Origin of the sequence: Rhodobacter xanthinilyticus (genome assembly GCF_001856665.1) — a bacterium.
Lineage (GTDB): Bacteria > Pseudomonadota > Alphaproteobacteria > Rhodobacterales > Rhodobacteraceae > Rhodobacter > Rhodobacter xanthinilyticus.
Map to the genome: position 1 here is coordinate 1 of NZ_CP017782.1, position 225588 is coordinate 225588.

216 protein-coding genes and 27 pseudogenes (1 of these 243 only partly in view) are annotated in these 225588 nt (G+C 62.5%); 91 read left to right on the plus strand and 152 right to left on the minus strand.

Annotation, left to right across the window (positions count from 1 at the left end):
* Positions 1-2 precede the first annotated feature (2 nt).
* The 5 genes and pseudogenes from LPB142_RS18645 to LPB142_RS16810 all read left to right on the plus strand — a co-directional run.
* Positions 3-239: pseudogene (locus LPB142_RS18645) on the plus strand (carbohydrate ABC transporter substrate-binding protein); the annotation flags it as partial.
* 98 nt (positions 240-337) lie between these two features.
* Positions 338-1819: pseudogene (glpK, locus tag LPB142_RS16795) on the plus strand (glycerol kinase GlpK).
* A 227-nt stretch (positions 1820-2046) separates the two neighbouring features.
* A complete protein-coding gene (locus tag LPB142_RS16800) occupies positions 2047-2991 on the plus strand; it encodes an iron-containing alcohol dehydrogenase (RefSeq protein WP_198037904.1) in 945 nt (314 codons plus the stop codon).
* Positions 2992-3072: 81 nt separating this feature from the next.
* Positions 3073-3618, plus strand: a complete 546-nt coding sequence (locus tag LPB142_RS16805) for a hypothetical protein (RefSeq protein WP_071167311.1) — start codon at positions 3073-3075, stop codon at positions 3616-3618.
* Positions 3597-3848, plus strand: coding sequence for a hypothetical protein (locus LPB142_RS16810; RefSeq protein ID WP_071167312.1), 252 nt, complete (start codon positions 3597-3599; stop codon positions 3846-3848). Before LPB142_RS16805 ends, LPB142_RS16810 begins: the two co-directional genes overlap by 22 nt.
* Before the next feature lie 30 nt (positions 3849-3878).
* Here the strand turns inward: LPB142_RS16810 and LPB142_RS16815 are convergent, their stop codons facing one another.
* The 12 genes and pseudogenes from LPB142_RS16815 to LPB142_RS16865 all read right to left on the minus strand — a co-directional run bounded on the left by LPB142_RS16815 (position 3879) and on the right by LPB142_RS16865 (position 17433).
* Complete coding sequence (locus tag LPB142_RS16815) at positions 3879-4106, minus strand: hypothetical protein (RefSeq protein ID WP_071167313.1); 228 nt, start codon at positions 4104-4106, stop codon at positions 3879-3881.
* Between the two features lie 181 nt (positions 4107-4287).
* Positions 4288-5631: a sigma-54-dependent transcriptional regulator gene (locus LPB142_RS16820; RefSeq protein WP_071167314.1), complete on the minus strand. Its 1344-nt coding sequence runs from the start codon at positions 5629-5631 to the stop codon at positions 4288-4290.
* A complete protein-coding gene (locus tag LPB142_RS16825) occupies positions 5628-7538 on the minus strand; it encodes a HAMP domain-containing histidine kinase (protein WP_071167315.1) in 1911 nt (636 codons plus the stop codon). The genes LPB142_RS16820 and LPB142_RS16825 overlap by 4 nt, the downstream gene beginning before the upstream one ends.
* A complete protein-coding gene (locus tag LPB142_RS18650; protein ID WP_083392785.1) occupies positions 7535-8524 on the minus strand; it encodes a 4Fe-4S binding protein in 990 nt (329 codons plus the stop codon). The genes LPB142_RS16825 and LPB142_RS18650 overlap by 4 nt, the downstream gene beginning before the upstream one ends.
* A complete protein-coding gene (locus LPB142_RS16830) occupies positions 8518-9291 on the minus strand; it encodes a TorD/DmsD family molecular chaperone (RefSeq protein WP_071167316.1) in 774 nt (257 codons plus the stop codon). The genes LPB142_RS18650 and LPB142_RS16830 overlap by 7 nt, the downstream gene beginning before the upstream one ends.
* A complete protein-coding gene (locus LPB142_RS16835; protein WP_083392786.1) occupies positions 9284-9952 on the minus strand; it encodes a 4Fe-4S dicluster domain-containing protein in 669 nt (222 codons plus the stop codon). The genes LPB142_RS16830 and LPB142_RS16835 overlap by 8 nt, the downstream gene beginning before the upstream one ends.
* A 15-nt stretch (positions 9953-9967) precedes the next feature.
* Positions 9968-12532, minus strand: coding sequence for a molybdopterin-containing oxidoreductase family protein (locus LPB142_RS16840; protein ID WP_071167317.1), 2565 nt, complete (start codon positions 12530-12532; stop codon positions 9968-9970).
* Positions 12533-12546: 14 nt separating this feature from the next.
* Positions 12547-14019, minus strand: a complete 1473-nt coding sequence (locus tag LPB142_RS16845) for a c-type cytochrome (RefSeq protein WP_083392787.1) — start codon at positions 14017-14019, stop codon at positions 12547-12549.
* 67 nt (positions 14020-14086) lie between these two features.
* Positions 14087-14821, minus strand: coding sequence for a hypothetical protein (locus LPB142_RS19460; protein WP_198037905.1), 735 nt, complete (start codon positions 14819-14821; stop codon positions 14087-14089).
* Positions 14822-14913: 92 nt separating this feature from the next.
* Positions 14914-15270 (minus strand): hypothetical protein, encoded by a 357-nt coding sequence (locus LPB142_RS16855; protein WP_198037906.1) that lies wholly within the window; start codon positions 15268-15270, stop codon positions 14914-14916.
* A 484-nt stretch (positions 15271-15754) separates the two neighbouring features.
* Positions 15755-16021: a glycine zipper 2TM domain-containing protein gene (locus LPB142_RS16860; RefSeq protein ID WP_071167320.1), complete on the minus strand. Its 267-nt coding sequence runs from the start codon at positions 16019-16021 to the stop codon at positions 15755-15757.
* A 177-nt stretch (positions 16022-16198) separates the two neighbouring features.
* A pseudogene (locus LPB142_RS16865) lies at positions 16199-17433 on the minus strand (IS3 family transposase).
* A 270-nt stretch (positions 17434-17703) separates the two neighbouring features.
* On the opposite strand from LPB142_RS16865, the gene LPB142_RS16875 reads away from it, so the two are divergent.
* Complete coding sequence (locus LPB142_RS16875) at positions 17704-19059, plus strand: IS1380-like element IS1247 family transposase (RefSeq protein WP_078527637.1); 1356 nt, start codon at positions 17704-17706, stop codon at positions 19057-19059.
* 13 nt (positions 19060-19072) lie between these two features.
* Here LPB142_RS16875 and LPB142_RS18655 read toward each other — a convergent pair whose 3' ends face one another.
* From LPB142_RS18655 to LPB142_RS16885, 4 genes are all read right to left on the minus strand, one after another.
* On the minus strand, positions 19073-19429 hold the full coding sequence (locus LPB142_RS18655; protein WP_156894452.1) for a hypothetical protein: 357 nt from the start codon (positions 19427-19429) through the stop codon (positions 19073-19075).
* A gap of 3 nt (positions 19430-19432) precedes the next feature.
* Positions 19433-20539, minus strand: a complete 1107-nt coding sequence (locus LPB142_RS18660; protein WP_083392789.1) for a polysaccharide biosynthesis/export family protein — start codon at positions 20537-20539, stop codon at positions 19433-19435.
* Positions 20536-21330, minus strand: coding sequence for a capsular polysaccharide export protein, LipB/KpsS family (locus tag LPB142_RS18665; RefSeq protein ID WP_083392790.1), 795 nt, complete (start codon positions 21328-21330; stop codon positions 20536-20538). Before LPB142_RS18665 ends, LPB142_RS18660 begins: the two co-directional genes overlap by 4 nt.
* Before the next feature lie 66 nt (positions 21331-21396).
* Positions 21397-21633, minus strand: a complete 237-nt coding sequence (locus LPB142_RS16885; RefSeq protein ID WP_198037908.1) for an ATP-binding protein — start codon at positions 21631-21633, stop codon at positions 21397-21399.
* A gap of 140 nt (positions 21634-21773) precedes the next feature.
* On the opposite strand from LPB142_RS16885, the pseudogene LPB142_RS16895 reads away from it, so the two are divergent.
* Positions 21774-23008, plus strand: a pseudogene (locus tag LPB142_RS16895) (IS3 family transposase).
* Here LPB142_RS16895 and LPB142_RS16900 read toward each other — a convergent pair.
* From LPB142_RS16900 to LPB142_RS18670, 3 genes are all read right to left on the minus strand, one after another.
* On the minus strand, positions 22992-23555 hold the full coding sequence (locus tag LPB142_RS16900) for an ATP-binding protein (RefSeq protein WP_071167323.1): 564 nt from the start codon (positions 23553-23555) through the stop codon (positions 22992-22994). The pseudogene LPB142_RS16895 and the gene LPB142_RS16900 sit on opposite strands and share 17 nt — an antisense overlap.
* Positions 23548-25134 carry an IS21 family transposase gene (gene istA / locus LPB142_RS16905; RefSeq protein ID WP_156894453.1) on the minus strand — a complete coding sequence of 529 codons (1587 nt, stop codon included), beginning with the start codon at positions 25132-25134 and terminating at the stop codon, positions 23548-23550. Before istA (LPB142_RS16905) ends, LPB142_RS16900 begins: the two co-directional genes overlap by 8 nt.
* Positions 25135-25298: 164 nt before the next feature.
* Complete coding sequence (locus tag LPB142_RS18670; RefSeq protein WP_232231025.1) at positions 25299-25715, minus strand: helix-turn-helix domain-containing protein; 417 nt, start codon at positions 25713-25715, stop codon at positions 25299-25301.
* A gap of 42 nt (positions 25716-25757) precedes the next feature.
* On the opposite strand from LPB142_RS18670, the gene LPB142_RS19975 reads away from it, so the two are divergent.
* Positions 25758-26474: a helix-turn-helix domain-containing protein gene (locus LPB142_RS19975; protein ID WP_083392792.1), complete on the plus strand. Its 717-nt coding sequence runs from the start codon at positions 25758-25760 to the stop codon at positions 26472-26474.
* A gap of 42 nt (positions 26475-26516) precedes the next feature.
* On the opposite strand, the gene istB (LPB142_RS16910) is transcribed toward LPB142_RS19975, so the two are convergent.
* Both istB (LPB142_RS16910) and istA (LPB142_RS16915) read right to left on the minus strand, forming a co-directional pair.
* The gene (gene istB, locus LPB142_RS16910; protein WP_071165181.1) at positions 26517-27281 is read right to left on the minus strand and encodes an IS21-like element helper ATPase IstB; all 765 of its coding nucleotides are present in this window, start codon (positions 27279-27281) and stop codon (positions 26517-26519) included.
* A complete protein-coding gene (gene istA / locus LPB142_RS16915) occupies positions 27278-28765 on the minus strand; it encodes an IS21 family transposase (protein WP_071165182.1) in 1488 nt (495 codons plus the stop codon). The genes istB (LPB142_RS16910) and istA (LPB142_RS16915) overlap by 4 nt, the downstream gene beginning before the upstream one ends.
* Before the next feature lie 3 nt (positions 28766-28768).
* On the opposite strand from istA (LPB142_RS16915), the gene LPB142_RS16920 reads away from it, so the two are divergent.
* Complete coding sequence (locus LPB142_RS16920) at positions 28769-30013, plus strand: IS256 family transposase (RefSeq protein WP_394328614.1); 1245 nt, start codon at positions 28769-28771, stop codon at positions 30011-30013.
* A 29-nt stretch (positions 30014-30042) separates the two neighbouring features.
* Here LPB142_RS16920 and LPB142_RS16925 read toward each other — a convergent pair.
* From LPB142_RS16925 to LPB142_RS16935, 4 genes and pseudogenes are all read right to left on the minus strand, one after another.
* Positions 30043-30210: pseudogene (locus LPB142_RS16925) on the minus strand (IS110 family transposase); the annotation flags it as partial.
* Positions 30211-30357: 147 nt separating this feature from the next.
* Positions 30358-30855 (minus strand): hypothetical protein, encoded by a 498-nt coding sequence (locus LPB142_RS19195; protein ID WP_156894454.1) that lies wholly within the window; start codon positions 30853-30855, stop codon positions 30358-30360.
* Between the two features lie 392 nt (positions 30856-31247).
* Positions 31248-31520: a hypothetical protein gene (locus LPB142_RS19200; RefSeq protein WP_156894455.1), complete on the minus strand. Its 273-nt coding sequence runs from the start codon at positions 31518-31520 to the stop codon at positions 31248-31250.
* Positions 31517-31726 carry a hypothetical protein gene (locus LPB142_RS16935; RefSeq protein WP_071167328.1) on the minus strand — a complete coding sequence of 70 codons (210 nt, stop codon included), beginning with the start codon at positions 31724-31726 and terminating at the stop codon, positions 31517-31519. Before LPB142_RS16935 ends, LPB142_RS19200 begins: the two co-directional genes overlap by 4 nt.
* A 672-nt stretch (positions 31727-32398) precedes the next feature.
* Here LPB142_RS16935 and LPB142_RS16940 point away from each other — a divergent pair.
* Positions 32399-32694: pseudogene (locus LPB142_RS16940) on the plus strand (transposase); the annotation flags it as partial.
* Between the two features lie 236 nt (positions 32695-32930).
* Here the strand turns inward: LPB142_RS16940 and LPB142_RS16945 are convergent.
* Positions 32931-33983, minus strand: coding sequence for an IS110 family RNA-guided transposase (locus LPB142_RS16945; RefSeq protein ID WP_071167329.1), 1053 nt, complete (start codon positions 33981-33983; stop codon positions 32931-32933).
* A gap of 68 nt (positions 33984-34051) precedes the next feature.
* Between LPB142_RS16945 and LPB142_RS16950 the strand changes: the two are divergent.
* The 4 genes and pseudogenes from LPB142_RS16950 to tnpC all read left to right on the plus strand — a co-directional run.
* A pseudogene (locus tag LPB142_RS16950) lies at positions 34052-34879 on the plus strand (IS3 family transposase); the annotation flags it as partial.
* A gap of 96 nt (positions 34880-34975) precedes the next feature.
* Entirely contained in the window at positions 34976-35212 is a 237-nt protein-coding gene (locus tag LPB142_RS16955) for a transposase (protein WP_232231041.1), read from the plus strand.
* An 11-nt stretch (positions 35213-35223) separates the two neighbouring features.
* Positions 35224-35553 carry an IS66 family insertion sequence element accessory protein TnpB gene (gene tnpB, locus LPB142_RS16960; RefSeq protein WP_198037909.1) on the plus strand — a complete coding sequence of 110 codons (330 nt, stop codon included), beginning with the start codon at positions 35224-35226 and terminating at the stop codon, positions 35551-35553.
* Between the two features lie 84 nt (positions 35554-35637).
* Positions 35638-36750, plus strand: a pseudogene (gene tnpC, locus LPB142_RS16965) (IS66 family transposase); the annotation flags it as partial.
* A gap of 181 nt (positions 36751-36931) precedes the next feature.
* Here tnpC and LPB142_RS16970 read toward each other — a convergent pair.
* From LPB142_RS16970 to LPB142_RS17040, 15 genes are all read right to left on the minus strand, one after another.
* The gene (locus LPB142_RS16970; protein ID WP_071167456.1) at positions 36932-38101 is read right to left on the minus strand and encodes an IS5 family transposase; all 1170 of its coding nucleotides are present in this window, start codon (positions 38099-38101) and stop codon (positions 36932-36934) included.
* Between the two features lie 157 nt (positions 38102-38258).
* Positions 38259-39284, minus strand: coding sequence for a type IV secretion system protein (locus LPB142_RS16975; RefSeq protein ID WP_071167333.1), 1026 nt, complete (start codon positions 39282-39284; stop codon positions 38259-38261).
* Complete coding sequence (locus LPB142_RS16980) at positions 39284-39703, minus strand: hypothetical protein (RefSeq protein WP_071167334.1); 420 nt, start codon at positions 39701-39703, stop codon at positions 39284-39286. Before LPB142_RS16980 ends, LPB142_RS16975 begins: the two co-directional genes overlap by 1 nt.
* 17 nt (positions 39704-39720) lie before the next feature.
* Positions 39721-40755 (minus strand): ATPase, T2SS/T4P/T4SS family, encoded by a 1035-nt coding sequence (locus LPB142_RS16985; protein ID WP_071167335.1) that lies wholly within the window; start codon positions 40753-40755, stop codon positions 39721-39723.
* 1 nt (position 40756) lies between these two features.
* Positions 40757-42082: a TrbI/VirB10 family protein gene (locus tag LPB142_RS16990; RefSeq protein WP_071167336.1), complete on the minus strand. Its 1326-nt coding sequence runs from the start codon at positions 42080-42082 to the stop codon at positions 40757-40759.
* On the minus strand, positions 42079-42780 hold the full coding sequence (locus LPB142_RS16995) for a TrbG/VirB9 family P-type conjugative transfer protein (protein ID WP_156894456.1): 702 nt from the start codon (positions 42778-42780) through the stop codon (positions 42079-42081). Before LPB142_RS16995 ends, LPB142_RS16990 begins: the two co-directional genes overlap by 4 nt.
* On the minus strand, positions 42777-43424 hold the full coding sequence (locus tag LPB142_RS17000; RefSeq protein WP_071167457.1) for a virB8 family protein: 648 nt from the start codon (positions 43422-43424) through the stop codon (positions 42777-42779). Before LPB142_RS17000 ends, LPB142_RS16995 begins: the two co-directional genes overlap by 4 nt.
* Positions 43425-43438: 14 nt before the next feature.
* Positions 43439-44236, minus strand: a complete 798-nt coding sequence (locus tag LPB142_RS17005; RefSeq protein ID WP_071167337.1) for a type IV secretion system protein — start codon at positions 44234-44236, stop codon at positions 43439-43441.
* Complete coding sequence (locus LPB142_RS17010) at positions 44233-45399, minus strand: lytic transglycosylase domain-containing protein (RefSeq protein ID WP_071167338.1); 1167 nt, start codon at positions 45397-45399, stop codon at positions 44233-44235. Before LPB142_RS17010 ends, LPB142_RS17005 begins: the two co-directional genes overlap by 4 nt.
* Before the next feature lie 4 nt (positions 45400-45403).
* On the minus strand, positions 45404-45619 hold the full coding sequence (locus LPB142_RS17015; RefSeq protein ID WP_071167339.1) for a hypothetical protein: 216 nt from the start codon (positions 45617-45619) through the stop codon (positions 45404-45406).
* Positions 45616-48000, minus strand: coding sequence for a VirB4 family type IV secretion/conjugal transfer ATPase (locus LPB142_RS17020; protein ID WP_071167340.1), 2385 nt, complete (start codon positions 47998-48000; stop codon positions 45616-45618). The genes LPB142_RS17015 and LPB142_RS17020 overlap by 4 nt, the downstream gene beginning before the upstream one ends.
* A complete protein-coding gene (locus LPB142_RS17025; protein ID WP_071167341.1) occupies positions 47990-48268 on the minus strand; it encodes a type IV secretion system protein VirB3 in 279 nt (92 codons plus the stop codon). Before LPB142_RS17025 ends, LPB142_RS17020 begins: the two co-directional genes overlap by 11 nt.
* A 21-nt stretch (positions 48269-48289) precedes the next feature.
* Positions 48290-48544, minus strand: coding sequence for a TrbC/VirB2 family protein (locus LPB142_RS17030; RefSeq protein WP_036745219.1), 255 nt, complete (start codon positions 48542-48544; stop codon positions 48290-48292).
* Between the two features lie 56 nt (positions 48545-48600).
* Positions 48601-49284 carry a lytic transglycosylase domain-containing protein gene (locus LPB142_RS17035; RefSeq protein ID WP_071167342.1) on the minus strand — a complete coding sequence of 228 codons (684 nt, stop codon included), beginning with the start codon at positions 49282-49284 and terminating at the stop codon, positions 48601-48603.
* Positions 49241-49567, minus strand: a complete 327-nt coding sequence (locus LPB142_RS17040; protein WP_010138156.1) for a hypothetical protein — start codon at positions 49565-49567, stop codon at positions 49241-49243. The genes LPB142_RS17035 and LPB142_RS17040 overlap by 44 nt, the downstream gene beginning before the upstream one ends.
* A 245-nt stretch (positions 49568-49812) precedes the next feature.
* Here LPB142_RS17040 and LPB142_RS17045 point away from each other — a divergent pair, with 245 nt between their 5' ends.
* Positions 49813-50040 carry a hypothetical protein gene (locus LPB142_RS17045; protein WP_071167458.1) on the plus strand — a complete coding sequence of 76 codons (228 nt, stop codon included), beginning with the start codon at positions 49813-49815 and terminating at the stop codon, positions 50038-50040.
* Positions 50041-50054: 14 nt separating this feature from the next.
* On the opposite strand, the gene LPB142_RS17050 is transcribed toward LPB142_RS17045, so the two are convergent.
* Positions 50055-50375 (minus strand): type II toxin-antitoxin system RelE/ParE family toxin, encoded by a 321-nt coding sequence (locus tag LPB142_RS17050; RefSeq protein WP_071167343.1) that lies wholly within the window; start codon positions 50373-50375, stop codon positions 50055-50057.
* A gap of 5 nt (positions 50376-50380) precedes the next feature.
* Complete coding sequence (locus tag LPB142_RS17055) at positions 50381-50623, minus strand: type II toxin-antitoxin system ParD family antitoxin (protein WP_028095408.1); 243 nt, start codon at positions 50621-50623, stop codon at positions 50381-50383.
* Positions 50624-51141: 518 nt separating this feature from the next.
* Between LPB142_RS17055 and LPB142_RS17060 the strand changes: the two genes are divergently transcribed.
* The 4 genes and pseudogenes from LPB142_RS17060 to LPB142_RS18680 form a co-directional block, all read left to right on the plus strand.
* Positions 51142-51738 (plus strand): hypothetical protein, encoded by a 597-nt coding sequence (locus LPB142_RS17060; RefSeq protein ID WP_394328615.1) that lies wholly within the window; start codon positions 51142-51144, stop codon positions 51736-51738.
* A 236-nt stretch (positions 51739-51974) separates the two neighbouring features.
* The gene (locus LPB142_RS19205; RefSeq protein WP_156894457.1) at positions 51975-52166 is read left to right on the plus strand and encodes a hypothetical protein; all 192 of its coding nucleotides are present in this window, start codon (positions 51975-51977) and stop codon (positions 52164-52166) included.
* A 29-nt stretch (positions 52167-52195) separates the two neighbouring features.
* A protein-coding gene (locus LPB142_RS17070) for an IS3 family transposase (protein WP_156894458.1) occupies positions 52196-53322 on the plus strand; the annotation gives its coding sequence in 2 pieces (ribosomal slippage) (positions 52196-52460 and positions 52460-53322; 1128 coding nt in all).
* 32 nt (positions 53323-53354) lie between these two features.
* Positions 53355-54050 (plus strand): annotated as a pseudogene (locus LPB142_RS18680) (hypothetical protein); the annotation flags it as partial.
* Positions 54051-54107: 57 nt separating this feature from the next.
* On the opposite strand, the pseudogene LPB142_RS17075 reads toward LPB142_RS18680, so the two are convergent.
* Positions 54108-55003: pseudogene (locus LPB142_RS17075) on the minus strand (IS3 family transposase); the annotation flags it as partial.
* A gap of 65 nt (positions 55004-55068) precedes the next feature.
* Between LPB142_RS17075 and LPB142_RS17080 the strand changes: the two are divergent.
* Positions 55069-55470 (plus strand): hypothetical protein, encoded by a 402-nt coding sequence (locus LPB142_RS17080; protein WP_083392793.1) that lies wholly within the window; start codon positions 55069-55071, stop codon positions 55468-55470.
* Entirely contained in the window at positions 55467-56111 is a 645-nt protein-coding gene (locus LPB142_RS17085) for an IS3 family transposase (RefSeq protein WP_071167347.1), read from the plus strand. The genes LPB142_RS17080 and LPB142_RS17085 overlap by 4 nt, the downstream gene beginning before the upstream one ends.
* Positions 56112-56129: 18 nt before the next feature.
* Here the strand turns inward: LPB142_RS17085 and LPB142_RS17090 are convergent, their stop codons facing one another.
* The 4 genes from LPB142_RS17090 to LPB142_RS17105 all read right to left on the minus strand — a co-directional run bounded on the left by LPB142_RS17090 (position 56130) and on the right by LPB142_RS17105 (position 59990).
* Positions 56130-57047, minus strand: coding sequence for a DDE-type integrase/transposase/recombinase (locus tag LPB142_RS17090; protein WP_071167348.1), 918 nt, complete (start codon positions 57045-57047; stop codon positions 56130-56132).
* A gap of 137 nt (positions 57048-57184) precedes the next feature.
* The gene (gene istB / locus LPB142_RS17095) at positions 57185-57949 is read right to left on the minus strand and encodes an IS21-like element helper ATPase IstB (RefSeq protein ID WP_071165181.1); all 765 of its coding nucleotides are present in this window, start codon (positions 57947-57949) and stop codon (positions 57185-57187) included.
* Complete coding sequence (gene istA, locus LPB142_RS17100; RefSeq protein WP_071165182.1) at positions 57946-59433, minus strand: IS21 family transposase; 1488 nt, start codon at positions 59431-59433, stop codon at positions 57946-57948. The genes istB (LPB142_RS17095) and istA (LPB142_RS17100) overlap by 4 nt, the downstream gene beginning before the upstream one ends.
* A 155-nt stretch (positions 59434-59588) precedes the next feature.
* Positions 59589-59990 carry a hypothetical protein gene (locus tag LPB142_RS17105; RefSeq protein ID WP_083392793.1) on the minus strand — a complete coding sequence of 134 codons (402 nt, stop codon included), beginning with the start codon at positions 59988-59990 and terminating at the stop codon, positions 59589-59591.
* 56 nt (positions 59991-60046) lie between these two features.
* Here LPB142_RS17105 and LPB142_RS17110 point away from each other — a divergent pair.
* Positions 60047-60370 (plus strand): annotated as a pseudogene (locus tag LPB142_RS17110) (integrase core domain-containing protein); the annotation flags it as partial.
* An 18-nt stretch (positions 60371-60388) separates the two neighbouring features.
* Here the strand turns inward: LPB142_RS17110 and LPB142_RS18685 are convergent.
* The 5 genes from LPB142_RS18685 to LPB142_RS17130 all read right to left on the minus strand — a co-directional run bounded on the left by LPB142_RS18685 (position 60389) and on the right by LPB142_RS17130 (position 63555).
* Positions 60389-60667 (minus strand): SpoIIAA family protein, encoded by a 279-nt coding sequence (locus tag LPB142_RS18685; protein WP_083392795.1) that lies wholly within the window; start codon positions 60665-60667, stop codon positions 60389-60391.
* Positions 60639-61604, minus strand: coding sequence for a cation diffusion facilitator family transporter (locus tag LPB142_RS17115; RefSeq protein ID WP_010138164.1), 966 nt, complete (start codon positions 61602-61604; stop codon positions 60639-60641). The genes LPB142_RS18685 and LPB142_RS17115 overlap by 29 nt, the downstream gene beginning before the upstream one ends.
* Positions 61594-62349: a transglutaminase-like domain-containing protein gene (locus LPB142_RS17120; RefSeq protein WP_071167460.1), complete on the minus strand. Its 756-nt coding sequence runs from the start codon at positions 62347-62349 to the stop codon at positions 61594-61596. The genes LPB142_RS17115 and LPB142_RS17120 overlap by 11 nt, the downstream gene beginning before the upstream one ends.
* A gap of 95 nt (positions 62350-62444) precedes the next feature.
* On the minus strand, positions 62445-63023 hold the full coding sequence (locus LPB142_RS17125) for a cation transporter (RefSeq protein ID WP_009573601.1): 579 nt from the start codon (positions 63021-63023) through the stop codon (positions 62445-62447).
* A gap of 103 nt (positions 63024-63126) precedes the next feature.
* The gene (locus tag LPB142_RS17130; protein WP_013959865.1) at positions 63127-63555 is read right to left on the minus strand and encodes a MerR family transcriptional regulator; all 429 of its coding nucleotides are present in this window, start codon (positions 63553-63555) and stop codon (positions 63127-63129) included.
* Positions 63556-63726: 171 nt separating this feature from the next.
* Between LPB142_RS17130 and LPB142_RS17135 the strand changes: the two genes are divergently transcribed.
* From LPB142_RS17135 to lnt, 10 genes are read left to right on the plus strand one after another with little or no spacing between them, the layout of a single operon-like run.
* Positions 63727-64329, plus strand: coding sequence for an SCO family protein (locus tag LPB142_RS17135; protein ID WP_232231046.1), 603 nt, complete (start codon positions 63727-63729; stop codon positions 64327-64329).
* A 5-nt stretch (positions 64330-64334) separates the two neighbouring features.
* Positions 64335-64757 (plus strand): disulfide bond formation protein B, encoded by a 423-nt coding sequence (locus LPB142_RS17140; protein WP_018001722.1) that lies wholly within the window; start codon positions 64335-64337, stop codon positions 64755-64757.
* On the plus strand, positions 64754-65413 hold the full coding sequence (locus tag LPB142_RS17145) for a DsbA family protein (protein ID WP_018001721.1): 660 nt from the start codon (positions 64754-64756) through the stop codon (positions 65411-65413). Before LPB142_RS17140 ends, LPB142_RS17145 begins: the two co-directional genes overlap by 4 nt.
* Before the next feature lie 23 nt (positions 65414-65436).
* Positions 65437-65904: a copper chaperone PCu(A)C gene (locus tag LPB142_RS17150; RefSeq protein WP_066010340.1), complete on the plus strand. Its 468-nt coding sequence runs from the start codon at positions 65437-65439 to the stop codon at positions 65902-65904.
* Positions 65904-66530, plus strand: coding sequence for an SCO family protein (locus LPB142_RS17155; RefSeq protein ID WP_071167351.1), 627 nt, complete (start codon positions 65904-65906; stop codon positions 66528-66530). Before LPB142_RS17150 ends, LPB142_RS17155 begins: the two co-directional genes overlap by 1 nt.
* Complete coding sequence (locus LPB142_RS17160; protein WP_071167352.1) at positions 66527-67900, plus strand: M23 family metallopeptidase; 1374 nt, start codon at positions 66527-66529, stop codon at positions 67898-67900. Before LPB142_RS17155 ends, LPB142_RS17160 begins: the two co-directional genes overlap by 4 nt.
* A 3-nt stretch (positions 67901-67903) precedes the next feature.
* On the plus strand, positions 67904-68359 hold the full coding sequence (locus LPB142_RS17165; RefSeq protein ID WP_018001717.1) for a DUF411 domain-containing protein: 456 nt from the start codon (positions 67904-67906) through the stop codon (positions 68357-68359).
* A 12-nt stretch (positions 68360-68371) separates the two neighbouring features.
* Entirely contained in the window at positions 68372-69154 is a 783-nt protein-coding gene (locus tag LPB142_RS17170; protein ID WP_071167353.1) for a ZIP family metal transporter, read from the plus strand.
* 28 nt (positions 69155-69182) lie between these two features.
* A complete protein-coding gene (gene lspA / locus LPB142_RS17175) occupies positions 69183-69641 on the plus strand; it encodes a signal peptidase II (RefSeq protein ID WP_071167354.1) in 459 nt (152 codons plus the stop codon).
* On the plus strand, positions 69608-71185 hold the full coding sequence (gene lnt / locus LPB142_RS17180) for an apolipoprotein N-acyltransferase (RefSeq protein WP_071167355.1): 1578 nt from the start codon (positions 69608-69610) through the stop codon (positions 71183-71185). Before lspA ends, lnt begins: the two co-directional genes overlap by 34 nt.
* A 9-nt stretch (positions 71186-71194) precedes the next feature.
* Here the strand turns inward: lnt and LPB142_RS17185 are convergent, their stop codons facing one another.
* Positions 71195-71707: a L,D-transpeptidase family protein gene (locus LPB142_RS17185; protein WP_018001713.1), complete on the minus strand. Its 513-nt coding sequence runs from the start codon at positions 71705-71707 to the stop codon at positions 71195-71197.
* 63 nt (positions 71708-71770) lie between these two features.
* Complete coding sequence (locus tag LPB142_RS17190; protein ID WP_071167356.1) at positions 71771-74125, minus strand: heavy metal translocating P-type ATPase; 2355 nt, start codon at positions 74123-74125, stop codon at positions 71771-71773.
* A 182-nt stretch (positions 74126-74307) separates the two neighbouring features.
* Here LPB142_RS17190 and LPB142_RS17195 point away from each other — a divergent pair, with 182 nt between their 5' ends.
* A complete protein-coding gene (locus tag LPB142_RS17195) occupies positions 74308-74592 on the plus strand; it encodes a hypothetical protein (protein ID WP_010138178.1) in 285 nt (94 codons plus the stop codon).
* A gap of 47 nt (positions 74593-74639) precedes the next feature.
* Here the strand turns inward: LPB142_RS17195 and LPB142_RS17200 are convergent, their stop codons facing one another.
* The 5 genes from LPB142_RS17200 to LPB142_RS18690 all read right to left on the minus strand — a co-directional run bounded on the left by LPB142_RS17200 (position 74640) and on the right by LPB142_RS18690 (position 77707).
* Positions 74640-75302, minus strand: a complete 663-nt coding sequence (locus LPB142_RS17200) for a L,D-transpeptidase (protein WP_071167357.1) — start codon at positions 75300-75302, stop codon at positions 74640-74642.
* Between the two features lie 291 nt (positions 75303-75593).
* The gene (locus tag LPB142_RS17205; protein ID WP_138919430.1) at positions 75594-76115 is read right to left on the minus strand and encodes a c-type cytochrome; all 522 of its coding nucleotides are present in this window, start codon (positions 76113-76115) and stop codon (positions 75594-75596) included.
* Positions 76108-76602, minus strand: coding sequence for a DUF411 domain-containing protein (locus LPB142_RS17210; RefSeq protein WP_009573584.1), 495 nt, complete (start codon positions 76600-76602; stop codon positions 76108-76110). The genes LPB142_RS17205 and LPB142_RS17210 overlap by 8 nt, the downstream gene beginning before the upstream one ends.
* Complete coding sequence (locus LPB142_RS17215; RefSeq protein WP_232231049.1) at positions 76602-77108, minus strand: WD40/YVTN/BNR-like repeat-containing protein; 507 nt, start codon at positions 77106-77108, stop codon at positions 76602-76604. The genes LPB142_RS17210 and LPB142_RS17215 overlap by 1 nt, the downstream gene beginning before the upstream one ends.
* 437 nt (positions 77109-77545) lie before the next feature.
* Entirely contained in the window at positions 77546-77707 is a 162-nt protein-coding gene (locus LPB142_RS18690) for a hypothetical protein (protein ID WP_232231056.1), read from the minus strand.
* Between the two features lie 2 nt (positions 77708-77709).
* Here LPB142_RS18690 and LPB142_RS18695 point away from each other — a divergent pair.
* Positions 77710-77865, plus strand: a pseudogene (locus LPB142_RS18695) (class 1b ribonucleoside-diphosphate reductase subunit beta); the annotation flags it as partial.
* 179 nt (positions 77866-78044) lie between these two features.
* On the opposite strand, the gene LPB142_RS17220 reads toward LPB142_RS18695, so the two are convergent.
* On the minus strand, positions 78045-79127 hold the full coding sequence (locus LPB142_RS17220; RefSeq protein ID WP_071167358.1) for a hypothetical protein: 1083 nt from the start codon (positions 79125-79127) through the stop codon (positions 78045-78047).
* A 226-nt stretch (positions 79128-79353) separates the two neighbouring features.
* Between LPB142_RS17220 and LPB142_RS17225 the strand changes: the two genes are divergently transcribed.
* The 7 genes and pseudogenes from LPB142_RS17225 (at position 79354) to istB (LPB142_RS17265) (ending at position 87974) form a co-directional block, all read left to right on the plus strand.
* The gene (locus tag LPB142_RS17225) at positions 79354-80235 is read left to right on the plus strand and encodes a recombinase family protein (RefSeq protein ID WP_071167359.1); all 882 of its coding nucleotides are present in this window, start codon (positions 79354-79356) and stop codon (positions 80233-80235) included.
* 134 nt (positions 80236-80369) lie between these two features.
* Positions 80370-81563 (plus strand): plasmid partitioning protein RepA, encoded by a 1194-nt coding sequence (repA, locus tag LPB142_RS18700; RefSeq protein ID WP_038147418.1) that lies wholly within the window; start codon positions 80370-80372, stop codon positions 81561-81563.
* Complete coding sequence (gene repB / locus LPB142_RS18705; protein ID WP_083392796.1) at positions 81547-82476, plus strand: plasmid partitioning protein RepB; 930 nt, start codon at positions 81547-81549, stop codon at positions 82474-82476. Before repA (LPB142_RS18700) ends, repB (LPB142_RS18705) begins: the two co-directional genes overlap by 17 nt.
* A gap of 213 nt (positions 82477-82689) precedes the next feature.
* The gene (gene repC / locus LPB142_RS17250; protein ID WP_071167364.1) at positions 82690-83901 is read left to right on the plus strand and encodes a plasmid replication protein RepC; all 1212 of its coding nucleotides are present in this window, start codon (positions 82690-82692) and stop codon (positions 83899-83901) included.
* 180 nt (positions 83902-84081) lie between these two features.
* Positions 84082-85605 (plus strand): annotated as a pseudogene (locus LPB142_RS17255) (ParB/RepB/Spo0J family partition protein); the annotation flags it as partial.
* A 120-nt stretch (positions 85606-85725) separates the two neighbouring features.
* The gene (gene istA / locus LPB142_RS17260) at positions 85726-87213 is read left to right on the plus strand and encodes an IS21 family transposase (protein ID WP_071165182.1); all 1488 of its coding nucleotides are present in this window, start codon (positions 85726-85728) and stop codon (positions 87211-87213) included.
* Positions 87210-87974 (plus strand): IS21-like element helper ATPase IstB, encoded by a 765-nt coding sequence (istB, locus tag LPB142_RS17265; protein WP_071165181.1) that lies wholly within the window; start codon positions 87210-87212, stop codon positions 87972-87974. The genes istA (LPB142_RS17260) and istB (LPB142_RS17265) overlap by 4 nt, the downstream gene beginning before the upstream one ends.
* A gap of 148 nt (positions 87975-88122) precedes the next feature.
* Here istB (LPB142_RS17265) and LPB142_RS17270 read toward each other — a convergent pair whose 3' ends face one another.
* The gene (locus LPB142_RS17270) at positions 88123-89286 is read right to left on the minus strand and encodes a tyrosine-type recombinase/integrase (RefSeq protein WP_071167461.1); all 1164 of its coding nucleotides are present in this window, start codon (positions 89284-89286) and stop codon (positions 88123-88125) included.
* 321 nt (positions 89287-89607) lie between these two features.
* Positions 89608-90842: pseudogene (locus LPB142_RS17275) on the minus strand (IS3 family transposase).
* Positions 90843-91049: 207 nt separating this feature from the next.
* Here LPB142_RS17275 and LPB142_RS17285 point away from each other — a divergent pair.
* Positions 91050-91694, plus strand: a complete 645-nt coding sequence (locus tag LPB142_RS17285) for an antitoxin of toxin-antitoxin stability system (protein ID WP_071167365.1) — start codon at positions 91050-91052, stop codon at positions 91692-91694.
* Positions 91695-91753: 59 nt separating this feature from the next.
* Here LPB142_RS17285 and LPB142_RS18710 read toward each other — a convergent pair whose 3' ends face one another.
* Positions 91754-92368 carry an Abi family protein gene (locus LPB142_RS18710; protein WP_232231050.1) on the minus strand — a complete coding sequence of 205 codons (615 nt, stop codon included), beginning with the start codon at positions 92366-92368 and terminating at the stop codon, positions 91754-91756.
* Between the two features lie 359 nt (positions 92369-92727).
* Positions 92728-93024 (minus strand): hypothetical protein, encoded by a 297-nt coding sequence (locus tag LPB142_RS17290; RefSeq protein ID WP_071167366.1) that lies wholly within the window; start codon positions 93022-93024, stop codon positions 92728-92730.
* Between the two features lie 177 nt (positions 93025-93201).
* On the opposite strand from LPB142_RS17290, the gene LPB142_RS17295 reads away from it, so the two are divergent.
* The 7 genes and pseudogenes from LPB142_RS17295 to LPB142_RS17315 all read left to right on the plus strand — a co-directional run bounded on the left by LPB142_RS17295 (position 93202) and on the right by LPB142_RS17315 (position 102190).
* A complete protein-coding gene (locus tag LPB142_RS17295) occupies positions 93202-97590 on the plus strand; it encodes a bifunctional class I SAM-dependent methyltransferase/DEAD/DEAH box helicase (protein WP_071167367.1) in 4389 nt (1462 codons plus the stop codon).
* A gap of 3 nt (positions 97591-97593) precedes the next feature.
* Positions 97594-97791 (plus strand): annotated as a pseudogene (locus LPB142_RS19645) (DNA primase); the annotation flags it as partial.
* 104 nt (positions 97792-97895) lie between these two features.
* Positions 97896-98933 (plus strand): DUF7146 domain-containing protein, encoded by a 1038-nt coding sequence (locus LPB142_RS17300; protein ID WP_083392798.1) that lies wholly within the window; start codon positions 97896-97898, stop codon positions 98931-98933.
* A 78-nt stretch (positions 98934-99011) separates the two neighbouring features.
* Positions 99012-99815: a site-specific integrase gene (locus tag LPB142_RS19650; RefSeq protein ID WP_232231051.1), complete on the plus strand. Its 804-nt coding sequence runs from the start codon at positions 99012-99014 to the stop codon at positions 99813-99815.
* Complete coding sequence (locus LPB142_RS19655) at positions 99776-100255, plus strand: tyrosine-type recombinase/integrase (RefSeq protein ID WP_232231052.1); 480 nt, start codon at positions 99776-99778, stop codon at positions 100253-100255. Before LPB142_RS19650 ends, LPB142_RS19655 begins: the two co-directional genes overlap by 40 nt.
* Complete coding sequence (locus LPB142_RS17310; RefSeq protein WP_071167368.1) at positions 100252-101208, plus strand: tyrosine-type recombinase/integrase; 957 nt, start codon at positions 100252-100254, stop codon at positions 101206-101208. Before LPB142_RS19655 ends, LPB142_RS17310 begins: the two co-directional genes overlap by 4 nt.
* Positions 101195-102190, plus strand: a complete 996-nt coding sequence (locus LPB142_RS17315) for a tyrosine-type recombinase/integrase (RefSeq protein ID WP_071167463.1) — start codon at positions 101195-101197, stop codon at positions 102188-102190. Before LPB142_RS17310 ends, LPB142_RS17315 begins: the two co-directional genes overlap by 14 nt.
* 31 nt (positions 102191-102221) lie before the next feature.
* On the opposite strand, the pseudogene LPB142_RS17320 reads toward LPB142_RS17315, so the two are convergent.
* Positions 102222-103258 (minus strand): annotated as a pseudogene (locus LPB142_RS17320) (DUF7146 domain-containing protein).
* Positions 103259-103579: 321 nt separating this feature from the next.
* Here LPB142_RS17320 and LPB142_RS18720 point away from each other — a divergent pair.
* From LPB142_RS18720 to LPB142_RS19660, 4 genes and pseudogenes are all read left to right on the plus strand, one after another.
* Positions 103580-104230 (plus strand): DUF7146 domain-containing protein, encoded by a 651-nt coding sequence (locus LPB142_RS18720; protein ID WP_232231053.1) that lies wholly within the window; start codon positions 103580-103582, stop codon positions 104228-104230.
* Between the two features lie 362 nt (positions 104231-104592).
* A complete protein-coding gene (locus LPB142_RS17330; RefSeq protein WP_071167369.1) occupies positions 104593-105525 on the plus strand; it encodes a DUF2493 domain-containing protein in 933 nt (310 codons plus the stop codon).
* An 84-nt stretch (positions 105526-105609) separates the two neighbouring features.
* Positions 105610-105876 (plus strand): WGR domain-containing protein, encoded by a 267-nt coding sequence (locus tag LPB142_RS17335; RefSeq protein WP_071167370.1) that lies wholly within the window; start codon positions 105610-105612, stop codon positions 105874-105876.
* A gap of 183 nt (positions 105877-106059) precedes the next feature.
* Positions 106060-106185: pseudogene (locus LPB142_RS19660) on the plus strand (WYL domain-containing protein); the annotation flags it as partial.
* 37 nt (positions 106186-106222) lie between these two features.
* On the opposite strand, the pseudogene LPB142_RS17345 reads toward LPB142_RS19660, so the two are convergent.
* Positions 106223-107457, minus strand: a pseudogene (locus tag LPB142_RS17345) (IS3 family transposase).
* A gap of 153 nt (positions 107458-107610) precedes the next feature.
* Between LPB142_RS17345 and LPB142_RS19995 the strand changes: the two are divergent.
* The 5 genes and pseudogenes from LPB142_RS19995 to LPB142_RS17370 form a co-directional block, all read left to right on the plus strand.
* Positions 107611-107712 (plus strand): annotated as a pseudogene (locus LPB142_RS19995) (DUF2160 domain-containing protein); the annotation flags it as partial.
* Positions 107713-107794: 82 nt separating this feature from the next.
* Positions 107795-109507, plus strand: a complete 1713-nt coding sequence (locus tag LPB142_RS17355; protein ID WP_071167372.1) for an ABC transporter substrate-binding protein — start codon at positions 107795-107797, stop codon at positions 109505-109507.
* 98 nt (positions 109508-109605) lie between these two features.
* On the plus strand, positions 109606-111090 hold the full coding sequence (gene glpK, locus LPB142_RS17360; RefSeq protein ID WP_071167373.1) for a glycerol kinase GlpK: 1485 nt from the start codon (positions 109606-109608) through the stop codon (positions 111088-111090).
* Between the two features lie 26 nt (positions 111091-111116).
* Complete coding sequence (locus LPB142_RS17365; RefSeq protein WP_071167374.1) at positions 111117-112265, plus strand: iron-containing alcohol dehydrogenase; 1149 nt, start codon at positions 111117-111119, stop codon at positions 112263-112265.
* An 82-nt stretch (positions 112266-112347) separates the two neighbouring features.
* Positions 112348-113124: a hypothetical protein gene (locus LPB142_RS17370; RefSeq protein WP_071167375.1), complete on the plus strand. Its 777-nt coding sequence runs from the start codon at positions 112348-112350 to the stop codon at positions 113122-113124.
* Positions 113125-113154: 30 nt separating this feature from the next.
* Here LPB142_RS17370 and LPB142_RS17375 read toward each other — a convergent pair whose 3' ends face one another.
* The 13 genes and pseudogenes from LPB142_RS17375 to LPB142_RS17430 all read right to left on the minus strand — a co-directional run bounded on the left by LPB142_RS17375 (position 113155) and on the right by LPB142_RS17430 (position 126707).
* Positions 113155-113382: a hypothetical protein gene (locus LPB142_RS17375; protein WP_071167313.1), complete on the minus strand. Its 228-nt coding sequence runs from the start codon at positions 113380-113382 to the stop codon at positions 113155-113157.
* A 181-nt stretch (positions 113383-113563) separates the two neighbouring features.
* Positions 113564-114907, minus strand: coding sequence for a sigma-54-dependent transcriptional regulator (locus LPB142_RS17380; RefSeq protein ID WP_071167314.1), 1344 nt, complete (start codon positions 114905-114907; stop codon positions 113564-113566).
* A complete protein-coding gene (locus LPB142_RS17385; protein WP_071167315.1) occupies positions 114904-116814 on the minus strand; it encodes a HAMP domain-containing histidine kinase in 1911 nt (636 codons plus the stop codon). The genes LPB142_RS17380 and LPB142_RS17385 overlap by 4 nt, the downstream gene beginning before the upstream one ends.
* Positions 116811-117800: a 4Fe-4S binding protein gene (locus tag LPB142_RS18725; RefSeq protein ID WP_083392785.1), complete on the minus strand. Its 990-nt coding sequence runs from the start codon at positions 117798-117800 to the stop codon at positions 116811-116813. Before LPB142_RS18725 ends, LPB142_RS17385 begins: the two co-directional genes overlap by 4 nt.
* Positions 117794-118567: a TorD/DmsD family molecular chaperone gene (locus LPB142_RS17390; RefSeq protein ID WP_071167316.1), complete on the minus strand. Its 774-nt coding sequence runs from the start codon at positions 118565-118567 to the stop codon at positions 117794-117796. Before LPB142_RS17390 ends, LPB142_RS18725 begins: the two co-directional genes overlap by 7 nt.
* The gene (locus LPB142_RS17395) at positions 118560-119228 is read right to left on the minus strand and encodes a 4Fe-4S dicluster domain-containing protein (protein WP_083392786.1); all 669 of its coding nucleotides are present in this window, start codon (positions 119226-119228) and stop codon (positions 118560-118562) included. Before LPB142_RS17395 ends, LPB142_RS17390 begins: the two co-directional genes overlap by 8 nt.
* 15 nt (positions 119229-119243) lie before the next feature.
* Positions 119244-121808, minus strand: a complete 2565-nt coding sequence (locus LPB142_RS17400) for a molybdopterin-containing oxidoreductase family protein (protein ID WP_071167317.1) — start codon at positions 121806-121808, stop codon at positions 119244-119246.
* Positions 121809-121822: 14 nt separating this feature from the next.
* A complete protein-coding gene (locus LPB142_RS17405) occupies positions 121823-123295 on the minus strand; it encodes a c-type cytochrome (RefSeq protein WP_083392787.1) in 1473 nt (490 codons plus the stop codon).
* A gap of 67 nt (positions 123296-123362) precedes the next feature.
* Positions 123363-123494, minus strand: a complete 132-nt coding sequence (locus LPB142_RS19840) for a hypothetical protein (RefSeq protein WP_269635545.1) — start codon at positions 123492-123494, stop codon at positions 123363-123365.
* A gap of 283 nt (positions 123495-123777) precedes the next feature.
* On the minus strand, positions 123778-124095 hold the full coding sequence (locus LPB142_RS19215; RefSeq protein WP_071167376.1) for a hypothetical protein: 318 nt from the start codon (positions 124093-124095) through the stop codon (positions 123778-123780).
* Positions 124096-124187: 92 nt separating this feature from the next.
* Entirely contained in the window at positions 124188-124544 is a 357-nt protein-coding gene (locus LPB142_RS17420) for a hypothetical protein (protein WP_198037906.1), read from the minus strand.
* A gap of 484 nt (positions 124545-125028) precedes the next feature.
* Positions 125029-125295: a glycine zipper 2TM domain-containing protein gene (locus tag LPB142_RS17425; protein ID WP_071167320.1), complete on the minus strand. Its 267-nt coding sequence runs from the start codon at positions 125293-125295 to the stop codon at positions 125029-125031.
* 177 nt (positions 125296-125472) lie between these two features.
* Positions 125473-126707 (minus strand): annotated as a pseudogene (locus tag LPB142_RS17430) (IS3 family transposase).
* A gap of 270 nt (positions 126708-126977) precedes the next feature.
* Here LPB142_RS17430 and LPB142_RS17440 point away from each other — a divergent pair.
* Complete coding sequence (locus LPB142_RS17440; RefSeq protein ID WP_078527637.1) at positions 126978-128333, plus strand: IS1380-like element IS1247 family transposase; 1356 nt, start codon at positions 126978-126980, stop codon at positions 128331-128333.
* Between the two features lie 13 nt (positions 128334-128346).
* Here LPB142_RS17440 and LPB142_RS18735 read toward each other — a convergent pair whose 3' ends face one another.
* From LPB142_RS18735 to LPB142_RS17450, 4 genes are all read right to left on the minus strand, one after another.
* Positions 128347-128703: a hypothetical protein gene (locus LPB142_RS18735; protein ID WP_156894452.1), complete on the minus strand. Its 357-nt coding sequence runs from the start codon at positions 128701-128703 to the stop codon at positions 128347-128349.
* A gap of 3 nt (positions 128704-128706) precedes the next feature.
* Positions 128707-129813 (minus strand): polysaccharide biosynthesis/export family protein, encoded by a 1107-nt coding sequence (locus LPB142_RS18740; protein ID WP_083392789.1) that lies wholly within the window; start codon positions 129811-129813, stop codon positions 128707-128709.
* Positions 129810-130604, minus strand: coding sequence for a capsular polysaccharide export protein, LipB/KpsS family (locus tag LPB142_RS18745; RefSeq protein WP_083392790.1), 795 nt, complete (start codon positions 130602-130604; stop codon positions 129810-129812). Before LPB142_RS18745 ends, LPB142_RS18740 begins: the two co-directional genes overlap by 4 nt.
* 66 nt (positions 130605-130670) lie before the next feature.
* Complete coding sequence (locus tag LPB142_RS17450) at positions 130671-130907, minus strand: ATP-binding protein (RefSeq protein ID WP_198037908.1); 237 nt, start codon at positions 130905-130907, stop codon at positions 130671-130673.
* Between the two features lie 140 nt (positions 130908-131047).
* On the opposite strand from LPB142_RS17450, the pseudogene LPB142_RS17460 reads away from it, so the two are divergent.
* Positions 131048-132282 (plus strand): annotated as a pseudogene (locus tag LPB142_RS17460) (IS3 family transposase).
* Here the strand turns inward: LPB142_RS17460 and LPB142_RS17465 are convergent.
* From LPB142_RS17465 to LPB142_RS18750, 3 genes are all read right to left on the minus strand, one after another.
* Positions 132266-132829 carry an ATP-binding protein gene (locus LPB142_RS17465; RefSeq protein WP_071167323.1) on the minus strand — a complete coding sequence of 188 codons (564 nt, stop codon included), beginning with the start codon at positions 132827-132829 and terminating at the stop codon, positions 132266-132268. The pseudogene LPB142_RS17460 and the gene LPB142_RS17465 sit on opposite strands and share 17 nt — an antisense overlap.
* Positions 132830-132832: 3 nt before the next feature.
* Complete coding sequence (gene istA, locus LPB142_RS17470) at positions 132833-134407, minus strand: IS21 family transposase (RefSeq protein ID WP_156894460.1); 1575 nt, start codon at positions 134405-134407, stop codon at positions 132833-132835.
* 164 nt (positions 134408-134571) lie between these two features.
* Positions 134572-134988: a helix-turn-helix domain-containing protein gene (locus LPB142_RS18750; protein WP_232231025.1), complete on the minus strand. Its 417-nt coding sequence runs from the start codon at positions 134986-134988 to the stop codon at positions 134572-134574.
* A gap of 42 nt (positions 134989-135030) precedes the next feature.
* On the opposite strand from LPB142_RS18750, the gene LPB142_RS19980 reads away from it, so the two are divergent.
* Positions 135031-135747 (plus strand): helix-turn-helix domain-containing protein, encoded by a 717-nt coding sequence (locus LPB142_RS19980; RefSeq protein WP_083392792.1) that lies wholly within the window; start codon positions 135031-135033, stop codon positions 135745-135747.
* 42 nt (positions 135748-135789) lie between these two features.
* Here LPB142_RS19980 and istB (LPB142_RS17475) read toward each other — a convergent pair whose 3' ends face one another.
* Both istB (LPB142_RS17475) and istA (LPB142_RS17480) read right to left on the minus strand, forming a co-directional pair.
* On the minus strand, positions 135790-136554 hold the full coding sequence (gene istB, locus LPB142_RS17475; protein WP_071165181.1) for an IS21-like element helper ATPase IstB: 765 nt from the start codon (positions 136552-136554) through the stop codon (positions 135790-135792).
* Positions 136551-138038 carry an IS21 family transposase gene (istA, locus tag LPB142_RS17480; RefSeq protein WP_071165182.1) on the minus strand — a complete coding sequence of 496 codons (1488 nt, stop codon included), beginning with the start codon at positions 138036-138038 and terminating at the stop codon, positions 136551-136553. Before istA (LPB142_RS17480) ends, istB (LPB142_RS17475) begins: the two co-directional genes overlap by 4 nt.
* A gap of 195 nt (positions 138039-138233) precedes the next feature.
* Here istA (LPB142_RS17480) and LPB142_RS17485 point away from each other — a divergent pair, with 195 nt between their 5' ends.
* Entirely contained in the window at positions 138234-138497 is a 264-nt protein-coding gene (locus LPB142_RS17485) for a hypothetical protein (RefSeq protein ID WP_071167378.1), read from the plus strand.
* Between the two features lie 125 nt (positions 138498-138622).
* Here the strand turns inward: LPB142_RS17485 and LPB142_RS19220 are convergent, their stop codons facing one another.
* From LPB142_RS19220 to LPB142_RS17545, 14 genes are all read right to left on the minus strand, one after another.
* Positions 138623-138799, minus strand: coding sequence for a hypothetical protein (locus LPB142_RS19220; RefSeq protein ID WP_156894461.1), 177 nt, complete (start codon positions 138797-138799; stop codon positions 138623-138625).
* A gap of 36 nt (positions 138800-138835) precedes the next feature.
* Complete coding sequence (locus LPB142_RS18760) at positions 138836-139537, minus strand: RES family NAD+ phosphorylase (RefSeq protein ID WP_083392800.1); 702 nt, start codon at positions 139535-139537, stop codon at positions 138836-138838.
* The gene (locus tag LPB142_RS17490; RefSeq protein ID WP_071167379.1) at positions 139534-139935 is read right to left on the minus strand and encodes an MbcA/ParS/Xre antitoxin family protein; all 402 of its coding nucleotides are present in this window, start codon (positions 139933-139935) and stop codon (positions 139534-139536) included. The genes LPB142_RS18760 and LPB142_RS17490 overlap by 4 nt, the downstream gene beginning before the upstream one ends.
* A gap of 120 nt (positions 139936-140055) precedes the next feature.
* Complete coding sequence (locus LPB142_RS17495; protein WP_071167380.1) at positions 140056-140649, minus strand: DUF6088 family protein; 594 nt, start codon at positions 140647-140649, stop codon at positions 140056-140058.
* 57 nt (positions 140650-140706) lie between these two features.
* On the minus strand, positions 140707-141351 hold the full coding sequence (locus tag LPB142_RS17500) for an antitoxin of toxin-antitoxin stability system (RefSeq protein ID WP_071167381.1): 645 nt from the start codon (positions 141349-141351) through the stop codon (positions 140707-140709).
* Entirely contained in the window at positions 141344-141763 is a 420-nt protein-coding gene (locus LPB142_RS17505; protein WP_071167382.1) for a hypothetical protein, read from the minus strand. Before LPB142_RS17505 ends, LPB142_RS17500 begins: the two co-directional genes overlap by 8 nt.
* 75 nt (positions 141764-141838) lie before the next feature.
* Positions 141839-142120 carry a hypothetical protein gene (locus LPB142_RS17510; protein WP_394328613.1) on the minus strand — a complete coding sequence of 94 codons (282 nt, stop codon included), beginning with the start codon at positions 142118-142120 and terminating at the stop codon, positions 141839-141841.
* 99 nt (positions 142121-142219) lie between these two features.
* On the minus strand, positions 142220-142735 hold the full coding sequence (locus tag LPB142_RS17515) for a hypothetical protein (RefSeq protein ID WP_071167383.1): 516 nt from the start codon (positions 142733-142735) through the stop codon (positions 142220-142222).
* A 111-nt stretch (positions 142736-142846) separates the two neighbouring features.
* The gene (locus LPB142_RS17520) at positions 142847-143287 is read right to left on the minus strand and encodes a JAB domain-containing protein (protein ID WP_071167384.1); all 441 of its coding nucleotides are present in this window, start codon (positions 143285-143287) and stop codon (positions 142847-142849) included.
* Between the two features lie 126 nt (positions 143288-143413).
* Complete coding sequence (locus tag LPB142_RS17525) at positions 143414-144613, minus strand: DUF932 domain-containing protein (protein ID WP_071167385.1); 1200 nt, start codon at positions 144611-144613, stop codon at positions 143414-143416.
* Positions 144614-144776: 163 nt separating this feature from the next.
* Positions 144777-145163 (minus strand): hypothetical protein, encoded by a 387-nt coding sequence (locus tag LPB142_RS17530; RefSeq protein WP_071167386.1) that lies wholly within the window; start codon positions 145161-145163, stop codon positions 144777-144779.
* 60 nt (positions 145164-145223) lie between these two features.
* Positions 145224-145535, minus strand: coding sequence for a type II toxin-antitoxin system RelE/ParE family toxin (locus LPB142_RS17535; RefSeq protein ID WP_071167387.1), 312 nt, complete (start codon positions 145533-145535; stop codon positions 145224-145226).
* Entirely contained in the window at positions 145513-145767 is a 255-nt protein-coding gene (locus LPB142_RS17540) for a type II toxin-antitoxin system ParD family antitoxin (RefSeq protein WP_071167388.1), read from the minus strand. Before LPB142_RS17540 ends, LPB142_RS17535 begins: the two co-directional genes overlap by 23 nt.
* Before the next feature lie 143 nt (positions 145768-145910).
* Complete coding sequence (locus LPB142_RS17545) at positions 145911-146315, minus strand: single-stranded DNA-binding protein (protein WP_071167389.1); 405 nt, start codon at positions 146313-146315, stop codon at positions 145911-145913.
* Positions 146316-146739: 424 nt separating this feature from the next.
* On the opposite strand from LPB142_RS17545, the gene LPB142_RS17550 reads away from it, so the two are divergent.
* Entirely contained in the window at positions 146740-147057 is a 318-nt protein-coding gene (locus LPB142_RS17550; RefSeq protein WP_071167390.1) for an H-NS histone family protein, read from the plus strand.
* A 23-nt stretch (positions 147058-147080) separates the two neighbouring features.
* On the opposite strand, the gene LPB142_RS17555 is transcribed toward LPB142_RS17550, so the two are convergent.
* The 7 genes from LPB142_RS17555 to repA (LPB142_RS17585) form a co-directional block, all read right to left on the minus strand.
* The gene (locus LPB142_RS17555) at positions 147081-148166 is read right to left on the minus strand and encodes a hypothetical protein (protein ID WP_232231026.1); all 1086 of its coding nucleotides are present in this window, start codon (positions 148164-148166) and stop codon (positions 147081-147083) included.
* 219 nt (positions 148167-148385) lie between these two features.
* Positions 148386-148550, minus strand: coding sequence for a hypothetical protein (locus tag LPB142_RS19465; protein ID WP_018001789.1), 165 nt, complete (start codon positions 148548-148550; stop codon positions 148386-148388).
* Positions 148551-148943: 393 nt separating this feature from the next.
* Positions 148944-149423 (minus strand): hypothetical protein, encoded by a 480-nt coding sequence (locus LPB142_RS17565; protein ID WP_071167391.1) that lies wholly within the window; start codon positions 149421-149423, stop codon positions 148944-148946.
* Positions 149424-149521: 98 nt separating this feature from the next.
* The gene (locus LPB142_RS17570; protein ID WP_071167392.1) at positions 149522-151678 is read right to left on the minus strand and encodes a ParB/RepB/Spo0J family partition protein; all 2157 of its coding nucleotides are present in this window, start codon (positions 151676-151678) and stop codon (positions 149522-149524) included.
* 115 nt (positions 151679-151793) lie between these two features.
* A complete protein-coding gene (gene repC, locus LPB142_RS17575; RefSeq protein ID WP_071167393.1) occupies positions 151794-152885 on the minus strand; it encodes a plasmid replication protein RepC in 1092 nt (363 codons plus the stop codon).
* A 222-nt stretch (positions 152886-153107) separates the two neighbouring features.
* Positions 153108-154082, minus strand: a complete 975-nt coding sequence (gene repB, locus LPB142_RS17580; RefSeq protein ID WP_071167394.1) for a plasmid partitioning protein RepB — start codon at positions 154080-154082, stop codon at positions 153108-153110.
* Positions 154082-155284: a plasmid partitioning protein RepA gene (gene repA / locus LPB142_RS17585; RefSeq protein WP_071167395.1), complete on the minus strand. Its 1203-nt coding sequence runs from the start codon at positions 155282-155284 to the stop codon at positions 154082-154084. The genes repB (LPB142_RS17580) and repA (LPB142_RS17585) overlap by 1 nt, the downstream gene beginning before the upstream one ends.
* 406 nt (positions 155285-155690) lie before the next feature.
* On the opposite strand from repA (LPB142_RS17585), the gene LPB142_RS17590 reads away from it, so the two are divergent.
* Complete coding sequence (locus LPB142_RS17590) at positions 155691-156317, plus strand: SOS response-associated peptidase (RefSeq protein ID WP_071167396.1); 627 nt, start codon at positions 155691-155693, stop codon at positions 156315-156317.
* 319 nt (positions 156318-156636) lie between these two features.
* On the opposite strand, the gene chrA is transcribed toward LPB142_RS17590, so the two are convergent.
* The 8 genes and pseudogenes from chrA to LPB142_RS19895 all read right to left on the minus strand — a co-directional run.
* Positions 156637-158001 (minus strand): chromate efflux transporter, encoded by a 1365-nt coding sequence (chrA, locus tag LPB142_RS17595; protein WP_071167397.1) that lies wholly within the window; start codon positions 157999-158001, stop codon positions 156637-156639.
* Between the two features lie 82 nt (positions 158002-158083).
* Positions 158084-158554 carry a DUF411 domain-containing protein gene (locus tag LPB142_RS17600; RefSeq protein WP_071167398.1) on the minus strand — a complete coding sequence of 157 codons (471 nt, stop codon included), beginning with the start codon at positions 158552-158554 and terminating at the stop codon, positions 158084-158086.
* Between the two features lie 12 nt (positions 158555-158566).
* Positions 158567-160041 (minus strand): annotated as a pseudogene (locus LPB142_RS17605) (multicopper oxidase family protein).
* 454 nt (positions 160042-160495) lie between these two features.
* The gene (locus LPB142_RS17615; RefSeq protein WP_071167400.1) at positions 160496-161575 is read right to left on the minus strand and encodes a GGDEF domain-containing protein; all 1080 of its coding nucleotides are present in this window, start codon (positions 161573-161575) and stop codon (positions 160496-160498) included.
* A 367-nt stretch (positions 161576-161942) separates the two neighbouring features.
* On the minus strand, positions 161943-162221 hold the full coding sequence (locus tag LPB142_RS17620; RefSeq protein WP_071167401.1) for an SH3 domain-containing protein: 279 nt from the start codon (positions 162219-162221) through the stop codon (positions 161943-161945).
* 62 nt (positions 162222-162283) lie between these two features.
* Positions 162284-162631, minus strand: a complete 348-nt coding sequence (locus LPB142_RS17625) for a thiol-disulfide oxidoreductase DCC family protein (RefSeq protein ID WP_071167402.1) — start codon at positions 162629-162631, stop codon at positions 162284-162286.
* Positions 162632-162724: 93 nt separating this feature from the next.
* Entirely contained in the window at positions 162725-163144 is a 420-nt protein-coding gene (locus LPB142_RS19890) for a LysR substrate-binding domain-containing protein (RefSeq protein ID WP_330390835.1), read from the minus strand.
* A pseudogene (locus LPB142_RS19895) lies at positions 163123-163527 on the minus strand (LysR family transcriptional regulator); the annotation flags it as partial. The gene LPB142_RS19890 and the pseudogene LPB142_RS19895, both read right to left, overlap by 22 nt.
* Between LPB142_RS19895 and LPB142_RS18765 the strand changes: the two are divergent.
* Entirely contained in the window at positions 163526-163915 is a 390-nt protein-coding gene (locus LPB142_RS18765; protein ID WP_083392802.1) for a DUF1127 domain-containing protein, read from the plus strand. The pseudogene LPB142_RS19895 and the gene LPB142_RS18765 sit on opposite strands and share 2 nt — an antisense overlap.
* An 83-nt stretch (positions 163916-163998) precedes the next feature.
* Here LPB142_RS18765 and LPB142_RS17635 read toward each other — a convergent pair whose 3' ends face one another.
* Both LPB142_RS17635 and LPB142_RS17640 read right to left on the minus strand, forming a co-directional pair.
* Positions 163999-164718, minus strand: coding sequence for a hypothetical protein (locus LPB142_RS17635; RefSeq protein WP_071167403.1), 720 nt, complete (start codon positions 164716-164718; stop codon positions 163999-164001).
* On the minus strand, positions 164715-165140 hold the full coding sequence (locus tag LPB142_RS17640) for a hypothetical protein (protein ID WP_156894462.1): 426 nt from the start codon (positions 165138-165140) through the stop codon (positions 164715-164717). Before LPB142_RS17640 ends, LPB142_RS17635 begins: the two co-directional genes overlap by 4 nt.
* A 130-nt stretch (positions 165141-165270) precedes the next feature.
* On the opposite strand from LPB142_RS17640, the gene LPB142_RS17645 reads away from it, so the two are divergent.
* From LPB142_RS17645 to LPB142_RS17735, 19 genes are all read left to right on the plus strand, one after another.
* The gene (locus LPB142_RS17645) at positions 165271-165603 is read left to right on the plus strand and encodes a hypothetical protein (RefSeq protein ID WP_141516555.1); all 333 of its coding nucleotides are present in this window, start codon (positions 165271-165273) and stop codon (positions 165601-165603) included.
* Positions 165587-166213, plus strand: coding sequence for a lytic transglycosylase domain-containing protein (locus tag LPB142_RS17650; protein ID WP_232231027.1), 627 nt, complete (start codon positions 165587-165589; stop codon positions 166211-166213). Before LPB142_RS17645 ends, LPB142_RS17650 begins: the two co-directional genes overlap by 17 nt.
* A 14-nt stretch (positions 166214-166227) precedes the next feature.
* Positions 166228-166527, plus strand: a complete 300-nt coding sequence (locus LPB142_RS17655) for a TrbC/VirB2 family protein (RefSeq protein ID WP_071167407.1) — start codon at positions 166228-166230, stop codon at positions 166525-166527.
* Between the two features lie 11 nt (positions 166528-166538).
* Entirely contained in the window at positions 166539-166805 is a 267-nt protein-coding gene (locus tag LPB142_RS17660) for a VirB3 family type IV secretion system protein (RefSeq protein WP_071167408.1), read from the plus strand.
* On the plus strand, positions 166795-169143 hold the full coding sequence (locus LPB142_RS17665) for a VirB4 family type IV secretion/conjugal transfer ATPase (protein ID WP_071167409.1): 2349 nt from the start codon (positions 166795-166797) through the stop codon (positions 169141-169143). Before LPB142_RS17660 ends, LPB142_RS17665 begins: the two co-directional genes overlap by 11 nt.
* Positions 169144-169313: 170 nt before the next feature.
* Positions 169314-170456: a lytic transglycosylase domain-containing protein gene (locus LPB142_RS17670; RefSeq protein WP_083392804.1), complete on the plus strand. Its 1143-nt coding sequence runs from the start codon at positions 169314-169316 to the stop codon at positions 170454-170456.
* Positions 170453-171253: a type IV secretion system protein gene (locus LPB142_RS17675; RefSeq protein WP_071167410.1), complete on the plus strand. Its 801-nt coding sequence runs from the start codon at positions 170453-170455 to the stop codon at positions 171251-171253. Before LPB142_RS17670 ends, LPB142_RS17675 begins: the two co-directional genes overlap by 4 nt.
* Before the next feature lie 2 nt (positions 171254-171255).
* Positions 171256-171747 (plus strand): hypothetical protein, encoded by a 492-nt coding sequence (locus LPB142_RS17680; RefSeq protein ID WP_071167411.1) that lies wholly within the window; start codon positions 171256-171258, stop codon positions 171745-171747.
* Positions 171747-172745, plus strand: a complete 999-nt coding sequence (locus LPB142_RS17685) for a type IV secretion system protein (protein WP_083392805.1) — start codon at positions 171747-171749, stop codon at positions 172743-172745. Before LPB142_RS17680 ends, LPB142_RS17685 begins: the two co-directional genes overlap by 1 nt.
* A gap of 47 nt (positions 172746-172792) precedes the next feature.
* Positions 172793-173473, plus strand: a complete 681-nt coding sequence (locus tag LPB142_RS17690) for a virB8 family protein (protein WP_071167413.1) — start codon at positions 172793-172795, stop codon at positions 173471-173473.
* Positions 173474-173475: 2 nt separating this feature from the next.
* Positions 173476-174189, plus strand: a complete 714-nt coding sequence (locus LPB142_RS17695; protein ID WP_071167414.1) for a TrbG/VirB9 family P-type conjugative transfer protein — start codon at positions 173476-173478, stop codon at positions 174187-174189.
* A gap of 79 nt (positions 174190-174268) precedes the next feature.
* Positions 174269-175480: a TrbI/VirB10 family protein gene (locus LPB142_RS17700; RefSeq protein ID WP_156894463.1), complete on the plus strand. Its 1212-nt coding sequence runs from the start codon at positions 174269-174271 to the stop codon at positions 175478-175480.
* Positions 175480-176466 carry a P-type DNA transfer ATPase VirB11 gene (gene virB11, locus LPB142_RS17705; RefSeq protein WP_071167415.1) on the plus strand — a complete coding sequence of 329 codons (987 nt, stop codon included), beginning with the start codon at positions 175480-175482 and terminating at the stop codon, positions 176464-176466. Before LPB142_RS17700 ends, virB11 begins: the two co-directional genes overlap by 1 nt.
* A gap of 50 nt (positions 176467-176516) precedes the next feature.
* Positions 176517-178451 (plus strand): hypothetical protein, encoded by a 1935-nt coding sequence (locus LPB142_RS17710; RefSeq protein ID WP_071167416.1) that lies wholly within the window; start codon positions 176517-176519, stop codon positions 178449-178451.
* A gap of 2 nt (positions 178452-178453) precedes the next feature.
* Positions 178454-180379: a type IV secretory system conjugative DNA transfer family protein gene (locus tag LPB142_RS17715; protein ID WP_071167417.1), complete on the plus strand. Its 1926-nt coding sequence runs from the start codon at positions 178454-178456 to the stop codon at positions 180377-180379.
* Between the two features lie 458 nt (positions 180380-180837).
* A complete protein-coding gene (locus tag LPB142_RS17720) occupies positions 180838-182178 on the plus strand; it encodes a hypothetical protein (RefSeq protein WP_071167418.1) in 1341 nt (446 codons plus the stop codon).
* 219 nt (positions 182179-182397) lie between these two features.
* On the plus strand, positions 182398-183531 hold the full coding sequence (locus LPB142_RS17725; protein ID WP_071167419.1) for a Fic family protein: 1134 nt from the start codon (positions 182398-182400) through the stop codon (positions 183529-183531).
* Between the two features lie 353 nt (positions 183532-183884).
* Positions 183885-184586 (plus strand): hypothetical protein, encoded by a 702-nt coding sequence (locus LPB142_RS17730; protein ID WP_071167420.1) that lies wholly within the window; start codon positions 183885-183887, stop codon positions 184584-184586.
* 31 nt (positions 184587-184617) lie between these two features.
* The gene (locus tag LPB142_RS17735) at positions 184618-185817 is read left to right on the plus strand and encodes a helix-turn-helix domain-containing protein (protein ID WP_071167421.1); all 1200 of its coding nucleotides are present in this window, start codon (positions 184618-184620) and stop codon (positions 185815-185817) included.
* A 171-nt stretch (positions 185818-185988) separates the two neighbouring features.
* Here LPB142_RS17735 and LPB142_RS17740 read toward each other — a convergent pair whose 3' ends face one another.
* The 4 genes and pseudogenes from LPB142_RS17740 to LPB142_RS18770 form a co-directional block, all read right to left on the minus strand.
* Positions 185989-186204 (minus strand): hypothetical protein, encoded by a 216-nt coding sequence (locus tag LPB142_RS17740; RefSeq protein WP_071167422.1) that lies wholly within the window; start codon positions 186202-186204, stop codon positions 185989-185991.
* A gap of 232 nt (positions 186205-186436) precedes the next feature.
* Complete coding sequence (gene istB / locus LPB142_RS17745) at positions 186437-187201, minus strand: IS21-like element helper ATPase IstB (RefSeq protein ID WP_071165181.1); 765 nt, start codon at positions 187199-187201, stop codon at positions 186437-186439.
* Positions 187198-188685, minus strand: a complete 1488-nt coding sequence (gene istA / locus LPB142_RS17750) for an IS21 family transposase (RefSeq protein ID WP_071165182.1) — start codon at positions 188683-188685, stop codon at positions 187198-187200. Before istA (LPB142_RS17750) ends, istB (LPB142_RS17745) begins: the two co-directional genes overlap by 4 nt.
* A gap of 114 nt (positions 188686-188799) precedes the next feature.
* A pseudogene (locus LPB142_RS18770) lies at positions 188800-188937 on the minus strand (TetR family transcriptional regulator); the annotation flags it as partial.
* A gap of 92 nt (positions 188938-189029) precedes the next feature.
* On the opposite strand from LPB142_RS18770, the gene tet(C) reads away from it, so the two are divergent.
* Positions 189030-190220, plus strand: coding sequence for a tetracycline efflux MFS transporter Tet(C) (gene tet(C), locus LPB142_RS17755; RefSeq protein WP_001297013.1), 1191 nt, complete (start codon positions 189030-189032; stop codon positions 190218-190220).
* Positions 190221-190275: 55 nt separating this feature from the next.
* Here tet(C) and LPB142_RS19985 read toward each other — a convergent pair whose 3' ends face one another.
* Positions 190276-190404: a type VI secretion protein gene (locus LPB142_RS19985; RefSeq protein WP_001260374.1), complete on the minus strand. Its 129-nt coding sequence runs from the start codon at positions 190402-190404 to the stop codon at positions 190276-190278.
* Between the two features lie 265 nt (positions 190405-190669).
* On the opposite strand from LPB142_RS19985, the pseudogene LPB142_RS18785 reads away from it, so the two are divergent.
* Positions 190670-190939 (plus strand): annotated as a pseudogene (locus LPB142_RS18785) (hypothetical protein); the annotation flags it as partial.
* Between the two features lie 366 nt (positions 190940-191305).
* On the opposite strand, the gene LPB142_RS17770 reads toward LPB142_RS18785, so the two are convergent.
* The 11 genes and pseudogenes from LPB142_RS17770 to mobC form a co-directional block, all read right to left on the minus strand.
* A complete protein-coding gene (locus LPB142_RS17770; protein ID WP_001067855.1) occupies positions 191306-192010 on the minus strand; it encodes an IS6-like element IS26 family transposase in 705 nt (234 codons plus the stop codon).
* Between the two features lie 11 nt (positions 192011-192021).
* Positions 192022-192873, minus strand: coding sequence for an AAA domain-containing protein (locus tag LPB142_RS17775; RefSeq protein WP_071167423.1), 852 nt, complete (start codon positions 192871-192873; stop codon positions 192022-192024).
* Between the two features lie 301 nt (positions 192874-193174).
* Entirely contained in the window at positions 193175-193816 is a 642-nt protein-coding gene (locus tag LPB142_RS19665; protein ID WP_232231054.1) for an exonuclease domain-containing protein, read from the minus strand.
* Positions 193790-195952 (minus strand): annotated as a pseudogene (locus LPB142_RS17780) (DEAD/DEAH box helicase); the annotation flags it as partial. The gene LPB142_RS19665 and the pseudogene LPB142_RS17780, both read right to left, overlap by 27 nt.
* Positions 195953-195961: 9 nt before the next feature.
* The gene (locus LPB142_RS17785; RefSeq protein WP_071167424.1) at positions 195962-197272 is read right to left on the minus strand and encodes an ATP-binding protein; all 1311 of its coding nucleotides are present in this window, start codon (positions 197270-197272) and stop codon (positions 195962-195964) included.
* Complete coding sequence (locus LPB142_RS17790; RefSeq protein ID WP_156894464.1) at positions 197259-199880, minus strand: tellurite resistance TerB family protein; 2622 nt, start codon at positions 199878-199880, stop codon at positions 197259-197261. Before LPB142_RS17790 ends, LPB142_RS17785 begins: the two co-directional genes overlap by 14 nt.
* 238 nt (positions 199881-200118) lie before the next feature.
* The gene (locus LPB142_RS17800; protein ID WP_071167426.1) at positions 200119-201426 is read right to left on the minus strand and encodes a HipA domain-containing protein; all 1308 of its coding nucleotides are present in this window, start codon (positions 201424-201426) and stop codon (positions 200119-200121) included.
* Entirely contained in the window at positions 201423-201719 is a 297-nt protein-coding gene (locus LPB142_RS17805) for a helix-turn-helix domain-containing protein (protein ID WP_071167427.1), read from the minus strand. Before LPB142_RS17805 ends, LPB142_RS17800 begins: the two co-directional genes overlap by 4 nt.
* A 174-nt stretch (positions 201720-201893) precedes the next feature.
* The gene (locus LPB142_RS17810; RefSeq protein WP_083392808.1) at positions 201894-202139 is read right to left on the minus strand and encodes a hypothetical protein; all 246 of its coding nucleotides are present in this window, start codon (positions 202137-202139) and stop codon (positions 201894-201896) included.
* A gap of 120 nt (positions 202140-202259) precedes the next feature.
* Entirely contained in the window at positions 202260-203948 is a 1689-nt protein-coding gene (locus tag LPB142_RS17815; RefSeq protein ID WP_071167428.1) for a relaxase/mobilization nuclease domain-containing protein, read from the minus strand.
* 106 nt (positions 203949-204054) lie between these two features.
* A complete protein-coding gene (mobC, locus tag LPB142_RS19230) occupies positions 204055-204414 on the minus strand; it encodes a plasmid mobilization relaxosome protein MobC (RefSeq protein ID WP_198037901.1) in 360 nt (119 codons plus the stop codon).
* A 715-nt stretch (positions 204415-205129) separates the two neighbouring features.
* On the opposite strand from mobC, the gene LPB142_RS17825 reads away from it, so the two are divergent.
* Genes LPB142_RS17825 through LPB142_RS17835 form a run of 3 tightly spaced genes read left to right on the plus strand, consistent with a single transcriptional unit; the run spans position 205130 to position 206768 of the window.
* On the plus strand, positions 205130-205855 hold the full coding sequence (locus LPB142_RS17825; protein ID WP_083392810.1) for a nucleotide-binding protein: 726 nt from the start codon (positions 205130-205132) through the stop codon (positions 205853-205855).
* Positions 205855-206496 carry a hypothetical protein gene (locus LPB142_RS17830; RefSeq protein WP_071167431.1) on the plus strand — a complete coding sequence of 214 codons (642 nt, stop codon included), beginning with the start codon at positions 205855-205857 and terminating at the stop codon, positions 206494-206496. Before LPB142_RS17825 ends, LPB142_RS17830 begins: the two co-directional genes overlap by 1 nt.
* Before the next feature lie 20 nt (positions 206497-206516).
* Positions 206517-206768 carry a hypothetical protein gene (locus tag LPB142_RS17835; RefSeq protein ID WP_156894466.1) on the plus strand — a complete coding sequence of 84 codons (252 nt, stop codon included), beginning with the start codon at positions 206517-206519 and terminating at the stop codon, positions 206766-206768.
* Positions 206769-207122: 354 nt separating this feature from the next.
* On the opposite strand, the gene LPB142_RS17840 is transcribed toward LPB142_RS17835, so the two are convergent.
* From LPB142_RS17840 to istA (LPB142_RS17855), 4 genes are all read right to left on the minus strand, one after another.
* Positions 207123-207527: a single-stranded DNA-binding protein gene (locus LPB142_RS17840; RefSeq protein ID WP_071167433.1), complete on the minus strand. Its 405-nt coding sequence runs from the start codon at positions 207525-207527 to the stop codon at positions 207123-207125.
* 585 nt (positions 207528-208112) lie between these two features.
* Positions 208113-209132, minus strand: a complete 1020-nt coding sequence (locus tag LPB142_RS17845) for a nucleotidyltransferase family protein (protein WP_071167434.1) — start codon at positions 209130-209132, stop codon at positions 208113-208115.
* Between the two features lie 320 nt (positions 209133-209452).
* Entirely contained in the window at positions 209453-210217 is a 765-nt protein-coding gene (istB, locus tag LPB142_RS17850; RefSeq protein ID WP_071165181.1) for an IS21-like element helper ATPase IstB, read from the minus strand.
* Positions 210214-211701, minus strand: a complete 1488-nt coding sequence (gene istA / locus LPB142_RS17855) for an IS21 family transposase (RefSeq protein ID WP_071165182.1) — start codon at positions 211699-211701, stop codon at positions 210214-210216. Before istA (LPB142_RS17855) ends, istB (LPB142_RS17850) begins: the two co-directional genes overlap by 4 nt.
* Positions 211702-211818: 117 nt before the next feature.
* Here istA (LPB142_RS17855) and LPB142_RS17860 point away from each other — a divergent pair.
* Positions 211819-212262, plus strand: a pseudogene (locus LPB142_RS17860) (Fic family protein); the annotation flags it as partial.
* A gap of 242 nt (positions 212263-212504) precedes the next feature.
* Here LPB142_RS17860 and LPB142_RS19235 read toward each other — a convergent pair.
* From LPB142_RS19235 to LPB142_RS20000, 12 genes are all read right to left on the minus strand, one after another.
* Positions 212505-212936 (minus strand): hypothetical protein, encoded by a 432-nt coding sequence (locus tag LPB142_RS19235; protein ID WP_156894467.1) that lies wholly within the window; start codon positions 212934-212936, stop codon positions 212505-212507.
* Positions 212937-213052: 116 nt separating this feature from the next.
* Positions 213053-213175, minus strand: coding sequence for a hypothetical protein (locus tag LPB142_RS19845; protein ID WP_269635534.1), 123 nt, complete (start codon positions 213173-213175; stop codon positions 213053-213055).
* Between the two features lie 62 nt (positions 213176-213237).
* Positions 213238-213954 carry a M48 family metallopeptidase gene (locus tag LPB142_RS17865; protein WP_071167435.1) on the minus strand — a complete coding sequence of 239 codons (717 nt, stop codon included), beginning with the start codon at positions 213952-213954 and terminating at the stop codon, positions 213238-213240.
* Complete coding sequence (locus tag LPB142_RS17870) at positions 213951-217166, minus strand: type I restriction endonuclease subunit R (protein WP_071167436.1); 3216 nt, start codon at positions 217164-217166, stop codon at positions 213951-213953. The genes LPB142_RS17865 and LPB142_RS17870 overlap by 4 nt, the downstream gene beginning before the upstream one ends.
* The gene (locus LPB142_RS17875; RefSeq protein ID WP_071167437.1) at positions 217163-218011 is read right to left on the minus strand and encodes an HAD family hydrolase; all 849 of its coding nucleotides are present in this window, start codon (positions 218009-218011) and stop codon (positions 217163-217165) included. The genes LPB142_RS17870 and LPB142_RS17875 overlap by 4 nt, the downstream gene beginning before the upstream one ends.
* Before the next feature lies 1 nt (position 218012).
* A complete protein-coding gene (locus LPB142_RS17880) occupies positions 218013-219227 on the minus strand; it encodes a restriction endonuclease subunit S (RefSeq protein WP_071167438.1) in 1215 nt (404 codons plus the stop codon).
* Positions 219220-220248, minus strand: coding sequence for a virulence RhuM family protein (locus LPB142_RS17885; protein WP_071167439.1), 1029 nt, complete (start codon positions 220246-220248; stop codon positions 219220-219222). Before LPB142_RS17885 ends, LPB142_RS17880 begins: the two co-directional genes overlap by 8 nt.
* Entirely contained in the window at positions 220241-221758 is a 1518-nt protein-coding gene (locus LPB142_RS17890) for a type I restriction-modification system subunit M (RefSeq protein WP_071167440.1), read from the minus strand. Before LPB142_RS17890 ends, LPB142_RS17885 begins: the two co-directional genes overlap by 8 nt.
* Positions 221755-222348: a restriction endonuclease subunit S domain-containing protein gene (locus LPB142_RS17895; RefSeq protein ID WP_071167470.1), complete on the minus strand. Its 594-nt coding sequence runs from the start codon at positions 222346-222348 to the stop codon at positions 221755-221757. Before LPB142_RS17895 ends, LPB142_RS17890 begins: the two co-directional genes overlap by 4 nt.
* A 344-nt stretch (positions 222349-222692) precedes the next feature.
* Entirely contained in the window at positions 222693-222962 is a 270-nt protein-coding gene (locus LPB142_RS17900) for a WGR domain-containing protein (RefSeq protein WP_071167441.1), read from the minus strand.
* 85 nt (positions 222963-223047) lie between these two features.
* Positions 223048-223980 carry a DUF2493 domain-containing protein gene (locus LPB142_RS17905; protein ID WP_071167442.1) on the minus strand — a complete coding sequence of 311 codons (933 nt, stop codon included), beginning with the start codon at positions 223978-223980 and terminating at the stop codon, positions 223048-223050.
* A 365-nt stretch (positions 223981-224345) separates the two neighbouring features.
* The gene (locus LPB142_RS20000) at positions 224346-225386 is read right to left on the minus strand and encodes a DUF7146 domain-containing protein (RefSeq protein ID WP_449314192.1); all 1041 of its coding nucleotides are present in this window, start codon (positions 225384-225386) and stop codon (positions 224346-224348) included.
* Here LPB142_RS20000 and LPB142_RS17915 point away from each other — a divergent pair.
* Positions 225321-225588: the start of a DUF7146 domain-containing protein gene (locus LPB142_RS17915; RefSeq protein ID WP_071167443.1), read on the plus strand. 788 nt of this gene lie beyond the right edge of the window; the window shows 268 of its 1056 coding nt (coding positions 1-268); the start codon lies at positions 225321-225323; its stop codon lies off the right edge, out of view. The two genes, LPB142_RS20000 and LPB142_RS17915, sit on opposite strands and share 66 nt — an antisense overlap.

A 225588-nucleotide genomic window follows, 5' to 3' on the forward strand; every position in this document is an offset into this window, starting at 1 on the left:
CCATGTCGGGCGCCAAGACCCCGCAAGAGGCACTCGATGCGCTCTGCGCCGATCAGGAGCGCGTGCTGGAGCGTCTTGAGCGGGCCGGTATCCAGGGTGACATCGGTCCCAAGCTGAATGAGGAGATGGACGCCCAGTACTGGTTCGACCAGCCCGGCGCGCCCTATCCCAAGCTTGAAAACGAGGACGAAACCCCGCAGACCGTCAGCTATGATGAGCTGATCAAGTCCTGGCAGTAAGCCTTCCTCCCCGGCCGGGGCCCCTCGGGGCCTCGGCTATCCTGAAAACGTCCGGCGCCAGGCTGCCGGGCACGACATCGCTCTGAGGAGAAGCGGTTATGACCCACATTCTTGCAATCGATCAGGGAACCACGTCCACGCGGGCCATTCTTTTCGATCAGGCGATGAACGTGGTCTCCTCGGCGCAGGAAGAATTTCCCCAGCATTATCCGGCCAGTGGCTGGGTCGAACATGACCCGGCCGATCTGTGGTCCACCACCGCCGCCACCTGCCGCGCCGCGATTGAGCGCGCAGGCACGGGCGCCGAGGGAATCGCCGCCATCGGCATCACCAACCAGCGAGAAACGACGCTGGTCTGGGACCGCAAGACCGGAAAGCCCATTCATAACGCGATCGTCTGGCAGGACCGGCGCACCTCGGCGCTGTGCAAGCGCTCAAGTCCGAAGGGTTCGAAGAGATCGTGACGGATCGCACGGGTCTGTTGCTCGATCCTATTTCTCGGGCACCAAATTGGCCTGGATCCTCGACAATGTCGAAGGCGCGCGGGCGCGGGCCGAGGCCGGAGAGATCGTCTTCGCACGGTCGATACCTGGCTGGTAATGGAACCTGACGGGTGGGGCGGTGCATGTTACCGATGCCACCAATGCCGCACGGACCATGCTTTACGATATTCGCAAGGGCCGCTGGTCGCAGACCATCTGCGAGCGTCTCGGCATCCCGATGGCGATGCTGCCCGAGGTGCGCGACTGCGCCGCCGAGTTCGGGCCAGACCCGCCCGGACCTGTTCGGCCGCGCCATCCCGATCCTCGGGATCGCGGGGATCAGCAGGCTGCGACCGTGGGGCAGGCCTGCTTTGCGCCGGGCATGATGAAATCCACCTATGGCACCGGCTGTTTCGCGTTGCTCAACACCGGTGCGGCGCCGGTGCGTTCGCAAAACCGGCTGCTGACGACCATCGCCTACCAGTTGGACGGCAAGCCGACCTATGCGCTTGAGGGCTCGATCTTCATCGCAGGCGCTGTGGTGCAATGGCTGCGCGACGGGATCAAGATCATCCGCGAGGCGAAAGAGGCACAGGGTCTGGCCGACCGGGCCGATCCGACGCAGCAGGTGGTTCTGGTGCCGGCGTTCACCGGCTTGGTGCGCCCTATTGGAACGCCGAGTGTCGCGGCGCGGTCTTCGGGCTGACGCGCAACTCGGGCCCGGAAGAGCTGACCCGCGCGGCGTTGGAAAGCGTGGGCTATCAGACGCGCGACCTGTTGCAGGCGATGCGCGCGGATTGGACCGGCGGGGGCGAGACCGCGCTCCGGGTCGATGGCGGTATGAGCGCCTCGGACTTCGCGATGCAATTCCTGTCGGACATCATCGACGCGCGGGTGGACCGCCCCAAGGTGCTTGAGACAACCGCCATGGGCGCGGCCTGGCTGGCAGGACAACGCGCGGGGCTTTACCCGAACCAGTCGGAATTTGCCGCGCAATGGGCGTTGGAGCGGTGCTTCCAGCCGCAGATGGCGGCCGAGACCCGCGAAGATAAATACGCGGCCTGGCGCCGCGCGGTGGATGCAACGATGCGGTTCTGACCCGCGGGGCCACCCGAGGAGGAGCGATGACGATCTTTTCCGTGACGGCTCGGCCAGACGATCTTTGGTCGCGACAGTCGGCTGGGCGCGGCCGCGCATGTAGCACGGATGGGCGCGCGCATCTTGCTGGTCAGCGGCCGCTCGGTTCCCTGGGTCGAGACCTTCGAAGCCGAGTTGCGCGCCGCAGGTCTCGCCGTCGAGCGGATTTCTCCACCGGAGAACCCAGCTTGGGCGACGTCCGCGCCGGTGTCAGCGCCGCGCGCGCCTTTGGCGCGGAGTGCGTTGTCGCGGTCGGCGGGGGCGCGAGCATCGACCTTGGCAAGGCCATCGCGGGGCTGACGGGGTCAAAGGGCGACCCCGAGCAGTATCTGGAGTTGGGGCCAACCCCGGCCCGCAGCCTGACCGATCCGCTGCCCTTCATCGCCATGCCGACCACCTCGGGCACCGGGGCCGAGGCCACGCGCAACGCGGTCATCAGTGTGCCCGAGCGGCAGTTGAAGATCAGCCTGCGCGACCCCCGGCTGGTTCCGGTGTTGGCAATCGTCGATCCGGCCCTGACCGATGCGCTGCCCAAGGCGCTGACGCTTGCAACCGGGCTCGACGCGATCACGCAGTTGATCGAAAGCTATCTGTGCAACCGCGCGAACCCCGTTACCGATGCGCTGTGCCGCGACACGCTACCCGAGGCGATTGCCGCCCTGCGGTGCCTGATGGAGGGACCGTCACACACCGCACGCGATACCATGGCGCGGGCGAGCTACCTTAGCGGTCTGGCGCTGGCCAGTTCGGGGCTGGGCGTGGTGCATGGGCTTGCCTCGGTGATCGGTGGGCGCGGCGGTGCGCATGGCGCCATCTGCGGGCGGCTTCTGGCCGACGCGCTGAAGGTTAACCGCGAAGCGGCCGTGCGCGCGGGCCAGCCCACCCGGCGCTTTGATGAGGTCGAGGCGTGGCTGCGCGAAGGGCTTGGCGGAACGGTTAGCGGGCCAGAGCGTCTGCGTGCCTTCATCGACCGCCACGGCCTACCAACGCTGAACGATCTACACCTGTCCGAGCGCGATTTCGCTGCCGTCGCGCAAGAGGCCCTTGGCGCCTCCTCGACCAAGGCAAATCCCGTTGCGCTCAGCGTCGATGACATTGCCCGGATCTTGCACGGCGCCGCGCGGAGCAAGTGAGGCAGGGGCACGGTTCCTCCTGTATTTTCAGGGAAAAATAGGGTAACATCATTCGTACTGCTTAACGCGGGGAGGAACGTCATGTTCGTCGCTCAGTCTGTTCTGCAAGGCGGTGGCGCGGGGTGGTCGGCGGTTGCCTGCGCGTTGGCGCTTTCGTTTTCTGTCGCCCCCGCGAGCGCGCAGGATAGCGGCGACTGGAAGATGCAGTTCAACCCTTACCTCTGGGGCTCGGGCCTGAGCGGCAGCGTGGCCACGGTGCCCGGGCTGCCCGCCGCCGATATCGACAAGTCGTTCAGCGATATCCTTGATGATCTCGATCTCGGCGCTATGGCCGGGCTGACAGCTCGGAAGGGCGATTTCGGGCTATTCGGCGATGTGATGTATGTGAAGGTCGGGGCCGAGCAGGCGCTTGGCCCGGTGCTTGGCAGCGCCACGCTCGACGCGAAGAATGTCGCGTTCACCCTTGGCGGCGACTACGTCATTGCACGCTCCCAAAATGGCGAGTTGCGGCTGGCCGGCGGCCTTCGTTACTGGAACGTCGAGACCGATCTGCGCTTCAGCGGCGGTGCGGTGGGGAGCGTTCAGGATCGGCTTCGAACGATTGGATGGATGGGCTGGCCGGCGTGAACTGGCAGGCCGACACAAGCGCGAAAACCTTCGTGACGGGTTGGGCAATGGTCGGCGCTGGCGGATCGGACTTTACCGCCGATGTCTTCGCGGGCCTCGGCTACCGGATCAGTGAGCGCAATTCCATCGTCGGCGGCTACCGATATCTGAGCGTCGATCGCGAGGACGGTGATTTCCTGTATGACGTCGAGCAGCAGGGCCTGATGCTGGGCCTGAGCCTGCCGTTTTGACGGCGCCGCGCACTCCGGCCGCTTGGGCGGTTACTCAAGCTGCCACAGACCGTCGGCACGCTTGCAGCGCTTGAATTCGCCACGCTGCGGACCGGCCTTTTCTTTCGTCTCAAAGACATGCGCAAGAAGGACGCAATTGTCCTGAATTTCGGTGATCTCGATCGAACCACCCGCGCCGCTGGCCTCGTTTTTCCACTCTCCCATATCGCCCGGCTTCGCCTCGGGGGCGGTGTAGAGCGCTTCCGCTTCGGCCATCATCAGCTTGACGTCATCGGGGGCAGGCCGGAGTCGCCCAACATGACGGCCGCGCCTGTGCCTGCGCCATTCCGGCGAAACCGATAAACGTCAGCAGGGTAAGAAGGGGTCGCATTCGAGAGTTCTCCACGGCAGGGACACGAGCATTGATTTGCCGGTCATGGCATGAGCCGAAGGTGCCTTGTCAGTTGATCTTGCGCAAGATGCGGTAGGTGTTGCGCTCGGAAATCCCGAGCGTCTCGGCCAGTTTCTGGCGGTTGCCGCCAAACCGGTCGAGCAGCAGTTGCAGATAGGCGTCGCGCATTTCCTCAAGCGTGGGCGGCGCTGCGAAACGCAGCAAGATCCCGTTGCTGCCAGCGGCCTGTACGCCGGTCTGGCCAGCCAGCCCGACATCGGCGGGCAGGATCTCGGCGCGGCCGGCGGACATGATCAGCCCGCGTTCAATTGCGTTGCGCAATTCGCGAATATTCCCGGGCCAATCGTAGCTTTGCAGCGCGGTGCGGGTTTCGCGCGGCAGAACCTTGTCGACGCCGCGCTGGAACGAGCGGTTCTCCAGCAGGAACTCGGCCAATGTCGGGATGTCCTGCGCGCGCTCGCGCAGTGCGGGCACCGCCAGGCTGAGGGCCGAGAGGCGATAGAACAGCTCGGGGCGGAAGCGGCCCTCGCGCGCGGCGCCTTCAAGGTCGGCGGCGGTGGCCGCGATCAGCCGCACGGGGCAGGGCAGCGACATGACCGAGCCCTGCGGCCGGTAGCAGCCCTGCTCCATCACCCGCAATACCGGGGCTTGCAGGGTCAGCGGCAGCTTTTCGATTTCGTTCAGAAATACCGTCCCGGCCTCGGCGGCGGCAAAAAGGCCCTCGCGCCGGGGTGTGCCGCTACCCGGCAGGCTGCCGAAGAGATCGGCCGCGCTTAGTTCCGGGTCGCAGTCGATGGTCACGAAACGCGCGTTGGCGCGCGGGCTTTGCATGTGGATCGCCTCGGCCACGGCGGTCTTTCCGGTGCCCGCCTCGCCACGCAGCAGCACCGGCGCATCCGAGGCCGCGACCAGGCCGATCATGCGGCGTAACTCAACCATCACGGGGCTGTCGCCGGTTAGGGTCATCTGGTCGGCGCGTTGGGCCTTGGCCTGCCAGAACGCCAGATCACGCCGCAGCGCAGCTGTCTCGAACACCCGCCCAAGCGCCAGTTCAAGGCTGTCGGGTGAGACCGGCTTGACCATATATTCCACCGCCCCCGCTTTGACCGCGCGCACCGCCTGGTCGATCGAGCCGAAGGCCGTCAGGATCACCACAGGGCAGAACTCGCGCAGCTCCGGCAGGAAGGTCATGCCGTCGGTATCGGGCAGGCGCATGTCGAGGATCGCCAGCGCCGGGGCGAAATATCCCAGCATCTCCAGCGCTTCGGCTCGGGAGCGCGCGCCGCGTGCGTCATGTCCCAGTTCGGCCAACTGGTCGCAGAGCAGGCGGTTCAGGGTGCGGTCGTCCTCGACCACAAGGATCGGGCGCGGGGCTACGGGGGGAGGTGTCATGGCGACGTCTCCTGTGAGGTGATGGCATCCGCCTGCAGGGCGTCTGTTTCCGGGGCGTCGGGATCGGGGAAGCTGACGGTAAAGACCGAACCGCGCCCGAGGCTGCTTTCGACCTCGATCGTGGCGCCGTGGCGTTCGAGGATGCCGCGCACGATCGACAGGCCAAGCCCACGGCCCATGCTCGCATCGGCGCGGCGCGACCAGAAGGGCATGAAGATCCGCTCCAGATCCGCCGCCGCGATGCCGATGCCCAGATCGGTGACCGACAGGCGCACCTTGCCCGCCTCACGCCAGCCGCGCAACGTGACGGTGCCGCCCTTGGGCATGGCGTGGAAGGCATTCATGATCAGGTTGGTTAGCAGCATCCGCAGGTCGGCATCGGTGGCGATCAGCCGCAGGCCGGGTTCCAACTCGGTCACTATCGTGATGCCGCCCTGCTCGGCCTGATAGTTAAGCAGTTGCGAGACGCCCGAGACGACGCGGTCAAGCTCGATCAATTGGCGGCCTTCGCCGGGCGGCGCTGAAAGCATCAGCAGGTTGTCGGTGATCTCGATGCATTTGCCGACCTCAGAGCGGATCGTGTCGAAATAGGCGCGGGCGCGTTCCGGGCGGCCCTGGTCGAATTCGCGCGCCAGCGCCGCAAGGGCGAGTTCAACCGAGGAGAGCGGATTGAAGATCTCATGCGCGACCCCGGCGGCCAAGAGGCCGATCTCGCTTAGCCGTTCTTCCTGCGAGATGCGGGCCTGCGTGTCGAGATCGCGGATCGCCTCGACGACGCAGGGCGGGCCGTCACCCGCCAGTTCGATCCGGGCTGAGCTGACCTCGACCGTGCGCGCGCCCCCGGCGCAGTGATGCCGGTCGCGGAAGGTCACCGCGGGGGCGCCTTTCTCGATCAGTTCGACCACCGGGCAGGTCACCAGCGTGTGCGGGCAAGGCGTGTCTCGGCCGTGGCTGGAGGCATAGCAGAAGCTGCCCGCGACGGTTTCCGGGTCATGCCCGGTCTGCCGGCAATAGGCGCGATTGGCGCGCAGGATGCGGAAGTCGGGGCCGATCACGCGCACGCCGTCGGGCAGCGCATCGAGCAGCGCCTGCAACTCGGCCTCTGAGTGGCGGATCGTGGCCAGCTGGCTTTCAATCTGCGCGGACATGCGGTTGAAGGCCTGCCCGAGACCGGCGATCTCATCTTCGCCCCTAATATCGAGCTGGGTATCGAGCGACCCTTCGGCCAGCGCGCGATTGGCGGCGGTCAGACGGTCGAGCGGTGCGATCACCATGCGCCGCAGCGCGATCCACATCGCGGCGCTGGCCAGCGTCACGACAGCAAGCCCCAGAACCCCCAGCCAGATCGCGCCGGAAAAAGCCTCGCGGCGGATCGCCCCGGCGCGGTAATCCACCACCAGCAGCCCGTTAACGGGATGTTCCGCCGCCTCGCCGTGGCACTGGCGGCACTCGCTGCGGTTCAGCACCGGGTTGATCGAGCGCATGGCGACCTCGCCGCCGCCTTCGTCAAGGTAACGCGCGCCGGGGGCGCGGCTTTCTAGCGCCTCTTGCAGCGCCGGGCTGTCCAGCATCTGCCCGACGCGCGACGGGTCCGACGAGAAGCGCACCTCGAAATCGGGATTGACGATCATCACCCGCGCGATGTCGTCCTGCCGACCCAACCCGTCGAGGATCTGCAAAAGCCCTGGGATGTCGCGCTTGAGCATTGCGTTTTCCAGTGCGCCCTGAAGCAGCTCGTTGATCTGGCCGGCCGCGCGGGCGTGAACCGAGATCATCTGGTTGCGGTAAAGCGTGCTGAGCACGGCAAGGAATAGCGCCGAGACGACGATCAGCAAGCCACCGAGTGCGAGGATCAGCTTGCGCTGCACCGAGGCGCCCGCCCAATGCCGGAACCGGGCCATGATCATGACAGCACCTGAAACAGCTTGCGGTGATGCCCGGTGCGGCGGCAGACCGGGCAAAGGCCTCCTTCAGCGTTCGCGGGGCGATGCGCGGCAGGCTCATGCACCGATACCCCGCAGCCGCGGCAGGCATAGGCTTGCAGCGGCACGTCGGGGGGGGCTGGGGCCATCGCGGCTAGTTGCAAGGCATCCTCGTCGCAGACATCGGCACAAAGCCCGCAGCCGGTGCAGGCCGCAGGCTCGGTCCGGTAGCACGGATTTCCCTCGTCGTCCTTGATACGGATCAGAACGCCATGGGGGCAAATGCGCAAACATGCCTCGCAGCCCGTGCATCTATTGGCGTCAATGCGAGGAGTGGCGGCGAAAACCTCGCTGTCACGGCAGGGTTCTGCCTGCAACCGTGCCAGTGCGTCTACCTGAGTCTCGGGAGTGGCAACGCGCTTGAAAATGTTGCGGCGCGCGGGGTTTTCGGGGGCTTCGCGCAGCAGGGTCGTGATTTCGGCATGGCTGGCGGGCGCCAGTCCAAGCCCCGCCAGCCCGCGGCCCTCGGCCAGCGCCGAGATCTGCGCTGTGCGCGCCGACAGATCATGCCCCTCGGGCGGCTTGTCAGGACAGGTCGCGCAATCGCCGCTGGCCAGCGCGATACGGTGCACACCCTCTGCCAGAAGCGTGGCAAGATCGTTCAGCGACAGCGCATGGGCGCAGGGGCGCGATGCATCACCCTGGGGGTGGCGCGGGCAAAGCGCCAATGCCACCCCGCCGCGCCGTGCTGCAACGGCAGAGGAGCCGGGCAACGAGAGCGCGCTTTCGGGGCAGGCCGCCGCACAGAGCCCGCAGCCCGAGCAGCGTTCCGGCTCGATCTGCAACCCGCCGCGGATCGGTTCAAGCGCACCGTGGGGGCAGGCCTCGATACAGGCCGCGCAGGAACTGGCGGACAGACGGGCGGCGGTGCAACTGCCCGCGGCCAGCCGGGGCAGGGCGCTGGTTACCAACTCTCGGCCGCTCCGGGCACGAAGGGCGCGGCCTCGGCCTCGGGCTGGCTTGAGGCGGGGACCGATTTGCGCGGCTGACGCGCAAGGCCGGTCAGATCCTCAAGCTCGTCGCGCAGGGCCTCAAGGTAGGCTGCGCAGAGCAGCCCCGCAGCGGCATAGAGCGGCTCGGCCACGCGAAGGGCCATTCTGCGACCGAACTCGGGCACCCAGGGCAGCAGATGCGCGTCAAGGAAATGCGCCGCATCGGCCATGCTCGCCTCGGTGCCGAGGTTCAGCAGCAGGCCAAGGAATTGCAGCTCATGCACGATATGATCGTCGGCGCGCTTGCGCCAGTCAGGGACGGTTACGCCGTAATGCGCATACCAGTCGCGCACCTCGAACATCGGGCCCTGACGCTCCAGCTTTTCCTCGGTCAGCCAGACCGAGGCGTTGGGCGCCAGCCGGTAGCCATGCGTCAGGAATACATCGGCGTAATCGGCGGCCAAGGCATCCAGCGCGCGGGCGGGAACCTGCTCGGGCAGGCCCGACAGGGCAACCCGCAGGACCTGGGCGCCTGCGCGACCCTCGGGCGAAGGCAGCAGCGCCTCGAACATATCGGGCGCCTGAATGGCACGCAGTCCGCACATCAGATCGCTGTCCGCCTCGCGGTCAAAGAGGCGGATCAGCAGGCCAAGCGCCTCGGCGGCGGTATCAAGGGTGCCCCGTGCCGTATCAGGGGCGGCACGGGGCAGGGGCGGGGAGGGGAGACTGGTTTGAGGTTCACCCATCGACCCGCCCTTTCGAATGCGGAACGAACACGATTGAGGGATTGGTTAGTTCCGGGTCGGCCATGGATTTGACCTGACGCACGACCTCATCGTTCGGCCCGCGCGCTTTCGTCTCGTAGCTGCCATCGCGCAGCTGGTCGATCGGCCCGATGTCGAGCACCCGCATCATGCAGGCCGAGACGCAATAGGGTTTGCGCCCTGCCTCCAGCTCGTCGATGCACATGTTGCACTTCTTGACGACGTTCTCTTCGGGGTCGAACTGCGGCGCGCCATAGGGGCACGAGGCCTCGCATTTGCGGCAGCCGATGCACAGCGTGGTGTCGATGTCCACAACGCCATTGTCGGGGCGCTTGAAGATCGCGCCGGTCGGGCAGGTCGGGATGCAGGCCGGCTCCGCGCAATGGTTGCACGACATGTTGATCTTGAAGGCGAAAACCTCGGGGAACGTGCCGCCCTCGATATATTGCACGCGGCGAAAGCGCGGCCCCGCCGAAAGCCCGTTCTTGTCCTTGCAGGCGATCTCGCAGGCACGACAGCCGATGCAATCCACGTTGTTGTGGATGAAGCCGAACTGCTGCTCGGGGACTACGGGGGTGTAGCCCTCGCGCTTGCGCTTGGCGGCATTGGCCTTGATGGCTTCCTTGTCGATCTTGTTGGCCATGATGGTTTGCCCCCTTTACTGATCGCGCCGGAAGACATGGGAGCGCGCCGTGGCCAGCTGATCCCATCCGGGGCGGTGATGCAGGTCGGTCTTGCGGATGTTGCACAGCACCGTGTTGTAGGCGAAGGCCCCGGCGGGCGAGGGATCGTCCTTGGTCAGGAAATCCGGGTTGCCCGCGCGGTCCACGCCGTCCTTGTCGAGGTCCATCCAGGCGCCCTCATGCAGCACCAGAACGCCGGGCATACAGCGCTCGGTCACATAGACCGGGGTCACCACGCGGCCGCGATCGTTCCACAACTCGACGATGTCGCCATGCTTGATGCCCATGCGTTTGGCATCGGCGGCGTTCATCGTCGTTTCCTGACTGAAGGTCTCGCGCAGCCATGGGATGTTGTTGAAGATCGAATGCGTGCGCCAGCGCGGATGCGGGCTGATCAGGTGGAAGGGGTAGGTCGCGGTCAGCGGATGGTTGAGGCTTTCCCAGGGCTCGATCCATTTCGGGATCGCGGGGATTTCATAGCCGTATTGCGTGCGGCTCCAGTCGTCGATCTGCGCCAGTTGCGAGGACAGGATCTCGATCTTGCCCGAGGGGGTCTGGAACGGCAGGCCCTGCTCGATCTGGGCGCGGAAGGCGACATGCGGCTGCGACAGGATGAACTTGTAGACGCCGCGCTTCTTGAACTCTTCCCAGCTCCATTCGACATGCTGGTGCTCTTGCACCTTGTGCCACCAGTCGACCAGATAGGCTTCGTCGGTCGCATCGGGATTGTCGAAATAGTCGCGCGCGGCCTTCGGGTTGTAGGCCGGGCCAAAGCCAAGGCGCCAGGCAAGCTCGGTATAGACCTGGAAGTCGGTCTTGCTCTCGCCCAGAGGCTCGATGACCTTCGGGCGGTGGATGTAGTAATGCCCCTTGTACCAGGGCAGCGCGACATCGTGGCGCTCGAAATGGGTGGCGATGGGCAGCAGGTAGTCGGCCCAGATGCCGGTCGGCGTGATCGTGCTGTCCGAGCAAACCAGAAGGCTTTCGCCCTCGCCCTGTTCGTCGAGCTTGCGGATGGCCGCGATCTCTTTGTTGATGTTCGTCAACTGGTTGAACCAGTCCGAGCCCTGCCAGAAGATGCCGCGGATATTCGGAACCACCCCGTCGAACTGGTCGCTGCGCGGCCACAGACCGGCCTCTTGCCGGGTGACATTGGGGTAGTTGAGCACGATATGCGCCCAACGGTCGGACTTGATCGAGGCATACCAGACGTTGGCATATTGGTCATAGGGATAGGCCACCGCCTCGGAGTGCCAGGCCTTGCCCACGCCTTCGGCGCAGCCGCCGAGGATGCCGATATTGCCGGTCATCGCCTGAAGCGCCGCCGCCATGCGGTTATATTGCTCACCATAGGCATTGCGCCCCGGTGCCCAGCTGGCCTTGAGCGCGGCGGGCTTGGTGGTGGCATACATTTCGGCCAGCTTGCGGATGTCATCGGCCTTCACGCCGCAGATCTCGGCGGCCCATTCGGGCGTCTTCGGCACGCCGTCATTCGTGCCAAGGATGTATTCCTTGAAGCTTTCATGCCCCCGCTGATAGGCCCAGTTCGGCGTCGTGCCCGGGTCCATGCCCTGCACGAAGCGGTCGATGAAGCCCTGATCGTGCCAGCCATTGTCCCAGATGTGATAGGCCATGCCTGCCATCATCGCGGCATCGGTATTGGGACGGATCGGGATCCACCAGGCGTCATAGGCGGCGGCCGAGTCGGTGTACTGCGGGTCGATCAGCACGAACTTGCAGCCACGCTGCTTGGCCATGCGCATGTAATAGAACGTGTTGCCGCCATGGAAGGTATAGGCCGGGTTCCAGCCCCACATGATGATCAGCTTGGAATGCGCATAGGCGTCATCCTCGTTGCCATCTTCGATCGTGCCGAAGGTCATCCGGCTAGAAAACGTCGTGCCCTGATAAGAGGGCACCGACCAGCTCGAGGTGCGGCAGCCAAACATACCCAGAAACCGGCCCAACAGCCCCTCGATCTGGTCGGATTTATGCAGAACCCCGTAAGAGGCGCCCGCATAGGATTGGTCAAGCAGGGCCTGCGGCCCGTATTTGTCGCGCAGATAGACCATACGCTCGGCGATCTCGGTCAGCGCCTGATCCCAGCTCACGCGCTTGAACTTGCCCTCGCCGCGCTTGCCCACGCGCTTCATCGGATACAGCAGCCGCTCGGGCGAATAGAGCCGCGAGCGGTAGCTGCGCCCGCGCAGACAGGCCCGCAACTGCGGCTTTTCCTCGGTGTCGGTGCCATAGGCATCGCCCTGATAGGTGCCGTTATCGGTGGACAGACGCACGATCACGTCGCCCTTCTTATGCGCCACCAGCATGTGCCGCGAGCCGCAGTTATGCGCGCAGGAGGTCACGACGGTTTCAAGATCGTCGTCGCGCGGATAGGGCTCGTAGGCGAAGGCATTGGCCTTGCGCGCGCCCGCTGGCATCACCAGTGCCGTTGCGGCTGCGGCGCTGGCGGTTTGCAGGAACTGGCGCCGGGTGGGGGTGAACAGCCGTGCCCAGGCTGCGGGGTTGAACCGGGTGGTCATGGTTCTGCTCTCCTTCACTCGGCAGTTTCGGGCAGACGGTATTTTTCGTCCGAGGCGGTGGGGCGGTCAGCGGCCCAGGCGGGGGTCTCGGGGTCCATTCCGGGCCAGGGGTGCCGCGCATAGGGATACGAGATCCGATACCAGGCGCGCCCGCCGTGGCAGCCGTAGCAGGTGTCCGACGAGACCTCTTTCGCCAGCTCTTCGATATTGGCCGCGTTGAGGTAGGTCACGTTGTGACGGTTGGTGCGGAACAGCTCACCATGGCAGCTCAGGCAGCCATTCGCGGTTGCCGGATCGGTGGGGTCTTCCATATCGCCGCGCACCTCGTGCCACGGACCACCAAGGCCCATGATCTCGACGGGGTCCGGCATCGCGCCATGGCAGCGCAGGCAGGTGGTCTCGGGGTTGACCATCTTGCGGTTGGTGAACTCGGGGCTGGCCGAGGCGCTGAAGAAGGGGCGGCCCGGCATCATGTCGGGGCTTTCCTCGCGCGGGTCATTGCCCTGGTGGCAGAAGTTGCACTGAAGGTTCATCACCTCCTGCGCGAAATCGCTTTGCAGGTGGCGCCAATGCAGGTCGGCCTGCGGGCCGCTGTAGGTATCCAGCGTTTGATACCAGGCGAGGCTCGTTTCGGCCTGCACCCCGGCGGGGCTTTCCGCGCGCGGCTTGGCATCGTTGATTTCCTGGTGACACACGAGGCATTCGGCATTCGAGGCCGTCTCGATGTTCTTCGGGAAATGGATCGGGTGATAGCGCGCCTCGTCGTAGCTAAGGCCTTCGACTTCGGCCTCAAGGGCGGCAACGCGTGCGGCGATCTCGGCTTCCTGCTCGGCGCTCGGCGCGGGCGGGTTGGTAAAGGGGATCTGCGCGATCTCGGGCGCCTCGGCTGCGGGCGCCTCGGTCGCGGCCGGTGCTTCGGAGGCCACCGCATCGGACTGCGCGAAGGGCAGATCGCCCGGCGCGATCGGTGCGTCGTTCTGACCGGCCAGCCAGGCAATCAGATTGTGCCGGTCGGCGGGTTTGGACAGGCCAGCGAAGGCCATCGTGGTGCCGGGGACCATATCCTTGGGCTTGGTCAGATATTGGTCGAGCCGCTCGGGGCTCCAGACCTCATTCGCCTGGGCCAGCATGGCCTCGGAATAGGAAAAGCCCGCAGCCGAGGCCACGGGACGCGCGACGATGTTCCACAGGTTCGGGCCGGTGCGAGCGGCGCCGCCCTGATCCGCTGTATGGCAGGCGGCGCATTTCTGGAAGACCTTGGCGCCAGCCTCGGGGTCGAGTGCGGCGACCTGAGCCTCGGCCGGTGCCGGGGCGGTCGCGGATGCGGTTTGGGACGGCGCGGCCTCTGCCGTCGCCTCCGGCGCGCTGGCCGGTTCATCAACTGAAATCGAGTAAAGCAAGGAGCCGACGGCATTCAAAGCCACCAGCGACGTGGAACCGAGCAATACGCCGAATGCCAGACCGAGAATGGATTCGAATTTCGTCATCGCAGGCTATCCGTGCAAGAGGAGGTGCAGGAGGCGCGAACGCCTCCCACGATTGGCAAGGCTCGGGTTACTTGGCCATGAACGAGGTGCAGACCCAGCCGTCACCCATGCCGCTCATGCCGCTCATACCCGACATGCCACCCATGCCGGACATACCGCCCATGCCGGACATACCCGACATGCCACCCATACCGGACATACCGGACATACCGCCCATGCCGGACATACCCGACATGCCGCCCATACCGGACATACCGCCCATGCCCGACATGCCACCCATGCCGGACATACCCGACATGCCACCCATGCCGGACATACCGCCCATGCCGCTCATACCCGACATGCCACCCATGCCGGACATACCGCCCATGCCGGACATACCCGACATGCCACCCATACCGGACATACCGGACATACCGCCCATGCCGGACATACCGCCCATGCCCGACATGCCACCCATGCCGGACATACCGCCCATGCCGCTCATACCCGACATGCCACCCATGCCGGACATACCGCCCATGCCGCTCATGCCCGACATGCCGCCCATACCGGACATCCCCGACATGCCGCTCATGCCTTGCATTGCAGGTGCGTAGGTCCACTGCACGCAGACGCCTTCGCCGCCGGCCATGCCGCTCATGCCCGACATGCCACCCATCCCGGACATACCGCTCATGCCCGACATACCGCCCATGCCGGACATGCCGCTCATACCCGACATGCTGTCGGCCAGTGCCACGCCGCCGACGGCGCCGGCGCACAGCAGGATGGCCAGAGCTCCCTTAACCATAGCTTTCATTTCACTCTCCTTGGTGATGGCCGCTCACGGGGTCGCCCGTCAGGGCCTGTTGCCCGGGGAACCCCCCGGATGGGCAGCGCCGCGCGCCGCTCTCATTCGATGTCGTGCCAGTGCCGCAGGTCGTAAGGCCCGGTCATTCCGGGATGGATGAACGGGGTGAACCAGGCGCCCTGATCGTCGAGCCATGCTAGGATGGTCGGGGGAATGGGGGCCTCGATCCCGTGGGCCGCGTTTTCCTGCCAGTTTGCGTCCGGCGTGAATTGCACGATGACCGGTGCACCCTCGGGCCGCGCGTTGGGGGCGATGCCGCCGATGAACCCGGTTGCGTCCTGCGAATGCGCTGCGGAAGCCAGGGCAATGCCGAGGCTAGATGCGAGGCTGGCGATCATCAGAGACCGGATAAGACGTTTGGGCTTGGTCGGTTTCGCATTGGCCGCAGGACAGATCATCGCACTCACTTTCGCTGGGGCCCGGCCTTTGTGTTCAGAGGCCCGGGTTGGCAGCGAAACCTTAGCAAAAGATCATGCGCTAAGAAGTATAAATGCTTTAAATACAGTAACTTGGCTTGCTGCGTGGGTTGGTATATGGCTGCCAAATTGGCACGCCGCGTCGCGGCATCGCGTGGCGTGGCCACGATAGCGCGGCGCGGTCCTGCCAATTTGGCAGAAGCCGGGATGACGGGTTGTCATGCGGCGCATTGACGCATGAGTTCGGCGCGGGCGTTCCAAAGGGCCTGGGAGCACGTCGCGGTCTTCGCGGTGGTGCGGAATCGACGGGAACTCGATTCGCGGCAAGGCGGAAAAGCCCGATCCAGGGCGAGGATGTGTGGGGGTGTTCAGCAAAAGGAAACCCGCCGCAGAGTGACCTGCGGCGGGTGCGCGGCGCGACCGCTTTGGCGCGCCCCTCGGCAGCGTTGCGCCGCCGAGGCCTGAATCAGTTGCAGGGGGCTTCGTAAATCGCGCCGGTCTGCGGGTTGCGGTAGGTGCAGAGCTTGTTGGTGGGCGTCGCATTGGCGCCGATCGCGGTGCCGATGGCCGCGCCCGCAAGCGTCGTTGCCGCCGTACCCTTGCCGCCGCCCAGCTGGCTGCCGACAGCCGCGCCTGCAAGTGCGCCCGTTGCGGCATTGATCCCCTGGTCGTTGGTGCAACCCGCCAGGAACCCGATCAACACCAACATCCCGATAGATGCCGTCTTCCGCATGATATTTCCTTTCGCTCAGTGCCAGATCATACCCACAGCAGGGTGAGGCACATAACTACACTCTCCCATCCGTCTAATATGCGGACAGGGTTGTCCTTTGCGAACCATCCCGAGGTGGAGGCTGCGCTTTGCGCGCACTGTACCGGGGCACGGTTATGAGACAGCGCGTTGCGCTGGTCATGCCGCCATTTTGAACCCTTTGGCGGCGTCGGTTTCAAGGGCCTTCTGTTCGGCCCTGATCTGATCGGGCGTTTTGTAGCCGTGCCGTTCCCGCAGCCATGATGCGTTGTATCGCGCGGCGAAGGCGGCCAAAGCATGCCTGAGCTCTTCGACGGTCACAAAATGGCGGACCCAGAGCAGTTGCTCCTTGAGGGTGCGTATGGCCCGTTCGGCCACCCCATTGCCCTCGGGCTGGCGCACGAAAGCTGGTGAACTGGTGATCCCGAAGCATTTGATCTCGCTCTGGAAGTCTTCTGACATGTAGTTCGATCCGTGGTCGTGCCGCAGGATCAGGCCGAGGGCCGTATCCGGCCCGATACAGCCGAAGTGCCGGGTGACGCCCTGACGGATCGGTTCCAGCGCCTCCCACCGGCTGGCACTTGAAGACGCATGGGTGCCGACGAACTCGCCCGAGCAATGATCCACCGCGATGAACACGTAGGCCCGTCCCTCCCCGATGGTGACCGTCTGGGTCATGTCCGTGCCCCAGACCTGATCGACCCGCTCAGTGACGATCGTCCCGTCATGGGGATGCGCATCCCGCTGGACGGGTCGCTGAGGTGCCAGAAGGTCGTTCTCCTTCATGACCCGCCGCACCCGACGGGGGGCGGTACAGACGCCCAGATGCCGAAGCCGCGCCCATATCTTCCGGTAGCCTTCCCCGGAAAACGGCGAGGCTTCGATGATGGCCTCGATATGCTCCAGAAGCGCGCTGTCGCTGCAGGCCCCCTCCGGACCACGACGACGTGGCGGCCGCGCCTCATTGGCGGCATTGCCCGTAACACGATGCCGGTACACCGTCGCCCGGGGGACCCCCCAGATGTTGCAGACACGCGTCGTCCCGTAGCGCCGGTGCGTGGAGATCGAGTGCGCCTGGCTCATGTCCTCGACCTCCGCCGGGCCAAAGGGCGGCCGCCCTCCAGCTTGTCGATCTTCGCGTACAGCAACTCGTTGGCCATGGTGATCTCGCCCACCTTGGCCTGCAGCCGCGCAATCTCGTCGTCACGCTCATCGCGCTCGCGTTCCTTCAGCGCACTCTCGGCCGCCATGAGCACCCGGTCGCGCCATTCGGACAGCCGGTGAACCGGAACGTTCAGGTCCCGCGACACCGCCTCCAAGCTCTCACCCCGCATGAGCCGCTGAACCGCCACGAGTTTGCGCTTCGCCGAAAGGCGCCTGGCAGGACCGGCCACGGCCCCGCCGTCGCCAGCGTGATGGGCGCGCGCCGACGGGGCCGTGGCCTCCGTCGCACCTGAGGTGTCGTCGATCTTCTTGTCCATGCTCTACTCCCCTTTCCTGAGAGAAATAGCGCTCCGAACTGTCTCAAGAAACCGTGCACCAGCCCAATCCGAACACTGTTTATGTCAAACCCACATTTCCCAAGTAAGGCGCTGATTTCGCTGTCCTGACCATTATATTTCCTATATAAAACATGGTGTTGAAGGCTGCGAGGGGCGCGTTTCATGGATCACCCAGAGGGTGCGGGCTTGCAACGGGCAGATCGGGTGGATTTCGACCCTCGCGTGCGGCTGGAATTTCGCGGCACGCAGCTCAGTTCCGACGGCGGCCTTCTGGTGATGCGCGAGCTTGATGACGCGCTCGGGTTGTCCGATTTGGCGTCAGCGGCGCTGCGCGATACTCGCTCTGGCAAGAACACGGTCCATCGGCTCGACGGCCTGTTCCGGCAATCAGTCTTTGGGCGGCTGGCCGGATACGAGGATGTCAACGACGCCAACCGTCTCGCCTGCGATCCGGTCATGCGCCAAGTTGTCGGCGGCAGAGCGGTCGATGCACAAGCGGCCTCGGCATCGCAGATGGGACGGTTCGAGACCGAGACGCTGGCTCTGGCCGGGAACCGTGCCGCGCTGGCCGACCTGAACGGGCAATGGATCGACCGGTTCCATGACCGTAACGGGCTGAAGTACATCGTTCTGGACATGGACAGCTCGGTCAGCCCGACCCATGGCGACCAGGAAGGGTCCGCCTGGAATGGCCATTTCGACTGTAGCTGCTATCACCCCAACTTTCTGTTCAACCAGTTCGGGATGCTGGAACGCTGCGCCCTGCGCCATGGCAACGTCCACAGCGCCGATGGCTGGCGTGATGTTCTCGACCCCGTCATTGCGCGCTACGCGGAGCGCGACCTTGGTGGCAGGTTCTTCCGGGCCGATGCTGCCTACGCGATCCCGGCGATCTATGAGCGATTGGAAGAAGCGCGGTTCTTCTACGCCATCCGGCTGCCCGCAAACGCGGTCCTCAAGGACAAGATCGCGCATCGGCTAACGCGCCCTGTCGGGCGGCCGTCACTGACCAAGGTCAAGCGGTTCTTCGAGGAATTCGAGTATCAGGCGGCGTCCTGGGACAAGGAACGCCGGGTGATCGCCAAGATCGAATGGCATCCGGGCGAACTGTTCCCGCGTGTCGGCTTCATCGTCACCAACCTGCCGATGGAGCCGGACTGGGTGGTGCGGTTCTACAACCAGCGCGGCACCGCCGAGCAGCACATCAAAGAGGGCAAATACGCCTTTCGCTGGACGCGGCTGTCGTGCCGGAAGTTCCGCGACAATGAGGTGCGGCTGCAACTGCACGCCCTGGCGTACAACCTGGCCACCTTCTTGCACTGCATCGAGCTGCCCGAGGCCATGGCCGACTGGTCGTTGACCAGCCTGCAACTGAAGCTGATCAAGATCGGGGCACGTGTGGTCCGTCACGCCCGCACCATCACCTTCCAGCTGGCCGAGGTCGCTGTCACCGGCACGATGGTACGCGCCATCCTCGCCGCTATCCGCCGATTGCGAGCGCCACCGCTATGCGCATGATCGCGATCCACGCTCAAACTGAACGAAAGCGGCTGGACAGATCTGTCCGCTGCGCTGAAAAACGCCGCCCCTGGGCAAGGAAACAGCGGCTTCGCGGTCTGATCCGTCCAGATCCAGCAGTCTGCGCGACCGCAGGTGCCGCTTGCGGCAGAAAATCCTTGTCTAGCGCTCGGATACAGGCGATCTTCACCTCAAACGACACGCCACTTGGGGAATGCAGGTCAAAACCAATTGTTGGAATTTTCTTGCCGAACGCAGCGGCCAACGGAAGGCCGACATATCCCAAACCGATAACGCCAACGGTCAGATTACCAATAGCGGGCAACTGTACAGCATCTGAAAATATTCGCGCGTCTTGTATTTCGTTCATTGGTCAGTTTCCTAAAGAGCCTACGCTACGCGCCGCTCCTAGAAGCGGCGACAGCATGATCGACACAAAGCGATTGAAATCAGCAGCGTCGGCGGAAGCTACGTACGTTATGTCAGTGGGCATAAGCCTGAACGCGCTTGCGAGAAGAAGTGCGTCAGGCCGAGAGAAGTCAAACTTATAGACTGTAGCCAATCCGGCAGTCGCAGAAGGTCGAAACACGAATACCGATCGTGTCTGCGCTACTCGATCGTTGAGGCCCCCGACTTCTGCGAGAAGATACGCGAGATGAGCATCTTCCACGGGAATTTCGATATTGGCTGGCCGGCTCACACCTCCGTAAACTGCGAAGCGTCGCGGTTCATGAGAGACATGCACCGTGTCACCAGGCAGAATAACGATGTTGTTCGTCGAGCTTCGGACGATGTCCGAGAGTAGAAGTGATGTGGAGGCTGATCCGCGTTGTACGGAAACCAGAACTTCCCAGGGGGCTTGGGACACGCCTCCGGTGCTTGCGAGGAGATCAAGCAGCCGAATCCCGCGCGGTGGTATTTCAATACGCCCCGCGCTTCGGACATTACCCAACACAGTGGCTGATCTGGCTTCCGTCGACGTGATCGCAACAGCGATTTCCGGTTCTACGGCCTGCCCGTAGTATCGAGCCAGTAGCTCGCTGCGGAGTTCAGCAGTGGTAAGACCTCGTGCTGCGATGTTGCCGGCATAGGGAACGCTGATATTGCCGGAGTTCGAAACCTGCACATTCAAAACGGTCTCGCGATTGCCAGCTGAGGCAAACAGACCATCCTCGGCGACTTCCCAAATGCGGACTTCAAGGTAATCGCCAACGCCAACGACTTCGTCCGAGGCACGATATTGCTGAGTTCGGAACGACGCCGGAAATCTTGCTTGTGACTCTGACACAACTGGCAAGGTGGCGGCGGTGACTTCGACGACTTGAAACGGTAGCGCGTCCCGATCCTCTGCCTGTCCGTCGGCAACGTCACTGGTGATGGCCCTCGCATCCGGCCCGAAGGCGGGCATCGCCGTACAGCCAGCGAGAAGTGATGCCAGCGTGACCAAATACACCGCCTCGTGCACACGGACCCCAATCATTCGCGAGCCCTCTCGGGGATGCAGGACAAGTGCTGACGCTGCTTTAATCTGTCGATAATCCCAGAAATGGCGACCTGCCGACCGCTCGACACATAGAAGTCGCCCGGGATGAGGCTCTGCGACTTGAGCTCCGCAACAAACGCATCGACCAGAAGGCGCGATTTCGCGTGCCTGATCTTGAAGAACGACGCCACGTCTGCCTCGGATTCGCCAAGTGTCACGAGCGCGTCATGCCGGAATACAGCATCTCCCAAGACAAGAACCGGGACACCATGGCGAAGCGCAGAAAAGGCGGACGTGGAGTTGATGACGACCATGCCGCTCGACTGCTTGGTCAACTCGCCCATACGCCCTGAGTGCAGGATACGTATCCGATGACGGTCAACGCCCATTTCGGCCGCTCTGCGAAGGATGAGGCGCTTAGATGCAGCACTCCCACGCTCGAGAGGGTGCAATTTGAATACCACCAGGGGAGTATTGGGGTTGGCTCGAAGCGCCATCAGGCTCGCATCAATCAACCTTGACGTTGACCAACCGCGCGATGCCACTTGAAGTTGACTGTCGCTCGAAACCTGCAGTGGAACGAGAAGATAGCCCGGGCGGCGGCGTAGCGCCCGTTTGGCCAGATACTCAGTAATCCGCGCCGCAAGCCTACGGAGCAAATGAATGCCCCAACTCATGGCCAACGGAACCACCCGTTCTCTCTGTCGATGAAAAAGATACGTATCGGAGGGCTTTGACGCCAAATCTCGTACCAGATAGTAGGCTGCTGCCCAAATGCAAAATCTCAACTACTTGCTCACCCCCTTCTCATAGGTTTGACCGGACAGTCTTATTAAGATTGCCCGGTCAATTTGTCAGCGCATCGACCTGCCCTTCAACAGCAGAAAGTGGGCGCGGCTTCTGACACGGTCCATGAAGGCGTCAGCAAGCAGCGGATCGCCGATGAAGTCGTACCATTCCTCGGGAGCCCGCTGTGCGGTCATGATCGTCGAACTGCGCGTCGAGCGATCCTCGATGATCTCGAAGAGATCGGTCAGCTCTTGTTTACTCATTGGGCTGAGAGCGAAATCGTCGACGATGGGCTGGTGCACGGTTTCTTGAGACAGTTCGGAGCGCTATTTCTCTCAGGAAAGGGGAGTAGAGCATGGACAAGAAGATCGACGACACCTCAGGTGCGACGGAGGCCACGGCCCCGTCGGCGCGCGCCCATCACGCTGGCGACGGCGGGGCCGTGGCCGGTCCTGCCAGGCGCCTTTCGGCGAAGCGCAAACTCGTGGCGGTTCAGCGGCTCATGCGGGGTGAGAGCTTGGAGGCGGTGTCGCGGGACCTGAACGTTCCGGTTCACCGGCTGTCCGAATGGCGCGACCGGGTGCTCATGGCGGCCGAGAGTGCGCTGAAGGAACGCGAGCGCGATGAGCGTGACGACGAGATTGCGCGGCTGCAGGCCAAGGTGGGCGAGATCACCATGGCCAACGAGTTGCTGTACGCGAAGATCGACAAGCTGGAGGGCGGCCGCCCTTTGGCCCGGCGGAGGTCGAGGACATGAGCCAGGCGCACTCGATCTCCACGCACCGGCGCTACGGGACGACGCGTGTCTGCAACATCTGGGGGGTCCCCCGGGCGACGGTGTACCGGCATCGTGTTACGGGCAATGCCGCCAATGAGGCGCGGCCGCCACGTCGTCGTGGTCCGGAGGGGGCCTGCAGCGACAGCGCGCTTCTGGAGCATATCGAGGCCATCATCGAAGCCTCGCCGTTTTCCGGGGAAGGCTACCGGAAGATATGGGCGCGGCTTCGGCATCTGGGCGTCTGTACCGCCCCCCGTCGGGTGCGGCGGGTCATGAAGGAGAACGACCTTCTGGCACCTCAGCGACCCGTCCAGCGGGATGCGCATCCCCATGACGGGACGATCGTCACTGAGCGGGTCGATCAGGTCTGGGGCACGGACATGACCCAGACGGTCACCATCGGGGAGGGACGGGCCTACGTGTTCATCGCGGTGGATCATTGCTCGGGCGAGTTCGTCGGCACCCATGCGTCTTCAAGTGCCAGCCGGTGGGAGGCGCTGGAACCGATCCGTCAGGGCGTCACCCGGCACTTCGGCTGTATCGGGCCGGATACGGCCCTCGGCCTGATCCTGCGGCACGACCACGGATCGAACTACATGTCAGAAGACTTCCAGAGCGAGATCAAATGCTTCGGGATCACCAGTTCACCAGCTTTCGTGCGCCAGCCCGAGGGCAATGGGGTGGCCGAACGGGCCATACGCACCCTCAAGGAGCAACTGCTCTGGGTCCGCCATTTTGTGACCGTCGAAGAGCTCAGGCATGCTTTGGCCGCCTTCGCCGCGCGATACAACGCATCATGGCTGCGGGAACGGCACGGCTACAAAACGCCCGATCAGATCAGGGCCGAACAGAAGGCCCTTGAAACCGACGCCGCCAAAGGGTTCAAAATGGCGGCATGACCAGCGCAACGCGCTGTCTCATAACCGTGCCCCGGTACACGAAATCGTCGACGATAAGCACGTCAAGGTGTGAGAGCCTTTTTCGAAACTTGCCAATCGTCCCGTCAAGGCGCGCGAATTTGACGACCTCCGCCAGACGACCAGCGCGGAAGTATGCGGCGGAATATTCGCGCCGAACTGCCGCGACGCCAAATGCGCACGCGAGCCACGTTTTGCCAGTTCCTGAAGCCCCTGTCAGAACAAGGTTCTGTTGCCGGGCGATCCAGTCACAAGAAAGGAGCCCCAAGACTTCCGATTTATCAAGGTTGCGACTGTGCTGGTAGTCAATGTCTTCAGGTTCCGCCTGGTATTTGAAAAGAGCCGCCTTCAGAAGCCGGTCGATCTTGTTCCGGTATCTACGCGTAGTTTCCGCTTGTAGAAGCTGAAGAAGGCGATCCCGAAAGGGCAGATCGGCGTAGCTTGGGTGCTGCAATTGATGCTCGAGCTCCGCGCGGAATCCGGCGAGGCGCAACTCGTGCAGCAGGTTAAAGAGCTGTGCCTCAGACATCGTTCAGCCCTCCCCGCGCACTATTGATGAGCTCGGCAAAGTATCCTGCTCCTCGAATATTCCTTTGAGCCACGGGACGGGTGTTGATCACAGCTTCTGTCTCGTCGGCATCGAGACCGGCAACGAGGATTGCCTCGACTTTTCTGACATTGGCCTTCTTGATCGAAATAGCGAGTTCACAGGCATTTTCGACGCGCTCGGCCGGGTAGCGCTCTGCCAAGGCACGAAGATTGATAGCGGCCGTTGCCGTCAACGCGGGCTTCTTGTTTGCGCGAAAATGGGCGTCGATCAGCGCCTCCGCGTTCGGGCCGATTTCGGCGACATAGCGCTTCATACCTGCAAGCCGTGTCAACGCACCGGCTGCGTGGGCTGCGGGCATATGCGTTGGCGTTGTGATCGGTCCCGCGGCCTGATCGTGACGTGGATGTGTCGCAACGGTCCGTCCCTCATGGATGAGATGAACAGACGTTGGCGTAATCTTCACATTGAGAAGTTCGCCCGCAAAATGCCAGGGCACGGAATATCTGCTTCCCTCCACTTCGACATGATAGTCGCGCCCGGCGCGTAGTTTCAGGATGTATCGCCCAACCTCGTAGCCTCTGGAAGGCAACGGCTGATATCCGGAAAAGTCAGACCTAGAAAAGAGATCGTTTCTGCTGGCATCGCCATGCCCTCGCATGGGGCGCTCGTTCAACTGTGTGACGCGGTCTGACAGGGCCGCATTCATCTCCGCAAGCGAGAAGAAACGGCGGTTCCGCAGGGGCGCCAATACATCATCCTGGACGATACCAACTGCATTCTCGACGATCCCCTTGTCTCGGGGTTTGCGAACCCGGGTGGCGATGAAGCTGAACCCGTAGTAATCTGCGAATGCCGCGAATTCACTGGTGATTGTCGCCTCCTCGGCTCCACGTCGCGGCACGGCAACGGCTGCTTTGAAATTGTCGATCGTCACCAAGACCGGGACGCCGCCGAAGTATTCAAGCATTCTGACCATGACGCCCAAAACTGGGACGGTTGCCTGACTTTCCAACGCGCAAACGAAGATCTTACGGCTCTTGGCACTGGCTGCACAGAAGACCTCATAGTCCCGCTCAGACCCACCCTCATCGAGCAACAGAGGCTGTTTGAGCTTCTTTCTTCCCACGAAATCGGCCTGGATCATCTCGCCGGGCTCATAATCGAAGGAAAGGGTGACATCCTTCTTGTCCGCCATTTGCGCGACAGTGCGGTAGAATGTGGTCCGTGACATCGCGCGAAAGCCGTCTGGAACGCCCTGTCGATAGTCGATGTAGAGCGTTTTCAGCCTGACGCTGCGCTCATCGACCTCGAACCGGATCTTGTCGAAATCTGGCTCTGCCAGATCCTGTTTGCGGCTGAACACCCCTGGCGCCACCAAGCGCCGCAACTCGGTTTCCGACAACTCGCTGATCGCGTTTGGGGCGAGATCACAATCTTTCAACCGTTCGCGCCAGGTACGAACGGTTGCGCGTGAGCAGTTTGTCAGATCGGCGATCTGGGTGTTGTTGAGTCTGCCTTTCAAAAGCATCTGAACACGGCGATGCGTATCTGTAAGCATGGTCTTCTCCTGAAGCCTGGACAAGCGCCATCGTTGACGGAGGCGGTCCGCCTTGACAGAGCTTGGGATTTAAAGGAGAAAAGGCTGTCGGAGCTAAACGACAACATTTTCTGCGAAGCCGCCTTTGTGTTCGAGCACGCTGGCGGCTTTTGCTTTTCTATGGGTTATGGATCTTTGTACCTCTCTGGCCAAAGCTGCTCGGGGGTCGTCTCGAGCGCTTGAGCGATTGCAGTTTCAATTTTGACCGAACGGTTCTTCCCAATGCTGACCATCGACATGGCTGCGCTTGAGACGCCTAATGCCCGCCCGATCCCGGACAGCGAGGTTCCGCGGATGCGCAGCTCAGCCTTGAGCCGCTCATGCTTTGCGCGCGTTTCGTTTGGCAATTTAGAACCTCCACCGGACCATCGCAGTCGGTAGGCCTTTGGTAAGCAACTTAGCTCGCAAAGCTCAATGCTCATGCGGCCTTCGGTGCGCTTCGGCGTGCGGACACTTGTGCGCAATAGCGCGAACATGCGTCCGCATAATTCGATGTTCTCGTTGAGAAGAAACCGCTTAACAAAAACAGTACTTTTCCGCATTTTTGGGGTCGAGTGTGCGCTCTAAGAACGAGAGATAGGCCTATGCGACCTAAAGCCAGATCAAGAAGAGATGTCCTGTTCCTGCAAAATGTAGGGCGCCACCTACGTACGATTCGGCGCGGCCGCGGGCTGACCCAAGCGGAATTTGCGGAGCTCTTGGACCTGTCCCGAGAAGGATATGCGAACTATGAGCTCGGCAAGCGTGAAATGGGCATCACCGTGGCGCGCGATGTCCGGCATAAGATGCAAGTCGACTTACTCGCGCCCGACACTGAAGCAGATCATAGCCGTTCAGCACCACTGCCTCATGAAGCTGAAGTGGAAAGGAGCCCAAAGTGGCTGACAGCCCTAATGGACTTGCGTGTCCGCCTCATCGCAGCACGCGAGGCCTTTGATCGTGAGCAGTTCACCGCCTTGCGGCGACGCCTGCACTCAATCCGTGACGTCGCCTTTGTAAGCTCGACGATAACGGTGTGGCTCCGCCTGGTGGCACCGGAGTTCGGCTGGCATAGAGTGGACGCAGTAGCCCAAATCGATTGGGCCCTTTTGCTAGGCTTCGCAATGGCAGCCCTACTTCTACCTTTTCAGGGTTGGTACATTGGCCGGTTCTTCTACTGGATGCACGCTACACCAAGATGTCAACGGCGGAGTAAAATTGGGCCACGGGGCGGCGCAAAATTGGGCCACTTTGGGTTTGCGCGAGACGCGGCTGATGGGCGGCGGCCAGTCAGCCGCGCTCTCCATATAGCTTGCGGGTGACTGGCCGCCTTGGACCGTCAGGTCCAAGTCTGATACTTTGGATCAGGTGTTGTCGCCGGTCTTGCGCGCGCGACTTTGCGCGAGGCGATAGCTTTCGCCGTTCATCTCGAGGATGTTGACGTGGTGGGTCAACCGGTCGAGGAGCGCGCCGGTCAGCCGCTCGGTGCCGAAGGTCTCGGTCCATTCATCGAAGGGCAGATTGCTGGTGATCAGCGTGGCACCGCGCTCGTAGCGCTGGGAGATCATCTCAAAAAGCAGCTCGGCGCCGGTCTTTGACAGGGGCACGAACCCGAGCTCGTCGATGATCAGCAGCTTGACGGCAGCCATCTGCTTCTGGACGCGCAGCAGCCGACGTTCGTCTCGCGCCTCCATCAGCTCGTTGACCAGCGCGGCGGCGGTGGTGAAGCTGACAGACATGCCCTTCTGGCAGGCCGCCAACCCGAGGCCCAAGGCAATGTGGGTCTTGCCGGTTCCGCTGGGGCCAAGGGCGATCACGTTCTCACGCCGTTCGATCCATTCGCAGCGCGCCAGTTCCAGCACCTGCATCTTGTTCAGCTTCGGGATCGCCTTGAAGTCGAAGCTGTCGAGGCTTTTGGTGGCCGGGAACTTCGCAGCCTTGATGCGGCGCTCGACCATCCGCCGCTCGCGGTCAATGAGTTCCAGTTCAACGAGGCGCGACAGGAATTGGACATGGTCCAACCCTTCGGCGGCGCATTGGCGCGCAACCTTCTCGTGTTCCCGCAGGAAGGTGGGCAGCTTCAGCGTCTTCAGATGGTGGGCAAGCAGGATCTTCGGAGCCTCGCTCATTCCGCCGCCTCCGACATCAAGGCCATGTAGCTGGCCGCACGCGTCGTCTCGACGTTCGCCCGCGGCAGGTAGGGGTAGACATCGAGATCAAGCCTTGGGGGGCGCTTCTCGACCTGGCAAAGCACGAGGTGCTTCACGGCGTCAAAGCCGACCGCGCCCAGCTTCAGGGCCTTCTTCACGGCGGCATGCAGGTCATCCATGCCAAAGGTCTCAAGCAGCCGCAGCACCTGCACATACTCGCGGCGCCCCATCTTGAGCATGCGCGCCTCCATCAGGCGGCGCAAAGTCTGGAACTCTTCGGGCAGGTCCCATTCCGCCAGAGGCGCAGCCTGGTCCAAGGCATTGATCTTGCGCTCGATCAGCGGGAGGTAGTGAACCGGGTCGAAGATCATGTCCTCGCGATCGTAACAGCGCGGGTGTCGGGCGATCACCTCCCCGCGACAGCCGATCACGACCTCATCGACATAGCCGCGGATCCAGACATCCTGATGGCCATAGGCGACCGGGACCGAGTAATCGTTGGTGTCATAGCGCACGAGCGACTGCGAGCTGACCCTGCCGCTCGCTTGGTCGCAGGCGTCGAACGGGGCAGTAGGCAATGGGCGCATCGCCGCCAGATCGCGCTGCAGCCTCTCGCCGATCGTCTCCTTGTGACCCCGAAGAATGCGCGTGAGGCGTGCGCAGCACTGCCCTTCAAGGTCGGCGTTGAAGGCGTCCCAACTGGCAAAGTGGGGGATCGGCACCATGTGGTTGCGGCGGGCGTAGCCGACCATCCCCTCGACAGCGCCCTTGTCGTTCCCCTTCCCGGGCCGACCATAGCGATCCCGAAACAGGTAATGCGACTGCAAGCCGCTGAACAGCGTGGCGCGGATGCGCGTGCCATCTGGCTGGATCTTCGAGACCAGGCAGCGGTCGTTATCGTAGAGCACCGACTGCGGCACCCCGCCGAAGAAGGCAAAGGCGCGGACATGCCCGTCTATCCAGGCCTCCGCCGTCGCCGCCGGATAGGCCCGGACGAAATAGGCATCGCTGTGCGGCAGGTCGATGACAAAGAAATGCGCCTTCTGCTCGACACCGGCGATGACGACGACCGCTTCGCCAAAATCGGCCTGAGCATGGCCCGGCGGATGGGCCAGTGGCACGAACATCTCCCGTGTCCGCCGCTCACGCTCACGCACGTAATCCTTGACGATCGTATAGCCGCCGGTGAAGCCATGCTCGGCCTGAAGCCGTTCCCATATCCGCTTGGCCGTATGACGCTGCTTGCGATGCACCGCCTTGTCGGCTTCAAGCCAGGCGTCAATGAACTCGGTGAACCCGTCCAGCTTCGGCCGCCTGATCGGCTTGTCCCGCCGGTAGCCAGGCGGCACCGAGAAGGCCAACATCTTCTCAACCGTCCCGCGCGAAATGTTGAAATGCTTCGCCGCCGCCCGCGCGCTCATGCCCTCGGCACACGCCAAGCGAACCTTCTTGTAAAGTTCCACGGTATAAATCTCCCCACCCTCCCTGCTGCCGCAAGAAGGGAAAAGTGGCAGGATTTTACTCCGCCCGCAGCGAGACGATCCCGCCGCTACCGTGGCCTAATTTTGCACCGCCGTTTCCACACGCTTCTCGCCACCTTCGCCGATGACAGGCTCGATGACGGCCGGGCCAGGCTGGTGCGACATGGACATCTGCCGGAGCGCGAGATCGTGACCGGGATCGGTCCGGTCGCCGTGAAGGTGCCGCGTGTCCGTGACCGCAAGCCTGGCGAAGACAAGGTCACCTTCACGCCCAGCATCCTGCCACGCTATTTGCGCAAGGCGAAGTCGGTCGAGGAGCTGTTGCCGTGGCTCTACCTCAAAGGAGTTTCCACCTGCGACTTCGGCGAGGCTTTGGCCGCCCTGCTGGGGCCGGAGGCCAAGGGTCTGTCGGCCAAGACCGTCACCCGCCTGAAGGCCGACTGGTGGTCCGAGTATGAGGCTTGGGAAAAGCGTGACCTCGGACCCCGCCGTTTTCTCTACATCTGGGCCGACGGTGTTTACTTCAAGCCACGAATGGCCGAGGAAAAACAATGCGTTCTGGTCATCATCGGGGCGGATGAATACGGCCGCAAGGAGCTGCTGGCCATGACCGACGGCTTCCGCGAGAGCTCCCAGAGCTGGCGCGAAGTGCTGCTTGATCTCAAGCGCCGCGGCCTGAAACAGGACCCGAAGCTCGCGATCGGCGACGGTGCACTCGGGTTTTGGACGGCCCTGCGCGAGGTCTTCGCCACGACCCAGGAGCAGCGTTGTTGGCTGCACAAGACAATGAACGTGCTGAACGCGTTGCCGAAATCCGTGCAGGCCAGGGCCAAGGGACACCTGCACGACATCTGGCAGGCCGAAACCCGGGCCGCCGCGACGGTCGCCTTCGACTTCTTCGTCGAAACTTACGGCGTGAAATGGGACAAGGCGGTGGCCAAGCTGGTGAAGGACCGGAACGCGCTGCTGACCCTTTACGACTATCCGGCCGAGCACTGGAAACATATCCGGACGTCAAATCCGATCGAGAGCGTGTTCGCGACGGTCCGGCACCGGACGAAGCGCACCAAGGGCTGCCTCAGCCGCAAGACCGGGCTCGCCATGTCCTTCCGGCTGATGATGTCCGCGCAGAAGAAATGGCGGAAGCTCGACGGCCAGAACCGCCTGCCGGAGGTCATCAGCGGGGTTGAGTTCCGCGACGGCCTCCGCCACATTCAAGCCGCCGCCTGATCAAGCGTCACCAACTTTCGCGCATAGCTCCCACAGGCTTCCATCGCCACAACGCAAGGTGCCAATTGCCCGAAGAAAGCCAGCACCTGATCTCGCCGCAGCTTCTTGCGCAGCACCCCAAGCCCCGAAGCGTCAGCGCCGTGCGCCTGGAAAACATTCTTCGCCAGGTCGAGTCCAACCGTGATAATCTCCGACATGACCGCTCCCCTTTGTGGATCGTTGCAAACCCACCTTGGCACACAGTTGCCGTCGGGGGGGCGGTCACATCATCAATGCCCAACTGCAGTAAGAGTTCGGGGAGACTGCCACGCAGGTCGAATGCCGAAGCGCGATCGGGCCTGATTTCAACGAGGTCGGCGGCGCCAAAGTGCGTGCTTCACGGCCGCGACTAGGCGGTCCGGGGTGGCGGGACTGCGCAAAGTAGCGTCGCAGATTGCACGGCGGTGGTCGCCAAAGTCGTCCCGGTTGACGCGGGTAGACACGAGCACGATAGCTGTCGAAGGATTGTTCAATCGGAAGAACAATAACGTATCCACCCCGGTGTCCAAATCCTCAAATGCATCAAGGTTCACTATGATGGCGTCGAAGGCGCTGCAACCTTGGGGATCTGCCGGCAGTTTCCAGACTTCGCTACTCCATGAAACGAATGCTCGCTCATGCTTGAGGTAGCGGCATAGATCGAGGCGCTCTTCTGGCTCGAATCCCAACAAGAGCAGGTGTGTCCCGCGAAGGTCTTCGCTTTCTTGCTGAGGATAGGCCGACGCGGCCGGAGTGCCGTTCCAAACCAAATGCAGCCGGCGAGCATAGACCTTCACTGGACCATCAACGGCAGAAAACCACATTGTCACCTTCCAAGTTGAAAAAGTTTCCGAGACCACTCTCAAACAGTCTCTCCGACGTCTCGCCGTCGTCGTGCCAATCTGCCTGATCGGGAAAGGTCATAGCTGTGCAGGAGATGCAAAACAGTCGGGCATCAGGCCAATGCCCAATCAGCTCCCTCAAGCGGTCTCGTATTTCGCAGTCGGCAAGGTCAGTCAATGCGACAGCAATGACGGGAATGACCTCTGAGCATATCCCATGTCCTCCGGACAAAACGTCGAAGCCAAGAGACTGCAGCGCCGAGCGCATCGGGTTCGGGCCTGCGTTCCGTTGCACGAGTATGACCGGAGAGTCTGCCTCAACTTCGTACGGAACGATATTCTGATATTCCCGAGAGTACCTCTGCCACATCTGATCAGGCCCAAAAATTCAGAGCGAGCAACGCGAGGCATGTCCAGAAACAAAAAGCCAGCACGGCAATCGGTAGGAGCCACCATCCCGGAGGGTAAATGCGCTCGGGACGAGAGCCGTCGACTTGCTCTGCGGCACCAAAAAGCTCTGAGCTGTTTTCAAATTTAGCTCCGCGCTGATCCTCAAATTTGCGCCGGCGCGCCAGAAACGCATTTGTGGCGCCAAAGCCAAGGCGGCGGGCGACCGCCTTGCTGTCGAGAAAAAAGGGTGCTCTCATGCTACCAGTTCCTTTCCCATGCAAGTCTCTCGTCGCGGGGCGAGGTCGGGGCACGCCAGCGCGGTTTCCAGTTTCAGGGCGACGGGTCGGGAGGCCCTGACGGCATACCTGTCGCGAGCGATGGTGCGCACGGTGGCGATCAGCTGCGCGGTCGCGCGGAAATGACCCGCCAGCGCCTGCGTCGTGATCGCGATGTCATTGCCCATTTCGATTGTTCTGTATGATCTGCGCAGATATTCTTCAGCTCCGAGCCAATAATCAGACCTGCCAGAAGCGCCAGCGCGGCAATTCAGAGGGTCATCATCGTGGCTTTGCTGGCCCCCGTTCGAGGCCCCCTTAAGTTTCATTTGCTCTAGACACTGGTAAGGGGTCGAGACGAGAGGCGCGATCTATCTTTCGAGCCTCGGAAAAGTAAGGCGGCTGGTAATTAATCAAGCGATATGAACTAATAACGAATGATAGTTTTATGGCCCGCAGCCGGTTCCTCTCAGCCGCCTATCCGGCGGAGAACCCTACCAACAAAGTCTACTTGAACTTTTTAGGTCTCTCACGCGATGCTCTCATTGAGGCCCCAGCCACCCCCAACGTGATCAGCGGCTCCTTGGCAAGGATAGCCAACTGATCGGTCGGCTTGATATTTTAGCGTAAGCGGCAAGGCGACCCCGTGGGTTAGCGGCGCGGCCGGTCTGGGATAGGCTGTTGGCGTTGGTCTGACGCCGAGGTTCCATGTCTACGACTAGTTCTGCGCCTATGCCTGCGACTGGTAGCTTGCAGTTGGTCGAGGCTGTGATTGAGCGTTTTGACGGAGGGTAATCCTCCCCATGGTTAAGGGGATGCGGACGTAGAATTTTCTCGGCAAGATGGACGAGGAGATTCCGATGAAGAAGAGCCGTTTCACCGAAGCCCAAATCATGGGGGTGCTGCGCCAGGCGGAGGGCGGTATGCCCGTGCCGGAGCTGTGCCGCGAGCACGGGATCAGCAGCGCGACGTTCTACATTGAGCCGTCAAGGCGCCACTGGTTCGAGCCTGACGGCGAAAGCGGGCCAAGTATGGCGGGATGGATGCGTCGATGATGAGCCAGATGAAGGCCCTCGAGGAGGAGAACCGGCGGTTGAAGCGGATGTTCGCCGATCTCAGCATGCAGGCCGACCTGCTCCGGGAGGCACTTGGAAAAATGTATGGTCCGCCCCGCTATTGCAAGGTTTTCGCTCGTGACCGTCCGGCTTGCGTAAATGTATCCGGCCTCTGATCAGTCAGCCGCTTTTGGCGACAAGGCCTTGATGAGATCCGCCCCTCGGGTTCCAGATTAGTGGCGCGGGATACAGTCCCGTTTTTTTGCGCGTGGCTTACCCGTGGTCGATCAACCGTTTGGTCATCACGTCCCCTGCAATCGGTTCTGCGGCGGAGAGGTCAGCGCGCGGCTGCGCCTCTCGACTGCAGATAGACGGTGCCGGGCCTGGTCAGGATAGCCCAGACGATCCGGGTCAGCTTGTTTGCCAGGGCGACGACGGCCTTGTTGCGGTGCGTTCGCGCTTCCAGAGCCGAGAGCCAGCCACCGAGAGCGTGGTTTGCGCGGTTGAGATGCAAAAAGCACGATCTCGCGCCGTGAATGATCAGCCGCCGCACATAACAATTGCCGCGTTTGCTAATGCCCAGAAGGGTCTGTTTGCCCCCGGTCGAATGCTCTGCTGGCACCAACCCCAGCCAGGCCGCCAGATCACGCGCCTTGCGGAATTGTCGGCCGTCTCCTGCGGCTGCGATGATCGCGGTCGCACCCAATGGCCCGATGCCCGGAATGGTGACAAGACGGCTGACCGCCTCGTGTTCGCGGGCATAGGCCTCGACACTGGCGTTCACGGCTTTGATGCGCCCTTCGGTATAGGCAAGGTCATCGAGCAACTCTTCAAGCAGCACCCGCATGGCAGGTGTCAGATCGTTCCCCGCATTGGCCAGATGCCTACGGATATCGGCATGGAAGCCGCCCGCGCCAACACGCATCGCCAGTCCGTATTCAAGGCAGAAAGCGCGCGCCTGGTTCATCAGCGCCGTTCTCTGTCCCACAAGCCGGTCGCGGATGCGGTGGAGCGCCTGAAGATCGACCTGCTCGGGCGTCCGCACTTCCACAAATCGCATGGTCGGCCGCGTCACAGCTTCGGCGATCGCCGCCGCATCTACGGTGTCGGTCTTGTTGGACTTGACATAGGGCTTCACGAAGCGCGCCGGAATGATCCGGGCATCATGACCCATCGCGACAAGCCGCCGCGCCAGCCATTGCGATCCGGGGCAGGCCTCCATGCCGATCAGCACCTTCGGCTCCGCTTCGAAGAACGCCATCAGCGTATCACGTGAGAACTTGGCGCGTTGGATCGGTGCGCCGGAGGCATCCAGCGCAACGACATGGAACACCTTCTTGCCGATATCAATGCCAAAGGCGGCAGTCTCAGGGACAGGTTTGGTTCGCATCCTTTCTCTCCTCATGGTCAGGTGACACCCCGATGCTACGCCGGGGCGCGGGGCGGGCCATCCCATTAGTGACGCGGCCAGCTCAGCGCCACGAGCTGGCCGAGAAGGCGGTGGCGACGAAGGGGGTCAGCATTGCGCTGGCCTGACGGGCCTTCGGGGTCAGCGAGACCTGTTATCGCTACAGCCCGAAGCTGAAGGACGAGAACGAAGAGATCGCCGACCTTCTGGTCGGGTTGACCGATGCCCGCAAAACCTGGGGCTTTGGCCTGTGTTTCTTGCATCTGCGCAACGTGAAGGGTCATCCCTGGAACCACAAACGCGTCTACCGCATCTATTGCGCGCTGGAGCTGAACCTGCGGATCAAGCCCCGCAAGCGCCTCAAGCGGGAGAAGCCCGAGGCTCTGGCCGTGCCGGACGCGCCGAACATGACCTGGTCGATGGACTTCATGGCTGATCGCCTCGGAGACGGCCGCCAGTTCCGGCTGTTGAACGTGCTCGACGATTTCAATCGCGAGGGGCTGGGCATTGAGGTCGACTTTTCATTGCCCGCCGAGCGGGTCATCCGGAGCCTCGACAGGATCATCGAATGGCGCGGCAAGCCCGGCACCATCAGAGTCGACAACGGCCCCGAATACATCAGTGGCAAGCTGCTGATCTGGGCCGAGAAACGGGGCATCGCCCTGACCTATATCCAGCCCGGCAAGCCCCAGCAGAACGCCTATGTCGAACGCTATAACAGAACGGTCCGGCACGAATGGCTGGACCTCTACATCTTTGAAACCATCGAGGAGGTGCAGAAGATCGCCACCGAATGGCTATGGACCTACAACAACGAACGCCCCAACATGGGCATCGGCGGGATAACCCCCGCCATGAAGCTGAAAATGGCCGCGTGAGTTCTACGGTCAAGCCCCGTTAAAACGGGGAGGATTACCGGAGCACCGGCCGGGGAGCGCCGCCGTTGGTCGGATGAGTTCAAGGCGCAAGCGGTCGTGGCAGCGCTCGGGCCTGGCGTGAACGTTTCCGCACTGGCGCGGCGCCTGGGGATTTCGCCGCCGCAGCTGTTCGGCTGGCGGAAGGCCTTTCTGAAGAAGCAAAACGCAGACGCCCCGGTGGGCACGTCCGCTCCCATGTTGGAGATCGTGGTTGGCGAGGTGATGATCCGCGTCGGCCCGGACGTCAGCGAGGCTGCGCTGCGCCGGATCCTGCGTGCGGTGCGCTCGGCATGATGCCGTCGGGCGTGAAGGTCTATCTGGCCAGCCAGCCTGTGGACTTCCGGAAAGGCCCGGACAGCCTGCTGTCGCTGGCGCGCGATGGAGGTCACGACCCTTTCAGCGGCGCGCTTTATGTGTTCCGTGCGAAGCGGGCGGACCGGGCGAAGATCGTCTGGTGGGATGGCAGCGGGGTGTGCCTGTTTGCGAAGCGGCTGGAGAAATCCTCGTTCAGCTGGCCGCGGATCGGGCCTGTCCGGGTGCAGCTCAACCACACCCAGATGATGGCGCTGCTCGACGGGCTGGACTGGAAACGGGTGCGGCCCGTGGCGGTGAAAGCCCCTGTATTTGCTGACTAATCGGCAGCGGCAACGTGAATCACCCCGGCGCGGATTGTCGATCAACCGAGGCATGCCCCAGCGAGATGTGCTATCCACTGCGGTATGCGCCCTGATAATCGTTCCCTGCCCGACGACATGGACCTGCTCAAGGCCATGGTCCGCGCCATGGCGGAGAAGACGACCGTGCTGGAGGAAGAGAATGCGGCGCTGAAAGCCCGCAGCCTCGACGCCGACGCGCGGATCAAGCGGCTGATGCAGATCCTGAAGGCCTATGATCGCGCCGGTTTGGGCGGCGCTCAGAGAAGCTGGGAGCCCCTGAGATCAGTGCTGACGAGGAGGCAACAGCAATCCTTCGTCTTCGAGGAGATCGAGACCGGGATTGCCGCCCTGCGGGCGCAGGTTGGCAAAGGCAGCGCCTCGGGCGAGACGCGGGCGCCTGGGCCAGGCAAGGGCTTTGCGCCCCATCTTGAGCGGGTCGAGGTGGTTCTCGAGCCCGAGGACCTGCCAGAACATGCGGGCCGAGAGAAGGTGCTGATCGGGGAAGATGTCTCGGAGCGGCTGGATGTCATCCCCGCCAGGTTCCGTGTCATCGTGACCCGCCGCCCGAAATTTGCATTCAAGGACGCGGATGGCGTCATCCAGGCGCTTGCTCCGGCCCATATCATCGAAAGCGGCCTGCCGACCGAGGCACTCCTGGCCCAGATCTCGGTCTCCAAATATGCGGACGGCCCGCCGCTGTTCCAGCAGGAAGGGATCTATGCCCGCGACGGAGTGGAGATCGACCGGAGGCTGATGGCGCAGTGGATGGGCCGGGTTGGCTTCGAACTCGAGATCCTCGCCGCGCATGTGCTGGGTGAAATCCTGAAGGGTCAGCGCGTCTTTGCAGATAAAACCAGCCTTCCGACCCTCGCGTCCGGCACCGGCGCCGTGAAAAAGGCCTGGCTCTGGGCCTATGCCCGCGATGACAGCGCCTTCGGCGACGGCGGGCCGCCCATGGAGGCCTATCGCTTCGAGGACAGTCGATCCGGAGAATGCGTTCGCCGCCATCTCGGCGGCTATGGCGGCATTCTTCAGGTGGACGGCTATGCCGCCTACAACCAGCTCGTCCGCAAGGACGGGGGCAATGCTGGCCCGCGCCTCTCCGGATGCTGGGCCCATAGCCGAAGGCGATTCTATGAACTCCATGCCGCCGGGGACAGCCAAGTCGCCACTGATTTCAGCACCACGAGCGGATACCACATTCGGAGACGAATGTCCGCTTCGCCAATCGAAGCCGCTTAGCAGGGCGCTGAAATAGTCGGCGATGCGGAATGGTTTCCTTTCGGCGCAACTGTCCGGGTTTAGCTTCGGGCGCCTCGGCGCAGAAAGCATGCCTGTTTGACGCGGTTTGCCATTGTCACGCGGCCAGCAATCGGGGCAGTCTGGCGAGGTTGTTGGCGGCCATTGTGAGGATGAAGCGGGAACGCACCCGTTCGATGCCCCGATAGACGGTCTGGGCCATGCCGCCGACGGTTTTGGCCCAGCCGAAAGCCTCTTCGATCCGTTTGCGGTGCTTGATCGACAGGGCGTAGCCGTCGTGCCGGGTGGTTCTGCCGTCGATCGCTGAATATCTCGCCTTCTGCGCGACATGCGGCGTGACGCAGGCTTGCCGCAGGTCGGCAACGAACTCTGCGGCGTCGAAGCCCTTGTCGGCGCCCAGCGTCAACTGCCGCGTCGATCCGGGGGAGTGGCGGTGGATCATGTCCAGTGCGGCGCGCCGTTCTGCGTGCCCGTCGGCCTGCGTCAGGTCGCCCTGCACGATCAGGCCAGAGCGGTTCTCCATCAGCGCATGGCCGATGAAGCAAAGCATCGCGCCGGTGCCGGGGGATTTCTTGTAGAGCCGGGCATCCGGGTCGGTGGTTGAGGCATGGGTGGCATTGGACCGCTTCTCGCCCCGGAAATCGACTTCCGCATTGCGGTTCTGGCGGGTGGGACGGGACATCGGGTCGGTCTCGGACGGTGTCGGTTCGGGGTGGTCTTCGGCAGGGCTGTCTTGACCGGACGGGCCGCCCGGATCGTCGTCAGACGGCGTGTCGGTCGCCTTCGGCTGGAAGCTCTTCATGGAGGCCCAGGCCTTCACCAACGTGCCATCGACCGAGAAGTGGTCGTCCGACAAGAGCGGCGCCACCTCGCGATGGGCCAGGATCGCTGCCATCACCTTGCGCGACATGTCGGTTGTCAGCAGCCGGTCGCGGTTCTTGCTGAACACGGTCGGCACCCAGACCGCATCGTCGATCCCGAGACCGACGAACCAGCGGAACAAGAGGTTATACTGCATCTGTTCCATCAACTGCCGCTCGGAGCGGATCGAGAACAGGATCTGGATCAGGCTCGCCCGGATCAGCCGCTCCGGCGCAATCGAGGGGCGGCCGAAGTCGACATAAAGCGCCTCGAACCCGGCATCGAGACTGGCCAGAGCATCATTCACCACCTGCCGGATCTTGCGCAACGGATGCCGCGCGGGGATGCGCGCCTCCAGATCGACATAGCTGAACAGCGACCCGCTCGTCTCGTCCGTCCCGCGCATCATAACCCCCGCCGTTATCGTGCCGACGGTGAATCATGTTCTCATATCTCTGTCGAGGCGGGACTATTTCAGCGCCCTGTTAGGCCTTGCTCCGCGAACATGGGCCTTCCGCCCTACACATCAACGAGATCGCATTATTGCTAAGGCGCGTTGGGCTTCACTGCCCCAACCGCTTCGCCCTCTCAGCCATCCTGACCACCTGCGCGCTCGCCGTCGCCGCGGCGCTCCGCATGGCGGCAGGCGATTGCACAACCCCCCGCCCGATCGCCTCAACCCTAGTGAGGGCGCCAATCCTCGCCCGGCCCTGCACACCAGAGGTGTTAGCCAGCCCCCGCAGCATTCCTGCGGATCCACTGGCGATCGCAGGTGCCGCAGCCACCATCAGGTTCCCCGAGATACCCCGCACGATCAGGGGTGTTGCCGCGACGAAACCCTTCGCCAGGAACACCATCACGAAGAACGGCACCAGCGAGCCGATGTTCGTGGCTGAGTTCGGGTCGCCGAGCTGGGCGAGGAGCGAATTCGCCATGCCGACGACGGTCGAGAACATGGCGGCGATGACGATGGGGTAGAAGGCGTAGCTGATCGTCGTTGAGACCCATCTGTGGAAGAAATCCTTGGTCGCATCGAAGAGCGACAGAGCGATCATGATCGGCGCAAGGCCAAGCATCAGGGTCAGCATCATCTTGGCGAAGATGAGGACGATGCCGGTCATGAAGCCGAGCAGACTCAAGAGCACCAGGCCGATGCCGCCGAGGATCGCGCCCGTCATCCAGTTCAGATTGCTGCCGATCGCGTTCAAATATGTCGCGAAGCGCTCGATCAGGTTGTCGAATTCTCCCGCGAAATGGGTTGCGCCTGCGCCACCTCCGCCGACGGAGGAAACCAGCGCGCCGGCGACATAGTCGAGGCCTCCGATCACGGCGTTGGTCACCGCGTTGAAATTGGCCCAGTTGAACGCGAAGAGGCCTATCAGTGTCAGCTTGATCAGGTACCAGAAGAAGCTGGCCCCATCCATACTGCGGAACTGGAAGGCCATGTTGATGCAGACGCCGATCAACGAAAGCGTGACCATCAGCAGAACGATCGTGCCGGTATTGCTGGCCACAGCCCCGAACTGGGACTCGGCAGCATCGACAAGGAAACCGTCAGCGGTTTCGACCATCCAGCTGACGACACTCATTACCAGTTGCCCTGAGCTTCGCAGATGTCCTGAACCGCGTGGCGCAGCTCGTTGCGCAGCTGCCGGATGTCCCGCTGCGCTGCCGTATGTTCCGAGGCTGATGCCAGGAGATACCGTTCGTTGAATTCTTCAGAGGCATCTTCCCATGCCGGGAAGCGGACTTCGCAGCCGCAGTTGCCCGTCTCGACGATCTGTTCCCATGCGCGCAGTTCGTACAGATCCATCAACGTCAGCGCCTTGTAAGCCTCGCGCGGGTGGACCTCGTCCATCCAGGTCGGCCGTCCGGGCCGGTCGTTGCAGATCCGGTATTGCTGGGGCGCGATGGTCACGGTGAGATCGTTCGTGACCTGAGGCGAGGTCTGCGCCGCGAGCGGCGCGGCCAGCAGGGTGACAGCTGCGGCGAGGGTGATCTTGCGCATGGGGATTTCCTTTCGGGTCATTCGGCGGCAACCGCAGGGCGCTTCATGCCACCGGTTTCCGCACTTTTCTGGTCTGGATGCCTTGCCTGCCCCGGCAGGAAGAACTCGGTGATGCCGCGCGCGCCGTCGTGGCGGCCCGCCTGGATGATCACGTCGATGGAGCCCTCGATGTAGTCGACCATATCGGCATAGGTCATCGGCACATCGGTCTTGAGCGCGGCGATGGCGAGACGGCGAACAGCAAGTTGTGGGGTCTCGGCATGCAGTGTGGTCAGCGATCCACCGTGGCCGGTGTTGATTGCCTCCAGAAACGTCATCGCTTCGCGCCCGCGGACTTCCCCCAGGACGATCCGGTCGGGTCGCATGCGAAGCGTTGAGGCCAAGAGCACATCGGCACTGCGGGCATCCGTGTCCCGGTCGGCGATCAACGTCACAGCATTGGGCTGCTCGGGGCGCAGCTCGGCCGCCTCCTCGATGGTGATGATCCGCTCTTCGGGCGGGATCAATGAGAGGATCTTGCGCGCCGCGACCGTCTTGCCGGTCGAGGTGCCGCCCGAGACGATCATGTTGAGCTTGTTCTCGACGCAAAACCGCAGCGCGGCGTCGATGTCGCCGGAGGCCACCACATCGCGCAGCGCGGCGTTCCGTTCCCGGCGCAGACCCTCAAGGCTGCGTTCCTTGCCGAAAAGGAATCCGAGTTTGATCTTCTCAAGCGGCAGGGAGGAGAAGAACCTAAGAGAAATCGAGAAACCGCCCTCGACTGCCGGCGGCTGGATCACCTGCGCGCGGATCGGGCGATCACGATATTGGATCGAGACCGAGACGATAGGCTTCTTGGTGCTGAGCGTGGTCGAGGCTGCTGAGGCGATCTGGTTGCCGAGGTCCTTGATCTCAGTCTGGCTCAGCGGGCTGCCGAGACCTCGCATGAAGTGATCGCCCTGGAATTCGCCCCAGACTTGTCCGTCGGGATTGATGCAGATCTCGATCGTGTCGTCGCGCAGGACCTCGGGGCCAAAACGGTCGAGCGACGCTTCCAGATAACTTGCGGCCATGTCAGAAAATCTCGAGGTCACGATCGACCATGACCGTGATCCGTGTACCCTGATCGACGTGTATCACTGGCCGGATCGCCAGATAGTCCTGCATAACGCTTTGCGTGCTATCGCGCAGATCCGTGCCGACATCGCTCGCAACATCGGCCGCCGCCTCGCTGTCGATTTGACCCGCTGCAGCCGCAGGCAGGGCGCCGATCAAGGAGATCAGCGCGGCGGAGCCGAAGCGTTGCGCGAAACGGGTGTCGACAAACCCGGTGGTGCCAGTACGGCCAAGCTCGTCTCCACCGAAGGCGCTGATCTGCACGGTCTGATTATCGGGCAAGATGATCCGGTCCCATGCCACCATGACGCGCGATTGGGCAAGTGCGACATCGGAGCGGTAGCGCCCGATCAGCCGCGCGCCGCGCGGGATCAGGATACGCGTTCCATCGAAAGAATGGACGTCTTCCGAGACGATGGCGCGGATCGCGCCGGGCAGTGTGCTGTCGAGAGCCGTCTCTGTCACAGCCTGAATCATGGTGCCCTGAACAACCGTGTTCGATGGGTTCGCGATCACTTCGGCACGTGTCACCTGCGCAGGTTGTGCGCCCGAACGAACAAAGGCTTCATCTGCATTCAAACGTGCGGCTTCCAGCGTGTTCTCCCTATCCGCACCCGCGCCCATCCCGGAGAACGCGATCATAGGAGACGCGATACGCTCTGCGCGGGCCTCAGCTTCAGCAGCGCGCCGCCTTTCGAGTTCGGCCAGCCGCAATTCTTCTTCACTTAGTCCCAATGAGGTCGGCTCTGGTGGTGCAAGCCGTGCTAGTTCCAAGTCCATGCGGAGCTGATCCAATTCGCGGTCCCGCTCGGTCAGCTGCCGCTCGAGGGCACGCTGAGCCTCGGCGGATGCTTCCTGTAAGGTGGCAATTTGCGCCGTCAGTTCCGCAATAGCCTGCTCCGCCCCGCTATCCGCGGCCTCGGCCGGTCTTGCGCGCAGGTCCTCGAGTTCCGCTCTCAATGTCGCAAGACTTTCCATCAGCGCGAGTTCCGACTCGCTCGGACCTGTGTCCGCAGGCGGGGCTTGGCTGGGCTGCTGGGCAGAAATCGGCGCCAGATCTCCGAATCCGGGGCCGCTGCTCTGGAACTCCTCCGGCGCGGCGGTCGCCATTGGTGCTTCTGCTGACGGCTGCAGGGCAGCCCATGCCAGACCGCCTGCTGCCGCGATGCCGACGACCCCAAGGATCGCGGCAAGCGGCGCAGGCCGCTTGCTTGCCTTCGCTTTGCCTGTCGAGCCTTCGAGAGCCGCGAGGCGCGCGGCGAGGTCTTCCGTACCTTCGGTCATGATGTGGCCTGTCCTGCGTCCTGGACGCAAACCACCTCTTCGCCAAGGCGAAGGACCCATTGTAGATTGACGCCGGACACGCGGATGACGCCGTCACTCAAGGCCTGGCTGTTGACCGCGCGTTCCCTGCCGTTCGAATATCGGAAGATGGCGGGCACCGGCGCGTTCCGTGAAAACCGGAAATACGTGAAGGTACCATCATCCCAGATGGCCGTCGGCGTGAACTCTTCTCGGGCGCTGACCGCATAGTTCGCATTCGGCGCATCGGCCGCAACCGCCCTGGTGGGTTGCACGCGGTTTTCAGGATAGCGGAACTGCACGACATAATGCGGCGTCTCCCGGGCTTCGACGACATGGAAGTAGTAGGAGCGGCGGTTGGTGTAGACGGTGATGTTGGTGGCGACGCCAGATGCTGTCGGCTTGATGGCGAAGGCACGGCCACCCGGGACACCGTCGAATTGAAACCCGACCGTATCGCCGGCGATGATCGAACGGATGGTTTCACCCTCACCGAATTCGACTGTGGTGACGCGGGTCAGAGTCGTGACGACACGGTAAACCTGGCCTTCAGTCCAGGTCGCGACGCGCACGCGATTGTCATGAGAACCTGGGCGGGGCGTGGTCTCGGCCAAGGCAATCGTTCCCGCGAACGCGAGAATACTGGCGGCCAGCAGCGCAGAGATTGGAGTGCGAGTCATTCGGAACGGTCCGATCGGATGGCATATTGGGTAACGGTGAAACCGAAAGGGTTTTGCCAGACATCGTCGATCGCGCGGGTCCGCTCGGGCCGGAATTCGAACATCAACGTGGCAGTGAACGATCCATCCTGTACCCCTTGCGGGCTTGTCAGGCGCTTTCTGAGCCGGACCTGGGCGCGGTTATCGCCAATAAGGGTGATCGATGCGATCTCAACGGCCATCTCGGCCGCAGCCCCGTAACGCGTCGGCGGATAGTTCTCCTGACCCGATGTCCACATCGCGCGCATGCTGGCCTCGGCCGACCCGGAAGACTGTGCCAGGACACGGCGGACACGAAGATCGTTGTCGAGCTGGTTGTAGGTTTCGCGCTCGAGAATGTAGCGGTAGATTTGCGCTTCGATCACGGCAGGGCGTTCGGCGAGCGACACGGTTTCAACCGTGGCATTGGGAAGCGCCATCCCGGTCGCGGGATCGTAGGGGACAACCACGGGAGGCGGCGTCTCGACCATCAGCGCGACAGCCGCAGCTGTCAAACAGCCGAATACACCAAAGCCTGCTCCAGAAAGGCCGATCATCCGCCAAAGCTGTTCCCGGCGCAGGGCTCCGTAGACAAGTTCCTCTTCCACGAGTTCGCGCGCAGTCATCACCCCTGCCCTACTCATGGCTCAAGGTCCGGCAAGGTGAAGTCCATGTAGCGGCGTTCTTCGGCAACGGTGGCGGCGTCAACCACGCCTGCATTGCCTGCGCCTAGGGTTTGAATCGCTTCCAGCTCCCACATTCGGGTCATAGCGATGGCGAGTTCCGCCGTGACGCGGGTGTTGTGATCCATCGAGGCTTTGAGATCCTCCATGTCCGGGATCATCTCGACCAGACGTTCCACCCGTTCGAGAGACTGTTCCGCCTCTGCGTGGCTGTTCTGCGCCGCCGCCGACATCACAGCACCTGTGGTGGCCCGCGTGGCCACGCCTTCGGCGCCCGGATTGCCGCTGGTGGCGATCTCGCGGAGTGAATCCTCGTCGAACCCGGCGCTTGCCAGCGCCTGTTCCATCTGCGTGCGCATGGGCCCGGCATTGGGCCCGATGAGCGCGCTCCAATCGCCCGCCTGGATGCCTCGGATCAGGCCGGGGATTTCTTCGAAGTTGGCCTCAAGCAAGGTGTCGAGGTCCCCGCCCATGGCAAGCCCGAGGATGCTGCGCGGCCCGGTGAGCGAGGCATACATCTCGTTCAGCTGATCGAGTTGGCTTTGCAGCATGTCCAGTTGCTCCAACGCATTGTCCAGAAGATCCGTCTGGATCCCGAAATCCTGCAGCATCTGCTGAAGCTGGCGGATTTCCTGGGCGATGTTCGGGGTGTCGACCGTGGGCACGCCCTGAGCGGTGACAGGCCCCGCGAGGGCGGTGGCCAGCACGAGGGTCGCGGCGGTGGTGGTGAGGGAACGGTACAAGCGCCGGATCATCGCAATGTCTCCTGGGTGAAATCCATGAATTGCCGCTCGGCAGCCTGGGCCGCCGCCAAGGCGATCTGCTCGGCACTGAGTGGCTCGGTTCGGGCGGCCTTGATCCGGGTCCGGATTGCGACCAGCCGGGCCAGTTCGGCCCGGGCATAGGTGTTGAGCGCGATGGCCTCGTGCAGATCCTCGGTCTCACCGATGCGGGTGATGATGTCCTGAACCCGCAGGGCGGCGGCACGGACCGAGACCAGCGAATAGTCGCCATAGACCCCTGCGCCGTGGGCCGAGAGGCTGAAACTCGCGTTGGCGAGGAGCACAGGGTCGATGGTGCCGAGCGCATCGATGCCGCCTACGGCCGCGAGGTAGCTGTTGTACTGCTGCGGGATCACCACGACATAATGCTGGGTTTCCGCGAAGGGTGGCACACCGCCATAATCCTGCACATTGCCCGGCCCGGCGTTATAGGCGGCGAGCGCACGGATAATGTTGCCATCGAACATGTTCAGCATTTGTGCGAGGTATCGCGCACCGCCGGTGACCTGCAGATAGGGATCGTCGTAATAGGCCGGGTAGATCCCGAGATCCCCCGCGGTACCGGGCATGATCTGGGTAAGTCCGAAGGCCCCCACGGGTGAGCGTGCCCCGATCTGGAAACGGCTTTCCTGCCAGATCAGCGCCTGCAAGAGACAGCGCCATTGCACGAGCGAAAGACCTGCGCGGCCGACCCCGGACAGACTATGGGTGTCGCGTGCTGCGCGGATGATCAGCTCCTCGATCCCCTCCCGGGCATCGCCGAACATCCGCGCTGCCGCTGGATTGGTGTCCTCGGGCGCATAAAGACTGGCGGCCGCGCTTTCGACGTCGTCTACCGCTCCCTGCCCCGCCTCGAGCCCCGCCACGGTTCCGGCCACGTCTCCAGCGCCAAGCGACATGGCATCCATCAGCCCTTCGAGGGAGGCGAGTTGCTGGCGCTCGATTTCGGCCAGTTCCTCCTCGCGGCTTAGCCGGTCCTGCTGCAATGCCAGGTCCCGATCGGTCTGCTCAAGGATGGCCTGCCGCTCTGCGAAGAGGCGCAGGTCGAAGGTCGGCACGCCCTGGGCGACCGCTGGCCCCGCCGTGGGAACTGCCAGCGCAAAACCGATCATCGAGAGAGGAAGCCAGGTCCGCATTGGTTCAGCCGCCCGCCCCCAAGAGGACGAAATCGCAGGCCGTGTCGCGGCGCGTGACCTCCGCCCCCATGGTCGAGATCGTGGCGGTGGCGGTTCCTGCCTGCACAGGAGCCTCGCGAAAACTGAAGCAGTTGGCTTGCGGGGCGTTATGCTGCGCACAGGCTGTCAACGTCAGGCCGAGCCCGAGCAGCACGACGCTGCGAATGATGGTACGGGTCATGTCACTCTCCAGAAATCAGGACGTTCGCGATAATCGGCGCCGACAAGCGCTTCGCCCTTCTCCATTCCGCCAAGGATGGTCACGAGCGGGCCGAGCGCGCTGAGATCGGCATCGATCACGACGGAACCCCGGTCGTCGCGTACAAGCGCGAGCCGCGAGGCCGAGCCGACGCCCAGAAGCACGTCGAGCTCTTTCTCGGTCAAGCCGAGCATCGCGTAGTCAGCGGCGGAAGCACGAATGTTGGGCAAGAGCACCTGCGTCGGCACCGCTTCCACGATGGTCTTGCCGGTGCGCGTGCGCTCGAGCTGGCTGGCATATTGCGTCATCATCACGACGACGGCGTTCTGCTTGCGGGCGGTCACCAGCCAGTTGCTGAGTCGCTCCGCAAAGTAGGCGTTGTCGAGGGCTTTCCATGCCTCGTCGATGACGATGATGGTGGGCTTGCGGTCCTCGATCACCCGCTCGACCCGGCGGAAGAGGTAGGACAGGACCGCCATGCGTTCCCGCTCGCTCTCGGAATCGAGGATGCCGGTGAGGTCAAAGCCCGCGACGTCTCCATCGATGCTGAAACTGTCCTCGGCATTGGCCCCGAAGATCCAGCCGTAGCGACCCTCGGCCGTCCATTCCTGCATACGCTCGAAGAGATCGCCTTCGTCATCGGTCGAGACCAGCAGCGAGGCGAAATCCGACCAGTTCCGTAGACCCGCATGTCCTGCGCTGGCGTTCTGGCGCACGACTTCCTGCAGTCGGTTGGTCTGAACCGGGGTCAGCGGTCGATCGCGCCGCTCCAAGAGGCTCGCGAGCCAATCAGCAAGCCATGCCTGGCCCCGCACGTCGATCTCGGTCTGGAGCGGATTGAGGCCCGTGGGGCGCCCCGCCCGCACGGTCGAATAGCTGCCGCCGAGCGCGCGGACGGCCATCTCCATCCCCGCGCGATAGTCGAATACGAAGACCCGCGCACCTGCCCGCCGTGCCATGGTCATCAGGAAAGCCGCCAGGACGGATTTGCCGGAGCCGGGACGGCCGAGGATCAGCGTGTGGCCACCCGTGGGTTCGCGATCCGGCGCGCCCTGTTCGTGGAAGTTGAAGCGAAAACCGCTGCGCTCGGGTGTGGGAAAGAGCGTGATCGGAACGCCCCAGGGGACTTCCCGCCCTGTCTTTCCGAGCGAGGTGCGGTGGAAGGTAGCGAGATCGGCGAAGTTGTGGTTCGTGATTGCGGCCTTGCGGCTACGCGCCCCTGTGTTCCCGGGATGCTGCGCCATGAAATGCGCCCGCGCCCCGAAGGCTTCCGAGATCAGGTTGATCCCGGAAGTGGCGGAGATGTTGCGGATTTCGGCCGCGATGTCGTCAAGCGCCGTCTGGGTGCGGGCATAGACGGCCACGGTCATGTGGTGCTCGCCGAAGATCAGGCGTTTGGATTCCAGATCGTCCTGCGCGAGTTCCAGTTCCTGGGCGAGACTGACGGCTCCGTCATTGGCGGCCTGCATTAGCCGCAGCTGCCGCTTGATCCGGCCCGCCATGATGTTGGCGTTGATCGGCACAAAAGAGTGCGTGACCACCATGTCGACGGGCAGATTCAACTCGTCGAGCATCAGGCTATCGGTCTTGGCGGGGTAGTTCTTCACCGCAAAGATCGCCCCGAGCTTGTCGCCGACGGCACCGTCCGAGAGTGCGATGGTCGTGCCGCGGAAGGTGACGCGGGTATTGGCTACGTCCTCGGCGATCACACCGAGGCGCGACCGGGGGAAGAGCGGGTGCTCCTCGCCCGTGTTGAGTGAACCGAGGAAGCCCAGAAGCTCGCCGGTGCTTGCGGCCAGCAGGCGGGGCTTCAGCTCATCGAAGGAGGACAGCAGAAACCCCACAACCTCGTCGAGCTTGCGCAAGCGGCGGGTGGTGTCGGCCGCATGTCGCGAGCGAGACGCCCCAAGTCCGAATGGCAAGCGGCTGCCGGTCTCAGGTCGCTTCAGCACCGTCAGGGTCAGCGTCTTGTCGCGCAAACCCGCGCGGCCGAGATGCGCGTGCCATCGTTTGTCGACGGCGGCCGCAAACCCTTCGCCCGGAACGGGCGGCAGGGTCACGTCGACCGCTTTCGAGACCTTGTGCAAGTAGAATGAGAACTCGGTCCCGACCTGCGCCACGATGCCAGCCAGCAACCCTCCGATCCGGTCGAGATGCCCGTCCTCGCTCGTGGTGCTGTTCACCCCCTCGAGCCGGATGCATTGCATCAGCTCGTTGCCGCGTGTCCGGATCGTTCGGTCGTTCACGAGGCTCACATAAGGCAGCATCATTGAGAGCCGCTTCTCGCCCTTGACCCATGAGGGTAGCGCAGTCAGCGGATCGATGGCGTTCTCAACCTCATCGGCAAGTCCATCACGGGGCATAGCTGTCGCCTCCGTGCAGCTTGCGGTTCGTCGTGGGCGGGGTTTCATGCAGGGTGATCACAAGGACATCGAGGAAGTTCGGATCCCAGTCTGCGGCCTTCCAGAGCGCCGGCCAGGCCAGCCCCGCGAACACAGCCACCACCCAGCTCTGCACCCAGAGGAACAGAAGCGTCGAGCCGAAGAGCCAGACCATGGCGTACATGATCGGCAAGCCCATCAGCTTGGGTGGCCTGAGAAGGCCGATGAACACGCGGGACTGGTCAGCCATGGCCAAGAACTCCGGGATTGCTCAGGTGGTCCAGATGGCGGCGACGATGGTGGGTGCTGCGGCGATGCCCGCGATTGCAACCACGACCCAAAGCGCCTGACGAAAGTCGAGGATGCCAAAGAGCCAGGAAAGAAACACACCGATCAGTGCGAGCGTGCCAATCACGATGCCCAAGGGACCGGTGATCGCATCGACAATGCCTTGAAGCAGGGTCTGTACCGGCGAGAGGTCGATGCTTTGCGCAAGCGCTGGACCCGCCAGCACGATAAGGGCCATCGCGCCGAACGCGGTGATCGCCCGCGTGCGGAGCACGCTTTGACGTTTTCTCGATGTCATGAAAGATCTCCTCTGAGCCGCTCAAACACGGCGGTCACACGGGCCACATGCCCTTGGGTTTCTCGAAAAGGGGGGATGCCGCCGTGGCGTGTGACCGCCTCCGGACCCGCGTTGTAGGCCGCAAGGGCCAGAGAGCCCTCGCCGAACTGGTCGAGCATCATCAGCAGGTAGCGAGCTGATCCGTCGAGGTTCTGCGCAATGTCATGTGGGTCGACGCCGAGGTCGCGGGCAGTATCCGGCATAAGCTGCCCGAGGCCTATGGCACCGACAGGGCTACGTGCAGCCGGATTGTATGCGCTCTCGACTTCAATGTTGGCTCGGTAAAGGAGCGCCCAATCAGTGACGGAAAGCCCCGCGCGACGCAGCGCACCATGCCCGGCATACCGTAGCGCCGTGGTCTCGATCGCATGGAGGATTTCTGGGGTGGCGTGGGCGGCAGATCGAGCCGGGATCGCTGTCTCGCTCGTTGCGTCGGGAACGCGAGGTTCTGCGAAGAGAAAAAGGCGCTCGTTTGCCTCTTGAGAAGTGGAAATCAATTGGCCGTCTGGACCAACCGAGAAGATGAAACCGTCGGCCAGGGCCGGGGGCGCGGAACAAACGCCTGTACCCAAAGCAACGACGAGCGCGGTCGCGCGGTCAGCTGCCTTTGACCGGAGGCGCGGCGTGGCGTTCGCGGCCACCTTCTTCAAGTGGGATGCTAGCGGTCGTACAGCCCATGTCGGCCAGGAAACTGACAAGGCCAACGATGGTTTTGAAGTCGCGGAGCTTGAGGACGCTTCGGCTGGTGACGAGCATCTTATCGTCACGCCCATCAGTGGCGACGGCGCGGATGACCCACGAGCCGTACCAGCTGTTATGGCGCTTCTCTGCTCTCTCCTTGCAGACCACCTCAATGAGGTAGCCCTCGGCGAGCAAGCCGCGCAGTCCGTCTTCTGTAACCACATTCGGGGCTTCTTCTATCATGGCCTTCCCTTGGGTCCTTGTTCTGCCTGGGTGCAGTATCAGGCCCACGGGGTCGCAACACCGTGAGCGATACAAAACAACATTAATGATAGCAAGACAATAATAACGTGTTGACGAAGTTCGCCTTGCTCCGATAACGGTGATAGCCGACAGAATGATAATCTTAAAGGCGGCAAAGGAGTTTTGCCCTGCGCTTGTTTATTGCGCGCAACGCACCGTTGCTGTTCGCGTTCCTGCTTGGAAGCATGCCGGTAGCCGCAGCGGCGGACTGCGTGCCTCCCGAACGACCGTTCTTGCCTCAGTCGCAAGAAGACATGCGTGCCTATGCCGATCTGCTGCGTTCTGATTTCGAGGGCTACATCGCCGACATCCAGGAATACTTCCGTTGCCTTGATGCCGAGCGTCAACGCGCGTTTCAGGAGGCACGCGAGGTCAGTGAAGACTATGGGAAACTGGTCGAGCTATTGGAATGAGGAAACGCAAGGGCTTAACCGCCGTCGAGATCCTCGTAGTAGACGAGCGCGGGCATGTTGCGGCGCTGGTGCACGATGCGCAGGATGACTGCCGCCCCGTCCGCCGCATCTAGCCGCTTGTAGAAGATCACGTGACGTTGGCAGTTGACGGACCGCATCCCCGGAACGAAGAGACTCCTGTCCCGACCCCGGTCGGGATCCCCGGTGATCTGCTCGAAGGCGTTGACCAACTGGCGGTAATAGACGAGCCATTGGTCCCTACCCCAAGTTTCGACGGTGTAGGCACGGATCTCTTCAAGGTCGGCGCTGGCCCGACCGGAAAGCCGAATTGTCATGTGGGTCAGCGATCAAACGCATCCGGTTCGAAGGCATGAGCATCGAACTCGGCGAAATCCCCATTTTCGGCCAGGGAGGCTGCTTCCTCTAGGTCGGCCTTGAGGGAATAGAACTGCCGGGCGCCATCTTTCTCCATCAGCATCCTTACGCCGGCGCGCACGACTTCGCTCAAATTGGCGTAGGCGCCGGACTCGATCTGCGCCTGCACATATTTCTGCATCGGTTCGGTCAGGTGGACGTTTGGCATCAGACTCTCCTATCCATGCTCAATCGTATCAGATACTGACATAAATCTTCAAGGTCATGTTCGGTCCCAACATAGGCTCGTTGCTCCACCCCGTCCTTCTGCGCCCGGATTCCCGCCGGGGAACCAGGCGAGACAGTTTTCCGTTCTGCCATTCCCGAGACCATGAGCGCTGCGACTCGCCGTGTGACGGGCTCATGCGGCCTGTTCTTCCATGACCGCTTTCGTGGCCGCATTGAAATGCTATATTTGTATTTGTTTACAGATATTTGAGTGAAAGTTAACATGAAAGAGGTCCGTAATTTTGGCCACTTTCAAGACGCCGAAGCAGCCAGAACCGACGTCAGTTCTTGGAAGCCATCAAGCTAGACAAGCGAACAATCGCACGCAACCATCAATCAAATCTCCTTGATATCATTAATGTTGTTTCGTATCGCTGCACCATTATAGATGGAGTCGGCATCATGAAGCACGTGATCCACGGCGTGGCAACAGCCACGGCACTAAGCATATCCGGACTAATGGCCTCGTCCGGTCCGGCTCAGGCCTATCAGGTGGACTGTGCAATCCTCCTCTGCCTTGCGGGGGGCTGGCCTGCCTCCGCGCCCTGCGCACATGCTAGAGCGGTCTTCATTCGGCGGATTACGCCATGGCCGATCGAGCCGCCTTTGCAAATCTGGCGGTGTCCGATGGGTGTGTCGTTCAACGATCCCAACCCGATGTCGCCCATGGAACGCCTTTATGACATCACGTTCCGCGATCCGCCCGAACCGCAGGAATCGACTCCGATCCCCCTTGTTCACATCCAAGCAGATGAGCAAGCCGACATCGACATCTCAGGCGACGCCTTTGATTTCGTGCGCAGCATTCGCGTTTATCACATCCAGTACCGCCAGCATGAAAACCGAGATGGCGACTGTAATCGCAGCGACTCCACGCGGTTGGGGTCCTACGGCGTGCAGGGCGACTACCGATGGACAAGGTCCACCGTAGGCCAGGTGCCGGCCGCATCCGGCCTGAGCATCCCGAATGGATGCGGGAGCTACTTCTACCGTTCCGTCTTCGTCGACTGGCACGATCACGCCGGTAACTATGGCTCTGAAGAGGTTCGCTACTGACAAAATCTGCGCGCGGTTTTGCCGCGCGCGTCATCTCAACCCCGCACGGGAGGCTGTGCAAAACCCCTGAAAAGGAGACGACGCCAGACCGTGAAGCCTGACGCCGTGCTAGAAAACTCCGTGAACAAGAGTTTCCTAGCGCACCGCTAAAACACCTGCAACCAGCAAAGTTGTTTTGCTGGCAAGAATGTTGTTGTCTCACGACATGGCGTCGGATCTCCAAGGAGACCTCGACCATGGAACCTACGACCGGCTTGATCCTGCGACGGATTACGCAGACAAATCTCTCTGTTGCAGCGCACAAGCTTGCCACCCTCATCCTCGACGCCATCGCCTGGAAGGATGGCTACAACGGTTTGTCGCGCGGAACGGCAGCCTTCACCCTCTCGTGGTCTTGCCCCACTGAAGTGGTCCGCCTTTTGGGATAGTTTATCCCGCATGATGGAGGACTACTTGGATGGCAGGCAAACGCGAGAAGCCGGAAGATATCGTCATGAAGCTACGTCAGGTTGAGGTCTTGCAGGGGCAAGGCGCGAAGCTGGCGGATGCCGTGCGCCAGATTGGCGTGACCCAGCAAACCTATTACCGCTGGCGGCGTGAGTTTGGCGGGATGAACCGAGATCAGCTCAAGCGGCTGAAGGAACTGGAGCAGGAGAACACGCGGCTGCGGCGTGCCGTGTCGGACCTGACGCTCGACAAGCTGATCCTGACGGAGGCAGCAAAGGGAAACTTCTGAGCCCTTCGCGTCGCCGTCAGTGCATCGACCACGTCCGGCAGGAATTTGGCGTTTCCGAACGCCGTGCCTGCCGAGCGCTTGGGCAGCACCGGTCGACCCAACGCAAGATCCCGCTCGGTCATCAGGACGAAGCCCGTTTGACCGCCGACATCACTGAACTGGCACGTCAATACGGGCGATATGGCTATCGCCAGATCACCGGCTTGCTGAACCAAGCTGGATGGTGCGTCAATCACAAGCGGGTCGAGCGGATTTGGCGACGCGAGGGGCTTAAAGTCCCGCAGATGCAAAAGAAACGCGGGCGGCTCTGGCTGGCGGATGGCTCCTGCGTGCGGCTGCGGGCTGAGCGCCCGAACCATGTCTGGTCCTATGATTTCGTCCAGGACAGGACGGCAGACGGGCGGGCTTACCGCATGCTCAACATCGTTGATGAATTCACCCGGGAGGTGCTGGTGATCCGTGTCAAACGCAAGCTGAACTCGGTCGACGTGATCGACGCGTTGACCGATCTGTTCATCCTCCGAGGCCCGCCCGAGTTCATTCGGTCGGATAACGGCCCCGAATTCATCGCGGCCAAACTGCGCAACTGGATCGAGGCGGTGGGCGCCAAAACGGCTTACATTGAGCCGGGGTCGCCTTGGGAGAACGGGTATGTTGAGAGCTTCAATGCCAGGCTTCGTGACGAGCTCCTTGATGGGGAGGTGTTTTATTCGCTGAGAGAAGCCCAGATCCTCATCGAACGCTGGCGCAAGCATTACAACACGGTGCGCCCGCATAGTGCCTTGGGCTACCGACCACCGGCACCCGAAAGCATCGTGCCCATAGACCGCAGGCCCACGATGCACTAACTTTCAAACCGGACCACTCAGGTGGGGCAGACCACTCGGCCCTGGCGGAGAAGATGGGTGTCTCACGGCAGTATCTTGCGGTTCTTCTGAACGAACTTGAGGCTTCGGAGTTGCAGCTCGAGCGGGCGAAGCCGAATGGCAAGTTCGCGCCCTGGATCTTTCGGTTTTCCGCTTTCGACGAGGAGAGTGAAACCCATGATCTCGTGTCAGGTGAAGGCGACACATCACTATCTAGAGATAATAAAAACAAAACTATCTTCTCAGGGCTGATCGATATCACCACGAGTTCGAACGTTTTTCAGACAAGTTGGGCGGAGCTCATCAAAGCAGCGAAGGCCACGTTGCCCTGCTGGAACATCGACACCCAGGTCATCTGGGATCGCTTCCTCGCCTTCAACCGGTCCCGAGGCAACGGCAGGGTGCCGGCCGGCTTCCTGCTTGGCTTCATGCGCCGATGGCGAAATTCGTGGGGAACTCCAACTCGTCCCGCGGTCAAGCCGCCCGCGAGACCAATAACGGATCCCAAAGAGCGCGAATTGCTGAGACAGATGCAAGCCGCACCAACTGCGAACCGCCAGTTCCACGCGTCCGACTTGTGTCGCTTGATCGGACACGCTGCCTACGAAGCGCGGGTACTCGATGTGATCCGCAAGTTTGGGTGCCAGAGGTTTTCAGCAACCTTGGCGGTGCACGGACGAGCGGTGCTGGAAGGGGAGATATCCCGGTAGCTTCGCTTGCTCGGACTTGGAGTTGGTCTGCCCCACCTGAGTGGTCCGGTTTGAAAGTTAGTGCATCGTGGGCCTGCGGTCTATGGGCACGATGCTTTCGGGTGCTGGTGGTCGGTAGCCCAAGGCACTATGCGGGCGCACCGTGTTGTAATGCTTGCGCCAGCGTTCGATGAGGATCTGGGCTTCTCTCAGCGAATAAAACACCTCCCCATCAAGGAGCTCGTCACGAAGCCTGGCATTGAAGCTCTCAACATACCCGTTCTCCCAAGGCGACCCCGGCTCAATGTAAGCCGTTTTGGCGCCCACCGCCTCGATCCAGTTGCGCAGTTTGGCCGCGATGAATTCGGGGCCGTTATCCGACCGAATGAACTCGGGCGGGCCTCGGAGGATGAACAGATCGGTCAACGCGTCGATCACGTCGACCGAGTTCAGCTTGCGTTTGACACGGATCACCAGCACCTCCCGGGTGAATTCATCAACGATGTTGAGCATGCGGTAAGCCCGCCCGTCTGCCGTCCTGTCCTGGACGAAATCATAGGACCAGACATGGTTCGGGCGCTCAGCCTGCAGCCGCACGCAGGAGCCATCCGCCAGCCAGAGCCGCCCGCGTTTCTTTTGCATCTGCGGGACTTTAAGCCCCTCGCGTCGCCAAATCCGCTCGACCCGCTTGTGATTGACGCACCATCCAGCTTGGTTCAGCAAGCCGGTGATCTGGCGATAGCCATATCGCCCGTATTGACGTGCCAGTTCAGTGATGTCGGCGGTCAAACGGGCTTCGTCCTGACGACCGAGCGGGATCTTGCGTTGGGTCGACCGGTGCTGCCCAAGCGCTCGGCAGGCACGGCGTTCGGAAACGCCAAATTCCTGCCGGACGTGGTCGATGCACTGACGGCGACGCGAAGGGCTCAGAAGTTTCCCTTTGCTGCCTCCGTCAGGATCAGCTTGTCGAGCGTGGGCTGGTGCACGGTTTCTTGAGACAGTTCGGAGCGCTATTTCTCTCAGGAAAGGGGAGTAGAGCATGGACAAGAAGATCGACGACACCTCAGGTGCGACGGAGGCCACGGCCCCGTCGGCGCGCGCCCATCACGCTGGCGACGGCGGGGCCGTGGCCGGTCCTGCCAGGCGCCTTTCGGCGAAGCGCAAACTCGTGGCGGTTCAGCGGCTCATGCGGGGTGAGAGCTTGGAGGCGGTGTCGCGGGACCTGAACGTTCCGGTTCACCGGCTGTCCGAATGGCGCGACCGGGTGCTCATGGCGGCCGAGAGTGCGCTGAAGGAACGCGAGCGCGATGAGCGTGACGACGAGATTGCGCGGCTGCAGGCCAAGGTGGGCGAGATCACCATGGCCAACGAGTTGCTGTACGCGAAGATCGACAAGCTGGAGGGCGGCCGCCCTTTGGCCCGGCGGAGGTCGAGGACATGAGCCAGGCGCACTCGATCTCCACGCACCGGCGCTACGGGACGACGCGTGTCTGCAACATCTGGGGGGTCCCCCGGGCGACGGTGTACCGGCATCGTGTTACGGGCAATGCCGCCAATGAGGCGCGGCCGCCACGTCGTCGTGGTCCGGAGGGGGCCTGCAGCGACAGCGCGCTTCTGGAGCATATCGAGGCCATCATCGAAGCCTCGCCGTTTTCCGGGGAAGGCTACCGGAAGATATGGGCGCGGCTTCGGCATCTGGGCGTCTGTACCGCCCCCCGTCGGGTGCGGCGGGTCATGAAGGAGAACGACCTTCTGGCACCTCAGCGACCCGTCCAGCGGGATGCGCATCCCCATGACGGGACGATCGTCACTGAGCGGGTCGATCAGGTCTGGGGCACGGACATGACCCAGACGGTCACCATCGGGGAGGGACGGGCCTACGTGTTCATCGCGGTGGATCATTGCTCGGGCGAGTTCGTCGGCACCCATGCGTCTTCAAGTGCCAGCCGGTGGGAGGCGCTGGAACCGATCCGTCAGGGCGTCACCCGGCACTTCGGCTGTATCGGGCCGGATACGGCCCTCGGCCTGATCCTGCGGCACGACCACGGATCGAACTACATGTGTACCGGGGCACGGTTATGAGACAGCGCGTTGCGCTGGTCATGCCGCCATTTTGAACCCTTTGGCGGCGTCGGTTTCAAGGGCCTTCTGTTCGGCCCTGATCTGATCGGGCGTTTTGTAGCCGTGCCGTTCCCGCAGCCATGATGCGTTGTATCGCGCGGCGAAGGCGGCCAAAGCATGCCTGAGCTCTTCGACGGTCACAAAATGGCGGACCCAGAGCAGTTGCTCCTTGAGGGTGCGTATGGCCCGTTCGGCCACCCCATTGCCCTCGGGCTGGCGCACGAAAGCTGGTGAACTGGTGATCCCGAAGCATTTGATCTCGCTCTGGAAGTCTTCTGACATGTAGTTCGATCCGTGGTCGTGCCGCAGGATCAGGCCGAGGGCCGTATCCGGCCCGATACAGCCGAAGTGCCGGGTGACGCCCTGACGGATCGGTTCCAGCGCCTCCCACCGGCTGGCACTTGAAGACGCATGGGTGCCGACGAACTCGCCCGAGCAATGATCCACCGCGATGAACACGTAGGCCCGTCCCTCCCCGATGGTGACCGTCTGGGTCATGTCCGTGCCCCAGACCTGATCGACCCGCTCAGTGACGATCGTCCCGTCATGGGGATGCGCATCCCGCTGGACGGGTCGCTGAGGTGCCAGAAGGTCGTTCTCCTTCATGACCCGCCGCACCCGACGGGGGGCGGTACAGACGCCCAGATGCCGAAGCCGCGCCCATATCTTCCGGTAGCCTTCCCCGGAAAACGGCGAGGCTTCGATGATGGCCTCGATATGCTCCAGAAGCGCGCTGTCGCTGCAGGCCCCCTCCGGACCACGACGACGTGGCGGCCGCGCCTCATTGGCGGCATTGCCCGTAACACGATGCCGGTACACCGTCGCCCGGGGGACCCCCCAGATGTTGCAGACACGCGTCGTCCCGTAGCTGTCAACGGCGGAGTAAAATTGGGCCACGGGGCGGCGCAAAATTGGGCCACTTTGGGTTTGCGCGAGACGCGGCTGATGGGCGGCGGCCAGTCAGCCGCGCTCTCCATATAGCTTGCGGGTGACTGGCCGCCTTGGACCGTCAGGTCCAAGTCTGATACTTTGGATCAGGTGTTGTCGCCGGTCTTGCGCGCGCGACTTTGCGCGAGGCGATAGCTTTCGCCGTTCATCTCGAGGATGTTGACGTGGTGGGTCAACCGGTCGAGGAGCGCGCCGGTCAGCCGCTCGGTGCCGAAGGTCTCGGTCCATTCATCGAAGGGCAGATTGCTGGTGATCAGCGTGGCACCGCGCTCGTAGCGCTGGGAGATCATCTCAAAAAGCAGCTCGGCGCCGGTCTTTGACAGGGGCACGAACCCGAGCTCGTCGATGATCAGCAGCTTGACGGCAGCCATCTGCTTCTGGACGCGCAGCAGCCGACGTTCGTCTCGCGCCTCCATCAGCTCGTTGACCAGCGCGGCGGCGGTGGTGAAGCTGACAGACATGCCCTTCTGGCAGGCCGCCAACCCGAGGCCCAAGGCAATGTGGGTCTTGCCGGTTCCGCTGGGGCCAAGGGCGATCACGTTCTCACGCCGTTCGATCCATTCGCAGCGCGCCAGTTCCAGCACCTGCATCTTGTTCAGCTTCGGGATCGCCTTGAAGTCGAAGCTGTCGAGGCTTTTGGTGGCCGGGAACTTCGCAGCCTTGATGCGGCGCTCGACCATCCGCCGCTCGCGGTCAATGAGTTCCAGTTCAACGAGGCGCGACAGGAATTGGACATGGTCCAACCCTTCGGCGGCGCATTGGCGCGCAACCTTCTCGTGTTCCCGCAGGAAGGTGGGCAGCTTCAGCGTCTTCAGATGGTGGGCAAGCAGGATCTTCGGAGCCTCGCTCATTCCGCCGCCTCCGACATCAAGGCCATGTAGCTGGCCGCACGCGTCGTCTCGACGTTCGCCCGCGGCAGGTAGGGGTAGACATCGAGATCAAGCCTTGGGGGGCGCTTCTCGACCTGGCAAAGCACGAGGTGCTTCACGGCGTCAAAGCCGACCGCGCCCAGCTTCAGGGCCTTCTTCACGGCGGCATGCAGGTCATCCATGCCAAAGGTCTCAAGCAGCCGCAGCACCTGCACATACTCGCGGCGCCCCATCTTGAGCATGCGCGCCTCCATCAGGCGGCGCAAAGTCTGGAACTCTTCGGGCAGGTCCCATTCCGCCAGAGGCGCAGCCTGGTCCAAGGCATTGATCTTGCGCTCGATCAGCGGGAGGTAGTGAACCGGGTCGAAGATCATGTCCTCGCGATCGTAACAGCGCGGGTGTCGGGCGATCACCTCCCCGCGACAGCCGATCACGACCTCATCGACATAGCCGCGGATCCAGACATCCTGATGGCCATAGGCGACCGGGACCGAGTAATCGTTGGTGTCATAGCGCACGAGCGACTGCGAGCTGACCCTGCCGCTCGCTTGGTCGCAGGCGTCGAACGGGGCAGTAGGCAATGGGCGCATCGCCGCCAGATCGCGCTGCAGCCTCTCGCCGATCGTCTCCTTGTGACCCCGAAGAATGCGCGTGAGGCGTGCGCAGCACTGCCCTTCAAGGTCGGCGTTGAAGGCGTCCCAACTGGCAAAGTGGGGGATCGGCACCATGTGGTTGCGGCGGGCGTAGCCGACCATCCCCTCGACAGCGCCCTTGTCGTTCCCCTTCCCGGGCCGACCATAGCGATCCCGAAACAGGTAATGCGACTGCAAGCCGCTGAACAGCGTGGCGCGGATGCGCGTGCCATCTGGCTGGATCTTCGAGACCAGGCAGCGGTCGTTATCGTAGAGCACCGACTGCGGCACCCCGCCGAAGAAGGCAAAGGCGCGGACATGCCCGTCTATCCAGGCCTCCGCCGTCGCCGCCGGATAGGCCCGGACGAAATAGGCATCGCTGTGCGGCAGGTCGATGACAAAGAAATGCGCCTTCTGCTCGACACCGGCGATGACGACGACCGCTTCGCCAAAATCGGCCTGAGCATGGCCCGGCGGATGGGCCAGTGGCACGAACATCTCCCGTGTCCGCCGCTCACGCTCACGCACGTAATCCTTGACGATCGTATAGCCGCCGGTGAAGCCATGCTCGGCCTGAAGCCGTTCCCATATCCGCTTGGCCGTATGACGCTGCTTGCGATGCACCGCCTTGTCGGCTTCAAGCCAGGCGTCAATGAACTCGGTGAACCCGTCCAGCTTCGGCCGCCTGATCGGCTTGTCCCGCCGGTAGCCAGGCGGCACCGAGAAGGCCAACATCTTCTCAACCGTCCCGCGCGAAATGTTGAAATGCTTCGCCGCCGCCCGCGCGCTCATGCCCTCGGCACACGCCAAGCGAACCTTCTTGTAAAGTTCCACGGTATAAATCTCCCCACCCTCCCTGCTGCCGCAAGAAGGGAAAAGTGGCAGGATTTTACTCCGCCCGCAGCGAGACGATCCCGCCGCTACCGTGGCCTAATTTTGCACCGCCGTTTCCACGTAGCGCCGGTGCGTGGAGATCGAGTGCGCCTGGCTCATGTCCTCGACCTCCGCCGGGCCAAAGGGCGGCCGCCCTCCAGCTTGTCGATCTTCGCGTACAGCAACTCGTTGGCCATGGTGATCTCGCCCACCTTGGCCTGCAGCCGCGCAATCTCGTCGTCACGCTCATCGCGCTCGCGTTCCTTCAGCGCACTCTCGGCCGCCATGAGCACCCGGTCGCGCCATTCGGACAGCCGGTGAACCGGAACGTTCAGGTCCCGCGACACCGCCTCCAAGCTCTCACCCCGCATGAGCCGCTGAACCGCCACGAGTTTGCGCTTCGCCGAAAGGCGCCTGGCAGGACCGGCCACGGCCCCGCCGTCGCCAGCGTGATGGGCGCGCGCCGACGGGGCCGTGGCCTCCGTCGCACCTGAGGTGTCGTCGATCTTCTTGTCCATGCTCTACTCCCCTTTCCTGAGAGAAATAGCGCTCCGAACTGTCTCAAGAAACCGTGCACCAGCCCAGATCGAACTACATGTCAGAAGACTTCCAGAGCGAGATCAAATGCTTCGGGATCACCAGTTCACCAGCTTTCGTGCGCCAGCCCGAGGGCAATGGGGTGGCCGAACGGGCCATACGCACCCTCAAGGAGCAACTGCTCTGGGTCCGCCATTTTGTGACCGTCGAAGAGCTCAGGCATGCTTTGGCCGCCTTCGCCGCGCGATACAACGCATCATGGCTGCGGGAACGGCACGGCTACAAAACGCCCGATCAGATCAGGGCCGAACAGAAGGCCCTTGAAACCGACGCCGCCAAAGGGTTCAAAATGGCGGCATGACCAGCGCAACGCGCTGTCTCATAACCGTGCCCCGGTACACCATCTGCGTTCTCCGACAACCGCTATGCGACCGAAATCGTTCGCGTGGGCGATGTCGACCTTCAGATCTTCTAGCATCGCCGAAGGCTCTTCGTAGCCCTCGAAACTTGTAAGGTCGAGAACCAGACCCGGATTATCGGTTGTTCCAAGACGCTCATGAAGCAGCGCGTGCATTTGCTTGAATTCTGTCTCCGTCAACTTGCCTTCGCAGACGAGCCCGATGACATCATCACGCTCGGTCAGCGTTTCCTTGAACATTGGTCTTCTCCTTTTCACTTGCGTTGCCGTGACCGTAGAGATCGGCGTTCTGATGAGCGCGATCCTCGTGCTCGAATTCGAGGCTGGAATGGCTGATGCCGAATTCTTCCTTCAGCCGCTCCTTGATCGCGCTCTTGATCTCTTCGATCTTCGACCATCCCTCGGCTGCCACGACGACATGACAGTCGAGCGCAGCCTCGTGCTCTTGCATTTGCCAGAGATGGACGTGGTGGACGTCGGCGACGCCTTCGACTTTCCGCATCGCTTCGACGACGGCCTCGTTGTCGATGTCCGGCGGGCTCCCGAGCATCAGGGTTCGGATTGGGCCGCCTATTTCAGTGAAAGACAGATACAGGATGTAGGTCGCGATGCCGATGGTGATGGCAGGATCGACCCAACGCATGTCGTAAAGGATGATCAGCGACCCAGCGACGATAACCGCGACCGAAGCAAGCGCATCCGAAAGGTTGTGGAGAAAAAGCGCACGGATGTTCACGCTCCCCTTCTGCATCGAATAGGTCAGCATTGCGGTCAGCGTGTCGACCACAAGCGCGATTCCACCGAGAATGACGACGGTCCACCCCATGACTTCGGGTGGATCAATCATGCGCATGCCACCTTCGTAGATCAGATAGAAGCCGATCACGATGAGGGTGGTGTAGTTGATCAGGGCCGCGACGATTTCGACCCGGCCATAGCCGAAGGTCATGCGCTCATCGGCCGGGCGGCGCGCGATCTTGCGTGCGGCAAAGGCAATGACAAGCGAGGCCATATCGGAAAAGTTGTGCAGCGCATCGGCGATCAGTGCCAGGCTGCCCGACAATATGCCCCCGACGATTTGCGCAACGGTAAGAAGCCCGTTCGCCCAGATCGCGATGGCAACCCGCCGATCGCCAGAATCCGGATCGATATGCGCGTGCCCGTGGTCATGTGGCATTGGCAGGCTCCTCATGCGCGTGTGTCGCGCGTCGGTCAGTCTTGAGGCGGTCGCTGCGGAAACCACGAACGCGCGCATTCATCCAGTGGCGTATGATATGACGGTAAAGGGCACCACGCAGCCATCCAAAGGATTGCTCATGGGAAAAATAGAAGGCGTCCGGCGTATCAAACACGCCGAAATCCTGCACGATGCCGGTTTTCTGAATGTAGGTATCTTCTCCGTTCCAGGCGACGGGAGGCGCGCCAAGGCAATCCGTGCCCGCGCCATAACCGCAGAGACTTTCTGTGTCCGAGAATGACGTTTGCAGGACATCGAGGAAAGCGTCATCCAGGATGAAGCCTTCAAGGTTGATCCAGGCACCTTGAAATTCGATCTCGACCCATGAGTGGAGAATTTCCTGCGGAGCAAGCGGATACACCAGCTCAGGGACAACACCGCGCTGCAAGCCTTTGTGGATCGTAAACCCATGCAACCGGCAACGAATGCCGACACCACGCAGCAGCGCCATCAAGAGCGTGCCTTTGGTATTGCACTGCCCATAGCCGTCGGAAAGCACTTCGGATGCGGGGATGTCGTCAGCTCGATTGTATCCGAACGCGATTTCATTCCGAACGAAATCATAGGCAGCTCCGATCCGATCGTATTCGGATAAGCCGCGCCAGCTGCGGTTCTCAATTAGACGCGCAAGAGGCGCGGCATCAAAATCCAGTAGTTTGGTGGGTACAAGTAGGGGGTCGATCATCTGCAACGGGTCGCTCCTCGAATCGTCTTGGAACAAGACTAATTGCTATAGTCACTATAGCTTCAATCCTTTCTTTCAGAAAGAATCTCCCGCAACTATTTGTCCGTGTGAACCGCTTTGTGGTGTTCGCCGTGTGCGTCGCGCAGGATGTCGATACCGCCCCAGGCCGCGATCCCGGCGACGATCACACCGACGACAAGGTCCGGCCAGTTGGTTCCTAGCCAAGCGACGAGGCCACCGGCCACGACGATCCCGAGGTTCGCGGCGAAATCGTTGTAACTGAAGGTGTTGGCCGCGCGGATATTGACGTTTGGATTTTTGAGCTTAGCGAGCAGCCAAACGCAGACTGCGTTGATAGCCGCCGCGATCAGGGCCATTGCAATCATGATCGTCCCGAGCGGATCTGACCCACCGATGTAGCGGCGCCACGCATCGTAGAGGATGCCTGCAGCGAACAGGATCAGCAGCCCGCCGGAAACGTTCGCCGCCCCGCGTTTCCATTTGGCGGATCGGGACAAAGCGAAAAGGCTGATCGCGTAGACGAAGCTGTCGGAGAGGTTATCGAGCCCGTTGGCGATCAGGGCACTTGAGTCGCCGAAGGCGCCTGTTGCGAAAAAAGCCACGGCCAAACCGATATTGAGCGCCAGAACGATCCAAAGCGTCCGTCTCTCCATTGAATCTTGTCTAGCGGCCATTTTGTGGTTCCAGCTTGTGTTGTACGACACATTAACTTCTGCGGCTGATCTGCGTTCCAGCCGGAATGTTGGCTGAATTCCTTCAGGCCCCGATTTCCTCGTGTTCGGTCAAGCATTCCGAATGGTCCCGCAACACCTCAAGCACCTTGCAATCTCCCGTCCGCCCGCCGCTGCATTCGTGAACCATGCGTTTCAGTTCCGTGCGCAGCGCCTTCAGGCGGGCCATGCGCTGCTCCACCTGTTTGAGCTGGCGACGCGCGATGGCATCAGCCTCATCACAGGGCCGGTTGGGATGGTCGCTGAGGTCGAGCAGCTCGCGGATCGCATCGAGCGAGAAACCGAGTTGTCGCGAATGGCGGATGAAGGACAGCCGGTCGAGCTGTGCATTGTCGTAGCGCCTCTGCCCGCCTTCGGTCCTGCCAGGTTCGGGCATGAGCCCAATCTGTTCGTAGTACCGGATGGTCTGCACCTTCGTGCCAGTCTTCTTTGACAGAGTACCGATCGTGAGCATTTTCGCCTCCATGAAAAAGATACAGTTTGTGTAGGTTTTGCCGTCGGAATAAACAAGTGTCGGTTTCACAGACGCGTGAGTTCAAGCTATACCATGATTTCGTGCTTGAACCTCTAGCGGCTAGAGGATGTATCCGCACTTGCAATAAGAATCAAAAACAGGCGAACAGGATTGTCCCTTACATCGGCACAGAAGTTTCTTTGGGTTTTGGCAGGCGTGGCAGCGCTTGCCTTCGTATGGCTCTTGCTATGGTCCGATTATCGTGCCGATAGCGCCCGAACTGACGCCGAGCCGCCTTTTTTCGCTGAGTTCGAACTGACGGACCACCAGGGTATGGTTCAAACCGAGGAGGACTTTGCGGGGCGCTGGATGCTGGTTTTTTTCGGCTTTACCAACTGCCCCGACGTCTGCCCGACGACCCTATCTGAGGTCGCGGCGGTGATGGACGGTCTGGGCGACGATGCCGCCAAGGTCCAGCCGATTTTCATCACCATCGACCCCGAACGGGACACGCCCGCCGCACTCGCCGAATACGTCACGCTGTTCGATGCGGGCATCATCGGTCTGACCGGCACGCCGGAACAGATCGCCGCCACATCCGAGACGTTTCCGATCTTCTTTGAACGCGTCGAAGAGGCTGCGGCGCCGGATGGTTACACGATGGGCCACACGTCGCATTTGTTCCTCTTCGATCCCGACGCGGGCTTCGCCGACTCGTGGCCCTACGGCACCTCCGCCGAAGAGATACTCGCCGATCTGGAAGAGAGGTTCTGACCGACATGAACCGTATGTCCGGAGAAACAGCCCTCGGGCTGGCGTGGATCATCGCGCTCGTCGCCTCGCTTGCCGTGCTTTTTGTCGGCGAGGTGCTGGGGCAGACGCCCTGTGTGCTGTGCTGGTTCCAGCGCGCCTTCATGTTCCCCTTGGCCATTGTCCTCGGGCTCGGCCTTTGGTGGCGGGACGGCCGCGTGGGGCGCTACGGCATCGCATTGGCGCTTGGCGGCGGCGCAATCGCCCTCTGGCACATGGGGCTGTACGTCGGTCTTGTTCCCGAACGCGTCCAGCCCTGCACGGCCACCGGCCCCTCTTGCACCGATGACAACCAACTGGTCTTCGGCATCCCTATCCCGCTGATGGCGCTCGCCGCCTTCGCGCTGATCGGGGCGCTGTCGGCCCTTTCATTGAAGGACACACGAACATGAATCGACGCGGCCTGATCCTGTCCGTTCTTGCCCTCGGCGCCGCCGGTTTCGGCGGAGCCACCTGGTTTGCAATCCGCCCCGGCCCAGTGGCCGAAGCGGAGCCCGTTGCTCCGGAACTTGCGGAGGCGATGATCCGCCCCTACTCGCCCATCCTCGGGCCTGCGGATGCGCCCGTCACGATCGTCGAATTCTTCGATCCGGCCTGCGAGGCCTGTCGCGCCTTTCATCCCATCGTGAAGGACATCATGGCCGAGCATGGGGAAGCTGTCCGCGTCGTGATCCGCTACACGCCCTTCCACGGCGCGGCATCCGAGGAAGCCATCCGCGTGCTCGAAGCGGCGCGCATGCAGGACGTTTACGTGCCGGTGCTCGAGGCCGTTCTGCGGGAACAGCCGAGATGGGCGTCGCACGGTGCCCCGGCGCCTGGCCTGATCCTTCAGATCGCCGCCACGGCCGGACTCGATGCCGAAGCCGCGCGCACGCAAATGCTGGCACCCGGTGTCGTGGCGATCCTTAACCAGGATCGTGCTGACGTCGAGGCCGTGGGAATTCGCCAGACGCCCACATTCTTTGTGAACGGCAAGCCGCTCGATCCATTCGGGGAGGCAGAGTTGCGTCGTCTGGTGGCCGCCGAAGTCGCTGCCGCGCAAAGCTGAATGGAAAGGGCAGGATCAGAACGATGAAAAAGTATATTTTGACTGGCACACTGGCCGCGCTTTTGACCCTTGGAGGGCTCTCGGTGCCCGCGCTGGCCGGACCCGAGGATGTTGTCGTCGAGAACGCGTGGTCCCGCGCCTCCATCGGGATGAACCGTCCCGGGGCCGCTTACATGACGATCCGCAACACTGGCGACGAGCCGGTGACGCTGATCGGCCTTACAACACCGCTCGCGATGATGCCCGAAATCCACGAGACGAAGACCAATGCCGAAGGTGTGAGCTCCATGAGCCCGGCGGGGGAGATCGCGATCGCCCCGGGCGAGAGCGTCGCGCTCGAACCGGGGGGCCTGCACGCAATGCTGATGCGGCTACAAGAACCGATGACGGAAGGGGACACCTTTCCGCTGACCCTGCTTTTCGACGACGGAGGCGAAGTGACGGTCGAGGTGCCGATCCTCGGAATCGCCGCGCGGGGGCCAGAGGACTGATGCGGCGACGGGCGGTCCTGGGGTACGGCGCGGCTGGTGTCGGGGCGGTCGCCCTGATGCTCTTCGTCGGTTGGTGGCAGGTCGATGGACCCGGTGGACCCGAACCTGTCGGGCAGCGGCCTGTGGCCCTGACCGAGATGGATTTCCGTCTGACGGATCATGAGGGCAACGCGGTCGGGCCGGAAACCCTGATCGGTCGCCCGACGATGGCGTTCTTCGGCTTCACCTACTGTCCCGTTGTCTGCCCGACCACGCTTTCTGACATTTCGGGATGGCTCGACGATCTGGGAGACGAGGCCGACGAGATGAACGTGGTTTTCATCACGGTCGATCCCGAGCGCGACACTGTCGAAACGATGGCCGAATATGTCGGCTACTTCCATCCGGCGATCCGCGGCTGGACGGGACCGGAAGAGCAGATAGCGCGCGTCGCGGACGGCTTCCGCGCCACCTACGAGCGAGTACCGGCGGAGAGCGGCGATTACACGATGAACCACACCGCGAGCGTCTTCCTGTTCGCAGCCTCTGGGCGATTCGTCACCATGATCGACTATCACGAGCCCAAAGAATTCGCGGTGCCGAAGATCCGCCGCGCGCTGGAAGAAGAAATGGAGGGGGCGACATGAGGCTCAGAACTTTGGCGGCTTGTGTCGCAATTGCGGGGACGGTTTCGGGAGCGGCTATCGCCATCTCTGATTCCATGTCGAAAGAACCCGTGCCGCCGGAACTTGCCCAGGCAGGTAGCTGGATGCCCCAAGGTCCTGAAGCCCCCCAGAACGTTGACATCCCCGTGACGCTGCCCGCGGCGGCATGGGCAGACGATGCACCCGACCTCAGCCCGCTGCCCCTTCTGCAGGCCGCGTTTGCCGACAGGCCGGTGCAAGCGATCAAGCCACCCCTGTCGACGTGGTCGCGCGACATTGCTCCGGGCGAAACGCTCGATTTCTTGCTGTCAGAGGCCGGTCTTGCGGCACCTGACAGAGCCGAAGTTGCCCTCGCGCTTGGTGCGGAATACGATCTGCGACGGCTGCGGCCGGGGCACTCGGTCACTGTCGCTTCGACCGTGGACGGCAGCCCCCGCACCGTCTCACTCGCCGTCGAGGACGGGGTTCGGATCGAGGTGGTTTTCGGCGAGCAGATGTCCACGCAGGTCGTGGCTCCGGATCCGGAAATCGTAACCCTTGCCGGCGAAGCCATGATCGACAGCTCGATCTTCGCGGCACTCGACGAAGCCGGCATACCCGCCCGTTTTTCCGTGGACCTTGCGCAGATGCTGGGTGGGACCGTGGATTTCCGCCGCGAGATGGCCGGTGGCGAAACACTAAGGCTTCTCTGGCGTGAGGCGCGGGTCGGAGAGGACAGGATCGGACAGCCCGAACTCGCCTTCGCCGCACTGGAGATCGGCGGTTCGCTTTACGAGATCGTATGGCCGGACGACGGCAGCGGTCAGGCGACGATCTACGTCGATGGCGAGGTGCTGCGCGTCTTCGCACAGCCGGTCGAGGGTGCGCGCCTCAGCTCGGTGTTCGGACGCCGCACGCATCCGGTCTTTGGCAACGTCCGGATGCACACCGGCGTCGATTTTGCAGCGGCACGTGGGACACCGGTTCAAGCGACGGCACCGGGGCGGGTCAATTTCATCGGCTGGCGCGGCGGATATGGTCGCGTGGTCGAAATCTTGCACGGCTCCGACACCATGACGCGCTACGCGCATCTGAGCGCCGTGCCGGAAGACTTGGCACAAGGCCAACGCGTTGCGGCGGGAGACGTGATCGGCCGCGTCGGCGCGACTGGCACGGCGACAGGTCCGAACCTGCACTATGAGGTGCTCGTGGATGGGCGCCCGACTGACCCCCTCTCTGACGACCGGCTCGCCGAAGCGGCCGAGAGCGATGCGGATGATACCGCCGCGCTCTCGCGTCTGGCCGAGGCGCGGGCGCTTCTGAATGAAAACCTCGGCAGCGAGATTGCCAAAACGACAACCGAAAGGCTCTGACCCATGAAACGCATGACACAAGTTCTTGCCATCACGCTCGCCCTGTTCCCAGCGGCCCAGGCCCTCGCAGAGGCAACGGCGATCGACGTCCGCAAGACCAACGGATGCGGCTGCTGCCTCTCGTGGATGAAACATCTCGAAGAGAACGGGTTTGTGCCGACCGGCCAGGACATGTTCGGCGGGCTTCTCGTGCGCTTCAAGCTAGACAACGGCGTGCCGCAGCGCATGGTCTCCTGCCACACCGCGCTCATTGACGGCTACGTGATCGAGGGCCATGTACCGGCCGCTGACATCCGCCGCCTTCTCGAGGAGCGCCCGGACGCCGTCGGCCTCGCTGTTCCGGGGATGCCCTATGGCTCGCCCGGCATGGGGCCAGAAGACGACCGCGAGGCCTATGATGTCTTCCTCATCCGCAAGGACGGGTCGACGGAAGTCTTTTCGAGCTACGCCGAAGGATAATCTGGCCCGCCCATGGAAAATCTGTCTCCGATAATGCTCGGCTTTCTCGGAAGTCTTGCCGCCGGATCGCTCACAGCAGTCGGAGCAGTTCCCGTGCTGTTCGGGCGCATCCCGTCTCGGGCCACACGCGATCTGTCGCTCGGCTTCGCTGCCGGTGTGATGCTCGCCGCTTCTTTCTTTTCGCTGATCATCCCGGCATTGGATGCGGCGGAGCCGATGTTCGAAAACGGCGCGATGCCTGCGGCCATCGTATGCGTTTCGATTCTTCTGGGCATGGGGGCTGTCGCCCTGATGAACGAAAAGCTGCCGCACGAGCACTTCAAGACGGGACGCGAAGGGCCCGAAGCGGCGTCTTTGCGGCGGGTCTGGCTGTTCATCATCGCAATCACGATCCACAACTTCCCCGAAGGCCTTGCGGTTGGGGTCGGCTTCGGATCCGGAGGTATGGAGGGCGGTCTGCCGCTCGCCATCGGCATCGGGCTTCAGAATGCGCCCGAAGGATTGGCCGTCGCTGTATCTCTGCTGGGCGAGGGATATCCGAAGCTGCGCGCCTGGGGCATCGCGGCGCTGACGGGCATGATCGAGCCGATTGGCGGTTTGCTCGGGGTCGGCATCATCACACTGTCGGAACCGCTGCTTCCATGGGGTCTGGCCTTTGCCGCGGGCGCAATGCTCTACGTCATTAGCCACGAAATCATCCCCGAAACCCATCGCAGCGGCCATCAGAACAGGGCGACGCTCGGTCTCGCAGTCGGGCTCGTTCTGATGCTGTTCCTTGATGTCTGGTTGGGATGAGGCAATGTCACTAAACAAGGTATCTCCGATGATCGGCGTCTTCGCAGCACTTGCTGCGTTCGCGATCGATCAGATCACCAAAGCCATTGGCGTTGCGAATGCCGTCACTTTAAGCGCCGGAATTCCCGTGTTTCCGGGATTCAACCTCGTCTTTTATCGTAATGACGGCGTGACTTTCGGTATGTTGGGCGGCGCGCCGTGGTGGAGCCTCATCGCTTTCGCTCTTGCCATCTGTGTTTGGCTGGGGGTTATGCTGTTTCGCGCCGACAATGCGGTGGAAACGCTTGCCTACGGTGCGATCATTGGCGGAGCCCTGGGCAATGTCATCGATCGTGTGCGGTATCGGGCTGTAACAGACTTTCTCGATTTCTACATTGGCACAACACATTGGCCTGCCTTCAACTTGGCCGATGTATTTGTCGTCAGTGGCGTGGGGCTCTTGCTCGCCGCGCCATGGATCAGCGCGCGGCGTTCGATCAAGTCGTGAAGCCGGAAATTCTGAACCGCATCGCTCTGCGCCACCGTTTGCTTTCGCGGATGACGCTTGGTTTCGCCGCCGGGGCGATGACCGTTCTGACTTTCCCGCCTCATTCGATTCTCCTGCTCGTTCCCGTTGCCTATTCCGCGTTGTTTGTCGGGCTTCGCGATCTCTCCTTCGGGCGCGCTTTCCTCGTCGGCTGGGCGTTTGGTCTCGGCCAGTTCGGTTTCGGGATTTGGTGGATCGCGGAAAGTTTCTACGTCGAGGCCGAGCGGTTTGGGACGATGGCGATTCCGGCGGTCGCGGGATTGTCCGCAGGTCTCGCGATTTTCCCAGCCATTGCCGCTGCGCTTTTTGCCGAAATCGCGCGGCGCGGAGCCATGGGCAGTCTCTTGGCCTGCCTCCTGTTCGCGACCTCCTGGACCGTGGCCGAGTGGTTGCGTGGTCACGTTCTGACAGGGTTTCCCTGGAACCTGGCCGGTTACGCACTTGTAGACTACGCCGCCCTTCGCCAGACCGCCGCCTGGGTCGGAAGCTATGGGCTAAGCTTTCTCACCGTGTTCGTCGCGGTACTCCCTGGCGCGGCTGCTATGGCGTCCGGGCGGCAACGATTGACCATCTCGCTCATGGCGCTGGCCGGAATCGCGACGATGTGGGCTGTCGGCACGCTGCGCCTCCAGTCGGATGCACAACAGCCACCCGGTGTCGACCTGCGCATCGTCCAGGGCAACATTCCACAAGAGGAGAAATGGGCTCCCGAGAACCGCGAGGCGACCTTCGCGCGCTATCTTGAGCTTTCAACCCGGCCCGGCGATTTCGACGTGCTTCTCTGGCCGGAAACCGCCTTTCCGGGTTTCCTCGATGAGGATACGGAGGCACGGGCCCGCATTGCCGCAGCGCTACCAGACGGCAGAGTGCTGCTTACCGGTGTGCCGGACCGTGTACCGAGCGAGGATGGCACCCGATATTTCAACACGGTCCAGGCATTTGACGAGACCGGCGAGATCCTGACCGGATACGCGAAACACCATCTCGTGCCCTTCGGCGAATATGTGCCATTCCGCGGCTGGTTGCCCATCGAGCGGCTCACGGCGGGTCTGGGCGATTTTACGCCCGGACCGGGCCCGAGAACGCTTGCGCTTCCGGGTGTGCCGCTGGTCGCCGTGGCGATCTGCTATGAGATCATCTTCCCAGGGCATGTGGTCGACGACCTGTTCCGGCCGGACTGGATTTTCAACGCGACAAACGATGCCTGGTTTGGCACCAGCATCGGACCCGAGCAGCATCTGGCTTCCGCACGTATGCGCGCCGTAGAGGAAGGCCTTCCAGTCATCCGAGCCGCGAATACGGGCATCTCTGCGGTCATCGACGCGAGCGGAGAGATCGTTGCGCGGCTCGATACCGGCGAAACGGGCATCGTCGACGCTAGCCTGCCCTCCGCGCGACCGCCGACACTCTACGCGAGCTTCGGGGACTGGATGCTGTTGGCGCTCATCTTGGCTTCGTGGAGCTGGGCAATGGCGCCAATGCGACGGCTCACTACCGCCGCATGAGAAAGACCGTCATGCAAAGATGTGGATAGGTGTCCCGTCCTTCACCATTGCATAGATGTCCTCGATCTCCCGATCCGTGACCGCGATGCAGCCAGCTGTCCAGTCGCGGACATTTGTCGGGTCGATGCCGGGGCGTGGGCCACCATGGATGAAGATGTCGCCGCCGGGGGAAAGGCCCTGCGCTTCGGCAAAGGCGATGTCGGCCTCGTTCGGATAAGAGATGCCAATCGAAAGATGGTAGGTGCTGTTGGGGTTTCGCCTGTCGATTGTGTAAACTCCTTCCGGAGTCCGGCCATCCCCCTCGAATTGTTTGTGACCCTCAGGAGCGAAACCCAGCCCGACCGGATAGGTTTGCAAGACGCGATCGGCTCCGTCGAGAACAAGCAAGCGCTGTCCCTTGTAAAGCCGAACACGGGTGACTTCGGGTCCGTCATAGCTGCGGAACTTGCTGGCACACCCGGACAGAAACGCTACCAGCCCGCCCAACAGGACGGCGCGGCGGGGAAATCGGATGGTTTTCACTGCTCGATGCCTCTTTCGTGAGGTCTGTTATGGACATTACGTTACCTTGCAAATGCTGCGTGATCAATGTCCGTGGGCAAGCGCGGCCTTTGCCATCTGTGGGCCAACCTGCTCACCGCCGGACGGCGGCGCCTTGGCCTCTTGGCTGTTCAGCAGGCGCAGGGCATTGGCCACCACCAGCAATGACACTCCTACGTCGGCTGCAATCGCGCCCCACATCGATGCCAGTCCGAACGCGGTAGCGACAACGAAAACGCCCTTGGTCGCCAAGGAAATACCGATGTTCTGATGAATGATCGACATTGTCCGGCGCGAATGACCGATCAGCCAAGGCACCTTGCCGAGATCGTCGGTCATCAGGGCTATATCCGCCGTCTCGATTGCCGCGTCCGAACCAACGGCACCCATTGCGATGGCGTAATGCGCGCGCGCCATGGCCGGGGCGTCGTTGACCCCGTCGCCGATCATGGCCACCATGTCATGCGTTTCGACCAGTTCTTCGATGGCAGTCACCTTGTCTTCGGGCAGAAGCTCGGCACGGACCTCGTCGATGCCGACCTCGGCTGCAACAGCGCGCGCTGTCCGCTCGTTATCACCGGTCAGCATGACGATGGTCTTCACACCCTGCGCGTGAAGCTGCGCCACGATGCCTTTGGCATCCGGGCGGATACGGTCGCGCAATTCCAAGATGCCGGTGACACCGGTGTCGTCGCCCACGGCAACAAGGGTGCTGCCAGCCCCTTCGATGCGGTCGCGCAAATCCTTCGGAATGGCGTCGCCGAAACCCTTCTCCTCGGCAAACCGGTCCGACCCCAGCCAGATCGACCGGCCGTCTGTGCGTCCTTCAAGTCCCCTGCCCGGAACGGTTCGGGTATCTTCCGCGGCGGATACCTTGATGCCGTCGGCTTCTGCCCGCGCAAGAATGGCGCGCGCCAAGGGATGCGAGGAACGTGCCTCCAGCCCAGCGGCGAGGGTCATCAGATCTTGCGCCGATGCTTTGCCCAGCGGATGCACCGCCGCCACCTCGGGCTCGCCCATGGTGATCGTGCCGGTCTTGTCCATGGCCAGTGCAGTGGTCTTGCCCGGTGCCTCAACATATGCACCGCCCTTGATCAGCACCCCGGCCCGCGCTGAGGCGGTGAGTGCAGCGACGATGGAGACCGGTGTCGAGATGACCAGAGCGCATGGGCAAGCGATCACCAGCAGCACGAGTGCATTGTAGAACCAATAATCCCAGGCCCCCCCGAAAATGAGCGGCGGCAGCAGGGCAATTGCAATGGCGAGAGCCATGACGATAGGCGTATAGATGCGGGCGAATTTCGCCACCCACTGCTCCACCGGCGCGCGGCGGGCATGGGCGTCGCCGACCATGCGGATAATCTTGGCCAACACGGTGTCCGAGGCGGCCTTCGTGGCGCGCACCGTCAGTGTGCCTTCGCCGTTGATCGTACCGGCATAGACTTCGTCGCCCCGTTCCTTTGGGACCAGCGCACTCTCTCCGGTGATCGGCGCCTGATCGACGGCCCCTGCCCCATCGACAACCTCACCATCCAATGGGATGCGGTCTCCGCCGCGCACGATGAAACGTGCGTTGATAGCAACCGCAGAAGCCGGAACGTCCGCTTCCGAGCCGTCATCATGAAGAACTCTTGCCGTCGGCGGCGCGAGGTCGAGCAGAGCTGAAACCGCATTCCTCGCACGCCCGACGCTCCAGCTTTCGAGGTAGAGCGAGAGCGAAAAGAAGAACGCGACTGTCGCCGCCTCGAAAAATTCGCCAAGCCCGATGGCACCGGCCACGGCGACCACCATGAGCAGGTTCATGTCGGGCGACAGCCGCCGAGCGGACGACCATGCCTTGGGTGCCACGAGCCAGACACCGAACAGGATCGCAACCGCGAACAGCCCTGCCTCGACCAGTGGCATCGGCGCTTCGCCGTGACCCGCGAAGAGGCCGAGCGCCCCGCCCATGCCGGTCTCGATGATGTGCCACAGAAATCCTGCGGCCCAGAAGCCTCCACTGAGCGCCGTAAACAGCCGCTGTCTTGCAAGATGGGCCGCCTGGTCGACCGACGCGTTCTCGGCATCCCAAGGCTTGGCGGTCATGCCGGTGCTTGCGACCAGTTCTGCAATTTCGCCGTCCGATAAACTCTTGGCGCTGTCGAGAATAGTCATCCGCCCATTGATCACGTCGAACGCGAGATGCTCGGCCCCGCCGATCTTCGGGCCGACCACCTTGTTCAGGATTGCTACCTCCTCGGCGCAATCGAGGCCGGACACCTGAAAACTGCGCCCGCCCGATGGCGCGGGCGTCGTCGGAACGATGTCGCCGCACGTTCCGGCGCCCCCGCAGCAGCTGCCGCCGCTTGTCTGGGCATCTTCGGCGTGATCGTGGTCGTGACGATGGGTGTCGGACGGCATGAATGGACCTCTGGATTCGGGTGCTTTACCATGGCATAACCCCTACAGCAGCTAGAGCTTCAAGAGCAAAATACGGTGGTATTTCAGTTTGTTTTATTGCTAGAGGATGCGGCGATCGGCTCCATCACGCCTTGAGGCATGAAAAGCCGATGCAAAGAAAAACAGACACGAAAGGAAGCTTGATGCGGGTTTTGATGCTGAAGCAAAAAATAATTGTTGCAGTGGCGCTGTCTCTTACGGCCGGGTGCGCAATCCAGCCGACTGGACCGGGCGACTCGGCAGACCGGCGGGGCAACGTTCCCGAAGCCGTGATTGCAATGGCTGCCCCGGATCAGGATGTTGCAACCGCGCGCTTGGTGCCCGAGGACGGGTGCTACTGGTACGAACACAGCGGCCCCGTTGAAACGACCTTGCTGCCGCTGCGCACGGCGAACGGCAACCCTATCTGCGTCGCGCGGGAAGTGTGACGACGACCCGCACGTCACATCAATGCGCTGAGAGTTAATTACCTCATTCAACTTCTCGCGGTAACGCTGTCCTCAGCCGAATAAAGATGTGCTGTCGATCCGATCTCGACGTTCGGATAAAGCTCGTTGATGTGTGCCATAACCATCCGCACGCAACCCGAACTCGCACGACCGCCGATGCTTCTCGGATAGGGTGTGCCGTGTATCCGAAGATAGGTGTCGCGATCACCGACATAGAGATAGAGCGCCCGTGACCCGAGAGCGTTTTCCGGCCCTGGTTCCATCCCATCGGCCCATTGTGCGTTCACGGGATCGCGTTCGATCATGTTTTGTGTTGGCGTCCAGTGCGGCCACCTGACCTTGCGCTTGATGTTATAAACACCCGGCTCGTAGAGGTTGCCCCGCGCGATCGCCACGCCGTAGCGCATCGCGGTTCCACCCTCCTCAATGTGGTAGAGATACCGCGCGACCGCATCGACATGGATGTCTCCCGGCACGAGGCCGTTTTTCGCGTCCACACGCTGAGGCAAGAAACGTGGGTGTAGTCCCCAAGGGTTTGACGTGGCCGGATCGAAGCCGGGCGGGCTGACTTGCGCGTCCCATTCAGCCTTCTGCGCCTCGGTGGGCCAGCTATCGGCAAACACAGGGTTGGCCACAGTCGCCGAAAAGAGCGCTGTTGTCGTTTGAATAAAGTGTCGTCTTGTCAGCATGTCGTACCCTTTCGGTTCCCACCGGCGATCAATGGCAAGAACGATATAAATTCTCGTCGACTAGATAGGACTTCTAGTGGCTAGAGGTTCAAGGGTAAATTTTCGTGAACGCTTGCACGCGACCCTGGTAGCACATGCTTGCCTTGCGGGCGGGTTAACGGCCAACTAGGTCAGGTCCGAATTAGCGTGGTAAAGCGGGAGTCAGGGGGCGGAGTAGGACAGATTTGCCGAATTGGTCCCCCGGTGGATCGGTTTTGGTCGAAAGATACTATCCTGACACCCTGTCGATCTTCACCCGCCCGTGTCATTGGCCGAAACTTCGGCTTGGAACTCACGTTGTCGCTCAGGCCAGGTGCTCTTGATGTAGACGAGGATAGCCGCGATCTCTGCGTCTGTCAGATCCTCTCCGAAGGCCGGCATGTCGCTCTCGTATCCCGGCACGACGGCCCCGACCCCGCCTTTAGTGATCTGAAAAAGCATGCGGTCTGAATGGTGCCAAGTGTGGCCTGAGTCATCATGCGGCGGGGCCGGCATTCTTCCTGTGTCAAGACGACGACGCCAATCGGGCTGACCCTCGAGGCTGGCACCATGGCAACTGGCGCAGTTGTCCGCATAAAGCTGTTGCCCTGCCATGACCTGGGATGCGAGCACGGGCTCTCCCAAAAACGTCAGTCCCTCGACACGCGGGTCAACCGGTTCCGATTGGGCCAGCACCACAACGCCGGTGGTCGCGAGCGCGGACACTAGGGCAGCGAGGTGCACTGACCGCCTGACCGTACACTTCGCCGATCGATCTTTCGGCCCTTTATTCATCGGCATAAATTGAAATTCCGTCTGGGCCAAAGGCATAGGTCCTTAGCGTGCCTGACTTGACCGCAGCCATGCCCGGCGCGTTCGCGGGCATTCCCGGCAAGGTGATACCCGTTATCGCCGGACGGGTTTCCAGCAGCCGATCGATGATGTCGACGGGGACGAGACCGCTGACATAGTAGCCGTCGATCTCGGCCAGGTGGCAGCCGATGCCCTGGGCGGGCACACCGACTTCGACCGAGCGTTTGTCGAAGTCGCGGTCATCCACACGCGTAACGGTAAAGCCGTGTTCTTCGAGATAATCCCCATAGGCATCACAGCAGCCGCAGCCCGGATCGCGCCAGATGGTGATCTGCCTTTCGTTGCCCGCCAAATCGGACGCCATATCGCCTGTCGCTTGCGCCCAGGCCGATGTGGACAGGCCCACCATTCCGACAATGCCGCTGCCAATCAGGCCAAGCGCGTTTCTTCTCTGCATCATTTTCTCCATCATTGTTCTCCTGTTTCGATCCAAGTTGCGCCGCCGTCACGGCTGATTTTCAAGATGCCGCCCAACAGGGCAGCGATGTAGGTCTCGTCTCTTGGATGAACCGCAACAGCGGTCGCAGCTTTGCTGGCCCGCTTTTGCCAGATGACTCCGCCGTCCTGCGATGCCCAGAGGCCCGAGGGCAGCGCGGCGTACATCACTTCCGGCGCCGAGGGGGCACTGGCCAGCGACAGGATCGGTTCACCTCCAGGCAATGGCGCTTCGGACGGTGGGGCTTCACCCGCAACCAATGCGTCCATCGCGTTGCCTGGCTGCACGTCCTGCCAGCGACAAAAGCAATCGGGCACCCGCGTTAGGCCAACTTCGGTGCCCGCATAGATCCAGATCCCGCCCATGCCGGTTTCAAGCTCGACCGAAGCCAGAGCAAGAGGATCGCGCTCTGCGTCGTCGAGCCAGGGGCGGTCCATGGCGAGCGACCAGGTTGCACCGGCGTCTTCGCTCTTCCACAACCCGTCGCCGCGAAGCGAGGTGTCGCGTAGCCCTTAATTTCGAGACATGGCGCGTTGAGCGCCGAATTTTACCCTTAAATGCGAGATTCCAGCGCCTTCGAGTGGAGTTTCCTCGTCTTTCCGCAGGGTCTTTGGTCGAACCCTGTCTCAGATTTATGGGCAAAATTCCGGAATTAAAAGCAAAATCTCATATTTAAGGGCAAAGCACAGCCATTGATTTCGTTGAATTTCCCATCTCATAATTAAGGGCTAAGCGACACCGGGGTCATGGTTCTCTCCGAGGTCGCATTGAGCGCCTCATGATGGTTTTCGGCGGCGGATCGTCTCCAATGTCTTGTGCGGGATGTGGCGCCTGGCCATCCCATGCTCTACAGCGAGATCGATCAACCTCCGTCCCGTCGGGACTGCGCTCCCCGCTTCAGGCGCGGGAACTCAGATCAGGCGGTGGCCTCCTTTGTCCATTGATAGTCGGTTCCATTTTTCCAGAGCGTCAGCATCAGCACTGCGATCTTGCGGGCCGTCGCGACCGCCGCCTTGCGGAAACCGCGCCGTCCGGCCAGTCGCACGGCCCAGCTTTTCAACGGCGAGAAGCGTTTCACCTGAGGCACTGTTCCCGGATGCTGCGTGCGAGGTGAACCCGGCGATCCTCGCCGCTCTCAGCCCTGACAGCGAAAACCACGACTTCTTCTCGGGCTCAGGCTCATCCTATGTCATCGGCAAAGCCGTGGCGACCGAAGACGAGGATTGGGATTTCTGAAGCCTCGGGATTTCGTCACATTTTTTTGGGGCTCCCTTTTTCCGACACGAAGGACGTGGTGGCAGGACACTTGACCTGCTACCTGGACTGAACCCATACGATCAGTCGATGTATCGGGAATGCACCCGCCTGACACCGAGTGGTTGAAATCGTTTCGAACGAAAAACCAACACCATCTTTCACTGACCTGTCGGGAAACTTGCCGCTTTCCACATTCGATACCGCCCCTGCCCTGTCACCTCACGGATCAAACCACTTGCCTCCATCCACGCCAGATTGCGCTGAACGGCAGCGCGACTGGCACCGGTCACAGCCTCAGCCATCGGGGCGGAGACCAAGGGCCACTCAGAAAAAGTTCCTCGCAAGGCAAGCGGCGTGCGACCGGACAATTGCGCCATGATGTTTTCTGCCCGACCGGCCCACGCTTCGATATCGTCAAGCGTTCGCATCGCCGTCAGAATTGCGCTGTTCATCCCATCCAACCAGCGTGCCATGCGTTCGGTTGGCGAACCCGAGACACGCAGCCCCCCTGCCCCGCCCATGGCGAGCGGTGCGAAAATGGTACCGCTTCCGTCACTGGCCGCGATCCTGGACGCGGTGACGGCGGCTTCCATCTGGTCACCGTGCTGTCCGAGGCCGGCCAGGTTCCAGAGATGAAAGCCCATGCAAGCCCGCGTGATTGGGTGGAGTTCGGCTGCGGCCGTCATCAAATCCAGCCAGCTGCCTGCGCGATCTTCGAAGCGCTCGGCATCATTCTCGATATTCTCGGGATCGCGGCGATCCAGGAAGGCGGCCAAGTCACCCTTTGGCCCGGGACCGCCTGTCAGGCGCCGAACAGCCCATCCAACTCTTGCCAGCGCATTTGGGTCATCCTGTGCGCCTGACAGCCGCATCGATACCCAAAGGGCCAGACGATCAGCACTGACCCGATCCCCTGCGAACCAGCTGAGGTCTGCCGCCTCGATCAGTGCGAGGCGGTGCCGCCAGCCTTCCGGGCCACGCAGCAGCCGGTCATCCAGAGCACCCAGGCGTCCAGCGACCCGTGCCAGTCGCGCAGCGTGAACGCCCTCTGCCTTTGCCCAGTCTTCGATGACAGCAGTGTCGGGCGGTTCCGCCCGTGGCCCGGGAGGCAAATCATCCGGTTCTTCTTCGAGTGGTCCCGGCAGAAACCATAGATCCTCTTCGTGAACCTCTTCATCCTCCTCGATGGTGATGAGGGGGTCATTGAAATCATCAGTCAAAGCGGATGCTTGGGTCTTCATGTGTGCAAAATACGGTTCTTTTGCACATTACCCAAGTGATTTTGTGGCGGTTGCCTTTGCTCTTTATATAGTATGCGCGCGCGACTGCCGGTGGAACCTCTCAGATCGCGCTCAGCGTATGGAAACCAAGGGTTTTTGGACGAGCGCGACGAGAGAGCACCTACTTGCACTCGTTTACAAACGGTCGTTTATTGGCGATATATTAAATTGCAAACGGCCCAGTTTCATGCCCCTGATTGGCTATGCGCGCGTCTCCACCGAGGATCAGACCCCCCTGCCCCAGTCTGAGGCACTGCAGTCTGCGGGATGCGCCGAGATCTTTGAAGAGCACGCCTCGGGCGGCAATCGCGCGCGGCCCGTGCTTGCACGTGTGCTGGAGCGGATTGGCAAGGGCGACACGCTGGTCGTCGTGCGGATCGACCGGCTTGCGCGGTCTTTGTCGCACCTACTTGAGGTGATCGAAAGACTGGAGGGCAAGGGGGCGTTCTTCCGCTCGCTCCAGGACCCGATCGATACTTCCTCTCCTCAGGGCAAGTTCACGTTGCAGGTTCTGGGCGCTGCGGCTGAGTTCGAACGCGCTCTGATCCGCGAGCGTACCAAAGCCGGACTTGCCTCGGCACGCTCAAAGGGCCGCGTCGGCGGCAACCCAGGTCTTCGCGCCAAGGACCCTGAAGCGCTGCGCAAGGTGCGGCTGGCGCGACAGGACGGCTACATGGAGCGCTTGAACGAAACTGCGCAGGATTGGGTGCCCCATGTGCGCCGTTTGCGCCCCGATATGGCTTGGGAGGACGTCCTGCGGATCATCAATGGCCCCCTGCCCCCAGATCGCCATTGGACACAAAGCCGACTGCTCCGTGCCGTGAAGGCATACGTGGCGGACGGATTCCTGCCTGCTGAAGTGCTTGGACGCGCTGGACGTCGCGAAACCGACGATCGCCTGCCTGCGATTGTCGCCGCAATCAAAGGTGCTGACCCCGAGATCACCTTGCAGACAATCTGCGACCGACTGGAATCCATGCGTGAGCGCACCCCTCGCGGTCGCACCAGCTGGCAGCCTTCCTCAGTCAGAATGCTGCTGGAGCGTGCTGAAAAGCTGGGGCTCCTCTGAGGATCACACTTGTGTTGGCCTAACCGATTGCCACTAAATCTAGAAAGTGCTTGCACGAATCTGGTTGGTCGGGCAATAGTCTCGAAAAATAACGCGCGGTCACATAAAAAACGCGCCCACGGATCGGGGCAGACATGAGCGAAGTAGAGCAGGATCTAGACATCGCCATCGGGCACTACGCGGAACTTCTCGCGTCGAACCTGCATGCTCAGCGCGCCGCACACTTCCCTCCGGATGCAAAGAAGGTGATGCGCACTTTGACCAGCGGCGAAGCTGCTGAACTCCTTGGCGTCGATCATACCTATCTTCGTAAGCTTCATCGAGAAGGAAAGATCGTTGACGTCGAGACGACAGCTGGAAGTCATCGCCGCTATACGCTCGATGATATCTGGGAAATCCGTCAAACGCTTGAAGGAAATGCAAAGAAGTCTGGAACTTACGTGCCTGGACGTCGCGACGGTGACGAGCTTCAAGTCGTTTCAGTGGTGAACTTCAAGGGCGGGTCCGGCAAAACGACGACATCTGCTCACCTCGCTCAACGCTTGGCGCTTAAGGGGTACAGGGTTCTTGCGATCGATCTCGACCCTCAAGCATCCCTTTCAGCTCTTCATGGAATCCAGCCGGAACTCGACCTTATGGAGGGCGGAACCCTCTATGATGCAGTTCGCTATGACGATCCGGTTCCGATCGGCGAAGTGATCCGCAAGACCTACATCCGCGGCCTTGATCTCATCCCGGGCAACCTTGAACTCATGGAGTTCGAGCACGAGACGCCTGCTGCTATCCAGCGAGGAGGAGCGAAGGCGTTCTTTGCGAGAGTTCATGATGCTCTCGATAGTGTTGAAGCAAACTACGACGTTGTTGTGATCGACTGCCCGCCGCAGCTTGGTTTCTTGACGATGTCAGCGCTTTCCGCGTCCTCGGGTGTACTCGTGACGGTTCACCCGCAGATGCTTGACCTCATGTCGATGTCCCAATTCCTGCGAATGACTGCGGATCTCCTGGGAGTGATCAGGGATGCAGGCGCAAATCTGCGCTTCGATTGGCTGCGCTTTTTGCCAACGCGATACAAAGTCGGCGACGCGCCACAAACCGAAGTCATCGCTTTCATTCGCGGGCTGTTCGGGAGGTCGGTCCTGACCAATCACATGGTTGAATCGACCGCAATTTCTGATGCCGGCTTGACCAAGCAAACGCTCTACGAAGCCGACAAGAAGGACTTCACGCGTCAGACGTTTGATCGTGCGATCGAATCCATGAACGCAGTGAACGATGAGATCGCTGAAATCATCCAGAACACATGGGGGCGGAATGGCAAGAAAGCCTAAACTTGGCCTGCCGCTGCAGACCCTTCGCAACGCTCCTGACGCTCTTGAAGGGCGCCGACTGCGTGGCGGTGTATTTGAGATCGATCCGGCGCAGATTATTACCGAAGGACGATTGGATGACAGGCTTCAGATTGAAGTTGAGGGTCTGAAGAATTCAATCTCCAAGAACGGTCAGCGTGTGCCTGTCTTGGTCCGCCCACTGGAAGGCGATCGCTACAACCTGATCTATGGCCGCAGACGCCTGGAAGCATGTCGCGAACTCGGTATCAAAGTTCGAGCCATCGTCACGGAAGTTGATGGTGATCAAGCGCTTCGAGATCAGCTTCTCGAGAACCAAGAGCGTCGTGATCTGAGCTTTATTGAACGTGCGCTTGTTGCGACGGCGCTTCTGGATGGTGACCATTTGGAAGGGGCTGAGCGCACCAATCGAGGTGTCGCCGAAGTCCTAAACCTCCACGAAGCTGGGGTTTCACAACTCTTGAGTGTCGTTCGGACGGTCGGCGAGGAACTCATCCAGGCAATTGGTGCGGCTCCCGGGATTGGTCGCCCGAGATGGGAAGAGCTCAAAAAGGCTTTGGGTGCCTACGACGGTGATCGAGACCAACTGCAAGCCGTAGCTCATGCAGCCAAGTCCGAAAGTTCCGGCTCGGTCGATGAGGTTTCTGAGCGTGCGTTTCTCGCAGTTCTGGCAGCTGCGAAGAGCCCAGAGAAGAAAGCAAACCCGTCTAGAAAGGGCGTGCCTGCTTTGGCGATCCCCGGTGTCGGAGCTGCGACGATCAAGACCGGCCGCCAAGGCAAGCAGCTTAAACTCGATCTGACTACGGATGAACCTGATTTTATCAGCTGGTTGGAGGGCAATGCCCCAAAGCTGATTACCGAGCTTCATGAGCGCTGGAAGCGTTCAGGAGACTGAGGAAGAGCAACCAACAAGAAGGAGGCACGATACAGGCAAAAAGAAAAAGGCCCCGAGAAGCTAGCTTCACGAGACCTTTGTAAGGTTTCGCACCGGGATCAGCCCGCTACAAAATCTCAGTTTTCGCACTTCTGAATGTAGCGTTCTGGCCCCTACCCCGCAAGCGCAAAGCGATTCGCGGGCCGTAGAAATTTTGCCTTCGTGAACGTTTTCATGGAGTACACACCGATTTCGCCGTTTATGCGGCCGATCTCGCACGCCCATCTGCGCGTGATCGAGCGACCCGAGGCATCTGTTCCGGGCAGACCCGTCAACAAGTGGGAACTCCTGCGCGAGCTCTCCAAGGCGCAAGCGGCCTTTGGCGTGTCAGAACGTGATTTGACTGTTTTGCAGGGGCTCCTCAGCTTCTTTCCAGACGATGCACTTGGCGGGAACGCCGAGATGGTAGTCTTCCCCTCGAACAAGGCGATCTGTGAGCGCCTGAATGGTATGCCCTGCTCCACTATGCGTCGTCACCTCGCGCGTCTTGTCGAGGCTGGTTTGCTCCAGCGGCGTGATAGCCCCAATGGAAAGCGCTACGTCCGCAAGCACGGCGAAGAGCGCGTCGCCTTTGGCTTCGATCTTTCCCCGCTCTACTGCCAGTCCGAGGAGATAGCACGGGCCGCAGAGGCCGTACGTGAGGCTGAGGAGCGCGTCAGGCGTTTGAGAGAGGTTGTAAGCCTCATGCGGCGTGATCTCGCGGCCCTCGCGGAGTTCGGAGACGAGATGCAGCCAGGCCTAGGCATCTGGGACCAGCTTCGTGACAAGGCTATCCTCACAGCGCGCGCGCTTCGCCGTAAGCTTTCAATTGAGGACCTCGCGGCATATCGAGCAGATCTTGAAGCTCTCCTCGATCAGGCACGCAACATCATTGATGGCTCTGAAACAGAAGAAATGAACACCAATGATGCTCGATCTGAGCGTCACCATCATAATTCAAATAAAGAATCTATAGATCTTGAACCTGCTTTAGAAAAAAGCGGGGCGGCGGCCGGCGTGCCAGATGTGGACAGGGATGAGCCCGTGGCTGACGTCGATGAACAGGACACAAGACACCTGCCAAAGATCCCGCTGCACCTGGTGATCGCGGCATGTCCCTCGCTCAAGACCTTCTATCAAGGCGAGATCCGGCATTGGCACCAGCTTTTTGATGCGGCATGCCATGTGCGACCAGCCATGGGGATCAGTGCATCTGCATGGGAAGAAGCTCAGCGGTTCATGGGTCCGGAGCAAGCGTCGATCGTCGTTTCTGCCATGCTGGAACGCTTTGAGGACATCAGATCGCCTGGTGGATACTTGCGAGCTCTGACTGCCAAAGCTGTGGCCGGTGAGTTTTCCTGTGGGCCGATGGTCATGGCATTGATTGGACGACGATCTGCAGCTTAACAGCTGTTAAGGTTGAGAGACTGCGTACTGTTCCGCCACCTCGGGACTGACGACTTAACAGCTGTTAAGGTCCCGTCTCGGGAGCGTCAGAACAGGAGAGAGAAAGGTTTGTTGGTTTGAGGGGTGACGGGAAGTGAGATCGGAAGAGTGGCTTCCGGCGCCCGTCGTGGAGAAGATCTGATGGCGAAATCTGCCCAGAAAGTCACCCTGTCCCCGTCCCGGGACATTCCCTTCGACAAGCTCGTGCTAAGCCAGTCCAACGTCCGGCGCATCAAGGCCGGCATCTCGGTCGAGGAACTGGCCGAAGACATCGCCCGCCGCGGGTTGCTGCAGAGCCTGAGCGTTCGGCCCGTTCTGGCGGATGACGGGTCCGAGACCGGCAAGTTCGAAATCCCCGCTGGCGGCCGGCGCTTCCAAGCACTCTCGCTCCTGGTGGAGCAGAAGCGTCTGGCCAAGACGACGCCCATCCCCTGCATCGTACGGGATGCCACTTCCGCGATCCTCGCCGAAGACGACTCGCTCGCTGAGAACATGCAGCGTGCAGCCCTGCATCCGCTCGACCAGTTCCGCGCCTTTGTTGCTTTGCGGGAGAAGGGTCAAGGCGATGAAGAGATCGCAGCCGCCTTCTTCGTCACGCCGCAGGTGGTGAAACAGCGCCTGAAACTCGCCGCCGTGGCCCCTGCCCTGCTTGAGCTCTATGCCGAGGACGAGATGACGCTGGAGCAGCTGATGGCCTTCACGGTCAATCCGGATCATGAGCGCCAGGTTCAGGTCTGGGAGGCGATCCGGTCATCCTGGAACAAGGAGCCCTATCAGATCCGGCGGATGCTGACGGAAACCTCTGTGCGCGCCTCTGACCGTCGGGCCGTCTTTGTCGGCGTCGAGGCGTACGAGACGGCGGGTGGCACCTTGTTGCATGACCTCTTCCAAGGCGATGACGGCGGCTGGCTGGAAGACCCTGCCCTGCTCGATCGTCTGGTCAGCGAGAAGCTTCAGGCCGAAGCCGAAGCCATCGCGACCGAAGGTTGGAAATGGATCGAGGTCTCGCTCGACCTGCCCTATGGCTACAGCCACGGTTTGCGGCGGCTGAGCGGAGACCCGGCGCCGATGACGGATGACGAAGGCGCGGCCCATGCCAAGCTGCTTGCCGAATACCGAGCGCTCGAAGAGGAATACGAGGGCCAGGATGAATTCCCCGAAGAGATCGACGCGCGTCTTGGCGCGTTGGAAGTCGCGATGGAGAAGCTCGAGGCTCGGCCGCTGATCTTCGACGGTGAGGAGATCGCGCGGGCAGGGGCTTTCGTGACGCTTGATCGCTATGGCGAGCTTGCCGTCTATCGGGGCTTTGTGCGGCCCGAGGATGAGCCTCAGGAAGACGCCGACGTCCACAGCGGTGAACAGGCTGTAGGCGGGCAGGGCGCTGAGCTTTCAACGGGGAGCAGCACGGATGGTGCTGGCCATGGCACGGTGATCACCTCTGCTGGTCAGGCGCTTGGCGCGAACGTGCCCGAAGACGAGGACGACGGCGCGTTGAAGCCGTTGCCCGAGCGGCTGGTCATGGAGCTGACGGCGCACCGCACCCTGGCCTTGCGCGAAGCAGTCGGGCGTTCACCTGAGGTCGCGCTGACGCTGCTGCTCCTGAAGCTCGTGGGTGACACCTTCCGGACATCCAATTTCGCCGGCAGCTGCCTCGAGGCTTCGGTGCTGGAAACGGCGGTGCAAAATTAGGCCACGGTAGCGGCGGGATCGTCTCGCTGCGGGCGGAGTAAAATCCTGCCACTTTTCCCTTCTTGCGGCAGCAGGGAGGGTGGGGAGATTTATACCGTGGAACTTTACAAGAAGGTTCGCTTGGCGTGTGCCGAGGGCATGAGCGCGCGGGCGGCGGCGAAGCATTTCAACATTTCGCGCGGGACGGTTGAGAAGATGTTGGCCTTCTCGGTGCCGCCTGGCTACCGGCGGGACAAGCCGATCAGGCGGCCGAAGCTGGACGGGTTCACCGAGTTCATTGACGCCTGGCTTGAAGCCGACAAGGCGGTGCATCGCAAGCAGCGTCATACGGCCAAGCGGATATGGGAACGGCTTCAGGCCGAGCATGGCTTCACCGGCGGCTATACGATCGTCAAGGATTACGTGCGTGAGCGTGAGCGGCGGACACGGGAGATGTTCGTGCCACTGGCCCATCCGCCGGGCCATGCTCAGGCCGATTTTGGCGAAGCGGTCGTCGTCATCGCCGGTGTCGAGCAGAAGGCGCATTTCTTTGTCATCGACCTGCCGCACAGCGATGCCTATTTCGTCCGGGCCTATCCGGCGGCGACGGCGGAGGCCTGGATAGACGGGCATGTCCGCGCCTTTGCCTTCTTCGGCGGGGTGCCGCAGTCGGTGCTCTACGATAACGACCGCTGCCTGGTCTCGAAGATCCAGCCAGATGGCACGCGCATCCGCGCCACGCTGTTCAGCGGCTTGCAGTCGCATTACCTGTTTCGGGATCGCTATGGTCGGCCCGGGAAGGGGAACGACAAGGGCGCTGTCGAGGGGATGGTCGGCTACGCCCGCCGCAACCACATGGTGCCGATCCCCCACTTTGCCAGTTGGGACGCCTTCAACGCCGACCTTGAAGGGCAGTGCTGCGCACGCCTCACGCGCATTCTTCGGGGTCACAAGGAGACGATCGGCGAGAGGCTGCAGCGCGATCTGGCGGCGATGCGCCCATTGCCTACTGCCCCGTTCGACGCCTGCGACCAAGCGAGCGGCAGGGTCAGCTCGCAGTCGCTCGTGCGCTATGACACCAACGATTACTCGGTCCCGGTCGCCTATGGCCATCAGGATGTCTGGATCCGCGGCTATGTCGATGAGGTCGTGATCGGCTGTCGCGGGGAGGTGATCGCCCGACACCCGCGCTGTTACGATCGCGAGGACATGATCTTCGACCCGGTTCACTACCTCCCGCTGATCGAGCGCAAGATCAATGCCTTGGACCAGGCTGCGCCTCTGGCGGAATGGGACCTGCCCGAAGAGTTCCAGACTTTGCGCCGCCTGATGGAGGCGCGCATGCTCAAGATGGGGCGCCGCGAGTATGTGCAGGTGCTGCGGCTGCTTGAGACCTTTGGCATGGATGACCTGCATGCCGCCGTGAAGAAGGCCCTGAAGCTGGGCGCGGTCGGCTTTGACGCCGTGAAGCACCTCGTGCTTTGCCAGGTCGAGAAGCGCCCCCCAAGGCTTGATCTCGATGTCTACCCCTACCTGCCGCGGGCGAACGTCGAGACGACGCGTGCGGCCAGCTACATGGCCTTGATGTCGGAGGCGGCGGAATGAGCGAGGCTCCGAAGATCCTGCTTGCCCACCATCTGAAGACGCTGAAGCTGCCCACCTTCCTGCGGGAACACGAGAAGGTTGCGCGCCAATGCGCCGCCGAAGGGTTGGACCATGTCCAATTCCTGTCGCGCCTCGTTGAACTGGAACTCATTGACCGCGAGCGGCGGATGGTCGAGCGCCGCATCAAGGCTGCGAAGTTCCCGGCCACCAAAAGCCTCGACAGCTTCGACTTCAAGGCGATCCCGAAGCTGAACAAGATGCAGGTGCTGGAACTGGCGCGCTGCGAATGGATCGAACGGCGTGAGAACGTGATCGCCCTTGGCCCCAGCGGAACCGGCAAGACCCACATTGCCTTGGGCCTCGGGTTGGCGGCCTGCCAGAAGGGCATGTCTGTCAGCTTCACCACCGCCGCCGCGCTGGTCAACGAGCTGATGGAGGCGCGAGACGAACGTCGGCTGCTGCGCGTCCAGAAGCAGATGGCTGCCGTCAAGCTGCTGATCATCGACGAGCTCGGGTTCGTGCCCCTGTCAAAGACCGGCGCCGAGCTGCTTTTTGAGATGATCTCCCAGCGCTACGAGCGCGGTGCCACGCTGATCACCAGCAATCTGCCCTTCGATGAATGGACCGAGACCTTCGGCACCGAGCGGCTGACCGGCGCGCTCCTCGACCGGTTGACCCACCACGTCAACATCCTCGAGATGAACGGCGAAAGCTATCGCCTCGCGCAAAGTCGCGCGCGCAAGACCGGCGACAACACCTGATCCAAAGTATCAGACTTGGACCTGACGGTCCAAGGCGGCCAGTCACCCGCAAGCTATATGGAGAGCGCGGCTGACTGGCCGCCGCCCATCAGCCGCGTCTCGCGCAAACCCAAAGTGGCCCAATTTTGCGCCGCCCCGTGGCCCAATTTTACTCCGCCGTTGACATCATCGTCGTCGCGCGCGACTTGTGGCGCAGAACATCGCCCACCTCGTGCAAGGCTACGCCAGAGCGAACCATCCGAGTTGCGAGGCTGTGGCGAAGCACATGCGATCCGAGATACCGGGCAGGCATCTCGATCTTCAGTGCTGCGCAGGCCCGGGCAAGGATTTTGCTGACGATGCGGCTGTCCTTGAACCCGAGATAGGGGGCATAGGACCTGACAAAAAGAACGCGCGTTACGGTCGATGGTCGGGCATCGCGCAGGTAAGCGCTGATTGCGGCGCCGACATCTTCCGGAAGCGGGAGACGGTCACGCCGTTTGCCCTTTCCTCGGACGAGCAGCTCTCCCGCTCGCCAGTCGATGTCATCGATCTCTATCGCCATGACTTCGGGCACACGCAGGCCGAGCCGGGCCATCAGCAGGAACATGGCATAGTCACGAACGCCATAGCTGGACTCTCGCCGGACCCACTCAAGGATGGCCTCGATGTCTGTCGGCGGCAGATACCTGGGAAGTCGGTTGTTCTGGATGCGATGTACCTTCGGCACAGTCGACGACAGATTGGTTACGGTCAGGCCCCGGGCAAACAGGTACTGGAAGAAGCAGCGCAGATGGGATGCCGGCGTCCGCGCCATCGACAGACTCTTCCCCTTCTGGATGTGTTCGAGGAACGCAACGATGTCTTGGTGCCTGATCGACGAAGGGTCAGGCACTGTTTCGCCAAACCGGTGGTCCAAGAAGCGGACGGCATATCGCTTGACATGATAAACTGAACTCGGACTCAGGCCGCGTTGCCCGAGCAGGAAGCCTTCCAGGTCATCCAGCAGCGTGTCCTTTGCAATTTGGGCAGCAGATACAGGTGGCGGAATCGCAACGCCGATGCTGATGAGGTGGAGGACGAACCGTCTGACCAAGTTCGGGATCCGGACCGCGTTCACTCGATCAAATGGAACCTGCCGGGCAAGGCGATCGGCGATTTCCAGCGTCAATGACGTCGGCTCAACACCATGGGCCTCCAGAACCCGGCCAAACCGTCGAAGCTGGAAGCGATAGTTAGACAGCGCCCTACGCTGCATGTGCGTCGACGCGAGGCTCTCCTCGAACGAACTGAAGTAGGTGTCGAGGCAGGTTGGTTGGATTTTCTTGGCCATACGCTCTCTCCATGTTGCTGGCGCAACAAGGATTATGCCGAACGCCTTGGCACGAAACTGAGGGTTCAGGACCATGAAGCCGGTCAGCCGCACCTAATAATCTTTGGCTGGTCTGGCAGTATGCCAAGTCGATGCTTCTCGTCGACTGGAGGGCCATGCGGCATAATCCTGATCCCGGCATAATATTCTCTGACCTGCTCCCGGCCACGACTCGACGCCTTTGGTGGCGGCGCGCATGCCATCGATCTCAGCGCTCGTAAATCCATCGGCTGGTCCAGCACGTGTACCGGGGCACGGTTATGAGACAGCGCGTTGCGCTGGTCATGCCGCCATTTTGAACCCTTTGGCGGCGTCGGTTTCAAGGGCCTTCTGTTCGGCCCTGATCTGATCGGGCGTTTTGTAGCCGTGCCGTTCCCGCAGCCATGATGCGTTGTATCGCGCGGCGAAGGCGGCCAAAGCATGCCTGAGCTCTTCGACGGTCACAAAATGGCGGACCCAGAGCAGTTGCTCCTTGAGGGTGCGTATGGCCCGTTCGGCCACCCCATTGCCCTCGGGCTGGCGCACGAAAGCTGGTGAACTGGTGATCCCGAAGCATTTGATCTCGCTCTGGAAGTCTTCTGACATGTAGTTCGATCCGTGGTCGTGCCGCAGGATCAGGCCGAGGGCCGTATCCGGCCCGATACAGCCGAAGTGCCGGGTGACGCCCTGACGGATCGGTTCCAGCGCCTCCCACCGGCTGGCACTTGAAGACGCATGGGTGCCGACGAACTCGCCCGAGCAATGATCCACCGCGATGAACACGTAGGCCCGTCCCTCCCCGATGGTGACCGTCTGGGTCATGTCCGTGCCCCAGACCTGATCGACCCGCTCAGTGACGATCGTCCCGTCATGGGGATGCGCATCCCGCTGGACGGGTCGCTGAGGTGCCAGAAGGTCGTTCTCCTTCATGACCCGCCGCACCCGACGGGGGGCGGTACAGACGCCCAGATGCCGAAGCCGCGCCCATATCTTCCGGTAGCCTTCCCCGGAAAACGGCGAGGCTTCGATGATGGCCTCGATATGCTCCAGAAGCGCGCTGTCGCTGCAGGCCCCCTCCGGACCACGACGACGTGGCGGCCGCGCCTCATTGGCGGCATTGCCCGTAACACGATGCCGGTACACCGTCGCCCGGGGGACCCCCCAGATGTTGCAGACACGCGTCGTCCCGTAGCGCCGGTGCGTGGAGATCGAGTGCGCCTGGCTCATGTCCTCGACCTCCGCCGGGCCAAAGGGCGGCCGCCCTCCAGCTTGTCGATCTTCGCGTACAGCAACTCGTTGGCCATGGTGATCTCGCCCACCTTGGCCTGCAGCCGCGCAATCTCGTCGTCACGCTCATCGCGCTCGCGTTCCTTCAGCGCACTCTCGGCCGCCATGAGCACCCGGTCGCGCCATTCGGACAGCCGGTGAACCGGAACGTTCAGGTCCCGCGACACCGCCTCCAAGCTCTCACCCCGCATGAGCCGCTGAACCGCCACGAGTTTGCGCTTCGCCGAAAGGCGCCTGGCAGGACCGGCCACGGCCCCGCCGTCGCCAGCGTGATGGGCGCGCGCCGACGGGGCCGTGGCCTCCGTCGCACCTGAGGTGTCGTCGATCTTCTTGTCCATGCTCTACTCCCCTTTCCTGAGAGAAATAGCGCTCCGAACTGTCTCAAGAAACCGTGCACCAGCCCAGCTGGTCCAGCACGCAAGAATGGTTGGTCGCGGCGCTGAACAGGGAGGACGCCGATGCCTGAGATCATCTGCACCACTGTCTACCAGTTCCCCGAGCTCTCGGATGCGGCCAAAGAGAAGGCCCGCTGCTGGTATCGCGACCTCGGGCCCCACGACGACTGGTGGGACGCGGTCTATGAAGATTTCGAGCGGGTCTGCGAGATACTCGGCATCAGCCTGAAGACCACGCCCGTCCGCCTGATGGGCGGCGGGATGCGCCAAAAGCCCTGCATCTGGTTCTCCGGGTTCTGGAGTCAGGGCGACGGGGCCTGTTTCGAAGGATACTGGTCCCACGCCAAGGGCGCGGCCGCTCGCATTCGGGACTACGCGCCCACGGACGCGACGTTGCACGGCATCGCCGACCGGCTGCAGGCCATCCAGCGGCGGAACTTCTACCAGCTCGCCGCCGAGGCCAGCCACCGTGGTCGCTACTACCATGAATACACCATGTCGGTGGACATCACGCGGGACAGCGCGACCTGGCAGCCGCCGACTGAGGACGCGGAAGAAGTCGTGACCGAGGCGCTACGTGATCTGGCCCGCTGGCTCTACCGCCAGCTTGAAGCCGAATACGACCAGCTCACCTCAGACCAGGCCATCGAGGAGGGAATCATCGTCAACGCGTATACGTTCACGGAAGGAGGGCGGCGGTTTGGGTGAGCTGATCTCGTTTCACGCAGACAAGCGGGGGCTAGTCTGTTGTAAGATATCGGCAGTGGTCACGGCTTCTGCCGCACGACCGTCATGACCCGGGAATATTGTTTGATCCAGATGGCCTTATCTGGGCTCAACCATTTAATCAGTTCCATGATCTGACTATACTCAGCGGTGATATTTCGATGAAGAATTGGCTCATGATGAAAGACGCGGTTGCGGAATTCACGGACATCGTCACAGCGCTTGTATAGTTGTGCATAGGAAACAGGCCCCGGCAGGTGAGGGAAGTCTGCATGCAGACTTGCCCAGAAGACGGGTTCGTGCCTTGGCAGCAGCATTTTCACCCAGAATCCAAAATTGAGCTCTGCGGTCATTCGCCCTGAGGTAACCGCGCCCGTTGTGACGAGCTTGTCGCGTGCTGTTTTTACTATGCGCTTGCCGCCGCTCTTGATCTGCAAGAGAAAGGCAGGGTCATCCCACCATTGCGGACCATAGAGCGCGATGAGGCGAGCGACGATTATATTCCTTAGACTGACCTCGGCTGCGCTCAGTACAGGGAAGAAAGCCTCACTGAGCTGAATGTTCCAGCCATAGAGGGCCAGAGCGCGATCTGGATTGTGACCAGCAGCAACGAGGTACTTCGTGAGACGTTCTTGAGAAATTATATTTGTTACCAAATACTTAATGCTCCGATCGACTGTTCGCGTACCGTCAGACTGCGCTTGACAGTCGTGCGAAGATACCCATATATGAGAGCAATCGAAGGCAAAGTCAGGCCTTCAAACCCTTAGAAGCCCGCGACAGCCGTTACAGGTCCTCGCGGGTTTTCGCTTTTTATACATCTACTTACGGAAATCCAAGAAGATTTGGCGAGGCAAACTCTCAGCCCAATATGGTGCGGTGGCGCTTGTTCATCCCACTATTCTGCTTCTAGTCGACCTTCACCAGGAATGGCTTTTCCAAGCTCAGAGTTATGACGTGTGAAGATACCGCAGGCCTGTGACCCCGTTCGTCGGGGGCGAGCGCCCCGTTCCTGTCACTTGTTCCCGTCGATCCACTTCGACATGAGCCCCTTGTCGCGGAAGCATTCGTCCGGAACGGCGCGCTGTTTGATCCGGGCGAGTTTCTCAGCGAAGGCTACCTGCTTGGACGTGGGCAGCCGGTCCATGTCCGATACCGGCTTCAGCTGGGCCTGAGCCTCGATCCAAGCGCTCAAAGATCGCCGGTCTTGCTGAACCTCCCAGGGCAGGAGCGTCCGGTTGCGCAGGGCGAGCGACCGCGCATAGGCAATCTGCTTGGGTGTTACGGGCAGGGCGTGCGTGGTGATTTCCATGGTGGAACCCCCTTTCTGGCTTGGTTCAGAATATAGAACATAACAGGAACAAAGTCAAGCAAAGCATCGGGAACGCCTTGGTGCGAGAGGGAGAGAGGGGCCGGGAAAGATCAGGTCCGAGGCTGCCCGAGAGAGGGTGTCCGGGCCTGATCCTATCCTTCATTCCGGAGATTCCCGATGACCCATCTTGCCCCTGTTGCGCAGGCGTCCTTGCCTGCGCCCGTTGTTCCGTTGGCAGCAAATCCTGCCCCTGCGATCGTTGCTGTTGCCGAAGCGCTGCAGCCCGATCTGGCGCAAGGGCTTCTGATCGACCCGCTGCGCCTGCGCCGCGAGATGGAACATGCCTTTGGCGGTTCCGATGCGACCGGTGCTTGGGACTGGAAGCTCGCCTATGAGGCGGGCGAGGTGGCGCTGATCCTCTTTCTGCGGAAATTCGGTCGGGCGTTGCTTGCGCGTGCCGGCTCGCCTGCGGCGCTCTTGCCGATCCTCGCCAAGGTGGCAGGCCTCTTGCCCACGCACACCCGGCGGTCGGAAGAGATGGAGCGCTTTCAGCAATTCTCGACGCCGCTGCCCATGGGGCTCGCGGCTGTGGCGGCAGCACAGATCACGCCCTATGATCTTGTCCTAGAGCCGTCTGCCGGGACCGGGCTTCTGGCGATCCTCGCCGAGATCGCCGGCGGCACTCTGGCTCTGAACGAGTTGGCGGACACCCGCGCCGACCTTCTTCGCTTGCTGTTCCCGGGCCGACCGGTCACGGGGTTTGATGCCGCGCAGATCGACGATCATCTCGATGCCTGCTCAAGCCCGAGCGTCATTCTGATGAACCCGCCCTTCTCGGCTGTGGCCAATGTCGATGGTCGGTCGACCGAGGCGACGGCCCGACATCTGCGCTCGGCCCTTGCGCGCTTAGTTCCCGGCGGACGGCTCGTGGCCATCACAGGGGCCGGTTTCGCTCCTGATGCGCCGGCCTGGGCCGAGACCTTCGGCCGTCTGACCGAGACGGCCCATCTCATCTTCACCGGCGCGGTGTCGGGCGCAGCTTTCGCCAAGCACGGCACCAGCTTCGAGACGCGGATTTCTGTCTTCGATAAATGCCGCGGCGGTGAGCCGGGCGGCATCACCGCTGACCTGCACCAGCCCACGTCCCCCGACGTGGCGCGTCTAATGTCCAGGGTCACTGCAGAGGTTCCGCCGCGCCTCGAGATGGAACGGGCCGCAAATGCGCGTCTGGGCCACTCTCCCCTCTTCCCGGGAAATCCTGCCCCCACAACATGCAAGCCCGTCAACCGATCGCGCGCGACCTCTGCGGCTCAACCGGAGAAACCTGGAGCGCAGATCGAGGTCGAGGACCTAAGCTACGAACTCCGCGACAACGCCGAGGACGCGACACGTCTGTCCGATGCGATCTACGAGACCTTCCGTTTGCAGGCGATCGACATCCCCGCAGCGACCGCACACCCGACCAAGCTTGTGCAATCGGCGGCCATGGCCTCTGTCGCACCTCCGAAACCCACGTACCGCCCCAAGCTGCCCCCGGCCGTCCTGCGCGACGGCCTGCTGTCCGACGCGCAGCTCGAGACCGTCATCTACGCGGGGGAGGCGCATGGCGCGCATCTCACTGGGTCTTGGACCGTTGATGAGACCGGAGACATGGTCTCCGCTGCACGGGACGATGCCGCTGACGCCGTCCGCTTCCGCCGGGGTTTCTTTTTGGGTGATGGCACCGGCGCGGGCAAGGGCCGTCAGTCGGCCGGGATCTTGCTCGACAACTGGGCCCGAGGAAGACGCAAGGCGCTCTGGATCTCGAAAAGCGACAAGCTTCTCGAGGACGCACAGCGCGACTGGTCGGCCCTTGGCCAGGAGCGCCTGCTGGTCACGCCGCTCTCGCGCTTTGCCCAAGGCCGCGACATCCCGCTGACCGAGGGCATTCTCTTCACCACCTACGCCACACTGCGTTCTGAAGAACGGGGGGCCAAGAAATCCCGCGTCGATCAGATCGTCGACTGGCTCGGGGCGGAGTTCGATGGGGTGATCCTCTTTGACGAAAGCCATGCCATGGCGAATGCCGCCGGGGGCAAAGGCGAGCGAGGCGATACCATGGCCTCGCAGCAGGGCAGGGCGGGTCTGCGGCTGCAGCACAAACTTCCGAATGCCCGCGTGGTCTATGTCTCGGCCACGGGTGCCACGACCGTCCACAACCTCGCCTATGCGCAGCGTCTCGGGCTTTGGGGCGGGGAGGATTTCCCCTTCCAGACCCGGTCGGAATTCGTGGAAGCCATTGAGGCTGGCGGTGTCGCGGCGATGGAGGTTCTTGCCCGCGACCTCCGGGCACTCGGCCTCTACACAGCGCGGTCGCTTTCCTATGACGATGTCGAATACGAGATGCTAGAGCATGCTCTCAGCCCCGAGCAGCGCGGCATCTACGATGCCTATGCCGGGGCCTTCGCTATCATCCACAACAACCTGACTGCGGCGCTGGAGGCGGCGAACATTTCCGGCGCGGCCGACGGGCCGACCGGGTCGGGCACGCTGAACCGCCAGGCCAAGTCCGCAGCGCGGTCCGCCTTCGAGAGCGCCAAACAGCGCTTCTTCGGCCATTTGCTCACCTCGATGAAGACCCCCACGCTTATCGCATCCATCGATGCAGATCTGGCTGCGGGTCACGCGGCGGTCATCCAGATCGTCTCGACGGGTGAGGCGCTGATGGAACGCCGCCTGTCGGAGATCCCGACCGACGAATGGAATGATATCCGTTGTGACATCACACCCAGGGAATACGTTCTGGACTACCTCGCCCATTCCTTCCCGGTGCAGCTCTACGAGCCTTTCACCGACAGCGAGGGCAACCTCTCGTCGCGCCCCGTCACGCGCGACGGCCAACCGGTGGAGTGCCGCGAAGCCGTCCGGCGTCGTGACGCGCTGATCGAGAAACTGGCTTCGCTTCCGCCGGTGCCGGGTGCACTCGACCAGATCGTCCAGCGCTTCGGCACGGATCTCGTGGCCGAAGTCACAGGGCGCTCGCGGCGCATCGTGCGGAAGGGCGAAGGGCATTCGGCACGGCTCGTAGTGGAGAACCGGGCTGGAGCCGCGAACTTCGCGGAAACCCAAGCCTTCATGGATAACGAAAAGCGTATCCTGATCTTCTCGGATGCCGGCGGCACCGGGCGCAGCTATCACGCCGATCTCGGGGCGAAGAACCAGCGCCTGCGGGTCCACTACCTCTTGGAACCCGGCTGGAAAGCAGACGCGGCGATTCAAGGTTTGGGCCGCACCAACCGCACCAACCAGGCGCAGCCGCCGCTGTTCCGGCCGGTGGCCACCGATGTGAAGGCGGAGAAGCGGTTCCTGTCCACCATCGCGCGCCGCCTCGATACGCTCGGAGCCATCACGCGGGGTCAGCGCCAGACGGGCGGGCAGGGGCTGTTTCGCCCCGAGGACAATCTCGAGTCACCTTACGCCCGCGATGCGCTGCGCCAGCTTTACCGCCGCATCTATCGCGGCGATGTCGTGGGCTGTTCCCTCGGGGCCTTCGAGGATGCCACCGGCCTGAGCCTGACCGATGACAACGGTCTGAAGGACGACCTGCCGCCGATCACGACCTTCCTCAATCGCCTGCTGGCGCTGACGATCGACATGCAAGCCGTGCTATTCTCGGTCTTCGAGGAATTGCTCGACCAGCGGATCGAGGGCGCCATCGCCGCCGGGGTCTATGACCTTGGGCTCGAGACGCTGCGCGCCGAGAGCTTCCGCGTCACGGACGCGCGGGTGATCTACACCCATCCAGGCTCGGGTGCGGAAACCCAGCTTCTCACCATCGCGGAAAAGCGCCGCAACACGCCGACAGCGCTCGTGGATGCGCTCGACTGGCTCGATGATCCAAAGGCGCGGCTCTTGGTCAACAGCCGCTCAGGCCGGGCGGCGGTGCAGGTGCCCGCCACCAGCCTGATGCTGGACGATGGCACCATCGAGCCGCGCCTGCGCCTGATCCGCCCGTTTGATGCCAGCACGGTCCCGGCCAAGGTCATGGAGGACACCCACTGGCTCGAGGCCGACCGCGCGGCCTTCACAGCGGCGTGGACTGCGGAACTGGCCCAGGTGCCGGAGTTTTCGGACTCCACGCTGCACATCGTGGCAGGTCTGCTGCTGCCGATCTGGAAGCAGCTTCCCCAGGATGAAACCCGCGTCTACCGCCTGCAGATCGATGACGGGCAGCGTATCATCGGCCGCCGCGTCTCGCCCGCCTGGGTCGCGACCACGCTGGCCAAAGACGCGCCGAAGCTCTCGGCGGCGCAGGTCCATGCCCTCGTTCTGGAGGGCAAGACAGTCGTGAGGCTGGCCGAAGGGATGGAATTGCACCGCTCGCGCGTCATGGGTGTGAACCGGATCGAGCTTTCGGGCTTCTCGGAGGCAGCCAAGGATCGACTCAAGGCCGACGGCTTCTTCTCGGAAATCATCAGCTGGAAGCTGCGGCTGTTCTGCCCGACCGACGCCGATGGCGTCGCGATACTGGATCGCCTTCTTGCACGTTGCCCTGTCGCAAGTCTACATGATCGCGGAGGTTGTTGACCCATGTATTCCGAGACCGAAGACCTTGTGCGCGATCTGGCTGAAAATGCCGAAGGCGTCTGTCGTGCCTACTTGTCCAAGGGGAGGCGGGAAGGATCCTACTGGATCGTCGGCGATCTGCAGAACAACCCCGGTCGGTCACTCTTCGTGCGGTTGACGGGCCCTGCGTCGGGACCAGGGGCAGCGGGCAAGTTTACGGAACATGTTGCGGCGCGGATTATGTTGCGGTTGCGGTTCTGGTCCCTGTTCTGCTGTGGATTTCGCGGGGCTGGGCAACATAACCTCAGCGCAGCGGGGGGAGTTTCGTGAAGGTGCGCGATGCAGCGGAACTGTCACGCCGCCTCGCGCGCGATGCTGAGGCCGTGTGTCGGCATTACCTTCCCAACGGGCGGCGGCAGGGTCAGTACTGGACCGTCGGCGATGCGCGCAACACGCCGGGGCGGTCGATGTTCGTCCGGCTGAAGGGACCGGAGGCGGGCCCCGGTGCCGCCGGTCATTGGACCGATGCCGCCACGGCCGAACATGGCGACCTTCTCGACGTGATCCGGGAGAGCTGTGGCCTGACCTCGTTCGGCGATGTTGTCGAGGAGGCGCGGCGCTTCCTGAGCCTGCCACTGGTCGAGCTTGCCCGGCCCGACACTCCTATGCCTGCCCGCGCCACCATGGTGTCGCCGGATGCGGCACAGCGGCTGATTGCCATGGCGCAGCCGATCCGGGGCACCCCGGTCGAGACCTATCTGGCTGGTCGTGGCATCGCGCCGGTCGAGGACGCGGGGGCGTTGCGGTATCATCCACGCTGCTACTATCGACCCGACACAGGCGCACCAGCGCAGCCGCGTCCGGCGATGATCGCGTCCGTCACCGACCTGCAGGGCAGGATCACCGGAGCGCACCGCACCTGGCTCGCGCCGGACGGCTCGGGCAAGGCGGCGGTCACCACTCCCCGGCGGGCCATGGGCAACCTCCTAGGCAATGCCGTGCGCTTCGGGGTTGCGGATGAGGTTCTGGCCGTCGGCGAAGGGATCGAGACGATGCTGTCGCTGCGCGCGGCATTGCCGGGCATGCCGATGGCGGCAGCATTGTCGGCTGGTCATCTGGGCGCGTTGGAGATCCCGCGCAACTTGCGACGCCTCTACATCGCCCGCGACGCCGATGCCGCGGGCGACAGGGCCGTCGCCACTCTGACCGCACGCGCGCTAGCGGCGGGGATCGACGTGCAGGTGCTGTCGCCCCGAGGCGGCGACTTCAACGACGACCTGCAGGCCACCGGCCTCAACCAGCTGCGCGCAGCACTCCACCCCCAACTCACACCAGAAGATGCAAACAAGTTCGGCGAAGGCTGAACAGCGAGGAGGATCGAACGCGGAGGTGTGCGCCGAAACGTGCGAACTCTGTGTTTCCATAGAAAAGGAGACACAGCCATGTTCGAAGAAATCTTCCTCGCACCGGCGGCGGCAAAGCACCGCAATGCGCCGCTCGCCGATCTAAGGGCAGGATACCTTCTACAACTCAAAGCAGGTGGGGCACGGCGCACCACACTGCGAAAGCATGCGAATGCCCATCTCAACCTCGTGCGGCTTCTGGACCTTCGCGATCACGACAGGATTAGCCAGAATGAGATCGAAACCGCCGCCAGGCTCTGGGCCAATCCCGAAGGTCGCAGATTTGACCGGGAGGCCACAAGTAAGGCCAAGCAGCGCTTCATCAGCCATTGCTCAGACCTTCTGCATCACCTTGGCTGGATCGAAGCCGATGACGCGGTCCATCCCTGTGCCGCAGAACTCAGTACCTACGAAACCTGGTTGCGCAAGGAGCGGGGCCTCTCCCCCGAAACGGTTCGTGGTTACTGTCACGCGGCTGGCCACTTCCTGACCCGGATTGCGGCGCGCGGCATTCTGATCGGCGCGCTTTCGATAGCTGATATTGACGATATCATTGGTGATGAACATCGCCGCGGCGTCTGGAGCCGAAGAACGCTCCACGACTACGCGCAGCGCCTCAGAGCATTCATCGCCTTTGCCGAAAAGCGCAAATGGTGTCGCCCGGGTTTGGGCGCAGGTATCGTCGCCCCGAGATACAGGGTTGACGAGGTATTGCCGAAGGGGATCGAGCGCAACGACGTCGAGCGGCTTATGGATTCGGTCTGCGGGGGCGCATTGTCGATCTGCGTGATCGGGCGATCCTCATGCTGTTCACATCCTACGGTTTGCGTGTCGCTGAGGTAGCGGGCCTGCGCCTCGATGACTTCGATTGGGACGCTGAAATGCTTCGAGTCCGATGCCCGAAGCCGGGTCGGACCCAGCTCTGGCCGCTATTTCAGGAAGTTGGGCAGGCGATCCTGGACTACTTCCAGCATGGGCGGCCTACAGGTTACGGGCGCGCTGTCTTCTTCACCTCGCGGGCGCCGATCCGTCCCTTGGATCGCAAAGCATTGGGAAAAATCGTTCGCGATAGACTCGCGACAATCGGCGTCGTGACGGGCCGGCGAGGCCCACATGCACTCCGGCATGCAGCCGCCCAACACCTTATGGATCGCGGCATGTCGATGAAAGTCATCGGAGACTTCCTCGGCCATCGCGATCCGTCTTCAACGGCGATTTATGCGAAGGTCGACTTGGCAGCCTTACGTGAGGCGGCAGCCCTCGAACTGGAGGGCCTGCTATGAAACTGGGAGTTGCGATTGAGCACTACGTCGAATGGCGACAAGCACATGGTGCGAAGTTCACGACGGCACGGAACCTCTTGCGGCAGTTCCTGCGCCACGTCGGTGACGAAATAGAATGCGACGACATATCGACGGACCAGGTGCTGAGCTTTTTGATTGGTCAGGGACCTAGAACCCGGCATCGCGACAGCAAAGCTTATGCTCTGGCGGGCTTTTGGAGATTTGCAATCAGTCGCGATTACGCCGGCTCTTCGCCGCTCCCCGCAAGCGAAGGACCGCGACCCTTGCTGGCTCCACCTCATATTTACAGTCGCATACAGTTGCAGCGTCTCTTCGATCTTCGAAACATCGAGATCGCATTGGGCCGCGCGAAGCAACTCGACCCAATCACGTTCCGCACATTGCTCTTGCTGCTCTATGGCGCCGGGCTGCGCTACAGCGAGGCAACCGGCCTCGCGCGTGAAAATGTCGACATGTCAACTTCCGTCCTGACGATCCGGGATACCAAATTCCAAAAAAGCAGGTTGGTACCATTCGGATTGTCCCTCGCGAAAGTGCTTGTCGACCACCTGTTGCAGCCTGCGGGAAAGCGATATGCGAAGGATGGTACTGCGTTCTTGCTGTCGAATAGGGACGGCACGCGGCTCGCCAGCAGCACCGTTCAGGCTGCGTTCGACCGGCTACGGCGCACTGCGGACGTCCGTGGTAGCGTGGGTGGTAGAGTAGCGCCGCGCCTGCACGATCTCCGACACACCTTCGCCGTTCACAGGCTGACCACTTGGTATAGGCAGGGCGCAGATGTGCAACGGCTGATGCCGGTGCTGTCCACCTACCTCGGGCACTCCGATCTGGAAGGCACCAAGATCTACCTGACGATGACCCCGGAACTCTTGAGCCAAGCGTCGAGACGATTTGCGCTCTATGCCCATGGAGGTGATGATGCCCGAGCGTGATCTTCTTGGCCCCTGGCTTCGGCGTTTCCTGACCGAATTCATCGTTACCGAGCGAAACCTGGCCCGAAATACGCGTGCCAGCTATCGTGATACCTTCCGCCTGTTCCTGCCATTTGCCAGCCGAAAGCTGAGAAAACCCGTTGACAGGTTGACGGTGCGTGACCTTGCATCAGGGCTCGTTCTAAAGTTCCTCTCGCATGTGGAGGACGACCGCGGATGTTCAGTCCGTACCCGCAATCAACGACTTGCCGCAATAAAAGCCTTTGCCCGCTTTATTGGCAGCAGAGATCCGGCGCATATCGAGTGGTGCGGGCATATCCGCGCCATCTCGTCGAAGAAAACCATGCAGCCATCTGTTGGATGGCTGACTCGGTCGGAAATGGAGGCGATGCTTGCGGTGCCGGATAGGAAGACGGAACGGGGGCAGCACGAATACGCGCTCCTGCTCTTCCTTTACAACACCGGCGCGCGCGTGTCCGAGGCAACAGAGCTGAAGGTGCAGGATCTGTCGCTTGCCGCCCGGAGGGGCGGCCATGATCTTGCGACCCTTCATGGGAAAGGCGGCAAGATCCGCCAGTGCCCGTTGTGGCCGGAAACCGAGCGGGCTCTTGCGCACGAAATCCGTGAACGCGAAATGGACGCACCTGTTTTTGTCAGCAGGCTGGGGACAGGGTTTACGCGCTTCGGGGTCTATCGCCTGATTGAGCGCTGTGCTGCGCAAGTTCCAGCGCTCGCTGGCCGCACGATCACGCCGCATGTGATCCGACATACGACCGCCTGCCATCTGGTTCTTGCCGGGGTAGACATCAACACCATCCGCGCCTGGCTTGGGCATGTGTCGATCAGCACGACCAACATTTATGCCGAGATCGACCTAACGCTGAAAGCCAACGCCGTTGCGCTATGCGAAGTCGGCCAACAGAGGCCAGGGCGCTCGTGGAAGGAGGACAAAGACCTGATGGCGTTCCTGAAATCGCTGTAGCAACCGCGCGTCATTCGATCCTCCTCGCTGTTCAGCCTTCGCCGAACTTGTTTGCATCTTCTGGTGTGAGTTGGGGGTGGAGTGCTGCGCGCAGCTGGTTGAGGCCGGTGGCCTGCAGGTCGTCGTTGAAGTCGCCGCCTCGGGGCGACAGCACCTGCACGTCGATCCCCGCCGCTAGCGCGCGTGCGGTCAGAGTGGCGACGGCCCTGTCGCCCGCGGCATCGGCGTCGCGGGCGATGTAGAGGCGTCGCAAGTTGCGCGGGATCTCCAACGCGCCCAGATGACCAGCCGACAATGCTGCCGCCATCGGCATGCCCGGCAATGCCGCGCGCAGCGACAGCATCGTCTCGATCCCTTCGCCGACGGCCAGAACCTCATCCGCAACCCCGAAGCGCACGGCATTGCCTAGGAGGTTGCCCATGGCCCGCCGGGGAGTGGTGACCGCCGCCTTGCCCGAGCCGTCCGGCGCGAGCCAGGTGCGGTGCGCTCCGGTGATCCTGCCCTGCAGGTCGGTGACGGACGCGATCATCGCCGGACGCGGCTGCGCTGGTGCGCCTGTGTCGGGTCGATAGTAGCAGCGTGGATGATACCGCAACGCCCCGCGTCCTCGACCGGCGCGATGCCACGACCAGCCAGATAGGTCTCGACCGGGGTGCCCCGGATCGGCTGCGCCATGGCAATCAGCCGCTGTGCCGCATCCGGCGACACCATGGTGGCGCGGGCAGGCATAGGAGTGTCGGGCCGGGCAAGCTCGACCAGTGGCAGGCTCAGGAAGCGCCGCGCCTCCTCGACAACATCGCCGAACGAGGTCAGGCCACAGCTCTCCCGGATCACGTCGAGAAGGTCGCCATGTTCGGCCGTGGCGGCATCGGTCCAATGACCGGCGGCACCGGGGCCCGCCTCCGGTCCCTTCAGCCGGACGAACATCGACCGCCCCGGCGTGTTGCGCGCATCGCCGACGGTCCAGTACTGACCCTGCCGCCGCCCGTTGGGAAGGTAATGCCGACACACGGCCTCAGCATCGCGCGCGAGGCGGCGTGACAGTTCCGCTGCATCGCGCACCTTCACGAAACTCCCCCCGCTGCGCTGAGGTTATGTTGCCCAGCCCCGCGAAATCCACAGCAGAACAGGGACCAGAACCGCAACCGCAACATAATCCGCGCCGCAACATGTTCGGTATTATGTGGAATTCCACATAATACCGATGGGGCCACAGGCGAGCATGGCGATCTCCTCGATATCATCCGCGCCCGGACGGGGATCACGCGCTTCCCCGACCTTGTCGCCGAGGCCCGAGCGCATCTTGGCCGTCCGCAGCCGGTCGTCCCGGATAGGCAAGAGCCGAGGAAGGCCAAGGCGCCCGGTGGCACTCCTGCGGCGGCGGTGCGCTTGTTTGCTGCCTCGAACCCGATCACAGGCACGCTTGCTGAGACCTACCTCCGTTCCCGAGGCATCACCCAATTCGGGGCGAACGGCGCCTTACGCTTCCACCCGAAGTGCTGGCATCGGGAAGAGGGGCAGACCCAGAGCATCCCCAGACCGGCGATGATCGCGGCGGTCACCGATGGGGCAGGGGCCGTGCAGGGCGTGCATCGCACCTGGCTGGCGCCTGACGGACAGGGGAAGGCGGCAGTGAATCCACAGCGTCGGGCTATGGGTCACCTCCTCGGCAATGCCGTTAGGCTGACCTCGCAGGATGACATCCTCGTCGTCGGCGAAGGCATCGAGACCATGCTGTCCCTGTCCGAGGCAATCCCAGGTCTGCCCGTCTGGGCGGCACTCTCTTCGGGTCACCTCGGGGTGGTCCAGCTGCCGGAGGGGCTGAAGCGCCTCTACATCGCGATCGATCGCGATCCGGCCGGGCAGCGCGCGGCAGAGAAGTTGAGCGACAGAGCCTCCGAGGTCGGGATTGGTTGCCATGTGCTGGAACCGCGGCTAGGGGATTTCAACGATGATCTTCGGGCGAACGGCAAGGACGCGCTGCGCCAGCATCTGGCAGGTCAGATCGGGCCAGAGGATCGGTATCGCCTGCCCAGCTGAGCTGCATCGCGCAGGGGGGCTGGGAGTGCGGGGCAGGGGGCTGCATCCCAGTCGTGGCTCTGGATCGTCGTCGTCACCTCATCCCGGGCCTTGCGCATCCACCCGTCAGCCCTGCGCGGCCTTCAAGAGATGGGCAGGCCGTCAAAGCGGTTGCCCCTGCAAGGTCGGCAGGGAACCTATTTCCGCCGGCGGCAAAGCCGCCTTTGCATCGCGAGACAAATAGCTTCCCTGCCGACCTCCTCCACGCTGTTCCGGCCCCGGTGAAGCCGGGGTGAAGGGGCAACCGCCCGACGGCTCGGGTCTGCCCATGAAGGCCGCGCGGGATGACGCGCGGACGAGACAGGCCCGGAGGCAAGAAACCGATGACGATCCACACCCGCGACGACGCGTATGAACCCGCCCACACCGCATCCCAGACCGCCCATGCGCTCGACGAGCTGCAGCTCTATGGCTACCGCCCCTTTGACGAGCCCGATCCGCGTCCGATGCCAGATGGGCAGCGCCTCGCCGTCGCCGTCGCCGACATCTTCGACGCCCTCGTTGCGACCCTCGAAGACACCCGCATGGAACCCGACCTCGAAGAGGTGCTCTGGGGCCAGGTCAACCTCTTCCACCGCGCCACGGCCCGGATCGAGCGGACGCTCGATGAGAACGAGCAGGCGCAGCGCCGCCTCCAGCGCGAGCAGGACGGCTCCGAAGTGAAGTCCGTCGAACTCGAGCGCCTGACGGCCGAAGGCCTGACTCTCGTTGAACGGCGCAACTGCATGGACATGATGCGCGATCACGCGGCCACCGAGTTCGTCCATCACACGGGATCGACCTGGCGCCCCCGCACCGGCTCGATGGTGAACCGCCAGCACATGACCGCCGCCCTGATCGACAGCCGCGACTTCCTGGCCGCCAAGCGCCGCGCCGAGACCGAGGTAATGCTTCCCGCAGGCCCCAAGGTCGCCCTCACCGGCGGGACCGATTTCAATGATCACCGCCTGATCTGGGGCAAGCTCGACCAGGTCCGGACTAAGTATCCCGACATGGTCCTCCTGCACGGTGGCAGCCCGAAGGGCGCAGAGCTCATCGCCGCCAAATGGGCCGAAGCCCGGGGCGTGACGCAGGTGGCCTTCAAGCCCGACTGGACCAAGCACGCCAAGGCCGCGCCCTTCAAGCGCAACGACGCGATGCTGGATGTGCTCCCGGTCGGGGTCCTTGTCTTCCCCGGAACCGGTATCCAGGAAAACCTCGCCGACAAGGCCAAGAAGCTCGGCATCCCGGTCATGAAGTTCGAGAAGGGGGCGTGAGCCCCCGACTTCAATCCGGGACAGAACATTGTGGAAACGTCGAAGAGCGCTTGATATTGTGGTCTGGAGAGAGGCATCAACAACATGTTCGACACATCGCAGCAAATGGAAGTGTTCCCGACGACGGTCGATCTCAAGCGGATCGACCCGTCTCTCAACATGCGGCGCTTCTATCGAATGAGCGTTCAGCCGGACCTGTTTGGCGGCGCATGCCTCGTGCGGGAATGGGGCCGTATCGGGTTTCGAGGGCAGATGCTAATCGAACGGCACCCAGACGAGGGGCATGCTGTGACCGAGCTACTGAAGCTTGCAGCGACGAAGCATCGCCGAGGATACTTACGTTCGAGCTAGCTGATCCTTTGGGCTTTGATAGTCCAAGACCAGTCCCTGGGGTATCTACGCCTGAATGGTCGACTTCCAAGGCAACGTCTTGAAATTCGATTGATAATCTCGGCGTCACTCCCTAAGGTTGTCGCAGGCCCAGAAAATGGGCGCGCATAGTTACAATGCGCATTGGGATACCGGGAGGCCAGGGTGGATAACGACAAGTCAGAACTTCGATGGGGAGTCGAGCAACGTCTCGAGTTCATAGAGTTCCGCTTGTTCTGGGAGGGGCATGTAAACCGGAGTGACCTCATGGATCAGTTCGGTGTCTCGGTGTACCGGGGCACGGTTATGAGACAGCGCGTTGCGCTGGTCATGCCGCCATTTTGAACCCTTTGGCGGCGTCGGTTTCAAGGGCCTTCTGTTCGGCCCTGATCTGATCGGGCGTTTTGTAGCCGTGCCGTTCCCGCAGCCATGATGCGTTGTATCGCGCGGCGAAGGCGGCCAAAGCATGCCTGAGCTCTTCGACGGTCACAAAATGGCGGACCCAGAGCAGTTGCTCCTTGAGGGTGCGTATGGCCCGTTCGGCCACCCCATTGCCCTCGGGCTGGCGCACGAAAGCTGGTGAACTGGTGATCCCGAAGCATTTGATCTCGCTCTGGAAGTCTTCTGACATGTAGTTCGATCCGTGGTCGTGCCGCAGGATCAGGCCGAGGGCCGTATCCGGCCCGATACAGCCGAAGTGCCGGGTGACGCCCTGACGGATCGGTTCCAGCGCCTCCCACCGGCTGGCACTTGAAGACGCATGGGTGCCGACGAACTCGCCCGAGCAATGATCCACCGCGATGAACACGTAGGCCCGTCCCTCCCCGATGGTGACCGTCTGGGTCATGTCCGTGCCCCAGACCTGATCGACCCGCTCAGTGACGATCGTCCCGTCATGGGGATGCGCATCCCGCTGGACGGGTCGCTGAGGTGCCAGAAGGTCGTTCTCCTTCATGACCCGCCGCACCCGACGGGGGGCGGTACAGACGCCCAGATGCCGAAGCCGCGCCCATATCTTCCGGTAGCCTTCCCCGGAAAACGGCGAGGCTTCGATGATGGCCTCGATATGCTCCAGAAGCGCGCTGTCGCTGCAGGCCCCCTCCGGACCACGACGACGTGGCGGCCGCGCCTCATTGGCGGCATTGCCCGTAACACGATGCCGGTACACCGTCGCCCGGGGGACCCCCCAGATGTTGCAGACACGCGTCGTCCCGTAGCGCCGGTGCGTGGAGATCGAGTGCGCCTGGCTCATGTCCTCGACCTCCGCCGGGCCAAAGGGCGGCCGCCCTCCAGCTTGTCGATCTTCGCGTACAGCAACTCGTTGGCCATGGTGATCTCGCCCACCTTGGCCTGCAGCCGCGCAATCTCGTCGTCACGCTCATCGCGCTCGCGTTCCTTCAGCGCACTCTCGGCCGCCATGAGCACCCGGTCGCGCCATTCGGACAGCCGGTGAACCGGAACGTTCAGGTCCCGCGACACCGCCTCCAAGCTCTCACCCCGCATGAGCCGCTGAACCGCCACGAGTTTGCGCTTCGCCGAAAGGCGCCTGGCAGGACCGGCCACGGCCCCGCCGTCGCCAGCGTGATGGGCGCGCGCCGACGGGGCCGTGGCCTCCGTCGCACCTGAGGTGTCGTCGATCTTCTTGTCCATGCTCTACTCCCCTTTCCTGAGAGAAATAGCGCTCCGAACTGTCTCAAGAAACCGTGCACCAGCCCAGCCTTCATCAATCTGGCCTGGCTTGGTGTCGTGGGCGCGGGGCAGCCCTATGCCCTGATCGTCTGCCTGATCTACGCCGCGGCGGTGTTCCGCTGGGTTTAGCGAACGACCCGCGTGGCCGGGCAGGAGGGGCTCGGCCACGCTTCACACTCAATGACTGAACGGTTCAAACGGGAGGACTAAAATGAACCTTAAGCTCACATCAACAACGGCGGCGCTGCTGATCCTGTCGGGTCCGGCCTTCGCCGACATGGATGCCGCGCGCGGCTTCCTCGACAAGGAGATCGGCGATCTGTCGTCGCTGAGCCGTGCCGAGCAGGAAGCCGAAATGCAGTTCTTCGTCGATGCGGCGAAGCCTTTCGCGGGCATGGAAATCAAGGTCGTCTCTGAAACGATCACCACCCACGAATACGAAAGCCAGGTGCTGGCCCCGGCCTTCACCGCGATCACCGGCATCAAGGTCACCCATGACCTGATCGGCGAGGGCGACGTGGTCGAAAAGCTGCAAACCCAGATGCAGTCGGGCGAGAATATCTACGACGGCTATGTTAATGACAGCGATCTGATCGGCACCCACTGGCGCTATCAGCAGGTGCGCAACCTGACCGACTGGATGGCAGGCGAGGGCGCCGATGTGACCCTGCCGACGCTCGATCTGGCCGACTTCATCGGCCTGAGCTTCACCACCGGCCCGGATGGCAAGGTCTATCAGATGCCGACCCAGCAGTTCGCGAACCTCTACTGGTTCCGCTATGACTGGTTCAACGACGAGAAGAACAAGGCCGACTTCAAGGCGGCTTACGGCTACGATCTGGGCGTTCCGGTCAACTGGTCGGCCTATGAGGATATCGCCGAGTTCTTCACCGGTCGTGATCTGTCGCACCTGGGCGTTCAGGGCGCGGTCTATGGCAACATGGACTACGGCAAGAAAGACCCCTCGCTTGGCTGGCGCTACACCGATGCGTGGATGTCGATGGCCGGTATGGGCGATGTGGGCGAACCCAACGGCCTTCCGGTCGATGAATGGGGCATCCGCGTGAATGAGAACTCGCAGCCGACGGGCTCGTGCGTGGCGCGCGGCGGCGCGACCAACAGCCCCGCGGCAGTCTATGCCGTCACCAAGGCGATCGAGTGGCTGAACAAGTACTCGCCCCCGGCGGCCGCTGGCATGACCTTCTCCGAGGCCGGTCCGATCCCGGCGCAGGGCAACGTCGCGCAGCAGATGTTCTGGTACACCGCCTTCACCGCCGACACCGTCAAGCCGGGACTGCCGGTGATGAACGAGGACGGCACGCCCAAGTGGCGCATGGCTCCCTCGCCGCATGGCGTTTACTGGAAAGAGGGCCAGAAGGTCGGCTATCAGGACGCCGGTTCGTGGACGCTGATGCAATCCACCCCGGTGGATCGTGCCAAGGCGGCCTGGCTTTATGCCCAGTTCGTCACCTCGAAGACCGTGGACGTGAAGAAATCCCACGTGGGCCTGACCTTCATCCGCGAGTCGACCGTGCAGCATGACAGCTTCACCGAGCGCGCACCCAAGCTGGGCGGTTTGGTCGAGTTCTACCGCTCGCCCGCACGCGTGGCATGGTCGCCCACTGGTACCAACGTTCCGGATTACCCGAAGCTGGCGCAGCTGTGGTGGCAGAACATCGGCGATGCCATGTCGGGCGCCAAGACCCCGCAAGAGGCACTCGATGCGCTCTGCGCCGATCAGGAGCGCGTGCTGGAGCGTCTTGAGCGGGCCGGTATCCAGGGTGACATCGGTCCCAAGCTGAATGAGGAGATGGACGCCCAGTACTGGTTCGACCAGCCCGGCGCGCCCTATCCCAAGCTTGAAAACGAGGACGAAACCCCGCAGACCGTCAGCTATGATGAGCTGATCAAGTCCTGGCAGTAAGCCTTCCTCCCCGGCCGGGGCCCCTCGGGGCCTCGGCTATCCTGAAAACGTCCGGCGCCAGGCTGCCGGGCACGACATCGCTCTGAGGAGAAGCGGTTATGACCCACATTCTTGCAATCGATCAGGGAACCACGTCCACGCGGGCCATTCTTTTCGATCAGGCGATGAACGTGGTCTCCTCGGCGCAGGAAGAATTTCCCCAGCATTATCCGGCCAGTGGCTGGGTCGAACATGACCCGGCCGATCTGTGGTCCACCACCGCCGCCACCTGCCGCGCCGCGATTGAGCGCGCAGGCACGGGCGCCGAGGGAATCGCCGCCATCGGCATCACCAACCAGCGAGAAACGACGCTGGTCTGGGACCGCAAGACCGGAAAGCCCATTCATAACGCGATCGTCTGGCAGGACCGGCGCACCTCGGCGCTGTGCAAGGCGCTCAAGTCCGAAGGGTTCGAAGAGATCGTGACGGATCGCACGGGTCTGTTGCTCGATCCCTATTTCTCGGGCACCAAATTGGCCTGGATCCTCGACAATGTCGAAGGCGCGCGGGCGCGGGCCGAGGCCGGAGAGATCGTCTTCGGCACGGTCGATACCTGGCTGGTATGGAACCTGACGGGTGGGGCGGTGCATGTTACCGATGCCACCAATGCCGCACGGACCATGCTTTACGATATTCGCAAGGGCCGCTGGTCGCAGACCATCTGCGAGCGTCTCGGCATCCCGATGGCGATGCTGCCCGAGGTGCGCGACTGCGCCGCCGAGTTCGGCCAGACCCGCCCGGACCTGTTCGGCCGCGCCATCCCGATCCTCGGGATCGCGGGGGATCAGCAGGCTGCGACCGTGGGGCAGGCCTGCTTTGCGCCGGGCATGATGAAATCCACCTATGGCACCGGCTGTTTCGCGTTGCTCAACACCGGTGCGGCGCCGGTGCGTTCGCAAAACCGGCTGCTGACGACCATCGCCTACCAGTTGGACGGCAAGCCGACCTATGCGCTTGAGGGCTCGATCTTCATCGCAGGCGCTGTGGTGCAATGGCTGCGCGACGGGATCAAGATCATCCGCGAGGCGAAAGAGGCACAGGGTCTGGCCGACCGGGCCGATCCGACGCAGCAGGTGGTTCTGGTGCCGGCGTTCACCGGGCTTGGTGCGCCCTATTGGAACGCCGAGTGTCGCGGCGCGGTCTTCGGGCTGACGCGCAACTCGGGCCCGGAAGAGCTGACCCGCGCGGCGTTGGAAAGCGTGGGCTATCAGACGCGCGACCTGTTGCAGGCGATGCGCGCGGATTGGACCGGCGGGGGCGAGACCGCGCTCCGGGTCGATGGCGGTATGAGCGCCTCGGACTTCGCGATGCAATTCCTGTCGGACATCATCGACGCGCGGGTGGACCGCCCCAAGGTGCTTGAGACAACCGCCATGGGCGCGGCCTGGCTGGCAGGACAACGCGCGGGGCTTTACCCGAACCAGTCGGAATTTGCCGCGCAATGGGCGTTGGAGCGGTGCTTCCAGCCGCAGATGGCGGCCGAGACCCGCGAAGATAAATACGCGGCCTGGCGCCGCGCGGTGGATGCAACGATGCGGTTCTGACCCGCGGGGCCACCCGAGGAGGAGCGATGACGATCTTTTCCGTGACGGCTCCGGCCCAGACGATCTTTGGTCGCGACAGTCGGCTGGGCGCGGCCGCGCATGTAGCACGGATGGGCGCGCGCATCTTGCTGGTCAGCGGCCGCTCGGTTCCCTGGGTCGAGACCTTCGAAGCCGAGTTGCGCGCCGCAGGTCTCGCCGTCGAGCGGATTTTCTCCACCGGAGAACCCAGCTTGGGCGACGTCCGCGCCGGTGTCAGCGCCGCGCGCGCCTTTGGCGCGGAGTGCGTTGTCGCGGTCGGCGGGGGCGCGAGCATCGACCTTGGCAAGGCCATCGCGGGGCTGACGGGGTCAAAGGGCGACCCCGAGCAGTATCTGGAGTTGGGGCCAACCCCGGCCCGCAGCCTGACCGATCCGCTGCCCTTCATCGCCATGCCGACCACCTCGGGCACCGGGGCCGAGGCCACGCGCAACGCGGTCATCAGTGTGCCCGAGCGGCAGTTGAAGATCAGCCTGCGCGACCCCCGGCTGGTTCCGGTGTTGGCAATCGTCGATCCGGCCCTGACCGATGCGCTGCCCAAGGCGCTGACGCTTGCAACCGGGCTCGACGCGATCACGCAGTTGATCGAAAGCTATCTGTGCAACCGCGCGAACCCCGTTACCGATGCGCTGTGCCGCGACACGCTACCCGAGGCGATTGCCGCCCTGCGGTGCCTGATGGAGGGACCGTCACACACCGCACGCGATACCATGGCGCGGGCGAGCTACCTTAGCGGTCTGGCGCTGGCCAGTTCGGGGCTGGGCGTGGTGCATGGGCTTGCCTCGGTGATCGGTGGGCGCGGCGGTGCGCATGGCGCCATCTGCGGGCGGCTTCTGGCCGACGCGCTGAAGGTTAACCGCGAAGCGGCCGTGCGCGCGGGCCAGCCCACCCGGCGCTTTGATGAGGTCGAGGCGTGGCTGCGCGAAGGGCTTGGCGGAACGGTTAGCGGGCCAGAGCGTCTGCGTGCCTTCATCGACCGCCACGGCCTACCAACGCTGAACGATCTACACCTGTCCGAGCGCGATTTCGCTGCCGTCGCGCAAGAGGCCCTTGGCGCCTCCTCGACCAAGGCAAATCCCGTTGCGCTCAGCGTCGATGACATTGCCCGGATCTTGCACGGCGCCGCGCGGAGCAAGTGAGGCAGGGGCACGGTTCCTCCTGTATTTTCAGGGAAAAATAGGGTAACATCATTCGTACTGCTTAACGCGGGGGAGGAACGTCATGTTCGTCGCTCAGTCTGTTCTGCAAGGCGGTGGCGCGGGGTGGTCGGCGGTTGCCTGCGCGTTGGCGCTTTCGTTTTCTGTCGCCCCCGCGAGCGCGCAGGATAGCGGCGACTGGAAGATGCAGTTCAACCCTTACCTCTGGGGCTCGGGCCTGAGCGGCAGCGTGGCCACGGTGCCCGGGCTGCCCGCCGCCGATATCGACAAGTCGTTCAGCGATATCCTTGATGATCTCGATCTCGGCGCTATGGCCGGGCTGACAGCTCGGAAGGGCGATTTCGGGCTATTCGGCGATGTGATGTATGTGAAGGTCGGGGCCGAGCAGGCGCTTGGCCCGGTGCTTGGCAGCGCCACGCTCGACGCGAAGAATGTCGCGTTCACCCTTGGCGGCGACTACGTCATTGCACGCTCCCAAAATGGCGAGTTGCGGCTGGCCGGCGGCCTTCGTTACTGGAACGTCGAGACCGATCTGCGCTTCAGCGGCGGTGCGGTGGGGGAGCGTTCAGGATCGGCTTCGAACGATTGGATGGATGGGCTGGCCGGCGTGAACTGGCAGGCCGACACAAGCGCGAAAACCTTCGTGACGGGTTGGGCAATGGTCGGCGCTGGCGGATCGGACTTTACCGCCGATGTCTTCGCGGGCCTCGGCTACCGGATCAGTGAGCGCAATTCCATCGTCGGCGGCTACCGATATCTGAGCGTCGATCGCGAGGACGGTGATTTCCTGTATGACGTCGAGCAGCAGGGCCTGATGCTGGGCCTGAGCCTGCCGTTTTGACGGCGCCGCGCACTCCGGCCGCTTGGGCGGTTACTCAAGCTGCCACAGACCGTCGGCACGCTTGCAGCGCTTGAATTCGCCACGCTGCGGACCGGCCTTTTCTTTCGTCTCAAAGACATGCGCAAGAAGGACGCAATTGTCCTGAATTTCGGTGATCTCGATCGAACCACCCGCGCCGCTGGCCTCGTTTTTCCACTCTCCCATATCGCCCGGCTTCGCCTCGGGGGCGGTGTAGAGCGCTTCCGCTTCGGCCATCATCAGCTTGACGTCATCGGGGGCAGGCCGGAGTCGCCCAACATGACGGCCGCGCCTGTGCCTGCGCCATTCCGGCGAAACCGATAAACGTCAGCAGGGTAAGAAGGGGTCGCATTCGAGAGTTCTCCACGGCAGGGACACGAGCATTGATTTGCCGGTCATGGCATGAGCCGAAGGTGCCTTGTCAGTTGATCTTGCGCAAGATGCGGTAGGTGTTGCGCTCGGAAATCCCGAGCGTCTCGGCCAGTTTCTGGCGGTTGCCGCCAAACCGGTCGAGCAGCAGTTGCAGATAGGCGTCGCGCATTTCCTCAAGCGTGGGCGGCGCTGCGAAACGCAGCAAGATCCCGTTGCTGCCAGCGGCCTGTACGCCGGTCTGGCCAGCCAGCCCGACATCGGCGGGCAGGATCTCGGCGCGGCCGGCGGACATGATCAGCCCGCGTTCAATTGCGTTGCGCAATTCGCGAATATTCCCGGGCCAATCGTAGCTTTGCAGCGCGGTGCGGGTTTCGCGCGGCAGAACCTTGTCGACGCCGCGCTGGAACGAGCGGTTCTCCAGCAGGAACTCGGCCAATGTCGGGATGTCCTGCGCGCGCTCGCGCAGTGCGGGCACCGCCAGGCTGAGGGCCGAGAGGCGATAGAACAGCTCGGGGCGGAAGCGGCCCTCGCGCGCGGCGCCTTCAAGGTCGGCGGCGGTGGCCGCGATCAGCCGCACGGGGCAGGGCAGCGACATGACCGAGCCCTGCGGCCGGTAGCAGCCCTGCTCCATCACCCGCAATACCGGGGCTTGCAGGGTCAGCGGCAGCTTTTCGATTTCGTTCAGAAATACCGTCCCGGCCTCGGCGGCGGCAAAAAGGCCCTCGCGCCGGGGTGTGCCGCTACCCGGCAGGCTGCCGAAGAGATCGGCCGCGCTTAGTTCCGGGTCGCAGTCGATGGTCACGAAACGCGCGTTGGCGCGCGGGCTTTGCATGTGGATCGCCTCGGCCACGGCGGTCTTTCCGGTGCCCGCCTCGCCACGCAGCAGCACCGGCGCATCCGAGGCCGCGACCAGGCCGATCATGCGGCGTAACTCAACCATCACGGGGCTGTCGCCGGTTAGGGTCATCTGGTCGGCGCGTTGGGCCTTGGCCTGCCAGAACGCCAGATCACGCCGCAGCGCAGCTGTCTCGAACACCCGCCCAAGCGCCAGTTCAAGGCTGTCGGGTGAGACCGGCTTGACCATATATTCCACCGCCCCCGCTTTGACCGCGCGCACCGCCTGGTCGATCGAGCCGAAGGCCGTCAGGATCACCACAGGGCAGAACTCGCGCAGCTCCGGCAGGAAGGTCATGCCGTCGGTATCGGGCAGGCGCATGTCGAGGATCGCCAGCGCCGGGGCGAAATATCCCAGCATCTCCAGCGCTTCGGCTCGGGAGCGCGCGCCGCGTGCGTCATGTCCCAGTTCGGCCAACTGGTCGCAGAGCAGGCGGTTCAGGGTGCGGTCGTCCTCGACCACAAGGATCGGGCGCGGGGCTACGGGGGGAGGTGTCATGGCGACGTCTCCTGTGAGGTGATGGCATCCGCCTGCAGGGCGTCTGTTTCCGGGGCGTCGGGATCGGGGAAGCTGACGGTAAAGACCGAACCGCGCCCGAGGCTGCTTTCGACCTCGATCGTGGCGCCGTGGCGTTCGAGGATGCCGCGCACGATCGACAGGCCAAGCCCACGGCCCATGCTCGCATCGGCGCGGCGCGACCAGAAGGGCATGAAGATCCGCTCCAGATCCGCCGCCGCGATGCCGATGCCCAGATCGGTGACCGACAGGCGCACCTTGCCCGCCTCACGCCAGCCGCGCAACGTGACGGTGCCGCCCTTGGGCATGGCGTGGAAGGCATTCATGATCAGGTTGGTTAGCAGCATCCGCAGGTCGGCATCGGTGGCGATCAGCCGCAGGCCGGGTTCCAACTCGGTCACTATCGTGATGCCGCCCTGCTCGGCCTGATAGTTAAGCAGTTGCGAGACGCCCGAGACGACGCGGTCAAGCTCGATCAATTGGCGGCCTTCGCCGGGCGGCGCTGAAAGCATCAGCAGGTTGTCGGTGATCTCGATGCATTTGCCGACCTCAGAGCGGATCGTGTCGAAATAGGCGCGGGCGCGTTCCGGGCGGCCCTGGTCGAATTCGCGCGCCAGCGCCGCAAGGGCGAGTTCAACCGAGGAGAGCGGATTGAAGATCTCATGCGCGACCCCGGCGGCCAAGAGGCCGATCTCGCTTAGCCGTTCTTCCTGCGAGATGCGGGCCTGCGTGTCGAGATCGCGGATCGCCTCGACGACGCAGGGCGGGCCGTCACCCGCCAGTTCGATCCGGGCTGAGCTGACCTCGACCGTGCGCGCGCCCCCGGCGCAGTGATGCCGGTCGCGGAAGGTCACCGCGGGGGCGCCTTTCTCGATCAGTTCGACCACCGGGCAGGTCACCAGCGTGTGCGGGCAAGGCGTGTCTCGGCCGTGGCTGGAGGCATAGCAGAAGCTGCCCGCGACGGTTTCCGGGTCATGCCCGGTCTGCCGGCAATAGGCGCGATTGGCGCGCAGGATGCGGAAGTCGGGGCCGATCACGCGCACGCCGTCGGGCAGCGCATCGAGCAGCGCCTGCAACTCGGCCTCTGAGTGGCGGATCGTGGCCAGCTGGCTTTCAATCTGCGCGGACATGCGGTTGAAGGCCTGCCCGAGACCGGCGATCTCATCTTCGCCCCTAATATCGAGCTGGGTATCGAGCGACCCTTCGGCCAGCGCGCGATTGGCGGCGGTCAGACGGTCGAGCGGTGCGATCACCATGCGCCGCAGCGCGATCCACATCGCGGCGCTGGCCAGCGTCACGACAGCAAGCCCCAGAACCCCCAGCCAGATCGCGCCGGAAAAAGCCTCGCGGCGGATCGCCCCGGCGCGGTAATCCACCACCAGCAGCCCGTTAACGGGATGTTCCGCCGCCTCGCCGTGGCACTGGCGGCACTCGCTGCGGTTCAGCACCGGGTTGATCGAGCGCATGGCGACCTCGCCGCCGCCTTCGTCAAGGTAACGCGCGCCGGGGGCGCGGCTTTCTAGCGCCTCTTGCAGCGCCGGGCTGTCCAGCATCTGCCCGACGCGCGACGGGTCCGACGAGAAGCGCACCTCGAAATCGGGATTGACGATCATCACCCGCGCGATGTCGTCCTGCCGACCCAACCCGTCGAGGATCTGCAAAAGCCCTGGGATGTCGCGCTTGAGCATTGCGTTTTCCAGTGCGCCCTGAAGCAGCTCGTTGATCTGGCCGGCCGCGCGGGCGTGAACCGAGATCATCTGGTTGCGGTAAAGCGTGCTGAGCACGGCAAGGAATAGCGCCGAGACGACGATCAGCAAGCCACCGAGTGCGAGGATCAGCTTGCGCTGCACCGAGGCGCCCGCCCAATGCCGGAACCGGGCCATGATCATGACAGCACCTGAAACAGCTTGCGGTGATGCCCGGTGCGGCGGCAGACCGGGCAAAGGCCTCCTTCAGCGTTCGCGGGGCGATGCGCGGCAGGCTCATGCACCGATACCCCGCAGCCGCGGCAGGCATAGGCTTGCAGCGGCACGTCGGGGGGGGCTGGGGCCATCGCGGCTAGTTGCAAGGCATCCTCGTCGCAGACATCGGCACAAAGCCCGCAGCCGGTGCAGGCCGCAGGCTCGGTCCGGTAGCACGGATTTCCCTCGTCGTCCTTGATACGGATCAGAACGCCATGGGGGCAAATGCGCAAACATGCCTCGCAGCCCGTGCATCTATTGGCGTCAATGCGAGGAGTGGCGGCGAAAACCTCGCTGTCACGGCAGGGTTCTGCCTGCAACCGTGCCAGTGCGTCTACCTGAGTCTCGGGAGTGGCAACGCGCTTGAAAATGTTGCGGCGCGCGGGGTTTTCGGGGGCTTCGCGCAGCAGGGTCGTGATTTCGGCATGGCTGGCGGGCGCCAGTCCAAGCCCCGCCAGCCCGCGGCCCTCGGCCAGCGCCGAGATCTGCGCTGTGCGCGCCGACAGATCATGCCCCTCGGGCGGCTTGTCAGGACAGGTCGCGCAATCGCCGCTGGCCAGCGCGATACGGTGCACACCCTCTGCCAGAAGCGTGGCAAGATCGTTCAGCGACAGCGCATGGGCGCAGGGGCGCGATGCATCACCCTGGGGGTGGCGCGGGCAAAGCGCCAATGCCACCCCGCCGCGCCGTGCTGCAACGGCAGAGGAGCCGGGCAACGAGAGCGCGCTTTCGGGGCAGGCCGCCGCACAGAGCCCGCAGCCCGAGCAGCGTTCCGGCTCGATCTGCAACCCGCCGCGGATCGGTTCAAGCGCACCGTGGGGGCAGGCCTCGATACAGGCCGCGCAGGAACTGGCGGACAGACGGGCGGCGGTGCAACTGCCCGCGGCCAGCCGGGGCAGGGCGCTGGTTACCAACTCTCGGCCGCTCCGGGCACGAAGGGCGCGGCCTCGGCCTCGGGCTGGCTTGAGGCGGGGACCGATTTGCGCGGCTGACGCGCAAGGCCGGTCAGATCCTCAAGCTCGTCGCGCAGGGCCTCAAGGTAGGCTGCGCAGAGCAGCCCCGCAGCGGCATAGAGCGGCTCGGCCACGCGAAGGGCCATTCTGCGACCGAACTCGGGCACCCAGGGCAGCAGATGCGCGTCAAGGAAATGCGCCGCATCGGCCATGCTCGCCTCGGTGCCGAGGTTCAGCAGCAGGCCAAGGAATTGCAGCTCATGCACGATATGATCGTCGGCGCGCTTGCGCCAGTCAGGGACGGTTACGCCGTAATGCGCATACCAGTCGCGCACCTCGAACATCGGGCCCTGACGCTCCAGCTTTTCCTCGGTCAGCCAGACCGAGGCGTTGGGCGCCAGCCGGTAGCCATGCGTCAGGAATACATCGGCGTAATCGGCGGCCAAGGCATCCAGCGCGCGGGCGGGAACCTGCTCGGGCAGGCCCGACAGGGCAACCCGCAGGACCTGGGCGCCTGCGCGACCCTCGGGCGAAGGCAGCAGCGCCTCGAACATATCGGGCGCCTGAATGGCACGCAGTCCGCACATCAGATCGCTGTCCGCCTCGCGGTCAAAGAGGCGGATCAGCAGGCCAAGCGCCTCGGCGGCGGTATCAAGGGTGCCCCGTGCCGTATCAGGGGCGGCACGGGGCAGGGGCGGGGAGGGGAGACTGGTTTGAGGTTCACCCATCGACCCGCCCTTTCGAATGCGGAACGAACACGATTGAGGGATTGGTTAGTTCCGGGTCGGCCATGGATTTGACCTGACGCACGACCTCATCGTTCGGCCCGCGCGCTTTCGTCTCGTAGCTGCCATCGCGCAGCTGGTCGATCGGCCCGATGTCGAGCACCCGCATCATGCAGGCCGAGACGCAATAGGGTTTGCGCCCTGCCTCCAGCTCGTCGATGCACATGTTGCACTTCTTGACGACGTTCTCTTCGGGGTCGAACTGCGGCGCGCCATAGGGGCACGAGGCCTCGCATTTGCGGCAGCCGATGCACAGCGTGGTGTCGATGTCCACAACGCCATTGTCGGGGCGCTTGAAGATCGCGCCGGTCGGGCAGGTCGGGATGCAGGCCGGCTCCGCGCAATGGTTGCACGACATGTTGATCTTGAAGGCGAAAACCTCGGGGAACGTGCCGCCCTCGATATATTGCACGCGGCGAAAGCGCGGCCCCGCCGAAAGCCCGTTCTTGTCCTTGCAGGCGATCTCGCAGGCACGACAGCCGATGCAATCCACGTTGTTGTGGATGAAGCCGAACTGCTGCTCGGGGACTACGGGGGTGTAGCCCTCGCGCTTGCGCTTGGCGGCATTGGCCTTGATGGCTTCCTTGTCGATCTTGTTGGCCATGATGGTTTGCCCCCTTTACTGATCGCGCCGGAAGACATGGGAGCGCGCCGTGGCCAGCTGATCCCATCCGGGGCGGTGATGCAGGTCGGTCTTGCGGATGTTGCACAGCACCGTGTTGTAGGCGAAGGCCCCGGCGGGCGAGGGATCGTCCTTGGTCAGGAAATCCGGGTTGCCCGCGCGGTCCACGCCGTCCTTGTCGAGGTCCATCCAGGCGCCCTCATGCAGCACCAGAACGCCGGGCATACAGCGCTCGGTCACATAGACCGGGGTCACCACGCGGCCGCGATCGTTCCACAACTCGACGATGTCGCCATGCTTGATGCCCATGCGTTTGGCATCGGCGGCGTTCATCGTCGTTTCCTGACTGAAGGTCTCGCGCAGCCATGGGATGTTGTTGAAGATCGAATGCGTGCGCCAGCGCGGATGCGGGCTGATCAGGTGGAAGGGGTAGGTCGCGGTCAGCGGATGGTTGAGGCTTTCCCAGGGCTCGATCCATTTCGGGATCGCGGGGATTTCATAGCCGTATTGCGTGCGGCTCCAGTCGTCGATCTGCGCCAGTTGCGAGGACAGGATCTCGATCTTGCCCGAGGGGGTCTGGAACGGCAGGCCCTGCTCGATCTGGGCGCGGAAGGCGACATGCGGCTGCGACAGGATGAACTTGTAGACGCCGCGCTTCTTGAACTCTTCCCAGCTCCATTCGACATGCTGGTGCTCTTGCACCTTGTGCCACCAGTCGACCAGATAGGCTTCGTCGGTCGCATCGGGATTGTCGAAATAGTCGCGCGCGGCCTTCGGGTTGTAGGCCGGGCCAAAGCCAAGGCGCCAGGCAAGCTCGGTATAGACCTGGAAGTCGGTCTTGCTCTCGCCCAGAGGCTCGATGACCTTCGGGCGGTGGATGTAGTAATGCCCCTTGTACCAGGGCAGCGCGACATCGTGGCGCTCGAAATGGGTGGCGATGGGCAGCAGGTAGTCGGCCCAGATGCCGGTCGGCGTGATCGTGCTGTCCGAGCAAACCAGAAGGCTTTCGCCCTCGCCCTGTTCGTCGAGCTTGCGGATGGCCGCGATCTCTTTGTTGATGTTCGTCAACTGGTTGAACCAGTCCGAGCCCTGCCAGAAGATGCCGCGGATATTCGGAACCACCCCGTCGAACTGGTCGCTGCGCGGCCACAGACCGGCCTCTTGCCGGGTGACATTGGGGTAGTTGAGCACGATATGCGCCCAACGGTCGGACTTGATCGAGGCATACCAGACGTTGGCATATTGGTCATAGGGATAGGCCACCGCCTCGGAGTGCCAGGCCTTGCCCACGCCTTCGGCGCAGCCGCCGAGGATGCCGATATTGCCGGTCATCGCCTGAAGCGCCGCCGCCATGCGGTTATATTGCTCACCATAGGCATTGCGCCCCGGTGCCCAGCTGGCCTTGAGCGCGGCGGGCTTGGTGGTGGCATACATTTCGGCCAGCTTGCGGATGTCATCGGCCTTCACGCCGCAGATCTCGGCGGCCCATTCGGGCGTCTTCGGCACGCCGTCATTCGTGCCAAGGATGTATTCCTTGAAGCTTTCATGCCCCCGCTGATAGGCCCAGTTCGGCGTCGTGCCCGGGTCCATGCCCTGCACGAAGCGGTCGATGAAGCCCTGATCGTGCCAGCCATTGTCCCAGATGTGATAGGCCATGCCTGCCATCATCGCGGCATCGGTATTGGGACGGATCGGGATCCACCAGGCGTCATAGGCGGCGGCCGAGTCGGTGTACTGCGGGTCGATCAGCACGAACTTGCAGCCACGCTGCTTGGCCATGCGCATGTAATAGAACGTGTTGCCGCCATGGAAGGTATAGGCCGGGTTCCAGCCCCACATGATGATCAGCTTGGAATGCGCATAGGCGTCATCCTCGTTGCCATCTTCGATCGTGCCGAAGGTCATCCGGCTAGAAAACGTCGTGCCCTGATAAGAGGGCACCGACCAGCTCGAGGTGCGGCAGCCAAACATACCCAGAAACCGGCCCAACAGCCCCTCGATCTGGTCGGATTTATGCAGAACCCCGTAAGAGGCGCCCGCATAGGATTGGTCAAGCAGGGCCTGCGGCCCGTATTTGTCGCGCAGATAGACCATACGCTCGGCGATCTCGGTCAGCGCCTGATCCCAGCTCACGCGCTTGAACTTGCCCTCGCCGCGCTTGCCCACGCGCTTCATCGGATACAGCAGCCGCTCGGGCGAATAGAGCCGCGAGCGGTAGCTGCGCCCGCGCAGACAGGCCCGCAACTGCGGCTTTTCCTCGGTGTCGGTGCCATAGGCATCGCCCTGATAGGTGCCGTTATCGGTGGACAGACGCACGATCACGTCGCCCTTCTTATGCGCCACCAGCATGTGCCGCGAGCCGCAGTTATGCGCGCAGGAGGTCACGACGGTTTCAAGATCGTCGTCGCGCGGATAGGGCTCGTAGGCGAAGGCATTGGCCTTGCGCGCGCCCGCTGGCATCACCAGTGCCGTTGCGGCTGCGGCGCTGGCGGTTTGCAGGAACTGGCGCCGGGTGGGGGTGAACAGCCGTGCCCAGGCTGCGGGGTTGAACCGGGTGGTCATGGTTCTGCTCTCCTTCACTCGGCAGTTTCGGGCAGACGGTATTTTTCGTCCGAGGCGGTGGGGCGGTCAGCGGCCCAGGCGGGGGTCTCGGGGTCCATTCCGGGCCAGGGGTGCCGCGCATAGGGATACGAGATCCGATACCAGGCGCGCCCGCCGTGGCAGCCGTAGCAGGTGTCCGACGAGACCTCTTTCGCCAGCTCTTCGATATTGGCCGCGTTGAGGTAGGTCACGTTGTGACGGTTGGTGCGGAACAGCTCACCATGGCAGCTCAGGCAGCCATTCGCGGTTGCCGGATCGGTGGGGTCTTCCATATCGCCGCGCACCTCGTGCCACGGACCACCAAGGCCCATGATCTCGACGGGGTCCGGCATCGCGCCATGGCAGCGCAGGCAGGTGGTCTCGGGGTTGACCATCTTGCGGTTGGTGAACTCGGGGCTGGCCGAGGCGCTGAAGAAGGGGCGGCCCGGCATCATGTCGGGGCTTTCCTCGCGCGGGTCATTGCCCTGGTGGCAGAAGTTGCACTGAAGGTTCATCACCTCCTGCGCGAAATCGCTTTGCAGGTGGCGCCAATGCAGGTCGGCCTGCGGGCCGCTGTAGGTATCCAGCGTTTGATACCAGGCGAGGCTCGTTTCGGCCTGCACCCCGGCGGGGCTTTCCGCGCGCGGCTTGGCATCGTTGATTTCCTGGTGACACACGAGGCATTCGGCATTCGAGGCCGTCTCGATGTTCTTCGGGAAATGGATCGGGTGATAGCGCGCCTCGTCGTAGCTAAGGCCTTCGACTTCGGCCTCAAGGGCGGCAACGCGTGCGGCGATCTCGGCTTCCTGCTCGGCGCTCGGCGCGGGCGGGTTGGTAAAGGGGATCTGCGCGATCTCGGGCGCCTCGGCTGCGGGCGCCTCGGTCGCGGCCGGTGCTTCGGAGGCCACCGCATCGGACTGCGCGAAGGGCAGATCGCCCGGCGCGATCGGTGCGTCGTTCTGACCGGCCAGCCAGGCAATCAGATTGTGCCGGTCGGCGGGTTTGGACAGGCCAGCGAAGGCCATCGTGGTGCCGGGGACCATATCCTTGGGCTTGGTCAGATATTGGTCGAGCCGCTCGGGGCTCCAGACCTCATTCGCCTGGGCCAGCATGGCCTCGGAATAGGAAAAGCCCGCAGCCGAGGCCACGGGACGCGCGACGATGTTCCACAGGTTCGGGCCGGTGCGAGCGGCGCCGCCCTGATCCGCTGTATGGCAGGCGGCGCATTTCTGGAAGACCTTGGCGCCAGCCTCGGGGTCGAGTGCGGCGACCTGAGCCTCGGCCGGTGCCGGGGCGGTCGCGGATGCGGTTTGGGACGGCGCGGCCTCTGCCGTCGCCTCCGGCGCGCTGGCCGGTTCATCAACTGAAATCGAGTAAAGCAAGGAGCCGACGGCATTCAAAGCCACCAGCGACGTGGAACCGAGCAATACGCCGAATGCCAGACCGAGAATGGATTCGAATTTCGTCATCGCAGGCTATCCGTGCAAGAGGAGGTGCAGGAGGCGCGAACGCCTCCCACGATTGGCAAGGCTCGGGTTACTTGGCCATGAACGAGGTGCAGACCCAGCCGTCACCCATGCCGCTCATGCCGCTCATACCCGACATGCCACCCATGCCGGACATACCGCCCATGCCGGACATACCCGACATGCCACCCATACCGGACATACCGGACATACCGCCCATGCCGGACATACCCGACATGCCGCCCATACCGGACATACCGCCCATGCCGACATGCCACCCATGCCGGACATACCCGACATGCCACCCATGCCGGACATACCGCCCATGCCGCTCATACCCGACATGCCACCCATGCCGGACATACCGCCCATGCCGGACATACCCGACATGCCACCCATACCGGACATACCGGACATACCGCCCATGCCGGACATACCGCCCATGCCCGACATGCCACCCATGCCGGACATACCGCCCATGCCGCTCATACCCGACATGCCACCATGCCGGACATACCGCCCATGCCGCTCATGCCCGACATGCCGCCCATACCGGACATCCCCGACATGCCGCTCATGCCTTGCATTGCAGGTGCGTAGGTCCACTGCACGCAGACGCCTTCGCCGCCGGCCATGCCGCTCATGCCCGACATGCCACCCATCCCGGACATACCGCTCATGCCCGACATACCGCCCATGCCGGACATGCCGCTCATACCCGACATGCTGTCGGCCAGTGCCACGCCGCCGACGGCGCCGGCGCACAGCAGGATGGCCAGAGCTCCCTTAACCATAGCTTTCATTTCACTCTCCTTGGTGATGGCCGCTCACGGGGTCGCCCGTCAGGGCCTGTTGCCCGGGGAACCCCCCGGATGGGCAGCGCCGCGCGCCGCTCTCATTCGATGTCGTGCCAGTGCCGCAGGTCGTAAGGCCCGGTCATTCCGGGATGGATGAACGGGGTGAACCAGGCGCCCTGATCGTCGAGCCATGCTAGGATGGTCGGGGGAATGGGGGCCTCGATCCCGTGGGCCGCGTTTTCCTGCCAGTTTGCGTCCGGCGTGAATTGCACGATGACCGGTGCACCCTCGGGCCGCGCGTTGGGGGCGATGCCGCCGATGAACCCGGTTGCGTCCTGCGAATGCGCTGCGGAAGCCAGGGCAATGCCGAGGCTAGATGCGAGGCTGGCGATCATCAGAGACCGGATAAGACGTTTGGGCTTGGTCGGTTTCGCATTGGCCGCAGGACAGATCATCGCACTCACTTTCGCTGGGGCCCGGCCTTTGTGTTCAGAGGCCCGGGTTGGCAGCGAAACCTTAGCAAAAGATCATGCGCTAAGAAGTATAAATGCTTTAAATACAGTAACTTGGCTTGCTGCGTGGGTTGGTATATGGCTGCCAAATTGGCACGCCGCGTCGCGGCATCGCGTGGCGTGGCCACGATAGCGCGGCGCGGTCCTGCCAATTTGGCAGAAGCCGGGATGACGGGTTGTCATGCGGCGCATTGACGCATGAGTTCGGCGCGGGCGTTCCAAAGGGCCTGGGAGCACGTCGCGGTCTTCGCGGTGGTGCGGAATCGACGGGAACTCGATTCGCGGCAAGGCGGAAAAGCCCGATCCAGGGCGAGGATGTGTGGGGGTGTTCAGCAAAAGGAAACCCGCCGCAGAGTGACCTGCGGCGGGTGCGCGGCGCGACCGCTTTGGCGCGCCCCTCGGCAGCGTTGCGCCGCCGAGGCCTGAATCAGTTGCAGGGGGCTTCGTAAATCGCGCCGGTCTGCGGGTTGCGGTAGGTGCAGAGCTTGTTGGTGGGCGTCGCATTGGCGCCGATCGCGGTGCCGATGGCCGCGCCCGCAAGCGTCGTTGCCGCCGTACCCTTGCCGCCGCCCAGCTGGCTGCCGACAGCCGCGCCTGCAAGTGCGCCCGTTGCGGCATTGATCCCCTGGTCGTTGGTGCAACCCGCCAGGAACCCGATCAACACCAACATCCCGATAGATGCCGTCTTCCGCATGATATTTCCTTTCGCTCAGTGCCAGATCATACCCACAGCAGGGTGAGGCACATAACTACACTCTCCCATCCGTCTAATATGCGGACAGGGTTGTCCTTTGCGAACCATCCCGAGGTGGAGGCTGCGCTTTGCGCGCACTGTACCGGGGCACGGTTATGAGACAGCGCGTTGCGCTGGTCATGCCGCCATTTTGAACCCTTTGGCGGCGTCGGTTTCAAGGGCCTTCTGTTCGGCCCTGATCTGATCGGGCGTTTTGTAGCCGTGCCGTTCCCGCAGCCATGATGCGTTGTATCGCGCGGCGAAGGCGGCCAAAGCATGCCTGAGCTCTTCGACGGTCACAAAATGGCGGACCCAGAGCAGTTGCTCCTTGAGGGTGCGTATGGCCCGTTCGGCCACCCCATTGCCCTCGGGCTGGCGCACGAAAGCTGGTGAACTGGTGATCCCGAAGCATTTGATCTCGCTCTGGAAGTCTTCTGACATGTAGTTCGATCCGTGGTCGTGCCGCAGGATCAGGCCGAGGGCCGTATCCGGCCCGATACAGCCGAAGTGCCGGGTGACGCCCTGACGGATCGGTTCCAGCGCCTCCCACCGGCTGGCACTTGAAGACGCATGGGTGCCGACGAACTCGCCCGAGCAATGATCCACCGCGATGAACACGTAGGCCCGTCCCTCCCCGATGGTGACCGTCTGGGTCATGTCCGTGCCCCAGACCTGATCGACCCGCTCAGTGACGATCGTCCCGTCATGGGGATGCGCATCCCGCTGGACGGGTCGCTGAGGTGCCAGAAGGTCGTTCTCCTTCATGACCCGCCGCACCCGACGGGGGGCGGTACAGACGCCCAGATGCCGAAGCCGCGCCCATATCTTCCGGTAGCCTTCCCCGGAAAACGGCGAGGCTTCGATGATGGCCTCGATATGCTCCAGAAGCGCGCTGTCGCTGCAGGCCCCCTCCGGACCACGACGACGTGGCGGCCGCGCCTCATTGGCGGCATTGCCCGTAACACGATGCCGGTACACCGTCGCCCGGGGGACCCCCCAGATGTTGCAGACACGCGTCGTCCCGTAGCGCCGGTGCGTGGAGATCGAGTGCGCCTGGCTCATGTCCTCGACCTCCGCCGGGCCAAAGGGCGGCCGCCCTCCAGCTTGTCGATCTTCGCGTACAGCAACTCGTTGGCCATGGTGATCTCGCCCACCTTGGCCTGCAGCCGCGCAATCTCGTCGTCACGCTCATCGCGCTCGCGTTCCTTCAGCGCACTCTCGGCCGCCATGAGCACCCGGTCGCGCCATTCGGACAGCCGGTGAACCGGAACGTTCAGGTCCCGCGACACCGCCTCCAAGCTCTCACCCCGCATGAGCCGCTGAACCGCCACGAGTTTGCGCTTCGCCGAAAGGCGCCTGGCAGGACCGGCCACGGCCCCGCCGTCGCCAGCGTGATGGGCGCGCGCCGACGGGGCCGTGGCCTCCGTCGCACCTGAGGTGTCGTCGATCTTCTTGTCCATGCTCTACTCCCCTTTCCTGAGAGAAATAGCGCTCCGAACTGTCTCAAGAAACCGTGCACCAGCCCAATCCGAACACTGTTTATGTCAAACCCACATTTCCCAAGTAAGGCGCTGATTTCGCTGTCCTGACCATTATATTTCCTATATAAAACATGGTGTTGAAGGCTGCGAGGGGCGCGTTTCATGGATCACCCAGAGGGTGCGGGCTTGCAACGGGCAGATCGGGTGGATTTCGACCCTCGCGTGCGGCTGGAATTTCGCGGCACGCAGCTCAGTTCCGACGGCGGCCTTCTGGTGATGCGCGAGCTTGATGACGCGCTCGGGTTGTCCGATTTGGCGTCAGCGGCGCTGCGCGATACTCGCTCTGGCAAGAACACGGTCCATCGGCTCGACGGCCTGTTCCGGCAATCAGTCTTTGGGCGGCTGGCCGGATACGAGGATGTCAACGACGCCAACCGTCTCGCCTGCGATCCGGTCATGCGCCAAGTTGTCGGCGGCAGAGCGGTCGATGCACAAGCGGCCTCGGCATCGCAGATGGGACGGTTCGAGACCGAGACGCTGGCTCTGGCCGGGAACCGTGCCGCGCTGGCCGACCTGAACGGGCAATGGATCGACCGGTTCCATGACCGTAACGGGCTGAAGTACATCGTTCTGGACATGGACAGCTCGGTCAGCCCGACCCATGGCGACCAGGAAGGGTCCGCCTGGAATGGCCATTTCGACTGTAGCTGCTATCACCCCAACTTTCTGTTCAACCAGTTCGGGATGCTGGAACGCTGCGCCCTGCGCCATGGCAACGTCCACAGCGCCGATGGCTGGCGTGATGTTCTCGACCCCGTCATTGCGCGCTACGCGGAGCGCGACCTTGGTGGCAGGTTCTTCCGGGCCGATGCTGCCTACGCGATCCCGGCGATCTATGAGCGATTGGAAGAAGCGCGGTTCTTCTACGCCATCCGGCTGCCCGCAAACGCGGTCCTCAAGGACAAGATCGCGCATCGGCTAACGCGCCCTGTCGGGCGGCCGTCACTGACCAAGGTCAAGCGGTTCTTCGAGGAATTCGAGTATCAGGCGGCGTCCTGGGACAAGGAACGCCGGGTGATCGCCAAGATCGAATGGCATCCGGGCGAACTGTTCCCGCGTGTCGGCTTCATCGTCACCAACCTGCCGATGGAGCCGGACTGGGTGGTGCGGTTCTACAACCAGCGCGGCACCGCCGAGCAGCACATCAAAGAGGGCAAATACGCCTTTCGCTGGACGCGGCTGTCGTGCCGGAAGTTCCGCGACAATGAGGTGCGGCTGCAACTGCACGCCCTGGCGTACAACCTGGCCACCTTCTTGCACTGCATCGAGCTGCCCGAGGCCATGGCCGACTGGTCGTTGACCAGCCTGCAACTGAAGCTGATCAAGATCGGGGCACGTGTGGTCCGTCACGCCCGCACCATCACCTTCCAGCTGGCCGAGGTCGCTGTCACCGGCACGATGGTACGCGCCATCCTCGCCGCTATCCGCCGATTGCGAGCGCCACCGCTATGCGCATGATCGCGATCCACGCTCAAACTGAACGAAAGCGGCTGGACAGATCTGTCCGCTGCGCTGAAAAACGCCGCCCCTGGGCAAGGAAACAGCGGCTTCGCGGTCTGATCCGTCCAGATCCAGCAGTCTGCGCGACCGCAGGTGCCGCTTGCGGCAGAAAATCCTTGTCTAGCGCTCGGATACAGGCGATCTTCACCTCAAACGACACGCCACTTGGGGAATGCAGGTCAAAACCAATTGTTGGAATTTTCTTGCCGAACGCAGCGGCCAACGGAAGGCCGACATATCCCAAACCGATAACGCCAACGGTCAGATTACCAATAGCGGGCAACTGTACAGCATCTGAAAATATTCGCGCGTCTTGTATTTCGTTCATTGGTCAGTTTCCTAAAGAGCCTACGCTACGCGCCGCTCCTAGAAGCGGCGACAGCATGATCGACACAAAGCGATTGAAATCAGCAGCGTCGGCGGAAGCTACGTACGTTATGTCAGTGGGCATAAGCCTGAACGCGCTTGCGAGAAGAAGTGCGTCAGGCCGAGAGAAGTCAAACTTATAGACTGTAGCCAATCCGGCAGTCGCAGAAGGTCGAAACACGAATACCGATCGTGTCTGCGCTACTCGATCGTTGAGGCCCCCGACTTCTGCGAGAAGATACGCGAGATGAGCATCTTCCACGGGAATTTCGATATTGGCTGGCCGGCTCACACCTCCGTAAACTGCGAAGCGTCGCGGTTCATGAGAGACATGCACCGTGTCACCAGGCAGAATAACGATGTTGTTCGTCGAGCTTCGGACGATGTCCGAGAGTAGAAGTGATGTGGAGGCTGATCCGCGTTGTACGGAAACCAGAACTTCCCAGGGGGCTTGGGACACGCCTCCGGTGCTTGCGAGGAGATCAAGCAGCCGAATCCCGCGCGGTGGTATTTCAATACGCCCCGCGCTTCGGACATTACCCAACACAGTGGCTGATCTGGCTTCCGTCGACGTGATCGCAACAGCGATTTCCGGTTCTACGGCCTGCCCGTAGTATCGAGCCAGTAGCTCGCTGCGGAGTTCAGCAGTGGTAAGACCTCGTGCTGCGATGTTGCCGGCATAGGGAACGCTGATATTGCCGGAGTTCGAAACCTGCACATTCAAAACGGTCTCGCGATTGCCAGCTGAGGCAAACAGACCATCCTCGGCGACTTCCCAAATGCGGACTTCAAGGTAATCGCCAACGCCAACGACTTCGTCCGAGGCACGATATTGCTGAGTTCGGAACGACGCCGGAAATCTTGCTTGTGACTCTGACACAACTGGCAAGGTGGCGGCGGTGACTTCGACGACTTGAAACGGTAGCGCGTCCCGATCCTCTGCCTGTCCGTCGGCAACGTCACTGGTGATGGCCCTCGCATCCGGCCCGAAGGCGGGCATCGCCGTACAGCCAGCGAGAAGTGATGCCAGCGTGACCAAATACACCGCCTCGTGCACACGGACCCCAATCATTCGCGAGCCCTCTCGGGGATGCAGGACAAGTGCTGACGCTGCTTTAATCTGTCGATAATCCCAGAAATGGCGACCTGCCGACCGCTCGACACATAGAAGTCGCCCGGGATGAGGCTCTGCGACTTGAGCTCCGCAACAAACGCATCGACCAGAAGGCGCGATTTCGCGTGCCTGATCTTGAAGAACGACGCCACGTCTGCCTCGGATTCGCCAAGTGTCACGAGCGCGTCATGCCGGAATACAGCATCTCCCAAGACAAGAACCGGGACACCATGGCGAAGCGCAGAAAAGGCGGACGTGGAGTTGATGACGACCATGCCGCTCGACTGCTTGGTCAACTCGCCCATACGCCCTGAGTGCAGGATACGTATCCGATGACGGTCAACGCCCATTTCGGCCGCTCTGCGAAGGATGAGGCGCTTAGATGCAGCACTCCCACGCTCGAGAGGGTGCAATTTGAATACCACCAGGGGAGTATTGGGGTTGGCTCGAAGCGCCATCAGGCTCGCATCAATCAACCTTGACGTTGACCAACCGCGCGATGCCACTTGAAGTTGACTGTCGCTCGAAACCTGCAGTGGAACGAGAAGATAGCCCGGGCGGCGGCGTAGCGCCCGTTTGGCCAGATACTCAGTAATCCGCGCCGCAAGCCTACGGAGCAAATGAATGCCCCAACTCATGGCCAACGGAACCACCCGTTCTCTCTGTCGATGAAAAAGATACGTATCGGAGGGCTTTGACGCCAAATCTCGTACCAGATAGTAGGCTGCTGCCCAAATGCAAAATCTCAACTACTTGCTCACCCCCTTCTCATAGGTTTGACCGGACAGTCTTATTAAGATTGCCCGGTCAATTTGTCAGCGCATCGACCTGCCCTTCAACAGCAGAAAGTGGGCGCGGCTTCTGACACGGTCCATGAAGGCGTCAGCAAGCAGCGGATCGCCGATGAAGTCGTACCATTCCTCGGGAGCCCGCTGTGCGGTCATGATCGTCGAACTGCGCGTCGAGCGATCCTCGATGATCTCGAAGAGATCGGTCAGCTCTTGTTTACTCATTGGGCTGAGAGCGAAATCGTCGACGATGGGCTGGTGCACGGTTTCTTGAGACAGTTCGGAGCGCTATTTCTCTCAGGAAAGGGGAGTAGAGCATGGACAAGAAGATCGACGACACCTCAGGTGCGACGGAGGCCACGGCCCCGTCGGCGCGCGCCCATCACGCTGGCGACGGCGGGGCCGTGGCCGGTCCTGCCAGGCGCCTTTCGGCGAAGCGCAAACTCGTGGCGGTTCAGCGGCTCATGCGGGGTGAGAGCTTGGAGGCGGTGTCGCGGGACCTGAACGTTCCGGTTCACCGGCTGTCCGAATGGCGCGACCGGGTGCTCATGGCGGCCGAGAGTGCGCTGAAGGAACGCGAGCGCGATGAGCGTGACGACGAGATTGCGCGGCTGCAGGCCAAGGTGGGCGAGATCACCATGGCCAACGAGTTGCTGTACGCGAAGATCGACAAGCTGGAGGGCGGCCGCCCTTTGGCCCGGCGGAGGTCGAGGACATGAGCCAGGCGCACTCGATCTCCACGCACCGGCGCTACGGGACGACGCGTGTCTGCAACATCTGGGGGGTCCCCCGGGCGACGGTGTACCGGCATCGTGTTACGGGCAATGCCGCCAATGAGGCGCGGCCGCCACGTCGTCGTGGTCCGGAGGGGGCCTGCAGCGACAGCGCGCTTCTGGAGCATATCGAGGCCATCATCGAAGCCTCGCCGTTTTCCGGGGAAGGCTACCGGAAGATATGGGCGCGGCTTCGGCATCTGGGCGTCTGTACCGCCCCCCGTCGGGTGCGGCGGGTCATGAAGGAGAACGACCTTCTGGCACCTCAGCGACCCGTCCAGCGGGATGCGCATCCCCATGACGGGACGATCGTCACTGAGCGGGTCGATCAGGTCTGGGGCACGGACATGACCCAGACGGTCACCATCGGGGAGGGACGGGCCTACGTGTTCATCGCGGTGGATCATTGCTCGGGCGAGTTCGTCGGCACCCATGCGTCTTCAAGTGCCAGCCGGTGGGAGGCGCTGGAACCGATCCGTCAGGGCGTCACCCGGCACTTCGGCTGTATCGGGCCGGATACGGCCCTCGGCCTGATCCTGCGGCACGACCACGGATCGAACTACATGTCAGAAGACTTCCAGAGCGAGATCAAATGCTTCGGGATCACCAGTTCACCAGCTTTCGTGCGCCAGCCCGAGGGCAATGGGGTGGCCGAACGGGCCATACGCACCCTCAAGGAGCAACTGCTCTGGGTCCGCCATTTTGTGACCGTCGAAGAGCTCAGGCATGCTTTGGCCGCCTTCGCCGCGCGATACAACGCATCATGGCTGCGGGAACGGCACGGCTACAAAACGCCCGATCAGATCAGGGCCGAACAGAAGGCCCTTGAAACCGACGCCGCCAAAGGGTTCAAAATGGCGGCATGACCAGCGCAACGCGCTGTCTCATAACCGTGCCCCGGTACACGAAATCGTCGACGATAAGCACGTCAAGGTGTGAGAGCCTTTTTCGAAACTTGCCAATCGTCCCGTCAAGGCGCGCGAATTTGACGACCTCCGCCAGACGACCAGCGCGGAAGTATGCGGCGGAATATTCGCGCCGAACTGCCGCGACGCCAAATGCGCACGCGAGCCACGTTTTGCCAGTTCCTGAAGCCCCTGTCAGAACAAGGTTCTGTTGCCGGGCGATCCAGTCACAAGAAAGGAGCCCCAAGACTTCCGATTTATCAAGGTTGCGACTGTGCTGGTAGTCAATGTCTTCAGGTTCCGCCTGGTATTTGAAAAGAGCCGCCTTCAGAAGCCGGTCGATCTTGTTCCGGTATCTACGCGTAGTTTCCGCTTGTAGAAGCTGAAGAAGGCGATCCCGAAAGGGCAGATCGGCGTAGCTTGGGTGCTGCAATTGATGCTCGAGCTCCGCGCGGAATCCGGCGAGGCGCAACTCGTGCAGCAGGTTAAAGAGCTGTGCCTCAGACATCGTTCAGCCCTCCCGCGCACTATTGATGAGCTCGGCAAAGTATCCTGCTCCTCGAATATTCCTTTGAGCCACGGGACGGGTGTTGATCACAGCTTCTGTCTCGTCGGCATCGAGACCGGCAACGAGGATTGCCTCGACTTTTCTGACATTGGCCTTCTTGATCGAAATAGCGAGTTCACAGGCATTTTCGACGCGCTCGGCCGGGTAGCGCTCTGCCAAGGCACGAAGATTGATAGCGGCCGTTGCCGTCAACGCGGGCTTCTTGTTTGCGCGAAAATGGGCGTCGATCAGCGCCTCCGCGTTCGGGCCGATTTCGGCGACATAGCGCTTCATACCTGCAAGCCGTGTCAACGCACCGGCTGCGTGGGCTGCGGGCATATGCGTTGGCGTTGTGATCGGTCCCGCGGCCTGATCGTGACGTGGATGTGTCGCAACGGTCCGTCCCTCATGGATGAGATGAACAGACGTTGGCGTAATCTTCACATTGAGAAGTTCGCCCGCAAAATGCCAGGGCACGGAATATCTGCTTCCCTCCACTTCGACATGATAGTCGCGCCCGGCGCGTAGTTTCAGGATGTATCGCCCAACCTCGTAGCCTCTGGAAGGCAACGGCTGATATCCGGAAAAGTCAGACCTAGAAAAGAGATCGTTTCTGCTGGCATCGCCATGCCCTCGCATGGGGCGCTCGTTCAACTGTGTGACGCGGTCTGACAGGGCCGCATTCATCTCCGCAAGCGAGAAGAAACGGCGGTTCCGCAGGGGCGCCAATACATCATCCTGGACGATACCAACTGCATTCTCGACGATCCCCTTGTCTCGGGGTTTGCGAACCCGGGTGGCGATGAAGCTGAACCCGTAGTAATCTGCGAATGCCGCGAATTCACTGGTGATTGTCGCCTCCTCGGCTCCACGTCGCGGCACGGCAACGGCTGCTTTGAAATTGTCGATCGTCACCAAGACCGGGACGCCGCCGAAGTATTCAAGCATTCTGACCATGACGCCCAAAACTGGGACGGTTGCCTGACTTTCCAACGCGCAAACGAAGATCTTACGGCTCTTGGCACTGGCTGCACAGAAGACCTCATAGTCCCGCTCAGACCCACCCTCATCGAGCAACAGAGGCTGTTTGAGCTTCTTTCTTCCCACGAAATCGGCCTGGATCATCTCGCCGGGCTCATAATCGAAGGAAAGGGTGACATCCTTCTTGTCCGCCATTTGCGCGACAGTGCGGTAGAATGTGGTCCGTGACATCGCGCGAAAGCCGTCTGGAACGCCCTGTCGATAGTCGATGTAGAGCGTTTTCAGCCTGACGCTGCGCTCATCGACCTCGAACCGGATCTTGTCGAAATCTGGCTCTGCCAGATCCTGTTTGCGGCTGAACACCCCTGGCGCCACCAAGCGCCGCAACTCGGTTTCCGACAACTCGCTGATCGCGTTTGGGGCGAGATCACAATCTTTCAACCGTTCGCGCCAGGTACGAACGGTTGCGCGTGAGCAGTTTGTCAGATCGGCGATCTGGGTGTTGTTGAGTCTGCCTTTCAAAAGCATCTGAACACGGCGATGCGTATCTGTAAGCATGGTCTTCTCCTGAAGCCTGGACAAGCGCCATCGTTGACGGAGGCGGTCCGCCTTGACAGAGCTTGGGATTTAAAGGAGAAAAGGCTGTCGGAGCTAAACGACAACATTTTCTGCGAAGCCGCCTTTGTGTTCGAGCACGCTGGCGGCTTTTGCTTTTCTATGGGTTATGGATCTTTGTACCTCTCTGGCCAAAGCTGCTCGGGGGTCGTCTCGAGCGCTTGAGCGATTGCAGTTTCAATTTTGACCGAACGGTTCTTCCCAATGCTGACCATCGACATGGCTGCGCTTGAGACGCCTAATGCCCGCCCGATCCCGGACAGCGAGGTTCCGCGGATGCGCAGCTCAGCCTTGAGCCGCTCATGCTTTGCGCGCGTTTCGTTTGGCAATTTAGAACCTCCACCGGACCATCGCAGTCGGTAGGCCTTTGGTAAGCAACTTAGCTCGCAAAGCTCAATGCTCATGCGGCCTTCGGTGCGCTTCGGCGTGCGGACACTTGTGCGCAATAGCGCGAACATGCGTCCGCATAATTCGATGTTCTCGTTGAGAAGAAACCGCTTAACAAAAACAGTACTTTTCCGCATTTTTGGGGTCGAGTGTGCGCTCTAAGAACGAGAGATAGGCCTATGCGACCTAAAGCCAGATCAAGAAGAGATGTCCTGTTCCTGCAAAATGTAGGGCGCCACCTACGTACGATTCGGCGCGGCCGCGGGCTGACCCAAGCGGAATTTGCGGAGCTCTTGGACCTGTCCCGAGAAGGATATGCGAACTATGAGCTCGGCAAGCGTGAAATGGGCATCACCGTGGCGCGCGATGTCCGGCATAAGATGCAAGTCGACTTACTCGCGCCCGACACTGAAGCAGATCATAGCCGTTCAGCACCACTGCCTCATGAAGCTGAAGTGGAAAGGAGCCCAAAGTGGCTGACAGCCCTAATGGACTTGCGTGTCCGCCTCATCGCAGCACGCGAGGCCTTTGATCGTGAGCAGTTCACCGCCTTGCGGCGACGCCTGCACTCAATCCGTGACGTCGCCTTTGTAAGCTCGACGATAACGGTGTGGCTCCGCCTGGTGGCACCGGAGTTCGGCTGGCATAGAGTGGACGCAGTAGCCCAAATCGATTGGGCCCTTTTGCTAGGCTTCGCAATGGCAGCCCTACTTCTACCTTTTCAGGGTTGGTACATTGGCCGGTTCTTCTACTGGATGCACGCTACACCAAGATGTCAACGGCGGAGTAAAATTGGGCCACGGGGCGGCGCAAAATTGGGCCACTTTGGGTTTGCGCGAGACGCGGCTGATGGGCGGCGGCCAGTCAGCCGCGCTCTCCATATAGCTTGCGGGTGACTGGCCGCCTTGGACCGTCAGGTCCAAGTCTGATACTTTGGATCAGGTGTTGTCGCCGGTCTTGCGCGCGCGACTTTGCGCGAGGCGATAGCTTTCGCCGTTCATCTCGAGGATGTTGACGTGGTGGGTCAACCGGTCGAGGAGCGCGCCGGTCAGCCGCTCGGTGCCGAAGGTCTCGGTCCATTCATCGAAGGGCAGATTGCTGGTGATCAGCGTGGCACCGCGCTCGTAGCGCTGGGAGATCATCTCAAAAAGCAGCTCGGCGCCGGTCTTTGACAGGGGCACGAACCCGAGCTCGTCGATGATCAGCAGCTTGACGGCAGCCATCTGCTTCTGGACGCGCAGCAGCCGACGTTCGTCTCGCGCCTCCATCAGCTCGTTGACCAGCGCGGCGGCGGTGGTGAAGCTGACAGACATGCCCTTCTGGCAGGCCGCCAACCCGAGGCCCAAGGCAATGTGGGTCTTGCCGGTTCCGCTGGGGCCAAGGGCGATCACGTTCTCACGCCGTTCGATCCATTCGCAGCGCGCCAGTTCCAGCACCTGCATCTTGTTCAGCTTCGGGATCGCCTTGAAGTCGAAGCTGTCGAGGCTTTTGGTGGCCGGGAACTTCGCAGCCTTGATGCGGCGCTCGACCATCCGCCGCTCGCGGTCAATGAGTTCCAGTTCAACGAGGCGCGACAGGAATTGGACATGGTCCAACCCTTCGGCGGCGCATTGGCGCGCAACCTTCTCGTGTTCCCGCAGGAAGGTGGGCAGCTTCAGCGTCTTCAGATGGTGGGCAAGCAGGATCTTCGGAGCCTCGCTCATTCCGCCGCCTCCGACATCAAGGCCATGTAGCTGGCCGCACGCGTCGTCTCGACGTTCGCCCGCGGCAGGTAGGGGTAGACATCGAGATCAAGCCTTGGGGGGCGCTTCTCGACCTGGCAAAGCACGAGGTGCTTCACGGCGTCAAAGCCGACCGCGCCCAGCTTCAGGGCCTTCTTCACGGCGGCATGCAGGTCATCCATGCCAAAGGTCTCAAGCAGCCGCAGCACCTGCACATACTCGCGGCGCCCCATCTTGAGCATGCGCGCCTCCATCAGGCGGCGCAAAGTCTGGAACTCTTCGGGCAGGTCCCATTCCGCCAGAGGCGCAGCCTGGTCCAAGGCATTGATCTTGCGCTCGATCAGCGGGAGGTAGTGAACCGGGTCGAAGATCATGTCCTCGCGATCGTAACAGCGCGGGTGTCGGGCGATCACCTCCCCGCGACAGCCGATCACGACCTCATCGACATAGCCGCGGATCCAGACATCCTGATGGCCATAGGCGACCGGGACCGAGTAATCGTTGGTGTCATAGCGCACGAGCGACTGCGAGCTGACCCTGCCGCTCGCTTGGTCGCAGGCGTCGAACGGGGCAGTAGGCAATGGGCGCATCGCCGCCAGATCGCGCTGCAGCCTCTCGCCGATCGTCTCCTTGTGACCCCGAAGAATGCGCGTGAGGCGTGCGCAGCACTGCCCTTCAAGGTCGGCGTTGAAGGCGTCCCAACTGGCAAAGTGGGGGATCGGCACCATGTGGTTGCGGCGGGCGTAGCCGACCATCCCCTCGACAGCGCCCTTGTCGTTCCCCTTCCCGGGCCGACCATAGCGATCCCGAAACAGGTAATGCGACTGCAAGCCGCTGAACAGCGTGGCGCGGATGCGCGTGCCATCTGGCTGGATCTTCGAGACCAGGCAGCGGTCGTTATCGTAGAGCACCGACTGCGGCACCCCGCCGAAGAAGGCAAAGGCGCGGACATGCCCGTCTATCCAGGCCTCCGCCGTCGCCGCCGGATAGGCCCGGACGAAATAGGCATCGCTGTGCGGCAGGTCGATGACAAAGAAATGCGCCTTCTGCTCGACACCGGCGATGACGACGACCGCTTCGCCAAAATCGGCCTGAGCATGGCCCGGCGGATGGGCCAGTGGCACGAACATCTCCCGTGTCCGCCGCTCACGCTCACGCACGTAATCCTTGACGATCGTATAGCCGCCGGTGAAGCCATGCTCGGCCTGAAGCCGTTCCCATATCCGCTTGGCCGTATGACGCTGCTTGCGATGCACCGCCTTGTCGGCTTCAAGCCAGGCGTCAATGAACTCGGTGAACCCGTCCAGCTTCGGCCGCCTGATCGGCTTGTCCCGCCGGTAGCCAGGCGGCACCGAGAAGGCCAACATCTTCTCAACCGTCCCGCGCGAAATGTTGAAATGCTTCGCCGCCGCCCGCGCGCTCATGCCCTCGGCACACGCCAAGCGAACCTTCTTGTAAAGTTCCACGGTATAAATCTCCCCACCCTCCCTGCTGCCGCAAGAAGGGAAAAGTGGCAGGATTTTACTCCGCCCGCAGCGAGACGATCCCGCCGCTACCGTGGCCTAATTTTGCACCGCCGTTTCCACCCGAAAGGGCTTAATTGCTTTGTTGGGGGGCATCGACTACATTGACGGACCAGAAATCCGTACAGAGTTGATGCCATGGCCTCGGTTGCAGCAAAGGTGATGTCGACAGTCAGCGCGCCCTACGGTGTGCTGTTGACGGCTGCAGAGCTTGCCGAGAAGATCGCCGATATCAGGAGTGCCGAGTCCTGCGATTGCAGCGTGTTCACCTTCCTGTCGGAGGTTTCGCCCAAACTGCAGCACTCGTTCATCGACGAGATGGATGTGAGCAAAGACGCCGTCACCGCCGTCGCCAAGAAGTTCTCCGATCTCGCCGGATACGAGCTTCCCCTCGCGATCTGAATGAACACCCCTCAACCAAGCCGCTTGCCCGAGCTCTTCGACGTTGCAATGGCGATCATTGACCAGGCGAGCCGAGCCTTCGCCATCCTCGTCGCGTCTATGGGAATCACAGAAGACCGGTGAACTCAGTCGGTGGTTGGAAGCCCTGTTTTTCGGCAAAATGACCGCGTTTTCGCCCGACGAAAGGCCGAGCGCAGGGCTTCGGTCGGCGAAGGCAGCGAGTCTATCGCCTCAAAGAAACACTCATTGTCGATCTTCTTGAGATCGGTGCGGTCAGGGCTTTCGATATCGGGTGTTGCCATCTTTACGTGCCTCCGCGACAATTACTTTTCGACCGATCAGCCGACCGCCATGATTGCGTAGTGCGGCGTCCCATCCCAAACAAGGTCCCAAGACGCGCCCGGCCGAACGTTCTGGATTGCTCGCGGCTCGAAACATACCAGACAATTGCCTCTTGGAGCTGGTGCCCGCACCGAGGGGTAAATCAGGCCTCGGGAACCCGCTCGACGGAGATGCTGCGCGAGGCTTTGCCCCTCCGGATAACCAACTTCCGGCTCCGGATGAAGTGCGGGATGATCCGGCTCATCGGAGATGTCATCAAATGCCCCGATAAAATCCGCAAGCAGTTCCACATAGCGGGCGCTGTCCTCGAAACAGCCGGTAAAGCCGAGTTCCCGTGTGCGATGCCAGGCAACCTCACTGACGGAAACCATAACGTCCCAAGCGCAATACCAGGCACCACGTTCTTCCGAGTTGAACCGGTTTCCACCGGCTCGAGTGTAAGTGAAAGCCGCGTTGACGTGGCTGTCGCCATAGATTCTGAGATCTCGGCTGCGGCGCTGCCAAGCAAGCTCGCGCGGGTCCAGATGCGGGTTTCGGCCACGTTCAGCCAAAAGCCGGCCGCTTGTCAGCCCCTCGATTTCCGCGAGGATCTCCATCTCGTCATCGTTATCGACGAGTCCGCGCAGCGTAGGTGGCTTGTGGTACGTTGCGGGCAAGAGACGAACGAGACCACGATCGGAAATCTCGGTCCGCTTCATGCCCCACCACGCAACGCATCAAGATAGCTCCGCACGGCAAGGATCTGCGGCAAGCCCCCGTCGATGGCGGTGTCGACTGGGCGGCTGCCCCCAAACAGCGGACCGGTGTTCGGTCGGGTGAACCAGCTGCGCGCGAGCGGCTCGGAGAAATAGAGCTCAAGCGATTTGTAGATGCCGATGACGGCGCTCAACCGCAAAAGCTGATCCTTGGTGAGCTCCCCCGCAAACGCCGGCTTCTTCGCACGCTTCCACGTGCTCTCTGACATGTCGGCAAGGCCAGCCGCTTCCTTCAGGCTGAGACCCCAGGCATCGGCCACGCGGGCATAGGCCTTCAGCGCGACGGCGTTGATCTGTGCGGGTTCCCGGATTTTCTCTGCGACGTACATGGCGTCCTCCATCGGCTTCAATATAGACCATATGGACCGCCTGTAAAGATCACATGAACCCACCGTCATGCTTTCTGCTCACCCGAAACGCTGATCCAGATCCACCTGGATCACCTGAGGCGAAGGAATTCCTCAGCCATGGACCATTTTTCCGACCAATCGAGCCAGCCAAGTCGGGAACTGAGGCGCGGCGGAAACCAGTTCGGTCTTTGCCGCCTCCGTGAGCTTGGATCGCAGGATTTGCAGGGCCATCGGAGCTTCATCCGGTCCAAGCCAAGCCAGCGCTCGGACGGCCTGGCCCGATATTTTGTTTCCAAGAACCAACTGCCAGCGCGGCGCATGACGCAGTTCAACAGCCTGCCGACCAAGGTTCAGCACACGGCTTCGACCGGAAGTCAGGTAAACCGATTTGACCGGCACCTGCGTCGTCAGGCCCAGAGCGTTCGCAGCGGCAGCACCGCTCGGCACAATCGTCTCGCCACGCTGAACAGCCAGCGCTTCAATCGCCTGTTCGGCCGACGGGCTGCGCGGCCCAAAGCGGGTCTGGACCGGGCGCATGTAGATGCCGCGTCCCGCTCGGATCAACTCGCCGCGTGCCGCCAGACGCGATAGCGTCTGATCGACCGCCGCGCGCGAGCCGAGGTGCAACAGGCTCTTCGCTGCCAAGGGCACCCCCTCCGGCAGCGCCGCGGCAACGTTCAGAATGCTCTCAGCCATGCGCTCCATGATCGCTCCTTTGTCAGAAATATACGCGGTTTTCTGACAGCTTTCAACCGTGCGGCGTCACCCGAAGCGCCGCCCCTCTTCGGTGAAGGTATACGCGTTGACGATGATCCCCTCTTCGATCACCTCATCCGAGGTGAGGTGATCGTATTCGGCCTGAAGCTGGCGGTAGAGCCAGCGGGCCAGATCGCGCAGCGCCTCGGCCACGATCTCCTCGGCATCCTCGGTGGGCGGTTGACAGGTTGGGCTGTCGCGCGTGACATCCACGGACATGGTATATTCGTGGTAGTAGCGTCCGCGATGGGTCGCCTCGGCGGCGAGCTGATAGAAGTTCCGGCGCTGGATGGCCTGGAGCCGGTCGGCAATGCCGTGCAGCGTCGCGTCGGTCGGCGCGTAGTCCCGAATGCGCGCGGCGGCACCCTTGGCGTTGTGGAGGTAGCCCTCGAAGCAGGCGCCATCCCCCTGGCTCCAGAACCCGGAGAACCAGATGCAGGGCTTGGCCCGCGTCCCGCCGCCCATCAGGCGGACGGGCGTGGTCTTCAGGCGGATGCCGAGGATCTCGCAGATCCGCTCGAAATCCTCATAGACCGCGTCCCACCAATCGTCATAGGGCGCGAGGTCGCGATACCAGCTGCGCGCTTTCTCCTTGGCGGCATCCGAGAGTTCAGGGAACTGGTAGACGGTGGTGCAGATAACCTCAGGCATCGATGTCCTCGCCGTTCAGCGCCGCGGTCAGCCATTCCTCGGTGCTGGTCCAACCGATGGATTTGCGCGCGCCCAGATCGATGACATGCGCGCCGCCGCCGAAGGCATCGAGGCGGGGCCGGGAACAGGTCAGGGCATATTGGAAGCCCCAGAGGCCGGTGAGGTCGAGGTCTTCGGCGAGGCGCAGCACGAAGCGGATCACAGCCTCGACATCGCCGTGTTCGTCGTCATGGATCCAGAGGATGCTGCCCTCGGGTGCATCCTGAAGCGCGAGATCGAAGCCCGCGACCTCCGGGTCGTCGGCGTCCTGATCGGCCGCGCGCAAATCCGCAAACAGCGCGAGCGCGCGGGCGGCCTTTTCGGCCGTCCCGACATCGATCAGGCACGAAAAATGGGTGAAGTAGTCCGCCATGGGAACCTCCTGAGAGTGAAATGCCCGGCCAAGGGGCCGGGCGCTGGATTGGAACGAAACGATGGGCGGGCGCGCTCAGCCGGTGCGCTGGTCGCCTGCGGCCTGACGCGCCGCATGGGCACAAAGCATCTGCCGGTAAAACCGCTTGCGCGCCGCCCGAAACCCCCGAACGGCGCGGGTATCGGAATGAAGCGCCCGGACCGCCGCGCGAAGGACGGCCAGCGGCGATGCCGTCACCGGCAGGCCGAGGCGCAGATAGGCGGGATCGGTCACGTCAGCGGCGCGGCAAAGATCCGGGCCAGATCGACGGCCGAAGGCGCCATCTGCGGCGCGCAGGGGGACTTCGGTCATGGTCATCGGGTCAACTCCGGTTCGGGAAAAGGGGGAACGCCGGACCGGGCGATCTCTCCCCCGGCGACGCCCTAAGCCCCCCTGCCCTTCTCGATCTCTCGGTTTTCACGCCGCAACCTGCAGCGCGCGGGCGGCGATGGCACGCCAGAGCGGATCGACAAGACGTCCCTCGAGTTGATCCGCGCGACGGCGCAGATGCGCCACGAACCCATGTTCGCGCCATCCGGCCGCCTGGCTCGCCCGCGCACGCAAGCCGCTCGCCTCGCGCAACACCGAACGGGCCTCGGGCGCGGAGAGGACCGGGTTGCACCAGGCAATCGCGCCGTCCGCCAACTCTCCCGCCAGCACGAGCCGCTCTTCACGATCGAGGATCACCATCATATGCGGGGCAACATCGGCGCCGACTTCCTGTGCCAACACGACCGCAGCGAACATCGCGTCAGCGAGCGACGCATAGCGGTCAAGCTCGACCGGGCGGTCCAGCCCGGCCATTGCCGCGCCCCTATCCGGGGCGACAAGTTTCAGAACGAAGGGCAGATCGGGATTGGGCGCGGGGAAGGCATCGGCGTCAAAGCACTTCGTCGGTGTCGCCTTTCGCGCATGGAACCCTTGATCGAGCATCTCAAATTCTCCTGCGACGGGGGCGGGAAGCCTCTCTCCCCACCTTCACCGTCACCCCAAAACCGCCGCCCTCTTCCTCGAAGGGCGACGGTTCAGGACCCGGCTTGATCTTCAAAGCTTGCCGAGGGCCCTCAGGCTCATCTCGGCCCCGGCACCGACGATGATGTGGTCATGCAGCGTCAGGCTGAGATAACGGCAGCCCTTCTGGATCTCCTTGGTCATGCTGAGATCGGCCTCCGACGGCGTCGGATCCCCCGAAGGGTGGTTGTGGATCAGGATCAGCGCGCTCGCGTTCAGCATCAGCGCCCGCTTGATCACCTCGCGCGGATAGACGGGGACGTGATCGACCGTTCCGGTCGAAAGCAGCTCGTCGGAGATGATGCGGTTCTTGCGGTCGAGATAGAGCACATGGAACCGCTCGATCGGTCCGCGCACGGTGAGCGCGCAATAGTCGAGCAGCGCCTGCCAGCTGCCGATGACCGGGTTCTGGCTGAGGTATCGGCCAAGGATGTCCCGGGCCTCGAGGATGACGGTTTCTTCCTGGGGGGTCATGGGGGTCTCGCTGAAGTGAAAGCGCCGAAGCCCCTGCCCGTTCGGGCGCGGGGTCAGCGGCGTGCGGATGAACGGGAAGAGGAGCGGCCACCACGCATAGGGGTGGCCGCTCCGCAGGGTGTCGCCTCAGCCGACCCGGTCGAGCAGTTTCTTGGCCCGCCCTTCCATGTCGAGGCGGACATCTTGCTGGGTCTTGTCGCGCGCGAGCCGGGTGATCCCCTGCACGAAGTCGAAGATGCTCTCGGGTGGGCGGCCCTCTTCCATCAGCACCTTCTCGATGATCTTGCCGGATTCGGCCTTCGAGAAGCCGCGCTTGCGCAGAAAATCATCCCGGTCCTCGTCGGTCCGCGCCACGATCTGCTGCCGCGCGGCCTGAATGCCGTTCACGAATCCCTGCGGCGAGGAATTGGCAAAGCGCGTCAGCGCCGGGGCCGCCTCATGGGCGAAGCGCGAGGCGGCGTATTTCGAGTGGCGGATCTTGATCTCCTGAAAATCCTCGACGCCCCAGAGGTTGCGGTTCTGGCACACCGCCCTGAGGTAGAAGCTCGCCATGCCGAGGGTCTTCGCACCCACCTCGGAGTTCCAGCAATAGAAGCCCCGGAAGTAGAGATCGGGGGAGCCGTCGGGCAGACGTCCCGCTTCGATCGGGTTGTGATCATCGACGAGGAACAGGAAGACGTCGCGGTCCGAGGCATAGAGCGTGGTCGTGTCACGGCTGATCTCGACATCGGGGTTGTAGACCCCCGTCGACCAGTCGAGTACGCCCGGCACCTTCCAGCGCGTGTCGCCGGTGCCATTGCCCGCAAGACGCTGCACCGCCTCGACCAGTTCGTAATCGTGGATACGGCCGTAATCAGGCCCCGTCACGGCGCGCAGTTCGGTGCGGCCATCCTCGGTTTCGAAGGTTTTGACCTGCTCGGCGCGGTGGTTGGAGAGGCCGTATTGCAGGTTGATCCCCGCCAGTGGCGCGGGCAGCTGCCGCAGGTAGGAGGCCGGGGCGCCCACGATGCTGGCAAGCTGGCCGAAGGCCCAATGCGTCGGCGCAACCGGCGCCTCGGCTTTCGGCAGGACCAGATGCAGCCGCTCGGCGCTATCGCGCGCGGCCTCGACGCGTATATCGGCCGTCTGCACCACCCGGCTGCGGCTGCGCTCGGAGCGCCCCTTCACCGAGGCCCAGAGATCGTCGAGCGACAGATACCGCTCGTCATCGGGCCGGTTGAACCATTCGGACGACACCCGCCCGTTGCGCTCCCCCCGGCTCACATCCACCTTCCAGCCACCAGCCCGCGCCGGTGCGACCGGATCCAGAACTTCCACAACGCCCATCGGCATTCCTCCGCGACAGGCGCCGGGAGCCTCTCTCCCAGCCCTCAACCCGTCACCGGAAAACCGGCACGCCTCTCACTCTCAAGGAGGCTGGCGCGCGAGACGCGGATCGCAGGAGAAGCCCTTCGCTCAAGCGTCGACCGCGTCCATTCCTGCACATAGATCAGGCTTTCCGGGGAGCCCCCAGTCCTGCCACGGCATCAAGAAATGCCTTGTCGAGCACAGGGTTGTCCCATTTGTTCGACGCAGCCATCCAGCGGTCGAGATGGTCCCGAAAACTTGGATCGTCCCGCCGCATGTGGAAGGTGAAGAGGCGCTCGACAATCTCCCGCATCAAGTCCGCCATCTGCTGATCATCGAGATGCGACACCTCACGCCAAGGAATGGTCCGCCCCGTCCCGTCGACCACGTTCACGTCCGAATAATCGCCTGTCAGGGTCACCGGCTGCAGTCCGGCATGCAAATCCTCCAGCCGCGTGTTGCGGATGCAGATCATGGCCATGATCTTCGAGAGATTGGCCGCGATGCGTTCTTCGTCCTCGACCTTCATGTTCAACTCCTCTCGGTGAGCAGCACCCGCTCGGGCAAAGATGGCGGCGAAAGCGTCGGGTCACTCAGTCAGATACGCGGCCCAGTTCTGCCGCGCATGCACGATGCGCAGCACCTCAAGCCACTCCGCCTCGATACGGTAAATGATCAGATGCGATCCCGAGCGGTAGAGGCGGATACGAGGGCGGATTTCGGTCCGCTCGCGCGCAATGCCCGGGTGCTGGACCAGCAGGTCCATGTCAGAGGCGAGCCCGCGGATATAGGTTTCAGCCTGCGTGGCGGACCACATGCGTGCGCTATAATCCCAGATCGCGTCGAGATCGCTCAGCGCGGCAGGTGAGAGCCGATATTCAACGATCTTCGGCTCTGGCATCTTGTTGCCGCTTGCGGGCAAGAAAAGCCTCCACATCCAGACGCGCACCCGGGCCGCTGGCCAAACCCTCATCGACAATCTGCTGCAACTCGGCAATGGCCTGCTGGCGGTCCTGATCGCGGCGGATCAGATCGCGCACATAATCACTGGCATTGCTGTAGCGCCCATCTTGGGTCTGAGCCTCGACCCAGGCCTTCATAGGGGCCGGCAAAGAGACGTTCATTGTTGCCATGGTCGCGATCTCCTTCGCAAAAATGGTGACACGATTTGGCAAAGTTTGTCAAACCGTACCGACGCCGTCCTGCGCGACTTGCCATGAGCGCGCAGCGAGCCCGGCGGGTTTCCCCGCCGGGCCCGAGGGGGAGACCCCGTTCCTCAGAACGGGATATCGTCGTCGCGGTCGACCAGCTCGGGGTTTTCGTTCTCGGCCGACTTCGGGCGGCTCAGGAAGTCGACCTTCTCGGCGATGATCTCGCAGCCGTAGCGGTCGGTCCCCGCGCTGTCGGTCCATTTGGTGTAGTGGATGCGGCCGTGGACGAGGACCTTCATGCCCTTTTCGCAGTGCTCAGCGACCGTCTTGCCGAGACCGTTGAAGCAGGTGATGCGGTGCCATTCCGTGTCCATGATCCGGTAGCCGTTCTCGTCGCGCAGGACGCGACCTTCCGAGAGGCGGGGGCGCGAGGTGGCAAGGCTGAAGTTGGTGATCTTGGTGCCGCCCTGGGTGGTGCGGATTTCGGGGGCCTGACCGATGTTGCCGGCGAGGATGACGATGTTTTGCATGGTAAGCTCCTGTGTGTCCTGTCTTCGGGACCGTCCCTTCGACAAGACCCGGAAAAAGCCCGTCGGTTGACGCGTGCACGGGGACGGAACGGACACCGGAAACCCCCAGAGGACCGGGGTGGAGCGGGCAGGACGCCAAAGGCGGCCAACACGGCCCGGGCTGACGCGGGGTTGCGCGCAGGAGGCCGAACGGGATTAGGGGATTGTCAGTCGAAGGGATGGCCCAGGAGACAGAGAGGCGCGGGGAGCCCCTGCCAGAACGTGTCACCTTGCAAATCGGAACTGTCTGCCCCCCGGTTCAGCCCCCATTGGCGAAAACATCGATCACAAGCCTTTGCCACCCCAGCCCTTGCCTGCCGGGAGTTGCGGCACCCCGCCGCGACAGGCTATCAATACCGGAATATTCAAGACACGGACCGCATAAATGGCTGATTTCGATCTCGAGGCACTGTCGCTCAGCGAGCTGAAGAAAATGCAGAAGGACGTCGCCAAGGCGATCTCCACCTATCAAGACCGGCAGAAGGCGGAAGCCCGCGCCAAGGTGGAAGCTCTCGCCCGGGATCTGGGCTACTCGCTGACCGACCTTGTCAGCACGGCAACGAAAACCACCCGCGCGCCCGCCGCGGCGAAATATCGCCACCCTGAGAATTCGGCGGTCACCTGGTCCGGCCGTGGGCGCAAACCGCAGTGGTTCGTGGATTCAATCAATGCGGGCAAAGACCCGGATGGCCTGATGGTGTGACACCGAAGCTAAAGACTGCCGCGTCAGTCTTCGGTTCTCGGCTTGGTGTTTGACAGTTCGAACCTAACCGCATCAGACCTCGGCCCCATGACGCGCGTCGGCAGGTCTGGCGCACGCGCGTGACCTCGATGATGCCCTTTGACCAGAACGACTTTGCCGCTCCGATAATGTCGCTCATGTTCGGCAACCCAGTGACGAATGGGCCCGTTGCGCGACTCTCGTGCTTGTCGTTCGAACTCGAGGCGAGCCGTCCTTTCCGCCATGTGCGCGGCGGCCTGCGGCCCGATCCGGATCGTGAGATGTGACTTCCGGGCACCCAGAATCCATGATTTTCCGAACTTTCGGGCTGTTTTGGTGTCCTTGTTGGTGAAGGTTTCGGTTTCAGTGGGGATGATCCCGCCCAGGTCCGGTGAAACCAGCATGGCAAACAGCGCATAAGGAATGAACAGGTCGTATCCCGTTTCAACCTGGTGCACCGTGCGCCTTTCGTGGATCATTTCGAGCGTATCTCCACTCCGCAACCGGTACTCGACCATCGAACGGCTCAAATCGACCACGACGTCATCATAGTTCAGCCTACCCTCGGCAGTGCGCTTTACGAGCAAGGAACAGATCGGGTCGACGACACGCGAATTCTCTCTCCGATGGAACATTGTGATACGCAGGTGGGCTTGGTTGCGATCATCAAGCAGATAGCCGCGTAGGCCGGTGCCGATCGGCTTTTCATCATATCTCGTGACAGGTGAAGCACGATTAAAGCGCGCAGCACCCAGCGCTCGATCGTCGAACTCTACCCAAACGATGTCGGCAGGGAGCTTCACCTCACCAAGGATTTCCATGGCCGGCAGGCCTGTTTCCGCCGCCTCCTCGGCAACGGCCTCATGCAGCGTGTCGGCATAGGCGGCTGCCAAATGATCGAGCAGATACACTTTGGCCTGCTGCAGGGCATCCAGCGCATAATCGCGAAAGAGCCGCAAGTCTTCGGATGGGGTGAAGTGCCAGACCAAGTCTTCAGTAGGGAGTGATTTGCCCGCCAGCGACGATCCATATAATGAAATCAATGATTTATATAGCATGATGGGGCACCCAAACGAGTTGCGAACGAGCATCTGACGAACTCCGCCGATGATCAAGCGGCTTTCACGACACAGCCGGTGACGGCTATTGCTCGTGAACTCGGCAACGCGCGGATGCGCTTGGTTTCATCGCATGGCGATGGGCAGGCCGACCAATGTCGGCACATTCTGAAAGTCGACCGAAACGGATGACTGACCAAGGGGCTGGATCGGAGCCTTGCTCCGACCCAGAGCCCGTCGAGGGGGTGGGCATTACGCCCACGGATCGACCTCAGCGACCACTTGCACCTCGTCGCCGTCGATTTCATCGGCGGGGACGGCGCCAAAGGTTCCATCCCCAGCCTGAAAGACGACGATCGAAACCATGAGCGTGGCGGCGAGGGAGGCGGCGAAGGCGTGAGCATCTTTGCGGGACATCTGTTTGGCTCCTGTCTGGGAGGCGGGGGACCGTCCCCCGCGCGACAGGACCCCGCAGGCCCGAAGACTGGCTGACATCACCGGGTGCGTTCGGCCCCCCTCTTCAAACGGGGCCGAATCCGCCCGGCGGCACGGGCTCGCCCGTAGTCCGACCCCTTGCGGGTTGATCTCGAAGACGGGATTCGGGGCAAGGAAGGGAATGGCGAGCGGGGGATGGTCCCCCAACGACAGGAGCCGGTTGTCCCGCTGATGCTTGCGCCGCCAGCCTTCCGGCCACGCTCTTGGTTGAAGCCCCACGTCTTTGGTGGATGGAACCTATGGCGCTCCGCGGTATCGCGGGGCGAGGTTGTGGTCGGTGAGGGGTCGGCCAGCGGGCCTGCCCCTCACGCCTTGTCAGGGCTCAGGCGGCCAAGTCTGCCCCCCTGCCCTATCGCTGTCCGCAGTGCCGACGATTTCGAGACGGGCGTTGCGATAGCCCTCCCGCGCAATCCAGAGCTCGGCCGCGGTGATGGATTCAGCCAGATGCAACAGTTCGGTGTTGCTGCCGAAGTCCAGAAGAACACGCACCTGTCCGGCTTTGGGTTTCTCGGCCACCTCGAAGATCAGTCGGCTGTCCGCCGAATGGCTTCGCATGATGGTGACGAGGATGACCCCGTCCGAGGAGAAGTTCCCCTCATGCAGCGTAAAGGAGGCCGGTGCCGTCCAGGTCGGATAGGCACGTGGCGATTCCTTCTTCACGAGACGGCCGACGCCGTTCGATCTTTCCCAGGCCGCGAGCTTTTTGGTGAAGCGTGCGGGCGGTTTGGGACTGCCGTCGGTGTAGCGGATCAACGCCCCGAGCGGGGCGGTGTCGATGATGGTCGTTGCAGACATGGTTCCTCATCCCGAATGCGAGTATTCGCATTCATCATATTGATATTAATAATTTTTTCAGATTGAGGGCGGGTTTCCCCGCCCTCGAACGGCATCGGTCACTCCGCAGCGATCATCGGCGCAACGCTGTCAGACAGATCGGCGGTCAGGAAGGCCGGAAGATCGACCTCCGCGGGCACAGCCGTGTCCTCCCCCTGCCCTTCTGCGCCTTCCGCGTCGCCCAGAGCGATCAGATCGGCGCGACGCAAGACCTCGGGAAGCCAGCCGCTGCCCTTGAGCAGCCGCTCGGCCTCGATGGCCATTTCGCCCTTCTTCAGGTGGTCGAGAAGCTGAGCGGTCCCCTCCCCCTTCGCCTCGCGCACGGCTTCGAGGATGCGGGCCTTGGGCACGCGGTTGAGATAACCGTCCACCGTGGGCTCCCACCCCGCTTCGACCATGTCGAGGTCCACCGCACGGGCCACGAGATCGGCATGCGCCATGCGGCGGCTCAGACCGCTGGCGGAGATACCCGCGCCATAGGGGTTCACCTTCTCATGCAGCGCGTTGATCCCGAAGCTGAGGCAATGCGCGAGGAGGGCCAGACGGCTGCCCTGGTCGAGCGCCGTCAGGTAATCCCAGAGCGCGGCATCGTCACCGAGGGGCAGCTCGGCCTCCCACGCGGCGTGGCGCTCATGAACCAGCTTCGCCACCACGCTGTCCTTCAGATCGGGAGCCTGCGCCGACATGAAAACGTGGCGCACCGAGGCCTCGAGACAACTGCCCGAGGCATTGGAGGTGCGGAACGTGTCCGTCACGAGCTTCAGAAGCAAGAGCGTCAGCGCAACGTCGGGCGAGCGCCCGATGGCCTCACGCAGGGCGAGCGTCCGGTGGGCGGTCATTTCCATGACCAACCGCTCGGGCAGCGGCTTCCGCGCACCCTCCTCCTCTTCGTCGGGAAGTTCCCCTCCGAGGGGCTGACCGCCCGAGGTGATGACGGTTGCGCCAGGCTGCCAGCCCGCGCCATTCGTGTCGCCCCCCTGCCCCATCGCTTCGGCACCTTCAGCATCCTGAGCCGCAGCCTCCTCGCTCGGCTCGTCCTCGGGCCGGACATAGCCGCGATAGACCGCGAGGCGGCCATCCCGATCGACGGTCACGAAGGCCCCAGCACGGCAGACCTCGGCCGGGTCGAAGATCAGTGGGCGATGCTCAAGGCGCTCCATCGCCAGTTCGAGCTCCCCAAGGCGGGCGTCGATCTCCTCGGGGTAATCGTCCCGCCCGGAGTATTCGTCTTCCAGCGCACGATACTCGGCGAGCAGCGCGGCATGCGTGGCGCTTTCCTCCCCGCTCATCGGCGCCGGATCGCCCGCCAGACGCCGCAGACCATGGCTGTAGCCATAGGGCAGATCGGTCGCCACTTCGATCCACTTCCAGCCTTCTGCGGCAAGCGCTTCGGCCTCCGTCTGGAGTTTCGCGCTGACGAGCTGATCGAGAAGGGCAGGGGACTCGAGCCACCCTTCATGCGCTTCCTGAAAGAGATCGCGCATGAGGATGCCGCCGGCCGCTTCATAGCCCTCGACACCGACGAAAATCGCGCGGCGATCGTCAGCGCGCACCGCGGTTTCGGTCAGCATCCGCCGGATCGTGTGCGGCTCGCGGTTCCAGGAGTTCCGCACCGCATCCCAGACCTGGATCTGGCGATCGTGATCTTCATTGACGGTGAAAGCCATGAGCTGCTCAAGCGTCATGCCGTCTTCGGCATAGGCCTCGAGCAGGGCAGGGGCCACGGAGGCAAGCCGCAGACGTTGCTTGACGATCTGAGGCGTGACGAAGAAGGCGGCGGCGATTTCTTCCTCGCCCTGACCTTTCGCCCGCAATTCCGCGAAAGCGCGAAACTGGTCGAGCGGATGCAGGGCCACACGCTGCATGTTTTCCGCGAGCGAGTCATCCTCGGCAAGGATATCGGATGCGGCGTCGCGCAGGATGCAGGGGATCGGCGCGGTCTTCGCCAGGCGCTTTTGCTTGACCAGCAGCGACAGCGCCTGGAACCGGCGACCCCCGGCCGGGATTTCGAACATGCCGGTTTCGACGCCTTCGGCATCAAGCACGGGACGGACGTTCAAGCTCTGCAGGAGCCCGCGGCGGGCGATATCCTCGGCCAGTTCCTCGACCGAAACGCCCGCCTTGATGCGCCGGACATTGGACTGGCTCAACACGAGCTTGTCGAAGGGGATGTCCCGCGAGGGGGACAGGGTGATTTTCTGGGCAGCCTTCGCCATCAGATCTTCTCCGCGACGGGCGCCGGGAGCCTCTCTCCCGATCTTCCAACCCGTCAAAATCTCCAGCGCAGCCCTCTCCCTCTCAGTGTTCGCTTGGCGTTGTCCGCGGACAACTTCATGTCGGCGCCATCTGCACCGGCGATGCAGAAGCAAGTCTCTTGATGAAGCGGACGGCATCGAAATCACGGCTCTTGGCGCCGCTTGTCAACGCTCTGAAATAGGCGCCTGCATTTCTGATCCGGTCGTGACACTGGACAATGGCCCAAACCGTTATTGCGCTAGGCAAAACGCCGATGGTGCGTACGCCCTGCGTGTAGGTTGTCTCGTCGATCCCGATCATCGGTGCCAAGGTTTGAGCGTGAGCGACCACATCTCCAAAGTGTTCGATGTTCCTAAGCGAAAAGGACGCTGCCTCCGGGCACGCCGTTACCAGTTCTCCAAGCGTCAGTGTTTCGCCAGGCTGTGGCGACACGTCCGGCACGCTTTCTTCTTCAGTATTTTCTTTTTTTGATCTCTGATGGTGCCGGACATTTTGTCCGTCGTTGGCGGACATGGCAGGTGCTAGCACACAGGCTTTTCCTCCGTCACTTGCGGTTTCATGCACAGCCTTGGGCAGGGTTTTCGAGATCGCTGCGAGTTCATCTGCTGTCAGTTTGTTTCGAAGCTTGCGCAGTGTTTCCAGCGCTTGGCTGTCGTTCGGGTCGGCATGAAGCAACGGGCGAAGCTGGGCGCGGATCTTCGATTTGAGATAGGCAATCTGTTCGCTTTGTTCCTGCGCCGCCACGGCCATCGCCGCTATTTCGCCAAGCTTGCAAAACAGCGGGCTAAGATCGAAGCCGAAGTGCATCGATTGCTTGTGCGCAGGATCGTAACGGGTGAAACGCTTGCCGTTCGCACTGTCCTTGCGTTCAAGAAGGCCAGCTTCCATCAGTGTCGCTGCGTGGCGGCGCAGCGTGCGCTCCGAAAGCCCGTTGCGGCGGGCGCTCAGGGTCATGTTCGAGGCGAAGACCATGTTGTGGTTTCGCTTCGGGGCAAGGCACGAAAGCATAGCGTCGAGCGTTGCGATCACCGTCGGCTTCAACCCGAGAAGAGGCGCCGCTTTTCGCAGGGTTTCGATGATGATGTGACGTTCGGGCAGAGCGTTGTCCGCGGACAACACTTCTGAAGCCCGCGAACCAAAGGCTGCGGTTGCGTGGATGAAGGTCATGCGTTTTTCACGGCAAACCGGGTGGGAAGGGCCCTTTGGCCATCAGCTCTTGCGCGAAGACAAAATGAATTCGCCAACCGAATCGGTTGTTGTTGACTGCTACGGAGAAGCTGATACATCTGAAGGTGCAAAAGACAGATGGGGCTCTCCGAGGATGACCTTGGGGGGCTCTTTCACTTTTTCGGGTTGCGGTCGTGCTCCTTTCTTTGCTGCTCTGCCTCGTCAGTCGGCTTTTCTGGCCGACTGCCATTCCTTGTAGAGGCGCTGCAATTCGGCCTCTGCGTTCTCAAGCCACCACATCGCAAACTCGGGAGCCTCGGTCTTGGAGAGCTTCACCGTGACCGATTTGGCCTGGTCCGAAACCTGAGCGAGCCGGCGCCCATCTTCTGAGAGAACCGGCAGGGCAGGGGAGGGGGCTTTGGTCGTGCTCGCCGTTTGACGCACGGCGGCTGCCGCGGCATCGGCAATCTGCGCGAACCGTCCGTCCGAGGTTGCGCTCGCAGGAGCCAAGGCATCCTGCGCGAGAGCGACAAGATCAAGGTCATGATTGTTGACCAGATCGGCGAGATCTTCCCAGCGACGCCGCCCGATACCATGTGCGGGACCGATCTCGCGCACGACGGCTTCGGGAATGCTCCGGGCCACCTTCTGCATCCGCGACAGCATCGGCTTGTCGACCGCGAGGGCATCCAAAATCACCGCTGTTTCGTAACCGCTTGCCGCCAGTTCTGCCGCAAAGAGCGATTTCTCGATGAAGCTGGGGTCGAGCCGCTGCGCGTTTTCCTGCCCTTGGGCCAGGATCGCTTCGTCATCGCTGAGGGCGCGCACCAGCGCCTTCGCGGGTTGGCCGAGAAGACGAAGCGCACGCAACCGACGACGACCATAGACGATGCGATAGGAACCCGGTTTTTCGGCCATCGGCCGAACCATGATGGGCACCTGCTGGCCGTGCTGGCGGATGCTCTCGGCCAACTGAGCCACATCGGCATCGGCGAAGGCCAAGCGGTCCTTCGGCCCGTCTTCTTCGATCAGATCGGGGGCAATCTCGCGCACTGCGTTGCTGGAGAGATCCTTCAACGTCGACTTGACGCCGCTCATCGCGCCGGTGTTCGGGAACCGAGACTTGTCGGGGGCGGGCGCCTCGGTGGCGCTGGATGCCGGCAGGGCAGGGGGCTGAAACAGGTTGCGGCGCGCCATCAGTCAGTCTCCCGTCCCCATGCGGTCTGGATCACCTTCTCGAACTCGTCGGCCACGCCGTTCACGCTCTCGAGAATACGATCGAGCGTTTTTTTCAGCACCTGTGAGGGCTCTATTTCGTAGATCGTCTGTTGCGTCATCCCGGCATCGGAAATCGCGGTCGATTTCAGCATCGGCGTCGTCAGCACCTGGTCGAGCAGGATCGAGCGCAGGAAGCCCGCCATTTGCGATTGTGGAACGTCGGTCGGCTCGTAGCGCGCGATCAGGAACTTGAGGAAATTCCAGTGGATCGGCCCCGCAGCCTCCTCCAGCGCACGAACAGTTTCTCCAGCCATTTCAAGGAATTGCGCCATGGATGCCACATCCAGCATGCTCGGCACGACAGTGATCAGTAACCCGGTCGAGGCCAAAAGCGCAGTCATCGTGGTGAAACCAAGCTGCGGCGGGCAATCGATGATGACGAGGTCGTAGTTCGCTTCGACCTCATCAAGCGCGATTGCGAGGCGCTGCGTGAAAGGCGGGTCGATCTTGTGTTGCAGCGCATAGGCCGTTTCGGTCTCGTATTCCGAGAGCATCAGCCCGGCTGGAGCCAGATCGAGATCGTGGAAATAGGTCTTGCGGATGACCTGGCTGAGCGGGACCGGCTCTTCATATTTGAGCGCGTCATAGATCGTCCCACCCTCGGCGAATTCGATCTCCGGCCTGTAGCCGAACATCGTCGTAAGGCTGGCCTGCGGATCCATGTCGATCGCCAGCACCCGGTAGCCGCGCAGCGCATACCGCTGGGCAAGGTGGATGGCTGATGTCGTCTTGCTGGATCCACCCTTGAAGTTGACGATCGAGATGACCTGCAACGCATCGCCAGAGCGTCGGCCGGGCAGGTAGGCTTCGCCATTGCGCCCGGTCTTGGCCATGATGTGGCGGATCTGGTCGATTTCGGCGGCGGAATAGAGCCTGCGCCCGCGAGAATCCGTCTCCACCTCGGGGAAATCACCCTCTTGATGACGGGTCCGCAGGTTCGACATGCTGATCCCGGTCAGCTCCGAAACCTCGGCGGGCTGGAACTTCCGAAGCGTCTTTTTGCTTTCGGGCTGAAAGCTGTTACGCATATGATTGTCGAGCGCCTCCGACAGCCTGATGGCGTTCGCGGCGATGGATGCAGCAACAGATCCGGACGCAGCCGGTTTCGACGGTGTGCTCATTCTGCCCTCTCGGCCTCTTGGTGGGCCCTGGTGGTTTCGTCGCGAAAACGCGTTGTTTGCGCTTTTTCGCGACAACACTAGACATTGCACGCAACTTTCTTCCAGACAACAGTTTTTTGCAAATCCAGCCGATGAGAGGTTTCTCGTGCCGCTGTGCTTCAGGTGGCGAATCTGACAACTCGCTGATTTAATAAGATTTTCGCTCTGCGCGCTGTCGTATCGACCAAATGTAGTGGCTGTCACCACAAGCCATACAACCCGTCGGTGAAATGCAGCGCGTCGAATCGCCAGGGTTGTTCTGCTGAGTCTGTATCTCGTTGGAACAACCGGCAGATCAGAGGAGGACAATTGCCCCGCGCTCGGGCATCTTGTCGCCTTACCGACCAGCAAGGGGGGGGGCTTGATCATGTGCGGTCGGATCATCGACCCCAATCTGCGTAACACCGAAGTGGACATGTCGCAGATCAAGCTCGACCCGTTCGGGGTCCGGTTCAATGTCAAGCCGACCGAGACGGTGGTGATCCTCGCCAAGCGCCCGCTGGTGGCGATGGAGGCGCGCTGGGGCCTCATTCCGTCGTGGTTCGATGGCGCCCGTGCGAAGGACTGGAAGGCGGCGACGTTCAACGCCCGCATCGAGGATGCGCGCGATAAGTCCACGTTTCGTCAGGTCTGGCGGCATGGCCGGTGCCTCGTGCCGGTCGGTGGTTTCTATGAGTGGAGCGGCCCCAAAGGTGCCCGTCAGCCGCATTTCTTCCACCCGGCGGGCAATGAGGCGAACCTTTATCTGGCCGGGCTGGCGAGTCGTTGGCACGATCTCCTGACCTGCACCATCATGACGCGGGTGGCGACAGGGGCGATTGGCGGGCTGCATGACCGGATGCCGGTCATCCTGAATGCCGACGAGCAAGAGGCGTGGCTGGGCAGTTCCGACGAGGTTGCGGCCCTCGGCTCCGAGGCCATGCTGACGCATCACCCGGTCGCCCCGTTTGGGTTGAACGATGACGGACCGGAGTTGATTGAGCGCGTGAGCTGATAGGTACTAGCCGCCGGTCGTTTGCGCCACGGGGCGCGATGCAAAATGCGAGCGTCGGAAACGCAGTATGGATCTCGCGTCCATCGTGATCGACGTGCTCGGCCCTTTGCCGCCGGTCGGCCCTCCCGGCGCACGCCGCTGAAACGGCCGATCGAGCGCACCGCAGCGAGATACGTGCGCAGCCCAAAGGGGCCATCTGTGCTGCGCCCAGCTTTCGCCTTGGCGCGATCACGAGGGACGCTTTCTCCGCGCGCAAGCGATGGCGTGATCTGCCCCGAACAGTGCCGCCCCGCCTTGGCCCTTCCCTGATGGGCGGGGATCATGCCAACCCGGCCAGATGCGCCAGCACCCCAAGCGCCGCCGCACCGGCCAGCACCCGTGCCATGCCCCAACCACGCTTGAACACCGCCCAGATCGCGAGGGCGGCAATCCCCGCCGCAGGCGGATCGAGCGTGCCGAGTTGCGGCAGATCGAGGCTCAGCGGGCCAAGGCTGACCCGCGTCACCTCGCGCCAGATCAGATGCAGCCCGAACCAGAGCGCCAGATTGGCGATCACCCCCACTACCGCCGCCGTCACCGCCGAAAGGGCGGCGCCAAGGGTCCGGTTCGCCCGCAGCCGCTCGACAAAGGGGGCGCCAAGCAGGATCCAGGCGAAACAGGGGGCAAAGGTCACCCAGGTCGCCAGAAGCCCGCCAAGCGTGCCTGCAAGCAGCGGCCCCTCCCACCCAGCGGTGCGAAAGGCCGCCATGAAGCCCACGAATTGCAGCACCATGATCAACGGACCTGGCGTCGTTTCCGCCATCCCGAGCCCGTCTAGCATCTCGCCGGGCGCAAGCCAGCCGTAATGACCAACCGCGGCCTGCGCCACCCAGGCCAGCACCGCATAGGCGCCGCCAAAGGTCAGTACCGCGAGCTTCGAGAAAAAGAGCGCGATCGCCGTGAAGACGCTTTCGGGCGCGGTGAGCCACAGCGTCGCCACGGGAACGAGCCAGAGGACAAGCGCGATCCCGCCTGCCTTCAGGGCCGCGCGGCGTTCGGGTCCGGCCGGGTCGCCGTGTTCTGCGCCGAGCAGTGTTTCCCCATCCCTCACGGTGGCGGGGCCCTGCGCGCCGTGGCCGCCCGCGCCAAAGGCCTTCGGCACCATCACGCCGCCAAGCGCGCCGATCAGCGCCGCGGCGGCGACGATCAGCGGGAAGGGCAGGGCGAAGGCAAAGAGCCCGATGAAGGCGAAAATCGCCACAAGCCGCTGCGCCCGCGTCGTCAGCGCCCGTTTCGCCACCCGCTGCACCGCCTGCGCCACGATCGCCAGCACCCCGGCCTTGAGGCCGAAGAACAACCCGGACACCGCGCCCACATCGCCCCAAAGCGCATAGATCCAGCTGAGCGCCATCAGCACCAGCACCCCCGGCGTGATGAAAAATAGCCCCGCCAGCAGCGCGCCCCTGACCCCATGCAGCAACCAGCCGACATAGGTCGCCAGCTGCATCGCCTCGGGCCCGGGCAGGAGCATGCAAAAGTTCAGCGCATGCAGGAACCGGGCATCGCCCAGCCAGCGTTTTTCCTCGACAAGGATGCGGTGCATCACCGCGATCTGTCCGGCCGGGCCGCCAAAGGACAAGGCCGCGATCCGCGCCCAGACAAGGGCGGCTGCACCGAAAGCGGGTCGTGTGATCGTCGCGGTCATGCTGGACCCTCCGGCAGCGAAGATGCGGTGCCCGGCGCAGGATTGTCAAATCCGCACCGGGCACCACACGGGCATGCCGGGCTCAGGCCGCGTCGTAATGGGCGAAGATCGGGGTCTGCCCGTCGGCCTTGATCAGATGCACGTCATAGGCCTCGCGCTGATCCTCGGGGCCCATGCCGGGGGCGCCGAGCGGCATGCCCGGAACCGCCAGCCCCAGCGCCGCGGGGCGCTCGGCCAGAAGCCTGCGAATGTCGGCGGGGGGAACGTGGCCCTCGATCACATAACCCTCGACCTGGGCGGTGTGACAGGACCGCATAGGCTCGGGGATGCCGCTTTGCACCTTGAGCGCCTGCAGCGCGTCATAGTCGATTACCTTTGTCGTGACGGCAAAGCCGTCGGCGCGCAGCACATCGATCCAGGCCTCGCAGCAGCTGCAATCGGGATCCTTGACGACAAGGATCGCGACCGGCTCGGCGGCGGCAAGGGGCGCGGCGGCAAGAAGCCCCGCGGCAAGGGCAAGGATCTGACGGCGGGACAGGTCGTGCTTGGTCATCTCGGTTCTCCCTCAGGCACGCACAAGGAATTCGGTCATCATGCCGGTCGCAAGATGGCCCATGTTGTGACAATGCAGCATCCAGGGCGCGGCCTCGCCCGCATCCAGCGCGACCGTCACGCTGCCCATCGGCGGCACCGAAACGGTGTCGCGCACGGCGCCGGCAAAGCGGGCGCCGTTCACTTCGATCACCTGGAAAGTATGGCCGTGCAGGTGCATCGGATGCGCCATCATCGACATGTTGTGAAACATCATCTCGACCCGCTCGCCCGATTTCGCCTCGACCGGAAGGCGGTTTTCCCAGCTGCGCCCGTCGATCGTCCATTGATAGGGCAGCATCGACCCCATCAGCATCACCATCGGCTGCGCCGTGGCAGGCCGGGCGACGAGTGGCGTGACGGCGCGCAGCGCGATCTCCTGCCTCATGTCCCCCGAAACCGCCGGATGCGGGTCCTCGGACAGATCGGCCAGCTTCGGCACCGCGGCCCCTTTCGGCACTAGGATCAGCCCGGTGCGCTCGCGCGTGCCTTCGCGCAGCGCAAGGATCGGCACGGCAGCGCCATCGCCGGACAAGTCGATCTCGATGTCGAGCCGCTGGCCCGGCGAAATCGCAAACCGCGTGCCGGGCAGCGGCACCACCGGGTTGCCATCGACCGCGACGAGCCGCGCCGTGGCCGTGCCGGTGTCGATCCAGAAGGCCGTCATCGACGCGCCGTCGATCACCCGCAGCCGCACCCGGCCACCCCGCTCGACCCTCACCACCTCGGGATCGGCCAGCGTGCGGTCGTTCGCCAGATAGGCGTCGAACTCGTAATCGTTCAGATCCATCGACAGGCTGCCCGCCATCGAGGCGTGCATCTCGGCCATGCCGGGCATCGCCATCATGTCCCCCATGCCGTTCATCCCGGGCATCGGCGCGGCGGCATGATCCATGGCGCCGTGATCAATCGCCGTGCCGCCGGTGAGCGTCGCAAGCACCTCCTGCGGGGGCGCGAAGGCGAAATCATGCAGCAGCATCACCACCTCCTGCCGGTCTTGGGTGACCTCTTCGGGGCGGCGCACGATCAGCGGCGCGGCCAGAAGGCCGATTTCCTGCTCGGGATATGGCTGTGCATCCAAAACGTGCCCGGGCGGGCCTCGAAATCAAAGCTGCGGCTTTGACCCGGTTTCAGCATCGGGTTGGTGTTCGGCACGCCATCCTGCGCATTGGGCGGGATCTGCCCGTGCCAATGCACGATGGTGTCGATATCAAGCGCATTCGTCAGATCGGTGCGGAAGCGCTGGCCCGGATCAAGGCGCAGGCCGGGGCGGCCCTGCGCATCGAGCAGGCCCATCACCGTGGCCGCGCGGCCGTTGACCTCGATCACCCGCGTCGTGGCGGTAAGCGAGAAACTGTCGGCGGCCGCCCGGGCGCGGGCGGGAACAAGGGGGAGCGCGGCAAAGGCTGCGGTTGCGGCCAGAAAGCCGCGGCGGGAAAGATTGGTCATGGTGATCTCCGGTTCAAGAAAGGGGAACGTGGCGAAGATCAGGTGCGGGGCGGTGGGGCCTCGGGTTCCGGGGTTCCAAGGGCGGCCAGCGGCAAACGCGCGGGCGGGTCAGGGTCGAGACCCGTTCGGCCCGCGCGGCAGGTTGTACAGGGTCGGGCGTCAGCGAACTTGCCAGACAATGCTGCAGGCAGCCGTCAGCGGTGGCAGGGGCGGTCTTGCCCGGGGTCATGGCGTGATGGCCGCCCCCCATCTGATGGGCGCAATCGACGCTTTGGGCATGGTCCGGGCAGGACGCTGCCATGACGGGCGCGGGCAGGACAAGACCCGCCAGAAAGATGGCGAGCAGGGCAAGCCGAAGCAGGGCGAAAACAGCGCGCATGGGTCAACCTTCGCATGCCGCCCAGCCCTTGTCAGGTAAGAAAGGCGCGATCGACCCGGGCTTTGGCGGGATCGATCAGAGCGCGGCCTCGATCACCGCGCGGTCGCGCCCACGGCTTTTGGCGCGATAAAGCGCCCGGTCCGCAGCTTCGGAAACGATCTCGAGCCGCTGCGTTCCGGGCTGCCAGCAAACGGCGCCGACGCTGGCGGTGATGCAGATCGCGCAGGTATCGGAGAGGCGGCAGGGCGCGGCCAGATCGGCGCGCAGCCGCTCGGCGGTCGCCCGGACCTCTGCCGTGTCGACATTGGTCAGCAGCACGGCGAATTCCTCTCCGCCAACCCGCGAGACGGTGTCCTGCCCCCGTGCCGCATGCTGCAACCGCTCGCCCGCAAGGCGCAGCACCGCATCGCCCGCACCATGGCCCCAGGTGTCGTTGACCGCCTTGAAATGATCGAGATCGACCAGAAGCAGCGCCGAGCCCTTCGAGCCCCGCGCCCCCTCGCTGGCCTGAAACCGCCGCGCCAGACCGCGCCGGTTCAGCAGTCCGGTCAGGGGATCAGTGGCCGCAGCCAGCCGCGCCTCGGCCTCGGCGGCAGCCATCTGGCGCTCGCGGTCGATGAAGGCACCGAGAACGACAGAGCCGATGATGTTGAATGTCATCATGGCAGAGAGTTTGAGCGCATAGTCATGCGGTTCGCCAAATCCCGGAAGCAGCAGAAAGGCCGTCAGCGCCCCCGAGATCATCACGCCCAGCAGCAGGTGGCGTCCGGGCAGGCCGGGGCGCGCTGCGGTCAGCCGGGCCCAGACAAGGCCGAGGCCCGCCGCCATTATCAGCCCGACCACACCGATCAGGGCCGCGAATTGATGGTTGATCGAGAGCCTGCCAAGGATCGCCACGCCAAGCGCGACCGCCGCCCCCTCGGCGCCCAGAAAGGCACCGGCAAAGCCGATGAACAGGCTCCGGGCGTCGATGATGGCGTCCTGATAGACAAAGACGGGTTGCAGCATGGAAAACACGGCTCCAAGCCCGAAGGCGGCGCCGAGACTGATGTGCCTGACCCGCTCGGACCATTGCCGACGGCCGATCACCCCGAAGACAAGCGCAATCGAGGCCATCATGGCCATCGCGTCGATCAAGTGCAGGATCGTTTCCATCGGGTGCCTCCTGAGGACCTCGCGACCCGAAGACGCATGTCTTGCGCAAGATAGCACGGATGCGATGGCTCGTCAGCAGGGAGGATGCGGGATGGTGCAGTCGCACCGCGGTCACCATGGTCTGTTTTCTGCGCATCGCTTCGCATCTGGGCGCCACGCGAATGGCCGCTATTGCAGATTTCTGCGGCCGCAATGCCGCGACATCACGGGCCGCTCACCGCCCGTTTTGACGGGGCGAAGTTTCGCGAAGCGCCCGCTCAAGGGTCGGAATGACCTGCACACGCCTCTCGCTGTGACATGCATCAACGGCGGCTTCGGATGACTGCGCCAAGACGGGCTATCTGCGGATCACGGTCGGGTGCCCCGGTCAGCGATGCGCCAGATATTCGGCCGAGACATAGCCCGAGACGTTGGGCCTGTCGGTGAGGAAGACCCGGCACCAGACCTTGCCCGCCCGTGTCACACAGGCGCCGCGGGTGAGTCGGGTGCCATCTGGCAGGCCGATGAGGATCTTGTGATCGAGGCCCGGGCCTTCGCGCAGTTTCAGAAGATCGTCGGGCCCGGCCCCCTTCACCACGGCGCCGTTGCCAATGGCACAGCCGGCGGCAATCAGCAGGGTGAGGAGGGCGGCAAAAGGAAGGCGCATGATATGTCCTGACCTGTTTTGCGCCAGCATAGGGCATCCCTGCGCGCGCCGAAAGCCGGGCGTCATCGGAGCAGCTTCTGCAGCCGGGGGCGCAGGCGCAGGAAGCGGCGATAGGCGGCCTCGAAAGCCGGGGCGAGGGGCGGCCACCCGGCCAGGAGCCCAAGCGGGCGCAGGATCGGAACCGCCCGCCACATCGCGCCAAAAGCCGCCGCGCCCGAGAGCAGGCGGCCGTTTTCCTCGGCGTGAAAGCGGGCGAGCAGATCGGCGCGGTCGATCGGGCAGGGGGCCTCGGGGGTGTGCAGATCGACGAAGCGGATCGCTCCGCGCCGGTCGAGCCTGCGCACAAGCGAGATCTCGCGCGCACAGAGCGGACAGCCGCTGTCGAACCAGACCGTCAGAGAAGGTGCCATGCCGGGTCTCGCTTTGCCAGAGGGGTCGGTTGAGACATGGGGCGGGTCTCGCGGCAGTCAAGCCCGGTGCGAGTGTCGCCTACCGCTTCCCCCTCAACCCGCAGCTTCGCGGCCGATCCAGTCGCAGAAGGTGCGAGTTTTTTTCGGCGCCTCCTCGCGGCGCAGCGCGACATAGGCGAGCCCCGAGGGCAGGAAGCCGAAGGGCGCGATCAGCCGCCCCGCCGCGAGATCGTCGGCCACATGCGGTTCGGGGGCGAGGGCGACACCAAGCCCGGCACTAGCGGCCTCAAGCATGAAGTAGAAATGCTCGTAGGGCGCACCGCCCTCGAGAGCCGTGCAGCCGCTGCGGGCGCACCAATCAGCCCAGGCATTTGGCCTTGTGCGAGCCCAGAGGCGCGGCGCGCGGGCGAGGTCGGCGGGGCGCGCAGGGCCAGCCTCTCGGCCAGGGCGGGCGCGAGCACCGGGCCGAACCGCTCGGTGAAAAGCGGGGTGACATGGGTGCCCGCGGGCAATTCATGGTCGGTCACCCGGATCGCCACATCGTAGCGGCTGCGGCTGAAGTCGCAGGGCGCATCGGATTGCGAGAGCCGCACTTCGAGGCCGGGATGGGTGGCCGTGAACCGGCTCAGCCGCGGGATCAGCCAACGCAGGGTGAAGGTGCCAAGGCAGGAGACGTCGAGGACGCCCCCCGCATCGTCGCGCAGCGCCGCCACGCCTGCCTCGATCTCGCGAAAGCCGCGGGTGAGGCGCTCGGCTAGTGCGGCCCCCGCCTGGGTCGGCACCAGACCGCTGCGAGTGCGCGTGATGAGCTGCGCGCCGAAGGTTTCTTCGAGAAGCCGGACCTGCCGGCTGATCGCACCATGGGTCACGCCCAGCTCCTCGGCGGCGCGGGTCATGCGGCCGTGGCGGATCGCGGCTTCGAAAGCGCGCAGGGCGGTGAGCGGCGGCAGGGACACGGGCGGGACCGAGGACTGTGAGATTTACTCACAGCAACCCGGCCAAGACATCGTTTGTCAAGCGAGATGTGCGAAGGCAGGTTGCGCACATGTCACATCTTTCCGCGCCCCCGCCTGTCTGCGAAACGCCCGGTCGCGCCATCCGGCGCAACTTGGGCCGTTCGGCACCTTGCGCCTGTTGTGGCGTCTTGCGCTCTGGCATCGCCGCGCCAGGACCCGCGCGCGCCTGGCCCGGCTTGGGGCAGAGGCGCTCGACGACATCGGGCTGAGCGAGGCCGACCGCTGCGCCGAATGCGGGCTGTGGTTCTGGCAGGGCAGGGATCGGTGAGAGGCGCGACCGGTGGCGATCGCATCGGGTGGCTTGACCAGACCGTTCAGGCGAAGAAACTTGCGGGCGTGACGAAGGCGTTGCTAGTAATCAACCTGCTCGAACCCATAACTGCCTTCATGATCGTGCCACTCGATGAACACGGATCGCTTGTATATTCCCGGGCAGTGGCTGCTGTCCGGGCTGCTGAAATCCGCCCAGCCTTTCACCCCCTTGAACGCTGCGGGCAGAGCCTTCACCGAGGACGCGCGCCAACCAAAATTGCCCTGCGTGCCATATGTACCTACTCGGACGCTTTGAGCTTGCTCGCAGATATCAGCGTCTCCACCGCGCCAGCGCTGCCAAGCGATCTCCACGCTGAACACCCTTATTGAGCGCACGAAGTCGAACTCGGGGCCGCTGATATCGGCATCTGCGGTTTGGTTCCCATCGGAGTATTCGCCGGTCGCAACCTGCACCAGCTGATCGACGAGCTTTGCCTCGCTCGGGGGTAGGGCAGGGGAGCGAGGTGTTTGTGCTGAGGTCGCCGCGATCTGATAAAGGCGCGCCGCCGGACGTTGCGTTGCAGGTAGGTCGAAGGCCGCATGCATTGGACAGCGCCAGATTTGCAGCGGCGGCTCGACGGGCCAAGGGGTGATGCGTCGGATCATTTCTGCACGGGCCTGAGCACAGGGCACGCTCGGAGGAAAACCGCCTGCAAGGCAAAGAAGGATCGCGCAGTCGATCTGATAGGCGCTTGCTGGGGCGGGGACGAAGAACGCCAGGGCAAGGCCGAGTGAAAGGGCCGGGCGAATAGGGTTCATTGAAAGTGCTCCGGTACGGGGATGGTGTCGAGAAAGGCTGCGTAGCTCTTGGTTGCCAGCCGAGCCTCGTCGAGGCTGCGGCTTCGCTCCGCATCGAGGCAAGCGATGTAAGGGCCGACCTGCGCGAAATAGCTCTCGAACTCGGCAGAGATCTCGGCGCGATAGTCCGTCAATACGGCCGCAGGAAGCGCGGTCGATGGCGGATCTGGAGGCAGGCAGGGCAGGGGGTCTGCAGCGGCCGAGAGGGGGCAAAGGATCAAGGGCGTGGCAGCGCGCACCACGTCGGTCGACCGTGCGAAGCGCCTAAGGAAACAGTCGCGCGCATTCCGACCCGGGACGCGCCACTGCGACATTACGCCGACAAATTGCCCCAACAGGCTGGAAAGAAACGCTTTGTTGGCGCTTTTGCCGCGTCGAAACATGCATCACAAGGCATTTTCACTCGTGTTTGTCATTTTTACGATTGAAACATACTTATACTTCGTTAATCATGGAGTCACGAAGAAACTCTTGTTACAACGATCCCCGCTGATCAATCCAAGGGGAGCCAAGATGAAACGGCGTGCATTGCCTGTTCTGCTGGAACGGGATTTTCGCAAAATGGCCGCCACCGATGGAGCGACGGTTGAGATCGAGTGTGTCAGTGCGCCAGACCCCGCGGAGCGGTTTTCCGGGGAATGGCTGTTTTATGTGGTCTCGCGCGAGGGCGATCGGTTCATGCTGGTCACCGCGACCGCGCGAGAGCGGATCATCAACTCGCCGATCGGTCTCTTCGGAATGGCCAGCGGCAAACTCAACCTCGATCATCTCGACGTGCCTTTTGTCGCTGGTGATGTCCGTGGCGGGATGCACAGCCGTCCGGGCGGAAGTGATCCGCTGGAATGAGGCAGGGCAGGGGGGCGAGGCGGACCTCGCCCCCGCGACTTTCGACGCGCCTTCCGCTGACTCTTCGGTTTTGCGCTACGACGCCAAGGGGTACCTGATCCGCCCGACCGCAGCAAAGGCGGATCGGAGGGACGAGAACACGACCTCCCGGGCACCGGTGATGAGCACGAAAAGCGTTGCGGCGCCGCAGTCAGTGTTGCCCGCAATCCGGCTGGTGGCGGCGCGCTATCAAGATCATCCGGCGCTTCGGCGACTTCAGCTCACTCCCCGGCAGTGGTCGGCCTTCTTTCAGGCCATGATCAAGATCGAGAGCAATTATTCCCAACGCGCCGTGAGCGGGGCAGGGGCCCAGGGTCTTGCGCAACTCATGCCCGACACCGCGCGGTATCTGCGTGTCGACCCTGCCGATCCGATGCAAAACCTCGATGGCGGCGCGCGCTACCTGCTTGAACAGATCGGCTCGTTCGAGAGCCTGACGCTTGCGCTTGCAGCCTATAACGCCGGGCCGGAGGCCGTGCGCAAATATGGCGGCGTGCCGCCTTACACCGAGACCCGCAATCACATCGTCAAGGTGATGGCGGCTTACGACCGCATTCTTGCGGAGCTTTGATTCAGGAAAATCCCATGCACATGACCCCAGCGATCCGGCTGGCCCTCGCGGTCGGCCTCGTCACTCTCTCTCAAGTTGAACCGGCGCTCGCAAATATCGTCTTCACCAAGGCCGAGAACGTGGCCACCGGTGTGCTGGACTCGTTCCGCGGCACGCTGGCGACGGCCTTCTTCGGCATCGCCTTCGTGGTGACGGGCTTCCTTGCTGCGTTCAACCGGATCAGCTGGGCCTGGGTCTCGCTGGTGGTTGTCGGCGCGTTCCTCGTTTTCGCCGGGCCGGCGATCGTCGCAAACCTGCGTTCGTCGTTCAGCTGAGGATCGCGAACATGGAAAAGAGTGCGGTCATCCTTGGTCTTTCACGGCAGGCGAAGTTTCTTGGGCTGCCGATGCCCTATGCCATGGCGGTGGGCGGGATGGCCGTGCTCCCGTTCATCCTTTTCAAGGTGATGACGTGGTTCCTGACGGTGCCGCTCTGGTACGGTCTCGCGCGCGCCGCGACGCGGATCAATCCGAACGGTCATCACGTGCTTTCGGTGATGATGCAGGTAACGCCGATGGCGCTCCTGCGGCGGGAGCGACGCCATGTTTCCTGAGCTTGCCGAAACGAAACGGACGCCGAGAGCGCGCGGGCTGCATACGCGCGACCCGAAGGTCTATGCGCATCTGCCCTATCTCATCGAGATCGACGACGAAACCGTGCGCACCCGCGAGAACGCGCTGATGGTGTCGTTCGAGATCATCGGGATCGATGGCGTCACCTCCGGCCAGTCGACCATTCTCGCGCTGCGGGCGGGGCTCGCGCATCTCTTCGACACGCTCGATGAGCGGTTTTGTTTCTACCTGCATCGCCTCATGCGCCCGACGACGACGGGTGTCGCACCGATCCGCGGGTCCGGCTTCGCCGCGGATGTCGATCGCGTCTGGACCGACGAGCTGGCGCTGCGCAACCTGCAAGAAAGCGTGCTCGTTTTGACCGTGGTGCGCCGCCAAACGTCGGTGCTGCCGGTCCCGCTCTTTCGGCGCGCGGCCTCGAAAGTCTGGGGCGATGACACGGCGCGCAGGCTTGAGGAACTGCGTGAGGTTGCGGCGATCCTTGAGAGCGGGCTCGGGGTGCGCACGAAACGGCTCAGGACCAGCGATGGCAGCCTGCTCGGGTTTTATGCCTCGCTCCTGACGGGCGAGATGAAACCCCTGCGCCGGGCGCCTTTCTGCCTTCTCGCCGAAGATGCGGCCGCAGCATCGCTGCACTTCGGGAAGGGGCAGTTTACCGTGGAGGAGGGAGGTCTGCGGCCGCGCGTCGGCGCACTCCTCTTTGTCAAATCCTACCCGACTTCCACCTGGCCCGGGATGCTCGATGCGCTCGGCGCGAGCCGGGATGTGATCATCTCCCACAGCTATTCGCCCATCGAACGCACCGGCATCGCAGAGCGGGTCAAGCGGCGTGTTGCGCAAATGCGTGCGGCCGAGGACATCGCGGCCACGATCGAGGCGCAGCTTTTCGAGGCGGCCGACAAGGCCGAAAGCGGCACGTTGGGCTTTGGTCTGCACCAGATGACCATCACCATTTTCGCCGATGACGTGGCCGCCCTCGAGACCGAAGTGGCGCGCGTTCGCGGCATTGCGCACCAGAACGGCATGCGGCTAGTGCGCGAGGTGACCGCGCTCGAGGCCGGTGTGTTCGCCATGCATCCGGGCAACATGGACTACCGCGCCCGCGACATGACGGTTTCCTCGATCAATTTCGCCGATCTCGCGGCGCTACATGCGGCGGACACCGGAACTGGCGCGGAGGCTCTGCCCTGGCGCACCCCGATCACCGTGTTTCCCACCCTGCAGGGCAGTCTGCACCGGTTCAGCTTTCACGAACCGGGCGACCCGCAGGCAGAGCCCACCAATGGCCACACACTTGTTCTGGGCAAATCCGGGGGCGGCAAGACAACGACTGTCGCGTTTCTGGCGGCGCAGGCTCAGCGCGCCGGGGGCCGCACGATCATCTTCGACAAGGAGGCCGGTCTTAAAATGGCCGTCCATGCCTTGGGCGGGCGCTATGCGGAGATCCGGGCGGGTCGGCCGACGGGCCTCAACCCTTTGGCGACCGAGGCAGGCGAGCGCGGCGAGGCCTGGTTGCTCGATTGGCTGGTGAGCCTGCTGGAATCTCGAAGCGGTGCCATGACGCCGCTGCAGTCGGAGGCGATCAAATCGGCCATCGCGCAAAACGGGAAAGCGCGTGCGGGGCTTCGCAACTTCCGCGCCTTTCAGGAGCTGTTCGGCGATGTGGGCGATGGGCTCGATCTGGCGCAGCGGCTTGCCGAATGGGGGCCGGGGGGACGTTACGGCTGGGTCTTTGGCGAAGCGAATGAGCCGGTCGTGGATTTCGAAAGCCATGACGTGACCGCGGTCGATCTGACCGAGATCCTCGACCTTGGCACCGAGCGCAGCGCAATTCTGGGCTATCTTTTCCGGCGCATCGAGATGCTGATCGAAGAAAAGCGCCCGACGCTGATCTTGATCGACGAGGCCTGGAAGGTGCTCGACGACGATTACTTCTCGCGCAAGCTCGCCGAATGGCTCGTCACCGCGCGCAAGAAGAATGTCGTCGTGGTGATGATGACGCAGTTTCCGAGCCAGATCCGCGGCTCGAAAGCGCGCTCGATCCTTGAGGCCTTGCCGAACCAGCTTCTCTTTCCGAACGGCGAAGCCGAGGCGTCCGACTATGACGGCTTCCGCCTCACGGATGGCGAGCTGGATTTCGTACTGACCCCGATCCCGGGCCAACGGCTCGTGCTCTCGCGCAATCCGCGCGGATCAACGGTGCTCGATGTCGATCTGAAGGCGCTGGGGTCGCTGTTGACGGCTTTGGGCGGCGGCCAGGCCGGGATCAACGCTTTCGGCGCGGATTACGCCACGCGCCCGCAGTTCTGGAAAGAGTGAGGATCGGATGCGATCAGAATTTTACATAAGATTGATTACAGGACTCGCGGTACTGATGCTCGCGGCCTGCGCCGAGGTGCCCGTCGCCCGCACGAATTGTTGGGCAAGTGCGAGCCCGAGTGCAAGCGTTTCATCGAAAGGATCGAGCCCGGTTCTGGGCCGCGCCAGCCATGCCCCTTTCTGCCGCTGATCTGAACTCCTCCCTCTCGGGCTTTGCCCTTGCGGCGATCGTGCTGGCTGGCACGGCCGCCGCGAATGGTGTGCCGACGGTCGATGGAAAAGCCGCGATCCAGCATGGCCTAGAGGTCTCGCAGATGACGGCGCTGAGCGAGGCGCGTCAGCTGGAGACGGCGAAGAAAAGCAAGATCGATGACTTGCACAAGGAACAGCTCGCAGCACTCGATCAGACGCTTGCCCTGCTCTCGGGCTCTCCGATGCCTGTCGCGGGTCTCGAGTCACTGCCCGGGGCCGAGGCAACCACTGTCTATTCGGTGGATGACAGCAACCCCTATGCGGCTCGGCTCTTTGGCGATGCGAAATCGAGCATCGAGGAGATGATCGTGGAGACGGCGCGCAAATATGCGGGCCATCCCGGGCTTTCGAAGGCGGGTCTGAACCCGACCGAGTTCCGGATCTGGTTTCAGTCCTTGGTCAAGCAGGAGTCCGGGTTCTCGATCGGTGCGCGCAGCCCGGTTGGAGCATTCGGGCTTACTCAGGTCATGCCCGACACCGCGAAGGGGCTCGGCATCTACCCGGGTTACTATGATGACCCGCGGCTGCAACTCGATGGCGGGGCGCGGTACTTTCTCGCCCAGCTCAACCGCTTCGGCTCGGTGCCGATGGCGCTTGCGGCCTATAACGCGGGTCCCGGCAATGTCCTCAAATACGGAGGGGTGCCGCCCTTCAAGGAAACGCAGAATTACGTGCTGCGCATCACCAGCTTCTTCAACGGCTATGCGGCGAAGATCGGCGGGATCGATCAGATCGGGACGCTCGATCCGCGCGACATGGCGATCGCGGAAAGCAGCAACGTTGCCGATGCCGGGATGCATTACGGCATGGAAGCGACGAGCGACATCGCCGCCTCGCTCACCCGTCTGCGCGCGATCATCGAGCAGATTCCGAAAACGAAGAGCGCGGAAGAGGCGATGGGCCTCAACACCTATGCCCGGGTCGAGGCGATGCGCATTGCCGTCATGGTGGCCCGGGTGAAAGCCGCGCGCGTTCGCGTGGATCAGGCGCGCTATGCGCTCTTCCTGCAGGCCTATGCCGAAGACGCCACATTCATCAAGGTCAAGGGAGGGATCGAATGAAAGCCCGGTATTTGCGTTTCCTGATCAATGCGTGCGCGGTGTCCGGTCTGTCCTTCGTCCCGCTCGCGGTTTCGGCGCAAGGCGTGCCGACGATCGACCTTTCTGCGATTGCCAAGGTTGGCGAGGTGCTGACCGAGGCAAAATTGCAGGTCAAGGAATTGATCGCCTCGAACCTGAAGCTGGATGATCAGATCCTCAAGCAGGCTCAACAGATCCTGCTCCTCAAGGATCAGATCGAGGCACTGCGTCACGGGCTTACCCTTCAGGCGCTTGGCATCCCGGATCCGAACACCTTCTTCGACGATATCCTGCCCGATGTGAACGATCTGACCGGCGGGCTGCAGTCGGCCAAGAGCGGCAGCTATTCCTTGATCACCACCTCGGGCAAGGTGGGCGACAAGCCTGCGGCGGAATATGTGTCGGAGTTTTTCACCTCCGTCGGGCTCGACGTGAAAACCGTCGACACCCTCTCGACCAGCGAGAACCCGAGCGCCGCGCGGATCGGCTCGCAGGCGAATACCGCAGCGTTCCTTTCTGCGGCGGCGGAATCCTCCTCGGTGAAAGCCTCGGAAAGTCTGGGCAGGGTGAATGAACTCGTCCAAGCAATCCCGGACACGAAAGGCCTCAAGGAGGCGGTCGATCTCAACACGCGGGTGACGGCTGAGCTTTCGATCGCGCTCGCCAATATCTGGAACATGGAGTCGGCCCAGCTGATGGGCATGGGCGAGGCCGGGGTGATGGATGCCGCCACCGCCGCCGAAGAGCAGAAATTCATCAAGGTTTTGGGGGAGAAATGAGCATGTGGGGCGCTGGCATGAAGGGTGGTGTGGCAAAAGGTGCGACGGCAGCGGCGCTGATATGGGCGATCATCGGTGTGGCCGCGGCGGAAACGCCGGTCGGACTTGGGATGGAGGGGGAAGAGGCTTTCCTCGATGTCCTGCCCAAGGTCGCCGTGCCCGCAGATGTGCAACCGATCCCGGGTGCGATGAACGAGCCTTGGCGCAGCTGTCAGTCAGTGTGGCCGCAAGAATATTTGCGAACGCAAGAAGGGCCGGAGGCACGCGCCTATCGCGATATTTATGGATTTGTCCGCGCTCAGGCGGTCATTGAGCACCAAGACTGCGGCTGCAGAACGAAAGTTGCAAGCTGGGCGCAGGTCGAAGATATCGCTGTCCGCTTGCGAAATTCGACCAACACCTCAGTTCTTACTTGGGCGCAGACCAAGGACGTTTCGGATGAGGCAGACAAGCTGACCGTCGTGGCCGAAGTCATGTGTGCCGGACCGTTCTGATGGACAGCGTCTCAAGCATCCTGTCGACGCTTGATGGGGCAATCAGTGCCGCAGGGAAGCAGTATTTCGAGCTGACCGCTGTGGCCCTAGCCCCTGTCTTCACTGCCCTTTTGACGCTGCTTCTGGTTCTCATCGGCATCAACATGGCGCTCAATGTCTATCGGATTGCGATGCGCGACGCGATGCAACTCGCCTTTCGCATCGTGCTGGTGATGATGTTCGGGCTTTCGTGGCTGAACTTCAGCCAGATCTATGATGCGGCAAGCAATGGGCTTGGCGATCTTGCTCTCGCCTTTTTCAAGGAGGGTGGGACCGGTGTCGGGGCCTCTGCCACTGCCGCGATGGACGACATGGCCAACATGATGGCGGGCAATGTCGACAGCGTTTCTTCGGCGATGTCCTCGATCATGCGCGGGTTTGTCGCCGCCTTCCTCTACCTCGTTCTCGGCCTGCTGATGGCGGTCTACGTATTCATTGTCGGCTTTGCGAAGTTGATGATCGCTTTCCTTTTGGGCGTGGCGCCTCTCTCGATTGCCGCTACGATATTCGAGAAGACCAAGGGAATGTTTGAAGCTTGGCTCTCAGCGATGATCGGCTATCTGATGTATCCCGTTGCTTCGGCCGGGATCATCGTCGCCGTTGTCACCGTGGCGCACAGTGTCTTTACGAAGGCGACCGATGTCACCGACCTCGGCTCGATCCTCGGTTTCTTCGTGATCGTCTTTGTCGGGATCTTCGCCTTGCTCGCCATCCCGATGGCGGTTTCGCACATCACCGGGCAGATCAATCTCGCCTCGATCGCGCCACAAGCCCTGCGCGTTGCGGGTAAACCGCTCGAGAAAACCTCGGATTATGCCGCGCGCCGGATGGGACAGTTCCAATCGGGTTTCCTGACCGGAAAGACGGAACATCATCACTTGCGAGATCAGGCCCGGTCGGATGCCGAACGCGGCCACGCGGTTCGGCTCAGGCTCAGCCAGTTCATCCGCGGCGGCTGACGCCACTACACCGCCACCCGCGATCCCCGATATCATTGGAGTAGACGATGACAGGTTCACCACCTGAATTGAGAAGTTTTCTCGAAGGCGAGATGTTCTTCGGCGTGCGCAAGCGCGAGCGCATCGCCTATGGCATCGCGGGCGGTGGCTTGGCCATCGGCCTCATGGGCATGATCGCGGTCACGGTGCTTTTGCCGCTCAAGGAGACCGAGGCCTATCTAGCCATCGTCGACAAGGACACCGGCGTGGCGGAGCGCGTCGTCTCGGTCGAGAAGGCCGGGATGGAGCAGGCCGAAGCGATCCGGCAGAGCCTGCTCTACGCCTATGTGACGGACCGCGAGACCTACGATCAGCACGACAACGAAACCCGGATCCTGCGCGCCTACACCTGGAGCGAGGGCGACGCGAGAACATCGCTCAAGAGCCTCTGGACCGAAGGGCACCCGAATTACCCGCCCAAGATTTATGGGGAAAATTCACGGGTCATGGTGCGGATCCTCTCGATCACGCCGGTCACCGAAACCACCTCGCAGGTTCGGTTCACAAAGACCTGGGTGAGCGACGGCGAAGGCGTGCCCGATCGCGAGGGCAAATTCACCGCCACCGTCACCTTCCGCTTCGAGCCGAGCAAGGAAAGCGCGCTCGATCTCGTCTGGCAAAACCCGACCGGGTTTCTCGTGACCGATTACCGCCTGACCGCGGAATCCCTGCAGCCTCAGGAGGGCTGAAGATGAAGTTTGCGCCGTTTGCACTTGCCGCCATCCTCGCCGGGGTGACCGCCCTGCCCGTCCTTGCCGAAACCGCCCCGCGCGCCGGCAGCCGCGATCACCGCGTGACCTATGCGACCTATCAGGAGGGGCAGGTTTACACCGTCACCACCCGGTTGCGCACGGTGACGCTGGTCGAACTGGCCGATGGCGAGCGGATCCAGTCGATTGCCATCGGCGATCTCGAAAGCTTCAAGATCGACAAGCTCGAACGGCCGAACCTTTTCATCATCAAGCCCGTCATCGCCGGGGCCTCGACGAACCTCACGATCGAGACGCAACGCAACATCTACTTCCTGCGCGTGACCGAAAGCTCGCGCGGAACGGCCCAATACTCGGTGAAGTTCACCGTGCCGGGAACAGGGGCGGGAGCGCGGAGCACAGCCGAAATCCCGGCGGAGCCGCCCATGCGATATCGGGTGATGAAACATGCGGGACGCCTGCCCGGTTTTGCACCGATCGCGGTTTCCGATGATGGCCGGAAGACCTCCTTCAAGATCCCCGCCGGCGCGCCCATGCCGACGGTCTTCCGCGCCGATGAGCGCGGTCAGGAATATGCGGTCAATTCGGCTGTCTCGGGCACGGTGATCACCGTCAGCACCCGCTCCGAACGTTGGGTCCTGCGTTATGGCGCGGATTATGTCTGCGTCGCGGCCGAAACGGGGGCGCAGCGATGACCGATCTTCCCGAGAGTGAAAAGCTCGCCGAGCGCCTTGCGAGGATGCAGCCGCAAGACCCAAAGCCGAAGCGGCGCGGGTGAACCCCTATGCGCTTTCGGCCGTCACCGCCGTGACAGGGCTCGGCGCCGGGGTTTGGTTGGCTCTTTCCGCGCCAGAAGCTCCCGCACCCGCTCCGCCGATCGCAACCGCATCGGTGAGCGATTTTCAACAGGACGGGATCGGAACCGATGGTTTCACCATTGCGCGCCCAAAGCCCGATCTGACGATCAAGCCCGACCGCAGCGCGGAGGAGCGCCTCAAATTGGAAATCGTGGATCTACAAGCGCAGATCGCCGCATTGAAGGCCAATCCGGTCACGGTTCCCGACGAAGCGAAGCTGCAGGAGCTCAGCGCCAAGATTGCGAAGCTCGAAGACGATGCTCGTAGCGAAGCCGCAGCGCGGGCGGAACTCGAACGAGACAACATTCGGCTTCAGACCGAGCTTGACACCGCAAAGCTGGTACAGGGCGACAGCGAGGCCGAGGCGGTGCGGGCGCGCGAGGAAGAGTTGGCGCGGCGTCGGCAAGAAGCGAAGGCCCTCAGCGCTGCGCAGATCAATTCCGACATGGTTGCATTGCGAAACGAGTCCTCTGGCGGCAGCGGCAGTGGTGCCGGCACTTCCGGTGCAACAGGGGCGGATGCTTTCCGGCGCGCGGGCGCCAAGGCTTCAGCCGCCACCCAATCTGAGGTGATCGCCAATCCCGCGCATACGATCGTTCAGGGCACGGTGATCGAGGCGGCACTTGAAACGGCGATCAACACCGATCTTGCGGGCAATGTTTCTGCTGTCGTCAGTCGCGATGTCTGGTCCTTCGACATGACGCGGGTTCTGGTACCGCGTGGCTCGAAGCTCTTTGGCCGGTACGACTCCGATGTCTCGCCGGGGCAGAGACGTGTGCTGATTGCCTGGGACCGGTTGATCACCACCGATGGCCAGACCGTCGTTCTGGCAGCCTTTGGCACAGATCGGGTTGGCCGCTCGGGCCTTTCCGGCCGAGTGCGTACCCATTTTCTTGAACGGTTCGGTTCAGCCGCGCTGATATCGGTCATTGGCGCGGTCCCTGCTCTGGCAGCCGCGAAATACGCCTCGAACGAGGTTGCCGCGGACACGGCCAAGGATGTCGGCACCGATCTAGGCAATGCTGTCGGCGACGCGATGACCGACTATCTCAACATCCCCTCGACGATCAGCGTCGATCAAGGCGCGGTGGTGATGGTGCGTGTCGATACCGATCTCGAGTTTTTCTGATGAGCTATCTTGATACCTATCTGGGGCAGCTCGATGCGGCGCTCTCCGACCCGGGCGTGATGGAAATCGCGATCAACGCCGATGGCGAGATCTGGGTTGAGCGCTCGGGCTCGACACATATGATGAGGGCGGGTCTCCCGCCCCTGCCCGCGCGCGAAGTTCGCGATCTCGCGGCGCAGATCGCGAACTCGACCTCGAATACGTTCACCGAATCCCTGCCGCTCGTTTCCGCTGCGGTGCGCTATCGCAATTTGATGCTGCGCTGCCAGATTGTCGGCAGCCCTGCGGTCTCCGGGGGCACCGTGATCGGCATCCGGGTGTTTCGGGCGCGTGACGCCGAGGGCAAGCGCGCGCCGCGCTGGTTTGAATTCCTGCGCGCGCAGGTCAAATCGCTCGAAGAGGAACGGCGCGAGATGGTTGCAAGCATTCGGAAAGATGCGCGCGCCACGGATGTGGACGCGTTCTTGCAACGGCTCGTCACCGAGCGGCTCAACATCATCGTCTCGGGCGGCACGTCCACGGGCAAGACCGAACTCGGTCGCCGTCTGCTGTCACTCGTCCCCGAAAACGAGCGCATCGTGACCATCGAGGACTCGCTCGAGCTGTTGCCCGCCCAACCGAATGCGGTCAGCCTGATTGCGCAGCGTGATGACAGCTCGGCGCGCTCGGCCGACAAGCTCTTGCAGGCCACGCTGCGGTTGCGACCCGATCGGATCATCCTTGGCGAGTTGCGCGGATCGGAAGCTGCGACGTTCCTCGATGCGATCAACACCGGCCATTCGGGCTCGTTCACGACGCTGCACGCGCATTCCGCCCGCAAGGCGATGGACCGGCTCGCGCTTCTGGTAATGGCGCAGGGCACGCGGCTCGGGTTTGCCGAGGTGATCCGCTACCTGCAAAGCTCGATAGACGTGATCTTGCAGATGGGCCGTGACGGCGAGCGGCGCGGCATCATGGAGATGTACTTCCCAGGGCTCGACGACTGAGGGGGCATCCTCTTCTGCGCGCCCCCCAAAAACTTCTTCCGAAGGTGATCATGGACGACGATCTTGACCCAGCCGGTTCCCGGCCGAAAGAAACCTATGCGCTGCACCTGACAATGAGCGGGGCTGAGCAGAAATTCACCGACCCGGTTGAGGCAGGCACGGCCTTTTTCCGCGCCGACCCGGCCGAGCGCCCCTACGTTTTGCATTTGGAAGACGGCAAGGCGCGGCGGATGGCTGCTACGCATTTGATCCGAGAACCGGGGGCTGAGGAGACGTTCGGAAAATCCCTTCCCGACTCGCATGCATCGGACGGGGCGTTCCGGACAGGATATTTCAACGCGATGGAAGCTTCGCTCTCTGAACGGCTTTCCAAGATCTCTTGGGATGGGCCCGATGCGGAAAACGCCGTGCGCAGCGACAGGCGTCTTGTTGCCGATCTCGAAGCCTTGGCGCGGACCGAGCCCGAAAAGGCGGCAGCTCTGTGGTCCACTGCGACCGACCTTGACCCTCCCGGCCCTACCCTGACGAACGCGGTGCAACTGGCTGCGACGGGGCGGATGACCGAGCACGAAGACGTGGCACCCACCCGCTCGCCGGAGATCCTCGCGACGGGAGAATGGGTGCGCACGGATCAGTCCGTCGATCTCCGCCCGGCCGCCATCGGGACAGAGGCTGGAATTCACACCGGCTATGAGGCGGCACTACCAACCGGGGAGAAGGAACTATCGCATTCCGCCCGCACCTTCGAGACCGCATCCGAGGCGATGAAATACGCCTATGAATTCTACGAAGGCGGCGAAGAGCGGGTGGAAGCTGCGGTTGCTCGGGACGCAGCCGTGGCGCGAGAGGCCGCGGATGGCCCGGCGGCGATCCCGAAGGGGGTCTTGATCACGCACGAGGCCCGCCCCGAATTTGCCCGCCCCGAGGCGGCGATCTATGCGGGCAAAGACGCCCAATTGGTTGTGAGTTTCGACCGTGACACCCCCGTCACCCGGGCGATTGCGGAGCAACTCGTCGAGGATCCCGCGTTCCGAAAAGCTGTTGGGGCGCATATCTCCGATGCGACAGCCACGATCGGAACAGGGCGGTTTGTGGACGGGGAAGGATCGCGGGGCTTCCTGCCAAGCGAGTCTCTCGCCCTCATGGCCTTCGACCGCGCCGGAGAGCCCGAGGTCATCGCAAGGTTCCCCGATGACAGCCCGCTCAGCCAGACCTTGGCCAAGCATCTCTCAGAAAATCGGGTCCTCCTGCGCCATGTCGCGGATCGCGAGGCACAGGCTGAAAACTGGCAAAGCCCGGAAAAGGCGATTTCGGCCTGGGTGAAGGAGGTCGGCACGCAGATCGACCAATTGCCCAAAGCGGAGCAAACCGACTTGCGGGCCGAGATGAAGGAAATCGCCGCCGAAGCCTCTGCCGCTTTTGGGACGGAACGCGGCCGGAGCGAAGCAGCCGTTTTGGAAAAGGCAGCACCAGATCGATCCGACGTCCGCGAGATTGCAGCGCGCCACAAACGCGACCTCGGAAAAGAAGAGGGCCGCGAGCACGCATCAGACATTACGGATCGGATTATTGAGCGGGCAGCTCGGGGAATCGAGGCCACCCGCTCCGATGCGGCGTCCCGTGAGTTGGATCCGCTTCTTTCCACCCTTCATAAAATGGCGGCGTTTCAGACTCAACAGGAACCGGTTTCGTTTCGGACGGAAGAGCAGGCAGGTGCCTTTGGTGCCGATCTGCGCGCTCGCTATGGCGAGAATGTGCTCGAGGATATTGCGCAGGGCCGGACCGAGGCCTTGGCGAAGGATTTTGCGGAACCCTCTGCGCGTGAGGCCGCCGCCAAGGCCATCCTTTTCGCGGCGAAGGAACATCCTGCGCTTGGCGTCACGGTGCAGGAGGCCGAACGCGCCGAGCGCCGTCTGGAAAGCGACCGAGCGGACCACACCCAACCCGCCCCGATCCGCAAGCTCGAACGCGAACTGGAGTTCTGATCGTGCCGCGCATTCTCCTTTTCCTGCCGCTCGGACTTTTCACGGGGTTGATCGTCGGTCTCATCGCCGGGGGCGTGGTGCTGAACCTGATCCTCGGCCGCGATCCGAATGCGACCGGCATCTTCGTGCTTCTGAGCGAATTTCCGGGCTTTGGGCGACTGCTGACCCCGCCTTGGATTGTCCCATGGCAAATCGTCGGGGGCGCCACCGTTGTCTTCGGTCTTGCTGCCGCAGTGCTGTCGCTGAGCCAACAGCTCACGGAATATGGGCAGGCAAAATTCCAGACCCGCCGGGAGATGCGCAAGAACGGTCTTTTGCAGCCGCTTGGCACAGGGCTCGTTTTCGGCAAGCTGAGGGCGCCGCGGAAGTCCGCGCCCTATGTCAGCGCGACCTTCGAGAAATTTCCGCATTGTCTTGTCGTGGCGCCAACCCGCGCCGGCAAGGGTGTGGGCTATGTGATCCCGAACACGCTTCTTTTCAACGGCTCCTGCGTGATCCTCGACGTCAAGGGCGAGATCTTCGAGGCGACTTCGCGCCACCGCAAGGCCCAGGGCGACGAGGTCTATCGTTTCTCGCCTTTCGACTTCGAACACCCGACGCATCGCTACAACCCGCTCGAGCGCGTCGCCCGCATCGAAAATCCCGAGCAACGCTATACCGAGCTTTCAAAGATCTCGGACTATTTCCTGACCGTTTCCGACAAAGGCACGGCGGGCGATTTCCTGACCGAGGGCCGAGAGCTTTTCGTCGCGGCAGGGCTTCTGGCGATCGAGCGCAATCGCCCGACCATCGGCGAAATCAGCCGCATCCTCTTTGGTCAGGGCGCCACATCCGAGGTCTATGCCGAGCACGCGCTTGAGGTGAAACACCCGAACGCCGCGCAGACCTTCCGCAAGTTCGCGGGCTATTCCGACCGCACGCTTTCCTCGCATGCTTCCGTTCTCGGCGGGGCGGGCATGACGCTCTGGAACAACCCGGCTGTCGATCGCGCCACGGGCGGCAACGACTTCTCCTTCGCCGATCTGCGCAAGCGGCCGATGTCGATCTATGTCGTGGTCAATGCCGATGACATCCGCACCCTGGCACCACTGGTGCGGCTCTTCTTCGGCGAACTCATCGCCACGATGCGCGCCACGATGCCTTCCCCCAAGACCGAGCCCTGGCCCATGATGGTGCTGCTTGATGAATTCGACCAGCTTGGCCCGATGCCGATCGTCGAACAGGCCCTCAAGCAACTTGCAGGGCATGGGGCACGGGTTTCGATCATTACCCAGTCGATCCCTGGCCTCGACAACATTTACGGCGAGAATGTCCGCCTGTCGCTTGAAGCCGCCGCTGGCATGAAGCTTTATCTCGCCGCCAACGACAAGAAGACCGCCGGAGAGATTTCGGACGCGCTCGGCAAGACCACCAAACTCGCGGTCTCCGACAGCCTGTCGCGGGATCGGGATTTCGTGCAGCGCCGCTCGGTCAGCCGCCGCATGGAGGAGCGCCCGCTTCTGACCCCGGACGAAGTGCGCCGCCTCAGCCCGGATCAGGCGATCCTGATCCCCGAACGGCAGAACCCGCTTTTGGTCAGCCGTATCGTCTATTTCGAGGATCCGACGTTTCTGTCGCTCTTCAACGCGCAAACTGGCCCCCTGCCCTATCCCTCGCGCGAGAGCGCCAAGGTTCTCGGGCTTGTCGAGCGCATGGAGGCGCTCGAACGTCGGCTCGCAAGTCTCGGCAAGATCGACTATCCCATTGCTCCCGAACCAGCGCCGCCCGCCGCAGTTCCGAAAACCGCAGAGAAGATTGCTTCAGGGGGAACGGGAAAAACCCAGGATATCACCGCCGAGTTCGGGCTCGAAGCTCTGACGCCATCGCAGGAAAACGCATTGGCGCGGATGGCGAAGTTTTCGAAGCGGATCTCCGAAATGACCGGGTGAGGCTGGCGCCACACGCCGCGATCAGGCAATCTGACAGGGTTCCTTTTGTTCAGGTTTCCGATGGCGCCCGTTTCCAGATCGCGACTTGATCGGCTGATTGAAAAGGCCCTCACCTTGGATCGCCCTCCGATCCCCGGGGACTGGGTTCGTATCGGTGCCCAGGATGATCGACAGTCGCTTGAGCCGGAAGGCCTCACGTTCAGGTCGATCTGGTTCCCGTATCTGCCAGCGTCGGGGGTGGCGCGGGTCACCGGTGGCAAGCGCCCCAACCTTGAGGTGGAGTTCTGGCTCCGCCCGATGCGCGTGACACGCCGTAACGGCGTCTATCGACCGCTCAACCTTCTCGGCCGCCTGCTGGCGCGCGAGCGGATCGGACTTTGGCTGATGGAGCGTGCGATTGCGCGCGGCAATCCCCCGCAGACGATCCTGCGTGCCCCCAGGCTCCAAGGCGCCTTTGGTTGCTCAAGCGGCGCGAAGCCCGGGTCAGGGGCGGGTTGCGGATTGTGCGGGCTTTCGGCGGCAGATGGCCCAACTGGCTCGAGTTCCGCATTTGGCTCATGGCGCGCCGAATTGCCCGTGCGCTCTTCGCTTACCCCGAAATCCCGACCGAGGGTCTGCACGGCATTTTGATTGACCGCTGCCAGGCCATCTTGCGGTTCACCTATCACGGCAAAGAACGGGTTTTCCGCCTCGATCAGGTACGTCGCCACCACAATGACAAGATCCATCTTCTTGGCCGCCTTCTGCCCTCGGGCGAGCCCCGAACCTTCACGCTCGGGATGAATATCTTTGATATCGAGGGGTTCGGGACCGTCGGCACCGGAGAGCTTTGGGTGGAGTTGCAGGCCCTGACGAACACGGCGGCGGGGCATCATCGTATCTGGATCAACTGGTGCCGAAAGCACGATTTTCCGCTGCCACCAGACCCCGACCGGTTCGATCGCATGGTCGAGCGTTTGCGGTCCTCGGGCGCCGATCTTCTGAATCGGCGCAGGCAAAAGGAACTCGAAGTCATCACGGCAGAGACCCTTGAGCGCCGGAGCTTCCGGCTGCGTCGTTGGTGGCTCGAGCGCAAGTTTGCCCTGAGACTCTTGCGCCACAAACACGCCTGGAGACTGCGTGACTGGTGGGGGCTTCCCCGGCCGAAGCAGGACCTGCGGTCGAAATCCGCGCGCTGGCGCGGGTTCATTTCTCAGCTCGCCGATCGGGTTGAGGCGGGCGAAACCGTCGATCCGCGCCTGCTTCTGAGCCTCGACAAACTGCGCAACGACCCGATCTTGGCGCGCCGGTTGCTGCGCGCCATGTTGCGCAATGAACTGTCGGGGATATCCACCGATGACCCCCGCAGTGCGTGGATCGAGCGGGCTCTCGCTCTCTCACCCGATAACCGCCAATGGCTTCCCGCGCGCGAGCGGCGCGCAGCAGACGATTTGCGCCTGGAGTTGCTCGACGATCTTCCGGCCGGACCGACGCGCTGGAACCGGATCCGACGTGGCGATCGTGATACAGTCCTGCTTCTGGTCCGCTCGGTCGTATGTGCAATCTACGCGCCTGAATCTCGCAGCCATGAGGCACGCGATTTCACGACCACTCAGCGGCCATTGAAAACCCCATTCCTTGCTGCGCTTTTTCTCAGTGTTGCCGAGTGGAACGGCAAAAACTGGACGCTGACGCCGCGCTCAGTTCCGAAACTTCGATGGCTGGCAGCGCTCGCGTGCGAAGAACATTGGCTCCACCCTGTCGGGTCTGCCCTCTCTCGGGGCAAGAAGAGCCCGGCCGTGAACTCCGCGCGGCCGTAGGTTCCATGATGAAATCCACGGGTTCGGTCTCCAAGTCGAATTGGGCCGCACGCATTTAGGCAACGAAATTCAGCCCCGAACTGCCGTCGAATTAGGTTGCTGACAACCGTCTATCGTCAAATGCGCTTGATGTCAGGATTTGGCCAAATTCTGTTGCCTAAGCATCTTGGCGTGTCTACCCTAGCATCAAGCAAGTTAGGCAACAGAATCGGGGCAAAAATGATCGCCAAAACCTATGATCTCGCCGATGCCGTGACCTACCACTCAGGCGAGTTTCCCCCGACCGCCCTCGACTATGAAGCCTTGCTTGGGCCTGCCGAGGATGCCGCGGCTTCCCTCGCGCGATACGACGCCAAGATGTCGGGCATGGTCAACAGCGAACTCTTCCTCGCCCCCCTGCGTCGCCAGGACGCCGTGACCTCCTCGCGGATGGAGGGAACGATCTCGACCATCGAAGAACTCTACAGGCTCGAGGCAGAGGAGGACGCGGGCAGCACCGATCCCTACCGAGAAGCGCGCAATGACGATGTCGAGACGTTTCTCTATTCGCGCGCGCTCCGCAATGCGAGCCAGGCCCTTGCCGAGGGGGAACCGCTCAGCGAGCACCTCATCCGCACCGCACATCAGCAACTTCTGTCCTTCGGTCGGGGGGCTCAGAAACACCCGGGCAGTTACAAGACCGAACAGAACTACATCGGCGACGAAAGGCGCGGCAAAATCTACTATGTCCCGATCGCGCCCGAGCACCTCGCACCGGCGATGACGGAACTCGTGCGTTTCATGACGGAAAGCAAGCTGCGGCCTCTGATCCGGACCGCCGCGGCACATGTCGAATTCGAGGCGCTGCACCCGTTCGAAGACGGCAATGGCCGGATCGGTCGGATGCTGATTACCCTGATGCTCTGGAAGCTTGGCATTCTGGGACAGCCAAACTTCTTCGTGTCCGGCTACTTCGAGGCGCATAAGGACGAATACATCGAGAGGATGCGCGCCGTCTCCGCCAACCGTGATTGGACCGGCTGGGTCATCTTCTTTCTTCAGGCGATGCATGAGCAGGCCTGCGTCAACATCCGAACGGCGGATGCCATCTTCGGGCTGCACGGCGCCATGCGCGAACGTTTCCGGGAGGTCCTGAATTCGCAGTTCCATGATCAGGCGCTTGATTTCGTCTTCGCCAGTCCGATTTTCCGCAACGACCGGTTCGTCGATCGCTCCGGGATCCCCGCCTCCTCGGCCCGCGCCCTCTCTCGCCGCCTCGTCGAGGCTGGCTTGCTGCGGACCATCGAACCCGCCTCGGGACGCCGGGCAGCGCTCTATGCCTTCGATCCTTTGCTAGATCTCTTGAAAGTTTGATCCGGAGCCGACCGACGTTGAGGGCGGAAAGCCGACTTGCGGCAGTGCGGCGCGGTAAACGCAGCAAACTGTCGGAGCAGCCGTTTGGGCGTGCCGAAGCGAAATCATACCATGGCGAAAACTACCGACTAAAATTACCGCCACCATTGAATTAAGGACTGGCGACATGCTTCAGGACAACAGTGAAGCGAAACAATAAATCTTTGACTTCAATCCCGGCATCGGGATGGCCGAAGCGGGCTCATCGATCTCGTCCGCCCGGCCACGCCATCACGGCAGGCCTTGCATAACGCAAAAAATAAAGCTATAAATCCTCCATAACGCAATCACGCCAGAGATGATAGGGTGCAGGAATGGCTGTGGACAGATTGAAGCGGTTGCTGCCGCGCGGCTTGCTTCTCGATCTCGAGGATCGCGCAGGGGCCGGCTCCGTCAAGGCGTTCCAGATGGTCCGTGATTATTCGGGTTTGGACACGAAACGTGGCCGGGCGCTTGAAGGCCAAGCGCGCTTTCACATCTGGGAGCATGCGTTCGAGGACGTCTGCGCTTTGCATGGCGGTGAGCCGCTGGCTGGCGCTGTCATCCCCGGAACCACCCTGAAGGTGTTCCAGCCTTTCCGGCGTTTTGGCGGCCGTGAACCTGGCGTGATCCTTGGCCTTGCCGCAATGCCGGAACGCAACAAGCTGCCGGTCAAGAACCGCTCACGCGTTGCAGGGGTTACCGTCAACTTCGGCCTTACGCCGCACTTCGACTTCGATGGCACCGGACCGAAAATTGGCGACATATTTGCGCTTTTCCTTGTCGCGCGAGATCGGGAGCAGTCTGGAAAAATTGAAGAAATTGCCATCGGCGTCATCGATTCGTTGTATGAGCAGTTTCTGTTCTATGAGCCTCTTGACAAGTTCCTGTCGGATGAGGCCGATGCGCCCGAAACTGCACCTCCCTCGCCGCCAGCTTCAGGCAGAGTCGGCTTGGTGCGCCTGAAGAAGAAGGTTTCGCCCTATATTCCTCCCGAAGTGCCGACACAGGTGGAGGATGAGGACGGCACAGCGTGATCGGTATCCTTGATACCGACAGGAGGAAGAAATGCGCGTAGGAACGCCCGGTTTTGTGCCGGAACGCCTTTCAGAAATCAGGGCGGCCCGCCGCATTCTGAGTATGACGGAACTGGCCCGGATGTTGGGGGTGAACCCGGCTGCCGTTTCACGTTGGGAAAATGGCATACATGCGCCTGATGTAGACGCTTTGAGCGATCTGGCTCGTGAGTTGCGGGTGCGCAGGGAGTATTTCCTGCGGCCGATGCATGTCAGTGACCATCCGATGTTCTCGCGCTCTTATGCAAGTGCGCTAAAGCGCGATACTTCCTATCAGGGTTCACAGATGCAGTGGCTCCAGGAGATCTCGTCGACGCTGCAGCACTACGTGGATTTCCCCGAGGTCGACATTCCCAACGTAATGAAGGGGCTGACCTACAAGCAGCTCCGCGACGAAGACATCGAAGGTATCGCACAAGATCTGCGGGCACATTGGAATCTGGGCCAAGGCCCGTGCCTGAATGTGCTGGAAGTGCTTGAGCGGATCGGCATCGTGGTTGGCTCGATCGAGATGGGCACATCCAAGCTGGACGGTCTTTGCAGCTGGTCACAAGGAGAGGAGCGCCCCCATATCCTGCTCGCGAGCGACAAGATGTCGTTGCCGCGCAGGCAGATGGACGCCGCCCACGAGCTTGGCCATGCCGTTTTGCACAGAGGGGTGACTGAGGCAGAACTGAAGGCCGATCTGAAAGAGATCGAGCGTCAGGCTTTCCGCTTCGCCAGCGCCTTCCTGATGCCCGCGACCACCTATGTTTATGAGGTGAAACACTATTCCCTTGCTGGCTTGCTGTCGCTCAAGGAAAAATGGCGCGTCTCGGTCAAAGCCCAGATCCGGCGCCTTAAGGATCTGGATGTTATTCCGGACCATCACGCGACGCAGCTCCACAAGAGCTATTCGGCCAGGGGCTGGCAAAAGGAAGAGCCGATGGACCGGGAATGGCCGATCCCCGAGCCAAGTCTGCTGCGGGATGCGCTCAATCTCATTGTCGATTCTGGGACCAGAACGAAAGCTCAGCTGCTTGCAGAAGAGTTTACGATGCACCCCGCAGATATCGAGAATTTGTCCTGCCTGCCAAGTGGATGGTTCAACAAGGGCGAGGCGAGTATTGTCCAGCTAACCCTGAAGGCGGGCCCGCAGAAGAACGCCGACCAGAGTATGCCGGGAGAAATTATACCGTTCTCCAAGCGTTAGAGGGGACCGTCCTCTCTAACGCCCGCTCCACTGCCTCCATCGCATCCGCGCTGGTCGATCTGATCTCAACCTGGCGTTCTGAAAAAGGATCGCGACCGTGAACTGGTCTTTGACCGCCAGCGGACCCAGTCTTCTGATGATGTCGGCTATTTGCTCTGAAGGTTTCGGATGTCATTGCTCGCCGCCACCCAAATTCCGAGGCCCGCAGATGAGCAGGCGTTTGAGCGTGCGTCTGTGGTATTGTGGTGTGGCATTCTCAATGATCCTGCGGTTCAGCGGAATGGCCGACGTGGTCAGCGCCAGAACGGTGTCGATCTCTTCGGCATTCGCGACGGAAATGCCGATTGGCAAGTTGGCATCCAATGCAAATTGAAAAGCGATGGCCATTTTCTTTCAGAAGACGAAGTTCGAGATGAGGTGAAAAAGGCGCAGACCTTCAAACCACCCCTCAAAGTGTCAACGGCGGAGTAAAATTGGGCCACGGGGCGGCGCAAAATTGGGCCACTTTGGGTTTGCGCGAGACGCGGCTGATGGGCGGCGGCCAGTCAGCCGCGCTCTCCATATAGCTTGCGGGTGACTGGCCGCCTTGGACCGTCAGGTCCAAGTCTGATACTTTGGATCAGGTGTTGTCGCCGGTCTTGCGCGCGCGACTTTGCGCGAGGCGATAGCTTTCGCCGTTCATCTCGAGGATGTTGACGTGGTGGGTCAACCGGTCGAGGAGCGCGCCGGTCAGCCGCTCGGTGCCGAAGGTCTCGGTCCATTCATCGAAGGGCAGATTGCTGGTGATCAGCGTGGCACCGCGCTCGTAGCGCTGGGAGATCATCTCAAAAAGCAGCTCGGCGCCGGTCTTTGACAGGGGCACGAACCCGAGCTCGTCGATGATCAGCAGCTTGACGGCAGCCATCTGCTTCTGGACGCGCAGCAGCCGACGTTCGTCTCGCGCCTCCATCAGCTCGTTGACCAGCGCGGCGGCGGTGGTGAAGCTGACAGACATGCCCTTCTGGCAGGCCGCCAACCCGAGGCCCAAGGCAATGTGGGTCTTGCCGGTTCCGCTGGGGCCAAGGGCGATCACGTTCTCACGCCGTTCGATCCATTCGCAGCGCGCCAGTTCCAGCACCTGCATCTTGTTCAGCTTCGGGATCGCCTTGAAGTCGAAGCTGTCGAGGCTTTTGGTGGCCGGGAACTTCGCAGCCTTGATGCGGCGCTCGACCATCCGCCGCTCGCGGTCAATGAGTTCCAGTTCAACGAGGCGCGACAGGAATTGGACATGGTCCAACCCTTCGGCGGCGCATTGGCGCGCAACCTTCTCGTGTTCCCGCAGGAAGGTGGGCAGCTTCAGCGTCTTCAGATGGTGGGCAAGCAGGATCTTCGGAGCCTCGCTCATTCCGCCGCCTCCGACATCAAGGCCATGTAGCTGGCCGCACGCGTCGTCTCGACGTTCGCCCGCGGCAGGTAGGGGTAGACATCGAGATCAAGCCTTGGGGGGCGCTTCTCGACCTGGCAAAGCACGAGGTGCTTCACGGCGTCAAAGCCGACCGCGCCCAGCTTCAGGGCCTTCTTCACGGCGGCATGCAGGTCATCCATGCCAAAGGTCTCAAGCAGCCGCAGCACCTGCACATACTCGCGGCGCCCCATCTTGAGCATGCGCGCCTCCATCAGGCGGCGCAAAGTCTGGAACTCTTCGGGCAGGTCCCATTCCGCCAGAGGCGCAGCCTGGTCCAAGGCATTGATCTTGCGCTCGATCAGCGGGAGGTAGTGAACCGGGTCGAAGATCATGTCCTCGCGATCGTAACAGCGCGGGTGTCGGGCGATCACCTCCCCGCGACAGCCGATCACGACCTCATCGACATAGCCGCGGATCCAGACATCCTGATGGCCATAGGCGACCGGGACCGAGTAATCGTTGGTGTCATAGCGCACGAGCGACTGCGAGCTGACCCTGCCGCTCGCTTGGTCGCAGGCGTCGAACGGGGCAGTAGGCAATGGGCGCATCGCCGCCAGATCGCGCTGCAGCCTCTCGCCGATCGTCTCCTTGTGACCCCGAAGAATGCGCGTGAGGCGTGCGCAGCACTGCCCTTCAAGGTCGGCGTTGAAGGCGTCCCAACTGGCAAAGTGGGGGATCGGCACCATGTGGTTGCGGCGGGCGTAGCCGACCATCCCCTCGACAGCGCCCTTGTCGTTCCCCTTCCCGGGCCGACCATAGCGATCCCGAAACAGGTAATGCGACTGCAAGCCGCTGAACAGCGTGGCGCGGATGCGCGTGCCATCTGGCTGGATCTTCGAGACCAGGCAGCGGTCGTTATCGTAGAGCACCGACTGCGGCACCCCGCCGAAGAAGGCAAAGGCGCGGACATGCCCGTCTATCCAGGCCTCCGCCGTCGCCGCCGGATAGGCCCGGACGAAATAGGCATCGCTGTGCGGCAGGTCGATGACAAAGAAATGCGCCTTCTGCTCGACACCGGCGATGACGACGACCGCTTCGCCAAAATCGGCCTGAGCATGGCCCGGCGGATGGGCCAGTGGCACGAACATCTCCCGTGTCCGCCGCTCACGCTCACGCACGTAATCCTTGACGATCGTATAGCCGCCGGTGAAGCCATGCTCGGCCTGAAGCCGTTCCCATATCCGCTTGGCCGTATGACGCTGCTTGCGATGCACCGCCTTGTCGGCTTCAAGCCAGGCGTCAATGAACTCGGTGAACCCGTCCAGCTTCGGCCGCCTGATCGGCTTGTCCCGCCGGTAGCCAGGCGGCACCGAGAAGGCCAACATCTTCTCAACCGTCCCGCGCGAAATGTTGAAATGCTTCGCCGCCGCCCGCGCGCTCATGCCCTCGGCACACGCCAAGCGAACCTTCTTGTAAAGTTCCACGGTATAAATCTCCCCACCCTCCCTGCTGCCGCAAGAAGGGAAAAGTGGCAGGATTTTACTCCGCCCGCAGCGAGACGATCCCGCCGCTACCGTGGCCTAATTTTGCACCGCCGTTTCCAAATGCCAGTAGAGCGCTGGCTGTTGCACCCCGAGGCGCTCAGCCAGTCGGCGCGTCGTTAGACCTTCCATGCCCACGTCGTTAAGCAGTTCGAGCGCGGTTCGGATCACGGCCTCGCGTTGGAGCTTGTTCATTCGCGAATTCTCATGTTTGACAGCTTATCATCGATAAGCTTTAATGCGGTAGTTTATCACAGTTAAATTGCTAACGCAGTCAGGCACCGTGTATGAAATCTAACAATGCGCTCATCGTCATCCTCGGCACCGTCACCCTGGATGCTGTAGGCATAGGCTTGGTTATGCCGGTACTGCCGGGCCTCTTGCGGGATATCGTCCATTCCGACAGCATCGCCAGTCACTATGGCGTGCTGCTAGCGCTATATGCGTTGATGCAATTTCTATGCGCACCCGTTCTCGGAGCACTGTCCGACCGCTTTGGCCGCCGCCCAGTCCTGCTCGCTTCGCTACTTGGAGCCACTATCGACTACGCGATCATGGCGACCACACCCGTCCTGTGGATCCTCTACGCCGGACGCATCGTGGCCGGCATCACCGGCGCCACAGGTGCGGTTGCTGGCGCCTATATCGCCGACATCACCGATGGGGAAGATCGGGCTCGCCACTTCGGGCTCATGAGCGCTTGTTTCGGCGTGGGTATGGTGGCAGGCCCCGTGGCCGGGGGACTGTTGGGCGCCATCTCCTTGCATGCACCATTCCTTGCGGCGGCGGTGCTCAACGGCCTCAACCTACTACTGGGCTGCTTCCTAATGCAGGAGTCGCATAAGGGAGAGCGTCGACCGATGCCCTTGAGAGCCTTCAACCCAGTCAGCTCCTTCCGGTGGGCGCGGGGCATGACTATCGTCGCCGCACTTATGACTGTCTTCTTTATCATGCAACTCGTAGGACAGGTGCCGGCAGCGCTCTGGGTCATTTTCGGCGAGGACCGCTTTCGCTGGAGCGCGACGATGATCGGCCTGTCGCTTGCGGTATTCGGAATCTTGCACGCCCTCGCTCAAGCCTTCGTCACTGGTCCCGCCACCAAACGTTTCGGCGAGAAGCAGGCCATTATCGCCGGCATGGCGGCCGACGCGCTGGGCTACGTCTTGCTGGCGTTCGCGACGCGAGGCTGGATGGCCTTCCCCATTATGATTCTTCTCGCTTCCGGCGGCATCGGGATGCCCGCGTTGCAGGCCATGCTGTCCAGGCAGGTAGATGACGACCATCAGGGACAGCTTCAAGGATCGCTCGCGGCTCTTACCAGCCTAACTTCGATCATTGGACCGCTGATCGTCACGGCGATTTATGCCGCCTCGGCGAGCACATGGAACGGGTTGGCATGGATTGTAGGCGCCGCCCTATACCTTGTCTGCCTCCCCGCGTTGCGTCGCGGTGCATGGAGCCGGGCCACCTCGACCTGAATGGAAGCCGGCGGCACCTCGCTAACGGATTCACCACTCCAAGAATTGGAGCCAATCAATTCTTGCGGAGAACTGTGAATGCGCAAACCAACCCTTGGCAGAACATATCCATCGCGTCCGCCATCTCCAGCAGCCGCACGCGGCGCATCTCGGGCAGCGTTGGGTCCTGGCCACGGGTGCGCATGATCGTGCTCCTGTCGTTGAGGACCCGGCTAGGCTGGCGGGGTTGCCTTACTGGTTAGCAGAATGAATCACCGATACGCGAGCGAACGTGAAGCGACTGCTGCTGCAAAACGTCTGCGACCTGAGCAACAACATGAATGGTCTTCGGTTTCCGTGTTTCGTAAAGTCTGGAAACGCGGAAGTCCCCTACGTGCTGCTGAAGTTGCCCGCAACAGAGAGTGGAACCAACCGGTGATACCACGATACTATGACTGAGAGTCAACGCCATGAGCGGCCTCATTTCTTATTCTGAGTTACAACAGTCCGCACCGCTGCCGGTAGCTATTGACTATCCGGCTGCACTAGCCCTGCGTCAGATGGCTCTGATCCAAGGCAAACTGCCAAAATATCTGCTGGCACCGGAAGTCAGCGCCCTGCACCATTATGTTCCGGATCTGCATCGCAGGATGCTGCTGGCTACCCTGTGGAACACCTACATCTGTATTAACGAAGCGCTGGCATTGACCCTGAGTGATTTTTCTCTGGTGCCGCCTTATCACTGTTGAAGGCCACCGCTCATCACGCGTTTGCTGACATTGAGCCCTGCCGGCCGATCGGCCTGAGACTCTCAGCACAGGAGACGGCGGGTGACGAGCGTATACTTTTTCGACGCTTGGTTGCGGTCGCGCTAGGCGTGGCCGCCGACGAACCCGCTGGTGTCGCCCTTGCGGAGCAGCGCAAGGCGGACCTTGCCACGACATCCCCTCGCCCGCCGATCGTCTAAATTCGTCGAGGTTAAGAAATTCCCGCTCCGGCGAGGCCATCACCATCACCGGCGTCAGGTAGTGGACATGGCAGCAGCGCACGCAGGGGCACTGTTGCAAAGTTAGCGATGAGGCAGCCTTTTGTCTTATTCAAAGGCCTTACATTTCAAAAACTCTGCTTACCAGGCGCATTTCGCCCAGGGGATCACCATAATAAAATGCTGAGGCCTGGCCTTTGCGTAGTGCACGCATCACCTCAATACCTTTGATGGTGGCGTAAGCCGTCTTCATGGATTTAAATCCCAGCGTGGCGCCGATTATCCGTTTCAGTTTGCCATGATCGCATTCAATCACGTTGTTCCGGTACTTAATCTGTCGGTGTTCAACGTCAGACGGGCACCGGCCTTCGCGTTTGAGCAGAGCAAGCGCGCGACCATAGGCGGGCGCTTTATCCGTGTTGATGAATCGCGGGATCTGCCACTTCTTCACGTTGTTGAGGATTTTACCCAGAAACCGGTATGCAGCTTTGCTGTTACGACGGGAGGAGAGATAAAAATCGACAGTGCGGCCCCGGCTGTCGACGGCCCGGTACAGATACGCCCAGCGGCCATTGACCTTCACGTAGGTTTCATCCATGTGCCACGGGCAAAGATCGGAAGGGTTACGCCAGTACCAGCGCAGCCGTTTTTCCATTTCAGGCGCATAACGCTGAACCCAGCGGTAAATCGTGGAGTGATCGACATTCACTCCGCGTTCAGCCAGCATCTCCTGCAGCTCACGGTAACTGATGCCGTATTTGCAGTACCAGCGTACGGCCCACAGAATGATGTCACGCTGAAAATGCCGGCCTTTGAATGGGTTCATGTGCAGCTCCATCAGCAAAAGGGGATGATAAGTTTATCACCACCGACTATTTGCAACAGTGCCCAAAGAAGCACACGCTTGCCCCTGCGTGCCATCTGCGCGATCAGTTCGCAGATCACCGTGGTCTTGCCCGATCCGGGCGGACCTTCCATCAATGCAAAATCAGGAGTGGCCAGGGCGCGGCGCACGAAGTCGCGCTGCTCGGACGCGCCGGGGCGATCGGGATCTGTCAGGACCATCCAATCTGGCTCAGGTTCTCGCAACATGGACGGCCAGTTGGCAGACTGCTCTGGCTGCAGCAGTCGTAGCAGCGGCAGATGGGCCGGATCCGGGCAGTTCTGAAGGGCGGCGATCGCTTCGAGCTGCTTGCGAAGCTGGTAGGTGTTCGGACGCAGCGCCAGGATCGTGCCCGCAGGCGGCAATGCGGCAAGATGCAACCTCCCTTCATCGGGGTCATGCGCCAGCACGTCGATTTCCACAAATTTCGGCTTTCTCATGCCGCTCTTTTGGAACGGCGCGTCGATCCATGAGATTTTTCTGACCTCGGGGTCGGTGAAGAGCCGAATTTCCGCATCGGACAATTCCGCACCATCATGTTTCGTCAGACGCACCCAGAAACCCTCGCTCGCTTTCCGCGAAAGTGGTGTGTCTTGCCGTTCTTTCGACTGCTTCGGCGTTCGCGGCTCGAACGTTGGCCCTTTTTGTTCGGCACTCCAGTCCGCGTGAGGAAGGTTGTCAGGGTTTTCCATCCGTTTTTTCGCGCCGGACAGATAATCGTAAGGCGCCTTCAATCCGTAAAAGACGTTTTTCATCAACATGTCGGGCCGATCCGGTTCGATCGCCGCGAAGGGGAGAAATGCCATCGGGTCAGTTACTCTCTGTGCGCGAATTCATGATCCGTCATAGCTTCTGAAGGGCGTCGATTGAATGTGATTGTGCGGGTGTATCAGCAAAAAAAGCGGGTGAATCCACACGCACAATTTGACGACGGGCGCGCGCTACGCCCCGCTTGATCGACTACGGAGGGCTGCCCACGCCTCTTGCTGCGGTGCGCTCGAATGGCTGGTTCCGAAATCGCTGCCGGGCGGGCCTAGAGGCCGGAACGGGCCGAACTCGTCACTCGGACAGATCTCACACGGTCTTGGGGGTGAAAACGCCCAAAATTCACACTTGGATCTCGAATATTTCTTCGAAGTTGCGCCCCATCCGCTGCTCCGCCAGAAGCACCACCATCGCCGCAGCACGCGCGTCTTCCGCAGCGTCGTGATGCGCGAAGTCGAGTCCGAGACGGTCCTTAAGATGCGCGAGGCCATGCCCCCCGTCGCCGCGGAATTCGGGCCAAGCGCAACGGGCGATCTTGACGCTGTCTTGCCACAGCCATGAGGGAGCCCGCACTCCTGCGAGTGCGAAGGCTCCCGCAATCGCGCGCTGATCGAAACCGCTGTGCTGAAAGATCACGTGACGGTTCAGCAGCGGCTCAAGCACTGCGATGACATCGAGAAACCTCGGCGCACCGCACACTTCGACCGGCCCGATCCCGTGCAGGCGCGTGTTGAAAGGGGAAAAGGGAACTTCCGGATCGATATAACTCGACCAGCTGTCGATCAATCCGTCGTGGCGCACACAGGCAAGGCCGATCTGACAGATGCTCGCGCAATCTCCGTTTGCGGTTTCGACATCCAGCGCGAGAAAACGATACTCAGCGCCCGGAAGCGGCGAAATTTCGCGCGATGTCGCACGGGCAGGCGCCGCCTTGGCGTGAGATGTGGCGCAGCCCTCAAGCAACTGGGCACATATCCTGGGCAAAACCCCTGCCTCCAACCGTGAACTGCATGCGTCTGCGCGCAGCAGACCCTCACCGAGATAGGGGTGATACGGTTCGAATATGAGGTTGGGCGAAGCCGCGAACAAATCCACCTCCGCCCCCTCGGCCCACTGCGCGAGCGTCTTTTCAAGGGGCTGTGCATCGGTGCCGGAAGCGAGCTCAAGAAACCCGTCATGGCGATCAACCTGATACCCGACGCCTTGCAAAGCCAGCGCAAGCGTCGCGGTCTTCACGGTGCCGCACCCCGTCGCAAGAAACCAGTTTCCCGGCCCGATATTCACGATGGCGGATTGCGCAAAGCCCGCGGCATGGTAATGGCAGCGCGCCTCGGCGAGGAGGTCAACCGCGGTCCGATCCATGTAGACCGGGCTCTGATCACCCGCATAGATATCGCGCATCTTTTCGATCACCCGGTCATGGATCAGCCCGGGCTCGCCCCCGAACCGGGGCGGCACTCCCCCCTGCGCGGGCTCGACCATGATGACCTTCGCGTCGGTGTCGATTTCTCGAACACTCCAGCGACGTCCCGAGAAGATCAGCATCATTCCGGGGGCAAGGATATTGTCGAGCGGGATTGTTCCGAGGTCGCGGCCCGCCGAAATCAGCCGGTATTCCTCGGGCGTCGGGAAAACGGCATAGAACCCATAGTGCTCGACCAGTTTTTCACCGCGCGGGCCGAGCAACAGGAGCCCGTTGGCGGCCTGTTCGATCAGCCCGGCCTCGGCGCGTCCGATCGCCCGCAATACGTCCGTGAAGAGCGGCGGAGAGACCTGACGGAAAGGACCTTCCCTGCACAGCAGCCGATACAACTGTGAAGCCGAAGCGCCGCCCTGCCCCGCAATCACCGAGAGAACCTGATGCACAAGCGTCGATAGATGCAGCTGATCAGCGCGTGGAGGCTCGCACCAACCCTCAAGCAAAAGCTCGATCATCGCCACCGCCCGCACAAGGCCGAGCCGCAGCCGGTCGACAAGCCCGCTTTGCGGCGTCAACCGCGTCTCGACAGAATACTGCCGCAAGATCGCGGGCTGGCCCGCGCGGCGCCCCGAACGCCCAAGCCGTTGGCGCAAAGCGGCCACGCTGAACGGCGCGCCGATCTGCGCCACACAGGTGACATCCCCGATGTCGATGCCCAGTTCGAGCGTCGATGTGCAGATCGCGGTTGTAGGTTGGGTCGGGTCCTTCAGCCGTTTTTCGACGAAATCGCGATGTTCGCGCGACAAGGAGGCATGGTGAGGATAGAATTCCTGCGGCAGGCGGGCCTCTTCGCAGCGCGCACGCAGCCGGTCGGCATAGATTTCAACGGACTGCCGCGCCCCGGCAAAGACCAGATTGTCGCTTCCGCGCAGATGATCGAAGAGATGCGCGGCAATCGCATCGGTGGCCGAGGGGCCGCTTTCGTTATCCTCACCCGAGAGGTAACCGCGCAGTTGCAAGCGCAACTCTGCCTCGCCCCCCGACGCCTCGATCAGCGCGACCGTTTCGGGGGCGTCGGGGCGCAGATAGCGCCGTGCAAGGCCCATGTCGCCCAGCGTCGCCGAAAGGCCGATCCGCCGCAACGAATGGCCCGTGGCCTGTTCCAGCCGGGTTAAAAGCGAGCGCACCTGCACGCCGCGCTCGCTGTCGAGGATGGAATGGAGTTCATCAAGCACCACGCTGCGCGTGGCGCCGAAAAGGCGCGGGATTTCAAGTCCGCGCCGCACGAACAGCGCCTCGAGCGATTCCGGCGTGATCAGAAGGATGCCGCGCGGGGCCTTGAGGGCGCGCGCTTTCACCGAGGCCGCGACATCGCCATGCCACGGTACAACAGGCAAGCCGCTCTCGGCACAAATATCCTCAAGCCGTCGCGCCTGATCGGTGATCAAGGCCTTGAGCGGACCGATATAAAGCAGATCAAAACCCGGTTCGGCGGCGGGGGCGTCCAACACCTGCGAAATCAGCGGCAGGAAGGCCGCCTCTGTCTTGCCCCCTGCCGTGGCGGCGGCGAGGATCAGATCGCCGTGCCCGTCACAAATTGCGCCAATCGCGCGGCTCTGAATGTCGCGCAACTCGCGCCACCCCTGCGCGCGGATCCATTTCTGAACCGGGCGGGCGAGTTTCTCGAAAGCGCCGCTCACGCCCTTCCCCTACAGCCGGAAACTGACAAGCTCGTCATCACCTTGCGGCGGCGCGGCCCCGGTCGTTTCGTCGACATCGCTCATGTCATCGCCCTGATCGGGGCGCACCTCGATGCCGGTGATCAGATCGGACCAGGCGACGCCGGGATTTTGTTGCAGCACGGCCAGAAGGTTGACGAAGGCGGTGACCGTGTTGCGCGGGGTGCGGAAATAAGCCTCGCCGATGCGTTCCGAACAATGCGCCATGAAGGCTTCAAGCGCGGCATCGGGAACCATCTCGTCTTCGTGCTGCATGACCGCGCGGATGTTGTGCAAGAGCACGAACAGATCCTCGGGCGTCAGGCTGGCAAGCCGCATCACTGGCCCGGACAGATCAACCAGCCCTTCGCGCGCGAAGCTGTTTTCCGCAAGCCGCGATTGCAGCGCCTCGTAGCTGTAAAGACCGCGCCGGGTGTTCATCAGGAATTCCGGTGTGCCCCCCATCAGGAACCCCAGATTTTCGGCGCTGCCTTGCAGCACATCATTGAGAATGCGCAGAATCTGCTCGTAATTCGCGTTACGGGCCTGCGCCGAGGTCAGCTTGAACAGGTTCACCATCTCGTCAAGCCCGACGAGCAGCCCCTTGTAGCCCGCCGCGCGCACGAAGGCCGACATCAGCTTGAGATGATCATAGACGCTTGCATCGTCAACGATCGTGCGCACGCCAAGCGCCTTGCGCGCATCGGTGCGGGTGGCGAACTCGGCGCGCAACCAACGCAGCGCCGCCGACTTCAACTCTTCATCGCCCGCCTCATGCCCCTCCCAGTAGCGGCGGATGACCTCGGCAAAGTCGAAGCCGCCGGTCAATTCCTCGAAATGCGCCAGCCGCGCGCGGATCACCATTCCCGTCGGCGTATCGTTCTGTTCCGCCTCCCGTTGCGCTTGCGAAACGAAGCGTTCGACAACACTGGCCAGCGCGCCGCCATCTGACTTTGTCCGCGTCGCGAGATTGCGCGCCATCTCGGCATAAAGCCCGCGCGCCTGCCCGCCGGAGGCATGCAAACGCCGATCCGGGGCCAGATCGGCATACATCACCACGAGCCCCTTTTCCAACGCCACCAACCGGATCAGGTTCATGAAGAACGTCTTGCCCGACCCGTATTCGCCGATCACGAAGCGGATTGCGGCACCGCCATCGGCGATGCGTTCGATATCCCGAACCAGTTCCTCAATTTCGCGCACGCGGCCGACCTGAAGATGGCGGAGCCCCTGCTTCGGGACGACACCAGCGCGCAGCGCCTGCACGATCGCATCGCGCTCACGGGGTTTAAGCGTCGACATTCTCTTCCTCCTTGGCAAATTGCCCCCGCACCGCAGCGGCAATCTGCGGCGACACATCATATCCGTCGTAAGCGTCCAGAAGCGCCTCGTCGTGCGTCTCAAAAGCCCATTCGTTGATCGCCTCCAGCGCACCGGCGGGCATCAGCCCGTGCCGTTTGCAGGCGGCATCGAACGCCTCTTCGGTCAAATGGGTGCAGTTGATAATTTCTAGCACCAGCTCGGAAGCGGCCGGATCCAGCCCCTTTATGACCGGTTCTTTGCCGCCGGAAGCGGCAGGCTCGGGCTGCGATGCCTCCTCCTGCTCTTCGCCAGGCGCGCCGAAAATCTCGCCCAAGACCGAGGAAACGCGGGCCGTATCCGAGCGGATCGCCGCGATAAGCGCCGGATCGAGCGCGCGCCGGGGTGCCGATGCCTGATCCGAGATCGGCTCGCCCGGGGCTCCGGCGCTGGCGGGCCTGACCCGAACCGGGACATCATCGCCAGCATGGATATCGGAGTAGACAAGCCCCGGATCGAGGCCAAGCGCACGGTAGAGCTTCTCGATCTGCACGACTTCCTCTGGCTGGATCAAGCCATCGGCGTGGGCGGCGGCCACCAGCGCGGCACGCAGGGCGCTTTGCATGTCGGGGCCGGCCTCCTTGAGCTTGCGGCGCAAAAGCGCGATGTCGGGCGGCACGGCAAGGTGCCATTCCATGTTGGCTTTCAGCTGTAACCGCTCAGGTTCAGAGATTTGGTCTGCCCGCGCGATCCGCGCCAGAAGCGCCTGCCGCTCCGGTTCGGACACCACACCATCTGCCAGCACGACCACGGCGCCAAGCGCCAGTTCGAGCAGCGCCAGCCGGTAGGCCGCAGACAAATCCTCCAGATTCTCGACCGGTGCCTCGAGCGCAAAAATCACCAGCGGCTCGTCGATTTTCGGGGCGCGCAAGGCAAAGCGCGGATCGGGCGCAAGCCCGAAGCCGATGCGGGCCAGCGTGTCGGCAGCCCCCGTCAGCTGAGCCTTGGTAAGTTTATCGGGCCGCTTGTCCTCAAGCCTGGCGATCATCTCCACCGCTGGAACAATCCCTCCCGCAGCCACGCGCTCCGATGCCCAGGCCCTCAGCTCTTCCAGCTGCTTCGAGGGGAACAGTTCACGCAATTCAGGTGGCAGCAAGGCATGGGCCTCAAGACTCCCACGACCTTCCGGGTTGCGCCCAAGATAGCGGCTGAACCTTTCAAGCGCTTCCGTAACCTCATCGGCGATTTCCTGGGCGATCTCGACTGGCTTCCGGACGCCCGAAATATCGGGCAGGGGCTTGCCGTCGAACCTTGGCGAAAGATCGGCATGAAACTCCTGTGACGCGGCCTGATACCGGGCATCGAGGGTCTTGCGAGGCTTGGTGACCTTCAAACCTTCGGGAAATCGCTCTTCGAAACGCAGCCGAAAGAGCGCACGAAATTCTTCGGCACATCGCTTCGATGCGGTTCGCATCGGGTGCTCGGGATGGCAGATCAGCCAGCTGAGCGTCCAATCCCAGCCAAGCGGTACCCCCTGCGCAATTTTCGTGCCGATCGCCGCCTTCACGCCAAAGGGCAGCTCCCAGCCATGAAAATCGAACACAGGCTCCGACGCGGCGGGATCACGAACCGCGATCTGCGCGATCTGAATGAACTCGCCCAGATAACGCTGTGCCGATCCGTTGTGCGCATAAACCGATGCAAGCCGCCTGACTTCCTCGAGGATCTCACGCTTTTCCTCTTCGGGCGCCTGGTCCATGAAGAAACGACGTTCAAGTCCATAGAAATACAGGAACATGTAGCCCGGGTTATAGCTGGCATCCCTGCGGCCATCTGCAAGCCAATCCAGATAGGTGGCCCGGCAAACCGGGGAAATTTCCGAATAACTTGGCCAGTAGGGCATCTGGCGCCCATCCTTGTCGCTCCCGACAGGGGCGACCGGAAGCGCGGGGTCAATGAACGGACGGCTCTTGGTGTAATAGCCGTCGCCCCCAAGGCGCAGCGGAGTGCCGACATAGACCATCCCATCGATGTCGCGTCCGGCAAGATCGACTCGCTGTCCATGTGGCACCCATCCTTGCCGCGGTGGCGCCGGGCGCGGGCGATCTTCCTGCACACGCCCGAGATCATCTCCCTGCTGTGTGAATCGTTCCAGATTGCGCTCGCTCTGTGCCTGTTTGAGTTCTTCGATGCGCTCAAGACGCGCCCGGCGAGCCTCGGAGGTTGGCTCGCCCTCCAAGGTTCTGGGGCCTGTGCCTTCGACCGCTTGCGAAGCCTGAGCGGCCTCGCGCCTCGCCTGCAGTTCCGCGTGACCTTGCATGTTCTGCGCAGTTGTTCCAACCGGAAGCGGAGGCGGGTTCACGGTTCTAACTCGGGCGTTTTCCGTCAGCGACTGGTCTTGCGCGGCTTGCAAGAGTTCCCGCATGCGCCGCCGTTTGCGGCGCCGTCTTTCTTGCACCGATACCAGAAGCACTGGGCCTCCGAAGGCCAGAGCCATCTGCGCGCCGACGGGCCAGTCTTGCAGCGCCAGCACGACCACGAACATGCAAATCACAAAATACAGTGCGAAAAAGAAGACGACCCGAAGGACAGTGACAAGGGCGGCGAGCATTGCGGATCTCAAATGTCTGCGGTGGATATCACATCAGTCTGAGCGATCGCTGAAATTTAAGCAACAAGTCTACGAAGTCCGGCAACACGGATTGGCCTCGAAACTGATCCGGGGAAGATTGGCGCCGCACGTGCAATACCTCATGCGGATCTTCGGCGCCTAAGCGACTGCTTCGACGTGCCTCTTGGGCCATCTGCCTGACGATAAAAGGGCTTTACTGAAACGCCTTGGCGCCGACCTACAGCCGCCCCGCCATGCGTAGCGCGTTCGCCTCGACAGCTTCGGCGGTCTGCACGACATATCCTTCGCTGGCCCCTCGCAGCGCCGCAACCTCGGCGGAAACAGCGACCCTTTTCGCCACAAGCGCATCCACCAGCTGACGGACCCGAGTCTTGACATCGCTCGGCCGATAGCCGTTCGCGCGGGCGAGCGCCTCCCAGTGGCGCCCTGCAATCATGTTCGGGGTGCGCCTCTTGTCAGCAATGTTCTGTGCATAGCTTTGCACGACGTGCGGCCAAGGGAGTACGGTCGAGACGTCATAGAGCGGCGCGAGGCTCGGAGCAGAACCCACGGGCAGGAGCAGCGAATAATTCTTCGCATGCGCATCGGTGTTGGCCACGAGGATGTTGAAAATGACCTGATCGAGCAATGCGAGGGCGTCTTTTGCGCTGCAATGGCGCGCCGTCGCGAGCAGCGTCTTGAGATCAAGGCCCGGCCGCGTGCCGCGCTCGTATTTGCGCCCCGGCGGCAGGCCATTGGCCTGAGCGAAGTCCTCCTGATGCAGGCGGTTGATCTGACCGCCGCGCCCCAGCCTTCGATCATAGCGCAGCACAGCGATCGCGGCGCGCTTTGAGGCTTGCAGGATCGTCGCCTCGGCCGCCTCGATGCCGATCGCCTGAGCCATCCGCAGACACCAGACCTCGTTCTCGGTGATGCCGGGCAGGTGGGGGTTGTCCGGCTTCACGATCAAGGTTGAGGGCGCCCCGTTGCGCGGCACCGCCAGCCTGTCCCCTTTCTGCGGCAAGCGCAGCACCGGGGCGCCATCCGGCCCCAGAACACTCAGCGCCGATTTTTTCTGCCCGCCCGCCAAGGACTGCCGCACGCCGTCTTCCCCGACCAGAAACGGCCTGCGCCCGAGATCTTCGAAATGGCGTTCCAACGCTTCATGCGGATCTTCGGTCAGGTAGAGCTGCGTCAGGGGCATGTAAGACCACCGGCTGCGATCCGTCGGCACCCCGAACGAGAAGGCCCCCGCCGTATCGCCGCCAATCTCTTGCAGCAGTGCCAGAACATCCGCCTGATCGAGACCAAGGGCGCGTGTCAGGCCCGCCAGTTGCTCCTCTTCGGGCAGCAGATTGGCAAGCCAAGGCGAGAGGGCTTCCGAACAGTGGGGCTCGGCGCGCAGCGGCATCGTTACCGAGAGCGGGAAGGCGCCCGCCGTCTGCAGCCAGCGCGCGGCATAGTGCAGAGTGAGCGACCCGTCGGCGGCCACCTCGATCTGCCCGACCTCGAGCGCGTCGAACCAGATCGGAACCCTCACGCTCACCGATAATCCCCCAAGTCATAGCCCTGGCCATTCGACCCACCGGCTTCACCGGGCCTTGATGTGCGATCCTCCAGAAGATCGGCAAGAGGCACGCGCAGGGCGCGGGCAATCCTTGCGAGGGTCGTCACCCGGGCATCGCGCTTGGCGGTCTCGATCAGCGACAGCGCGGGCGCGCTGATGCCAGTCAGACACGCCAGCTGCTCGAGGTTGAGCCCCTGCGCGACCCGCGTGGCACGCAGGCGCCTCCCGATAAGGCCGAGAAGGGCGTCCAGCTCATCTGTGTGATCAGGCATCCGGGCCACCTTACCGATTTCGATAAAAATAGCACTCCAAGGCACATTCCTCAAGCTATCTTATCCTTTTCAATAAGATTAGGCAGGAGGCGATCCGGAAGTAGAAATATTACCTTTTTCGGTAAGACGATCGCAAGAACGGCACCCGCAAGCCCCTACGGGGAGCAGCCTCCGCTATCTCCTGTGCATCCGCTCCAGAGCCTTTTCGACCGTGGGCCCCAGAACCAGCAGCGCGATGATGGTGATCATGGGCGAGAAGAACAGCGTCAGAAGGAGCCATCCGAACACCGACCTGCCACGCTCCGCCGCCATCGTTGCCGGAACCCAGATCGAGATCCAGAACAGGAAGATAACCAGCACAAAAAACAAGACCGCCGTAGAATCCATTTGGATCTCCATCCCCCAGACAACAATCTTCATCGGGAAAAACCTCCTGAGACGAAAGCGCCCTCCCCCGAGGTCATAATAGCAGTCTTGCCGTAACAGAGGCGGCATCGGCCGGTCAGAGCGTTCCTCAGCAAGTTAGGCAACAGGGCGCTTCTATTCCAGTTCCCGATCTTCGTTGCGGTGTCGCACCTCCGCCCGCTCTGCCTCCCGCAAGGTCACACCCATGCCAGGATGGGCCCGCGCCGCGACGGTGAACGCCAGCGCCACCGCTTGCCTCTCCCGCTTTTCCGGGAAGTCCTGCATCAGCGCGTCGGTCCGCCCCGCCGCCAGATCCGTCGCAACCCCCTTCCCATATCTCTGGCGCAGATCCGCCGCGAAACGTTGCGCCTCTTCGTCCGACCCGAAACACACCGTGCCGGTCGCCGCAATCGTCCGGGCCATCGCGCGCATCGTCCCGAGGAGCCGTGCGGACTGCGCATCGGTTTCGCGCCGGTGACCGGCATCGATCAATGCTTCGGCCTGTTCATGGAACTGCCGGAGCGTGAAGCCGGCCTGCCCCCTCTGCTTCCGGTCTTCGAGATCGAGGTTGCGATGCGCCGCGACAGCGCGCAGATCGTCCCGAACCCAAAGCCGTTCCTCGAAGGCATTCGCGGGGCCGCGGTCGATACGCTCTCTCAACCGCCGGGGTTCGAGGCCGATCTGAACCCCGAGCGCCGATATCTTTTCGCTGATGTCCAAAGGCGGATCGCACATGCCCGGCAGGCCATGCCGCATCGCGTCCGCGCGCCGCAAAGCCACCGACCGACCGTAGATCTCCGACTGCGCCGGCATCTCCAGCAACTGCACGCCGCGCCGATCCCCAAGCCCGTCGAGAACTTCGCGGGCATGGCCGAACAATTCCTTGCGCAGCACCAGTTGCTCCTGTTCCGGCCGCGCCCCGATCCGCTCCAGCGCCTGCCCCATCCAACCTTCGAAATGCCGCTCGAGATCGACACGGCTCTCGCGGTGCTCGGAGGCAGGGAAAGCACTCACGATACCGCCACGGACCAAGGCCGCCTCGGCGGCACCGATCCGCGTGGCGATCTCGTCGAGCCCGGTCAAGGCGGCCAGATGCGCAAGCCCGCGCAGGGTTTCGGCGGAGCGGGTCATGCTTGACAGGGCCTCATCCAGCGCCCGACCCTCGCGCATCCTCTCCTCGGGCGCACGGCCCTGCGCCTTCGCCCGCTCGATCTCGGCCCGGCTCGGACCGTAGCTCAGAATCCCCCGCTCGGCCCGCGAGGTGGCATCGAGAAACACCCCCTCTTCCGCCGCGATCTCGACCATCCGGGTTTTCATCATGTCGAGATTGAACGCATGCTCGCGGGCCATGTAGAACCACTGCCCGTCGATCAGACCGCGGTTGTTCACCACGACATGCACATGCGGATGCGCCCGGTCGGTGTGCAGCGCCGCGACATAGGCCCATTCCTCCGCCTGATGCGCCCCGGACTGAAACATCTCGAAGGCCCAGGCCTCGGCGATCAGCTTCGCCTTCTCTGGCGCGACATGCGAGGGAAAGCTGAGCAGAAGATGGCTCGTGTGCCCGTTCTTCGGTGCGCCGCGCCAGTCATCGCCCCAGGCCTCTGCGATCTCGCGGCGTTCCTCGGCGGCAAGTCCGCGCGCGTTGGGATCATGGGCGACGGCATTGCCAAAAATCGCCTCGGACTTCGAGAACAGGTAATCGAACTGCGCCCGCAAATCCTTGGCTGTATGCGTCCCGCCCCGATTGATCTTCTTGATCACCGCCGCGTTCGATCCAAGCGCAAAGCGCCAAAGCTGCGCCGCCCGGGGCGAAAAGCGCACAAACCCTGCCCCGCTCGTTCCCCGCGCACGCCCCCGCTGCGGTCGCAACACATCAAGATCGCCAAGCAGGGCGTCAACGACACCTCGGCCGGGCCGTGTCGCAAGCTTAGCCAACCTGGTGCCCCTGATGCTCTGCCACGAACTTCCGGTAGAGGGTCACGCCCCGCCGACGCCGCTCACTGATCACCTGCGACAGGGTCGCGCGCAGCACCGGTAGCCTCAAGCGCAACTCGTCGATTCCGGCCCACTGCTCCTTGACCATCGACACCCTGCCCCGGTTCGCCGCCAGCGCGATCTGGTTCACATTGACCCCGATCTTGTGCAACTCGCGCTGGATGCCATCGAGCCGTGCCGCATCTTCCGGGCCGAATTCCAGAAACCCCGCGCTCATGCGGATGATCGCCCGAATCCCGTCCGATCGGGATTTCACGCCAAGCTGGTCGCAGAGCGCATCGAAAGCCGCCACCTCTTCTGCGGGCAGCCTGCACGAGACCACCTGCCCGCAACCCTCCTTCTGGGGCCTTCCCCGACCCGGGCGCGTGCCCCCTTCCCTACCGGGCTCCGCCACCGACCGCTCCGGCGCAATTCGCGGGCCGGGGGGAGCTTCAGGCGCATTATCTCGAAGGGTTTTTTTCTTCACCGTCACACTCATTATTTTTTGTAGACATCACGCATTTCCTGCCACCACCCTTACTCTTATCTTTCTCCCTTTTGCAATCGCAACCATGAGGCGATTCAGCACACTTGCGAAAGACGTTTACGCAAGGTAAGCCGCCGATCACCGAACGCCTTTCGCGGCTCCCTCATCGCGACAAGCTGTTCGCGCAAACGTCCTTCCCTCCACCGGGAGAGGGCAATCAATGTGATAAAAATCAACGCCGTAACATGTTGTTATGGCGCAATGTTGCCCCGCCATTCCTAGACCGGGGACCGAGAAAGGACGAGTGAGATGCGTAGTCAGGCATCAGCGACGTGCGCTCTGCAGCGCGCAAAAAATCAACCGTAAGATGATATCAGATAAAAGCGAGACGCGATAAGTCAAACGACTTTCGCTTTTCGCTTTATGTTCTGCGCAATTCGCATTGCGCGGGATGAATTTCGATATTCACACAGTGAATAATTCAAACGGTGTTCCGCGATCAGATAGATGCCTTCGGCACGCCGCAAGATGAGGAAGTTTCATGAGTAACGGGATACGCGTCGTTCTGGTGATGAACCGAAAAGGCGGATCGGGCAAAAGCACGCTCTGCCGCGCGCTGGCCTCGGCCGCAGCCGCAAGGGGGGAAACGGTGACGATCTTCGACACCGACACCTCGCGTTCCTGCCTGCACTGGATGGCCGCCGGACGCACAGCGGGAAACTGGTCGCCCCTCGTCGAGGTCGTGCATTCGCTTGATGCTTTCGAGATCACAGAGGCCATCGCGCAGATCTATGAACAACCCGACCAGGAGCATCTGGTGCTGATCGACACGTTCGGCGGCGGGGCAGAAGCACAGGACATGCTGGCGATTGCCGCGCATCGCATCGTCTCGCCGATGATGCTGTCGCGCGGCGATCTGAGCGAAACCCGCGAAACGGCAAGCTGGTACATGAACCTGCGCGGCCGGGTCGATCGCCCCGAGGAGTTGCCGGGGTTTTCCGTGATCCTGAACCGGGTGCCCCTGCGCGTCTCGGAAGCGGAACGGGCCGTGGCGCAGGAACTGTTCGCCGCCCTGCCCGCCTGCGAGGCGTTCCTTTCAAACCGCACGGCCTATGTGCGGATGGATCGCGAAGGACTGCTGGGCGAGATCGCGGAGCATACCCCGAACCGCGGCCTTGCCACCCATGTGCTCAATGCCGTGAAGGAGGCAGCAGAGTTGCTCGACGAGATCGACCGGATGATCGCCGCTCCGATGGAGGTCGCGTGATGGCCCCGCGCAAGGACATGATGCGGGTCATTCGCCGCGATGCAGGGTTTTCCGCGACGCTGGGATTTGGCGAAAGCGCGGGCGATCCGAAAGAAGACCGCTCGCCGGCTTCAAACGCCCGCGACCTGGAGACCTCGGCGCTTGCGACCGGGGTGGAAGCCGGGAAGGAGACAGGTTTCGGCGTGATGGCTTCGGCGGCGATCGAGGAGCGCGCGGCCGCCACAGAGGCCGCTGCGAACCACGAGGCAGAAACACCCGACACGCCTCAAGGCGTGGTGAAAACGACGGTCGTTTACGTCGCCGTTTCTCTCACCGCAGCGCAGGCGCCGCGCGTCGAAGCCTGGGCCAAAGCCGCGCGATGCCCGGTCCCCTTCCTGATCCGGCGTGTCGCGCAGGGGCTGCGGGATGATCTCTGCCGCGACTGGAAAGACACCGGCTGGCCGGAGGTCTGCGAACGACGGGGCGCCCGAGGTCGGCATCCAACCAGCGTGACGTTGACCCTGCCCGAAACCTTCGTCGCCGAACTCAGCGCGCGGCACGACCCGCTCGGCATCATCGGGCTCGGCCGCGCCATGGGGCCCGCGTTTCGGGCGCGGTTCGAAGTGGCTTTCGACGCCGCACTTGCCGAATCCGGCTTTTGAAATCCATCGAGGGACCAGTCATGAGTGATGAGAAAAAGTCTGCACCACCGTCGTTGCCGCATCAGGCGATCGACATCGGCCTGCCCGTCGAATGGATGCTCGACCCGCACGATCAGACGAACGTGCTCGGAGTCGTCTACGAATTCTCGCAGTCGAAGGAGCGCAAGATCGTCTGGTACACCGCCAACAAGCGCCGAGCGAAGAATTTCAACGTCGTGCGGGATTTGGCCTTCACCGATGGCGCCCCGGAGACCTCGCCAGAAACGCCATGAGTGCCGCCGTAACCCCATGATAATGCAATATTTGTGGCGCCACTCAGCGGAAACCCGCAGTTCGGCGCAACAAACCCATGCTATTCAATTAGTTAGATCAAGAACTGCACGCGAGCGGATCAGCCTCGCGCAGGTTTGGACGGCAAACCAGCCGCAGGGCCAAGACTGCCTTGTCGGCGCCGCCTCGGCCAAGATGGAGGACTTGAGCCTTATGCGCCATCGCACCAACATGCCGCTTGAACACAGATGCCTGCGAGACCTTGATCCGAGCGATCTGACGCAACTCTATTCGCGAGGCGCCATGCTGGAAGCCCGGCGGTTTTGTCCGCCGGGCTTTGGCCAAGGCCCCGTTCTTCAGAACGGGATCTCGTCGTCGCGGTCGATGAACTCGGGGCTTTCGCCCTCGGCAGCCTTCGGGCGGCTCAGGAAGTCGACCCGCTCCGCGATGATCTCGCAACCGTAGCGATCCACGCCCGCCGCATCGGTCCATTTCGTGTAGTGGATGCGCCCCTGCACCAGAACCTTCATCCCCTTCTCGCAGTGCTCCGCCACCGTCTTGCCCAGACCGTTGAAGCAGGTGATGCGGTGCCATTCCGTGTCCATGATCCGGTAGCCGTTCTCGTCGCGCAGCACCCGGCCTTCCGAAAGCCGCGGCCGCGAGGTGGCGAGGCTGAAGTTGGTGATCTTGGTGCCGCCCTGGGTCGCGCGGACCTCCGGGGCCTGACCGATGTTGCCGGCGAGGATGACGATGTTCTGCATGGGAATTCTCCTGTGTGTCCTGTCGCCGGGACCGTCCCTTCGACAAGACCCGGAAGAAGCCTGTCGGGCGCGGCGTGCACGGCGCGGGAACCGAGCCGGAAACCCCCGAGGGTCCGGGGTGGCGCGGGCAGGCCCCGCAGGGGCCAACACGGCCCGGACCTGAGCGGGGTTGCGCGCGCGCCGGAACAGGCTTAGGGGATTGTGCGTCGAAGGGATGTGCCGAGCGACGGCGGCCCAGGGGGGAGCCAGCAGACCCGTTCATCCCGCCCCGGCAACGAGACGGCCTCGCCCGCGCGCGACCTTGGGCGGCACCCACCGACGCGGCCAAAGCCCCCTTCTCTGCGGCCGCGCCCGGAAGGCCAAGGGTATGGCGAAGAACGGCGGATGAGGGATCCTCATGGACCGGCATGGCACTGAACAGCTGGAGACCGGGCGGCCGGTGATGGGAAAAGCACCCGGGAAGGGGAGAAGGTGGCGGTTGGGGCGCTCCGCCACAGACCGACAACGGCGGAAACGATCCGCAACGATGGGGCACGACACTCGGCGACCAATGATCCGAGCTTGAGCTGCTCCCCGGGCCAGCGCCTAGCCCAGTTTCGCGAGCCTATCTGCCGTCTCGGCCATTCGGGCAAGGCTTGCGTCGAGGCGCTTGCGCCAACGCGGGCCGCGGGATCGTGCATCCTCCCAGGCTTCGGCCAACTCGTCGGGGCGGTCTTGCGCGAGCACCTCGATCAGGAAGGCGGCCTGCGCCCGGTCCTTCGCGGATTTGCCCCGATCCGACCCTTCGCGACGCCGGTCTGCCACAATCAGCTTGTGGATCGCGAAGCGCTCGGGGCGCGGGATCTGCACGAGCACGCCCGAGCGATAGAGTGCGATCGCCGGGATCGGTTCTGCAATCAAGTAGTTGAGATAGTTCAGAGCTTGCGCAGAGACCCCAAGCGCGGGCAGGGGTTTCACCGTCTCGTCGCCGAACGCGGGCGTCAGGAACTCGACCATCACCTCCGACCGGCTCTGCCGCCATTTCCATATCTGTCGGTCCGATATCCCCGGCACGGGATCGAATTTCAGCGCCGAGAGGATGTCGCCCGGATCTTCTTCGACCTTGTCTTCCAGCGCGACCGAGAGCCGCTGGAAGCTCGCCAAGTCGATATCGCCGGTCTGTGCCAGCCGCTCCGCATCCATCCGCACGCCGAGTTCGCCCTGGTAGAGCGCGAAGGCCGCTGTTCCGATCAATGTCCCGCCGAGGCGAAACATCCCCGCCCGAGCGAAAGCGAGGAACAAAGAGCCGGTATCCCGATCGGTGGCGATGTAGCCCTCGGCGCGCAGGATACGGGTCAGCCGGGTCATCCTCTGGCGTCGCGCCTGTGCATCGGACTTCAGCGCCGCCGCCCGCGCCAGCCGGTCGCGAAGCTCGGGAGTGTCCTCGCCGAGATAGCGGCTGCGGGCCTCCGTCCCGAGCCGAAACCGCTCGTAAAGATAGGTTCGTCCGCCGCGATGGCGTTCTTCGATGGTGCCGGTCACCGCCGCCACGCGCTCGTCGAGATGCAGCCGAAGCAGGTCTTGATAAGCGGCCTGTGCGATCTGGCTGTGTGAGATGATCTCCATGAGGGGCCTCGTGTGCAACGATTTCAAATTTGTCGCACATCATCCTATGTGCGACAAATTATTTTTTTGCTGCACATGGCCCCTGGGTGCTCTGCCGCGTTGATTTGCGAATTGCGAGCGCCAGAGGAAGTGAAGCCCGGCCGCCGGGCTTGAAGTGTCAACGGCGGAGTAAAATTGGGCCACGGGGCGGCGCAAAATTGGGCCACTTTGGGTTTGCGCGAGACGCGGCTGATGGGCGGCGGCCAGTCAGCCGCGCTCTCCATATAGCTTGCGGGTGACTGGCCGCCTTGGACCGTCAGGTCCAAGTCTGATACTTTGGATCAGGTGTTGTCGCCGGTCTTGCGCGCGCGACTTTGCGCGAGGCGATAGCTTTCGCCGTTCATCTCGAGGATGTTGACGTGGTGGGTCAACCGGTCGAGGAGCGCGCCGGTCAGCCGCTCGGTGCCGAAGGTCTCGGTCCATTCATCGAAGGGCAGATTGCTGGTGATCAGCGTGGCACCGCGCTCGTAGCGCTGGGAGATCATCTCAAAAAGCAGCTCGGCGCCGGTCTTTGACAGGGGCACGAACCCGAGCTCGTCGATGATCAGCAGCTTGACGGCAGCCATCTGCTTCTGGACGCGCAGCAGCCGACGTTCGTCTCGCGCCTCCATCAGCTCGTTGACCAGCGCGGCGGCGGTGGTGAAGCTGACAGACATGCCCTTCTGGCAGGCCGCCAACCCGAGGCCCAAGGCAATGTGGGTCTTGCCGGTTCCGCTGGGGCCAAGGGCGATCACGTTCTCACGCCGTTCGATCCATTCGCAGCGCGCCAGTTCCAGCACCTGCATCTTGTTCAGCTTCGGGATCGCCTTGAAGTCGAAGCTGTCGAGGCTTTTGGTGGCCGGGAACTTCGCAGCCTTGATGCGGCGCTCGACCATCCGCCGCTCGCGGTCAATGAGTTCCAGTTCAACGAGGCGCGACAGGAATTGGACATGGTCCAACCCTTCGGCGGCGCATTGGCGCGCAACCTTCTCGTGTTCCCGCAGGAAGGTGGGCAGCTTCAGCGTCTTCAGATGGTGGGCAAGCAGGATCTTCGGAGCCTCGCTCATTCCGCCGCCTCCGACATCAAGGCCATGTAGCTGGCCGCACGCGTCGTCTCGACGTTCGCCCGCGGCAGGTAGGGGTAGACATCGAGATCAAGCCTTGGGGGGCGCTTCTCGACCTGGCAAAGCACGAGGTGCTTCACGGCGTCAAAGCCGACCGCGCCCAGCTTCAGGGCCTTCTTCACGGCGGCATGCAGGTCATCCATGCCAAAGGTCTCAAGCAGCCGCAGCACCTGCACATACTCGCGGCGCCCCATCTTGAGCATGCGCGCCTCCATCAGGCGGCGCAAAGTCTGGAACTCTTCGGGCAGGTCCCATTCCGCCAGAGGCGCAGCCTGGTCCAAGGCATTGATCTTGCGCTCGATCAGCGGGAGGTAGTGAACCGGGTCGAAGATCATGTCCTCGCGATCGTAACAGCGCGGGTGTCGGGCGATCACCTCCCCGCGACAGCCGATCACGACCTCATCGACATAGCCGCGGATCCAGACATCCTGATGGCCATAGGCGACCGGGACCGAGTAATCGTTGGTGTCATAGCGCACGAGCGACTGCGAGCTGACCCTGCCGCTCGCTTGGTCGCAGGCGTCGAACGGGGCAGTAGGCAATGGGCGCATCGCCGCCAGATCGCGCTGCAGCCTCTCGCCGATCGTCTCCTTGTGACCCCGAAGAATGCGCGTGAGGCGTGCGCAGCACTGCCCTTCAAGGTCGGCGTTGAAGGCGTCCCAACTGGCAAAGTGGGGGATCGGCACCATGTGGTTGCGGCGGGCGTAGCCGACCATCCCCTCGACAGCGCCCTTGTCGTTCCCCTTCCCGGGCCGACCATAGCGATCCCGAAACAGGTAATGCGACTGCAAGCCGCTGAACAGCGTGGCGCGGATGCGCGTGCCATCTGGCTGGATCTTCGAGACCAGGCAGCGGTCGTTATCGTAGAGCACCGACTGCGGCACCCCGCCGAAGAAGGCAAAGGCGCGGACATGCCCGTCTATCCAGGCCTCCGCCGTCGCCGCCGGATAGGCCCGGACGAAATAGGCATCGCTGTGCGGCAGGTCGATGACAAAGAAATGCGCCTTCTGCTCGACACCGGCGATGACGACGACCGCTTCGCCAAAATCGGCCTGAGCATGGCCCGGCGGATGGGCCAGTGGCACGAACATCTCCCGTGTCCGCCGCTCACGCTCACGCACGTAATCCTTGACGATCGTATAGCCGCCGGTGAAGCCATGCTCGGCCTGAAGCCGTTCCCATATCCGCTTGGCCGTATGACGCTGCTTGCGATGCACCGCCTTGTCGGCTTCAAGCCAGGCGTCAATGAACTCGGTGAACCCGTCCAGCTTCGGCCGCCTGATCGGCTTGTCCCGCCGGTAGCCAGGCGGCACCGAGAAGGCCAACATCTTCTCAACCGTCCCGCGCGAAATGTTGAAATGCTTCGCCGCCGCCCGCGCGCTCATGCCCTCGGCACACGCCAAGCGAACCTTCTTGTAAAGTTCCACGGTATAAATCTCCCCACCCTCCCTGCTGCCGCAAGAAGGGAAAAGTGGCAGGATTTTACTCCGCCCGCAGCGAGACGATCCCGCCGCTACCGTGGCCTAATTTTGCACCGCCGTTTCCAAAAGTCACTGGCGCAGAGCATTGGCCAGCCGACCCTCATCGCGCTCGCCTTCACCATCGAGAAGGAGCGCAAGGCATACTACGACCAGCTCGAGCAGCATCAAAAAACGCTCGACGTGACCGAGTGGCTCGTCTGGTTCGCGGACATTGTCCTGAAGGCCCAACAGGTGACGCTCGACCGGGTGGGGTTCTTCATCAGCAAGGTGCATTTCTACGATCGGCACAGACACCAGCTGAACGAACGCCAGGCCAAAGCCATCGCTCGCATGTTTCGCGAAGGCCCTAACGGTTTCAAAGGCGGCCTCAGCGCCGAAAACTATCTCAAGATCACCGGAACCTCGCGCGCGACCGCGACCCGCGATCTGCAGGACTTGGTCGAGAAAGGGGCGCTCAGCCGAACCGGTAACCGACGCCATACGAGGTATTGGCTGACGCTAAGGTGATGTCCACGGAGGAGTAACACCGACCACATGGCGGCGCAAAACCCGGCCAGTCATGGGCGCGCTCGCGAGGTGCATCGCAAGCAGCGCCATACGGCGACGCGGGTGATCCCGGCGATCTGGTGTTCGAACCCTTCTGTAGGTCCCGCACCCAGCTAATCGCCGCCGAACACACCGGGCGGCGGCGCTGCGTGGACACGGTCTATTGCTACAAGGCAAAAGGCAAGTCGTTACTTACCAAGTCCTTATTGAGTAATTCGCCCAATTAACCCGAGAGCGACAAGCAAGAGTACAACGGCAACCGCCCACTTCAACGCCTGACCGAAGCTTCCTCCGGGTGTCGGTGGCCTTGTCGCATCCGCCCAAGACATCCCGCCCATTTGCCGGAAAAGAGCTTCTGCCGTGAGAAGCGCTCGGTGCCCTCGTTCTGCTGCCGTGCCACCATTGCGTCCCTTAGTCTCTTCAATAGGATCATAAATACGGCCGTCAGGATGCAGTGCAAAACGACCGTCAGCAGCCATGACAGCCGCAAAGCTACCCGGCTCCGCCTTTCGAGCCGAAATCAGCCGGAGTAAAGAAGAGCCGGTGAAGTTATCCCGGCAGAGGATTTCAGCCCCCCCGGCGTTCGGATCGCTCTTCGCAAGCACAAGCCAAGGTGGGCCCAATTCCAATCCCATTCACGAATCTCCGTCGATACCAAAGAAGAGCGACCTTACCGTTTCAGGCGCTAAAGCTTGCGTGATATATTGCACGAGAACGTTATCACACAATCCGGTACACCGCCCCCCAGCCTTCAACCTTTTCTGCGGCGATGGGCAGGCCAAGCGATCACCAGCGTCGCGGCATGGCGCTTCTTGCGATGCACCTCGCGATCGTCCTCCAGCCAGCCGTCGATGATCTCGGTGAAGCTATCCAACTTCAGCCGCTACCGTGGCAGACTTTCCACCGCCGTTCTCAGGCTTCGTCGCGGGTGCAACACTATGCCATCACCCGCTCCAATCTCTGCTTCCGAACCTCCCAATCGGGCATTACCTTGTCGAGAAGCTCGAAAAACGCCGCTCCGTGATGTGGCACCGCTAAATGGCATAGCTCGTGGGTGATCACGTAGTCGATGGCGTCGACCGGCGCCTGTACGAGGCGGCGATTGAGGAGCAAGCGTCCCGCCGGAGACATCGACCCCCATCTCTGTCGGGTCTGCCGCACGATCAACCCCCTCGGGCGGAAAGTCTCGGGATCCGGAAAGAGATCGAGACATATCGCGATCCGCTCCGGGAACTTGATGTGCGCTCGATCTCGATACCACGCTTCGAGCAGATCCCGCGTCACCTCCGTACTGTTCGGCCGGTGTGTCTGCACGACGATGAAACCGCGGATCAGCTTCACGCTTTCCTGAATATGCGGGACGACCTTGAGCCGATACTGGCGCCCAAGGTAGAGATGCGTTTCTCCGACGATGAACCTGCGCTCTGGTGTCCGCGGCAGGAACTGGGTGAAGTACCGCTGCTGCCTCGTCACCCACGCTGCCCGCTTGCGCAGCTTGGCTTCGATGGCCTCGAGCGTCGCGTCCTCCGGGGCGGCGATCACGACCGACGCATCCGGCTCGACGGCGATTTCCAATGTCTTCCTCGGGCGGCGGACGATCTCGTACTGGATTTCCTGCGCACCGTACTGCAGGTGATACAACTCCCGCGTCATACCGCGAACCGGGCCCGCGCAAGTCCCATGATCTTCAGCTCGAGATCGTCGAGCACCTCCACCGACAGGTCGACGCCCCTCTCGTCACGAAGGACGTCGAAGAAATAGTCATCGATAGCGTTGCGCAGATTGTTCTGGGCCACTTCGTTCGACCAGATGCCTACGATCAGGTGTGATTTGACAATGTCTATGATCGCTTTGGCGATCTCTGCAGCCTCGTCGTCAGCCAAAGGCTCATTGTCCGAAGTCTTCAGCTGACCGCACAGAACGCCGAAGAACGCCTGTGCATCCTCGTCGCCTCGGATGCTCTCCGGAACGTCCCGGCCCCGATCCTTGCGCGCCACCTTGCTCGCGAGATCCACGACGCTTTTCAAGTACTCGCGCTCGGACAGCCGCTTCTCACGATAGGCGCGGATCGTCTCTTCGAGAAGCTCGGAGAACCGTTTGTAGAACGTCGGGTCCTCATCCATCTTCTCGGTGATTGCCCGCCGGGTCGCACTGGCAATGCGATCTGCCCTCGACGCTTCGGATACACCCGTCTCCTCGACGACAGCCTTCAGCGCGCCGGGATCGTTGATGTTGACCAACTCGATGATGGTCTCGGCAGGCATCGCCACGACGTGGTCATCGAGCAGCTTCTGGATCTTCGGTTCGAACTCGCGGACATCGACCGTCTCCTGGTAGCGCAACTGAACCGAGCGCTTGAGTTCTGAGAACTGCTTCCAGTCCCGCTTCAGAGCATCGACCTTTGCCTCGTCGAAGACGTCGAACAGCTTGTCGGACGAGAGCGAGATGTGCAGGCACCGGCTGAAGGCCTTGAGGCGCGCGTAGAATTCGTGCCGTATCGCCTCGTCAGAAAGGTGCTGCTCGAATTGCTCCATGTCCTTCTTGTTTCGAACCGGCTTGAAAATATCCCAAAGCTGGTCGTGCAGCTGGGGCAGCTTGCGGATCTCCTCGCGAACGTCATGCACCGTCCCGGCGAGGTCCGCCGCCTCGTACCCGTCGAATGCGCTGTAGGTCGTAAGAGCGCTGTCGAGTTCACCGAGCAGCCCCTCGTAGTCGACGATGAAGCCGAATTGCTTCTCAGTGCCGCCATCCTCGTAGAGCCGGTTCACGCGCGCAATTGCCTGCAGGAGATTGTGCTCCTTCAGGGACTTGCAGACGTAAAGAACTGTGTTCCGGGGAGCATCGAAACCGGTGAGGAGCTTGGAGACCACAATCAGGATCTCCGGATCGCCTGACCCTTTGAACGCATCGATGACCTGGCGATTATACTCTTCCTCGGTTTTGTGACGCGCCATCATCTTCGACCAGAAGCCGCGCACGAGGTCCTTGGACTCCTGATCAACTTCCTCATTGCCCTCGTTTTCATCGGGCGGCGAGATGATGATCGCACTCGAAACGTGGCCGATCTCGTCGAGGACCTCTTTGAAGCGAACCGCCGCCGCTTTCGAAGGGGCGACGAGCTGCGCCTTGAAACCGGTTCCCTGCCAGTGCTGGCGAAAGTGCTCGGAGATGTCGAACGCCTTGGCGCGGATGGCCTGATCGGTCTTCGAGAGCGCATCCATCCGGGAAAACTTCCGCTTCAGATCGCGCTTCTGGCTCTCGGTCAGCCCTTCGCTGATCTTCTCGAACCAGCGATCGATCACATTCCCCGAGACCTGCTGCTCAACCAGCCGCCCTTCGTAAAGCAGCGGCACAACAGCCTCGTCGGCAACCGCCTCATCGATGGCGTAGCGGTGGATCAGCCGCCCAAAGGTCGACAACGTGTTCTTTTCCTTCTTCAGCAACGGTGTACCCGTGAAGCCGAGGTAGCAGGCCCGGGGCAAAAGGCGGCGCATCTTCGCCGCGAACTGGCTGTGGCCGCCATACCGCCCCGTCTGCGTCCGGTGGCTCTCGTCCACCAGCACGAAAATGCTCGAATCGTCGTCCGCCTGCTTGCTGTTCTTCAGCGCGGTATCGAACTTGTTGATGATCGTGGTGACCAGCGGCGCCCGGTTGCGAACCAGATCCAGCAGGTGAGAGCCGCTCGTCGCCCGGATCGGCTCAAGGTCGCATGATTTGAAGGTATCCTTGATCTGTTTGTCGAGATCATCGCGGTCTGTCACGATGAGGATCCGCGGATTCTCGATGCTGCGCTCGAGGGCCAACGCGCGGCCCAGCATCACCATCGTCAGCGACTTGCCTGAGCCCTGAGTGTGCCAGATGACGCCACCCTTACGGGCTCCGCTCACGTCGCGCTGCTTGACAGTCTCGACGGCGCGGCGGATGCCGAAGAACTGCTGATGACGCGCAACCTTGCGGACGCCGCCATCGAACACGGTGAAGCGGCGGATGAAATCGAGCAGCCGCTCGGGACGGCAGAGTGCGTACACCGTCCGATCCTGGACCGTGACCGCTCGGTCGCCCTCGGCGGCCAAGGCATCGAAATAGGCGTGCGCGCCCGCGAAATCACCGGAGAAGATGGCGTCCTTCTCCGCCGCGGTGAGCACGCGGTTGGCATATGGCGCGATGGCCTCGTCAGTGTCCTCCTCGTCGCGCCAAGTCTGCCAGAACTTCCGCAGCGTTCCGACGGTCGCGTAGCGCGCCTCGTTGCGGTTCATGCCGATCAGCAGCTGCGCGAAATGAAAGAGCTGCGGGATGTTGTCCTCGTTCTGGTAGCCGATCAGCTGGCTGTCCGCCTTCTTCAGGCTCTCGGTCGGCCGCTTGTTCTCGATCACAAGAACGGGGATGCCGTTCAGGAAGGCGACTATGTCGCAGCGCCTGGTCTGGCTCGACGCGGTTCGCTCGACCGAGAACTCGGCAGTGACGTGGAAGACATTGTTATCCGGCCGCTCCCAATCGATGTAGCGGAACGAGTAGCTCTTCGAGTCTCCGTCGATGGCCTTCGTGATCGTCGTGCCGAGGACGAGCGAGTCATAGATGTCCTGATTGGTGCCGCGCAGGCCCTTCAAACGGTCCGGCGTGGGCTTCAGCCGCCGCATTGCCTCATGCGCGTCCTCGAGGTCGAAACCATATTCGCGGCCACGATAGGTGAAGCGGTTGATGCGCATCAGCTGCTCTGCAAGCACATCGTCCAGCACCACGTTCCGCAGCCGCCCGCCGCGCAGACGCAGCGCCTCCTCCTGCGAGAGCGGGGTGAACCCGAGCGCCACAAGCAATTGCAGCGCGGGCAGCTGAGATTGGACCTTTTCGGCGGCGTCGAAGGTCACTTCGCCTCCTTGGCAAAAAGGGTTTCCACGGAAGCGCGGGCCGCAACCGCATCGATCTGGGCCTTGACGATCCGGTCAAGATCACCGCCCTCGGAGTAGATCGCCGGCGCGACACAATGCACCCGACCATCTTCGCTGTAGCCCTCCGCCTTGCCCTGAGCGCCCTTCGCTCTGGGTTTATAGACGGCGATCGACAAACCGCCTTGCTCCTTCACCAGACGGAAACAGGGAATGTCGGTCGACCCGTCTCCGATGAAGATCATGTTCTCGAAGGGTACCGGGCGATCCTTTTTCAGGACATATTTATTGACCGCACCATTGTCGCTGAGATCGTGCGCGCCCTTGTTGATCCTGAACAGATACTGGGTCTTCGTGGTGTAATTCACCGCCAGCGCAGGCCAGACGGCGACGCCATTCTCGTCGAACATGAATTTCGACGCATAGACATGCGCGAATTTCGGGGCAATGGGCGTGCCCGCGAAAATCTCGGCGTTGCCGGAGGACACGAGCACATGTTCAAGGCGCACCCCTTTTTGCCTCGCATATTCGGTGATCCGGTCGAACCAGCCCTCGACCCCCTCGAACAGGGAAATCGTCTTGCCGCGCGCCTCGAAATCCTCGCGCCGCACTGGAACGCCAGACGCACCAGCTTTGCGCAGCATAAGGTTCATGTAGACAAGAACCTCGTCCGCCTGATGCTCTTTGGTGAGCTTTTTCACCTCGGCCCAGAACTCCTTGGGCTTCATGTTGATATCGGGCAGGAACTGGTGCTCCTGCATGTTCCCGTCGGCCAATGTGCCATCGAAGTCATAAGCGATGGTCATGGGAATGTGTTTTCGTGCCATCTTAATGCTCCTTGTCGCGTGACAGCGCCACCCGCCATTCGCCCGTCAGCAACTTCTGCATCAGGCCGCGTTTCTGGCGGGTCAGGGCTTCGATTTCGCGCTCGGTCGCGGCCAGATCGTCCCGCGCGGTGTTCAGCACTGCGGCAATGGCTTTCTGCTCGTCCAGTGCAGGCAACGGCAGTTTCAGTGCCGCCAGATCATCGTAATAAGTCCGCTGCCGCACGCTGCCCGAACCGCCGCTGTTGATGTAATGGCCCCACCACGAAGTCTTGCGCAGGTGGTCGAGATAGTCGGGATCGAGCCCGTCCGGGTTGCAGGCGAAGACGACGTAGTCGGGGCTGACAAGCACCTCGCCCCCGCGTTCGTTCATTGCGATAGAGCCGACGTTGATGCGCATCGGATTATAGGCGAAGGCGCGTGGCGGCAGGCGCTTGTAGCGGCTGATGTCACCGGCGATGGTCTGTTCCCGCATCGGCACGACCCCCTCGGCCTTGGTGATCCCCATCACGAAATCCCGACCAAGCCCCTTGACGCCGTTTCGTTTGGTCAGTTCATGGGTCACGGCGTCCAATCTGGTCGGCACCCATTTGTGACCGAGCCCGCCGAGTCGGAGGCGCCCGAACAGCAAGGCGGCGCGAAGGGCGCTGAGCCGCCGTTCCTTCGCCGCGCGCAGGGCGGTGAGCATTTCGAGCGCCTCGTCCCAGGTCCGCAGGATCTCGGCGATCTTGCGCTGTTCGGGGAGGGGGGGGACACGTGTCGGCATGCTCAGGAACACATCCTGAGAAATATTCTTCATTGACGCCGATGTGCCTGAGGCGTTTTCCGAAAGGCGCGCCCGCACTTCGGGCGAGGAGATGACATAGAATAGCCAGCGGGGATCGACATCCTTTCGTGGAACGACTGCCCACAATCTATCCGGTAGAAAAATGTTCGGGGAATCTTTCTCAACGTAGCCGCTGGCACCGACAAGATCGGCTGTGTTCATTCTGCTGACAACAATTGTGCCGGCAGTCACAGGACATTTCGCAAGAGAGTGTTCGCTCGGAATGATTGCCTTGTTCTCTCGGATATCAAACTTGCCTCTATAAACACAGCTTGTTTTCAAAACGCCAGGTTCACTTTCAGTCGCCGGCTCATCACTTGCGTTCACGCTCCTTCCAGAGCGGATTTGAGCCACGCAGGCTGCTAGGTCGGCAACCTTCCACCCCTCACGCATCACGCCGCCCCCTCTTCCCCGCCTTCGCGACATCAGCGATGCGCTGTAACTCCTCGAGGTCGTTCGCCTCGGCTGCCGCCTGCCGCGCGGCCTCCTTGCGCTTGGCATCGAAGGCGGCATAGCGGTCATGGGCGATCTGCTCGGCCTGTCTGGCCGATACGGTTCCCGCGCCTTGCAGCTTGGGCAGTTCGTTTGCGCTCAGGAAGCTGTCGAGCACGCCTTCCCAATCCGCCAGCCGCATCCCCTGCCGACGCGAGGCCCGCAACTCTGCCGTGTCGAGGAACATCGTCACGATCAGGTTGAGTTCCTTGATCTCGGCTTCGCCCAGATAATTCTTGGCCGTGCAGACATCGGACTTGCGCAGGGGCCGCCCGGTATCGGCGCCCTTCCAGGTCGTCAGCCCCATGTTCGGTTGGTCCGCATCGGCACGTTCGCGGATCAGCTCGCCCGCCGTGTGGCTGGTGACCGCAAAAAGCATCTTGTTCTGGATCGTCGCATAAAAGGTGGTCGCGACGGGCGACTTGGCGTCGTAATCCTCGCTGAGCGCAAGGATGTCGCGCACCTTCTGATAGAACCGCGCCTCGGAGGCCCGAATGTCGCGGATGCGCTCCAGCAGCTCGTCAAAGTAGTCCCAGGCGGGATCCTTCATACGGGCGTCGTTCATGACGAAGCCCTTGACGAGGTAGTCTTTCAGCGTGGTGGTGGCCCAGCGACGGAACTGCACCCCGCGCGGGCTGCGCACGCGGTAACCGACGGCAAGGATCAGCTCGAGCCTGTAGTGGTCGACCTGATAGGTTTTCCCGTCAGAGGCAGTTGTTGCATAACTTGCAACAACTGAGTCAGGCGACAGCTCTGCATCCTCGAATATCGCCTTGATATGCCGCGAAATCACGGATTTGTCGCGATCGAAAAGGTCCGCGATCTGATTCAGCGAAAGCCAGACCGTGCCTTCCACGGCGCGAAGCTGGATCTCAGTTTGACCGTCCTCGGCGCTGTAGAGGATGATTTCTCCCTCAGACATCGACGCCAAGCTCCTTCAGATAGCTGGCCATCTTCGCCCGGACCTCGGCCAGTTCGGCTTCGATCCGCACGATGTCCTGTTGCACGGCCGCGACGTCGATCTCGTCTTCGGGTTCGAAGGTATCGACGTAGCGCGGAATGTTGAGGTTGTAGCCGTTCTCGGCGATCTCCTCGGGCGTCGCCCGATGCGAATACCGCGCGGTTTCGGCGCGGGTGGCATAGGTCTCCAGCACCTTGGCCACATGGCCCTGGTCCATCACGTTCTGGGTCTTGCCCGGCGTGAACTCCTTGCTCGCATCAATGAACAACACGTCGCGCCGGTCCGCGTTCGCGCCACCTTCCTCGCGTGAGCGGTCGAAGATCAGGATGGCGACCGGGATTCCCGTGGTAGTGAACAGGTTGGCGGGCAGGCCGACGACGGCGTCGAGCAGGTTCTCCTCGATCAGTTGCTGGCGGATGCGCCCCTCGGCCGCGCCACGGAACAACACGCCATGCGGCACGATCACCGCGACACGTCCGGACTGGCGCCGGGCGATCTCGATCATGTGGGTGATGAAGGCATAGTCGCCCTTGGACTTGGGCGGCACACCGCGCCAAAAGCGATTGTACTGATCGCTGCCTGCGTCCTCCGCACCCCATTTGTCGAGCGAGAACGGCGGATTGGCAAGCACGACATCAAAGCGCATCAGCTGATCGCCCTCGACCAGCGTCGGACTGTTGAGCGTGTCGCACCATTCGATGCGGGCGGCATCCTTGGCGTGCAGGAACATGTTCATCCGCGCGAGCGCCCAGGTCGCCCCGTTCACCTCTTGCCCGAAGAGGGCGAAGTTCTCCGACCCGACCTCCTGCGATGCCTGGATGAGCAGCGAGCCCGACCCGCAGGCGGGGTCGCAGATCGTGTTGCCGGGCTGAGGCGCGGCCAGTTTGGCCAGCAGACGCGAAACGGCCGAAGGAGTATAGAACTCGCCAGCCTTCTTACCGGCGTCCGAGGCGAAGCGCGAGATCAGGTAGATGTAGCACTCGCCGATGATATCCTCGGTCACCCGCGACGGGCGCAGGTCGAGCGCAGGCTTGGCGAAATCCTCGAGCATGTTCTTGAGGCGGCGATTGCGATCCTTCGGGCGGCCGAGATTGGCCTCGGAGTTGAAGTCGATGTTGCGGAAGACGCCTTCAAGCTTGGCCCGGTTGGCGTCCTCGATCTTCTCCAACGCGATGTTGATCAGCTCACCGATATTTGCCTCATTTCGTTGCGCGTAGAGGTCGTAGAAGCTGGCCTCTTCGGGCAGGATGAAACGCTCGCGCTCAAGGCGTCGGCGGATGCGGGCCACGTCGTCACCATACTGCTCGCGGTAGGTTTCGAGGTGATCGTTCCAGAGGTCCGAAATGTACTTAAGGAACAACATCACGAGGATGTAGTCCTTGTATTGCGCAGGATCGACCGCGCCGCGGAAGGTGTCGCAGGCTGCCCAAGCAGCATTGTTGACTTGGTCTTGAGTGATCTTGTCGTTCATCGGGCGATTTCCTTCAGATCGGTAGCCTTTACAGCCTCGCCGAGAATGGCGTTTACGAGGTCGTCTTTGCGCGCAGCGAGCTGGCGGAGCAGTTGCCCCTCCCGCCGGGCGAGGGCGCTGAGTTCGACGACGCGTTTTTGCGTAGACAGGTCGGGCACGGCGATCTCGAGGTTCTCCAGGGCCGGCATCGGAATCATCCTGAGGGCTGTGCCCTGCGCCTCCAAACCGAGCCTGCGCTGCGTGTCGGGTTGATTGATGGCCCAAGCGAGGTATTCCGGGAGAATGCGGTCACGATCGGGGCGAATGACCACCAGCGGAACGATGACCGCAATGGGTTCCGGCAGAGGATGTCGAATAGCCGCAGCAACATTCGGCTCGCCACGCGAGCGAAAGACCACTTCTCCACCACTGACGAAGTATCGCTCGGACAGCGCACCGAGATCATATCTTTGAAGGCCCGAGCCCAGCTCTGCACCACTTGCGCCTACATCGCGCAATTGCAGCGCCGGTACGCCCCCCTCCAACACGGGATCAAGCCTCCCCCGCGCGGTGTAACCGGAGTGAATTTCGGAGAGATCAGCGAGTCGCATCTTCCATTTCTCTGTATGGTTCATACAGCACATATGCCCGACATCGGCGAAAATGTCAATGCGCGCGTTGCAGTAGTGGCGATACAGAGCTTCTGTTCGGCAATTCCGGCGAGGCAGAGCCAACGCAAGAAACGAGGCTCACGCCCCATTCTCGACTTTAGCGACCGCGATGCCAAGGCATCTTGGTCTTATCGGCGCGTTTCCTCATGCACCTCATTGCCAAGGAAGACGAGGAAAGAGAAACAGCACGGCATCCGACGACGCGTTTCGCAAAACGTGATGCGATCGAGGCAGGCAAAAATACCCTTTTGGCAAACCTGTTTCCCCGCACTTCACGCTGTCCCCTACTCAGTGACGGCGCGATACCCGCGCCGCGTTTTCGTCGCAGAGAGTTTCATCAGCGCCGTGACCGCTTTACCTTCGTCATCGTGCGGTTCGATCAACATCTGTCCCCGAAGCCCGATACGCCCCCATTCACGCACGAGACAAGCGCCACCAAAGAGATCGGGCTGAACGCTCATCCTATAGAAGCGCCGCATGTTGCGAGAGGGGTCAATCCGCTTGAGATCAACGGCGGTTGGGAACACGTCCAATTGCTGCGTCAGGTCAAACATGTTGTGGTCGCTCCTCACAATACCACACTATCAAGCGCCACCTGACGTTTCCACAATGTTCTATCGCAGGCAAGAAAAAGGGGGCTTACGCCCCCTTCTCGAACTTCACGACCGGGATGCCGAGCTTCTTGGCCTTGTCGGCGAGGTTCTCCTGGATGCCGTTGCCCGGGAAGACGAGGACACCCACCGGCAGCACATCCAGCATCGCGTCGTTGCGCTTGAAGGGAGCGGCCTTGGCGTGCTTGGTCCAGTCAGGCTTGAAGGCAACCTGCGTGACGCCCCGGGTCTCGGCCCATTTGGCGGCGATGAGTTCGGCGCCCTTCAAGCTTCCCCCGTGCAGAAGCACCATGTCGGGATACTTGGTCCGGACCTGATCGAGCTTGCCCCAGATCAGGCGGTGATCGTTGAAGTCGGTCCCGCCGGTGAGGGCAACCTTGGGGCCCGCGGGCAGCATCACCTCGGTTTCCGACCGGCGCTTGGCGGCCAGGAAATCGCGGCTGTCGATCAGCGCGGCGGTCATGTGCTGGCGGTTCACCATCGAGCCGGTGCGGGGACGCCAGGTCGATCCCGTGTGATGAGAGAACTCCGTGGCGGCGTGATCGCGCATCATGTCCATGCAGTTGCGCCGCTCGATGAGCGTCAGGCCTTCCGCCGTCAGGCGCTCGAGTTCGGTCGATTTCACCTCGGAGCCGTCCTGCTCACGCTGAAGGCGGCGCTGCGCCTGCTCGTTCTCGTCGAGCGACCGCTCGATCCGGGCGGTGGCGCGGTGGAAGAGGTTGACCTGGCCCCAGAGCACTTCTTCGAGGTCGGGTTCCATGCGGGTGTCCTCGAGAGTCGCGACGAGGGCGTCGAAGATGTCGGCGACGGCAACCGCAAGGCGCTGCGCATCGGGCATCGGGCGCGGATCGGGCTCGTCGAAGGGGCGGTAGCCATAGAGCTGCAGCTCTTCGAGCGCATGGGCGGTCTGGGAAACGGTGTGAGTGGGTTCATAAGCATCGTCGTGGGTGTGGAGCGTCATCGGTCTCTTGCCTCCGGGCCTGTCTCGTCCGCGCGTCATCCCGCGCGGCCTTCATGGGCAGCGAAATGCCGTCACTGGCGACGCCCCTTCACCCCCGCCCTCGGGGGCCAGAACACCGTGGAGGAGGACGGGGGGCGGCTGATTTGTCTCGCGATGCAAAGGCGGCTTTGCCGCCGGCGGAAATCAGTCGCCCCCCGTCCTTGAAGGGGCGGCGCCTTTGACGGCCGCCTGCCCATCTCTTGAAGGCCGTGCGGGTGACGGGTGGATAAGCAAAGCCTGGAAAGAGGCAGAGACGACGGTCCAGAACCGCGACAGGGATGCATGCCCCCTGCCCCACGCTCCCAGACCGCCCTGCGCGATGCAGCTCAGGGAAAAAGCCGCCGCCGATCCTCGGGCCCGATCTGATCCGCCAGATGCGCGCGCAGCGCCACCTTGCCGTGCGCCCGAAGATCATCGTTGAAATCCCCAAGACGCGGTTCGAGCACCTGGCAAGCGATCCCGGCCTCGATGGCTCTGGCGCTCAACCTCTCTGCCGCGCGCTGCCCGGCCGGATCGCGGTCGATGGCGATGTAGAGACGCTGCAGCCCCTCGGGCAAGAGAACGGCCCCGAGGTGACCTGCCGAAAGCGCCGCCCAGACAGGAAGGCCCGGCACCGCCTCGCGCAAGGACAGCATGGTCTCGATGCCCTCGCCGACGACGAGGATGTCCTCATACGGGGTGAGCCTGACGGCATTGCCGAGGAGGTGACCCTTGGCACGCCGCTGCGTTTTGACTGCCGCCTTGCCCTTGCCGTCCGGCGCAAGCCAGGTCCGATGCACCCCCTGCAAGCCCCCTGCCCCATCGGTGACCGCGGCGATCAGCGCCGGTCTGGGGATGCTCCGGGTCTGGCCTTCTTCCCGATGCCAGCACTTCGGGTGGAAGCGCAGGGCGCTCGTCAAGCCACCTTGGGTCAGGCCCCGGGAGCGGAGATAGGTGTCTGCAAGCGTGCGCGGCACTGGCACCGAGGCTGCGAAGAGACGCGCGGCCGCCGCTGGCGTGCCGCCGGGGGCCTTGGCTTTCCTCGGCGTTGGCACGTCCGGAGTTACCGGCTGCGGACGGCCAAGATGCACCCGCGCCTCGGCTAGAAGATCGGGAAAGCGGGAGATGCCGGTCCGCGCGCGGATGATGTCGAGAAGATCGCCGTGCTCGCCAGTCGCGCCATCCGTATTATGTGGAATTCCACATAATACGGAACATGTTGCGGCGCGGGTTATGTTGCGGTGGCGTGAACTTGCGCGGTTTGGCGGGGGTTCTCGCGGGGCTGGGCAACATAACCTCAGCGCGCCGGGGGGATTTTCGTGATGGCGCGCGATGCAGCAGAGCTTTCGCGCCGGCTCGCGCGGGACGCCGAGGCCGTGTGTCGGCATTACCTCCCCAACGGGCGACGACAGGGTCAGTACTGGACCGTCGGCGATGCACGTAACACACCGGGGCGGTCGATGTTCGTCCGGCTGAAGGGGCCGGAGGCTGGCCCCGGTGCTGCCGGTCATTGGACCGATGCCGCCACGGCCGAGCACGGTGATCTGCTCGACGTGATCCGGGAGAGCTGTGGCCTGACCTCTTTCGGCG

Bases quoted from the DNA above. Each gene is read 5' to 3' on its own strand.
- LPB142_RS16805 (WP_071167311.1), top strand. From the start codon at position 3,073: ATGTTCGTCGCTCAGTCTGTTCTGCAAGGCGGTGGCGCGGGGTGGTCG.
- LPB142_RS16810 (WP_071167312.1), top strand. From the start codon at position 3,597: ATGGATGGGCTGGCCGGCGTGAACTGGCAGGCCGACACAAGCGCGAAA.
- LPB142_RS16815 (WP_071167313.1), bottom strand. From the start codon at position 4,106: ATGATGGCCGAAGCGGAAGCGCTCTACACCGCCCCCGAGGCGAAGCCG.
- LPB142_RS16820 (WP_071167314.1), bottom strand. From the start codon at position 5,631: ATGACACCTCCCCCCGTAGCCCCGCGCCCGATCCTTGTGGTCGAGGAC.
- LPB142_RS16825 (WP_071167315.1), bottom strand. From the start codon at position 7,538: ATGATCATGGCCCGGTTCCGGCATTGGGCGGGCGCCTCGGTGCAGCGC.
- LPB142_RS16830 (WP_071167316.1), bottom strand. From the start codon at position 9,291: ATGGGTGAACCTCAAACCAGTCTCCCCTCCCCGCCCCTGCCCCGTGCC.
- LPB142_RS16835 (WP_083392786.1), bottom strand. From the start codon at position 9,952: ATGGCCAACAAGATCGACAAGGAAGCCATCAAGGCCAATGCCGCCAAG.
- LPB142_RS16840 (WP_071167317.1), bottom strand. From the start codon at position 12,532: ATGACCACCCGGTTCAACCCCGCAGCCTGGGCACGGCTGTTCACCCCC.
- LPB142_RS16845 (WP_083392787.1), bottom strand. From the start codon at position 14,019: ATGACGAAATTCGAATCCATTCTCGGTCTGGCATTCGGCGTATTGCTC.
- LPB142_RS19460 (WP_198037905.1), bottom strand. From the start codon at position 14,821: ATGAAAGCTATGGTTAAGGGAGCTCTGGCCATCCTGCTGTGCGCCGGC.
- LPB142_RS16855 (WP_198037906.1), bottom strand. From the start codon at position 15,270: ATGATCTGTCCTGCGGCCAATGCGAAACCGACCAAGCCCAAACGTCTT.
- LPB142_RS16860 (WP_071167320.1), bottom strand. From the start codon at position 16,021: ATGCGGAAGACGGCATCTATCGGGATGTTGGTGTTGATCGGGTTCCTG.
- LPB142_RS16875 (WP_078527637.1), top strand. From the start codon at position 17,704: ATGGATCACCCAGAGGGTGCGGGCTTGCAACGGGCAGATCGGGTGGAT.
- LPB142_RS18655 (WP_156894452.1), bottom strand. From the start codon at position 19,429: ATGAACGAAATACAAGACGCGCGAATATTTTCAGATGCTGTACAGTTG.
- LPB142_RS18660 (WP_083392789.1), bottom strand. From the start codon at position 20,539: ATGATTGGGGTCCGTGTGCACGAGGCGGTGTATTTGGTCACGCTGGCA.
- LPB142_RS16900 (WP_071167323.1), bottom strand. From the start codon at position 23,555: ATGTCTGAGGCACAGCTCTTTAACCTGCTGCACGAGTTGCGCCTCGCC.
- istA (WP_156894453.1), bottom strand. From the start codon at position 25,134: ATGCTTACAGATACGCATCGCCGTGTTCAGATGCTTTTGAAAGGCAGA.
- LPB142_RS18670 (WP_232231025.1), bottom strand. From the start codon at position 25,715: ATGCGGAAAAGTACTGTTTTTGTTAAGCGGTTTCTTCTCAACGAGAAC.
- LPB142_RS19975 (WP_083392792.1), top strand. From the start codon at position 25,758: ATGCGACCTAAAGCCAGATCAAGAAGAGATGTCCTGTTCCTGCAAAAT.
- istB (WP_071165181.1), bottom strand. From the start codon at position 27,281: ATGAGCGAGGCTCCGAAGATCCTGCTTGCCCACCATCTGAAGACGCTG.
- LPB142_RS19195 (WP_156894454.1), bottom strand. From the start codon at position 30,855: ATGTGGTTTTCTGCCGTTGATGGTCCAGTGAAGGTCTATGCTCGCCGG.
- LPB142_RS19200 (WP_156894455.1), bottom strand. From the start codon at position 31,520: ATGAGAGCACCCTTTTTTCTCGACAGCAAGGCGGTCGCCCGCCGCCTT.
- LPB142_RS16935 (WP_071167328.1), bottom strand. From the start codon at position 31,726: ATGGGCAATGACATCGCGATCACGACGCAGGCGCTGGCGGGTCATTTC.
- LPB142_RS16945 (WP_071167329.1), bottom strand. From the start codon at position 33,983: ATGCGAACCAAACCTGTCCCTGAGACTGCCGCCTTTGGCATTGATATC.
- LPB142_RS16970 (WP_071167456.1), bottom strand. From the start codon at position 38,101: ATGCGCGGGACGGACGAGACGAGCGGGTCGCTGTTCAGCTATGTCGAT.
- LPB142_RS16975 (WP_071167333.1), bottom strand. From the start codon at position 39,284: ATGAGTGTCGTCAGCTGGATGGTCGAAACCGCTGACGGTTTCCTTGTC.
- LPB142_RS16980 (WP_071167334.1), bottom strand. From the start codon at position 39,703: ATGCGCAAGATCACCCTCGCCGCAGCTGTCACCCTGCTGGCCGCGCCG.
- LPB142_RS16985 (WP_071167335.1), bottom strand. From the start codon at position 40,755: ATGGCCGCAAGTTATCTGGAAGCGTCGCTCGACCGTTTTGGCCCCGAG.
- LPB142_RS16990 (WP_071167336.1), bottom strand. From the start codon at position 42,082: ATGACCGAAGGTACGGAAGACCTCGCCGCGCGCCTCGCGGCTCTCGAA.
- LPB142_RS16995 (WP_156894456.1), bottom strand. From the start codon at position 42,780: ATGACTCGCACTCCAATCTCTGCGCTGCTGGCCGCCAGTATTCTCGCG.
- LPB142_RS17000 (WP_071167457.1), bottom strand. From the start codon at position 43,424: ATGACTGCGCGCGAACTCGTGGAAGAGGAACTTGTCTACGGAGCCCTG.
- LPB142_RS17005 (WP_071167337.1), bottom strand. From the start codon at position 44,236: ATGATCCGGCGCTTGTACCGTTCCCTCACCACCACCGCCGCGACCCTC.
- LPB142_RS17010 (WP_071167338.1), bottom strand. From the start codon at position 45,399: ATGCGGACCTGGCTTCCTCTCTCGATGATCGGTTTTGCGCTGGCAGTT.
- LPB142_RS17015 (WP_071167339.1), bottom strand. From the start codon at position 45,619: ATGACCCGTACCATCATTCGCAGCGTCGTGCTGCTCGGGCTCGGCCTG.
- LPB142_RS17020 (WP_071167340.1), bottom strand. From the start codon at position 48,000: ATGCCCCGTGATGGACTTGCCGATGAGGTTGAGAACGCCATCGATCCG.
- LPB142_RS17025 (WP_071167341.1), bottom strand. From the start codon at position 48,268: ATGGCTGACCAGTCCCGCGTGTTCATCGGCCTTCTCAGGCCACCCAAG.
- LPB142_RS17030 (WP_036745219.1), bottom strand. From the start codon at position 48,544: ATGGCCCTTATCGTGCTGGCGGGTCCAGCGCTTGCGCAAAGCATCGAC.
- LPB142_RS17040 (WP_010138156.1), bottom strand. From the start codon at position 49,567: ATGATAGAAGAAGCCCCGAATGTGGTTACAGAAGACGGACTGCGCGGC.
- LPB142_RS17045 (WP_071167458.1), top strand. From the start codon at position 49,813: ATGCCGGTAGCCGCAGCGGCGGACTGCGTGCCTCCCGAACGACCGTTC.
- LPB142_RS17050 (WP_071167343.1), bottom strand. From the start codon at position 50,375: ATGACAATTCGGCTTTCCGGTCGGGCCAGCGCCGACCTTGAAGAGATC.
- LPB142_RS17055 (WP_028095408.1), bottom strand. From the start codon at position 50,623: ATGCCAAACGTCCACCTGACCGAACCGATGCAGAAATATGTGCAGGCG.
- LPB142_RS17060 (WP_394328615.1), top strand. From the start codon at position 51,142: ATGGCCTCGTCCGGTCCGGCTCAGGCCTATCAGGTGGACTGTGCAATC.
- LPB142_RS19205 (WP_156894457.1), top strand. From the start codon at position 51,975: ATGGAACCTACGACCGGCTTGATCCTGCGACGGATTACGCAGACAAAT.
- LPB142_RS17080 (WP_083392793.1), top strand. From the start codon at position 55,069: ATGGACAAGAAGATCGACGACACCTCAGGTGCGACGGAGGCCACGGCC.
- LPB142_RS17085 (WP_071167347.1), top strand. From the start codon at position 55,467: ATGAGCCAGGCGCACTCGATCTCCACGCACCGGCGCTACGGGACGACG.
- istB (WP_071165181.1), bottom strand. From the start codon at position 57,949: ATGAGCGAGGCTCCGAAGATCCTGCTTGCCCACCATCTGAAGACGCTG.
- LPB142_RS17105 (WP_083392793.1), bottom strand. From the start codon at position 59,990: ATGGACAAGAAGATCGACGACACCTCAGGTGCGACGGAGGCCACGGCC.
- LPB142_RS18685 (WP_083392795.1), bottom strand. From the start codon at position 60,667: ATGTTCAAGGAAACGCTGACCGAGCGTGATGATGTCATCGGGCTCGTC.
- LPB142_RS17115 (WP_010138164.1), bottom strand. From the start codon at position 61,604: ATGCCACATGACCACGGGCACGCGCATATCGATCCGGATTCTGGCGAT.
- LPB142_RS17120 (WP_071167460.1), bottom strand. From the start codon at position 62,349: ATGATCGACCCCCTACTTGTACCCACCAAACTACTGGATTTTGATGCC.
- LPB142_RS17125 (WP_009573601.1), bottom strand. From the start codon at position 63,023: ATGGAGAGACGGACGCTTTGGATCGTTCTGGCGCTCAATATCGGTTTG.
- LPB142_RS17130 (WP_013959865.1), bottom strand. From the start codon at position 63,555: ATGCTCACGATCGGTACTCTGTCAAAGAAGACTGGCACGAAGGTGCAG.
- LPB142_RS17140 (WP_018001722.1), top strand. From the start codon at position 64,335: ATGAACCGTATGTCCGGAGAAACAGCCCTCGGGCTGGCGTGGATCATC.
- LPB142_RS17145 (WP_018001721.1), top strand. From the start codon at position 64,754: ATGAATCGACGCGGCCTGATCCTGTCCGTTCTTGCCCTCGGCGCCGCC.
- LPB142_RS17150 (WP_066010340.1), top strand. From the start codon at position 65,437: ATGAAAAAGTATATTTTGACTGGCACACTGGCCGCGCTTTTGACCCTT.
- LPB142_RS17155 (WP_071167351.1), top strand. From the start codon at position 65,904: ATGCGGCGACGGGCGGTCCTGGGGTACGGCGCGGCTGGTGTCGGGGCG.
- LPB142_RS17160 (WP_071167352.1), top strand. From the start codon at position 66,527: ATGAGGCTCAGAACTTTGGCGGCTTGTGTCGCAATTGCGGGGACGGTT.
- LPB142_RS17165 (WP_018001717.1), top strand. From the start codon at position 67,904: ATGAAACGCATGACACAAGTTCTTGCCATCACGCTCGCCCTGTTCCCA.
- LPB142_RS17170 (WP_071167353.1), top strand. From the start codon at position 68,372: ATGGAAAATCTGTCTCCGATAATGCTCGGCTTTCTCGGAAGTCTTGCC.
- lspA (WP_071167354.1), top strand. From the start codon at position 69,183: ATGATCGGCGTCTTCGCAGCACTTGCTGCGTTCGCGATCGATCAGATC.
- lnt (WP_071167355.1), top strand. From the start codon at position 69,608: ATGGATCAGCGCGCGGCGTTCGATCAAGTCGTGAAGCCGGAAATTCTG.
- LPB142_RS17190 (WP_071167356.1), bottom strand. From the start codon at position 74,125: ATGCCGTCCGACACCCATCGTCACGACCACGATCACGCCGAAGATGCC.
- LPB142_RS17195 (WP_010138178.1), top strand. From the start codon at position 74,308: ATGCGGGTTTTGATGCTGAAGCAAAAAATAATTGTTGCAGTGGCGCTG.
- LPB142_RS17200 (WP_071167357.1), bottom strand. From the start codon at position 75,302: ATGCTGACAAGACGACACTTTATTCAAACGACAACAGCGCTCTTTTCG.
- LPB142_RS17205 (WP_138919430.1), bottom strand. From the start codon at position 76,115: ATGAATAAAGGGCCGAAAGATCGATCGGCGAAGTGTACGGTCAGGCGG.
- LPB142_RS17210 (WP_009573584.1), bottom strand. From the start codon at position 76,602: ATGGAGAAAATGATGCAGAGAAGAAACGCGCTTGGCCTGATTGGCAGC.
- LPB142_RS17220 (WP_071167358.1), bottom strand. From the start codon at position 79,127: ATGAAGACCCAAGCATCCGCTTTGACTGATGATTTCAATGACCCCCTC.
- LPB142_RS17225 (WP_071167359.1), top strand. From the start codon at position 79,354: ATGCCCCTGATTGGCTATGCGCGCGTCTCCACCGAGGATCAGACCCCC.
- repA (WP_038147418.1), top strand. From the start codon at position 80,370: ATGAGCGAAGTAGAGCAGGATCTAGACATCGCCATCGGGCACTACGCG.
- repB (WP_083392796.1), top strand. From the start codon at position 81,547: ATGGCAAGAAAGCCTAAACTTGGCCTGCCGCTGCAGACCCTTCGCAAC.
- repC (WP_071167364.1), top strand. From the start codon at position 82,690: ATGGAGTACACACCGATTTCGCCGTTTATGCGGCCGATCTCGCACGCC.
- istB (WP_071165181.1), top strand. From the start codon at position 87,210: ATGAGCGAGGCTCCGAAGATCCTGCTTGCCCACCATCTGAAGACGCTG.
- LPB142_RS17270 (WP_071167461.1), bottom strand. From the start codon at position 89,286: ATGGCCAAGAAAATCCAACCAACCTGCCTCGACACCTACTTCAGTTCG.
- LPB142_RS17285 (WP_071167365.1), top strand. From the start codon at position 91,050: ATGCCTGAGATCATCTGCACCACTGTCTACCAGTTCCCCGAGCTCTCG.
- LPB142_RS17290 (WP_071167366.1), bottom strand. From the start codon at position 93,024: ATGGAAATCACCACGCACGCCCTGCCCGTAACACCCAAGCAGATTGCC.
- LPB142_RS17295 (WP_071167367.1), top strand. From the start codon at position 93,202: ATGACCCATCTTGCCCCTGTTGCGCAGGCGTCCTTGCCTGCGCCCGTT.
- LPB142_RS19650 (WP_232231051.1), top strand. From the start codon at position 99,012: ATGTTCGAAGAAATCTTCCTCGCACCGGCGGCGGCAAAGCACCGCAAT.
- LPB142_RS19655 (WP_232231052.1), top strand. From the start codon at position 99,776: ATGCTGTTCACATCCTACGGTTTGCGTGTCGCTGAGGTAGCGGGCCTG.
- LPB142_RS17310 (WP_071167368.1), top strand. From the start codon at position 100,252: ATGAAACTGGGAGTTGCGATTGAGCACTACGTCGAATGGCGACAAGCA.
- LPB142_RS17315 (WP_071167463.1), top strand. From the start codon at position 101,195: ATGCCCGAGCGTGATCTTCTTGGCCCCTGGCTTCGGCGTTTCCTGACC.
- LPB142_RS17330 (WP_071167369.1), top strand. From the start codon at position 104,593: ATGACGATCCACACCCGCGACGACGCGTATGAACCCGCCCACACCGCA.
- LPB142_RS17335 (WP_071167370.1), top strand. From the start codon at position 105,610: ATGTTCGACACATCGCAGCAAATGGAAGTGTTCCCGACGACGGTCGAT.
- LPB142_RS17355 (WP_071167372.1), top strand. From the start codon at position 107,795: ATGAACCTTAAGCTCACATCAACAACGGCGGCGCTGCTGATCCTGTCG.
- glpK (WP_071167373.1), top strand. From the start codon at position 109,606: ATGACCCACATTCTTGCAATCGATCAGGGAACCACGTCCACGCGGGCC.
- LPB142_RS17365 (WP_071167374.1), top strand. From the start codon at position 111,117: ATGACGATCTTTTCCGTGACGGCTCCGGCCCAGACGATCTTTGGTCGC.
- LPB142_RS17370 (WP_071167375.1), top strand. From the start codon at position 112,348: ATGTTCGTCGCTCAGTCTGTTCTGCAAGGCGGTGGCGCGGGGTGGTCG.
- LPB142_RS17375 (WP_071167313.1), bottom strand. From the start codon at position 113,382: ATGATGGCCGAAGCGGAAGCGCTCTACACCGCCCCCGAGGCGAAGCCG.
- LPB142_RS17380 (WP_071167314.1), bottom strand. From the start codon at position 114,907: ATGACACCTCCCCCCGTAGCCCCGCGCCCGATCCTTGTGGTCGAGGAC.
- LPB142_RS17385 (WP_071167315.1), bottom strand. From the start codon at position 116,814: ATGATCATGGCCCGGTTCCGGCATTGGGCGGGCGCCTCGGTGCAGCGC.
- LPB142_RS17390 (WP_071167316.1), bottom strand. From the start codon at position 118,567: ATGGGTGAACCTCAAACCAGTCTCCCCTCCCCGCCCCTGCCCCGTGCC.
- LPB142_RS17395 (WP_083392786.1), bottom strand. From the start codon at position 119,228: ATGGCCAACAAGATCGACAAGGAAGCCATCAAGGCCAATGCCGCCAAG.
- LPB142_RS17400 (WP_071167317.1), bottom strand. From the start codon at position 121,808: ATGACCACCCGGTTCAACCCCGCAGCCTGGGCACGGCTGTTCACCCCC.
- LPB142_RS17405 (WP_083392787.1), bottom strand. From the start codon at position 123,295: ATGACGAAATTCGAATCCATTCTCGGTCTGGCATTCGGCGTATTGCTC.
- LPB142_RS19840 (WP_269635545.1), bottom strand. From the start codon at position 123,494: ATGTCCGGTATGGGTGGCATGTCGGGTATGTCCGGCATGGGCGGTATG.
- LPB142_RS19215 (WP_071167376.1), bottom strand. From the start codon at position 124,095: ATGAAAGCTATGGTTAAGGGAGCTCTGGCCATCCTGCTGTGCGCCGGC.
- LPB142_RS17420 (WP_198037906.1), bottom strand. From the start codon at position 124,544: ATGATCTGTCCTGCGGCCAATGCGAAACCGACCAAGCCCAAACGTCTT.
- LPB142_RS17425 (WP_071167320.1), bottom strand. From the start codon at position 125,295: ATGCGGAAGACGGCATCTATCGGGATGTTGGTGTTGATCGGGTTCCTG.
- LPB142_RS17440 (WP_078527637.1), top strand. From the start codon at position 126,978: ATGGATCACCCAGAGGGTGCGGGCTTGCAACGGGCAGATCGGGTGGAT.
- LPB142_RS18735 (WP_156894452.1), bottom strand. From the start codon at position 128,703: ATGAACGAAATACAAGACGCGCGAATATTTTCAGATGCTGTACAGTTG.
- LPB142_RS18740 (WP_083392789.1), bottom strand. From the start codon at position 129,813: ATGATTGGGGTCCGTGTGCACGAGGCGGTGTATTTGGTCACGCTGGCA.
- LPB142_RS17465 (WP_071167323.1), bottom strand. From the start codon at position 132,829: ATGTCTGAGGCACAGCTCTTTAACCTGCTGCACGAGTTGCGCCTCGCC.
- istA (WP_156894460.1), bottom strand. From the start codon at position 134,407: ATGCTTACAGATACGCATCGCCGTGTTCAGATGCTTTTGAAAGGCAGA.
- LPB142_RS18750 (WP_232231025.1), bottom strand. From the start codon at position 134,988: ATGCGGAAAAGTACTGTTTTTGTTAAGCGGTTTCTTCTCAACGAGAAC.
- LPB142_RS19980 (WP_083392792.1), top strand. From the start codon at position 135,031: ATGCGACCTAAAGCCAGATCAAGAAGAGATGTCCTGTTCCTGCAAAAT.
- istB (WP_071165181.1), bottom strand. From the start codon at position 136,554: ATGAGCGAGGCTCCGAAGATCCTGCTTGCCCACCATCTGAAGACGCTG.
- LPB142_RS17485 (WP_071167378.1), top strand. From the start codon at position 138,234: ATGGCCTCGGTTGCAGCAAAGGTGATGTCGACAGTCAGCGCGCCCTAC.
- LPB142_RS19220 (WP_156894461.1), bottom strand. From the start codon at position 138,799: ATGGCAACACCCGATATCGAAAGCCCTGACCGCACCGATCTCAAGAAG.
- LPB142_RS18760 (WP_083392800.1), bottom strand. From the start codon at position 139,537: ATGAAGCGGACCGAGATTTCCGATCGTGGTCTCGTTCGTCTCTTGCCC.
- LPB142_RS17490 (WP_071167379.1), bottom strand. From the start codon at position 139,935: ATGGAGGACGCCATGTACGTCGCAGAGAAAATCCGGGAACCCGCACAG.
- LPB142_RS17495 (WP_071167380.1), bottom strand. From the start codon at position 140,649: ATGGAGCGCATGGCTGAGAGCATTCTGAACGTTGCCGCGGCGCTGCCG.
- LPB142_RS17500 (WP_071167381.1), bottom strand. From the start codon at position 141,351: ATGCCTGAGGTTATCTGCACCACCGTCTACCAGTTCCCTGAACTCTCG.
- LPB142_RS17505 (WP_071167382.1), bottom strand. From the start codon at position 141,763: ATGGCGGACTACTTCACCCATTTTTCGTGCCTGATCGATGTCGGGACG.
- LPB142_RS17510 (WP_394328613.1), bottom strand. From the start codon at position 142,120: ATGACCATGACCGAAGTCCCCCTGCGCGCCGCAGATGGCGCCTTCGGC.
- LPB142_RS17515 (WP_071167383.1), bottom strand. From the start codon at position 142,735: ATGCTCGATCAAGGGTTCCATGCGCGAAAGGCGACACCGACGAAGTGC.
- LPB142_RS17520 (WP_071167384.1), bottom strand. From the start codon at position 143,287: ATGACCCCCCAGGAAGAAACCGTCATCCTCGAGGCCCGGGACATCCTT.
- LPB142_RS17525 (WP_071167385.1), bottom strand. From the start codon at position 144,613: ATGGGCGTTGTGGAAGTTCTGGATCCGGTCGCACCGGCGCGGGCTGGT.
- LPB142_RS17530 (WP_071167386.1), bottom strand. From the start codon at position 145,163: ATGAAGGTCGAGGACGAAGAACGCATCGCGGCCAATCTCTCGAAGATC.
- LPB142_RS17535 (WP_071167387.1), bottom strand. From the start codon at position 145,535: ATGCCAGAGCCGAAGATCGTTGAATATCGGCTCTCACCTGCCGCGCTG.
- LPB142_RS17540 (WP_071167388.1), bottom strand. From the start codon at position 145,767: ATGGCAACAATGAACGTCTCTTTGCCGGCCCCTATGAAGGCCTGGGTC.
- LPB142_RS17545 (WP_071167389.1), bottom strand. From the start codon at position 146,315: ATGCAAAACATCGTCATCCTCGCCGGCAACATCGGTCAGGCCCCCGAA.
- LPB142_RS17550 (WP_071167390.1), top strand. From the start codon at position 146,740: ATGGCTGATTTCGATCTCGAGGCACTGTCGCTCAGCGAGCTGAAGAAA.
- LPB142_RS17555 (WP_232231026.1), bottom strand. From the start codon at position 148,166: ATGCTCGTTCGCAACTCGTTTGGGTGCCCCATCATGCTATATAAATCA.
- LPB142_RS19465 (WP_018001789.1), bottom strand. From the start codon at position 148,550: ATGTCCCGCAAAGATGCTCACGCCTTCGCCGCCTCCCTCGCCGCCACG.
- LPB142_RS17565 (WP_071167391.1), bottom strand. From the start codon at position 149,423: ATGTCTGCAACGACCATCATCGACACCGCCCCGCTCGGGGCGTTGATC.
- LPB142_RS17570 (WP_071167392.1), bottom strand. From the start codon at position 151,678: ATGGCGAAGGCTGCCCAGAAAATCACCCTGTCCCCCTCGCGGGACATC.
- repC (WP_071167393.1), bottom strand. From the start codon at position 152,885: ATGACCTTCATCCACGCAACCGCAGCCTTTGGTTCGCGGGCTTCAGAA.
- repB (WP_071167394.1), bottom strand. From the start codon at position 154,082: ATGGCGCGCCGCAACCTGTTTCAGCCCCCTGCCCTGCCGGCATCCAGC.
- repA (WP_071167395.1), bottom strand. From the start codon at position 155,284: ATGAGCACACCGTCGAAACCGGCTGCGTCCGGATCTGTTGCTGCATCC.
- LPB142_RS17590 (WP_071167396.1), top strand. From the start codon at position 155,691: ATGTGCGGTCGGATCATCGACCCCAATCTGCGTAACACCGAAGTGGAC.
- chrA (WP_071167397.1), bottom strand. From the start codon at position 158,001: ATGACCGCGACGATCACACGACCCGCTTTCGGTGCAGCCGCCCTTGTC.
- LPB142_RS17600 (WP_071167398.1), bottom strand. From the start codon at position 158,554: ATGACCAAGCACGACCTGTCCCGCCGTCAGATCCTTGCCCTTGCCGCG.
- LPB142_RS17615 (WP_071167400.1), bottom strand. From the start codon at position 161,575: ATGGAAACGATCCTGCACTTGATCGACGCGATGGCCATGATGGCCTCG.
- LPB142_RS17620 (WP_071167401.1), bottom strand. From the start codon at position 162,221: ATGCGCCTTCCTTTTGCCGCCCTCCTCACCCTGCTGATTGCCGCCGGC.
- LPB142_RS17625 (WP_071167402.1), bottom strand. From the start codon at position 162,631: ATGGCACCTTCTCTGACGGTCTGGTTCGACAGCGGCTGTCCGCTCTGT.
- LPB142_RS18765 (WP_083392802.1), top strand. From the start codon at position 163,526: ATGCGGCCGTGGCGGATCGCGGCTTCGAAAGCGCGCAGGGCGGTGAGC.
- LPB142_RS17635 (WP_071167403.1), bottom strand. From the start codon at position 164,718: ATGAACCCTATTCGCCCGGCCCTTTCACTCGGCCTTGCCCTGGCGTTC.
- LPB142_RS17640 (WP_156894462.1), bottom strand. From the start codon at position 165,140: ATGTTTCGACGCGGCAAAAGCGCCAACAAAGCGTTTCTTTCCAGCCTG.
- LPB142_RS17645 (WP_141516555.1), top strand. From the start codon at position 165,271: ATGAAACGGCGTGCATTGCCTGTTCTGCTGGAACGGGATTTTCGCAAA.
- LPB142_RS17655 (WP_071167407.1), top strand. From the start codon at position 166,228: ATGCACATGACCCCAGCGATCCGGCTGGCCCTCGCGGTCGGCCTCGTC.
- LPB142_RS17660 (WP_071167408.1), top strand. From the start codon at position 166,539: ATGGAAAAGAGTGCGGTCATCCTTGGTCTTTCACGGCAGGCGAAGTTT.
- LPB142_RS17665 (WP_071167409.1), top strand. From the start codon at position 166,795: ATGTTTCCTGAGCTTGCCGAAACGAAACGGACGCCGAGAGCGCGCGGG.
- LPB142_RS17670 (WP_083392804.1), top strand. From the start codon at position 169,314: ATGCCCCTTTCTGCCGCTGATCTGAACTCCTCCCTCTCGGGCTTTGCC.
- LPB142_RS17675 (WP_071167410.1), top strand. From the start codon at position 170,453: ATGAAAGCCCGGTATTTGCGTTTCCTGATCAATGCGTGCGCGGTGTCC.
- LPB142_RS17680 (WP_071167411.1), top strand. From the start codon at position 171,256: ATGTGGGGCGCTGGCATGAAGGGTGGTGTGGCAAAAGGTGCGACGGCA.
- LPB142_RS17685 (WP_083392805.1), top strand. From the start codon at position 171,747: ATGGACAGCGTCTCAAGCATCCTGTCGACGCTTGATGGGGCAATCAGT.
- LPB142_RS17690 (WP_071167413.1), top strand. From the start codon at position 172,793: ATGACAGGTTCACCACCTGAATTGAGAAGTTTTCTCGAAGGCGAGATG.
- LPB142_RS17695 (WP_071167414.1), top strand. From the start codon at position 173,476: ATGAAGTTTGCGCCGTTTGCACTTGCCGCCATCCTCGCCGGGGTGACC.
- virB11 (WP_071167415.1), top strand. From the start codon at position 175,480: ATGAGCTATCTTGATACCTATCTGGGGCAGCTCGATGCGGCGCTCTCC.
- LPB142_RS17710 (WP_071167416.1), top strand. From the start codon at position 176,517: ATGGACGACGATCTTGACCCAGCCGGTTCCCGGCCGAAAGAAACCTAT.
- LPB142_RS17725 (WP_071167419.1), top strand. From the start codon at position 182,398: ATGATCGCCAAAACCTATGATCTCGCCGATGCCGTGACCTACCACTCA.
- LPB142_RS17730 (WP_071167420.1), top strand. From the start codon at position 183,885: ATGGCTGTGGACAGATTGAAGCGGTTGCTGCCGCGCGGCTTGCTTCTC.
- LPB142_RS17735 (WP_071167421.1), top strand. From the start codon at position 184,618: ATGCGCGTAGGAACGCCCGGTTTTGTGCCGGAACGCCTTTCAGAAATC.
- LPB142_RS17740 (WP_071167422.1), bottom strand. From the start codon at position 186,204: ATGGCCATCGCTTTTCAATTTGCATTGGATGCCAACTTGCCAATCGGC.
- istB (WP_071165181.1), bottom strand. From the start codon at position 187,201: ATGAGCGAGGCTCCGAAGATCCTGCTTGCCCACCATCTGAAGACGCTG.
- LPB142_RS19985 (WP_001260374.1), bottom strand. From the start codon at position 190,404: ATGCGCACCCGTGGCCAGGACCCAACGCTGCCCGAGATGCGCCGCGTG.
- LPB142_RS17770 (WP_001067855.1), bottom strand. From the start codon at position 192,010: ATGAACCCATTCAAAGGCCGGCATTTTCAGCGTGACATCATTCTGTGG.
- LPB142_RS17775 (WP_071167423.1), bottom strand. From the start codon at position 192,873: ATGGCATTTCTCCCCTTCGCGGCGATCGAACCGGATCGGCCCGACATG.
- LPB142_RS17785 (WP_071167424.1), bottom strand. From the start codon at position 197,272: ATGTCGACGCTTAAACCCCGTGAGCGCGATGCGATCGTGCAGGCGCTG.
- LPB142_RS17790 (WP_156894464.1), bottom strand. From the start codon at position 199,880: ATGCTCGCCGCCCTTGTCACTGTCCTTCGGGTCGTCTTCTTTTTCGCA.
- LPB142_RS17805 (WP_071167427.1), bottom strand. From the start codon at position 201,719: ATGCCTGATCACACAGATGAGCTGGACGCCCTTCTCGGCCTTATCGGG.
- LPB142_RS17810 (WP_083392808.1), bottom strand. From the start codon at position 202,139: ATGAAGATTGTTGTCTGGGGGATGGAGATCCAAATGGATTCTACGGCG.
- LPB142_RS17825 (WP_083392810.1), top strand. From the start codon at position 205,130: ATGAGTAACGGGATACGCGTCGTTCTGGTGATGAACCGAAAAGGCGGA.
- LPB142_RS17830 (WP_071167431.1), top strand. From the start codon at position 205,855: ATGGCCCCGCGCAAGGACATGATGCGGGTCATTCGCCGCGATGCAGGG.
- LPB142_RS17835 (WP_156894466.1), top strand. From the start codon at position 206,517: ATGAGTGATGAGAAAAAGTCTGCACCACCGTCGTTGCCGCATCAGGCG.
- LPB142_RS17840 (WP_071167433.1), bottom strand. From the start codon at position 207,527: ATGCAGAACATCGTCATCCTCGCCGGCAACATCGGTCAGGCCCCGGAG.
- LPB142_RS17845 (WP_071167434.1), bottom strand. From the start codon at position 209,132: ATGGAGATCATCTCACACAGCCAGATCGCACAGGCCGCTTATCAAGAC.
- istB (WP_071165181.1), bottom strand. From the start codon at position 210,217: ATGAGCGAGGCTCCGAAGATCCTGCTTGCCCACCATCTGAAGACGCTG.
- LPB142_RS19235 (WP_156894467.1), bottom strand. From the start codon at position 212,936: ATGGGATTGGAATTGGGCCCACCTTGGCTTGTGCTTGCGAAGAGCGAT.
- LPB142_RS17865 (WP_071167435.1), bottom strand. From the start codon at position 213,954: ATGACGCGGGAGTTGTATCACCTGCAGTACGGTGCGCAGGAAATCCAG.
- LPB142_RS17875 (WP_071167437.1), bottom strand. From the start codon at position 218,011: ATGGCACGAAAACACATTCCCATGACCATCGCTTATGACTTCGATGGC.
- LPB142_RS17880 (WP_071167438.1), bottom strand. From the start codon at position 219,227: ATGCGTGAGGGGTGGAAGGTTGCCGACCTAGCAGCCTGCGTGGCTCAA.
- LPB142_RS17885 (WP_071167439.1), bottom strand. From the start codon at position 220,248: ATGTCTGAGGGAGAAATCATCCTCTACAGCGCCGAGGACGGTCAAACT.
- LPB142_RS17890 (WP_071167440.1), bottom strand. From the start codon at position 221,758: ATGAACGACAAGATCACTCAAGACCAAGTCAACAATGCTGCTTGGGCA.
- LPB142_RS17895 (WP_071167470.1), bottom strand. From the start codon at position 222,348: ATGCGACTCGCTGATCTCTCCGAAATTCACTCCGGTTACACCGCGCGG.
- LPB142_RS17900 (WP_071167441.1), bottom strand. From the start codon at position 222,962: ATGTTTGACCTGACGCAGCAATTGGACGTGTTCCCAACCGCCGTTGAT.
- LPB142_RS17905 (WP_071167442.1), bottom strand. From the start codon at position 223,980: ATGACGCTCCACACCCACGACGATGCTTATGAACCCACTCACACCGTT.
- LPB142_RS20000 (WP_449314192.1), bottom strand. From the start codon at position 225,386: ATGCCGACACACGGCCTCGGCGTCCCGCGCGAGCCGGCGCGAAAGCTC.